The 226,500-nt window shown below is 61.7% G+C and carries 219 protein-coding genes and 3 pseudogenes (2 of these 222 only partly in view); 126 read left to right on the top strand and 96 right to left on the bottom strand.

The annotated features are described in order from the left end of the window. The 3 genes from LPB73_RS20035 to LPB73_RS20025 all read right to left on the bottom strand — a co-directional run. Window positions 1-1,456: the 5' portion of an EAL domain-containing protein gene (locus tag LPB73_RS20035; RefSeq protein WP_231077946.1), read on the bottom strand. The gene continues 20 nt to the left of window position 1, outside the view; 1,456 of the gene's 1,476 nt are visible here — the first part of the coding sequence; it begins with the start codon at window positions 1,454-1,456; the stop codon falls past the left edge of the window. A 152-nt stretch (window positions 1,457-1,608) separates the two neighbouring features. Next, complete coding sequence (locus LPB73_RS20030; RefSeq protein WP_231077945.1) at window positions 1,609-2,736, bottom strand: YihY/virulence factor BrkB family protein; 1,128 nt, start codon at window positions 2,734-2,736, stop codon at window positions 1,609-1,611. Next, on the bottom strand, window positions 2,736-3,329 hold the full coding sequence (locus LPB73_RS20025; protein ID WP_231077944.1) for a phage holin family protein: 594 nt from the start codon (window positions 3,327-3,329) through the stop codon (window positions 2,736-2,738). The genes LPB73_RS20030 and LPB73_RS20025 overlap by 1 nt, the downstream gene beginning before the upstream one ends. 175 nt (window positions 3,330-3,504) lie before the next feature. Here LPB73_RS20025 and hisS point away from each other — a divergent pair, with 175 nt between their 5' ends. Both hisS and LPB73_RS20015 read left to right on the top strand, forming a co-directional pair. Then, window positions 3,505-5,037: a histidine--tRNA ligase gene (gene hisS, locus LPB73_RS20020; protein WP_231081199.1), complete on the top strand. Its 1,533-nt coding sequence runs from the start codon at window positions 3,505-3,507 to the stop codon at window positions 5,035-5,037. Between the two features lie 39 nt (window positions 5,038-5,076). Further along, window positions 5,077-5,280 (top strand): tautomerase family protein, encoded by a 204-nt coding sequence (locus tag LPB73_RS20015; protein WP_068731140.1) that lies wholly within the window; start codon window positions 5,077-5,079, stop codon window positions 5,278-5,280. Window positions 5,281-5,284: 4 nt separating this feature from the next. Here the strand turns inward: LPB73_RS20015 and LPB73_RS20010 are convergent, their stop codons facing one another. The 3 genes from LPB73_RS20010 to LPB73_RS20000 all read right to left on the bottom strand — a co-directional run bounded on the left by LPB73_RS20010 (window position 5,285) and on the right by LPB73_RS20000 (window position 7,079). Next, window positions 5,285-6,076, bottom strand: a complete 792-nt coding sequence (locus tag LPB73_RS20010) for a thioesterase family protein (protein WP_231077943.1) — start codon at window positions 6,074-6,076, stop codon at window positions 5,285-5,287. A 116-nt stretch (window positions 6,077-6,192) separates the two neighbouring features. Continuing rightward, the gene (locus LPB73_RS20005; RefSeq protein WP_231081198.1) at window positions 6,193-6,735 is read right to left on the bottom strand and encodes a DUF3617 domain-containing protein; all 543 of its coding nucleotides are present in this window, start codon (window positions 6,733-6,735) and stop codon (window positions 6,193-6,195) included. 50 nt (window positions 6,736-6,785) lie between these two features. Continuing rightward, on the bottom strand, window positions 6,786-7,079 hold the full coding sequence (locus tag LPB73_RS20000) for a hypothetical protein (RefSeq protein ID WP_068731365.1): 294 nt from the start codon (window positions 7,077-7,079) through the stop codon (window positions 6,786-6,788). Window positions 7,080-7,246: 167 nt separating this feature from the next. On the opposite strand from LPB73_RS20000, the gene LPB73_RS19995 reads away from it, so the two are divergent. From LPB73_RS19995 to LPB73_RS19980, 4 genes are all read left to right on the top strand, one after another. Continuing rightward, window positions 7,247-7,717 carry a hypothetical protein gene (locus tag LPB73_RS19995; protein WP_089261833.1) on the top strand — a complete coding sequence of 157 codons (471 nt, stop codon included), beginning with the start codon at window positions 7,247-7,249 and terminating at the stop codon, window positions 7,715-7,717. 86 nt (window positions 7,718-7,803) lie between these two features. Further along, window positions 7,804-8,490: a ribonuclease T2 family protein gene (locus tag LPB73_RS19990; protein WP_120288589.1), complete on the top strand. Its 687-nt coding sequence runs from the start codon at window positions 7,804-7,806 to the stop codon at window positions 8,488-8,490. A gap of 32 nt (window positions 8,491-8,522) precedes the next feature. Next, window positions 8,523-9,383 carry a 23S rRNA (adenine(2030)-N(6))-methyltransferase RlmJ gene (locus LPB73_RS19985; RefSeq protein ID WP_231077942.1) on the top strand — a complete coding sequence of 287 codons (861 nt, stop codon included), beginning with the start codon at window positions 8,523-8,525 and terminating at the stop codon, window positions 9,381-9,383. A gap of 253 nt (window positions 9,384-9,636) precedes the next feature. After that, window positions 9,637-9,852: a cold-shock protein gene (locus LPB73_RS19980; RefSeq protein WP_068731145.1), complete on the top strand. Its 216-nt coding sequence runs from the start codon at window positions 9,637-9,639 to the stop codon at window positions 9,850-9,852. Window positions 9,853-10,003: 151 nt separating this feature from the next. Here the strand turns inward: LPB73_RS19980 and LPB73_RS19975 are convergent, their stop codons facing one another. Continuing rightward, complete coding sequence (locus LPB73_RS19975) at window positions 10,004-10,624, bottom strand: outer membrane protein (RefSeq protein WP_068731146.1); 621 nt, start codon at window positions 10,622-10,624, stop codon at window positions 10,004-10,006. A 317-nt stretch (window positions 10,625-10,941) separates the two neighbouring features. Between LPB73_RS19975 and uvrC the strand changes: the two genes are divergently transcribed. The 7 genes from uvrC to LPB73_RS19940 all read left to right on the top strand — a co-directional run bounded on the left by uvrC (window position 10,942) and on the right by LPB73_RS19940 (window position 17,809). After that, window positions 10,942-13,035, top strand: coding sequence for an excinuclease ABC subunit UvrC (gene uvrC, locus LPB73_RS19970; RefSeq protein ID WP_231077941.1), 2,094 nt, complete (start codon window positions 10,942-10,944; stop codon window positions 13,033-13,035). Window positions 13,036-13,156: 121 nt separating this feature from the next. Further along, window positions 13,157-13,768 carry a CDP-diacylglycerol--glycerol-3-phosphate 3-phosphatidyltransferase gene (gene pgsA / locus LPB73_RS19965; protein WP_089261825.1) on the top strand — a complete coding sequence of 204 codons (612 nt, stop codon included), beginning with the start codon at window positions 13,157-13,159 and terminating at the stop codon, window positions 13,766-13,768. Then, a complete protein-coding gene (gene moaD, locus LPB73_RS19960; RefSeq protein WP_068731149.1) occupies window positions 13,765-14,016 on the top strand; it encodes a molybdopterin converting factor subunit 1 in 252 nt (83 codons plus the stop codon). Before pgsA ends, moaD begins: the two co-directional genes overlap by 4 nt. Before the next feature lie 25 nt (window positions 14,017-14,041). After that, window positions 14,042-14,524 carry a molybdenum cofactor biosynthesis protein MoaE gene (locus LPB73_RS19955; protein WP_175367611.1) on the top strand — a complete coding sequence of 161 codons (483 nt, stop codon included), beginning with the start codon at window positions 14,042-14,044 and terminating at the stop codon, window positions 14,522-14,524. Next, window positions 14,524-15,561: a 50S ribosomal protein L3 N(5)-glutamine methyltransferase gene (prmB, locus tag LPB73_RS19950; protein ID WP_231077940.1), complete on the top strand. Its 1,038-nt coding sequence runs from the start codon at window positions 14,524-14,526 to the stop codon at window positions 15,559-15,561. The genes LPB73_RS19955 and prmB overlap by 1 nt, the downstream gene beginning before the upstream one ends. A 449-nt stretch (window positions 15,562-16,010) precedes the next feature. Further along, entirely contained in the window at window positions 16,011-16,235 is a 225-nt protein-coding gene (locus LPB73_RS19945; protein WP_184513794.1) for a hypothetical protein, read from the top strand. A gap of 176 nt (window positions 16,236-16,411) precedes the next feature. Beyond that, the gene (locus LPB73_RS19940) at window positions 16,412-17,809 is read left to right on the top strand and encodes an MATE family efflux transporter (RefSeq protein ID WP_231077939.1); all 1,398 of its coding nucleotides are present in this window, start codon (window positions 16,412-16,414) and stop codon (window positions 17,807-17,809) included. 62 nt (window positions 17,810-17,871) lie between these two features. On the opposite strand, the gene LPB73_RS19935 is transcribed toward LPB73_RS19940, so the two are convergent. Then, on the bottom strand, window positions 17,872-18,984 hold the full coding sequence (locus LPB73_RS19935) for a branched-chain amino acid aminotransferase (RefSeq protein WP_120288595.1): 1,113 nt from the start codon (window positions 18,982-18,984) through the stop codon (window positions 17,872-17,874). A 237-nt stretch (window positions 18,985-19,221) separates the two neighbouring features. On the opposite strand from LPB73_RS19935, the gene LPB73_RS19930 reads away from it, so the two are divergent. The 3 genes from LPB73_RS19930 to LPB73_RS19920 are packed head-to-tail and all read left to right on the top strand — an operon-like array spanning window position 19,222 to window position 21,917. After that, a complete protein-coding gene (locus LPB73_RS19930; protein WP_089261815.1) occupies window positions 19,222-19,788 on the top strand; it encodes a MarR family winged helix-turn-helix transcriptional regulator in 567 nt (188 codons plus the stop codon). Further along, entirely contained in the window at window positions 19,785-20,510 is a 726-nt protein-coding gene (locus tag LPB73_RS19925) for a response regulator (RefSeq protein ID WP_231077938.1), read from the top strand. Before LPB73_RS19930 ends, LPB73_RS19925 begins: the two co-directional genes overlap by 4 nt. An 18-nt stretch (window positions 20,511-20,528) precedes the next feature. Further along, window positions 20,529-21,917, top strand: coding sequence for an ATP-binding protein (locus tag LPB73_RS19920; RefSeq protein WP_089261811.1), 1,389 nt, complete (start codon window positions 20,529-20,531; stop codon window positions 21,915-21,917). On the opposite strand, the gene proC is transcribed toward LPB73_RS19920, so the two are convergent. The 3 genes from proC to LPB73_RS19905 form a co-directional block, all read right to left on the bottom strand. Next, window positions 21,918-22,751 carry a pyrroline-5-carboxylate reductase gene (gene proC, locus LPB73_RS19915; RefSeq protein WP_231077937.1) on the bottom strand — a complete coding sequence of 278 codons (834 nt, stop codon included), beginning with the start codon at window positions 22,749-22,751 and terminating at the stop codon, window positions 21,918-21,920. It abuts the gene before it with no gap. Window positions 22,752-22,820: 69 nt separating this feature from the next. Continuing rightward, a complete protein-coding gene (locus LPB73_RS19910; protein WP_231077936.1) occupies window positions 22,821-23,252 on the bottom strand; it encodes a GNAT family N-acetyltransferase in 432 nt (143 codons plus the stop codon). Beyond that, complete coding sequence (locus LPB73_RS19905) at window positions 23,249-23,749, bottom strand: YbjN domain-containing protein (protein WP_231081197.1); 501 nt, start codon at window positions 23,747-23,749, stop codon at window positions 23,249-23,251. The genes LPB73_RS19910 and LPB73_RS19905 overlap by 4 nt, the downstream gene beginning before the upstream one ends. Before the next feature lie 423 nt (window positions 23,750-24,172). Here LPB73_RS19905 and LPB73_RS19900 point away from each other — a divergent pair, with 423 nt between their 5' ends. Further along, on the top strand, window positions 24,173-24,685 hold the full coding sequence (locus tag LPB73_RS19900) for a 6,7-dimethyl-8-ribityllumazine synthase (RefSeq protein ID WP_231077935.1): 513 nt from the start codon (window positions 24,173-24,175) through the stop codon (window positions 24,683-24,685). Window positions 24,686-24,698: 13 nt separating this feature from the next. On the opposite strand, the gene LPB73_RS19895 is transcribed toward LPB73_RS19900, so the two are convergent. The 5 genes from LPB73_RS19895 to lgt all read right to left on the bottom strand — a co-directional run bounded on the left by LPB73_RS19895 (window position 24,699) and on the right by lgt (window position 29,367). Continuing rightward, a complete protein-coding gene (locus tag LPB73_RS19895) occupies window positions 24,699-25,652 on the bottom strand; it encodes a ribose-phosphate pyrophosphokinase (RefSeq protein WP_089263589.1) in 954 nt (317 codons plus the stop codon). Between the two features lie 166 nt (window positions 25,653-25,818). After that, on the bottom strand, window positions 25,819-26,427 hold the full coding sequence (locus LPB73_RS19890; RefSeq protein WP_093759333.1) for a hypothetical protein: 609 nt from the start codon (window positions 26,425-26,427) through the stop codon (window positions 25,819-25,821). A 198-nt stretch (window positions 26,428-26,625) separates the two neighbouring features. Then, window positions 26,626-27,393 (bottom strand): peptidoglycan editing factor PgeF, encoded by a 768-nt coding sequence (gene pgeF / locus LPB73_RS19885; protein WP_175367606.1) that lies wholly within the window; start codon window positions 27,391-27,393, stop codon window positions 26,626-26,628. Continuing rightward, window positions 27,390-28,514 (bottom strand): class I SAM-dependent methyltransferase, encoded by a 1,125-nt coding sequence (locus LPB73_RS19880; RefSeq protein ID WP_231077934.1) that lies wholly within the window; start codon window positions 28,512-28,514, stop codon window positions 27,390-27,392. Before LPB73_RS19880 ends, pgeF begins: the two co-directional genes overlap by 4 nt. 1 nt (window position 28,515) lies before the next feature. Further along, complete coding sequence (gene lgt, locus LPB73_RS19875; RefSeq protein ID WP_231077933.1) at window positions 28,516-29,367, bottom strand: prolipoprotein diacylglyceryl transferase; 852 nt, start codon at window positions 29,365-29,367, stop codon at window positions 28,516-28,518. A 176-nt stretch (window positions 29,368-29,543) separates the two neighbouring features. On the opposite strand from lgt, the gene LPB73_RS19870 reads away from it, so the two are divergent. The 4 genes from LPB73_RS19870 to ychF all read left to right on the top strand — a co-directional run bounded on the left by LPB73_RS19870 (window position 29,544) and on the right by ychF (window position 32,501). Further along, complete coding sequence (locus LPB73_RS19870; RefSeq protein ID WP_175367603.1) at window positions 29,544-29,795, top strand: accessory factor UbiK family protein; 252 nt, start codon at window positions 29,544-29,546, stop codon at window positions 29,793-29,795. Window positions 29,796-30,038: 243 nt separating this feature from the next. Further along, on the top strand, window positions 30,039-30,749 hold the full coding sequence (locus LPB73_RS19865; RefSeq protein WP_068731165.1) for a 50S ribosomal protein L25/general stress protein Ctc: 711 nt from the start codon (window positions 30,039-30,041) through the stop codon (window positions 30,747-30,749). Window positions 30,750-30,770: 21 nt separating this feature from the next. Next, on the top strand, window positions 30,771-31,394 hold the full coding sequence (pth, locus tag LPB73_RS19860) for an aminoacyl-tRNA hydrolase (protein ID WP_120288602.1): 624 nt from the start codon (window positions 30,771-30,773) through the stop codon (window positions 31,392-31,394). 9 nt (window positions 31,395-31,403) lie between these two features. Then, on the top strand, window positions 31,404-32,501 hold the full coding sequence (ychF, locus tag LPB73_RS19855; protein ID WP_231077932.1) for a redox-regulated ATPase YchF: 1,098 nt from the start codon (window positions 31,404-31,406) through the stop codon (window positions 32,499-32,501). A gap of 128 nt (window positions 32,502-32,629) precedes the next feature. Here the strand turns inward: ychF and LPB73_RS19850 are convergent, their stop codons facing one another. Further along, window positions 32,630-32,953 (bottom strand): DUF4282 domain-containing protein, encoded by a 324-nt coding sequence (locus LPB73_RS19850; protein WP_068731168.1) that lies wholly within the window; start codon window positions 32,951-32,953, stop codon window positions 32,630-32,632. A gap of 178 nt (window positions 32,954-33,131) precedes the next feature. Here LPB73_RS19850 and LPB73_RS19845 point away from each other — a divergent pair, with 178 nt between their 5' ends. From LPB73_RS19845 to LPB73_RS19835, 3 genes are all read left to right on the top strand, one after another. Next, window positions 33,132-33,590, top strand: a complete 459-nt coding sequence (locus LPB73_RS19845; protein WP_231077931.1) for a MaoC family dehydratase — start codon at window positions 33,132-33,134, stop codon at window positions 33,588-33,590. A 9-nt stretch (window positions 33,591-33,599) separates the two neighbouring features. Next, window positions 33,600-34,082 (top strand): MaoC family dehydratase, encoded by a 483-nt coding sequence (locus tag LPB73_RS19840; protein WP_231077930.1) that lies wholly within the window; start codon window positions 33,600-33,602, stop codon window positions 34,080-34,082. Window positions 34,083-34,207: 125 nt separating this feature from the next. Further along, on the top strand, window positions 34,208-34,351 hold the full coding sequence (locus LPB73_RS19835; protein ID WP_170849743.1) for a hypothetical protein: 144 nt from the start codon (window positions 34,208-34,210) through the stop codon (window positions 34,349-34,351). Window positions 34,352-34,706: 355 nt separating this feature from the next. Here the strand turns inward: LPB73_RS19835 and LPB73_RS19830 are convergent, their stop codons facing one another. The 4 genes from LPB73_RS19830 to LPB73_RS19815 all read right to left on the bottom strand — a co-directional run bounded on the left by LPB73_RS19830 (window position 34,707) and on the right by LPB73_RS19815 (window position 37,237). After that, a complete protein-coding gene (locus LPB73_RS19830) occupies window positions 34,707-35,147 on the bottom strand; it encodes a hypothetical protein (protein WP_089261783.1) in 441 nt (146 codons plus the stop codon). 171 nt (window positions 35,148-35,318) lie between these two features. After that, window positions 35,319-36,215, bottom strand: a complete 897-nt coding sequence (locus LPB73_RS19825; RefSeq protein ID WP_231077929.1) for a hypothetical protein — start codon at window positions 36,213-36,215, stop codon at window positions 35,319-35,321. A gap of 121 nt (window positions 36,216-36,336) precedes the next feature. Further along, window positions 36,337-36,768, bottom strand: a complete 432-nt coding sequence (locus LPB73_RS19820; protein WP_089261779.1) for a nuclear transport factor 2 family protein — start codon at window positions 36,766-36,768, stop codon at window positions 36,337-36,339. Window positions 36,769-36,961: 193 nt separating this feature from the next. After that, a complete protein-coding gene (locus LPB73_RS19815; RefSeq protein ID WP_231077928.1) occupies window positions 36,962-37,237 on the bottom strand; it encodes a hypothetical protein in 276 nt (91 codons plus the stop codon). A gap of 145 nt (window positions 37,238-37,382) precedes the next feature. Here LPB73_RS19815 and LPB73_RS19810 point away from each other — a divergent pair, with 145 nt between their 5' ends. Together LPB73_RS19810 and LPB73_RS19805 are read left to right on the top strand one after the other, a co-directional pair. Next, window positions 37,383-37,562, top strand: a complete 180-nt coding sequence (locus LPB73_RS19810; protein ID WP_089261775.1) for a hypothetical protein — start codon at window positions 37,383-37,385, stop codon at window positions 37,560-37,562. A 34-nt stretch (window positions 37,563-37,596) separates the two neighbouring features. Beyond that, entirely contained in the window at window positions 37,597-37,914 is a 318-nt protein-coding gene (locus LPB73_RS19805) for a (2Fe-2S) ferredoxin domain-containing protein (RefSeq protein WP_231077927.1), read from the top strand. Window positions 37,915-37,919: 5 nt separating this feature from the next. Here the strand turns inward: LPB73_RS19805 and LPB73_RS19800 are convergent, their stop codons facing one another. Further along, window positions 37,920-39,242, bottom strand: coding sequence for a dicarboxylate/amino acid:cation symporter (locus LPB73_RS19800; protein WP_120288607.1), 1,323 nt, complete (start codon window positions 39,240-39,242; stop codon window positions 37,920-37,922). Window positions 39,243-39,439: 197 nt separating this feature from the next. Between LPB73_RS19800 and LPB73_RS19795 the strand changes: the two genes are divergently transcribed. Continuing rightward, the gene (locus tag LPB73_RS19795; protein ID WP_231077926.1) at window positions 39,440-40,462 is read left to right on the top strand and encodes a S1C family serine protease; all 1,023 of its coding nucleotides are present in this window, start codon (window positions 39,440-39,442) and stop codon (window positions 40,460-40,462) included. Window positions 40,463-40,568: 106 nt separating this feature from the next. Here LPB73_RS19795 and LPB73_RS19790 read toward each other — a convergent pair whose 3' ends face one another. Beyond that, a complete protein-coding gene (locus LPB73_RS19790) occupies window positions 40,569-41,273 on the bottom strand; it encodes a hypothetical protein (RefSeq protein ID WP_175367596.1) in 705 nt (234 codons plus the stop codon). Between the two features lie 212 nt (window positions 41,274-41,485). Between LPB73_RS19790 and LPB73_RS19785 the strand changes: the two genes are divergently transcribed. Further along, window positions 41,486-42,295 (top strand): transporter substrate-binding domain-containing protein, encoded by an 810-nt coding sequence (locus LPB73_RS19785; protein ID WP_231077925.1) that lies wholly within the window; start codon window positions 41,486-41,488, stop codon window positions 42,293-42,295. Between the two features lie 3 nt (window positions 42,296-42,298). Here LPB73_RS19785 and LPB73_RS19780 read toward each other — a convergent pair whose 3' ends face one another. Next, complete coding sequence (locus LPB73_RS19780; protein ID WP_231077924.1) at window positions 42,299-42,526, bottom strand: hypothetical protein; 228 nt, start codon at window positions 42,524-42,526, stop codon at window positions 42,299-42,301. Window positions 42,527-43,187: 661 nt separating this feature from the next. Here LPB73_RS19780 and LPB73_RS19775 point away from each other — a divergent pair. After that, entirely contained in the window at window positions 43,188-43,979 is a 792-nt protein-coding gene (locus LPB73_RS19775; protein ID WP_231077923.1) for a DUF3800 domain-containing protein, read from the top strand. Window positions 43,980-44,076: 97 nt separating this feature from the next. Here the strand turns inward: LPB73_RS19775 and uvrB are convergent, their stop codons facing one another. Continuing rightward, on the bottom strand, window positions 44,077-47,094 hold the full coding sequence (gene uvrB / locus LPB73_RS19770) for an excinuclease ABC subunit UvrB (RefSeq protein ID WP_231077922.1): 3,018 nt from the start codon (window positions 47,092-47,094) through the stop codon (window positions 44,077-44,079). Window positions 47,095-47,134: 40 nt separating this feature from the next. Further along, window positions 47,135-47,524, bottom strand: a complete 390-nt coding sequence (locus LPB73_RS19765; protein ID WP_231077921.1) for an EF-hand domain-containing protein — start codon at window positions 47,522-47,524, stop codon at window positions 47,135-47,137. A gap of 115 nt (window positions 47,525-47,639) precedes the next feature. On the opposite strand from LPB73_RS19765, the gene LPB73_RS19760 reads away from it, so the two are divergent. Further along, entirely contained in the window at window positions 47,640-49,604 is a 1,965-nt protein-coding gene (locus tag LPB73_RS19760; RefSeq protein WP_231081196.1) for an alkyl/aryl-sulfatase, read from the top strand. Window positions 49,605-49,636: 32 nt separating this feature from the next. On the opposite strand, the gene LPB73_RS19755 is transcribed toward LPB73_RS19760, so the two are convergent. Beyond that, entirely contained in the window at window positions 49,637-50,680 is a 1,044-nt protein-coding gene (locus LPB73_RS19755; protein ID WP_231077920.1) for a hypothetical protein, read from the bottom strand. Between the two features lie 121 nt (window positions 50,681-50,801). Here LPB73_RS19755 and LPB73_RS19750 point away from each other — a divergent pair, with 121 nt between their 5' ends. Then, window positions 50,802-51,128 (top strand): hypothetical protein, encoded by a 327-nt coding sequence (locus tag LPB73_RS19750; protein WP_231077919.1) that lies wholly within the window; start codon window positions 50,802-50,804, stop codon window positions 51,126-51,128. Beyond that, window positions 51,089-52,345 carry a hypothetical protein gene (locus LPB73_RS19745; protein WP_231077918.1) on the top strand — a complete coding sequence of 419 codons (1,257 nt, stop codon included), beginning with the start codon at window positions 51,089-51,091 and terminating at the stop codon, window positions 52,343-52,345. Before LPB73_RS19750 ends, LPB73_RS19745 begins: the two co-directional genes overlap by 40 nt. Window positions 52,346-52,402: 57 nt before the next feature. Here the strand turns inward: LPB73_RS19745 and LPB73_RS19740 are convergent, their stop codons facing one another. Continuing rightward, window positions 52,403-53,167, bottom strand: coding sequence for an anti-sigma factor (locus LPB73_RS19740; RefSeq protein WP_231077917.1), 765 nt, complete (start codon window positions 53,165-53,167; stop codon window positions 52,403-52,405). Continuing rightward, window positions 53,164-53,742, bottom strand: a complete 579-nt coding sequence (locus tag LPB73_RS19735) for a sigma-70 family RNA polymerase sigma factor (RefSeq protein ID WP_231077916.1) — start codon at window positions 53,740-53,742, stop codon at window positions 53,164-53,166. The genes LPB73_RS19740 and LPB73_RS19735 overlap by 4 nt, the downstream gene beginning before the upstream one ends. Before the next feature lie 153 nt (window positions 53,743-53,895). Between LPB73_RS19735 and LPB73_RS19730 the strand changes: the two genes are divergently transcribed. The 4 genes and pseudogenes from LPB73_RS19730 to LPB73_RS19715 all read left to right on the top strand — a co-directional run bounded on the left by LPB73_RS19730 (window position 53,896) and on the right by LPB73_RS19715 (window position 57,908). Then, on the top strand, window positions 53,896-54,672 hold the full coding sequence (locus LPB73_RS19730) for a DUF4394 domain-containing protein (protein ID WP_231077915.1): 777 nt from the start codon (window positions 53,896-53,898) through the stop codon (window positions 54,670-54,672). Window positions 54,673-54,865: 193 nt separating this feature from the next. After that, a complete protein-coding gene (locus LPB73_RS19725; RefSeq protein WP_231077914.1) occupies window positions 54,866-55,576 on the top strand; it encodes a glutathione binding-like protein in 711 nt (236 codons plus the stop codon). Window positions 55,577-55,594: 18 nt separating this feature from the next. Beyond that, window positions 55,595-56,264, top strand: a pseudogene (locus LPB73_RS19720) (glutathione S-transferase family protein). A 171-nt stretch (window positions 56,265-56,435) separates the two neighbouring features. Further along, a complete protein-coding gene (locus LPB73_RS19715) occupies window positions 56,436-57,908 on the top strand; it encodes a sensor domain-containing diguanylate cyclase (RefSeq protein ID WP_231077913.1) in 1,473 nt (490 codons plus the stop codon). Between the two features lie 54 nt (window positions 57,909-57,962). On the opposite strand, the gene LPB73_RS19710 is transcribed toward LPB73_RS19715, so the two are convergent. After that, window positions 57,963-58,166: a hypothetical protein gene (locus LPB73_RS19710; RefSeq protein WP_231077912.1), complete on the bottom strand. Its 204-nt coding sequence runs from the start codon at window positions 58,164-58,166 to the stop codon at window positions 57,963-57,965. 122 nt (window positions 58,167-58,288) lie between these two features. Here LPB73_RS19710 and LPB73_RS19705 point away from each other — a divergent pair, with 122 nt between their 5' ends. Both LPB73_RS19705 and LPB73_RS19700 read left to right on the top strand, forming a co-directional pair. Then, entirely contained in the window at window positions 58,289-59,782 is a 1,494-nt protein-coding gene (locus LPB73_RS19705) for a DUF1800 domain-containing protein (protein WP_231077911.1), read from the top strand. Beyond that, window positions 59,779-61,005: a DUF1501 domain-containing protein gene (locus LPB73_RS19700; protein ID WP_231077910.1), complete on the top strand. Its 1,227-nt coding sequence runs from the start codon at window positions 59,779-59,781 to the stop codon at window positions 61,003-61,005. Before LPB73_RS19705 ends, LPB73_RS19700 begins: the two co-directional genes overlap by 4 nt. A 144-nt stretch (window positions 61,006-61,149) precedes the next feature. Here the strand turns inward: LPB73_RS19700 and LPB73_RS19695 are convergent, their stop codons facing one another. The 3 genes from LPB73_RS19695 to LPB73_RS19685 form a co-directional block, all read right to left on the bottom strand. After that, on the bottom strand, window positions 61,150-62,091 hold the full coding sequence (locus tag LPB73_RS19695) for an aldo/keto reductase (protein ID WP_231077909.1): 942 nt from the start codon (window positions 62,089-62,091) through the stop codon (window positions 61,150-61,152). Window positions 62,092-62,187: 96 nt separating this feature from the next. Then, window positions 62,188-63,042, bottom strand: coding sequence for a lysophospholipid acyltransferase family protein (locus LPB73_RS19690; protein WP_231077908.1), 855 nt, complete (start codon window positions 63,040-63,042; stop codon window positions 62,188-62,190). A 223-nt stretch (window positions 63,043-63,265) separates the two neighbouring features. Further along, complete coding sequence (locus tag LPB73_RS19685) at window positions 63,266-63,862, bottom strand: PAS-domain containing protein (RefSeq protein ID WP_089261730.1); 597 nt, start codon at window positions 63,860-63,862, stop codon at window positions 63,266-63,268. Window positions 63,863-64,069: 207 nt separating this feature from the next. On the opposite strand from LPB73_RS19685, the gene LPB73_RS19680 reads away from it, so the two are divergent. Further along, entirely contained in the window at window positions 64,070-64,426 is a 357-nt protein-coding gene (locus LPB73_RS19680; protein WP_068731204.1) for a DMT family protein, read from the top strand. A 10-nt stretch (window positions 64,427-64,436) separates the two neighbouring features. Here LPB73_RS19680 and LPB73_RS19675 read toward each other — a convergent pair whose 3' ends face one another. From LPB73_RS19675 to LPB73_RS19660, 4 genes are all read right to left on the bottom strand, one after another. Continuing rightward, on the bottom strand, window positions 64,437-65,600 hold the full coding sequence (locus LPB73_RS19675) for a PQQ-dependent sugar dehydrogenase (protein WP_231077907.1): 1,164 nt from the start codon (window positions 65,598-65,600) through the stop codon (window positions 64,437-64,439). An 82-nt stretch (window positions 65,601-65,682) separates the two neighbouring features. Further along, entirely contained in the window at window positions 65,683-65,856 is a 174-nt protein-coding gene (locus LPB73_RS19670; RefSeq protein ID WP_231077906.1) for a hypothetical protein, read from the bottom strand. Window positions 65,857-65,996: 140 nt separating this feature from the next. Continuing rightward, window positions 65,997-66,650 (bottom strand): glutathione S-transferase family protein, encoded by a 654-nt coding sequence (locus tag LPB73_RS19665; RefSeq protein ID WP_089261726.1) that lies wholly within the window; start codon window positions 66,648-66,650, stop codon window positions 65,997-65,999. Between the two features lie 181 nt (window positions 66,651-66,831). Beyond that, window positions 66,832-68,058 (bottom strand): glycosyltransferase family 87 protein, encoded by a 1,227-nt coding sequence (locus LPB73_RS19660; protein WP_231077905.1) that lies wholly within the window; start codon window positions 68,056-68,058, stop codon window positions 66,832-66,834. 217 nt (window positions 68,059-68,275) lie between these two features. Between LPB73_RS19660 and LPB73_RS19655 the strand changes: the two genes are divergently transcribed. The 10 genes from LPB73_RS19655 to LPB73_RS19610 all read left to right on the top strand — a co-directional run bounded on the left by LPB73_RS19655 (window position 68,276) and on the right by LPB73_RS19610 (window position 78,216). Further along, window positions 68,276-69,478, top strand: a complete 1,203-nt coding sequence (locus LPB73_RS19655) for a pyridoxal phosphate-dependent aminotransferase (protein WP_068731379.1) — start codon at window positions 68,276-68,278, stop codon at window positions 69,476-69,478. Window positions 69,479-69,597: 119 nt separating this feature from the next. Then, window positions 69,598-70,128 carry a DUF992 domain-containing protein gene (locus tag LPB73_RS19650; protein ID WP_068731210.1) on the top strand — a complete coding sequence of 177 codons (531 nt, stop codon included), beginning with the start codon at window positions 69,598-69,600 and terminating at the stop codon, window positions 70,126-70,128. Window positions 70,129-70,307: 179 nt separating this feature from the next. Continuing rightward, window positions 70,308-70,784, top strand: coding sequence for a DUF992 domain-containing protein (locus LPB73_RS19645; RefSeq protein ID WP_068731211.1), 477 nt, complete (start codon window positions 70,308-70,310; stop codon window positions 70,782-70,784). A gap of 184 nt (window positions 70,785-70,968) precedes the next feature. Then, complete coding sequence (locus LPB73_RS19640) at window positions 70,969-73,032, top strand: elongation factor G (RefSeq protein ID WP_120288628.1); 2,064 nt, start codon at window positions 70,969-70,971, stop codon at window positions 73,030-73,032. A gap of 11 nt (window positions 73,033-73,043) precedes the next feature. Then, on the top strand, window positions 73,044-73,553 hold the full coding sequence (locus LPB73_RS19635; protein WP_231077904.1) for an AAA family ATPase: 510 nt from the start codon (window positions 73,044-73,046) through the stop codon (window positions 73,551-73,553). Window positions 73,554-73,617: 64 nt separating this feature from the next. Then, window positions 73,618-73,905 (top strand): helix-turn-helix domain-containing protein, encoded by a 288-nt coding sequence (locus LPB73_RS19630; protein ID WP_089261718.1) that lies wholly within the window; start codon window positions 73,618-73,620, stop codon window positions 73,903-73,905. A gap of 55 nt (window positions 73,906-73,960) precedes the next feature. Beyond that, complete coding sequence (locus LPB73_RS19625) at window positions 73,961-75,700, top strand: SulP family inorganic anion transporter (protein WP_089261716.1); 1,740 nt, start codon at window positions 73,961-73,963, stop codon at window positions 75,698-75,700. A gap of 145 nt (window positions 75,701-75,845) precedes the next feature. Beyond that, window positions 75,846-76,688 carry a shikimate dehydrogenase gene (locus LPB73_RS19620; protein ID WP_231077903.1) on the top strand — a complete coding sequence of 281 codons (843 nt, stop codon included), beginning with the start codon at window positions 75,846-75,848 and terminating at the stop codon, window positions 76,686-76,688. A 69-nt stretch (window positions 76,689-76,757) separates the two neighbouring features. Beyond that, complete coding sequence (locus tag LPB73_RS19615) at window positions 76,758-77,387, top strand: hypothetical protein (RefSeq protein ID WP_231077902.1); 630 nt, start codon at window positions 76,758-76,760, stop codon at window positions 77,385-77,387. A 25-nt stretch (window positions 77,388-77,412) separates the two neighbouring features. Then, entirely contained in the window at window positions 77,413-78,216 is an 804-nt protein-coding gene (locus LPB73_RS19610) for an alpha/beta hydrolase (protein ID WP_231077901.1), read from the top strand. A gap of 7 nt (window positions 78,217-78,223) precedes the next feature. On the opposite strand, the gene LPB73_RS19605 is transcribed toward LPB73_RS19610, so the two are convergent. Then, complete coding sequence (locus LPB73_RS19605; RefSeq protein WP_184513869.1) at window positions 78,224-79,363, bottom strand: alpha-hydroxy acid oxidase; 1,140 nt, start codon at window positions 79,361-79,363, stop codon at window positions 78,224-78,226. 123 nt (window positions 79,364-79,486) lie between these two features. Between LPB73_RS19605 and LPB73_RS19600 the strand changes: the two genes are divergently transcribed. The 11 genes from LPB73_RS19600 to LPB73_RS19550 all read left to right on the top strand — a co-directional run bounded on the left by LPB73_RS19600 (window position 79,487) and on the right by LPB73_RS19550 (window position 93,705). Next, complete coding sequence (locus LPB73_RS19600; RefSeq protein ID WP_141137017.1) at window positions 79,487-79,684, top strand: hypothetical protein; 198 nt, start codon at window positions 79,487-79,489, stop codon at window positions 79,682-79,684. Window positions 79,685-79,935: 251 nt separating this feature from the next. Then, window positions 79,936-81,282 (top strand): phosphoglucosamine mutase, encoded by a 1,347-nt coding sequence (glmM, locus tag LPB73_RS19595; RefSeq protein ID WP_089261706.1) that lies wholly within the window; start codon window positions 79,936-79,938, stop codon window positions 81,280-81,282. 472 nt (window positions 81,283-81,754) lie between these two features. Then, window positions 81,755-82,624, top strand: coding sequence for an outer membrane protein (locus LPB73_RS19590; RefSeq protein WP_068731233.1), 870 nt, complete (start codon window positions 81,755-81,757; stop codon window positions 82,622-82,624). A gap of 153 nt (window positions 82,625-82,777) precedes the next feature. Continuing rightward, the gene (locus tag LPB73_RS19585; protein WP_184513871.1) at window positions 82,778-83,614 is read left to right on the top strand and encodes an outer membrane protein; all 837 of its coding nucleotides are present in this window, start codon (window positions 82,778-82,780) and stop codon (window positions 83,612-83,614) included. 105 nt (window positions 83,615-83,719) lie between these two features. Beyond that, window positions 83,720-84,301 (top strand): glutathione S-transferase family protein, encoded by a 582-nt coding sequence (locus LPB73_RS19580; protein WP_231077900.1) that lies wholly within the window; start codon window positions 83,720-83,722, stop codon window positions 84,299-84,301. 56 nt (window positions 84,302-84,357) lie between these two features. Then, entirely contained in the window at window positions 84,358-84,762 is a 405-nt protein-coding gene (locus tag LPB73_RS19575; RefSeq protein WP_231081195.1) for a GNAT family N-acetyltransferase, read from the top strand. A gap of 218 nt (window positions 84,763-84,980) precedes the next feature. Continuing rightward, complete coding sequence (locus LPB73_RS19570) at window positions 84,981-86,153, top strand: phosphoserine transaminase (protein WP_089261696.1); 1,173 nt, start codon at window positions 84,981-84,983, stop codon at window positions 86,151-86,153. Between the two features lie 233 nt (window positions 86,154-86,386). Beyond that, window positions 86,387-87,976 carry a phosphoglycerate dehydrogenase gene (serA, locus tag LPB73_RS19565; RefSeq protein ID WP_231077899.1) on the top strand — a complete coding sequence of 530 codons (1,590 nt, stop codon included), beginning with the start codon at window positions 86,387-86,389 and terminating at the stop codon, window positions 87,974-87,976. Between the two features lie 202 nt (window positions 87,977-88,178). Continuing rightward, on the top strand, window positions 88,179-89,858 hold the full coding sequence (locus LPB73_RS19560; protein WP_231077898.1) for a methyl-accepting chemotaxis protein: 1,680 nt from the start codon (window positions 88,179-88,181) through the stop codon (window positions 89,856-89,858). 293 nt (window positions 89,859-90,151) lie between these two features. Next, the gene (locus LPB73_RS19555) at window positions 90,152-91,840 is read left to right on the top strand and encodes a cache domain-containing protein (protein ID WP_231077897.1); all 1,689 of its coding nucleotides are present in this window, start codon (window positions 90,152-90,154) and stop codon (window positions 91,838-91,840) included. A gap of 179 nt (window positions 91,841-92,019) precedes the next feature. Continuing rightward, a complete protein-coding gene (locus tag LPB73_RS19550; protein WP_120288637.1) occupies window positions 92,020-93,705 on the top strand; it encodes a methyl-accepting chemotaxis protein in 1,686 nt (561 codons plus the stop codon). Window positions 93,706-93,820: 115 nt separating this feature from the next. Here LPB73_RS19550 and LPB73_RS19545 read toward each other — a convergent pair whose 3' ends face one another. Together LPB73_RS19545 and LPB73_RS19540 are read right to left on the bottom strand one after the other, a co-directional pair. After that, on the bottom strand, window positions 93,821-95,176 hold the full coding sequence (locus LPB73_RS19545; RefSeq protein WP_093759289.1) for an esterase-like activity of phytase family protein: 1,356 nt from the start codon (window positions 95,174-95,176) through the stop codon (window positions 93,821-93,823). 284 nt (window positions 95,177-95,460) lie between these two features. Continuing rightward, window positions 95,461-96,447, bottom strand: coding sequence for a Bug family tripartite tricarboxylate transporter substrate binding protein (locus LPB73_RS19540; RefSeq protein ID WP_231077896.1), 987 nt, complete (start codon window positions 96,445-96,447; stop codon window positions 95,461-95,463). Between the two features lie 406 nt (window positions 96,448-96,853). On the opposite strand from LPB73_RS19540, the gene mbfA reads away from it, so the two are divergent. Together mbfA and LPB73_RS19530 are read left to right on the top strand one after the other, a co-directional pair. Beyond that, window positions 96,854-97,825 (top strand): iron exporter MbfA, encoded by a 972-nt coding sequence (mbfA, locus tag LPB73_RS19535; protein WP_089261682.1) that lies wholly within the window; start codon window positions 96,854-96,856, stop codon window positions 97,823-97,825. A 153-nt stretch (window positions 97,826-97,978) separates the two neighbouring features. Continuing rightward, window positions 97,979-98,272, top strand: a complete 294-nt coding sequence (locus LPB73_RS19530; RefSeq protein WP_089263582.1) for an antibiotic biosynthesis monooxygenase — start codon at window positions 97,979-97,981, stop codon at window positions 98,270-98,272. A gap of 62 nt (window positions 98,273-98,334) precedes the next feature. On the opposite strand, the gene LPB73_RS19525 is transcribed toward LPB73_RS19530, so the two are convergent. Both LPB73_RS19525 and LPB73_RS19520 read right to left on the bottom strand, forming a co-directional pair. Further along, a complete protein-coding gene (locus LPB73_RS19525; RefSeq protein WP_231077895.1) occupies window positions 98,335-99,138 on the bottom strand; it encodes a sugar phosphate isomerase/epimerase family protein in 804 nt (267 codons plus the stop codon). Between the two features lie 48 nt (window positions 99,139-99,186). Further along, a complete protein-coding gene (locus tag LPB73_RS19520; RefSeq protein WP_231081194.1) occupies window positions 99,187-100,101 on the bottom strand; it encodes a DMT family transporter in 915 nt (304 codons plus the stop codon). A 367-nt stretch (window positions 100,102-100,468) separates the two neighbouring features. Here LPB73_RS19520 and LPB73_RS19515 point away from each other — a divergent pair, with 367 nt between their 5' ends. The 4 genes from LPB73_RS19515 (at window position 100,469) to LPB73_RS19500 (ending at window position 106,193) form a co-directional block, all read left to right on the top strand. Continuing rightward, on the top strand, window positions 100,469-102,178 hold the full coding sequence (locus LPB73_RS19515) for a methyl-accepting chemotaxis protein (protein WP_231077894.1): 1,710 nt from the start codon (window positions 100,469-100,471) through the stop codon (window positions 102,176-102,178). Window positions 102,179-102,452: 274 nt separating this feature from the next. Beyond that, window positions 102,453-104,723 (top strand): TonB-dependent siderophore receptor, encoded by a 2,271-nt coding sequence (locus tag LPB73_RS19510; RefSeq protein ID WP_231077893.1) that lies wholly within the window; start codon window positions 102,453-102,455, stop codon window positions 104,721-104,723. A gap of 133 nt (window positions 104,724-104,856) precedes the next feature. Beyond that, window positions 104,857-106,011 carry a PepSY-associated TM helix domain-containing protein gene (locus LPB73_RS19505; protein WP_349768813.1) on the top strand — a complete coding sequence of 385 codons (1,155 nt, stop codon included), beginning with the start codon at window positions 104,857-104,859 and terminating at the stop codon, window positions 106,009-106,011. Further along, the gene (locus LPB73_RS19500; RefSeq protein ID WP_231077892.1) at window positions 106,008-106,193 is read left to right on the top strand and encodes a hypothetical protein; all 186 of its coding nucleotides are present in this window, start codon (window positions 106,008-106,010) and stop codon (window positions 106,191-106,193) included. Before LPB73_RS19505 ends, LPB73_RS19500 begins: the two co-directional genes overlap by 4 nt. Window positions 106,194-106,298: 105 nt before the next feature. Here LPB73_RS19500 and LPB73_RS19495 read toward each other — a convergent pair whose 3' ends face one another. The 3 genes from LPB73_RS19495 to LPB73_RS19485 form a co-directional block, all read right to left on the bottom strand. Continuing rightward, window positions 106,299-106,601, bottom strand: coding sequence for a DUF3551 domain-containing protein (locus tag LPB73_RS19495; protein WP_231077891.1), 303 nt, complete (start codon window positions 106,599-106,601; stop codon window positions 106,299-106,301). Between the two features lie 118 nt (window positions 106,602-106,719). After that, the gene (gene ybaK, locus LPB73_RS19490) at window positions 106,720-107,193 is read right to left on the bottom strand and encodes a Cys-tRNA(Pro) deacylase (RefSeq protein ID WP_231077890.1); all 474 of its coding nucleotides are present in this window, start codon (window positions 107,191-107,193) and stop codon (window positions 106,720-106,722) included. Between the two features lie 41 nt (window positions 107,194-107,234). Continuing rightward, complete coding sequence (locus LPB73_RS19485; protein WP_231077889.1) at window positions 107,235-107,759, bottom strand: carboxymuconolactone decarboxylase family protein; 525 nt, start codon at window positions 107,757-107,759, stop codon at window positions 107,235-107,237. Between the two features lie 203 nt (window positions 107,760-107,962). Here LPB73_RS19485 and LPB73_RS19480 point away from each other — a divergent pair, with 203 nt between their 5' ends. Together LPB73_RS19480 and LPB73_RS19475 are read left to right on the top strand one after the other, a co-directional pair. After that, complete coding sequence (locus tag LPB73_RS19480; RefSeq protein ID WP_414716809.1) at window positions 107,963-109,084, top strand: HPP family protein; 1,122 nt, start codon at window positions 107,963-107,965, stop codon at window positions 109,082-109,084. A 111-nt stretch (window positions 109,085-109,195) separates the two neighbouring features. After that, window positions 109,196-110,755, top strand: coding sequence for a serine hydrolase domain-containing protein (locus LPB73_RS19475; protein ID WP_231077887.1), 1,560 nt, complete (start codon window positions 109,196-109,198; stop codon window positions 110,753-110,755). A 50-nt stretch (window positions 110,756-110,805) separates the two neighbouring features. On the opposite strand, the gene LPB73_RS19470 is transcribed toward LPB73_RS19475, so the two are convergent. After that, on the bottom strand, window positions 110,806-112,053 hold the full coding sequence (locus LPB73_RS19470; protein WP_231077886.1) for a cupin domain-containing protein: 1,248 nt from the start codon (window positions 112,051-112,053) through the stop codon (window positions 110,806-110,808). A gap of 107 nt (window positions 112,054-112,160) precedes the next feature. Further along, entirely contained in the window at window positions 112,161-112,922 is a 762-nt protein-coding gene (locus LPB73_RS19465) for an alpha/beta fold hydrolase (protein ID WP_414716913.1), read from the bottom strand. 287 nt (window positions 112,923-113,209) lie between these two features. On the opposite strand from LPB73_RS19465, the gene LPB73_RS19460 reads away from it, so the two are divergent. Then, window positions 113,210-114,169 carry a PhzF family phenazine biosynthesis protein gene (locus LPB73_RS19460; protein WP_231077885.1) on the top strand — a complete coding sequence of 320 codons (960 nt, stop codon included), beginning with the start codon at window positions 113,210-113,212 and terminating at the stop codon, window positions 114,167-114,169. A gap of 221 nt (window positions 114,170-114,390) precedes the next feature. Here the strand turns inward: LPB73_RS19460 and LPB73_RS29205 are convergent. After that, window positions 114,391-114,546 (bottom strand): annotated as a pseudogene (locus tag LPB73_RS29205) (class I SAM-dependent methyltransferase); the annotation flags it as partial. A 534-nt stretch (window positions 114,547-115,080) separates the two neighbouring features. On the opposite strand from LPB73_RS29205, the gene LPB73_RS19450 reads away from it, so the two are divergent. Both LPB73_RS19450 and LPB73_RS19445 read left to right on the top strand, forming a co-directional pair. Next, window positions 115,081-115,290, top strand: a complete 210-nt coding sequence (locus LPB73_RS19450) for a cold-shock protein (RefSeq protein WP_068731259.1) — start codon at window positions 115,081-115,083, stop codon at window positions 115,288-115,290. 172 nt (window positions 115,291-115,462) lie between these two features. Beyond that, window positions 115,463-115,654, top strand: a complete 192-nt coding sequence (locus LPB73_RS19445; RefSeq protein ID WP_231077884.1) for a hypothetical protein — start codon at window positions 115,463-115,465, stop codon at window positions 115,652-115,654. Window positions 115,655-115,662: 8 nt separating this feature from the next. Here LPB73_RS19445 and LPB73_RS19440 read toward each other — a convergent pair whose 3' ends face one another. From LPB73_RS19440 to LPB73_RS19425, 4 genes are all read right to left on the bottom strand, one after another. Further along, complete coding sequence (locus LPB73_RS19440; RefSeq protein ID WP_231077883.1) at window positions 115,663-116,055, bottom strand: response regulator; 393 nt, start codon at window positions 116,053-116,055, stop codon at window positions 115,663-115,665. Window positions 116,056-116,066: 11 nt separating this feature from the next. Further along, complete coding sequence (locus tag LPB73_RS19435; RefSeq protein WP_231077882.1) at window positions 116,067-117,419, bottom strand: HWE histidine kinase domain-containing protein; 1,353 nt, start codon at window positions 117,417-117,419, stop codon at window positions 116,067-116,069. 201 nt (window positions 117,420-117,620) lie between these two features. Next, window positions 117,621-119,510: an adenylate/guanylate cyclase domain-containing protein gene (locus tag LPB73_RS19430; RefSeq protein ID WP_349768790.1), complete on the bottom strand. Its 1,890-nt coding sequence runs from the start codon at window positions 119,508-119,510 to the stop codon at window positions 117,621-117,623. 17 nt (window positions 119,511-119,527) lie between these two features. After that, the gene (locus tag LPB73_RS19425) at window positions 119,528-120,049 is read right to left on the bottom strand and encodes a FecR domain-containing protein (RefSeq protein ID WP_231077881.1); all 522 of its coding nucleotides are present in this window, start codon (window positions 120,047-120,049) and stop codon (window positions 119,528-119,530) included. Between the two features lie 473 nt (window positions 120,050-120,522). On the opposite strand from LPB73_RS19425, the gene LPB73_RS19420 reads away from it, so the two are divergent. Both LPB73_RS19420 and LPB73_RS19415 read left to right on the top strand, forming a co-directional pair. Beyond that, entirely contained in the window at window positions 120,523-121,815 is a 1,293-nt protein-coding gene (locus LPB73_RS19420; protein WP_089261652.1) for an adenylosuccinate synthase, read from the top strand. Between the two features lie 53 nt (window positions 121,816-121,868). Beyond that, window positions 121,869-123,488, top strand: a complete 1,620-nt coding sequence (locus LPB73_RS19415) for a hypothetical protein (protein ID WP_231077880.1) — start codon at window positions 121,869-121,871, stop codon at window positions 123,486-123,488. Between the two features lie 282 nt (window positions 123,489-123,770). Here the strand turns inward: LPB73_RS19415 and LPB73_RS19410 are convergent, their stop codons facing one another. Continuing rightward, a complete protein-coding gene (locus LPB73_RS19410) occupies window positions 123,771-125,957 on the bottom strand; it encodes a TonB-dependent siderophore receptor (protein WP_231077879.1) in 2,187 nt (728 codons plus the stop codon). Window positions 125,958-126,280: 323 nt separating this feature from the next. Further along, window positions 126,281-128,143 (bottom strand): tannase/feruloyl esterase family alpha/beta hydrolase, encoded by a 1,863-nt coding sequence (locus tag LPB73_RS19405; protein ID WP_231077878.1) that lies wholly within the window; start codon window positions 128,141-128,143, stop codon window positions 126,281-126,283. Between the two features lie 208 nt (window positions 128,144-128,351). Between LPB73_RS19405 and LPB73_RS19400 the strand changes: the two genes are divergently transcribed. Continuing rightward, entirely contained in the window at window positions 128,352-129,326 is a 975-nt protein-coding gene (locus tag LPB73_RS19400) for a VOC family protein (RefSeq protein WP_231077877.1), read from the top strand. Between the two features lie 44 nt (window positions 129,327-129,370). Here LPB73_RS19400 and LPB73_RS19395 read toward each other — a convergent pair whose 3' ends face one another. The 3 genes from LPB73_RS19395 to LPB73_RS19385 all read right to left on the bottom strand — a co-directional run bounded on the left by LPB73_RS19395 (window position 129,371) and on the right by LPB73_RS19385 (window position 130,726). Then, a complete protein-coding gene (locus LPB73_RS19395; RefSeq protein ID WP_068731284.1) occupies window positions 129,371-129,559 on the bottom strand; it encodes a hypothetical protein in 189 nt (62 codons plus the stop codon). A 122-nt stretch (window positions 129,560-129,681) separates the two neighbouring features. Then, a complete protein-coding gene (locus LPB73_RS19390; RefSeq protein ID WP_068731389.1) occupies window positions 129,682-129,900 on the bottom strand; it encodes a hypothetical protein in 219 nt (72 codons plus the stop codon). 388 nt (window positions 129,901-130,288) lie between these two features. Next, the gene (locus LPB73_RS19385) at window positions 130,289-130,726 is read right to left on the bottom strand and encodes a hypothetical protein (protein ID WP_231077876.1); all 438 of its coding nucleotides are present in this window, start codon (window positions 130,724-130,726) and stop codon (window positions 130,289-130,291) included. A 26-nt stretch (window positions 130,727-130,752) separates the two neighbouring features. On the opposite strand from LPB73_RS19385, the gene LPB73_RS19380 reads away from it, so the two are divergent. Next, the gene (locus LPB73_RS19380; protein WP_231077875.1) at window positions 130,753-131,886 is read left to right on the top strand and encodes a hypothetical protein; all 1,134 of its coding nucleotides are present in this window, start codon (window positions 130,753-130,755) and stop codon (window positions 131,884-131,886) included. A gap of 30 nt (window positions 131,887-131,916) precedes the next feature. Here the strand turns inward: LPB73_RS19380 and LPB73_RS19375 are convergent, their stop codons facing one another. Continuing rightward, window positions 131,917-132,150, bottom strand: a complete 234-nt coding sequence (locus LPB73_RS19375; protein WP_147421611.1) for a hypothetical protein — start codon at window positions 132,148-132,150, stop codon at window positions 131,917-131,919. A gap of 183 nt (window positions 132,151-132,333) precedes the next feature. Between LPB73_RS19375 and LPB73_RS19370 the strand changes: the two genes are divergently transcribed. Then, the gene (locus LPB73_RS19370; protein WP_120288660.1) at window positions 132,334-132,708 is read left to right on the top strand and encodes an Imm63 family immunity protein; all 375 of its coding nucleotides are present in this window, start codon (window positions 132,334-132,336) and stop codon (window positions 132,706-132,708) included. Window positions 132,709-132,824: 116 nt separating this feature from the next. Here LPB73_RS19370 and LPB73_RS19365 read toward each other — a convergent pair whose 3' ends face one another. Further along, window positions 132,825-133,256, bottom strand: coding sequence for a hypothetical protein (locus tag LPB73_RS19365; protein ID WP_120288661.1), 432 nt, complete (start codon window positions 133,254-133,256; stop codon window positions 132,825-132,827). Window positions 133,257-133,341: 85 nt separating this feature from the next. Next, window positions 133,342-134,187 carry a tetratricopeptide repeat protein gene (locus LPB73_RS19360; protein ID WP_231077874.1) on the bottom strand — a complete coding sequence of 282 codons (846 nt, stop codon included), beginning with the start codon at window positions 134,185-134,187 and terminating at the stop codon, window positions 133,342-133,344. Window positions 134,188-134,666: 479 nt separating this feature from the next. On the opposite strand from LPB73_RS19360, the gene LPB73_RS19355 reads away from it, so the two are divergent. The 5 genes from LPB73_RS19355 (at window position 134,667) to LPB73_RS19335 (ending at window position 139,312) form a co-directional block, all read left to right on the top strand. Next, complete coding sequence (locus LPB73_RS19355; RefSeq protein WP_120288663.1) at window positions 134,667-135,611, top strand: helix-turn-helix domain-containing protein; 945 nt, start codon at window positions 134,667-134,669, stop codon at window positions 135,609-135,611. 185 nt (window positions 135,612-135,796) lie between these two features. Then, window positions 135,797-136,042, top strand: coding sequence for a hypothetical protein (locus tag LPB73_RS19350; RefSeq protein ID WP_120288664.1), 246 nt, complete (start codon window positions 135,797-135,799; stop codon window positions 136,040-136,042). A gap of 122 nt (window positions 136,043-136,164) precedes the next feature. Next, on the top strand, window positions 136,165-137,370 hold the full coding sequence (locus LPB73_RS19345; RefSeq protein ID WP_120288665.1) for an NAD(P)/FAD-dependent oxidoreductase: 1,206 nt from the start codon (window positions 136,165-136,167) through the stop codon (window positions 137,368-137,370). Between the two features lie 143 nt (window positions 137,371-137,513). Then, entirely contained in the window at window positions 137,514-138,431 is a 918-nt protein-coding gene (locus LPB73_RS19340; RefSeq protein ID WP_120288666.1) for an MBL fold metallo-hydrolase, read from the top strand. A 134-nt stretch (window positions 138,432-138,565) separates the two neighbouring features. Beyond that, window positions 138,566-139,312, top strand: a complete 747-nt coding sequence (locus LPB73_RS19335; RefSeq protein WP_120288667.1) for an SDR family NAD(P)-dependent oxidoreductase — start codon at window positions 138,566-138,568, stop codon at window positions 139,310-139,312. Between the two features lie 122 nt (window positions 139,313-139,434). On the opposite strand, the gene LPB73_RS19330 is transcribed toward LPB73_RS19335, so the two are convergent. From LPB73_RS19330 to LPB73_RS19295, 8 genes are all read right to left on the bottom strand, one after another. Next, window positions 139,435-140,490, bottom strand: a complete 1,056-nt coding sequence (locus LPB73_RS19330; protein WP_093759258.1) for an ABC transporter substrate-binding protein — start codon at window positions 140,488-140,490, stop codon at window positions 139,435-139,437. Between the two features lie 2 nt (window positions 140,491-140,492). Beyond that, on the bottom strand, window positions 140,493-140,825 hold the full coding sequence (locus LPB73_RS19325; RefSeq protein WP_092138836.1) for a hypothetical protein: 333 nt from the start codon (window positions 140,823-140,825) through the stop codon (window positions 140,493-140,495). After that, window positions 140,822-141,580 carry an ABC transporter ATP-binding protein gene (locus LPB73_RS19320; RefSeq protein WP_120288668.1) on the bottom strand — a complete coding sequence of 253 codons (759 nt, stop codon included), beginning with the start codon at window positions 141,578-141,580 and terminating at the stop codon, window positions 140,822-140,824. Before LPB73_RS19320 ends, LPB73_RS19325 begins: the two co-directional genes overlap by 4 nt. Continuing rightward, a complete protein-coding gene (locus LPB73_RS19315; protein ID WP_120288669.1) occupies window positions 141,577-142,383 on the bottom strand; it encodes an ABC transporter permease in 807 nt (268 codons plus the stop codon). The genes LPB73_RS19320 and LPB73_RS19315 overlap by 4 nt, the downstream gene beginning before the upstream one ends. Beyond that, on the bottom strand, window positions 142,380-143,201 hold the full coding sequence (locus LPB73_RS19310) for an ABC transporter permease (RefSeq protein ID WP_231077873.1): 822 nt from the start codon (window positions 143,199-143,201) through the stop codon (window positions 142,380-142,382). The genes LPB73_RS19315 and LPB73_RS19310 overlap by 4 nt, the downstream gene beginning before the upstream one ends. 116 nt (window positions 143,202-143,317) lie before the next feature. Then, on the bottom strand, window positions 143,318-144,094 hold the full coding sequence (locus tag LPB73_RS19305; protein WP_231077872.1) for an SDR family NAD(P)-dependent oxidoreductase: 777 nt from the start codon (window positions 144,092-144,094) through the stop codon (window positions 143,318-143,320). Next, window positions 144,094-144,591 carry a 2,4'-dihydroxyacetophenone dioxygenase family protein gene (locus LPB73_RS19300; protein ID WP_231077871.1) on the bottom strand — a complete coding sequence of 166 codons (498 nt, stop codon included), beginning with the start codon at window positions 144,589-144,591 and terminating at the stop codon, window positions 144,094-144,096. The genes LPB73_RS19305 and LPB73_RS19300 overlap by 1 nt, the downstream gene beginning before the upstream one ends. Next, window positions 144,581-145,381 (bottom strand): FadR/GntR family transcriptional regulator, encoded by an 801-nt coding sequence (locus LPB73_RS19295; protein WP_231077870.1) that lies wholly within the window; start codon window positions 145,379-145,381, stop codon window positions 144,581-144,583. Before LPB73_RS19295 ends, LPB73_RS19300 begins: the two co-directional genes overlap by 11 nt. A 296-nt stretch (window positions 145,382-145,677) precedes the next feature. Between LPB73_RS19295 and LPB73_RS19290 the strand changes: the two genes are divergently transcribed. Continuing rightward, entirely contained in the window at window positions 145,678-145,863 is a 186-nt protein-coding gene (locus LPB73_RS19290; RefSeq protein ID WP_170849737.1) for a hypothetical protein, read from the top strand. A 119-nt stretch (window positions 145,864-145,982) separates the two neighbouring features. On the opposite strand, the gene LPB73_RS19285 is transcribed toward LPB73_RS19290, so the two are convergent. After that, window positions 145,983-146,900 carry an alpha/beta hydrolase gene (locus LPB73_RS19285; RefSeq protein ID WP_120288670.1) on the bottom strand — a complete coding sequence of 306 codons (918 nt, stop codon included), beginning with the start codon at window positions 146,898-146,900 and terminating at the stop codon, window positions 145,983-145,985. Window positions 146,901-147,113: 213 nt separating this feature from the next. Here LPB73_RS19285 and LPB73_RS19280 point away from each other — a divergent pair, with 213 nt between their 5' ends. The 8 genes from LPB73_RS19280 (at window position 147,114) to LPB73_RS19245 (ending at window position 157,436) form a co-directional block, all read left to right on the top strand. After that, window positions 147,114-148,175 (top strand): class I SAM-dependent methyltransferase, encoded by a 1,062-nt coding sequence (locus LPB73_RS19280; RefSeq protein WP_116663750.1) that lies wholly within the window; start codon window positions 147,114-147,116, stop codon window positions 148,173-148,175. A gap of 921 nt (window positions 148,176-149,096) precedes the next feature. Further along, on the top strand, window positions 149,097-150,506 hold the full coding sequence (locus LPB73_RS19275; protein ID WP_120288671.1) for a calcium-binding protein: 1,410 nt from the start codon (window positions 149,097-149,099) through the stop codon (window positions 150,504-150,506). Window positions 150,507-150,634: 128 nt separating this feature from the next. Further along, window positions 150,635-152,305, top strand: coding sequence for a type I secretion system permease/ATPase (locus tag LPB73_RS19270; RefSeq protein ID WP_231077869.1), 1,671 nt, complete (start codon window positions 150,635-150,637; stop codon window positions 152,303-152,305). A gap of 11 nt (window positions 152,306-152,316) precedes the next feature. Next, window positions 152,317-153,663, top strand: a complete 1,347-nt coding sequence (locus tag LPB73_RS19265) for an HlyD family type I secretion periplasmic adaptor subunit (protein ID WP_231077868.1) — start codon at window positions 152,317-152,319, stop codon at window positions 153,661-153,663. Window positions 153,664-153,708: 45 nt separating this feature from the next. After that, the gene (locus tag LPB73_RS19260) at window positions 153,709-154,854 is read left to right on the top strand and encodes a helix-turn-helix transcriptional regulator (RefSeq protein ID WP_147421612.1); all 1,146 of its coding nucleotides are present in this window, start codon (window positions 153,709-153,711) and stop codon (window positions 154,852-154,854) included. A 37-nt stretch (window positions 154,855-154,891) separates the two neighbouring features. Next, window positions 154,892-155,890 (top strand): M23 family metallopeptidase, encoded by a 999-nt coding sequence (locus tag LPB73_RS19255; protein WP_120288674.1) that lies wholly within the window; start codon window positions 154,892-154,894, stop codon window positions 155,888-155,890. A gap of 619 nt (window positions 155,891-156,509) precedes the next feature. Continuing rightward, window positions 156,510-156,827, top strand: coding sequence for a hypothetical protein (locus LPB73_RS19250; RefSeq protein ID WP_120288675.1), 318 nt, complete (start codon window positions 156,510-156,512; stop codon window positions 156,825-156,827). Window positions 156,828-156,962: 135 nt separating this feature from the next. Then, complete coding sequence (locus LPB73_RS19245) at window positions 156,963-157,436, top strand: hypothetical protein (RefSeq protein WP_184513955.1); 474 nt, start codon at window positions 156,963-156,965, stop codon at window positions 157,434-157,436. A 62-nt stretch (window positions 157,437-157,498) separates the two neighbouring features. On the opposite strand, the gene LPB73_RS19240 is transcribed toward LPB73_RS19245, so the two are convergent. From LPB73_RS19240 to LPB73_RS19210, 7 genes are all read right to left on the bottom strand, one after another. Then, a complete protein-coding gene (locus LPB73_RS19240) occupies window positions 157,499-158,704 on the bottom strand; it encodes an ABC transporter substrate-binding protein (protein WP_231081190.1) in 1,206 nt (401 codons plus the stop codon). A gap of 289 nt (window positions 158,705-158,993) precedes the next feature. Further along, on the bottom strand, window positions 158,994-160,223 hold the full coding sequence (locus LPB73_RS19235) for an ABC transporter substrate-binding protein (RefSeq protein WP_231077867.1): 1,230 nt from the start codon (window positions 160,221-160,223) through the stop codon (window positions 158,994-158,996). A 6-nt stretch (window positions 160,224-160,229) separates the two neighbouring features. Further along, window positions 160,230-161,258, bottom strand: a complete 1,029-nt coding sequence (locus LPB73_RS19230; RefSeq protein ID WP_120288677.1) for a branched-chain amino acid ABC transporter permease — start codon at window positions 161,256-161,258, stop codon at window positions 160,230-160,232. A gap of 2 nt (window positions 161,259-161,260) precedes the next feature. Beyond that, window positions 161,261-162,139 carry a branched-chain amino acid ABC transporter permease gene (locus tag LPB73_RS19225; protein ID WP_089261600.1) on the bottom strand — a complete coding sequence of 293 codons (879 nt, stop codon included), beginning with the start codon at window positions 162,137-162,139 and terminating at the stop codon, window positions 161,261-161,263. 10 nt (window positions 162,140-162,149) lie between these two features. Beyond that, window positions 162,150-162,863, bottom strand: coding sequence for an ABC transporter ATP-binding protein (locus LPB73_RS19220; protein ID WP_089261598.1), 714 nt, complete (start codon window positions 162,861-162,863; stop codon window positions 162,150-162,152). Further along, window positions 162,860-163,672 (bottom strand): ABC transporter ATP-binding protein, encoded by an 813-nt coding sequence (locus tag LPB73_RS19215; RefSeq protein WP_089261596.1) that lies wholly within the window; start codon window positions 163,670-163,672, stop codon window positions 162,860-162,862. Before LPB73_RS19215 ends, LPB73_RS19220 begins: the two co-directional genes overlap by 4 nt. Before the next feature lie 63 nt (window positions 163,673-163,735). Further along, entirely contained in the window at window positions 163,736-164,602 is an 867-nt protein-coding gene (locus LPB73_RS19210; RefSeq protein ID WP_120288678.1) for an IclR family transcriptional regulator, read from the bottom strand. 161 nt (window positions 164,603-164,763) lie between these two features. Between LPB73_RS19210 and LPB73_RS19205 the strand changes: the two genes are divergently transcribed. The 8 genes from LPB73_RS19205 to glpK all read left to right on the top strand — a co-directional run bounded on the left by LPB73_RS19205 (window position 164,764) and on the right by glpK (window position 176,552). Further along, window positions 164,764-166,848, top strand: a complete 2,085-nt coding sequence (locus LPB73_RS19205; RefSeq protein ID WP_120288679.1) for a 3-hydroxyacyl-CoA dehydrogenase NAD-binding domain-containing protein — start codon at window positions 164,764-164,766, stop codon at window positions 166,846-166,848. A 166-nt stretch (window positions 166,849-167,014) separates the two neighbouring features. Continuing rightward, the gene (gene pimA, locus LPB73_RS19200; RefSeq protein WP_120288680.1) at window positions 167,015-168,718 is read left to right on the top strand and encodes a dicarboxylate--CoA ligase PimA; all 1,704 of its coding nucleotides are present in this window, start codon (window positions 167,015-167,017) and stop codon (window positions 168,716-168,718) included. Then, the gene (locus LPB73_RS19195; RefSeq protein ID WP_089261588.1) at window positions 168,715-169,902 is read left to right on the top strand and encodes an acetyl-CoA C-acyltransferase; all 1,188 of its coding nucleotides are present in this window, start codon (window positions 168,715-168,717) and stop codon (window positions 169,900-169,902) included. The genes pimA and LPB73_RS19195 overlap by 4 nt, the downstream gene beginning before the upstream one ends. Window positions 169,903-169,930: 28 nt before the next feature. Then, on the top strand, window positions 169,931-171,118 hold the full coding sequence (pimC, locus tag LPB73_RS19190; protein ID WP_089261586.1) for a pimeloyl-CoA dehydrogenase large subunit: 1,188 nt from the start codon (window positions 169,931-169,933) through the stop codon (window positions 171,116-171,118). Between the two features lie 221 nt (window positions 171,119-171,339). Beyond that, entirely contained in the window at window positions 171,340-172,482 is a 1,143-nt protein-coding gene (gene pimD / locus LPB73_RS19185) for a pimeloyl-CoA dehydrogenase small subunit (protein WP_120288681.1), read from the top strand. A gap of 208 nt (window positions 172,483-172,690) precedes the next feature. Then, the gene (locus tag LPB73_RS19180; protein ID WP_120288682.1) at window positions 172,691-173,461 is read left to right on the top strand and encodes an SDR family NAD(P)-dependent oxidoreductase; all 771 of its coding nucleotides are present in this window, start codon (window positions 172,691-172,693) and stop codon (window positions 173,459-173,461) included. A gap of 297 nt (window positions 173,462-173,758) precedes the next feature. Continuing rightward, a complete protein-coding gene (locus tag LPB73_RS19175; RefSeq protein WP_120288683.1) occupies window positions 173,759-174,961 on the top strand; it encodes an FAD-dependent oxidoreductase in 1,203 nt (400 codons plus the stop codon). Between the two features lie 91 nt (window positions 174,962-175,052). Further along, on the top strand, window positions 175,053-176,552 hold the full coding sequence (gene glpK / locus LPB73_RS19170) for a glycerol kinase GlpK (RefSeq protein WP_120288684.1): 1,500 nt from the start codon (window positions 175,053-175,055) through the stop codon (window positions 176,550-176,552). A gap of 64 nt (window positions 176,553-176,616) precedes the next feature. Here glpK and LPB73_RS19165 read toward each other — a convergent pair whose 3' ends face one another. The 3 genes from LPB73_RS19165 to metF all read right to left on the bottom strand — a co-directional run bounded on the left by LPB73_RS19165 (window position 176,617) and on the right by metF (window position 182,251). After that, a complete protein-coding gene (locus LPB73_RS19165) occupies window positions 176,617-176,865 on the bottom strand; it encodes a hypothetical protein (RefSeq protein ID WP_089261574.1) in 249 nt (82 codons plus the stop codon). Between the two features lie 636 nt (window positions 176,866-177,501). Continuing rightward, window positions 177,502-181,347, bottom strand: coding sequence for a methionine synthase (metH, locus tag LPB73_RS19160; protein WP_120288685.1), 3,846 nt, complete (start codon window positions 181,345-181,347; stop codon window positions 177,502-177,504). A gap of 4 nt (window positions 181,348-181,351) precedes the next feature. After that, the gene (gene metF / locus LPB73_RS19155; RefSeq protein ID WP_120289168.1) at window positions 181,352-182,251 is read right to left on the bottom strand and encodes a methylenetetrahydrofolate reductase [NAD(P)H]; all 900 of its coding nucleotides are present in this window, start codon (window positions 182,249-182,251) and stop codon (window positions 181,352-181,354) included. Between the two features lie 410 nt (window positions 182,252-182,661). Between metF and LPB73_RS19150 the strand changes: the two genes are divergently transcribed. From LPB73_RS19150 to LPB73_RS19140, 3 genes are all read left to right on the top strand, one after another. Then, window positions 182,662-183,678 (top strand): LLM class flavin-dependent oxidoreductase, encoded by a 1,017-nt coding sequence (locus LPB73_RS19150; RefSeq protein ID WP_120288686.1) that lies wholly within the window; start codon window positions 182,662-182,664, stop codon window positions 183,676-183,678. A 42-nt stretch (window positions 183,679-183,720) separates the two neighbouring features. Further along, window positions 183,721-184,164: a VOC family protein gene (locus LPB73_RS19145; RefSeq protein ID WP_231077866.1), complete on the top strand. Its 444-nt coding sequence runs from the start codon at window positions 183,721-183,723 to the stop codon at window positions 184,162-184,164. Between the two features lie 78 nt (window positions 184,165-184,242). Next, window positions 184,243-184,653, top strand: a complete 411-nt coding sequence (locus LPB73_RS19140; RefSeq protein WP_089261564.1) for a YciI family protein — start codon at window positions 184,243-184,245, stop codon at window positions 184,651-184,653. Window positions 184,654-184,662: 9 nt separating this feature from the next. Here LPB73_RS19140 and LPB73_RS19135 read toward each other — a convergent pair whose 3' ends face one another. Together LPB73_RS19135 and LPB73_RS19130 are read right to left on the bottom strand one after the other, a co-directional pair. Further along, window positions 184,663-185,511, bottom strand: a complete 849-nt coding sequence (locus LPB73_RS19135; RefSeq protein ID WP_068736325.1) for a prephenate dehydratase — start codon at window positions 185,509-185,511, stop codon at window positions 184,663-184,665. Window positions 185,512-185,556: 45 nt separating this feature from the next. After that, entirely contained in the window at window positions 185,557-186,297 is a 741-nt protein-coding gene (locus LPB73_RS19130) for a 3-deoxy-manno-octulosonate cytidylyltransferase (protein WP_089261562.1), read from the bottom strand. A gap of 208 nt (window positions 186,298-186,505) precedes the next feature. Between LPB73_RS19130 and LPB73_RS19125 the strand changes: the two genes are divergently transcribed. From LPB73_RS19125 to LPB73_RS19095, 7 genes are all read left to right on the top strand, one after another. Then, on the top strand, window positions 186,506-187,054 hold the full coding sequence (locus tag LPB73_RS19125; RefSeq protein ID WP_068736206.1) for a c-type cytochrome: 549 nt from the start codon (window positions 186,506-186,508) through the stop codon (window positions 187,052-187,054). Between the two features lie 234 nt (window positions 187,055-187,288). After that, window positions 187,289-189,193 carry an extracellular solute-binding protein gene (locus LPB73_RS19120; protein ID WP_120288688.1) on the top strand — a complete coding sequence of 635 codons (1,905 nt, stop codon included), beginning with the start codon at window positions 187,289-187,291 and terminating at the stop codon, window positions 189,191-189,193. A gap of 14 nt (window positions 189,194-189,207) precedes the next feature. Then, window positions 189,208-191,064 (top strand): extracellular solute-binding protein, encoded by a 1,857-nt coding sequence (locus LPB73_RS19115; protein WP_120288689.1) that lies wholly within the window; start codon window positions 189,208-189,210, stop codon window positions 191,062-191,064. 1 nt (window position 191,065) lies between these two features. Next, window positions 191,066-192,172, top strand: coding sequence for a microcin C ABC transporter permease YejB (locus LPB73_RS19110; protein WP_068736211.1), 1,107 nt, complete (start codon window positions 191,066-191,068; stop codon window positions 192,170-192,172). Then, complete coding sequence (locus LPB73_RS19105; RefSeq protein ID WP_089261556.1) at window positions 192,172-193,350, top strand: ABC transporter permease; 1,179 nt, start codon at window positions 192,172-192,174, stop codon at window positions 193,348-193,350. Before LPB73_RS19110 ends, LPB73_RS19105 begins: the two co-directional genes overlap by 1 nt. Before the next feature lie 9 nt (window positions 193,351-193,359). Further along, on the top strand, window positions 193,360-194,997 hold the full coding sequence (locus LPB73_RS19100) for an ABC transporter ATP-binding protein (RefSeq protein WP_120288690.1): 1,638 nt from the start codon (window positions 193,360-193,362) through the stop codon (window positions 194,995-194,997). 6 nt (window positions 194,998-195,003) lie between these two features. Then, complete coding sequence (locus LPB73_RS19095; RefSeq protein WP_120288691.1) at window positions 195,004-195,660, top strand: NUDIX domain-containing protein; 657 nt, start codon at window positions 195,004-195,006, stop codon at window positions 195,658-195,660. Here the strand turns inward: LPB73_RS19095 and LPB73_RS19090 are convergent. Further along, window positions 195,644-196,495, bottom strand: coding sequence for an NlpC/P60 family protein (locus LPB73_RS19090; RefSeq protein WP_120288692.1), 852 nt, complete (start codon window positions 196,493-196,495; stop codon window positions 195,644-195,646). The two genes, LPB73_RS19095 and LPB73_RS19090, sit on opposite strands and share 17 nt — an antisense overlap. Next, the gene (locus LPB73_RS19085) at window positions 196,488-197,876 is read right to left on the bottom strand and encodes a leucyl aminopeptidase family protein (protein ID WP_120288693.1); all 1,389 of its coding nucleotides are present in this window, start codon (window positions 197,874-197,876) and stop codon (window positions 196,488-196,490) included. Before LPB73_RS19085 ends, LPB73_RS19090 begins: the two co-directional genes overlap by 8 nt. Window positions 197,877-198,049: 173 nt before the next feature. On the opposite strand from LPB73_RS19085, the gene LPB73_RS19080 reads away from it, so the two are divergent. Beyond that, window positions 198,050-198,853, top strand: coding sequence for a tetratricopeptide repeat protein (locus LPB73_RS19080; protein WP_120288694.1), 804 nt, complete (start codon window positions 198,050-198,052; stop codon window positions 198,851-198,853). A gap of 54 nt (window positions 198,854-198,907) precedes the next feature. On the opposite strand, the gene LPB73_RS19075 is transcribed toward LPB73_RS19080, so the two are convergent. The 9 genes from LPB73_RS19075 to LPB73_RS19035 form a co-directional block, all read right to left on the bottom strand. Next, window positions 198,908-199,882, bottom strand: coding sequence for a type II secretion system F family protein (locus LPB73_RS19075; protein ID WP_089261544.1), 975 nt, complete (start codon window positions 199,880-199,882; stop codon window positions 198,908-198,910). A gap of 10 nt (window positions 199,883-199,892) precedes the next feature. Then, window positions 199,893-200,867, bottom strand: coding sequence for a type II secretion system F family protein (locus tag LPB73_RS19070; protein ID WP_120288695.1), 975 nt, complete (start codon window positions 200,865-200,867; stop codon window positions 199,893-199,895). 10 nt (window positions 200,868-200,877) lie between these two features. Next, the gene (locus LPB73_RS19065) at window positions 200,878-202,335 is read right to left on the bottom strand and encodes a CpaF family protein (RefSeq protein ID WP_120288696.1); all 1,458 of its coding nucleotides are present in this window, start codon (window positions 202,333-202,335) and stop codon (window positions 200,878-200,880) included. Between the two features lie 21 nt (window positions 202,336-202,356). Further along, complete coding sequence (locus LPB73_RS19060; protein WP_120288697.1) at window positions 202,357-203,625, bottom strand: AAA family ATPase; 1,269 nt, start codon at window positions 203,623-203,625, stop codon at window positions 202,357-202,359. Next, the gene (locus LPB73_RS19055; protein ID WP_120289170.1) at window positions 203,622-204,356 is read right to left on the bottom strand and encodes a CpaD family pilus assembly protein; all 735 of its coding nucleotides are present in this window, start codon (window positions 204,354-204,356) and stop codon (window positions 203,622-203,624) included. The genes LPB73_RS19060 and LPB73_RS19055 overlap by 4 nt, the downstream gene beginning before the upstream one ends. Window positions 204,357-204,379: 23 nt before the next feature. After that, the gene (locus LPB73_RS19050; protein ID WP_199712028.1) at window positions 204,380-205,834 is read right to left on the bottom strand and encodes a type II and III secretion system protein family protein; all 1,455 of its coding nucleotides are present in this window, start codon (window positions 205,832-205,834) and stop codon (window positions 204,380-204,382) included. Window positions 205,835-205,851: 17 nt separating this feature from the next. Continuing rightward, a complete protein-coding gene (gene cpaB / locus LPB73_RS19045; RefSeq protein ID WP_089261538.1) occupies window positions 205,852-206,637 on the bottom strand; it encodes a Flp pilus assembly protein CpaB in 786 nt (261 codons plus the stop codon). Between the two features lie 121 nt (window positions 206,638-206,758). After that, a complete protein-coding gene (locus tag LPB73_RS19040) occupies window positions 206,759-207,283 on the bottom strand; it encodes an A24 family peptidase (protein ID WP_120288698.1) in 525 nt (174 codons plus the stop codon). A gap of 303 nt (window positions 207,284-207,586) precedes the next feature. Beyond that, window positions 207,587-207,751: a Flp family type IVb pilin gene (locus LPB73_RS19035; protein WP_089261533.1), complete on the bottom strand. Its 165-nt coding sequence runs from the start codon at window positions 207,749-207,751 to the stop codon at window positions 207,587-207,589. Window positions 207,752-208,036: 285 nt separating this feature from the next. Here LPB73_RS19035 and LPB73_RS19030 point away from each other — a divergent pair, with 285 nt between their 5' ends. The 4 genes from LPB73_RS19030 (at window position 208,037) to LPB73_RS19015 (ending at window position 211,705) form a co-directional block, all read left to right on the top strand. Further along, window positions 208,037-208,864 (top strand): sterol desaturase family protein, encoded by an 828-nt coding sequence (locus tag LPB73_RS19030; protein WP_089263571.1) that lies wholly within the window; start codon window positions 208,037-208,039, stop codon window positions 208,862-208,864. Between the two features lie 1,005 nt (window positions 208,865-209,869). After that, the gene (locus LPB73_RS19025; RefSeq protein ID WP_120289175.1) at window positions 209,870-210,367 is read left to right on the top strand and encodes a pilus assembly protein N-terminal domain-containing protein; all 498 of its coding nucleotides are present in this window, start codon (window positions 209,870-209,872) and stop codon (window positions 210,365-210,367) included. Window positions 210,368-210,545: 178 nt separating this feature from the next. Then, on the top strand, window positions 210,546-211,094 hold the full coding sequence (locus LPB73_RS19020; RefSeq protein WP_120288699.1) for a TadE/TadG family type IV pilus assembly protein: 549 nt from the start codon (window positions 210,546-210,548) through the stop codon (window positions 211,092-211,094). Window positions 211,095-211,111: 17 nt separating this feature from the next. Continuing rightward, window positions 211,112-211,705 carry a TadE/TadG family type IV pilus assembly protein gene (locus tag LPB73_RS19015; protein ID WP_175366987.1) on the top strand — a complete coding sequence of 198 codons (594 nt, stop codon included), beginning with the start codon at window positions 211,112-211,114 and terminating at the stop codon, window positions 211,703-211,705. Window positions 211,706-211,857: 152 nt separating this feature from the next. Here the strand turns inward: LPB73_RS19015 and LPB73_RS19010 are convergent, their stop codons facing one another. The 3 genes from LPB73_RS19010 to LPB73_RS19000 form a co-directional block, all read right to left on the bottom strand. Next, window positions 211,858-212,070 (bottom strand): cold-shock protein, encoded by a 213-nt coding sequence (locus tag LPB73_RS19010; RefSeq protein ID WP_011474122.1) that lies wholly within the window; start codon window positions 212,068-212,070, stop codon window positions 211,858-211,860. A gap of 307 nt (window positions 212,071-212,377) precedes the next feature. Further along, a complete protein-coding gene (gene infA / locus LPB73_RS19005) occupies window positions 212,378-212,656 on the bottom strand; it encodes a translation initiation factor IF-1 (protein ID WP_068733922.1) in 279 nt (92 codons plus the stop codon). Between the two features lie 24 nt (window positions 212,657-212,680). Further along, window positions 212,681-214,198: a DEAD/DEAH box helicase gene (locus LPB73_RS19000; protein WP_120288701.1), complete on the bottom strand. Its 1,518-nt coding sequence runs from the start codon at window positions 214,196-214,198 to the stop codon at window positions 212,681-212,683. A gap of 490 nt (window positions 214,199-214,688) precedes the next feature. On the opposite strand from LPB73_RS19000, the gene urtA reads away from it, so the two are divergent. From urtA to LPB73_RS18960, 8 genes and pseudogenes are all read left to right on the top strand, one after another. Continuing rightward, window positions 214,689-216,011: an urea ABC transporter substrate-binding protein gene (gene urtA, locus LPB73_RS18995; RefSeq protein ID WP_068733926.1), complete on the top strand. Its 1,323-nt coding sequence runs from the start codon at window positions 214,689-214,691 to the stop codon at window positions 216,009-216,011. A gap of 151 nt (window positions 216,012-216,162) precedes the next feature. Continuing rightward, window positions 216,163-217,773, top strand: a complete 1,611-nt coding sequence (urtB, locus tag LPB73_RS18990) for an urea ABC transporter permease subunit UrtB (protein WP_231077864.1) — start codon at window positions 216,163-216,165, stop codon at window positions 217,771-217,773. 226 nt (window positions 217,774-217,999) lie between these two features. Beyond that, window positions 218,000-219,165: pseudogene (urtC, locus tag LPB73_RS18985) on the top strand (urea ABC transporter permease subunit UrtC). Then, window positions 219,165-220,013 (top strand): urea ABC transporter ATP-binding protein UrtD, encoded by an 849-nt coding sequence (urtD, locus tag LPB73_RS18980; protein ID WP_414716808.1) that lies wholly within the window; start codon window positions 219,165-219,167, stop codon window positions 220,011-220,013. Before urtC ends, urtD begins: the two are co-directional and overlap by 1 nt. A gap of 3 nt (window positions 220,014-220,016) precedes the next feature. Further along, on the top strand, window positions 220,017-220,712 hold the full coding sequence (gene urtE, locus LPB73_RS18975) for an urea ABC transporter ATP-binding subunit UrtE (protein ID WP_068733931.1): 696 nt from the start codon (window positions 220,017-220,019) through the stop codon (window positions 220,710-220,712). Window positions 220,713-220,737: 25 nt separating this feature from the next. After that, window positions 220,738-221,574 carry an urease accessory protein UreD gene (locus LPB73_RS18970; protein ID WP_231077863.1) on the top strand — a complete coding sequence of 279 codons (837 nt, stop codon included), beginning with the start codon at window positions 220,738-220,740 and terminating at the stop codon, window positions 221,572-221,574. An 18-nt stretch (window positions 221,575-221,592) separates the two neighbouring features. After that, window positions 221,593-221,895, top strand: coding sequence for an urease subunit gamma (locus tag LPB73_RS18965; RefSeq protein WP_068733936.1), 303 nt, complete (start codon window positions 221,593-221,595; stop codon window positions 221,893-221,895). A 131-nt stretch (window positions 221,896-222,026) separates the two neighbouring features. Next, entirely contained in the window at window positions 222,027-222,332 is a 306-nt protein-coding gene (locus tag LPB73_RS18960) for an urease subunit beta (RefSeq protein ID WP_231077862.1), read from the top strand. A 4-nt stretch (window positions 222,333-222,336) separates the two neighbouring features. Here the strand turns inward: LPB73_RS18960 and LPB73_RS18955 are convergent, their stop codons facing one another. Next, window positions 222,337-222,666 carry a hypothetical protein gene (locus tag LPB73_RS18955; RefSeq protein WP_231077861.1) on the bottom strand — a complete coding sequence of 110 codons (330 nt, stop codon included), beginning with the start codon at window positions 222,664-222,666 and terminating at the stop codon, window positions 222,337-222,339. 214 nt (window positions 222,667-222,880) lie between these two features. Here LPB73_RS18955 and LPB73_RS18950 point away from each other — a divergent pair, with 214 nt between their 5' ends. From LPB73_RS18950 to LPB73_RS18930, 5 genes are all read left to right on the top strand, one after another. Further along, window positions 222,881-223,336 carry an endonuclease domain-containing protein gene (locus LPB73_RS18950; RefSeq protein ID WP_089263568.1) on the top strand — a complete coding sequence of 152 codons (456 nt, stop codon included), beginning with the start codon at window positions 222,881-222,883 and terminating at the stop codon, window positions 223,334-223,336. Beyond that, the gene (gene ureC, locus LPB73_RS18945; RefSeq protein ID WP_231077860.1) at window positions 223,327-225,039 is read left to right on the top strand and encodes an urease subunit alpha; all 1,713 of its coding nucleotides are present in this window, start codon (window positions 223,327-223,329) and stop codon (window positions 225,037-225,039) included. The genes LPB73_RS18950 and ureC overlap by 10 nt, the downstream gene beginning before the upstream one ends. A 243-nt stretch (window positions 225,040-225,282) precedes the next feature. Next, the gene (locus LPB73_RS18940; protein ID WP_231077859.1) at window positions 225,283-225,582 is read left to right on the top strand and encodes a putative quinol monooxygenase; all 300 of its coding nucleotides are present in this window, start codon (window positions 225,283-225,285) and stop codon (window positions 225,580-225,582) included. 17 nt (window positions 225,583-225,599) lie between these two features. Continuing rightward, window positions 225,600-226,274 carry an urease accessory protein UreE gene (locus LPB73_RS18935; protein ID WP_231077858.1) on the top strand — a complete coding sequence of 225 codons (675 nt, stop codon included), beginning with the start codon at window positions 225,600-225,602 and terminating at the stop codon, window positions 226,272-226,274. Beyond that, window positions 226,255-226,500: the 5' portion of an urease accessory protein UreF gene (locus LPB73_RS18930; RefSeq protein ID WP_231081188.1), read on the top strand. 501 nt of this gene lie beyond the right edge of the window; only the first 246 of its 747 coding nucleotides appear in the window; the start codon lies at window positions 226,255-226,257; its stop codon lies beyond the right edge, outside the window. Before LPB73_RS18935 ends, LPB73_RS18930 begins: the two co-directional genes overlap by 20 nt.

Here is a 226,500-nt window from a genome sequence, read left to right as displayed (position 1 = left end):
GGCGCGCCAGCGCGGCATTGCCGGTGGAGCGCGGCGGCTCAGGCCGCGGAGGCGTGGTTGGGGCGGATCTCACTGGGCCATTGGGGTCCGTAGATGCCCTGGCGGGTTCCTTGATAGCGGGATTTGGCGCACCGCCATTGGCCGGCGTTTCCGGCCTGAGCGGGCGGGGCGCCGCGAACAGGAAGCCTTGCCCGAACCGGACGTCGAAGTCGAGCAGGTCGACCACGGCCCGTTCGCCCTCGATTCGCTCGGCGATCAGATCGATTCCGAACCGGCCGAGCAGATCGGAGAGATCGGCGGGATGAATGTCGGAATTCGACGTCTGCTTGGGGTCGAGCAGGAGTGCTGCCGGTACCTTGATAAAGCGCACGCCGCGATCGGCGAGGTCGCGCGGCTCGATCCGCAAATCCGTGACGTGATCGATGGAGAAGCGGTAGCCGCGCTGGGCGAGGGCGGCGAGATGCTCGCTCTCGATCGGGCCGAGATTGCGGAAAACGTTCTGCTTGAATTCCAGCACGAAGGACGGCGCCAGTGCGCGATTGGCTTCGAGGAAGTCGATGCATTGCGCGAAGGTCTCGGCATTCGACAGGGTCGCGCCAGCCATGTTGCAGAACACGCCGACATCCTTGTTGCGCACCATCAGGCGGCGCAGCACCTGCATGCAGCGCAGCAGCACGATGTGGTCGATCTGGCCCATCAGGCCTGCGGCTTCTGCGGGACCGATGAACTCGTCGGCGGTGATCACCTGATCCTTGTCGTCGCGCAGCCGCGTCATCGCCTCGTAGAAGCGCACCTTGCGCTGCGGCAGCGTGACCATCGGCTGCAGATAGATGTCGATGCGGTTGTCGGCGATGGCATCCTTCACCATGGCGGTGAACTGCGCATTGTCGCGCGCCGGCGTTGCCTCCGGCCTGACGATGATCGCAGGTGCCGTCGGTGTCACGGTGTCTTCGGCGACCTCGACGGCGAGCGGCACATCGGCAGCGGTTACGGGGTTGACCGGTGGCGATGGCGGCGCGATCGCCGCCGAAACAGTCGCCGGCGCAGGCATCGCTGTCAGCATGTCTTCGTGGGTGGCAACCGATGTGGCGAGTTGCTTCACCAGCGCACCCAATTCGCCGATCTCTCCAGCGACGGTCTGGATACGGTCCTGATTGGCTGTGCCGGCGGATGCGATCTTGCTCTCGACCACCGCGAGCCGGCGGCCGAACTCGGCGACCTGCCGGGCAAGGTCGGCGGTGCCACGCGACAGATCGGTGATCTGGCCGGTGGATTCGGTGCGGTCTTTGATGCGCATCGACACGGCGTTGTAGAGGATCATCACGGTCAGCGCTGTCAGTGCGACGATGGCCGATTCGTAGCCGCTGATGCCGGCGATCGCATACAGCACCAGGCCAAGCGAAGCTGAGACCAGCACCATGCAAATGCCGACAAAAATCGTGGAGATGCGGATCATAACGCGCGCAACATCCTCAAATCCAAACTCCTGAACGGCGCGGCGGAGGCACGGCCGCGAGCGCTCCCGCGCTAAGTATCCGGCCAACCTTAGCATTATTGTTGATTCGGAAAGCAGGGCTGGGAGAACTTGCCCACCGGTGCTTTTGCACCTCAGGCGCTGGCGCGGCCGAGCGTATCGGCCATGGCGGCGCCACGTGCGCCCATCGGTCGTCCCGGTCCGACGGTGGTATCCACGGCGGTCTGGTGCTCGATCTCGGAATTCAGTTCGGCCCCGCACAGAACGATGATCGCGGACATCCACATCCACATCATCAGGCCGATGGCGGCGCCGAGCGAGCCGTAAGTGGCGCTGTAATTGCCGAAATTGGACAGGTACCAGGACAGCAGCGCTGAGCCGGCGAGCCAGAGCAAGGCGGCGACGAGGGTGCCGATGCTGAGCCATTCCCAGCGCGCGCCGGGGCGGCTCGGACCAAAGCGGTAGAGAATGCCGAGCGCCAGCACGACCACGAGCAGCAGAAGTGGCCAGCGGGAGAGGCTGATGATCGTCTTGCTGTCGGTGGCGAGACCGATCCGGTCCAGTGTCAGCGGCAGCGCAACGACGGCGCTCACCATGAGAAGGAGCGCGGCAATGGCGCCGGTGGTGAAAGCGAGCGAGAGCATATTGAGCTTGATGAAGCTGCGCTTCTCGCGCTCGCCATAGACGACATTGAGCGCGTCGATCACGGCCTTCACGCCGGCATTGGCGCTCCACAGCGCCAGCATAAGGCCGAACAGGAAGGTGAGGCCGAGTTTGGCCTGCCCGTTGGCGAGCACGCGCGCGATCTGGTCCTGCACGATCTGGAACGAGCCATCCGGCAGCATCAGCGCCAGCGTCTGCAGATTGTCGGAGATCGTCGAGGCATCGGCGAACAGCCCGTAGCAGGAGACCAGCGCGGTGATGGCCGGAAACACGGCGAGCAGGCCGAAGAATACGACGCCGGCCGCAATCGCCAGCAGCCGGTCCTCATTGATCTGCTCATAGGTCCGCCACAGCACGTCCTTCCAGCCGGTCCATGGAATCTGCAGCGGACTGGACGAATGGCGCCCGCGGCCGGACTGGGCGAGTTCGCGGGTGAATGTCTGTGGTGGCGGGACGTCGGTGTCGCCGATCGGTTGCGGCTCATCGACAAAGGACCTCTCTGCGGTGCGCGCCGAGAAAAAGCTCTGCAACGCGAGCACGGCAAAGGTTGTCGCTGCGACAAGCAGCAGACTGTCCGTGTCGGATCGGCGGACGACCATCAGGCGTTCGCTTTGCTCGCGGGTCTGCGGGCAGGGGCTGGCTGCGCAAGGCTGCGGCGCCGGGCGAAAGCCCAGCCGGCAAGCGTCGCGGCCAGAACGAGGCCGGCTTTCACCGGGCCGCTGCTCTGCGGGGGCTGAGCAGGGCGTGTGCTCGGCCTGAATTCATTGGGCGCGGCCGCGCGATGCGGTGCGGCCGATGTGACCTGCTCATGCTTGGCAGGGTTCGCGTTAATCGCGACGCGCAAGCGGCTGCCCAGACCCGGAAACTGTTTCGTGGGGCGCTTCAAGCGACTCGCGGCGAGGACAGCGAAGAGGACAGCGAGCACCAGCAGCAGTGCACCGGTTGCGCCAAATGCCTGAAACAGCCCGTAGCGCAGTTCGACCCAGCGAAACAGCGCGGCGGCGCCGACGAGTAAGGTGGCAATCAGAAAGATGCCTGCGGCAGCATAAAGTCCGGCAGCGACCGCATAGGACACCGCGATGCCCTGGGTCTGCTCACTGCGATCACGGATATAGGACGACGTGGCGCGCTTGACCTGATTGAGCTTGAGCGCGAGCCCTGTTTGCAGCAGGGCGCTTGCGAGCGGTGGCATCGTGAAAGCCTCATTCTGAGTCGGCCAACGTTGTCGGCGTGTCAAATTGAACGAGGAGACAGGGTGATGGTTCCGCGGCGGCGGTAGCCGCGCCGCGGGGCGGCACGCAGGCCAAATACGCATGGCAGCCAGCGCTGCGCTTGCCGGTTCCTGCCTGCGCTGGTACCACGCCGCTATGAGCGAAAAGTCTGAAAAGCCCAAAAAACTCCAGAAACTGCGCGCGCGCCTGCCGCGCGGCCTTGGCGACCGCGGACCGGCCGATATCGCCGCGACCCGGCGCATGACCGACACCATCCGCGAGGTCTATGAGCGCTACGGCTTCGAGCCGGTCGAGACCCCGACCATGGAATTCACCGATGCGCTCGGCAAGTTCCTGCCCGATCAGGACCGGCCCAATGAAGGCGTGTTCTCGTTTCAGGACGATGACGAGCAGTGGATCTCGCTGCGCTACGACCTGACCGCGCCATTGGCGCGCTACGTCGCTGAACATTGGGACGCGCTGCCGAAGCCGTATCGCAGCTACCGTGCAGGTTACGTCTATCGCAACGAGAAGCCGGGTCCGGGCCGCTTCCGCCAGTTCATGCAGTTCGATGCCGACACCGTCGGTTCCGGCTCGCCGGCAGCCGATGCCGAAATGTGCATGATGGCGGCCGATACGATGGAAGCGCTTGGCATTCCGCGCGGCAGCTATGTGGTGCGCGTCAACAATCGCAAGGTGCTCGACGGGGTGATGGAGAGCATCGGTCTCGGCGGCGACGAGAACGTTGGACGTCGCCTCACGGTGCTGCGCGCCATCGACAAGCTAGATAAGTTCGGTACGGATGGAGTCCGATTACTATTGGGAGAGGGGCGCAAAGACGAAAGCGGGGATTTCACTAAGGGGGCAGGTCTTGCTGCGCCCGAAATCGACTTCGTTATTGAAAATCTGCAAGGTGGCGTGGGCTTTGCGATCGAGCTGAAGAGTGGTGGAGTTGAGATTCATCCAAAGTTCGAGCGCCCGATTGATGGTGTGTTTGCTACGGGCTTGAACGAGCTTCATGAAATCGAGAAGCTTTGTCGGTCGGCGGGATATGAATCCGATCGCATCAAGATCGATCCGTCTGTCGTGCGCGGCCTCGAATACTATACCGGCCCCGTCTATGAAGTTGAACTCACGCTTGAAACCAAAGACGAAAAGGGCCGTCCCGTTCGCTTCGGCTCCGTCGGCGGCGGTGGTCGTTACGATGGTCTCGTCTCGCGTTTCCGCGGCGAGCCGGTGCCCGCTACCGGTTTCTCCATCGGCGTCTCGCGTCTGCAGGCGGCGCTGACGCTGCTCGGCAAGATCGACACCACGCCGGATTTCGGCCCGGTCGTCGTCACCGTGTTTGATCGCGACCGTGTCGCCGATTATCAGAAGATGGTTGCGAGCCTGCGCAATGCCGGCATCCGCGCCGAACTCTATCTCGGCAATCCCAAGAACATGGGCAATCAGCTGAAATATGCCGACCGGCGCAATTCACCCTGCGTGATCATTCAAGGCTCCGACGAAAAGGCGACCGGCGAAGTGATGCTGAAGGATCTGATCCTCGGCGCCGGACTGTCGGATCTGGAAGGGGATCGCGACGCCTATCTGCAGAAGCAGGCAGAGGCGCAGACCAAGATTGCGGAAAACGATCTCGTGAGCGCGGTCCGCAAGATTCTCGACAAGCACGGCGTGAAGTGGAATTAATCCACGCGCCAACAATTGGTAGAGCAATGGGAGACATCAATGCCTGAGATCACGATCAACCTGGCGGCAGGCCGCACCGACGAGCAGAAGAAGGGCATGATGCTCGACATCACCCAGGCGCTGGTGAAGAATCTCGGCGTCACCGCCGATGCCGTCGTCATCCAGATCAACGAAGCGCCGCTCAACAACAAGATGAAGGGTGGCCAGACCTTCGTCGAGCGCGCCGCCGCCGCGAAGAAGTAAGCGTCTATCCAAACACTGCGATATTCTGACGGCTGGCCATGATGGGCCGGCCGTTTCGATTCCACAGCGTCATCGCCTGGCTGGAATAACCGCCGGCGATCTGCTCGGCGACATTGCGGATCAGCCACCAGCCGTCATCGGTGGTGATCTCGTCGGTGAGCATGTCGATCGACCAGGTCATCGTGCTGATCGGCGAGGGCGTTGTGGATCGGACGGAAGCTGCCGGCGGCGGCGCGTCGGCCAAGGCCAGCAACGCCACCAGCGATGGCTGGATGCCGGGCTCGCGGTGGCGCAGCCACAGCATCATCTGCGGATCCTCGCTGCCGCTGAACGGCATCGAGCCCCCCATATGCCGGCCTTCGATATGCTCCAGGAAACGCAGCGTCGGCGGCGCACGGTGAAAGAAGTCCGGGCAGTCCTCCGGTGCTTTCAGTTCCGGCGTCCCGGTCTCCACATGGGCAAAAGCCGATTCACGCGCGGCGCCGAAGCAGAACATGGCGCGGGTCGCGAGGCCTGCTTCGCCGACAAGATCGACGCTGGCGAACAGTGTCGATTTGCCCTTGCGCAGAACGCTGGCGCGCAACTGCAATGGACCGGGGGCCGGGCCGACGAAGGCGATCTGCGCCGAGCGAAGCGGCGGCACGGCGCCGAATTCATTGAGCGCAGCCTGCATGCACAGTGCCGCGGCCAGACCGCCATAGACGGTACGGCCCTGTAGCCAATCGTCGCTGACATGGGCGGCCCAGCCGTCGCCGGAGCGCGTCATGGACGACATCAATGCGGTGAATTCGGTCATGGAGCTGCCCTTCGGAGTTTCCTGTCGCTGGCGTTGCGCACGCCATTGGGATGATTACCATCATCTATAGCGGGGAACGCTGCGGCGGGAAACATCCAGTCAGCGGGCGCGCGGCTCTATTGCGGCCGGTGCATGCCCTTCATCTTCTCCATGTCTTTGACATTCATCTTCATGCCGCCGGGCATCATGATGTCACCGGGCTTCTGGTCCGGCTTGCAGGCGCCGAGCCATTTGGCTTCCAGCTGCGTGGTGCTGTCGCCAGTGTTGGCCTTGGCGCCGCCCGAACTCTGCGAGGTGATCTTCATCGTATAGGCAGAGTTGAAATCGCCGGTGATCTCGGCATGCGACGTGCTGGTGGTGCCACCGATATTGCAGACCGAATCCGTGACATAGCCCGTCGCGGTCTTCTTCATCTCGTTCTTCGAACACATGTCCTTCGCCATCGGCGAGAAGGTCGTGTTCATGAACTTGTCGGTGGTCTCGTCGGTGCAGTGCTGCATCGTCATGCCGGGCATCCCGGCGCTGCCCTGCATCTTCATTTCCCAGAGCCCGGCCTTGCGCGCCGGCAACTCGATGGGATCGGCGATGGCGGGTATTGCCCACAACATCGCAGTCGCGCTCAAAACGGAAATATTCAACAGTGAAACACAGCGTCGCATCATGCTTGGTTCTCCCCAAGCCGATGAGACGCTGTGTCGCGTGAAAAGGTTCAGTAGCGAACGCGGAGCGGCCGATCCGAGGCGCCATAGGGCACCCAGCGGCAGGCGAACGAGACGTAGGCGCCATATTCCTGCGGTGCGCTCAGGAATTTCACGACCTTGCCGTAACGCGCGCAATGATCGATCGCCAGGGCGCGAATGTCGGTCTGGCTGATCAGGGATGTGGAGATGATGCCGCCGGTGTCATTGCCCTTGAATGGCGGCACCCAGTCGGCCTTGGCCGCGCTGCTCATGATCGCACCGCTCAGACCTGCAGCCAAAATCGCCAACCGAATCATTCGCATCACCGTCTCCATCGTCGTTACGGGCACCTTAGAGGGCATCGGCGACGCTGAAAAGAACGCCGTCTAGGTTCTGACAGAGTTGTGCGCTGGGTGTGGCCGCGATGCACTTGACCCTGCACGGGCTTCGCGGCACGTTCCGGGAACAATCATCAGACGGCGGATTCCCCATGCGCGACCTCATTTCATCCTGGAAGAAAGCCGTCCTGGCTGCCGTTACCGGCGCCGTTCTCGGGCTTATGACCCTGGCTCCCGGCGCACAGGCTGCGAACCTGCTCGAGCTGAACTTCTGGCTGTCCGGGCCGAACTACGAGGGCCGTCTGGCGGATTGCGAAGCTGGTCTCTCGACGATTTCGTCGCAGTTCCAGGACAAGGAAAGCACCTTCTGGAATTCGGCGCTGCAGATCACCGGCTTCAGCCGCGTCCATGAGACGGCATTCCGCCCCTGGACCTCCGACAACATCCCGCGCCGCTACTGCACCGCCGACGCGATGCTGACCGATGGCAAGACGCGCCAGGTGCATTACTCGATCATCGAGGATGGCGGCTTTGCCGGCTACGGCCAGGGCGTGGAATGGTGCGTCGTCGGTCTTGACCGCGACTGGGCCTATAACCCGCGCTGCCGGGCAGCGAAGCACTAAGCTTCGTTTGCGGATCCAACCCATTTTGTTCTTGAATTGTTCTTGATGCCTGATTAGGTTTGCCCTTCTCAGGGGTGGGGCGCGTCATGTTTCAGGCATTTCGACTTGTCATTTCGCTTGGGTTTCTCGCGCTCGCGGCGCTGAGCGTCGATCCGGCCTCAGCACAGGACCGCCGGCAGAACGCGCCGGGCGAATTCGATTTTTACGTATTGTCGCTGTCGTGGTCGCCGAGTTTCTGCGAGGCGGCCCAGGAGCGCGGTGGCAACAACCGCTCGGCCCAGATGCAATGCGGCGGCCGGCCTTACTCTTTCGTGGTTCATGGCCTGTGGCCGCAATATGACCGCGGCTTCCCGAATTACTGCGAGCGTCCGGCCCCGCGGCTGGCACGCAATATCATGCAGTCGATGCTCGACCTGATGCCGGCGCCCGGCCTGATCTTCAATGAATGGGACAAGCACGGCACCTGCTCCGGCCTCGGCCAGCGCGCCTATTTCGAAGCCATCCGCAAGGCGCGCGCCGGCGTCAAAATTCCCGACGAGTTTCTCGATCTGCAGCAGGCCAAGACAATTGCGCCTGACGCAATCGAGGAAGCCTTCATCAAGGTCAATCCGGGTCTCAGCAATTCGGCCATCGCCGTGACCTGCGATCGAAACCGCCTGACCGAGGTCCGGGTCTGCATGAGCAAGGATCTCCAGTTCCGCGCCTGCGAGGAGATTGACCGCCGCGCCTGCCGCCGCGATCAGGTGGTGATGCCGCCGATGCGAGGCGGCTAGCTCAAACCGCCATCGTAGCGTACTGCTGGCGCATGAATTATCGCCACGCCTTCCACGCCGGCAACTTTGCCGATGTCATCAAGCATATCGTGCTGGTCCGCATCCTGACCCATCTGCAGGAGAAGCCGGCGCCGTTCCGCGTCATCGACAGTCATGCCGGCGCCGGGCTCTATGACCTGACCGGCGATGAAGCCACGCGCTCCGGCGAATGGACCACCGGCATCGCGCGCGCCCTGCAGGCGCGGTTCAGCGAAGCCAGTGTGCCGCTGGTCGCGCCCTATCTCGACATTGTCCGGTCATTCAATGCGCCGCGCGAACTCAAGGCCTATCCCGGCTCGCCGCTGATCGCGCGCGCCTTGATGCGGCCGCAGGACAGCATGGTGTGCTGCGAGGTCGAGCCGCAGGCGCGCAAGAAGCTGATCTCTGCGCTGCGCAGGGACGAGCAGGCGCGCGTGGTCGATATCGATGGCTGGATCGGTCTGCCGGCCTATGTGCCGCCGAAGGAACGACGCGGCGTGGTGCTGATCGATCCGCCCTATGAAGATAAGAACGAATTCGCGCGGATGGCTGCAGTGTTCGAGCAGGTCTATGCCAAATGGGCGACCGGCATTTACATGCTGTGGTATCCCGCCAAGAGCCGCCGCGCCACCGATGAGCTGGCGCAGCACGTCGCCGCGACGGCCGCTGCATCTGCCACACCTGGTAAATGCCTGCGCCTCGAATTCAGCGTTGCACCGCAAACGGCGGATGGTCCGCTGACCTCGACGGGACTTTTGATCGTCAATCCGCCGTGGAAGCTTGCTGCCGAGCTCAAGGAAATCCTGCCGCAGCTCGAGAAGCCGCTTGGCCTTGGCGGCGCTGGACGCTTCCGGCTCGAGACGGCCAAACCCTGACGTCGCACGGTCTGCGCTGAACTACGCAAACTCCAACTATCAAACGGCGCCGCCAAAAACGGTAGTCAATCCCGGCGGAACCGTATTAAGCTGCTGGCATTATGACTGGCTTTACGTTCCGCTTCCGCGAATGGTTGCGGCGGAGTGACGTGGCCCAAATCGATATTGAAACAAGGCCTAGCTTCCGTGGAGTGAATGTCCGGTCGGTCGCAGCGCGAAAGCGCCGCGGCGGAGCATTGCGGGGAGGGACCCGATGGGCATGAGCGGTACGGTCAAGTTTTTCAATGGCGAGCGTGGCTACGGCTTCATCAAGCCGGACGATGGCGGACGGGACGTGTTTGTGCACATTACCGCAGTCGAGCGCGCTGGCCTGAAGGACCTGATCGAAGGACAGCGGATCACCTTCGAGGTCGAGCCCGACAAGAAGGGCAAGGGCCCCAAAGCGGTCAATCTGGTCATCACAGGATAGCGGCGGATCCAGCTTGGGAGTGGGCCATAAAAAAATCCCGGCCGCAGCGCGGCCGGGAGTGGATGGCAATGGTTTCTTGTACTTGGAGTCGACGTATCTGGAGACGAAGTACTTGAGTAGAGGTCCGGACGCGAGGCGTCCGGAGCCGGGCTTAGAAGTGATAGTTCACGCCGATGCGCACAGTGCCGAAGCTGAGCGCGCTGTCGGTGCCGGTGAGCGTGTAGGTGTTCTTGGACAGATCGACATAGAGATATTCGATCTTGGCGGTCCAGTTCTGGTAGATGCCGACTTCGGCGCCGACACCCGCGGTCCAGCCAACCGAAGTTTGCGACTGCTGCAGGCCGTTCAGCTCGGCTTCGAGGCTGCCGAAGGAGAGGCCGGCGGTGCCGTAGAGCAGCACGTTGTTGAAAGCGTAGCCGATGCGGCCGCGCGCGGTGCCGAACCAGGGGTTCGAGAACTTGTAGGTGGCGAAGCGGTCATCTGCGCCAGTGCCCTGCAGATCGCCTTCGAGACCGAACACGATGTTGCCGCTCTGCCAGTTGTAGCCGCCCGTCACGCCGCCGGCGATGCCCGAGGGCTTCGCACCGGTGTTGGAGACGCTGCCCCATTCGTAACCGAGAGTGGCGCCGAGATACGGGCCGGCCCAGCTATAGGCGTTGAGCGGCTGGGCAACGGTATAGGGGGCGCGCGACCGGTAAGGCATGTCCGCCGCATGTGCTGTTGTCGCACCTGCAGCCACGAGGGCGACTGCTGCGAACGCAAACTTACTCATCTCAACTCTCCAAAATACGCGTTACTGCCGGCCCATGGGAGCGCTCGGGATCTGCCGAACGAAGCCTTAGGGTTACGGAATTCCATCTTTTATCGAGACGATTTATCGAGAGTTTTAGATTAAGCGGTCCTTAACGGGCCGCTGCGGCGCCGTATTGGCGTTAAAAGAGTCTTACTTTTGGCAATCCGCGAATTTCCTGGGGCGGGCGGCCAAAATCCTGTGGCCTGCCGCGAGCAGCCGGAAAACCGGCAGTTGCGAGGGCATTTCCGGTCGCACGAATGCTGGCGATGACCCGCTGCAGCGCTTAAATTGACCTCATGATTCAAGACCCCACCGAGCCGCTGCACGAGACATCATCCGAGCCCGCAGCAGAGCCAGGTTCCGACAGCCCTAGTTCCGGGCAGGCCACCCAGGCCACCTTGCAGGCGCCACCCGATCTCGAACCGGAACCCGCGGCCGCCGACGACGAGGAAGACGGCGCGCTCCCGGATACTGGCGATGACGATTCCGGCGACGTGGTCGCCGAGGGCCCGCTGGCGATCGGCCGTGCGGCCATCGAACATGCCGTGCGCCATGCCCCGACCTCGCCGGGCGTCTACCGGATGCTGAATGCGGCCAACGATGTGCTGTATGTCGGCAAGGCCAAGAACGTGAAGAAGCGGTTGTCGTCCTATGCAAGGCCGACCGGGCAGGTGATGCGCATCGCACGCATGATCGCGGCGACCGTGGTGGTGGAAATCATCTCGACCGCGACCGAGACCGAGGCGCTGTTGCTCGAGGCCAATCTCATCAAGCAGCTGCGTCCGCGATTCAACGTGCAGCTCCGCGACGACAAGTCCTTTCCGTATATTCTGATCTCGGGCGATCACTGGGCGCCGCAGATATTGAAGCATCGCGGCGCGCAGTCGCGGCCCGGCCGCTATTTCGGTCCATTCGCGTCGGTGGGCGCGGTCAACCGCACCATCACGGCACTGCAGCGCGCGTTTCTGATGCGGTCGTGCACGGATTCCTTTTTCGAGAGCCGCACGCGCCCGTGTCTGCTGTATCAAATCCGCCGCTGCTCTGGCCCCTGCACCGGCGAGATCGATTTTCCCGGCTATACCGAACTGGTGCGTGAGGCGACGGACTTCCTGTCCGGCCGCAGCCGGGCGGTGAAGCAGCTTTTGGCCGGCGAAATGGAGAAGGCGTCGGAAGAACTCGCCTTCGAGCGCGCCGCGCTGTATCGCGACCGTCTTGCGGCATTGTCGGCGATCCAGTCGCAGCAGGGCATCAATCCGCGCACCGTGGAGGAGGCCGACGTCTTCGCCATCCATCAGGAGGGCGGCTATTCCTGCGTCGAGGTGTTCTTCTTCCGCACCGGCCAGAACTGGGGCAACCGCGCCTATTTCCCCAAGGCCGAAAAATCGTACACGCCGGAGGAAGTGCTCGGCTCGTTTCTGGCGCAGTTCTACGAGGATAAGCCGCCGCCAAAGATGGTGCTGCTGTCGCATGCCATCGAGGAAAGCGAGCTGCTGGCCAGCGCGCTTAGCGTCAAGGCAGGCTTCAAGGTCGAGGTGCTGACACCGCAGCGCGGCGAAAAGAAAGAGCTGGTCGTCCATGCACTGACCAATGCCCGCGAGGCGCTTGGCCGCAAGCTCGCCGACACGGCGACGCAGACGCGTCTGCTGGAAGGCATGTCGAAGATGGCGGGCATGGCCACCGTGCCGAAGCGCATCGAAGTCTATGACAATAGCCATATCCAGGGCACCAATGCGGTCGGTGCCATGATCGTGGCGGGGCCGGATGGCTTCATCAAGAACCAGTACCGCAAGTTCAACATCAAGTCCGAAGGGCTCGCGCCCGGTGACGACTACGGGATGATGAAGGAGGTGCTGCAGCGCCGTTTCAAGCGTCTGCTGGCGCCGCCGGTTGAAGGCGAGGTGGCAAAGCCTAAGGACGATGATGTGCCGCTATGGCCCGATCTCGTCATCATCGACGGCGGCCGCGGCCAGCTCAATGCAGTCAAGGAGATCTTCGACGAGCTGAAGCTGACCGATGTGACCCTGATGGCTGTGGCCAAGGGGCCGGATCGTGACGCCGGCCGCGAGACCATGTTCATTCCTGGCCGCGATGCCATCAAATTGGAGCCCCGGGACCCCGTTCTGTATTTTATCCAGCGGCTGCGCGACGAAGCGCATCGGTTCGTCATTGGATCGCACCGCACACTGCGCAAGAAGGACATCCGCGAGGCCGGATTGCAGGAAATCCCGGGGATCGGCCCAACCCGCAAGCGGGCACTCCTGCACCATTTCGGAACGCTGAAAGAGATCGAGCGGGCCTCCGTAGGCGACCTCGGCAAGGTTCCCGGCATCTCGGCCGAGAGCGCCCGCAAGATTTTCGACTTTTTTCACCCCCAGCCAGTGGCCAGATGACCGCAAAGATGGACGAGACGTAATCTGGCTGTCGCATGCCTTGGGGCAGTTTTGCGGTAAACTAAGCCGCGCCGCTTCGCTGGCGGTTGACCTCTGCGCTCTGGCAGTATTGGTAAGACGGATGACAGTGACCACGAGACGGGCCGCGAATTCCGCGATGTCCCTGCCAAATATCCTGACTATGGCCCGCATTGCCGCCATTCCGGTGGTGGTCGGCTGCATCTATTCGCAGTCGATCATGGATGGCCCGCTATGGCTGCGCTGGGTCGCGCTGGCCGTCTTTATCGGCGCCGCGGTCACGGATTTTCTCGATGGCTATTACGCCCGGATCTGGAATCAGCAGTCGGCCTTTGGCCGGATGCTCGATCCGATCGCCGACAAGTTGCTGGTGGCCTCTTGCCTGCTGATGCTGGCGGCTGATGGCATCATCCATGGCTGGACCCTGTGGGCCGCCATCGTGATCCTGTGCCGCGAAATTCTGGTCTCGGGCCTGCGTGAATATCTCGCCGCACTCCGTGTCAGCGTCCCGGTCTCCAGAGTGGCGAAGTGGAAGACGACGGCCCAGTTGATCGCCATCGGCTTCCTGCTGGCCGGCGAGGCCGGCGATCAGGTGATCCCGATCACCACGCAACTCGGTCTGTTGCTGCTCTGGATTTCCGCGCTCGTCACCATTTATACGGGCTACGACTATTTCAGGGCTGGCATTCACCACCTCATTGCGGAGGATGCATGAAGGTCGTCTACTTCGCCTGGGTGCGCGAGCGCATCGGCAAGGCCGAAGAGACGGTCGAGCCGCCAGCAGCCGTGCGCACCGTCGGCGATCTGATCGGATGGCTGAGCACGCGCGGCGACGAATATGCCTATGCGTTCGAAACGCCGAAAGTGATCCGCGCCGCCATCGACCACACGCATGTGCGGCCCGACACCGTGATTGCTGGCGCCCGCGAGATTGCATTCTTCCCGCCGATGACCGGCGGCTGATTCTAGCAACGACTGCGTTGATCTCATGACCTCCAACGTGACCATCCGCATCCAGGATGCCGATTTCGACGTTTCCAGCGAAATCGCGGCGCTGACGGCAAGCCGTACGGACATCGGCGCGGTCGTTACGTTCAGTGGTATCTGCCGTGGCGGCCAAGAAAACTTAAGTGGCAGTGGCGACGCGACCACGGCGCTGACGCTGGAGCACTATCCGGGCATGGCCGAAGCCGAGATTGCGCGCCACGCCGAGGAAGCGATGACACGCTGGCCGTTGACAGGCGTGACAATCGTTCATCGCGTCGGCCGCATCCTGCCCGGCGAGAATATCATGGTGGTGCTAACCGCGTCGGCACATCGCCAGGCCGCGTTTCAGGCCGCCGAGTTTCTGATGGATTACCTCAAGGCGCATGCTCCGTTCTGGAAGCGCGAGGAAACCGCCGGTGGCAGCAGCTGGATTGCTGCGAAGACCGACGATGACGACGCCGCGGCGCGCTGGGATAAAAACTGATGGCAAAGAAGACTGTGAAGACAACCGCGAAGAAGGTGGTCAGGAAATCCGCGAGCAAGGCTCCTGCAAAGGCAAAGACTTCCGTGAAGAAGATCGCAACGGCGACTCTGCCGAAGGTTGGTGCGGGCGAGCTTGCGACATTGCTCGACTATGTGCGCTACGCCACCAGCCGTTTCATCGAAGCCCGGCTCTCTTTTGCGCACGGCACCACCGATCCCGTGGCCGAAGCCGCCTTCATCGTCTGCGAAGTCCTGCATCTGCATCCCGACCAGTTCGAGAATTTCGCCATGGCGCGGGTAACTGCGGCCGAAGGCAAGCAGATTCTCGACATCATTCATCGCCGCGTGACGACGCGCAAACCGGCGGCCTATCTGCTCAACAAGATCTATATGCGCGGCCTGCCGTTCTATGTGGACGAGCGCACTATCGTGCCGCGGTCTTTCATCGGCGAATTGCTGGATTCTCATTTCAGCGGCGATGACGGTGAAGGCGGCTCGCTGATCGACGATCCCATGGACGTTGAAAGCGTGCTGGACCTCTGCACCGGCTCCGGCTGCATCGCGATCCTGGCCAGCCAGTCATTCCCCAATGCGCAGGTCGATGCCGTCGATCTGTCGCCCGCAGCGCTCGCCGTCGCCATGCGCAACGTCATCGATTACGGGCTCGATGAGCGGCTGACGCTCTACAAGGGGGATCTGTTCGAACCGCTCGGCGATACCCGCTACGATCTCATCATCACCAATCCGCCTTATGTCGATGCGCAGGGCATGGCGGATTTGCCGGATGAATGCCTGGCCGAACCGGCTATGGCTTTCGATGGCGGCGATGATGGGCTCGACATCGTCAGGAAGATCATTGAACAGGCTGGCGATCATCTGAATCCACATGGCGGTTTGTTGTGTGAAATCGGTCGCGGCCGCGCCAATGTCGATGAAGCCTTTCCCGATCTGCCGTTGATCTGGCTGGACACCGAAGACTCCGAAGGCGAGGTGTTCTGGGTGTCCGCTGCTGCGCTGCAAGGTCGCGGCGCCGGCTAGTTGAGCCGCAGCAAGCAGGGCAGCCTCAAAATTCTTGTTTTCAATCTATAGTTGTGCAATCCTTCAGCCATTGATTTTAGGCAGAAGGATTTGCAGATGCGCGTATTCTGGATTTTTCTTTTTGGTCTCACCGTCGCGGCTTCAGCTACCGACTCTGCGCGGGCACAAGCATCGATTTGTACGACCGATGTCATACCAGTTTGTGCTGTGAAGAAGGACGGATCACGGCAGACCTATTCGAACGCTTGCTGGGCGAAGCTCGACCATGCCCGCGTTCTGCATCCAGGCATGTGCCTTGGACCCATATGTATTTTCAACTTGAATCCCGTCTGTGCAATCGATCCCGTCAAAGGCTATCCGCGCACCTATCCATCCTTGTGCGCCGCCGAGACTGCGAATGCACGATGGGTGCGTGATGGCACGTGCCGATAGGTAAGACGGAGACGACGATGTCGAACGCCAAGCCACGACCCACGGAAGTCATCTTCGAAGGCCTCGGTACGACGCTCGACGAGGCATTGTCTGCGGCCCACGATCAAATTCCGGGAAGGACGGGATTTGATTTTGCGATATCCAAGGTCGTCGAATGGGGAATGCAAAGGGGCGGCATTACCGGCCAGCGATTGATTTGGGTGAAGGTGGTCCAAGACAAGTCCGCAGGATTCAAGACATGAGCGAGGCGCAGCAGGCTGCGCTGAGATCGCAGTGCAGTCTGCCGAGCCTTGCTCTGATGGCGCTACGATGCTGAATGATGCATGCTTTGCGAAGATATGGATGGATTCAGCTGTGTTACGCGCATTTTGACGTTTGACGGGTTTCACAGCCGTTCATCCCGTCTTACAAGCTCGTAATGTCCGCAAATGAATCACGTCGCAGTCTCACGCGCAACCAATGGCTCACCGAGTTGCGAGCGACGCTGGCGCTCGGCTGGCCGCTGATCCTGACCAATCTGGCACAGATCGCACTGACGACGACCGACGTAATCATTCTCGGCCGCGTGAGCGCGGAGGCTTTGGCTGCGTCGGCGCTCGGCGTGAATCTCTATTTCGCGTTTCTGATTTTCGCCATCGGTCTCGTTACTGCGACATCGCCGATGATGGCGGAGGCGATAGGTCGCAAGTTGCATGCGGTGCGCGATGTCAGGCGGACGTTTCGGCAGGGTTTGTGGACGGCGCTCATCGTCTCGGTGCCGGCATGGATCGTCCTCTGGCATACAGAAGCGATCCTGTTGCTGTTCGGTCAGGAGGCACAGGCGGCGGCCGACGCCCAGAGCTTCGTGCATATGCTGCAATGGGGCTTCCTGCCCGCGCTAGGCTTCATCGTGCTGCGCTCATTCGTTGCCGCCGTGCAACGCCCACTCTGGGCACTGCTGGTGACGGGCGTCACCGTTCTGTTCAATGCTGCTGCCAACTGGGTTCTGGTGTTCGGCCATCTCGGATTCCCGGAGATGGGTCTGCGCGGTTCCGGCCTTGCGACCACGCTGTCGAACATCTTTCTGTTCGCTGTCTTTGCGCTCGTCGTCGGATGGCATCCGAAGTTCCGGCGTTATCATTTGTTCGGCAACTGGTGGCGCGCCGATTGGCCACGTCTCGCAAAGCTATGGCGCATCGGTCTGCCGATCGGCGCAACGCTTGCATTCGAAATTACCGTCTTCAATGCGGCGGTGTTCCTGATGGGGCAGTTTGGAACGGCCGCCATCGCGGCGCATGCGATTGCGATCCAGATCGCATCGATCTCGTTCATGGTGCCAATGGGACTAAGCCAGGCGGCAACTGTCCGCGTTGGATTGGCCAAAGGCGCCGTGGATCGCGATGGCATCACGCGAGCAGGATGGACTGCATTTGGCCTTGCGGTGGCATTCATGGCGTCGATGAGCATGTTGTTGCTGGCTGCGCCGCGTCTCCTGATTGGCGCCTTCATCGATCTGAGCAATCCCGCCAATGCGGTCGTCATCGATACGGCAATGTCGTTTCTGTTTTGCGCGGCGGTGTTTCAGATTGCGGACGGCGCGCAGTCGGTAGCTGCAGGGATGCTGCGCGGATTGCAGGATACGCGCGTGCCGATGATCTTTGCCGCATTCGGCTATTGGGGCTTCGGCCTAGGTCTCAGCCTGCTGTTCGCATTCAAGCTCGGATTCGGCGGCGTCGGCATCTGGATCGGGCTGGCAGCGGGTCTCGCGGTCGTTGCACCGGTCATGCTCTGGCGTTGGACCCGGCGCGAGCAACTCGGGCTCGTGCCGGCGACTTGAGCCAAATAAAAATGCCGCAGCCTCGAAAGGCCGCGGCATTTGTTGTCTTCAGAAGCGTAGGCTTACAGGACCTTGCGAATCCAGTTATGCGGGTCGGGTGCGCGACCGTACTGAATGTCGACCAGCTGTTTGCGCAGCCCCATCGTGACCGGACCAGCCGCGCCGCCATTGATGGTAAAATCACCGCTCGCAGAGCGAACCTGGCCGATCGGCGAGATGACCGCCGCAGTGCCGCAGGCAAAGGCCTCTTTCAGCTTGCCGCTGGCAGCGTCGGCGCGCCACTGGTCGAGCGTATAGGCCTCTTCGCGCACCTGCGTGCCCTTATCCTTCGCCAATGCGATAATCGAATCGCGGGTGATGCCTGGCAGGATCGTGCCGAGCGGCGGTGTCAGCAGCGAGCCGTCCTCGAACACAAAGAAGATGTTCATGCCGCCGAGTTCTTCAATGTAGCGGCGCTCGACCGCATCAAGGAACACGACCTGATCGCAGCCGTGATCGCTGGCTTCCGCCTGCGCGCGCAGGCTCGCGGCGTAGTTGCCACCGCATTTGACGGCGCCGGTGCCGCCGATTGAAGCGCGTGTGTAGTTCTCCGACACCCAGATCGACACCGGGGCGGGTCCGCCCTTGAAATAGGAGCCGACCGGCGAGGCGATGACGGCAAAGATGTATTCCGCGGACGGCTTCACGCCGAGGAAAATCTCGCTCGCGACCATGAAGGGGCGCAGGTAGAGGCTGCCTTCACCTGATGGAATCCAGGCGCGGTCGATGCGCACGAGTTGCTCGATCGCTTCGATAAACACGGGCTCGGGCAGGGGGGCCATGGCCATGCGATCGGCCGAATTCCGGAAACGCTTGGCATTGGCATCGGGGCGGAACAGATTCACGCCGCCGTCTTCACGGACATAGGCCTTGAGCCCTTCGAAAATCTCCTGCGCGTAATGCAGGACGGCCGCTGCGGGATCGAGCGGGAAATTCGCGCGGGATTCGATGCGCGCGCCATGCCAGCCGTCCTTCTGGTTGTAGCGGACCAGAGCCATGTGGTCGGTGAAAACCCGGCCGAAGCCCGGATCCTTGAGTTTTGCTGCGCGGTCCCCCTCGGACACCGCGTTCGCCGCGGGCTGAATTTCGAATTTCAGCAAAGCTGCGCCATCGATTTTATCAAACGAAACTCCCATGGACCTCACTCCTGCTTACGGCGCAGCTCCTGGGGGCGGCAGCGTCGATGTTGTTCTACGTCAAGCGGACCCACGGCAAAAGCGTTTCCGGCCCCAGTGGATGACCCAGGACAGGCTTTAGCGCCATGCCGAAGTCCGGTATGGTTCTCAGATCGGCCCTATTGGACCATGCGGCGAGAGTTCTAATGTTTCGTCGCGATGGTCAGTTTTGTAAGATTGAACCCAAGATATGTCAATATGGTTGACGTAAATTCCAAGGACGCGGCGTCACGATCGCTTGAGACGATCCAGCGGCAATCCAGCGGCGATCCTGCGAAACCGCCCCGCTGGGACATCATCGAGCTGTTGTTCTTTGCCTATCGCGACTTTGTGGGCGATCCCGACGATGTGCTCGATCAGTTCGGTTTCGGGCGCGCCCATCACCGGGTCGTACACTTTGTGCATCGCTATCCCGGCCTGAAGGTTGCCGATCTGCTCGATGTCTTGCGTATTACGAAGCAGTCGCTGGGCCGTGTCCTCAAGCAATTGCTCGATGAAGGGTATATCGTTCAGAAATCCGGCGAGGCCGATCGGCGGCAACGGCTTCTTTTCGCCACGGCCAAGGGTGAAGCTCTCGTTGCGCAGCTCGCGGGTTTGCAGACCGATCGCATCAACCGCGCGCTCAAGGATTTTACGCCGGTCGAAATTGAAGCGATCGGCAGGTTTCTCTCGGCGATGATCGACCGCAATGATCCCGACAAGGTGCTGCAGGTCATCTTGGGCCAGGCATCCGCCAAAACTGACGGCAGGACAAACAAGACATGATGTTAGCTCAGGCCGCCAAACGTATGCCGGCGCCATTGGCCGACGATGCGCCGCATCTGTTGCTGGTCGATGACGACCGCCGTATCCGCGATCTCCTCTCGCGCTTTCTCTCGGGCGAGGGCTACCGCGTCACCACGGCGCCGAGCGCCAAAGAAGCGCGCGCCAAGCTGCTCGGTCTGCATTTCGATCTCCTGATCCTCGATGTGATGATGCCAGGCGAGACCGGCTTTGAGCTCGCGCGTTTCATTCGGACGTCCTCGGCCGTGCCGATCATCATGCTGACGGCGCGGCACGAGGCGGAAAGCCGGATCGAGGGATTGCAGATCGGCGCCGACGACTATGTTGCCAAGCCGTTCGAGCCGCGCGAACTGGTGCTGCGCATCGCGAATATTCTAAAGCGCAGTGCGCCGGTCCCGGTCGAGCGCGCGGAGTCGCTGCAGTTCGGGCCTTATGTGTATCACCTCGCGCGCGGCGAACTACGCCAAGGCGATGAGATCATCCATCTCACTGACCGCGAGCGTGACATGCTGCGCGTGCTGGCTGCGGCGCCCGGCGAGACCGTGCCGCGCGGTGAACTCACCGGCGGCGGTGGCACCGTGAACGAGCGTGCGGTGGACGTGCAGATCAATCGCCTGCGTCGCAAGATCGAGACCGATCCGGCCAATCCGTTGTTTCTGCAGGCCGTGCGTGGCATCGGCTATCGTCTCGTCGCGTCGCCATAGTTCGATGAAGTTTGCACGATGACCACACTCGACACCGGCATCACCATCCTCCGCTCTGCGGCGGGCCGAGTCTCTGCGGCGCACAGTCTGATGGGCCGGCGCTTCAAGAGCGTGATGCCCACGGGGCTCTATGCCCGCACGCTGCTGATCATGATCGTGCCGATGGTGCTGCTGCAGTCGGTGGTCGCTTTCGTGTTCATGGAGCGGCACTGGAACACGGTGACGCGCCGCCTGTCGCAGGCCGTGGTGCAGGACATCGCAACGCTGATCGACGTCTACAAGGTTTATCCGCAGGATAAGGACCGCACGCAGATCAAAGCCATTGCGCAGCAGCGGCTTGGCCTTGTCGTCGACTTCCTGCCGCTCGGCGACATGCCGCCGCCCGGTCCGAAGCCGTTCTTCTCACTGCTTGATCAGGCGCTGTCCGTCCAGATCGGTCGGCAGATCACGCGGCCGTTCTGGATCGATACGGTCGGTCGCTCCAATCTCGTGGAAATCCGCATCCAGCTTGATGATGCCGTGATGCGCATCTTCGCCCAGCGCAGTGCGGCCTACGCATCGAATTCGGAAATCTTCCTGTTCTGGATGGTGGGGACGTCCTCGATCCTGCTGATCGTCGCGATCCTGTTCCTGCGTAACCAGATCCGCCCAATCCTCAAACTCGCTGACGCCGCCGAAAGTTTCGGCAAGGGCCGCGAAGCGCCGAATTTCCGGCCGCGCGGCGCACGCGAGGTCCGTCGTGCGGCCAATGCCTTCATCGAGATGAAGGCGCGTATCGAACGCGCGATGGAGCAGCGCACGGCCATGCTCGCCGGCGTCTCGCATGATCTACGCACCATCCTGACGCGCTTCAAGCTCGAACTGGCGCTGATCGAGGACGGTCCCGAAGTCGATGGCATGCGCAAGGATATCGACGAGATGTCGGGCATGCTCGAGGCCTATCTCGCCTTTGCGCGCGGCGACAGCGGCGAGCAGGCGCAGCCGACGGACATGGCTGCGGCGCTGGAAGAATTGCGCAGCGATGCCGAGCGCAACGGACACAAGGCGACGGTCACGTTCCACGGCCTGCCGATCGTCACGGTGAAGCCAGCCGCGTTCAAGCGTTGCCTCGGCAATCTCGTCTCGAATGCCGCGCGCCATGCCAACGACATCGCCATCACCGGCCATCGCGATCATCGCTATCTGACGGTGACTGTGGATGATGACGGCCCTGGCATCCCCGCCGACATGCGCGAGGAAGTGTTTAAACCGTTCCTGCGGCTCGACGACGCCCGCAATCAGGACGAAGGCGGCACGGGTCTTGGCCTCGCCATCGCCCGCGATATCGCGCGCTCCCATGGCGGAGATATCACGCTGGCCGAGAGTCCGATGGGCGGATTGAGGGCGGTGGTGCGGGTGCCCGTCTAGTTACTTCGCCAGTTCCTTCGACCGCGCGGTTGCCGCAGCAATTGCGCGAGTCAGTAACGGCTCGAAGCCGTCATCGGCCATCAACACGGCGAGCGCCGCTGCAGTGGTCCCGCCGGGCGAGGTGACGTTCTTTCGCAGCGTCGCCGCGTCGAGATCGGACTGGCGGAGGAGCTCGCCCGAACCGGACACTGTCTCGCGAGCAAGCTTCATCGCGAGTTCGGGCGGCAAGCCCGCAGCAATGCCGGCGCGGGCCATTTCTTCCGCCAACAGAAACACATAAGCAGGCCCTGAGCCGGAGACGGCCGTCACAGCATCGATCAGGCTCTCGTCCTCGACCCATTCCACCGATCCGGTGGCCCGCAAGAGCGCGTCGGTCAGGCCGCGTTGCTCCGGCGATACGTCGCTCGCGGCAACCGCCACGGTGATACCGCGGCCGATGGCGGCCGGCGTATTCGGCATCGCGCGTACCACCTTGCCGCCGCAGGCCTTGGCGATGCCGGCGATGGTTGTGCCCGCCATGATCGAGACCACGAGGGACGATCCGGCAATCGCGCGCAGGGTCGGGCCGACCTCCGAGAACATCTGCGGCTTCACGGCAAGAACCAGCGCGGCGACAGCGCCGATGTCCTTCACATCCGGATTGAGGCGGACGCCCTTCGCCCCGAGCGCGTTGATCTCGTCGGAAATATACGGGTCGATCACAACGGCGCGTTTGGGGTCGAGGCCGCCGGCGATCCAGCCCGTCAGCATCGCGCCGCCCATCTTGCCGGCGCCGGCCAGCACGATGTGGCCGTCGATGGTGTTGAGCGCGCGTGAGGTCGTGGTGGAGGTCATCGCAAATCCCAGCTGTCAGAACGGCCGGGACCATAACATTGCGGGGCAGGCTGCACAGCCTGAACCCGTCTAGATGAGATTCTTTTTCAGGAAGTAGCGCGGGCCGCCGCGCGGATAGTCCGGGATTTCGCCGAACACCTCATAGCCCTGCTTCTCGTAGAAGCTGCGGGCCTGAAACCAGTAGGTATCGAGCCACAGACCGATGCAGCCGCGTTCCCGCGCGATCTCTTCGGCCTTGGCGAGAACTTTCGAGCCGATGTCCTGGCCGCGAAATTGTTCGGGTACGACGAACAGCTCGACGAAACACCAGTTGAACGCGGTCTTGCCCCAGATGCCGCCGATCGGCTCGCCGGTCGCGGGATCGTGGATCAAGATCGAGAGCGGCTGGTGATTGTTGGGGCCGACGGTCTTGGTATTGTAGGCCAGCAACGCATTTGCGACCACCAGCCGTTCGGCTTCGCCGGGCGCATCCGGCACGCTGATGACCGGCGCGTCGGTCATGCTTCGCCGGCAGTGTCGAACATCGCAGCAGACATTGCTTCGGCTGCGGTCTTGCCGGCCCACACCACGAACTGCAACGCCGGATAGTAGCGCTCGCAGGAATGAATTGCCGAGACCAGCATGGCTTCGCACTGCGCGGTCGTTGCGGTGAGGCCATCGGGCAGCACCAGTGCCTGCCGGTACATCACCATGCCTGAGTGAGTCCAGATATCGAAATGACCGACCCACATCTGTTCGTTGATCATGGCGATCAGGCGCTGCACTTCGGCGCGGCGTGCGGGTGGAATCTTCATGTCGAAGGCGCACGCGAGATGCAGCGCCTCGATCTCGTTCATCCAGGTGAAGGAGAGCTGGTAATCGATCCAGTCACCTTTGGAAACAATTGTGACTTCGTCTTCGCCGGAGCGCTCGAACGCCCAGTTATGATCGGCGGCAATATCCTCGACAACGGCGAGCGGGTTGAGCCGTGAATCGATAGTACCTTCGAGAAGTGACATGCCGTCGCGACCTTGCTCTTGAAATGTGATGATGCAAACAGCTGGCCGGTACGCGAAAATGTCGGAGCGTCGCTGCAGGCTGCAAGTTCTATTCGTCCAGACCTTGCGAGTTTGAAGTGATGTGATTTGCTGAATCTGCGCAACGGCACCACGAATCCATCCACAGACAAACCGGCCCTCATCCACAGGTCATCTCGCCGCAATGAGAACAAACCGGAATCGGATTCCCGGATTGCGAGTCTGTGCGGTGCGCCCTCGCGCGCCGCGAGTCCGGTTGGGGTGGTAACTATTGATTCCGCCGCGGGGCCCGAAGGCTTTCCCGGCCTCGCAGGAGTCCTGTTGGGCCCCCGATACAGCCTGTGGACGGCCTTGCTGGGCTGGTTCGGTTTCGGCATAGTTTGGCCGTAACGAAAGTATCAGGCCATGAACGACACCACCTCCGAGTCATCCGCAGTCCAGCATCCGCGCTTCGCCAAGCCGCAGCGCGTCGCCTTCGTGCAGTCATCCTGGCATCGCGACATTGTTGCGCCCTGTTGGGAGTCGTTTCTCAGTGAGATCGAGGTGCGCCATATCAGCTCGTCGCAGGTCGATCTGTTTGAAGTGCCCGGCTCGTTCGAGATCCCCCTGCATGTGCAGGTTCTTGCCAAGACGCGGCGTTACACGGCCATCGTCGCGGCCGGCCTCGTGGTCGACAGCGGCACCCGCGGCTTCGTGGCGGACACGGTCATCCGTGCGCTGATGGATGTGCAGCTACGTACCGAGATCCCCGTATTCTCGGCCGTGACGGCGCCGGAGGATTTCCACGAGACCGAAGAGCGCACGGCATTCTTCCGCAAGCACTTTGCGGAGAGCGGCCTCAAGGTTGCCGCCGCCTGCGCCGAGACACTGCTCAGTCTGGAACGTCTGCGCGGTCAGGTCGCGGCTGGGATAGTGTAGAGGCGCGAGAGCCTTAGTCGAACAGGCTCGATACCGACTCTTCCGATGCGGTGCGGCCGATCGCTTCGGCGATCAGCGAGGCAACCGAGAGCACGCGGATGTTCGGTGACTTGCTCACGGCTTCCGTGGGCTGGATCGAGTCCGTGATCACCAATTCCTTGAGCTTGGAATTGGCGATGCGCGCGGCGGCGCCGCCGCTCAAGACGCCATGGGTGAGATAGGCGGAGACGTCCTTGGCACCGTATTTGAGTAGCGCATCGGCGGCGTTCACCAGCGTGCCGCCGGAGTCGACGATGTCGTCGATCAGGATGCAGGTGTAGCCGGCGACGTCGCCGATCACGTTCATCACTTCGGATTCACCGGGGCGTTCGCGGCGCTTGTCGACGATGGCGAGCGGCGCGTTGATGCGTTTGGCAAGGCCGCGGGCACGGGCGACGCCGCCGACGTCGGGCGAAACCACCATCACATTGGCGAGATCGAACTTCTCCTTGATGTCGCGCACCATCAGCGGCGCGGCATAGAGGTTGTCGGTCGGGATATCGAAGAAGCCCTGGATCTGGCCGGCATGCAGGTCGAGCGTCATGACGCGGTCGGCGCCGGCATGGGTGATCATGTTGGCGACCAGCTTGGCCGAGATCGGGGTGCGGCCACCGGCCTTGCGGTCCTGGCGAGCGTAGCCGAAATAGGGGATCACCGCGGTGATGCGGCGCGCGGAAGCGCGGCGCAGCGCATCGGTGATGATCAGCAGTTCCATCAGATGGTCGTTGGTCGGGAACGACGTGGATTGAAGAATGAAGACGTCGGAGCCGCGGACGTTTTCCTGGATCTCGACGAAGATTTCCATGTCGGCGAAGCGCCGGACGCTGGCCTTGGTCAGCGGGATATTCAGCGAGGTCGCAATTTCCTGCGCGAGGACAGGATTGGAATTACCGGCGACCAGTTTGATCGAACCGTTCTTGGCCGACATCGACGCGTCTCCCCGCGGCTTGGTGGATACAACGTTCAGCATATCGGATTACCCACAAGAACTCGTCTAGCTGAGCGAGGTGATATCAAGGACGGCCGTCCGCTGGCAACCCGTGGGCCGCTGTTTTCCTGCGTAAAAACGGGCCTCTGCTTAACGTGAACTGAAGTCAGCGCGTCTCGGCAAATGCGGTGGCCTGCACGGGCAATTCATCGGTACTGGCGATGGCAGGTCCGTTGCCACTTGGCGCAGGCGGCTGCTCGCCGGGCGTGGTGCCGTTGATCATGCCATTGAGGCCGGTGAGCCCCGCTTGCGCGATCCGCCGCAAGACAAGGTCGTCGGCAGTAGCCCAGGCGTCGCGGCCGCCTTTGCCGGCCTGTTCCTCGCCGCTCAGGCGCAGAGCACGGTTCTGGTCGCGGTCATAGACATCCCACACCCAGGCGATCGAGGTCTGGCCGCCGCGAACCTGGGCCGAGAGGTAGCTGCGGACCCGAAAAGCCGCGCTGTCCTTGCGCGATACAACCGCGAGGTTGCGCAGGCGCGCTTCACTATCCAGAAGGTTGACCATGCGGTCGAAGACCTGCGGCGGCGGCCCGTCGATGGATTCGAACGCGATCGTCGGGCCGGAGGCGGTGGAAAGGCTGGCCTGCGCGTTCATGGCGCCGCCCGAATTGGGGACATTGGCGCAGCCGGCAAGCCCAAACGCTACGGTCAGCGACAGCGCGGCCTGGATTAGCCGCGGTCTGGCTCGATCGGTCGTAAGGGCAGAAAATCGCATAGGGCGTCCCGACTTCCGTCCGTTTGCCGCAAGCGGCGCCGGACAGGTCGAGCGATATCGTTAAAATGCGTTAAGGTCTAGGGCAGCGCGGCCACAGGTCTTTCCAGGGTGACCGAAACGGTCACCGCTCTCCGACAATTCGCGTTCAGTTTGAGGCAGTTCGGCCGCGTTAAGGATAACGGCGCGTCAACGCGCGAGTTACCGCTCAAGCACGATGGCGTGGATCTGGCGTCCGTAATCTGGCTCTTTCCGATGCACCGACCGGCGATAGCTGAACAGGTTGTTGTCGGGATAGGTGTCGATACCGGTGTCATCGATAATGGCAATGCCGGCGCGCTCCAGCCGCATCCGGATGAAGCCGCCGAGATCGAACATGGCATGACCGGCGCGGGTCGAGGGAATGAAAAACCGGGCGAAGCCAGCATCGGCCTGCGTGAAACGCTCGACGAATTCGGCCCCGACCTCATAGCTTGGCTGGCGGATCAGCGGACCAATCGCGACCACGATGTCGGAGCGGTCGGCGCCGAGTTTTTCCATCTCTGCGATTGTGGCCTCGAGCACGCCGGTGAAGGCGCCCTTCCAGCCGGCATGGGCGGCACCGATGACGCGGGCCTTGGGATCGGCAAACAGCACCGGTCCGCAATCGGCCGTCGTGACGCCGAGCGCCAGGCCCTCGACCTTCGTCACCATTGCATCGACGCGTGGGCGCGATGTGCCGTCCCACGGCTCGGTGGCGACGGCGACGTCAGGCGAATGGACCTGATAGGCGGTGAGGAAGTGCAGGGGGGCAACGCCCATCTCCGCCGCCATGCGCCGACGGTTCTCCGCGACATGCGCGGCGTCGTCATTCGATCCGAGCCCGCCATTGAGGCCGGCATAGATGCCTTCGGAGACGCCGCCGTCGCGCGTGAAGAACGCGTGGCGCAAGCCGGGAATGGCTGACAGCAAAGGCGATGTGAAAGTCATGATGTCGGGGCCTCGATGCCGGTGTCGTCGCTCAGCGCCACCAGCGTGTCGATATTGGGATCGGAGATGCCGACCACCTTGAACATCGAGCCCATGCCGCCGCGGCCGCTGTCGATCAAGCGTTTCAGTGCGCCGGAGACCGTTTCCGATACTTCCGGCGTGGCCTTGGCCATCAAGGTCAGCGCGCGTGTCTCGATGCCGAGGCGCTTGAGGAATTCGCCCTGCGTCACCGGCCCGTGCACGCGTGCGCCGACATCCTCCGCCGCGCGGCCGAGCGCCTGGAAATCCACATGCGCGGTGATATCGGCCATGCCGGGATTCTTCAGCGGATCGGCATAGCTATGCTGTGCGATAGCCTGCAGGGTGTCGCCGGCATCGCTGCGGACATGGCCGTAATCGATGATCAGAGCCGCGCCGCCTTCGTCGCGCACACGGCTGGCAATCTTCATCATTTCGGTATCGGGGCGCCATTCGAACACCGCGCCGACAGGGGCTGCGCGCACCAGCGGCGGCAGTAGCACGTCGAAACGCGGCAGCGGATCAGTTGACGCGCTGAACATCAGCTGGCCGTTGCTGTCGATATCCACCATGCGCTCGTGCCAGCCGCCTTCGCGCTTCACGGCCTGATGGATAGGCAACACGTCGAAATATTCATTGGCGAGGATGATCGATGGGCCCGCGGGGACGGTTTCGATACTGTCATGCCAGGTGATGTTGCGGGTGCCGGATAACGTCGCCTTCTGCTTCTCGCGCAGCACCGGATTGATTTCGACGAGATGCACGTTGAGCGCCTGATACAGCGGCGGCAGCACGCGTAGGGCGCGGAGCGCGTCGGCCATCATGGTGCCGCGGCCGGGGCCCAGTTCGATCAGGTGCACGAAGGGCGGCGCGCCGATCGCGCGCCAGACCGAGGCCGACCAAAGGCCAAGCAGCTCGCCGAACATCTGGCTGACTTCCGGCGACGTGGTGAAGTCGCCCTCGCGACCGAGCGGATCGCGCGAAATGTAGTAGCCGTGTTGCGGATGGGTCAGGCACAGCTGCATATATCGCCACACCGGCATCGGTCCGGTGGACTTGATCAGGCGCTTGATTTCATCCTGCAGCGGCGATTGGTCGGTCACATCAGGCCTTCTTGCCCGGACTCAATTCGAGCGATGCCTGCGGCTTGCGCCAGGCGCGCACCATCAAAACGAGTCCCACAAATATCATTGGCACGGAGAGCAGCATGCCCATGGTGAGCCCACCCCACAGAAATCCGAGTTGTGGGTCCGGCTCGCGGAAGAATTCTCCTGTAATACGCGCCAGCGCATAAAAAAAGATGAAGGCGCCGAGGATCAGTCCGGGGCGCTTCAGCGCGCCAGCCCGGATCATCAGGGCCAGAGTCAGAAACAGTACGATGCCTTCGAGGCCAGCTTCATAGAGCTGGCTGGGATGGCGCGGCAGCGGCCCGCCATTGGGGAACACCATCGCCCAAGGCACGCTGGCGTCGGCGTGGCGGCCCCATAATTCGCTGTTGATGAAATTGGCGAGGCGTCCAAGCAGCAGGCCGATCGGGCCGACCGCGCAGGTGATATCGCCGAGCGACAGCACCGACAGTCCGCGCTTCCAGCAGAACAGAAACACGGCAAAGACGCAGCCCATGAAGCCGCCGTGGAACGACATGCCACCCTTCCATAGCTCGAAGATCTCGGCGGGATGGGCGATGAAAAAATCCAGATTGTAGAACAGCACATAGCCGGTGCGGCCGCCGACAATGATGCCGATCGTCACCCAAAGGATGAAGTCGTCGAAATCCAGCAGGGAGATCGGTGAGGGGCCGCCCCATAGCTTCGTGCTCTTGATCAGCGCGCGGGCATAGATCCAGCCGAGCACGATGCCGCCGATATAGGCCAGTGCGTACCAGCGAATGACGATGGGGCCGAGCGCGATGGCGACCGGATCGAAAACGGGGAAGGCGATGGTCAGGAATGGCATGTGGTGGGCTTACGGCTCCCGATGGCGCCAGTAAAGCATTGGCATGTGACGAATTAAGGGACTTCTGCAGTTGTGAACGCCAAAAGCAGGCGATACTTGAACTGCGCGGCCGGGATCGCCATTGTCGATCTACAACTTAATCCCGCGTGTTTGTTCATCCGACCGGAGTTCTTGCCATGACCCAGACCAACAATCGGTTCTTCGACGAGATCGGCCGCCTGATGAATGATGCCGCCGGCGCGGCTCAGGGCGTCAAGCGCGAGGTCGATACGGTTGTGCGCAACCAGGCTGAGAAGATCCTGCGCGACCTCGATATCGTGAAGCGTGAGGAGTTCGAGGCGGTCAAGGATATGGCCCGGCTCGCCCGCGAGGAGAACGAGGCGCTGAAGGCTCGGATCGCAGCGCTGGAAGCCAAGCTCGGCAGCTGAGTGGAAGCCCTGTCGGTGGCCTGCACGGCGCGCCGGACATCGGCTGTCTGCCCACAAATGGCTAAAATAAGCCCCTGGAAGGGCCCCGCAGACGAAGAAAAAGCCTGTCATTTCCTTGTCTTTTTGGCGTTTCGGCGGTAGAAGCCGCCCACGTCCGCAGCCCCCGCACCCCTGGAGGCTTGCTGCAGCGTGAAAACGGGCCGCATTGCGGCCTTTAACTTTTAGAAAACAAGGACTTAAACGATGGCGACCGTCAAGGAATTGAAGGCGACCTCACGTCCGGTCGGCGGCAAGGGGGCCGCACGGGCAGAGCGTCGCGCCGGCCGAGTGCCCGGAGTGATCTATGGTGACAACAAGCCCCCGGTGGCGATTTCGGTGAATGATGCCGAACTGCGTCAGCGCATTCTGGCAGGCCGGTTCCTCACCACGATTTACGACATCGAGCTCGAGGGCAAGAAGCACCGCGTGATTCCGCGCGACTTCCACCTCGACCCGGTCAAGGACTTCCCGCTCCACGTCGACTTCCTCCGCCTCGGCGAAGGCGCGACCATCCGCGTCAGCGTTCCGCTGCACATAAAGGGCGCTGAAGGCGCTCCGGGCGTGAAGCGTGGCGGCACCATCAACATCGTGACCCACACGATCGAACTGGAAGCCGAAGCCGAGAGCATTCCGCAGTTCCTCGAAGTTGATGTCGGCCAGCTCGATATCGGCACGTCGCTGCACATCACCGACGTTGTTCTGCCGAAGGGCGTGAAGACGCTGGCTCGCGATGCCGACCTGACGCTGGTCACCATCGTGCCGCCGTCGGGCTACGGTGAAGAAGCTGCGACCCCTGCGGCTGCTGCTGCGGCTCCTGCGGCTGCTGGTGCCAAGGCTCCGGCTGCCGGCGCCAAGGCCCCCGCCGCTGGTGCAAAGGCTCCGGCCGCTGCCGCCGCTCCGGCGAAGAAGAAGTAATCCGGCGCGGAGCTCCGCGTCATGCTTCTCTTTGTTGGACTCGGAAACCCTGGTGCCAAATACCAGGGCAACCGGCACAATATCGGGTTCATGGTTCTCGATGATATCGCGCGGCGTCACGGTTTTGGACCGTGGCGCCGTCGCTTTCAGGGCGAGACCTCGGAAGGCACGCTGTCTGGTGAGCGCGTCATCCTGCTGAAGCCCATGACCTTCATGAACGAGTCCGGCCGCTCGGTGCAGGAAGCGTCCGCCTATTTGAAGATTTCACTCGGCGACATCGCCGCGTTTCACGACGAGCTCGAACTGCCATTCGCGAAAGTGCGCGTGAAGATCGGCGGCGGCATTGCCGGACATAACGGTTTGCGCTCGATCTCCGCGCATGTCGGCAACGACTATCGGCGCATTCGCCTCGGCATCGGACATCCCGGTGCCAAGGAGCTGGTCCATAATCACGTGCTGAGCGATTTCGCCAAGGCCGAACGGCCTCAGCTCGAAGCGTTCAACGATGCGGTGTCGGACCATGTCGGCCTGCTGGTCGGTGGTCAGGACTCGTCGTTTCAGAACAAGGTGCATCTGACGATGCAGGCCAAGGGTTTCACGTCGAAGGACGACAACGGCTCCGCTGAGAAGCCGTCGAAGAATTAGGACAGGGTCATGGGATTCAAATGCGGGATCGTCGGACTGCCGAATGTCGGCAAATCGACGCTGTTCAATGCGCTCACCGAAACTGCCGCGGCGCAGGCTGCGAACTATCCGTTCTGCACCATCGAGCCGAATGTCGGTGAAGTCGCGGTGCCGGACAAGCGGCTCGACAAATTGTCCGAGATCGGCAAGTCGCAGCAGATCATCCCGACGCGCCTGACCTTCGTGGACATTGCGGGCCTGGTGAAAGGCGCGTCGAAGGGCGAAGGCCTTGGCAACCAGTTCCTCGCCACGATCCGCGAAGTCGATGCCGTCGCGCATGTGGTGCGTTGCTTCATCGATGACGACATCACCCATGTCGAAGGCAAGATCGATCCGCTCGCCGACATCGAGATCATCGAGACCGAGCTGATGCTCGCGGATCTGGATTCCTGCGAGAAGCGCATCGATAACCTGACCAAGAAGGCCAAGGGCAACGACAAGGACGCCAAGGAACAGCTCGATCTGGTCCAGCGCGCTTTGGTGTTGCTGCGCGACGGCAAGCCGACGCGTTTTCTCGAGCGCAAGCCCGAGGAAGAGCGCGCTTTCGGAATGCTCGGCCTGCTGACCTCCAAGCCTGTTCTCTATGTCTGCAACGTCGAAGAAGGCGCGGCGGGCGAAGGCAACGAATACTCGAAGCGGGTTGCAGAACATGCTGAGAAGGAGGGCGCTGTTGCGGTCGCCATCTCGGCCAAGATCGAATCCGAAATCGCGACGCTGTCACGTGCCGAACGTGCGGAATTCCTCGATACGCTCGGGCTTGAAGAAGCGGGCCTCGATCGCCTGATCCGTGCAGGCTATTCGCTGCTGCACCTCATCACCTACTTCACCGTCGGCCCCAAGGAAGCTCGTGCCTGGACCATCACCCAGGGCACCAAGGCACCGCAAGCTGCAGCCGTGATCCACACGGATTTCGAGAAGGGCTTCATCCGCGCGGAAACCATCGGCTATGAAGACTATGTCAGGCTCGGCGGCGAAGCCGGCGCGCGCGATGGCGGCAAGCTGCGGCTGGAAGGCAAGGAATATGTCGTCGCTGACGGCGACGTGCTGCATTTCCGGTTCAACACGTAAGATATTCTCAATCCTCTCCCCGTCATTGCGAGGAGCGAAGCGACGCGGCAATCCAGGAGCCACAAGCGAAGACTGGATTGCTTCGTCGCAAGGGCTCCTCGCAATGACGGTTGAGAGCGCGGTAGTTCTCAGTACTGCTGGCCGTGGCCGTGATCCTGCCCGAGGTTTTGCCCCTGATCCCGTAGCGCGCCGAGGTGTTCGTTGATGCGGAACACGATCAGAACGAACTCAGCCGCAATGCGCGCGAAGATGATGCCGACGATCACGCTGGCGAGGCTCGACATCACGAGGACGAAACCGCCGAACGGGCTGATGGCCATTGCGGCGAGACCCGAAAAGATCCCGGAAATGCCGAACAGAATGATCAGTGCGATCACCAGCCAGTAGAACGTCTTGATGATTGTGGGTGTGATGAAACGGTCCCACTGAAACAGATCGCGAAATTCGAACATCGGTGAAATCCCCCGCCGTGTAGATGAGTGACAAATTCAATTGCATTGAGAAACGGCTTCAAATATCCCGGCCCGACCACATTGACGGGCAGGATCGCGGGAAAGCCATGCAAGCGACCGGGTTGAGATTGCTGCAAATAACGGCCACAATCAGGCTTCCTCGACGGCATTCCCCATTATGACCCTGACATTTGAAGATTTTAAGCCCGGCCACTTCGGGACCTTCGGGCCGCGCCATATTACGCGCGACGAGATTATCGCCTATGCGAAAGAATACGATCCGCAGCCGATGCATCTCGATGAAGTTGCCGCAAGCGCATCGATGCTCAAAGGACTTTCCGGCTCCGGCTGGCACATGTGCTCGCTGATGATGCGGATGATCTATGACGGATTTCTGCACAAGACCGCATCGATGGGCTCGCCGGGCGTGGATCAGATGCGATGGCTCGCGCCGTTTCGCCCCGGCGACGATCTGACGCTGGATGTCGAAGTGGTCGAGGCGCGCGCATCGCAAAGCCGGCCGACCTTGGGCATCGTCAAATTCAAGTTCAGCACACGCAATGCCAAGGGGCAGACGATTTCCGAGATGATCACCCCGATCATGATCGGGGTGCGTGAACCCGCCTCCGGGAACTAGGGTCGCAGCATGCGCTATCTGGAAGACATCCAAATCGGTATGCGCCGCGAGCTCGGCTCGTTCACGTTCACGGCGGAGTCGATCAAGGCGTTTGCCAGGCAATTCGATCCGCAACCGTTCCATCTCGATGAAGAGGCCGGCCGCAAATCGCTATTCGGTGGTCTCGCTGCGTCGGGCTGGCACGTGGCGTCGGTGTGCATGAAGTTGCTGGTCGCCGATGGCCAGCGCGCAAAGGCGGAGGCAGAGGCGCGTGGCGAAGAGCCTCCAGTCGGCGGCCCATCTCCCGGTTTTCGTGATTTGCGTTGGACCCGGCCTGTTCTCGCCGGTGATACCCTGACCTATCGCAGCGAGGTCGTGTCCGTGCGCGCGACCGCGACGCGTCCGGGTTGGGGGATCTTGCAGTCGAGGAACGTTGCCGTTAATCAGCGCGGCGAGGAGGTCTACAGCTTCCTTGGTTCGGTCTTCCTGCCGCAACGGGGCGACGCGGCTTAACCATTTCAAACTTTATCGATGGAACCCTAGCTCTGTTAAGGGGTTCTGAACCTTGTGAGCGTGATCTGCGACTCACGGGTATGACGACCGAGACGACACTTCGCAGGACGATTTTGGGGACGACAATGGCTGACCGCACCGGATTGAAATTTGTGGGCTTCATCTTTGCGAGCGTGACGCTTGCGGTGATGCTGGCCACTTGCATGGTGGTCAAGGGTTATGCCGATGGCGCCTATACGCTCGAGAGCAGCGCGGTCGTTAGCGAGTAATTTTTACGAGTTGCTAACCAGACCCGCGCCGAACTGCGCGGGTTTTTTCGTGAGTGGGGTCGATGATGGCGACCTCAGCGACTCCAGGCCCAGGCGAGCAATGCCACGGCCACCAACAGCAATCCGACAAAACGCAAGATAATGGTCCCCATCCTGGGCGCGTTGCTGCGCGCCGGAATGGGATCGGTGTTGTTCGGCCGAATGGTCTCCACGGATCGATTCCCCCAAAAGCAGTTCGCAGGTGCTGCGTAACCGTTGGTCGGGAACAAAACGAATAAAGTTCAATTGAACGGGCTCATGAAAAAGCCGCCGCCCTTTCGGGCAGCGGCTTTTGATTCGGGTGGTCTAGTGCCGATCAGTCGTGACGCAGGCCGTCAGCGGTGCGCTTCCACTGCGCGACGTTGTCGGCGATCAGGCGGGTCGACTTCATCGCGGCCTGGCTGAGCTGGGCATAGCCGGAGATCTCGCGCTGAACGCGCTGGCCTTCGGCGTGGAGCAGGTCGCGCAGGCTCTCGAGTTCGGAAACCAGCTTCTCGATCTCACCCAGCGAGGTGCCGGCAACGCGCTGGATCAGCGAATTGACGCTGTTCACGGTCGCTTCGGTCGTCGCTTCCAGCGGCGCTTCGGTGCCGGTGGTGGTTTCACTGCTGTTGTTCACCATGCCAGGCACCGGACGACGGAGGTAAGCGATATCGTTGCGCACGAAGTCGCGGATACCCGCTTCGACTTCAGACACAGCGGCGAGGTTGCTGTCGTCATCTTTGGCTTCTGTCTGTTCTGAACGAATGGCACTCATCAGCTCTTCCTTGTTTGTGTGAAGCGGACTTCACAATGAGCGAGCGCGGTCCCCCGCATGACAAATTTACGTGTACATCTGCGCAGTGGATTTTGACGAGATAGCGGCGAATATGCGGCAGGGCGCCGATCTTTGCCGGCAATCGTCTGGCAAAGTGTATTAAAACTTAATTCACCAACTATGCTTGAAGCCGGCCGAGAACGTCTTGTTGGTCACGCCCTGGACAGTCTCGCTGATCGATCCGGAGACGTTGACGCCGCCAAACAGCTTCTGCTCCGCGCCGAACTTGCGCAGCCATTTGTCATCGGTGGTGGCGAGCGATTGTCCGGCGATGAAGCTGGTGCCGGTATCAGTGATGTTGAAACGCGCGAGCTGGTCGGTCTCATAGCTGCGCGTCGGGCGACCGTTGTAGCCAATGGCTGGAATGCTGCCTTGCTGGATCACGTTGTAGCCGCTCTGCAGCGTCAGCGAATACTGATCGCCGGCAATGGGTACCGACTTGCTGAGCGAAGTGCCGAGTTTGGTTTGATCCGCGCCCGGATCGACGCGCGCTTCGATCGCCGTCTTGTCCCAGATTGAGCCCACGCCGGGAGCGGTCGCGGCCGCCCAAGCTGCGCCGCCCGATTGGGCCTGCGCCGTGCCGTCGCCGAATTGGTTGCGGTAGGCATCGGCTGCGCTGCGCGGCGCGTTTTGCCGCGCGACATTGATGTCGGCGCCGACGCGGGTATCCCAGAACGGCGTAACCGACTGCTTGACCGAGAGTGCGGACGCGCCGTTGCTGTCGTTGGAAGTCCAGCTGGACGACGGGCTGCCGACGATTAGCGACGAGCGCTTCTCGCGGAGCGATGCCTTCGCCGTCGGCGAATCGTCGGTGTTCAAGAGGCTCCAGTCGGGTTCCGGGGTGTCAGCAGGAGGAGTGGCTGCCGTGTCGACCTGCTCTATTTCGCCGGGAGGCGGCGCAACGTCGACGAGGCCGCTCCACGGATTCTGCGCGTGAGCCGGAAAGGCAAACGCCGTTCCGCCGAGTGCTGCGATGAGCGCCCAATATGTCGGTTTGATTGAAGCCATCGTGCCACTGCCCAGCAAGATCGCGGATCGATTGGCACATAATACCATCAGGCTCGGCGGAATTGTGGCGTCGCAACATTTCGCTGGGGATGAACTTGGCGATTGGCAATCGCCGTGCTGCTCAGGCGATCTTCGGCAGATGGATAGGTCGGCCCAATGCCTGTTCGACCAGGTCGAATGTATCGACGACCACGCGCATGCTGGTCAGACGCCCGGCCTTGAACTGCGCGAATTGCGCCAGCCGCAGGCTGATAGGGCGGTTCGAATCCAGTGCGGTCAGCGAGAAGCGCATCATTGCGGAGCCAGATTCATCACCAAGGATCATCGACTCACGCTCGAAGCGATGCACCCGCACATTGTCGGCGATCTGCTTGCAGACATCGAGCACGGCAGCTTTGCCGTGGCGTGCGCCGAGAAACGGAAACATGTCGATCGGGCCGTAGACCGCCCATTCGATATTGTCGTCGATGATGTCAGCGAGTTGGTCGAGCTGGCGTTCGTTGATGGCGCGATGCAACGCGCGCGAGAAACGCCAGAGGCTGTGCTCTGTCATTGGGATAGTCCTGAAAATGGTTGAAACACTTGCGCGCCGGGGCAACGTTGCCCGGGCGGTCTGCACAAATTGCTTGATAGCTGAAGTAATATAATTTCGCTAAAATTCAACGGTTTATTTTGCAATGCACAAATGTTCGTGGTGAGGAGCTGCTCACCAAAACGTTAAGCTGCATTGCGGCGTCGGCATAACCTTACCGGTATGTCTGCTCGTGGTCCTGCACGGGGAGCGGTTCCATGGCGACATCGCCATTGCGGGCAGCAATGACGCCGAACAGGAGTGCCCCGCCGACGGCGCCGAGGAGTGCGCCAATGGGCATGAAGGTGAAAAACACCAGCATGGCGCTGTAGCCCTCGAAATTGCTGGTCTTGAACAATTCGACCCAGGCAACGCCGGCGCCGATCCCCACGGCCGCTCCACCGAGCAACCCCAGAACCAGACCCAGCAAGATCAGCAACGCGATTTTCATGCAGCGCCCCCACTCAATGTTTTATGCGTCAAACAACGGCGCCAGAAGGTTCAACGGCGGGGCGGCGATTTCATGTGCCGGAGCCCGGGTAAGGAACGCAGTTTGAGCGGCTGCGTTTTCTCCCGACCTGCAAGGGAGATTCCCGATGACCAAGCACATCCAGCCCGTTCCCGAGGATAACTGTAGCGACAAGGGACCTGGCAGCGCGCCGAAGGTCACGCTCGATAACACCAAGGGTCATCGCGACGACGAGAAGCACAATATTCGCGAGCAGGCGGCGCACGGCAATCTCACGCAGAACACCAGCAACCGCCGGTCGGGGTGATCGCAATGCAGCGGGCGGTGTCTATATAAAAGGAATGGCCAGTAAACCTGTCGTCACCGCGCGCTTGCGCCGCGCGTCCCCCGTTCTTGTCTGCAAGAAATGCCTTGGTCGCATTGATGACGGCAAGGCACTGCGCAAATCGCTCAAGTCGGACTTGAAACGCCGCAGCGCGAAGCAGGACGTGAAAGGTCCACGCGTGGTGCTGACGAGTTGCCTTGGCATTTGCCCAAAGCGCGCCGTCGTCGTGGCGAGCGCCGCGACGCTGCAGAACGGGCAGTATCTGTTGCTGTCAGGTGCGGACGCCAGCGCCGAGGCGGCGGAGACGCTGATGCCGGATCGCGTGCCTAAATAGAACGATCAGGCGGCCGATTTCTCCGGCAGTTCTCCTCCCAGCGGCCGGCGTTCCATCTCTTCGCCGAAATCGATCGGATGCAGCAGCGCCTCGTGGAGCTGATGGCGATCGAGTTCGCCTTCCCAGCGGCTGATGACGATGGTGGCGACGCCGTTGCCGATCAGATTGGTGAGCGCCCGGCATTCGCTCATGAACTTGTCGATGCCGACGATAATGGCCAGTGCGGTGATCGGAATATCGGGGATGATCGACAGCGTCGCGGCCAGCGTCACGAAGCCCGCGCCGGTGACGCCCGATGCGCCCTTCGATGTCAGCATCGCCACACCCAGCACCGCGGCCATCTGGCCGAAGGTGAGATGCGTGTTGGTGGCCTGCGCCAGAAACAGCGTGGCCAGCGTCATGTAGATATTGGTGCCGTCGAGATTGAAGCTGTAGCCGGTCGGAATGACGAGGCCGACCACCGGCTTCGATGCGCCCAGCGCTTCCATCTTGGTGATCATGCGCGGCAGCACGGTCTCGGACGACGAGGTGCCGAGCACGATCAGCAGCTCGTCCTTGATATAGCCGATGAAGCGCAGGATCGAGAAGCCGAAGGCACGCGCGATGCCGCCGAGCACCAGCAGCACGAACAGCAGCGACGCCAGATAGAAGGTGAAGATCAGATAGCCGAGATTGACGAGGGCGCCGAGGCCGAACGAGCCGATGGTGAAAGCCATCGCGCCAAAGGCGCCGATGGGCGCGAGCTGCACGATCATGCCGATGATGCGGAAGAACATCTTGCCGGCGAGATCAACGCCTTCGGCAATCTTTTCGCCGGGTTTCCCCATATGCGAGATCGCGAAGCCGGACAGGATCGCCACCAGCAGCACCTGCAGCAGATCGCCTTTGGCCAGCGAGTCGAAATAGGACGTCGGAATGATTCCCATCAGATGGGTGACGAAGCTTTCCTCCTTGGCGCGGCTGACATAGCTGGCGACGGATTTTGCGTCCAATGTGGAGGGATCGATATTGAAGCCGGCGCCGGGCTGCAGGAAGTGGCCGACCAGAAGGCCGATCAGCAGCGCAAGGGTGGAGACCGTCTCGAAATACAGCAGCGTCTTGCCGCCGATGCGGCCGACCTTGCTCATGTCGCCGATCGAGGCGATGCCGTGCACCACGGTGCAGAAGATCGCCGGTGCGATCATCATCTTGATCAGGGCAATGAAGCCGTCGCCGAGCGGCTTCAGCGCCTTGCCGGCATCCGGATAGAAGTAGCCGACGGTGACGCCGATCGCGATCGCGATCAGCACCTGGATATAGAGGATGCGATACCAGGGTTGCTTGGCCATCGTGGTTTCGTCCCTTGAAAGCGCTCATCACCATCGACAGCCGCGCGCAAAACATAGGTGCGCTGAGCTGCGGCGTAAAGTCACGCTTTGAACAGACCTGAGGTTAAAGCGCGGCGCAGCCCGGCCATGTCTCCCGCGCATGCTGCACTTGCAGTGGTGCGCGCCGGGGCCATTTAAATCTCAAAGGAAGCATCGCCATGCTTGATATCACCGCACATCCCTTAGATGACGATTCCGCGACACCCGCCGTTGCCGCAGTGCCGAACGATGCTGCGCTGCTCGATGCCTATTCGAACGCTGTCATCGATGTCACCGAACGCGTCGGCCCCGCGGTCGTGCGGGTCGAGACCGGAGCCAAGACGCCGAATGCCCGCGAACGCGGCGGGCTCGGCTCTGGCATCGTCATCTCGCCCGACGGCCTTGTCCTGACCAACAGCCATGTCGTCGGCAATTCGAAGCATATACGCCTGCGCGACACCGAAGGCGTCGTCACCGATGCCCGCGTGCTCGGCGCCGATCCCGATACCGATCTTGCTTTGCTGCGGGCCGATGGCGCGCGCGAGTTGCGTTATGCGGGTCTCGGCAATTCCAAGAACCTGAAGCGCGGCCAGCTCGTGGTCGCCATCGGCAATCCGCTCGGCTTCGAATCCACGGTCACGGCCGGTGTCGTCTCGGCACTCGGCCGCTCGATCCGCTCGGTGAGCGGGCGCAACATCGAGGACGTGATCCAGACCGACGCCGCGCTCAATCCCGGCAATTCCGGCGGCGCCCTGGTGTCGTCGCGCGGCGAGGTGATCGGCATCAACACCGCCATCATCCAGGGCGCGCAGGGCATCTGCTTTGCGGTCGCCAGCAACACCGCGCAATTCGTGCTGTCGGAGATCATTCGTCACGGCTATGTCCGCCGCGCCTTCATCGGCGTGTCCGGCCAGACCGCGCCGATCCCGCGCCGCCATGCGGTGCTTGCCGGCATCGAGAACACCATGGGCGCGCTACTCGACCAGATCGATCCCGACGGTCCGGCGTTCAAGGCTGGTCTGTTGCCTGGCGATGTCGTGATCAGTCTCGATCACGTGCCGGTGAATGGCGTCGATGATCTGATCCGTATTCTTGATCGGGACCGTATCGATCGGACGATCGAGATCGACGTGCTGCGGATGGGCCGCTTGCGTGCCATCGACATTCATCCCGTCGAACGCAAGGTGCTGGCGCGCGCGTAACAAAAGCGTTTTCGAGCGAAGTGGTCACCGGTTCGCGTTAAGAAAACGCGTAAAACAAGAAGCAGGAGCCCCGTTCCGATTCAATCGGAACGGAAAAGGCTCCGCGTCAGGCCTTGTGCAGCAGCGATAGCTCGGCTTTGAGGCGCAGGCTGCGCTTGCCGGCGAGGGCGGTGGCTTCGAAGGCCGCGCAGCCGTCGCTGCAGCTGCCGGAAAAGCCGATGCCCACTTCATAGCCGGCGAACAGCGAACTCCCGCCGGCTGCGGGCGTGTGTTCCTGATTGACGATCTCGCCCTTCCAGCGGCCGCCGGCCGAACCATAGGCGCCGAGATAATAGAAGCGGGCGTCGCCGCCGAGAATGCGGCCGTCGAACAGCAGCATCACGCCGGTCAGCCCGTCCTCGACGCCGTCGAGGGTTTTCATGTGCAGCGAATACAGTCCGTTGGCGATGCCGCCATCGCCCACGGTGCCGGTGTCCGGGAAGTCCTCTTCGTCGAGCCGCGTCATCACGGATTCGAAGGCCGGTCCCTTGCCCTGCGCGTCGCCGCCCGTGAACCTGTAGTTCTTGCCGTCATGGATGCCACGGACGCGGATCGAGCCGTCGTCGTCGCCATAGAGCGTGCGAAACTGCGAGCCGACATGATGGCGCTGGCCGTGGATCACCGCATGGATGCCGTCGTCGGCTTCCTCATAGGTGCCGATATGGGCGAAGGCGGTGTTGCCGCCCAGCATGCGGCCGTCCTTGCAATACATGACGCTGCGGCCGACCACGTCGCCCGCCCGGTAGTCGCATTTGTAGAAACCGTCGAACACCTAAAGCCACCCACTGCGCCAACGGGCACCAGTGTAGACGCTCGCGCAGTGCGATAACAGGCATTCCCGGCCGGGCATATCAGCCATCCCGTCCGCGTGACGAACGGAGGTTGGTCGCGCCGGGCTGATCACGCTGTTATTGGGGGCCCGGTCGCCGATTGTCGCGCGGCGGGTTTGCGGGCATGGTCGCGCCGAAATCGGGGAGGCCTATGATGCGTATTTTACGATGGATGGTGCTGTTCATGACTGCTGCATTCCCGGCTTTCGCCCAGCCGGCGCCGTCGCCCGAGGTGCTGCGCGATCTCGCTCCCACAGGCAAACTCCGCGCCGCGATCAATTACGGCAATAGCGTCCTCGCCCAGAAGGGCCCCGACGGCGCGCCGCGCGGCGTCTCGGCGGATCTTGCCGCTGAACTCGCCAAGCGCCTCGGCGTGGCCGTGGACTATGTGCCCTATGAGGCGGCAGGCAAGGTGTTCGAGGGCGCCAAGGCCGGCGCCTGGGATGTCGGCTTCATCGCCATCGAGCCGGTGCGCGCGCAGGAGATCATCTTCACCGCGCCCTATGTAATCATCGAGGGCACCTACATGGTCCCCGTGAATTCGCCGCTGAAGACCGTCGATGACGTCGACAAAGACGGCGTCCGGATGTCGGTCGGCCTCGGCTCGGCCTACGACCTCTATCTCACCCGCACCATCAAACATGCCACCGTGCTGCGCGCCGATGCCGGCGGCGGCAGCGCGATGATCCGCAAGTTTCTCGACGAGAAGCTCGATGCCGCCGCCGGCGTGCGCCAGCAGCTCGATGCCTATGCCAAGGACCATCCGGAGATGCGCGTGATGTCCGGCCATTTTCAGGAGATCCAGCAGGCAATGGCCATGCCGCGCATTGCCGACACGCCGCGCACGGCTGGCGTCGCCTATCTTGCCGCCTTCGTCGAGGAGATGAAGGCGTCGGGCTTCGTCGCCGACGCGTTGAAGCGCAGCGGCCAGGTCGCCGACGTCGCGCCGCCGGCGGGGAAGTGAGCGTCAGCCTTTCAGCGTCCAGAGCATGACGCGGCGGACGAGGACAAAACCGATCACGAAGACGATGATCTGGGTATAGATGTTGCTGGCCGTCCTGCCGTATTGCTCGAACAGCGCGGCGGCCAGCGCAGCCACCATGCCCGATGCCAGCCCGACCAGATAGGTGCGGGTTCTGCCGTGGTCGCGCGTGACGTCGTCGAGCCGCTTCTTGAGGGCACTGATCTCGGTCATCGCCAACTGCCACTCGGTCATTGCCACTTGCCGCCGTGATGCGGCGTGATGGCCGCGCATCATGATTGGTTGGCGGGACGCCGAAACGGTTCAACAGGCCCGCGCATGCACCGTCGCATTTGTCTCTCCGATTCGAATGTCAAACAGCCATGTGACATCGTTCTCGCGGGTGAAAGCCCCGAGGTGAGCTGTCGTTCTCCCCTCGAAAACTGAGGGGAATGGAGCGCCGCAAGGCGCACCTTGGATATAATCGCCACATCCGGCTTGGCTGCGACGCCTCGCCTTCTGCAGCGCAACGCCTTGCGGCGCTCCATCACGGCGATTTCTGTTCCAGGGACCGTGCTTCCGGGTACTGGGCAGGGCTAATGAAAGCCCTCCGTTCCGGACAGGCTTTCGCCTGCCTTCACCCGCACCCGTCCAGCCGTTTCCGGCGCAGCCCCGTAGTGGGCCAGGACGGTGACCCCGGACCTCCCGAGTCCGTGCTTGCGAGGCACGTCCGCAGGCGCCGTATCCTGCTCCACTCCGAAAGCGCCCTCGAGAAGCGCCCCTCATGAACAGGACGGGAAGGGGTATATAGTCTTATAGGAATAATGTCAAATATATTTACTCCTGCACGCTTGTTTTCGTTGCGAGTGCACGGCGGCTTGGAGATATTGCCATTATGATTAGAGCTTACATAGATGACAGCGGGCTTGGGCAGCATCCGATCTATGTGCTCGGTGGCTGGTTTGCTCCGGTGGAAGTTTGGTCAGAGTTCTCAACTGCCTGGCGAGTAGCGCTTCGTAAAGAGCCACAAATTTCATATTTCAAGTTTAGCGAGGCATTGAGTCTTAAAGGCCAATTTCTCGGTTGGTCCGCGGAGCAGCGCAACGCCAAGGTACTTGCGCTAGTAAATCTATTCGAACAATTTCCTGTCGTTGGCATCAGTGCATCGGCACCACACGCAGTCTTTCAAAGGATCTTTGGAAATGCCAAGGGAGCAGCTGGCAATCCTTATGCGATGTTGTTCTACGGAATAATACACAGGCTTGTCAGCTCATGCATCGCAAATGGTATCTCTGATCAGGTCGAGTACGTTTTCGACATTCAGCCCGGGCAGACAAAGAAAGTCCTCAGAGCTTGGGATGATTTTTCGACGCTGTTTCCAAAAGAGTATGGGAATTATTTTGGCGAGGCGCGGCCGACTTTTGCTGATGACAAAAGCACGCCTGCCTTACAGGCCGCCGATCTGCATGCGGGCTGGCGCAGGCAACTGAATAGCGCCATGCTGCTGAAGAAGCCGATTCCTGAACCTATATGGGGAAATGTGGCGGCCAATATTCGCAATGAGTTCTGGTTCATGTGGTCCGACGTGGCGCAGGATTTATATTACGCCATCTTTCGTATTCGTCCGCTGACGTATTCCTTTGAGTATGGATACCCGCCAAGCTGGGCCTATGACGGGCGGCAATAGAGAGGCTGCAATACTGGCTATGCGTTCCTTCGCGGGGATGACGTGCGGAGACATGGGAGCGACCACACAATCTGCGCACGCCGCTAGCAAGCTATCCTCACCTCTTCTTCCACCCGCCCCGATGCCCCGGCGCGCCGCCGGTTGATCTTGGCGCGGGGCCAAACTCCGGCCCGGACTCGCGGCTGTTCTTCGGCTGGAAGATCTTGCTCTCGGTGCCCGGTCCCATCTCGTCCAGCGTCGGCTTGCGCGGGCGCTGAACTTCCTTGCCGCGAGCGGGCTTCACTTCATGCCAGTTCGCGATGCCCATCTCGTCGAGCCCCGGCTTGTGCACTTTCGACGACGCACCGCCCGCTGATGAACTCTTGCCGTATTTGCCACGCGCCTTGCCTTGTGCGGCCTTGTCGAGACGCGCCGGAAGATTGGCGGCGTCGCCGTATTTCTTCTCGCCTTTGTAACCGCCGCCGCGCGCGGCGACGCCGCGCTGCTTGACGGTGGGGTCGTCGACCACGGCGAGTTCGGTGGCGCGCAGGCGCTTGACCTCGTCGCGCAGGCGGGCGGCTTCCTCGAAGTTCAGATCGGCGGCCGCCTCGCGCATCCGCACTTCCAGATCGGCCAGCACGGCTTCGAAATTGTGCCCGATGGTGATGGCATCTTCGGCCATGCCGCCGCCGATATCCACCAGCACGCGGTCGCCTTCATAGACCGAGTTCATGATGTCGCCGATTGACTTCTTCACGCTTTCCGGCGTGATGCCGTGCAACGTGTTGTATTCGACCTGCTTCTCGCGGCGACGATCGGTCTCGGCGATGGCGCGCGTCATCGAGCCGGTCATCTGGTCGGCATAGAGAATGACGCGGCCGTCGACATTGCGCGCGGCACGGCCGATGGTCTGGATCAGCGAGGTCTCCGAGCGCAGGAAGCCTTCCTTGTCGGCGTCGAGCACGGCGACCAGCGCGCATTCGGGAATGTCGAGACCTTCGCGGAGGAGATTGATGCCGACCAGCGCGTCGAAGGCGCCGAGGCGGAGATCCCGGATGATCTCGATACGCTCGATGGTGTCGATATCGCTGTGCATATAGCGCACGCGGATGCCCTGCTCATGCAGGAACTCGGTGAGGTCTTCCGCCATGCGCTTGGTCAGCACGGTGATCAGCGAACGATAGCCCTGCGCCGCGGTGGCGCGGACTTCGCCGAGCAGATCGTCGACCTGGGTGCGGGCCGGGCGGATATTGATCGGCGGATCGATCAGGCCGGTGGGGCGAATGACCTGCTCGACGAATACGCCGCCGGATTCCTGCAGCTCCCAGCCGGACGGCGTGGCGGACACCGCGATCGATTGCGGGCGCATCATGTCCCATTCCTCGAAGCGCAGCGGCCGGTTGTCCATGCAGGAGGGCAGGCGGAAGCCGTATTCTGCCAGCGTCGCCTTGCGGCGGAAGTCGCCTTTGAACATGGCGCCGATCTGCGGCACCGAGACATGGCTTTCGTCGGCAAACACCAGCGCATTGTCCGGCACATATTCGAACAAAGTCGGCGGCGGCTCGCCGGGGCGGCGGCCAGTGAGATAGCGCGAATAGTTCTCGATGCCGGCGCAGGAGCCGGTGGCTTCCATCATTTCCAGATCGAAGGTGGTGCGCTGCTCCAGCCGCTGCGCTTCGAGCAGGCGGCCCTGATTGTGCAACTGGTCGAGCCGCCACTTCAGCTCTTCCTTGATCGACTTCATGGCCTGGATCAGCGTCGGCCGCGGCGTCACGTAATGCGAATTGGCGTAGATCTTGATGAATTCGAGCTCGTCCTGCTTGTGGCCGGTGAGCGGATCGAACTCCTCGATGCTCTCGACGGTGTCGCCGAACAGGTTCACGCGCCAGGCGCGGTCTTCATAGTGGGCCGGGAAGATGTCGATGACGTCGCCGCGCACGCGGAATGTGCCGCGGGTGAAATCGTGCTGGGTGCGCTTGTATTGCAGGGCGACGAGGTCGGCGATCAGCTGGCGCTGGTCGATGCGCTCGTCCTTCTTCAGCGCGAAGGTCATCGCGGTATAGGTTTCCACCGAGCCGATACCGTAGATGCACGATACCGAGGCCACGATGATGACGTCGTCGCGTTCCAAGAGCGCACGCGTCGCCGAGTGGCGCATGCGGTCGATCTGCTCGTTGATGGACGAGTCTTTCTCGATATAGGTGTCGGTGCGCGGGACGTAGGCTTCCGGCTGGTAGTAGTCGTAATAGCTGACGAAATATTCGACGGCGTTGTCGGGGAAGAAGTTCTTGAACTCGCCATAGAGCTGCGCGGCCAGCGTCTTGTTCGGCGCGAGGATGATCGCCGGGCGCTGCGTGGCCTCGATCACCTTGGCCATGGTGTAGGTCTTGCCGGAGCCGGTGACGCCGAGCAGAACCTGGGTGCGGTCGTTGCGGTCGATGCCTTCGACCAGTTCCTTGATCGCGGTAGGCTGGTCGCCCTTCGGCTCGTATTCGGACTTCAGCTCGAAGCGCACGCCGCCTTCGGATTTCTCCGGGCGCGGCGGACGGTGCGGCGTCCACACCTTCTGGTCCTTGAACTCCGGACGGCCATCGCGCACCAGCGCTTCCAGCGCATCGGCTGTGGCCTGCACGCCCAGTGCTTCCATCTTGTTGCGCGGCGGGCGCGCCGTCAGCGCCTCGGCGTCTTCTTCCTCGGTGGTGAAGCCGAGCTGCTTGGCCAGTTCCGGATCCAGCGTCGGGATCGAGGCCGAGGTGTTGTAATTGGCCTGCGGCGCTTCCTCGAGACCCTTCTGCTCGCTCAGCCGCGGCGCATAAGGCGCCACCACCGGCTGCGGAAACGGCTGCAATGGCGTCGGCCGCATGCCTTCGTCGCCCTCGAACTTCTTCGGCGTCGATTTGCGCGCGCGATGCACCGCGGCCTCGCCGCCGGAACGACGCTCGAAGGAATTACTCGGTGGCGGCTGCAACCCGGTGCCCGAGCCCATGCCGGCATCGCCGCGATTGATCGCCGGATTCAGCAGTTCCGCCAGGGCAGGCCCGATCGGCTTGACGTCGGGACGGCCGGCGCCAGGCTTGGCGGCGGGTGTCTTGATTGATTTTGTGGGCTTTTTCGGAGAGTCGGGTTTCTTCGCCATGGGCGGAATATGGGGCGAGTCCGGTGGCGATAAAAGGGCCCTATTTCAGCAGCTTCAACAGCTTCTTGCCGGCCGGCGTGGCGAATTCCCTGGCATCGATGGTGCCGTCATTATCGGGATTTGCCGCGCGGAACCGGGTTTCCACCACGGCGAGATATTCCGCTCTGTCGAGCGTGCCGTCATTGTCCGGATTGGCGGCCGCGAATTCGCCCTTGCTCAGCCGTTCACGCAGCTCCCGGGCGTCCAGCGTGCCGTCCTTGTCGCGGTCGAGCTTGTCGAACAGTTTGCCGGCGGCCGCCTTGGCCTCGGCGAGGTCGACGGTGCCATCCTTGTCGGGATCGAGCTGCGCGAGGAAGGAGGCGGCCTGCGCCGGCACCAGCGCGGCAAGAGGTATCGCGAGAGATAGCAGAACCGTGCGGCGTGTGGTCATGATCATCTCCCTTGGCGTACTCTATATTTCAATCAGGATGCGTCATTCGGATTCCGGGTTCAACACTCAAATCCGGCGATGCGGCCTTGGTCTGCGAGGGATTGCCATGCGTGTGATGCCGACAATATTGCTGTGCACTGCAATAGGATTTGCAACAGCGCCGTGCCTCGCCCAGTCCAGGGACGCCGAGCCGGCCACGAAGGGGCTGAACGAATCGGTGCTGAAGACGCTGCCGTTTTCCGACCGCGCCGATTTCGATGATGCCAAACGCGGCTTCATCGCCACGCTGCCGGATGGCGTGATCGCAGGTCCGGACGGTAGGCCGGCATGGGACACCAAGCCCTATGCGTTCCTGCAAAACGACGCTGTGCCGGCGACCGTCAATCCCAGCCTGTGGCGACAGGCGCAGCTCAACGCGATCAACGGCCTCTTCAAGGTCACCGAGCGCGTTTATCAAGTGCGCGGGCTCGATATTTCCAACATGACCATCATCGAGGGCGACAGCGGCCTGATCCTGATCGATCCGCTGCTGTCGAACGAGACCGCAAAAGCCGCGCTCGAACTTTATCTGAAGAACCGGCCTGCGAAGCCCGTTACCGCCGTGATCTACACCCACAGCCATGCCGATCACTTCGGCGGCGCCCAGGGCGTCATCAGCGAGAACGACGCCAGGCAGGGCAAGGTCAAGGTGATTGCGCCCGACGGCTTCATGGAGCATGCGGTGGCGGAGAACATCATTGCCGGCAATGCGATGTCGCGCCGCGCGCAATACCAGTTCGGCAGCGCGCTGCCAGTCGGCGAGCGCGCCCAGGTCGATACGGGGTTGGGCAAGGCATTAGCGAGGGGGACGATCTCGCTGACCCCCCCAAACGACCTCATCAAGCAGTCCTACGAGACGCGCATCGTCGATGGCGTCGAGATCGAATTTCATCTGGTGCCGGGCTCGGAAGCCCCAAGCGAGATGATCTTGTATTTTCCGCAGTTCAAATTGCTGAACATGGCGGAAGATGCCACCCACAACATGCACAATCTCTACACCATCCGCGGCGCGGAAATTCGCGACGGCCGGTTGTGGTCGCGCTACCTCGGCGAGGCGATCGCGCGCTACGGCGACAGGACGGATATCGTGATCGCACAGCATCACTGGCCGATGTGGGGCAACGAGCGCATCGTCAATTTTCTCAAGAAACAGCGCGATCTCTACAAATTCATCCACGACCAGGCCGTGCGGTTGCTCAACCACGGCCTCACATCAACCGAGATCGCGGAGCAATTGAAGCTTCCGCCGTCGCTGGCGAACGATTGGGCGTCGCGCGGCTATTACGGCACCCTGAGCCACAATGCCAAGGCGGTCTATCAATTCTATCTTGGCTGGTATGACGCCAATCCCGCGGACCTCAATCCGTTGCCGCGCGCAGAGGAGGCGAAGAAGCAGATCGAATACATGGGCGGTGCGGACGCCACGATCAAACGCGCGCGCGAGGATTTCAAAGCAGGGCAATATCGCTGGGTCGCCAGCGTGATGAGTCGGGTCGTGTTCGCCGATCCGTCGAACAAGGAGGCGCGCGATCTCGGTGCCGATGCGCTCGAACAGTTGGGCTATCAGAGCGAGGCGGCGACGTGGCGGAATGCTTATCTGCTCGGTGCACTGGAACTGCGCAGCGGCGTCGGGCCGCAGAGATCGTCGCTGGCGAACGCCGAGCTGCTCAAGGGCGTATCCATCGATCTGGCCTTCGATTTTCTCGGGGTGCGGCTCAACGCGACGAAGGCAGAAGGCAAGAAGATCGTCATCAACTGGACTTTCACCGATCTCAATGAAACCTACGTGATGAACCTGGAGAATTCAGCACTGACGCATATGTCGGGCAAACTTTCGGACAACGCCGACGCCAGCGTGACGCTGACCCGCGCAGCGCTCGACGCTATCACGCTGAAGCAGCGCACCTTTGCGGACAGTGTGGCCGCCGGGGAGACATCGCTCAGCGGCAATCCGCTCAAGCTGCGCGAATTGTTCGGTCTGCTGGACGAATTCTCACCGGGATTCGAGATCGTGGAACCGAAGAAAGTGCGCGCGGAATAGGTCCGGCTATATCGCGCCTGTCCGGCGACCGGTTACGCTCGCAGGCGCTTGAGCGATTCGGGCAGGCGCGCATCGACCCAGGCGCCGATGTCGCGCTGGTGGCGATGGACATACAGCCCCAGCGCAATGATGCCGATGCCGATCAGCGACAGCGCGAACGGGAACAGCATCGAATCCTTAAAAATCTTCTCGGCGAGGTCGCCGAGATAGATCGCAATGCCGATGGTGCCGAACACCGCAAAGACTCGTCGCGACAAACCGACCGAGATCAACAGGAAGCCGACGTTCAGCAGGCAGTATAGCGCCTTGTCGAGATTGGTGCCGTTCGATGTGGCGGTGATGCCGCCCCAGAATGTCAGCACGCCGAACAGATAAAGCCAGAATGCGAAATCGCCGCTGCGCTGGCGCAGGTTGACGATCACCGCAGCAACCAGAATGCCAAGGCCGAACCAGATGGACACCTTGCGCGATAGTTCCCAGTCGCCGTAGCTCGCGCCCGCGATCCAGGGCACGACATCCATCGACAGAAACCATAGCGCGACCGCCATGATGAAGACGATGAAGGGAAAGCGATAGAATTGCAGTGCCACGATCGCCGCGGCGATGGTCGCAAGCTCCATGAAGACGAAGCTGCCCTTGATCCAGACATAGAAATCGCGCATCGCCGCCGGCCGACCGAAATCGGTCCAGGCACCATAGGCGTCCTGTATGCCGAACACGGCGAGCGGCGTCATCGCCACGGCGACCGCGATCAGCAGACCACCCGGTGTGCGCAGCTTCTTGACCGTCCAGAGATAGTGACCGGCGGCGGTGAACAGGCCGGCATAGACAAGGGCAGTGGCGGTTAGCGCCGGCCCGCCCATTTGCGAAAACGCCAGCGTCGAGAACAGCCCCATGGCTGATATCACCACCAGCGCGCCTGCGTACCAGAGCAAATGCACGACGTCGAATTTGGGCCCGGCAGCCGGCTGCTCCGGCACACGCGCCGTGAGGAAAGCCAGCAGGGCGTCGAGCTGCGTGGAAGGAAGCACGCCGGCTGTGACAGCCGCGCGCAGATCATCGGTCGAATATCGCATGCACTCTCTCCGCAATGCGCCATTCGACGCCGAACACTGCCCTTTGTCGCTTACACAGGCCGAAGCGTTCAAGGGCCAAAACCGGTCGCCGTGAGACTACAACGCCCGCGCGGCATTGCCCTTGAACGATACAGGCCCGGTCGGATGGCAGGCCGGCGAGCCGTCTTCGTGCTCCCGGGTGATCTCGAACGGCTGGTCGGCGACGATTTCCGGCGACAGTCGGGACCACGACGAAGCGACGGGCGCCGCCGTGCTGCGCCAGCTGCGCGAATGGACACTCAACCCGAAAGCGATTGATGTGGATAAATCAATCAAAGGAAATGCCCTGATAAATATCAACTACGGGATGTGCCGCGAATCTGGCGAGCTTCACCCCATTACAAATCAAAGATTTGCTTGGGGGCGATCATGTTTTCAGGATTCGCGACGCGCTTTACTGCGCGAATGACGGCGCTTGTTCTGGTGGCGTCGATGCTGACGGGGTGTGCGGAGATCGATCGTCGGGGTGGCGTAGTGGCAGAGGTCGAAGACTACGTCCTGTTTACGGCGCACACCAAGAGTCACCGGTTGTTTCGATCTTACATGCTGATTGGCGTCTTGATGGCAGCAGCGCGGCAGGGCGGGCACAATCAAGCAGACCGAGCCGCGATCGAAGGAAGTTTGAAGGAGACCCTGAGTGTTGCCTTCGAGGCCTATGCCTGCCTCTACCAAAATCGTGGAGATGCACGTGAGGATCGACAAAATCGGACACTAACGGAATGGATGGCGCAGGTCGCGAGCGATGCGCCAGCGAGTGCCACTTTCAAAACTATCGCCTTTGCGGAGCCAGCCAATTGTCAATTTTTCGATGAGAAGATGGCACGGCTTGACTATGCGCTTTACCGGTTAGCTCTGAGTGCGCTGTTCAACGAGAAGACGAACGCAAAACTTGCCACGATCCGCGATAAGCTTGTGGGTGAAATCCCGGTTCTGTCTGCATCGGCCAAAGCTGCTATCTTCACTGTCAAGGCTGCGAATGAAGCGACAAATATCGTGGATGATCTGCTCAATCTGAGCTTCTCCAGCCTCGGACCGACGCTCATCTTGCTGCCACTGTACAGGGATGCGCTTGAGCTGAACATGTGGGTCATCCTGGATTCGCTCAACAAGGCCTGCAACCTCAATATCAGCACTGATGCCGCTCGTCTTTTCAACGCGGATGGTACGCCTGCGCTCACAAACATGGAGCCTTGCGACAAACGCGACTATGTTTACTACATTTTAAGTCGAGGTGGCGGCAGTCTTTCGCTTTGGCGCAATTTCGTTCGTAACATGAACTATACAAACCCCTATGTTGAAGCGTACGCGCCACACTTTATGCTCGTTAGCCGTTTTATCTGGCGGTCCTGCACGAACTATCTTACGGAGACGGAATGCGGTGCGCTGATGACCAAAGCTTCTGTCTATGCGACGAAGCAGTCGATTCAGATCAATCTCAGTCATCCGAATGAACGCTTTGATCGCATCGATAGTGCCGCTGCACCGAGAGCCACAAGAGTTGCGCAGCCCCCGTCAAAGCCCTCAGCAAGTCCACCGCAATCGTCTTCTAGTCCAGCCGCCCGGGACCCTGATCCAACCGGCTCCATTGCGAAGCCGGACAAGCCTACGCAACCGACAACTCAGTGATGGCGTTCAGAATCTTTATTTCGCGGGGCGTGACTTCGGCACGAGCGATGAGAAGGCTTAAAGCGCCTTTGCCGCATTCCCCTTGAACAAAATCGGCCCGGTCGGACGACCGATCGGCGAGCCGCCTTCGGGCTCCAGCGTGATCTCGAACAACTGATCTGCCACAGTATCCGGCAATGCTTCCAGATCGAGCTGCAATGTCCGCGACTGTCCGGTGAGGCCGATGGACTTCGGGCCGATGTCGCGGTCCCACAGGGTCCAGACCTGCAGCGTGCGGCCGGCGGGCACGTCGATCGGGCGCAGCGGGATCAGTTCGACGCGGCCGTCGGAGAAGGTGTTGACGATGGCGCCGGTTTCCCTGGTGGCGTCGTTGACCAGCACGGCGACATAGATCGGCTTGCGCTGCGCCAGCGCGATCAGTTCGCGGCGGAGCTGGCGCGAGGTCGCGAGCGCGCCGATCAGGATCACCACCAGCATCAAGGCCGCGAACACGCCGCCGATCCCGGTGCCGCGCCAGAAGCCGATATTGTCCCACAGCGTTGCGCCGCGCAGCGCGGCGCGGGCGCCAGGCAGCGGGATCGCCGGTTTCACCTTGGTGGAGTCGGCGATGCGGTCCCATAGTGCGGCACTGGGGGCGAGCGCTTCGGCTGTGGCGTCAAGATCGGCCAATCGCTCCCGCCAGGTGCTGACGGCTCTGGCAAAATCGGCATCGTCGGTCATGCGCGCTTCGGCAGCGGCAAGCTCCGCGCCTTCGAGCAGGCCCATCACATAGTCGGCGGCGAGATCGTCGGTGGGATGCGTATTGTCGTCGTGCATGCTCATCCCATGCACTCCTGCAGTGCGAACAGACTGCGGCGGACCCAGCTCTTTACGGTGCCCAAGGGCACCTTCAGCCGTCCGGCCAGTTCGCCATGGCTCATGCCATGGACATAGGCCAGCACCACGACATCGCGGCGTGGCCGGTCGATGCGCTCCAGGCATTTGCGCAGCGCGGATGTCTCGGGCATCCGCGTCACGGTCGCCTCGCAGTCGATATCGAGCGCGCTGTCGTCGGACGCGTCATAGCGATGCTCGTTGCGGTGAATGCTGAGCGCGCGGTTGCGCACGACAGCATAGAGCCAGCCGCGGGCGCTGCCGCGATGCGGATCGAACGAGGCGGCCGCGCCCCAGATTCGCACGAAGGCATCGTGCACGGCTTCCTCCGCCAGATCCTGCCGGAACAGGATGCGGCGGGCGACGCCGATCATCTTCGGGGCTTCGCTGTTGTAGATCATCTGCAGAGCCGCCCGGTCGCCGGCGGCGCATCGCGCCAGCGCTGCCGACAGCTGCGCCTCGCGCGCGTGGTCGAGGCCCGCCTCGTCGCGCCGGGTCTCGGTGATGGTGCCATTCCCAGTCATGTCCATGCCCTTGCATGGTCAGTCTACCTTTGCCGCGCGCAATTGGATGCACCCAAATGAATTTATTTTCAGGGGCGTGCATCCAGTCGGCAGGGCCCGCCGGTAGTCCCTGTGTCGGTCCCGAGGGGACCGCGGAAACACAGGGAGCCACTTATGTCATTTCGTTCGCTTTTCGCCGCCTCCGCAGCATTGCTGCTGATCCCCGCGGCCGCCGCCAATGCCGCCCAGGTCGCAGCCCTGGTCGGTGGCGACACCATCGCCACGGTCGATACTGCGCAGAAGAAGGCGACCGGCTCGGTCAAGGTCACTGGTATTTCCGGCGCGCTGGTCGGCATCGATGTCCGCCCGGCCGACGGCATGCTCTACGGTCTGGTCGATGACGGCACCGTGGTTACCATTGCCGCCGACGGCAAGGCGACGGTGAAGTCGAAGCTCGACACCATGCTGGCCAAGGGCGTCACCGCCACCGTCGACTTCAACCCCGTGGCCGACCGTCTGCGCGTGATGGGCTCGGACGGCATGAGCCTGCGCGCCAATGTCGACGACGGCAAGGTGACGAAGGACGGCGATCACAAATATGCCGAGACCGACATGCACAAGGGCGAGAAGCCGAATGTCATTGCCGGCGCCTACACCAATTCGGTGAAGGGCACCAAGGAGACCGCGCTGTTCAACATCGACGGCACCATCGGTGCGCTGGTCAAGCAGGCGCCGCCGAATGACGGCATCCTCGGCGCCGTCGGCAAGCTCGGCATCAAGCCGGCGAGCGTCGCCTTCGACATCTGGTCGGACGGCAGCAAGAACGAAGCCTGGCTGATGGCCGATGGCACGCTCTATTCGGTCGATCTCGCCACTGGCAACGCGACCGAAGCCGCCAAGATCTCCGGCGTCACCGGCAAGGTGACGGATATCGCGATCATGGGCATGTAAGTCGCACGCTGCGATTTCACGCAACATCGCCAATGGAATGCCGCCCTCCATGGGAGCGCGGCATTCGTCTTTCGCAGGACGGATCTGCATTCCGGTGCTGCGCCGGCATTGACTTCACTTGGTCGTTCTGGCGAACTCGATGCAACCGCATTCAGTTCGGATGCATGCCATCCAACGCGCGCAGGAACACCTGATGATCGATCTCTATTACTGGAGCACGCCGAACGGCCACAAGATCACGATCTTTCTTGAGGAGACGGGGCTCCCCTACAAGATCATTCCGGTGAATATCAGCAAGGGTGACCAGTTCAGGGACGAGTTTTTGGCCATCGCGCCGAACAATCGCATTCCGGCGCTGCTCGATCATGCGCCCAAGAGCGGCTCGAAACCGATCTCGGTGTTCGAGTCCGGCGCGATGCTGCTGTATCTCGCCGAGAAGACCGGGAAGTTCCTGTCCGATGATCTCGCTGTGCGCTATGATGCGATCCAGTGGGTGTTCTGGCAGATGGGCGGCCTCGGCCCGATGGCCGGACAGAACCATCACTTCCGCAACTACGCGCAGGAAAAGATCACTTACGCCATCGATCGCTATGTGAACGAGACCAACCGGCTCTATGGCGTGCTCAACAAGCGCCTCGCGGATCGCAAATTCATCGCCGGCGACTATTCGATTGCCGATATGGCGAGCTATCCCTGGATCGTGCCCTACAAGAACCAGGGCCAGGACATCAACGACTTCCCGCATCTCAAGCGCTGGCTCGAAACCATCGCCGAGCGGCCGGCGGTCAAGCGCGCTTACGAGATCGCCAAAGAGGTCAATCCGAATTTCGGCCAGCCGCCGATCCGCACCGAGGAAGAGCGCAAGCTGCTGTTCGGCCAGACCTCGGCTGTGGTGAAGAACTGACGCGAGGTCGCCACGGCGCTGGAGCTGTTCGAACTGGGCGGCACCAAGGAGGATCGTCCCTTCAGCCCGTATTGCTGGCGCGTCCGGATGGCGCTGGCACATAAGGGTGGCGCGCTTCACCGAGAAGGACGCGATCAACAAGCACAAATCCGACAAGGTGCCAGTGCTGCTCGATGGGGAGCGCGCGGTCAACGACTCCTGGGCGATCGCCAATTATCTCGAAGACACCTATCCGGATCGTCCGTCACTGTTCGGCGGCGAGGGCGGCCGCGCCATGGGGCGTATGCTGAACTGGTGGGGCGACATGGTCGTTGTCGCCGGCATGTTTCCGTTCATCGTTGCGGATATTCATGGTCATCTGCGTCCGGTCGACCAAGCCTATTTCCGCGAGAGCCGCGAAGCGCGGTTCAAGAAGTCGCTGGAAGAGGTCGCATCCAATCGCGACACGGGCGTAGATGCCTTCCGCAAGTCGCTTGATCCGATGCGCCTCACCCTGAAGACGCAGCCGTTCCTTGGTGGTGCCGCGCCGAACTATGCCGACTACATCGTGTTCGGCCCGTTCCAGTGGGCGCGCGCGATCTCGCCGTTCAAGCTGCTGGCGGAAGACGACGCGATCTATGCATGGCGCGAAAGAATGCTTGATGCTTTTAACGGCATGGCGCGGAACTCGGCGGGCTATCCGGTCTGAGTTCCACTCTCTACGGGCGATGAATTGAGCAACGCTGGTATTCATGTCCGCATACCAGCGTTGTTCTCGATGGTGCTTGGTGCCTTCGTGAAAATCCGAGGATATTCCCTGTAACTCTCGCTATAAGGGAATACCTCAACGATTCACGCTGTCTCACGCGCCAAGGTCTCTATGTCCGTTCCGCCTACCAATCTCGCCGACGATGCGGTGATGTTCGATCTTGCCCCGGTCTCGCTCTGGATCGAGGACTACAGCGATGTGAAGGGGCTGTTCGAACAGTGGCAGGCGCAGGGCGTCGACGACATCGAGACATTCCTGCTCGCCAATCCCGAACGGGTCCGTGAGTGCTCGCAGCACATCCGCATTCTCAAGGTCAATCGCAAGACGCTGTCACTGTTCGGCGCGCGCGACCTGTCTCACCTGACGCTCAGTCTCGGCCTGGTGATGCGCGACGATACGTTCAAGAGTCATGTGTCGGAACTGGCCCAGCTCTGGAGCGGCCGGAATCATTTTTCCAGCCATACGGTCAACTACACGCTGAAGGGTGAGCGCCTCGACATCCAGCTGCACGGCATTGTTCTGCCCGGGCATGAAGAGCGTTGGGATCGCGTGATGATCGCCATCGAGGATGTGACCGAACGTGAAGGCGCGCGTCGTCGCCTCGCGGAGAGCGAGAATTATGCGTTCGGCCTGTTCGCGCATTCGCCGGTGTCGCTGTGGGTCGAGGATTTCAGCGGCGTCAAGCGCTTGGTGGACGACGTTCGCGCGCGCGGCATCGAGGATTTTCGCGTGTTCACGGATGTGCACGAGGAATTCGTTTTGCGCTGCATGAGCGAGATCCGCGTGCTCGATGTCAACAGCCGTACGCTGGAACTGTTCGGCGCGCCCGACAAGGACACGTTGCTCCGTCAGTTGTCGGATGTGTTTCGCGACGAGATGGAGCCGCATTTCCGCGAACAGTTGATCGACCTCTGGGAGGGCAAACTGTTCCAGCAGCGTGAGGTCGTCAACTACGCACTCGACGGCACCAAGCTGCATCTGCTGCTGCAGTTCTCGGTGTTGCCGGGGCATGAGCGCGACTGGTCACAGGTGCAGGTCGCGCTGACCGACATCACCGCGCGCAAGAAGGCGGAAGCCTATCTGGAATATCTCGGCACCCACGACGTATTGACGCGCACCACGAACCGCTCGTTCTTCGTGGACGAACTCAACCGGCTCGAACGCAAGGGATCGCAACCGGTCACCGTGATCGTTGCCGATCTCAATGCGCTGAAGACTGCCAATGACGAGCTTGGCCATGCCGCCGGCGACGGGTTGCTGCGCCGGGCCGGTGAAGTGTTCGGCGAACTGGTCGAAAAGCCGGCGACGGTGTCGCGCATCGGCGGCGACGAATTCGCCATCTTGCTGCCCGGAGTCGATGCTGCCGGCGGCGAAGCTGTGCTTGCCTCGCTGGCGCGACTGATCGAGGTCAACAACCAGTACTATCCTGATCTGACGCTGAGCCTCTCCACCGGGATTGCCACCAGCCGGACCGGCGAGCGGCTCGAAGCCGTGGTCAAGCGCGCCGATATGGAAATGCTGCAGGCCAAACGCAGCTACTATGCGCAACCCGATCGTGACCGGCGCAGCGCGGGCATGGTGTAGGCAAGCTGCTCGAGCCGGCGCGCAATCGTGCGCGACGTGGATCAGGCACGTCCGTCAAGTCGTGGCGTGCGCCGCCGCTGCCCTGGCGCGCAGGCAGTCGTGGCACAGGCAATCGCCGCCTGTGGTCGGCATCGGCAGTTTTGCGGTCTCTTCGGCGCACCAGCAATTGCCCGACAGGTCGCAGCCGAATTCAGTCCCGCAGTCCGAACAGGTGAGGCGGCGGCTGAGCGGCTGTGTAGTTTCTGTCCGATAATTCATGAAAGCAGCCCAAATTTCAGCGCGATTTTCATGCCGGGTTCATCTGTTCCACCCGTATATCGGGTGTGGCGCCTGTGACGGCCAGATGCATCATAGGACGAAGGCAGAGTGAGGGAAACCCGATGGCCCGCGACCCGCAAGGTGCGCTGATCGCGCTGAATCGCTTCGGCTTTGGCGCGCGGGGCGGTGCCTCCGGTGATATCGTCAATGCGGCCTCCGATCCTCGCGGCTTCGTGAAGGCCGAGCTGGCGCGCCCCAATGCGGCGCTGCTGGAATTGCCGGGTCTGCAATCGACGACCGAGCTGGGGCAGGCGATGTTCGCCTATCAGCTCGAGGTGAAGACCGCGCGCGAGGCAGCGTTGAAGACCCCAGGGCTGGTCCCGGTCGAAGCGCCGCCGGCTGCGATGGACAGGAAGCCGGAAGCTCCCGCGATGACTGGCAATACCACCATGACAGTGCAGCCTGATGCGGCGAAGCCGCCGCCGGCCGTCGCGCTGCCGCCCAATGTGGTGCAGAAGACCTATCGTGCAGAAGCGCTGGCGCGGATCCAGCGCGCGACCATTACCGAGGGTGGCTTTGTCGAACGCCTCGTCGTGTTCTGGTCGAACCATTTCTGCATCTCGGCCAGCAAGGGCGACCCGGCGCGGATGTGGGCTGGCTCTTTCGAACGCGAGGCGATCCGCCCCTATGTGCTGGGCAAATTTGCCGACATGCTGAAAGCCGTCGAACAGCATCCGGCGATGCTGTTCTTTCTCGACAACCAGCAATCGATCGGCCCGAATTCGAAAGCCGGTGAGAGGGGCAAGCGCGGCCTCAATGAAAATCTCGCACGCGAGATCATGGAGCTGCATACGCTCGGCGTCGGCGGTGGTTACACGCAGCAGGACGTGACGTCGCTGGCGCGCATCATCACCGGCTGGACCTTTGCCGGACGCGAAGGAAAGATCGGCACGCCCGGCAGTTTTGCCTTCAACGCCAATGCGCATGAACCGGGGCCGCAGCAATTGCTGGGCAAGACCTATGACGACAACGGTGCGGCGCAAGGCGAAACAGCGCTCGCCGATCTTGCGCGGCAGCCATCGACGGCGACATTCATCGCCAGGAAATTCGCGCAACATTTCGTGGCCGATGCGCCGCCGCCGGCACTGCTGGCTCGGCTGGAAGGCGTGTTCAGAAAGACCGACGGCGATCTGAAGGCGCTGGCGCTGGCGCTGCTCGATTCCAATGAAGCTTGGCAGATGCCGATGGCCAAGCTGCGCACGCCCTATGAATATCTGATCTCCACCGGCCGCCTGCTGGCGCGCATCCCCGAAGATCCCGGCCGTTACTTTGCGGGACTGCAGACGCTTGGCCAGCCGCTCTGGACACCGCCGGGGCCGAACGGCTTTCCGGACGGCAATGCCGCCTGGGCGGTGCCCGAAGGCATGAAGCTGCGGCTCGATCTCGCCGCACAGGTTTCGTCGCGCATTCCCGACAGTATCGATCCGCGCGAGATGCTCGACGTGGTCGCCGGCGAGGCGGCCTCATCCGAAACACGACAGACGATCGCGCGCGCGGAGACGCGGCAGCAGGCACTGACGCTGCTGCTGATGTCGCCGGAATTTCAGAGGAGATGACGATGGACTGCTGTGAAAGCCGCATGCTCGGCCCCACACGCCGCTCGCTTCTGTTATCAGGCGCGGCCTTTGCCGCCTGGGCCTATCTGCCGAAATTCGCTAGGGCCGCCGACGCGCGCGATCCGCGCCTGATCGTGGTGATCCTGCGCGGCGCGCTCGATGGTCTGGCCACCGTCGCGCCGCTCGGCGACCTCGATTATGCCGGTCTGCACGGCTCGATCGCGCTGGCGAAGGATGGCCCGAACGCAGCCATCGCGCTGGACTCGTTCTTCGGCATGCATCCAGCGATGCCGGAATTTGCGCGGATGTATGGCGACAAGAAAGCTGCCGTGGTCCATGCGGTGGCGACGTCCTATCGCGAACGTTCGCATTTCGACGGCCAGGACGTACTGGAGAGCGGCTATGCCGGCCCCGGCCGCGTGCAGTCGGGCTGGCTCAATCGCGCCATCGAAGCGCTACCGCGTGGCGAACGCGTCTCGTCCGGTCTTGCGATCGGACCGACCACGCCGCTGGTGCTGCGCGGCGCCGCGCCAACGGTTGGCTGGGCGCCGGTCAATCTGCCCAATGCGGCCGATGATACGGCGATGCGGCTGATGCAACTCTATCAGGACCGCGATCCCGCTTTGGCGACGGCCCTGTCGCAGGGCCTGAAGCTCGACAAGATTGCCGTTGGCGACGAGATGAAACCGAAGGGCGGCGGCAATGCCGTAGCGGCGATGCGCCAGGTCGCACGCGGCGCAGCGAAGCTGATGGCTGCCGATGACGGACCGCGCATCGCGGCGCTGGCCTTCGATGGATGGGACACCCATGCACAGGAGGGCGGCCCGGTCGGGCGCCTCGCGCAATTGCTCGGCGGTCTGGATGGTGCACTGGCGGAATTCGAGAGCGGGCTTGGGCCACATTGGCGCGACACGGTGGTGGTCGTGGCCACGGAGTTCGGTCGCACCGCCAAGATCAACGGCACGGCCGGCACCGATCACGGCACCGGCACGATTGCGCTGCTTGCGGGTGGTGCGGTCAAAGGCGGCCGGGTGATTGCGGACTGGCCCGGCCTTGCGAATGGCAAGCTCTATGAAGCCCGCGATCTCGCGCCAACCACGGATCTGCGCGCGATCTTCAAGGGCGTGCTGCACGATCATCTCGGCATCAGCGAGCGTGCACTGGCCGAGCAGGTGTTTCCTGACAGTGCGCTGGTGAAGCCGGCGAAGGGATTGGTGGGGTAGCTTTCTTGCTTCCCCTCTCCCCCAGCGGAGCGAAGCTCCGCGCAGCGGGAGAGGGTGCCTGAGCGAAGCGAAGGCGGGAGAGGGTCTAGCCGCAAGCACGATAGAGCCCTCGCGCTGGGGGAGAGGGGAAGAATCTGCGCGCAACTACCCCAGCGTAATCCCGTCGATCTCCGTCATCTCCTCCGCCGTCAGCTTCCACTGCGCCGCCTTCACATTTTGCTCGATCTGCTCGGGCGATGATGCGCCGGCGATGACGCTGGAGACTTGCGGGCGGGCGGCGAGCCACGAGAAGGCGAGCTCAAGCATCGAATGACCGCGCGCGCCGACGAAGGCCTGCAGTTGATCGACCAAGGCGATGTTGCGCGGGTTCAGATAGCGCTCTTGCATATAGGGGGTCTTGCCGAAGCGCGTATCGGCGGGGACGTTCTTCAGGCCGGCATATTTACCGGTCAGCATGCCGCCGGCGAGCGGGAAGAACGGCAGCAGGCCGAGATTGAAATGCTGCGCGGCCGGCAGCAGATCCTTCTCGATGTCGCGGACGACGAGACTGTATTCGTCCTGGCACGACACGAAGGGCGCGACGCCCATCTGGCGCGCGGCCATCTCGGCTTCGGCGATGCGCCAAGCCGGGAAGTTGGAATTGCCGATATAGCGCACCTTGCCCTGACGCACGAGGTCGTCGAGCGTGCGCAGCGTCTCTTCGATGGGCGTCAGCGCATCGTAATCGTGCTGCTGATACAGATCGATATAGTCGGTCTTCAACCGCTTCAGGCTGGCTTCGACGGCGCTCATGATGTAGCGGCGCGAGGCGCCCTGCTTGCTGCCGTCATTGCTCATTGGCTTGCCGTATTTCGTCGCCAGCACGATGTCCTTGCGGCGATCGCCCAGCACTTCGCCCAGCACCGTCTCGGAGCCACCCATGCCGGCATAGATGTCGGCGGTGTCGAACAGCGTGATGCCGAGATCGATCGCCTTGTGGATGACCTTGCGCGCGGTCTCCAGATCGGTGCGTTGGCCGAAATTGTTGCAGCCGAGACCGACGGCGGAGACGCGAAGGCCGGAGCGGCCGAGATTGCGGGTTTCCATGATGAATGTGCCTTGTGAGGGAAGCGCGGACCAAGGTTATGGCGCGCGCCTCATCGCGCAGCAAGACGCTCTGCATCATGGCAGTCGCGCGGGCGCTCAGGCGATGGCGGAAGCGGACTCGGGCGTTTGAACTTCGGGCGCGGGCAGGGCGGTCGGGGTCTTCCGCGGCGGCCCGGCGCGCAAGGCTGTGGACGTCATGCGCCGCACAGCGTTTTCCGCGTTACGCGTGATCGTCTTGCGATCAGCGGACATGTCATAGGCGACGGCTTCGCCCCAGCTTACGACGACGTCGATGGCGCCCGACGACAGGATGCCTATGAAATGCGGGATCAGATCGATGTCGCCATACCACGCCACGTTTTCGCGAAAGGCGCGGCCGACCGGCAATCCACCGAAGCCGACATAGGCGATCGACATCGGCTGCACCGTGATCTCTTTGTGATGCGTGGAATCGCCGAGCGCGTGATGCACCGAGCCGACCAGTGCCGAGCGAAACGGCAGCACGCGCATGCCGTCGCTGGAGGTGCCCTCCGCGAACAGGACCACCGCGTCGCCGGACAGCATGCGGTCGCCGATTTCCTGCGCCGTCGCGCCGGTTTTCTGCCGGCGTTCGCGCTCGACAAAAATCGTGCGCTGCAATTTGGCAAGCCAGCCAAACACCGGCCATTTGGCAACTTCGCTCTTGGCAACGAACACCACCGGCGCCCTGGCGCCGATGATGATGATGTCGAGCCATGAGACGTGATTGGAGAGGATCAGGACTGGCGTGTCCGTCGTCCGCTTGCCGACTTCGTGAATGCGCACGCCGATCAGCGCGCAAAGGATGCGATGAAACAGATGCGGAATACTCTGCTGCCAGCGCAGGCCGAAGGCCAGTGCGATCAGCTGAAACGGCGCCAGCAGCAGCGTCAGCATGGTCAAGGAGATCAGGACGGCGGCGAAACGGATCATGGGTTTATTATACCGGGGCCGACTTCCGCAGGCAAAGTCAGTTGCATGAATTAGGAGAAACCACGGCAAAAAGAAGCGGTCCCGGTCAGCGCGGCAACTGACGGAGACCGCTGGGGAAGCACCCGATTGGCGACGGGGGGAAGCAACCGGCTGCATGAGGAGCCTAGCCGGGGCGAGTGACATCGCCATGACAACCCGGGATATCCACAGGTGGCATTGCGCCCTATTCGGCCGCGTCCAGCCGGTGGGAGCTGAACACGTCGCCTTCGCGGAGCGCCAGATAATAGTCGCGCTCGGAGAGCTCGTCGGTGTGACGAATGAGGTCGGTCACCGGAGTGTAGCTCAGCATCCGCCCGCCATCGGGCAGCACGGCGCAACTCATCCGCAGCACCCGGCCATTGGCGAGGCGCAACGTCGTCGGCGTGGAAGTGCCGGCGCGGATCATCTCGACGCGCCTGGCGATGAAGCTGTCGACCTCGTCGTCGGGGAGGGCGTAAGCGTGGATATCGCGCGCGTGATACATCAGCGCGATCAGCGGCGGCTTGCTGTCAGCCTTCTCGTCGGGGAGCGTGAAGTAGTCGCGGAAGGCGCGGTTGATGAATTCGGCGCGGGTGTCGGCATTGAGAAGCACGACACCGATATCGATCTGGTCAAGTGCAGCCGAAAGGCGCTGGGCAGTGGCGTGCTGCTCGTTCTCGCGGGCCCGTGCCGCGCGTCGCAGCCGGAAGAGGCGGATTGCCAAAGTAATCCCGACGGCTGCGATCACAATGATCGCCGTTTCAATTCCCGGATCGAGAATCAGTCGCCAATCGTACTGCATCGGCTGTACCTGTGTCCGTACAAAGGTAAGAAACGCAGGTTGGCCTCTGGTTGCAAAAAGGCCCACAATTTCCCGGCGGTATAGCTAACGGCGCGTGAAGAGCCCGGCATCATTTTCCCCTTGTTCGCTTCAAATGCTATCGATGCCACCGGAACCGGCGCCGGCCCTTGAATGTTAGCGCCGGGATTTAAAAAGGACCCCGATCGAATGCCCTTCACCATTCCGCCGCTGCTGCTGCCGATTTTGATGCTGCTGGCCTCGAATATCTTCATGACCTTCGCTTGGTATGGCCATCTCAAGTTCAAGGATCACTCGTTGCCCCTCGTCATCATGGTGAGCTGGGGCATTGCCTTCTTCGAATATTGGCTGGCGGTGCCCGCCAACCGCTGGGGCAGCGAAGTCTACAATGCCGCCCAGCTCAAGACGATGCAGGAAGTCATCACGCTGGTCGTGTTTGCTGCATTTTCGGTGCTGTATCTGAAGGAGCCGCTCGGCTGGAATCACGCGCTGGGCTTTGCCTTCATCGCGCTCGGGGCGTTCTTCATTTTCCACAAGTGGTCGTAGCAGCGACCGCTTACTTCCCGGCTGGCGTAATCCGCAAGATTCGTCCTGCCGAACTATCCGTCAGCAGCCAGAGCGCGCCGTCCGGTCCTTGCCGGACGTCGCGGATGCGTTCGTTGAGATTTTGCAGGACGCGCTCTTCGGACGTGACCGTGTTTCCGTTGAGCTGTAGCCGCACCAGCATCTGGCCTGCCAGCGCGCCGGTGAACAGGCTGCCCCGCCAGCGCGGGAAGAGATCGCCGGTATAGAACGTCATGCCGGACGGGGCGATCGACGGCACCCAGTATTTCACCGGTTGCTCCATGCCCGCCTTCGACGTGGTTTCGTGGATTTTCGCGCCGGAATAGTCGATGCCGTAGCCGATCACAGGCCAGCCGTAATTCTTGCCCTTGCCGATGATGTTCACTTCATCGCCGCCGCGCGGCCCGTGCTCGGTCTCCCACAAGTCGCCGGTCGCCGGATTGATGGCGAGGCCTTGCTGGTTGCGATGACCGTAGCTCCAGATCTCCGGCCTGGCGCCGTCGCGGCCGACAAATGGATTGTCTTTCGGCACAGATCCATCCGGCGCGATGCGGATCAGCTTGCCGAGATGATTATCGAGACTCTGTGCCTGATCGCGGCCGCTATAGTGTTCGCCGAGCGTGACAAACAGGTTGCTGTCAGGCGCCTGAACAATACGGCAGCCGTGGTGATTGCCCGACGACAGCGGGCCGTCCTGGCGAAAGATCACCTTCATGTCGTCGAGACGCGGCGCAGTGCCGTCGATGAGCTTACCGCGTGCGACGGCGGTGCGACCGCCGCTGCCCGAACGTTCCGAGTAGCAGAAGTAGATCGTGGTGTTCTGCGCGTAGTTCTTGTCGGTGATGACGTCGAGCAAACCGCCCTGGCCGACGGCCATCACCTCGGGCACGCCTTTGACCGCAGGCGACAACTGTCCCTGCGGCGAGACGATACGGATGCGACCGGGCCGTTCTGTAACGAGCATGCGGCCCTCGGGGAGAAACGCCAGTGCCCATGGATAAGCGAGACCGGAGGCGACGGTCTGTACTTCGAGCCTGCCGGCCGACGAGCCGAACGAGGTGTTTTCGCCGCGGGTGGTCGTGGCGATCAGAAGGGTCGCGGTCACGACGATAGCCGCCGTCAACGTGACAGTGACCCAGATCACGGGCCTTTTCATCGAAATGGCTCCATCACGGAGTCGCAGGTTGCATAAGCGATGCGCGGCATCGCGGCTGAGTGTTTATGAGTTGTGGGGACCGTCAGAGCGGCATCGCACTCGCCACCGGGATCGACATCACGGTGCGGGCGAGGATGACGCAAAGCGACAGACAGCCAACCGCGAGCGACGCCGCGACGGCGTGGGTCAACCGGGTGGATGCGATGGACGTGGGGCGTGCCTGAAATCCTGCACCCACGCGAAGCGACCGTATCATGGCCGTAAATCCTTCAAATCGCGGGCGAATCACCCGCGTGCTACAAATTCGCAGCTGCGGCAGGCGAGATTTGGGCGGGAATTGCCCAAACTATGGCGGGAAAATGGCATTCACAGCGGTTATGCCCGCTATTTCAGGACTTAAGCGTCGGCGACTACGTCCAAGGTATCGTATTCCGACGACGTCGGGTGCCAGTCCATGGAGATAAAACCCGGCTGGGTTTCCACCAGACGCAGCCAGCGGCGGATCGACGGAAAGCTGGAGAGGTCGAAATCGCACTTCTCGGCGACGTGGGTGTAACCGTATAGCGCGATGTCGGCGATTGTCAGCTGGCCCGCGGCGAAGAAGTCATGGATCTTGAGGTGATTCTCCATCACCTGCAGCGCGGCATAGCCACGCTCCATCCAGTCTTCCAGCGCGTGGGTCTGCAGGTCGCGGCCACCGCGCACCAAGCATAGCCAGAAATAGGCGGCACCGAGATTCGGCTCAAGGGCGTGCTGCTCGAAGAACATCCACTGCATGGCTTCGGCACGGTCCATCCGCGATTCCGGCGCCAGAGATGTACCGATGGCGACATACCAGAGGATGGCGTTGGATTCGGCGAGATAGCGGCCTTCGGCGATCTCGAGCAGCGGCACCTGACCGCTGGGGTTCTTGGCCAGAAATTCCGGGGTACGGCTCTCGCCGCGCAGAATGTCCACTTCGATGGCGCGATAAGGCGCGTCCAGGAACGCCAGCGCAAGGCGAACCTTGTAGCTATTGCCAGAGCGCTGCATCGAATAGAGTTTGTACATTCGCAGATGTTCAATTCATTTCAGGTCAAGGCAACCGCGCGATTGGCCAGCGCAGATCGCGGTTAGACAATGATGCTGATGCGAGCCTGTCGCAAGGCCCACGGAATGGAAAAAGTCGAAAACGGCTGCGGCAGTCTGGATTGAGAAAAATGTATGTCAGGCAGCATTCGGCAATGGAAGATCACGCTGCCGCGATCTGTGTGTGAAGGTGCCGCGATGTGCTGTTATCAGCGAGTGCGCGCTGCAGCACGATGATATAAAAAGCGATCATCACCAGAAAGCCGAGCGGCAATTCGATGGCGCCAGCGATGCTGCGCGTCAGCAGCGGCATGATCCAGGTCAATGCGAGCAGGCTGATCTCGCCCGCGTGAAAGCCATGATCGAGTCCATGCCGCGCGAAGAAGGCGATGGCGATGGCGAGCACCATGAGATCGTAGTCGAGCACATAGGGCGTCGCCAGCAGGCTGCCGATCGCGAGTGCTGCTGCCTTGAGTTCGAACGCTGCATGGCTGCGCCATAGCCACATCAAACTGATGGCAATGCCGGCTGCGAGACCGAACTGCGCGGCATAAGCGACAGGAAGACCGGCGCCCCACATCCGTGTCGCGGCGAAGATCGACTGGATTTTCTGCCACCCGGTGCCGCCTTGTTCGAGTACGACATCGCGAGTGAAAGCAGTGGAGTCGGCAAAGGCCTGCCAGATGCCGGCGCCGAATAACCCCGTGCTCAATACGATGAGGACAGCGACGGTGAGTGCGGCCGATACCATCGTGATCCAGCGTCTATCGGCGAGCAGGGCGAGAGGAATCAGCACACCGAATTGCGGCTTGTAGGCCAATAGCCCGATCAACACGCCGGCCAGCCACGGCCGGCGATGGAGCAGAAGCAATGCGCCGCCCAGCAGTGCGGTGGTTAGAAATCCGTTATGGCCGTGACCGACATTGATGAAGACGGCAGGAAAGGCGGCGGCCACCAGCAGCGTTTCCCGGCGGGGCAGGATCGTGCGGATCGCGGCGAGGTAGGCGGCGAAGCTGGCGACGAGCCACAGACCGAGCCCCCATCCATAGGGCACCGTGGCCACCAGCGCGGCAATTCCGAGAAAGAACGGCGGATAGTGCCAGCCGTAGAACGGCACGTCGCGGCCAAACACCCGCTGTTCCGCGGCGTGTTGCAGGGCGGGATCATACGCGTCGGCGGGTTTGCCTTCGAGGGTGAGCCGGCCCGCCGCATAGATGTTGGAAAAGTCGGTCCCGATCGGCTTGCCATTGCGGTCGATCACGCCGTCCGAGACCGCAATCCAGCCGGCGAAGGCCAATGTGCCCAAAGCGAGCACGATCAGGCTGTAAGCCCGCACGCGTTCGAGGGGCAGCCATGCGCCGCTTTCAATATGCTGCCAGATCCAGATCATTTTAAGGGTGCATTTTGGCCCAAATCGTCGATTGCGACGTGCGGTTGACGCTACCGTCCCCCGTTTAACGCTTGCTGAATTGCATCACTTCCAGATGTGTTTTTGCCCAAGCTTCTTGCGATGCAACGTCGCACGCACTAGGGTGCGCCGATCCCAGCAGGATCAGCCATTTTGACGTCGCCGACCGCGGGTCCGCGACCTTTCTCAGGAGAAGATGATGTCGTTTTTGTCCGCTGCGCTCGACCGTGTGAAGCCGTCCGCGACGATCGCGGTGACGGATAAAGCACGCGCGCTGAAAGCAGCCGGCCGCAACGTCATCGGTCTTGGTTCGGGCGAGCCCGATTTCGACACCCCGGCGAACATCAAGCTGGCAGCGATTCACGCCATCGAGGCCGGTAAGACCAAGTACACCGCCGTGGACGGTATTCCCGAACTGAAGGAAGCCATTATCGGCAAGTTTCAGCGCGAGAATGGCCTGACCTACAAACCGAACCAGATCATCGTCGGCACCGGCGGCAAGCAGGTGCTCTACAACGCGCTGATGGCGACGCTGAACCCGGGTGACGAAGTCATCATCCCGGCGCCGTATTGGGTGAGCTATCCGGAAATGGTGGCGCTGGCCGGCGGCACGCCCGTGTCCGTGGTCTGCACCGCAGAATTCGGCTTCAAGCTGCAGGCTTCCGCGCTGGAAGCAGCGATCACGCCGAAGACCAAGTGGATCATCCTGTGCTCGCCGTCGAACCCGACAGGCGCCGCCTACAAGAAGTCGGAGCTCAAGGCGCTCACCGATGTCCTCGTGAAGCATCCTCACGTTTGGGTGATGACCGACGATATGTATGAGCACCTCGTCTATGACGACTTCGAGTTCACCACGCCGGCACAGATCGAACCGTCTTTGTTCAATCGCACGCTGACCGTGAACGGCGTCTCCAAGGCTTACTGCATGACCGGCTGGCGCATCGGTTACGCCGGTGGTCCCGCCGAGCTCATCAAGGCAATGGCGACGATCCAGTCGCAGTCGACCTCGAACCCGTCGTCGATCGCGCAGTGGGCGGCGGTGGAAGCCTTGAACGGTCCGCAGGATTTCATCCCGAAGAACAATGCCGTGTTCAAGGAGCGCCGCGATCTCGTGGTGGCAATGCTGAATCAGGCCTCGGGCATCAACTGCCCGCGTCCGGAAGGCGCGTTCTACGTCTATCCGTCCTGCGCCGGCACCATCGGCAAGACTGCGCCTTCGGGCAAGGTTATTGCCAATGACGAAGACTTCGTCACAGAACTGTTGGAAACCGAAGGCGTGGCGGTGGTGCAGGGTTCGGCCTTCGGCCTTGGCCCGGCATTCCGCATCTCCTACGCGACGAAAACATCCGATCTCGAAGATGCCTGCAAGCGCATCCAGCGCTTCTGCGGAAATCTTCGGTAACAAAACCCGCTCCGAAACTTTTGACGGTTTCGGGGCTTATTTCGGGAAGCGCCTTGTTTTCGACACGGCGCTTCCTTCTTGTCCCCTCGCTATCAAAATCCCCAAGGTGGAGTATCACTATGCGACTTTCCAAGATGTTCGGCCTGACGGCCGTGGCCTTTGCGGCGTCGGTTGCGACCGCAAATGCACAGCAGCCTGGCAGCGTTCAGGTTGGCGTGCTGGAGTGCCGTGGCGGCCAGAACGTCGGCTACGTGGTCGGTTCGAATGCGCACCTCAACTGCGTCTTCCAGAGCGCCGGTGGCCGCGCCGAAGGTTACGTCGCCAACATCCGCCGTTTCGGCCTTGATCTCGGCTTCACCGAAAACACCACGGTGCAGTGGGCTGCATTCGCTCCGACCACCCGCGTGCCGCGCGGCGCGCTGGCCGGCAGCTACGGCGGCGTCGGTACCAACGCATCGGTTGGCCTCGGTTTCGGCGGCAACTTCCTCGTTGGCGGTCCGGGCAACACCTATTCGCTGCAGCCGATCTCGGTGCAGGGCCAGACCGGTCTGAACGTCGCCAGCGGCATCGTTCAGCTCGAACTGGAAGCGACCGGTCCGGTCAGCGGTCATCGCTACAACAAGAAGCGCCGTCATCGCAGCCATCGCTAAGCGATCGCCAGCGATCGCTGTGATCGCGTAAGCGATCCGGCAAGGTTAACGAAAAGGCCCGCGCGAGCGGGCCTTTTTTGTTGCGTGCGCTGCGCGTGCGCCGCTGTCATTGGGCGGTATCATTAGCTATGGATAGTCGATCCACATCCTTACTTCCGTTCATCACCCGGAGATTCCTGATGGTCCGCCTCTCATCGCTCGTTCTCGGTATCGCTGCCGCCGCCTTTTTCACTGCATCGCAAGCGCAGTCGCAGCAAGGCGTGCAGGTCGGTGTCTTGAATTGCCGGGGCGGAGCCAGCGTCGGATTCGTCGTGGGCTCGGTGACCAATCTCGGCTGCGTGCTCACCGGTACCGGTCGTCCGGATCAGCCTTATGTCGCCACGATCCGCAAAGTGGGCATCGATCTCGGTATTACCGAACAGACCGCGCTATCCTGGGCCGTGTTCGTGCCGGTGAACTATAGCGGTCCCGGCGATCTGTCCGGCAACTATGCGGGCGCGCAGGGCAGCGCGTCGGTTGGTGTCGGCGTCGGCGCGAATGTCCTGGTTGGCGGTTCGCAAAACGCCTTCTCCCTGCAGCCGCTCAGTCTGCAGGGGTCGGTGGGACTGAATGTCGCCGCCGGTCTGCAGAGCCTGGAGTTGCGCCCCGGTCGCTGATCCCGCGGCGATCGCTCGCACAAATTCATCCGGCTTCGCCCATGGCGGAGCCGGATTTTTTATGGCGCAATCCGATCACGTTCATCGCAGCGCAGCAACTTTTCCATCTTGCCAAATATCCGGACCGGGCGGAGCATTGACCGCCGACCCAATCATGGGCCGAGCTCCACATGAGGAGGCGGCAATGGGACAAGACCTGAGAAGTCCCCGCGGTCCACAAGGCAATGCCGCAAAGTGCATTGCGCTGGTGGGCCCTTTCCAGAGCGGAAAAACCACACTGCTTGAAGCGATCATGGCCCGCACCGGGGCGATCCCGCGGGCCGGCAGCGTCGACAATGGGACAAGCATCGGCGATGCCAATGCGGAAGCCAGAGCCCACAAGATGGGCGTCGGCCTGACGGCTGCGACCACCACCTTCATGGGCGACAGCTACACATTCATCGACTGTCCGGGCTCGGTGGAATTCGCACATGACATGCGCGCGGCATTACCCGCCGTCGATGCAGCCATCGTGGTTTGCGAGGCGGATGCGCGAAAATTGCCGCAGCTGCAATTGATCCTGCGCGAACTCGAAGACCTCGGCATTCCCAGATTTCTGTTTCTCAACAAGATCGACCGCGCCCACAAGCGCGTGCGCGAGACGCTGGCGACATTGCAGCCGGCCTCGCGCGTGCCGCTGGTGCTGCGGCAGATCCCGATCTGGAACGGCGACCTGGTCGCCGGTTTCGTCGATCTCGCGCTGGAGCGCGCTTTCGTCTATCGCGAGCACAAGGCGTCCGAAGTCATCAAGCTCGAAGGCGGCGATCTCGACCGCGAGAAGGAAGCGCGTTTCTCCATGCTGGAGAAGCTTGCGGATCATGACGACGCGCTGATGGAGCAGTTGCTTGACGACATCGCGCCGCCGGCCGACGCCGTGTTCGACGATCTCGCGCGCGAATTGCGCGAAGGTCTGATCTGTCCGGTGCTGCTGGGCTCGGCGATGCGCGAGAATGGCGTGCTGCGGCTGATGAAGGCGCTACGCCACGAGGCACCCGGCGTGGCCGAGACGGCTAAGCGCCTCGGCGTGCCCGACAGCAAGGATGCGATCGGTTACGTGTTCAAGAGCAGCCATCTACAGCACGGCGGCAAGCTGTCTTACGCGCGCGTGCTGAGTGGTCATCTCGATGATGGCGCAACATTGCTGTCCTCGTCGGGCGAAAGCGGGCGTGTCTCCGGCATTCTTGCGGCGAGCGGAGGACATGACAGCAAGCGCGCATCGGCCGAAGCGGGCGAGACCGTCGCGCTCGGCAAGCTCGATCATGTCAGGACCGGCGACACGATCTCGACCGGCAAGATCGTGCCGGCGTCTCTGGTGAATGTCGTGGCCGCGTCGCCCGTGCTGGCCATGGCGCTTGCGTCCGCCGATCGGAAGGACGACGTCAAGCTCGGCCAGGCGCTGTTGCGACTGACCGAGGAGGATCCGTCGCTTGCGGTGGTCAATAACGCGCAGACCCATGACGTGGTGTTGTGGGGGCAGGGCGAGATGCATCTGCGCGTGGCGATGGAGCGCCTGCACGAACGCTTCGGCATCAACGTCAAATCGCATGCACCGGTGATCGGCTATCAGGAGACCATCCGTAAACCGATCACCCAGCGCGGCCGGCACAAGAAACAGTCCGGCGGTCACGGCCAGTTTGGCGACGTTGTGCTGGAGATAGGCCCGCTGCCGCGCGGCGAAGGCTTTGCATTCCAGGAAAAGGTGGTCGGCGGCGCGGTGCCGCGCAACTACATTCCCGCGGTGCAGGAGGGCGTCGTCGACGGGTTGCAGCGTGGTCCGCTCGGTTTTCCTGTCATCGACGTGCAGGTGACGCTCACCGACGGGTCTTATCACAGCGTGGATTCTTCCGATCAGGCGTTCCGGACGGCTGCCCGGATCGGTTTCACCGAGGCGCTGCCGCAATGCCAGCCGGTGCTGCTGGAGCCGATCCATACGGTGGAGATCGTCTGTCCCACCGAGGCCACGGCCAAGGTCAACGCCATCCTGTCAGGACGGCGCGGCCAGATTCTCGGCTTCGATACCCGCGACAACTGGCCGGGCTGGGACACGGTGCGCGCGATGTTGCCGGAAGCGGAGATCGGCGACCTGATCGTCGAACTCCGCTCGGCCACCGCTGGCGCCGGCAGCTTCACCCGCAGCTTCGACCATATGGCCGAAGTCTCGGGCCGCGCCGCTGACCAGATCGTTGCGGCGCATCGGGTGGCGGCTTAGTACAGTGGCCCATGACGCTTGGACCGCGGGTTGTAGTCATTGGCAATAGCGGCTCGGGCAAGAGCACGCTGGCGCGGCAGCTTGAAAGCCGCGTCGGCGGCGAACGCGCAGATCTCGATCATATCCATTGGCTGGACAGGGGCGGTGTGAAGCGCGACGAGGGGCAGGCCAAAGAACTGGTGGCCGCCCTTGCCGTGAAGTCGAACTGGATCATCGAAGGCGTTTACGGCTGGCTGGTCGAAGCGGCATTGCCGCGCGCTACAGCATTGATCTGGCTCGACATGAGCCCGGAGGTTTGTCGTGATAGCCTCGCTCTCCGGGGCCCTTGGTGTGGCGCGACGGCCGAGGAACATGCAGATTTTCTGGCTTGGGCCGAGGCCTACTGGCAGCGCAAAACGTCGAGTTCGTTCGCTGGCCACCTGGCGCTGTTCGACGACTTCGGCGGCGTCAAACGACGCCTGACATCGCGCGCCGCTGTCGCCCAGTTCGTGGCGACCATGGCGGCTTCGCCGATCGAGTGATGTTTTATACATCATTGAAGATATCTCACATATGATATAAGACTCGTGAAACTGGAAACCGCCCTTGATTACATCGTTTCAGATGCGGGCCGCCCGTGCGCTGCTGGGTATCGATCAAAAGCGGCTGGCCGAAATGGCCGGCGTGTCGCTACCGACCATCCAGCGCATGGAAGCGAGCGAAGGCAATGTCAGGGGCGTGGTGGATTCGCTGATCAAGGTTGTCGATGCCCTCGATCGCTCAGGCGTCGATTTGATCGGCGAGAACGTCCGCAGCGATTCCGGCGGACGAGGGGTGAGGCTGAAACAGCCCGGTCCACCACCGAAACTTGAAGAGCCAAAGCTGACGGATTGAGAACGGGCCGCGGCCTCGATCGAGATCCGCGGCAGGTGACAGGGGCGAGTCGGGAATGGACATGTCCAGAAATCGCGCGTGGGGGCCGCATCAGCCGACCTTCGCCGAACTGTTCACGCCGAAATTGATCACGGTGTTGCGCGAAGGCTACGGCATCGCCGATCTGCGCGCCGACATCTTGTCCGGCTTGACGGTGGCAATCGTCGCGCTTCCGTTGTCCATGGCGATTGCCATAGCCTCGGGGACGTCGCCGGATCGTGGCCTCATCACCGCTGTGATCGGCGGCTTCCTCGTGTCTGCGCTGGGTGGAAGCCGCTTTCAGATCGGCGGTCCAGCCGGCGCCTTCATCGTGCTGGTGGCTGCCACCGTGAGCCGCCATGGCATCGACGGACTGATCCTCGCGACCATGCTCTCTGGCGTGTTCCTGATGGTGGCGGGCTATTTGAAGCTCGGCACTTACATCAAGTTCATTCCCTATCCGGTCACGGTGGGATTTACCGCCGGTATTGCCGTCATTATTTTCGCCAGCCAGATCAGGGATCTCCTTGGGCTCACACTCACCGGCAAGGAGCCTGGCGAACTGATCCCGAAGCTGCAGGTGCTCGGAAGTGCGATCCACACCGTCAACCTGTCGGCCGCCGCGATCACCATCGCGACCATTGCGATCATCCTTCTGCTCAAGAAGCTGCGGCCTTCCTGGCCGGGCATTCTGATCGCGGTTGCCGCAAGCGCGGTCGCGGCATGGTTCTTTGCGCTGCCGGTTGAAACCATCGGCACCAAGTTCGGCGGCATTCCGCAATCCTTTCCGCTGCCGTCGCTTCCCGCGATTTCCCTGGCAAAGCTGCAGGCCATTCTGCCGGACGCCATCTCCTTTGCGCTGCTGGGCGCGATTGAATCTTTGCTCTCAGCTGTCGTCGCTGACGGCATGACCGGCCGGCGGCATCGCTCCAATTGCGAACTGGTGGCGCAGGGCATCGCCAATATCGGCTCGGCGCTGTTCGGTGGAATCTGCGTGACCGGCACCATCGCGCGAACCGCCACCAATGTCCGCGCCGGCGCGCACGGCCCGATCTCGGGCATGCTGCATGCGGTATTCCTGCTGGTATTCATTCTCGTCGCGGCGCCATTGGCAAGTTACATTCCGCTGGCGGCGCTCGCCGCGGTGCTTGCCGTGGTCGCCTGGAACATGGCGGAGAAGCATGAATTCGCGACGTTACTGCGGTCATCATGGGGCGATGCTGCCGTGCTGTCGGCGACTTTCCTACTAACGATCTTCCGCGATCTTACCGAGGGCATTGTGGTCGGCTTCGCGCTTGGCGCGATTCTGTTCATCAACCGCATGGCGCAAACAACCGGCATTGAGGCGGATAAGCCGCTGGTCGTGGCCGACAAGGCCGACGACGCCAATGGCGACCGAAAACCCTATGATCCCGGTCTCGCTGCCGATCCCGACGTCGTTGTCTATCGCATCACCGGCGCATTTTTCTTCGGCGCGGCCTCCACCATCGGATCTGTGCTCGAGGGCTTCTCGGATCGCCACAAGGCTTTCGTGATCGATTTTGCCGCGGTCCCCTTCCTGGATTCGACTGCCGCGAATGCGATCAAGGGCATTGCCGAGAAGGCAAAGCGACAGGGCGTCCGCGTGATTCTCACCGGCACCTCGCAGGGCGTGCGCCGGGCGCTGCTGACCCACGGCGCGCGACCGCCACTGGTCAAATACCGTGCTGATGTTGCAGTGGCCGTCAGCGAGATCAAGATCCGACGCGCTGCAGCGATCCAGGAGACGTCGAGCTGATGGCATCGGCAATTGCTCGCAGCTGCAGTATTGATCGTCTGCATGGTTGTCGGACTTGCTGTGCGCCGCAAAACTGTCTGATGATTAAGAGCCCCTGCATGATTTTTATGCTACGCACGCTTCCGCCTGAAGCGAAGGATGAACGATGCCGAACGAGACCACGCCCCGCGCCGCCTGTTTGATCGGCTGGCCTGCCGCGCATTCGCGCTCGCCGCTGATCCACCATCACTGGCTGCGCAGCATGGATATTCCGGGCGGTTACAGCATCGAGTCGATTCCACCGGAAGGCGTGGCCGAATTCGTGATGAACCTCTCCAAGCACGGTTACATCGGCGCCAATGTCACGATCCCGCACAAGGAGCGTGTGCTGAAGCTGACCTCACCGGATCGCCGCGCGCGGGCGGTCGGGGCTGCCAACACGCTATGGTACGACCACGGCACGCTGCGCGCGACCAATACGGATATCGAAGGCTTCATCGACAATCTCGATCACGCGGCTCACGATTGGGACCACACCGACGACGCGCTGGTGCTCGGCGCGGGCGGTTCGTCGCGTGCAGTGGTGTTCGGATTGCTCGAACGCGGAATCAAACATGTCTATGTCGCCAATCGCAGTCTCGATCGCGCCGAGGCGATGGCCGCGCAATTCGGCTCGCAGGTGGTGCCGCTGGCGTGGGAGAATGTCGCCAGCATGTTGCCGCGCGCATCCTTGCTGGTGAACACCACGTCGCTCGGCATGAGCGGCCAGCCGCCACTGACCATCGATCTCGATCAGCTGCCTGACCAGGCGGTCGTCGCCGATCTCGTTTACGTGCCGCTCGATACGCCGCTGCTCGCCGGCGCCCGCACGAGGGGCCTCCGCACCGCTGATGGTCTCGGCATGCTGTTGTATCAGGCCGTGCGTGGCTTCGAGCTGTGGTTCGGGCAGCGCCCCGATGTGACGCCGGAACTGCGTCGCCTCGTCGAGGCCGACCTCACAGTGGCGTGAGCGGGGAATAGCTATTTGGCCTTGGGGTTTCCATCTGCAGCGGTGGGCGCCTTCAAAGGAAATTCCCCTATGGTTCAGATCGTATCGACTTCGGCTCGCTTGTTCGCGGGCTCACTTCTTGCTGGTTCATTGCTGATTTCCGCCGCATCGGCGCAGCAGCCGCAACCCCTGCGCATCCGTGGTGCCATCGAAGCCGTCGATGGCGCGGTGCTGACGATCAAGACGCGCGAAGGCGATGAGCGCAAAGTGAAGATGACGGACAATGTCACCGTGACCGGCATTGCCAGAACGACAATGGCCGAGGTGAAGCCCGGCTCCTATATCGGCGTGACCGGCATGCCGCAGGCCGATGGCACGCAGAAGGCCATCGCGATCCATATCTTTCCAGAAGCGATGCGCGGCACCGGCGAAGGCTCGCGCCCCTGGGATCTGCGCCCCAACAGCAGCATGACCAATGCCACCGTCGATCAGAAGGTCCAGGCCTCCGATGGCCAGACGGTGACGGTGAAGTACAAGGACGGGGAAAAGAAAGTGACCGTGACGCCTGACACGCCGATCGTGACATTCGTGCCGGGCAATAAGGATGAACTCAAGCCTGGTGCCAAGATCATCATCATGGGCGCTACCAAGAGGGATGACGGCACTTTCGAGACGGCGCGGGTTAATGTCGGGCTGGATGGGCTGACGCCGCCGATGTGAGAAATTCGAAACTGCGGAGAAGCTCTTGCGCAGGCCATTGCTCGCACCGTGCCTCATCCTCGCATCTCTGTTGTTGTCTGCGCCGCACTTCGCTGCTGCGCAGACATCGCCCTCCACGACGGAGCGGGTGCTGAACCTGCCTGTTCATGGCGGCGATCAGCAGCGCGCGCTCTACGTCAGTCCATCGCATCCACGCGCAACCATCGTGATGCTGCCCGGCGGAACAGGCGATGTAGGCATCGCCCGGGATGGCGAAATAGCGCACGGTAACAACTTCGTCGTCCGTTCGCGCGTGCTCTGGAATGCTGCGGGTTTCGCGGTGCTGATCCCCGACGCCGTCGATAGTCAGAACTTGCGCGGGCTGCGCAGCTCGCCGCAATATGCAGCACTTGTGGGCGATCTCGTCGCTGCGGCTCACGCGCAGGCGCCGGGACCGGTCTTCCTGCTCGGGACCAGCCAAGGCTCGATTGCGGCGATGAACGGCGCAGCGAATCTGCGTGACGGTCAGATCGCAGGTATCGTGCTCACTGAGTCGGTGTCGCGCCTTGGTGGTAGCCACGAGACGGTGTTCGACGCGCATCCTGAACGAGTCAATGTGCCCGCACTCGTCGTTGCCAATTCAGACGATCGCTGCAATGTCGCACCGCCGGAAGACGCCGACAAGATCGCAGCAGCGATGAGTGGCGCGCCGCGCGCCAAGGTCCTCAGGGTCAGAGGCGGAGATCAGCGCTCGTCCACGGATTGCGGATCGCTGTCTCCGCACGGCTATTACGGCATCGAGCAAAAAGTCGTCGATACGATCGCCGCGTGGATCGACGCGGCGATCTGACGAGTCCTCACTGCACCAGCACGTGCCTGTCGATCTCGGCGATCGAATTCACGCCGCACAGGCCCATGGTCACGCTGAGTTCGTTGCGCAGGATGTCCAGCGCCTTGGTCACGCCGGGGCCGCCATAGGCGCCGAGACCGTAGATATAGGCGCGGCCGATCATGCAGGACTTGGCGCCGAGGGCGAGCGCACGCATCACGTCCTGCCCCGAGCGGATGCCGCTGTCGAACATCACTTCGATCTCCGAGCCGACGGCATCGGCGATCCCCGGTAATACCGAGATCGACGACGGCGCGCCGTCGAGCTGACGTCCGCCGTGGTTGGACACGACCATCGCCTGCGCGCCGACCTTTACGGCTTCGCGGGCATCCTCGATATCGTGAATGCCCTTGATCACGATCTTGCCGGGCCAGATGCTGCGGATCCAGTCGAGATCCTTCCAGTTCAACGACGCATCGAATTGCGATGCTGTCCACTGCGCGACGGAGCCGAGATCGTCGGTGTTCTTCACGAAGCCGGCGATGTTGCCGAAGTTGCGCCGTTTGGCTTTCAGCGTGCGCACCAGCCAGCCGGGCTTGCTCATGAAATCGATCAGGTTCTTCACATTCAAGATCTGAGGCGGCACCGACAGGCCATTCTTGATGTCGGCATGACGCTGGCCGATCACCTGCAGATCGACGGTCAGCACCAGCGCGCTACACTTCGCCTTGATGGCGCGCTCGATCAATTCCTTGATGAAGCCTCGATCCTTCATGACATAGAGCTGAAACCAGAACGGTTTTTCGACATTCTCGGCGACGTCTTCGATGGAATTGATCGACATCGTCGAGAGCGTATAGGGAATGCCCGCCGCCTGCGCCGCCCGGCAGGCGTGAATTTCGCCGTCGCCATATTGCAAGCCGGTTGAGCCGACCGGCGCGCAGATCAGCGGCATGGTGGCCTTCTCACCGAGGATGGTCGTCGAGGTGTCGCGATTGGCGATGTCGACCAGAATACGCTGGCGGAACTTCAGCTTCTGCAGATCCTCGCAATTCGCACGGAACGTGTCTTCGCTATAGGAGCCATGGTCGACATAATCGAAGAACGCCTTCGGCACGTTGCGCTTGTGCTCGAGGCGAAGATCTTCGATGCAGGTGATATGCTTCATGAGATGTCCCAGCCGTTCTTGTCTTTGCTTGTATTTGCTTGTTTCGGTGTCATCTAGCATGGTTAGGCGGTCCGCCATATCATCCTTGTCATTGGAATGTCGTCGAAATTGAAGGAGGCCAGAATGTCCGGCTCCAAGACAAATCCAGCAGGCCACGGGGCCGGCAAGGCTCCCGGCAAGGCAGCCGAGGACGAAGAAAAGCGACAGCTGGAAGTTGCACTGGACGAAGGACTGGAGGAGACTTTTCCGGGCTCCGATCCGGTCAGTGTGACCCAGCCTGCCCATTCAAAGGCGGACGCGCATATCAAGCGAAAGGGCTGAGCGGGCCGGGTTCCGGTCAGCTGATGCTCCATCGAAGGCATTACATGAAAGGTTAAGGTATATAAGTAATATCAATGGCTTGTCGTTAATTACGTATTCCGGGCCTTGGTAATGATTCATCATATTTTTTGAAGCGATTTTAGGGGCCCGAGCCTTATAAGTCCGTCACATATATGGCGCTGCCAATGGGTCAGTCGCCTGAGACAGGGTTTTGAGCCCTCGCGCGAAGCGCGAGGGCATTGGGGGTTACCATGAGCCGTAAATATTTCGGGACAGACGGCATTCGCGGCCGCGCCAATGGTCTGATCACGCCGGAACTGGCACTGAAGGTTGGGCAGGCCGCAGGTCTTGTGTTTCAGCGCGGCGAACATCGTCATCGTGTCGTGATCGGCAAGGACACCCGGTTGTCCGGCTACATGATCGAAAATGCGATGGTGGCAGGCTTCACGTCGGTCGGCATGGATGTGCTGCTGGTCGGGCCGATGCCGACGCCAGCCGTGGCGATGCTGACCAAGTCGATGCGCGCCGATCTCGGCGTGATGATTTCCGCATCGCACAATCTGTTCGAGGACAACGGCATCAAGCTGTTCGGACCGCTCGGCTACAAGCTGTCGGACGATGTCGAGAAGCAGATCGAGGAATTGCTCGACGAGAATCTCGACAAGAGACTGTCGCAGAGCGCCAGCCTCGGTCGGGCGCGCCGCATCGACGGGGTGCATGATCGTTACATCGAATTCGCCAAACGCACGCTGCCACGAAATCTCAGCCTTGATGGTTTGCGCGTCGTCATCGATTGCGCCCATGGCGCCGCCTACAAGGTGGCGCCGGAGGCGCTCTGGGAACTCGGCGCGGACGTCATCTCCATCGGCGTCGAGCCCGACGGTTTCAACATCAACAAGGAATGCGGATCGACCGCACCGGAAGCGCTGAGCCGCAAGGTGCGCGAGATGCGCGCCGATATCGGCATTGCGCTGGATGGCGACGCCGATCGGCTGATCATGGTCGACGAGCGTGGCCATCTGGTCGATGGCGATCAGTTGCTCGCCGTTATCGCGCAGAGCTGGAAGGAAGACGGGCGGCTTGCCAAGCCGGGTATCGTCTCCACCGTGATGTCAAATCTCGGTCTGGAGCGCTTCCTGAAGGGGCAGGGCATCGACCTCATCCGCACCGCGGTGGGTGATCGCTATGTGCTCGAACAGATGCTGCAGCACGGCTACAATGTCGGCGGCGAACCCTCCGGCCATATCATCATGTCGGACCATGCGACGACAGGCGACGGTTTCGTAGCCGCGCTGCAGGTGCTGGCCGTGGTGACCAAACTCGGTCGGCCGGTATCGGAAGTCTGCCACCTGTTCGATCCGTTGCCGCAGATTCTGAAGAATGTGCGTTATCGCAGCGGCAAGCCGCTCGATGATGCGGAAGTGAAATCCACCATCGCTGCCGGTGAACAGCGCCTCAACGGCCATGGTCGTCTCCTGATCCGCCCGTCGGGCACGGAGCCAGTCATCCGCGTGATGGGAGAGGGCGATGACCGCGTGATGGTCGAGGAAGTGGTGGATTCCATCGTTGACGCGCTGGGCCACGCAGCCGCGGCGTAAGCTTCCTGTTCATTCGCTCTGACCGAGGCGCCAGCGCGCGATCACTGCCGAACTGACATGAAGAGCTGTCTTGTCCGAATATTTGCCGGGCGAGGCGGCTCTTCCGCGTTTTGATAGTTCGCGTTGGAGCGCTTTCGCGCGAAGTGGGCACCGGTTCGCATCAAGGAAACGCGTCAACAAAAAGCTGGAGCCTGGTTTTGATCCGGTCAGAGCCGAAGGCTCCGGGCAGGTAAGTCCTCGTTAACACCTGGCGATGCCGCGGCGCATTGCAGCGCGTTTTGATAGCAAGACATTGTTAGTAACTGTGGCGACGCAGTGGCGTGATGGAATTTGCGTGCATTTTCGTCACCAAATATCAACCTTAAAAGTTAGGGTTAAGCGCCGCTTAAGGAGTTGGTGTCATCGTCCGTTTGTGAGTTTCCGAGTGTGAGGCCTCCATTAGTTGCCTCTTTGGCCCAAAAGGACGAAGCCAATGCGTAGCGTTAAATTCATTCTGGCCGCGGGCGCGGCTTCCCTGATGTCGACCGCCGTTCTCGCTGCCGACATGCCCATTGCTCCACCGCCTCAGATGTATGCGCCGCCGCCGGTCGAAGACTTCGGCGGTTGGTACCTGCGCGGCGATATCGGTTTCAGCAACCAGCGCGTCAAGAACATCGAGATGGGTGACGGTCGCAACGCCAATCTCCTCTCGCTTCAGCAGACCACTGCCTTCGATACGGCTGGCATCTTCCAGCTCGGCGTCGGTTATCAGTTCAACAACTGGTTCCGCGGTGACATCACCGGCCAGTATCGCGGCAATTCGAATTTCAAGGGCACCGATCACGTAACGTTCCCGTCGAGCGGCCTCGTTGGTACCGGCGTGAACAACTATAACGCCACCAAGTCCGAATGGGTGGTGATGGCCAATGGTTACGTCGATCTCGGTACCTGGTGGTGCGTGACCCCGTTCGTCGGCGCCGGCGTCGGCATGGCTCGCGTCAATATCGGGAACTACACGGATAACGGTGCGATCAATGTCGGCTCCGCCGGCGGCGTGCCCTTCATCGGCGGCCCGTTCCCGAGCTACGCAAGTGCACCGGCTGCATCGAAGTGGAACTTCGCATGGGCCCTGCACACGGGCCTGGCTTACAAGGTCAATCCGGCAATGACCGTCGAACTTGGCTACAGCTACATGAATCTCGGCGATGGCCAGACCGGGCCGGTCTCGACCTATGACGGCTTCACCCGCGGCGTGGCGATGCAGTTCAAGGACATCACCTCGCATGACCTGAAGCTCGGCGTGCGCTGGAACCTCGACAGCCCGCCGGCCTATGCGCCGCCGCCGTTGATCCGCAAGGGCTAAAGCTAAGCGGATTGCCTCAACTATCTTAAGAGACCTTAACGGCGCGGGAGCTTCCCGCGCCGTTTTGTTTTGCACGGGTAGTATCATCGCAACCAATGATTAAGGTTAACAGCGGATGATCGGGACAGTTCGGTGAGTTGAGGAATTGTCGTGATGCGTAGACTTCTGATCGCTGCAGCGCTGCTGGGCGCAGTGCAAACCGCTCAAGCCGCCGACATGCCGGAGTTCCCGGCGCTGCGCGGTTCGTTCCCTGAGGGACTGAGCCGCGACCGTCCGACATGGGAAGGCTTCTATGTCGGCGGACAGGCCGGATACGGCACTTCCGACGAGAAGTTCACGGGCTCGAATTCAGCAATGACTGCAGGCCTGCTCTCCAACACATTGATCGAGAGCGAGATGGGCGTGTCGAGTTGGCCGCTCAGCTTTACGAAGCAGTCCGCTCACGGTCACGGCTATGGCGCCTTTGCCGGTTACAATTCCCAGTGGGACGACGTCGTGATCGGCCTTGAAATGAGCTACTTGCACGGCAAGTTCGGTGGCGCCTCGTCAGGCAGCATGAGCCGCTACATGCTGTTGTCGGACGGGGACTATCATGCCGTCACGTCATCGGCATCAAGCTCCATCGCCATCAGTGACATCGGAACCTTCCGGGCACGCGCCGGCTACGTCTGGGGCGGCTTCATGCCCTATATGTTTGGCGGTCTCGCGCTCGGCCAGGCCGATACTGTGAGAACAGTATCGATTCGCGAAACGGAAATTGCGGGCCCCACATCGACGACACCAGCGAGCCTTCTGGGCCCGAAGACGCCGCTCACGCAAGTGAATGGGCAATATAGCCGCCTGATCTATGGATACACTGCAGGCCTCGGCGTTGACGTCAATCTCGTCGGCGGTCTGTTCCTGCGCGGTGAGTGGGAATACATCCGCTTCACATCCGCGGTTGATACCACCATCAACACCGTACGCGCCGGTGTAGGCTATCGGTTCTGATCTGACACGTCGCGGCGCGGCCTCCTCGTTACGGGACGTCTCGCTGTTGACATGTCTCGATGCAGGTGATGCTTTTACCCCGTCCATCGCGGCGGGGCAGTCATCATGAAAATCTACGGCGATCTGAATTCCGGCAATTGCCTGAAGGTGAAGTGGGTGAGCGATCACCTCAAACTTCCCTATACGTGGATTGATATCGACACGAGCAAGGGCGAGAGCCGGACGCCGGAGTTTCTGGCGCTTAACGGCGCCGGCCAGGTGCCGACCGTCGTGCTCGATGACGGTCGCCCGCTCGCGCAGTCCAATGCCATCATCCGCTATCTCGCGCGTGGCAGCGATCTGATTCCGACCGATGCCTATGACGCCGCCAAGATGGATGAATGGCTGTTCTGGGAACAATACAGCCACGAGCCCTATATCGCGGTGTGCCGCTATCAGATCGTCTATCTCGGCAAGGCGATTTCGGATCTCGATCCCGAAAAGCTGAAGCGCGGCTATTTCGCGCTGGTGCGCATGGAGCATCACCTGACGACATCGCGTTTCCTTGTAGGAGATCGCGTCTCGCTGGCCGACGCGTCGTTGCTGGCCTATACGCGCGTCGCCCATGAGGGGGGCTTCCATCTCGACGGTTACGCGTCGATCAGGCGCTGGATCGCCGACAGCGAGAAGGCATTGGGTATTTCGTGAATACGCAGATCAAGCTACGGCCTGCGCGCCGCGAGGACGTCGTCGCGATCGTGGTAATGCTGGCCGATGATGCGCTCGGCCGTGGCCGCGAGCGTATCGAGGACCCACTGCCGCAATCTTATTACGAGGCCTTCGATAAACTCGCGCATGACCCAAATATCCGATTGATGGTTGCAGAAGGCGGCGACGGCAGCGTGGTCGGATGCCTGCAGCTCTGCATCTTGCCGGGCTTGAGCTCGCAGGGCGCTTCGCGTGCACTCATCGAGGATGTTCGTGTGTCGACGACGCTCCGCAGCCAGGGCATCGGCGAACAACTGGTGCGATGGGCCATTGGCGAGGCACGGGCGAGGGGATGCAAGCTCGTCGAGCTGTTGACGCACCAGACCCGGGTCGATGCCCAGCGATTCTACAAGCGACTCGGTTTCGCTGACAGTCATGTGGGCATGACGTTGCGGTTCTAGAACGCGTCATCATCATGTCGTCCGGCGGACGCCGCGCGGCGCCGTTCGTTGCAAGGCATCAGCAAAACCGGTGATGGTACGCCGGGACGGGCGATGTCACCCAAGATCAATGACGCGTGATAGCCCGGAAGTCGCTTGACGCTCCGGGTCGGTTCCCATATCCACGCCAGCGGGACACCTCCCCCCAACGGGAGGCTAGCTATCTGGAAGGATAGAATATGACTGCAGCGAAGCCCGCTTCGCGGCCTAACGTGCCGCATTTCTCCTCCGGCCCCTGCGCCAAGCGCCCCGGCTGGACCCCCGAAAAACTCACCGACGCAGCCCTTGGCCGTTCGCACCGTGCGAAGATCGGCAAGAACAAGCTCAAACTCGCGATCGATCTGACGCGTGAAGTGCTTGAAGTGCCCGCCGATTACCGCATCGGTATCGTGCCGGCATCGGATACGGGCGCTGTCGAGATGGCGCTGTGGTCGCTGCTCGGGCCGCGTCCCGTCACCACCATCGCCTGGGAATCCTTCGGCGAGGGCTGGGTCTCCGACATCGTCAAGGAGCTGAAGCTCAAGGACGTCACCAAGCTGCATGCCGGCTATGGCGAACTCCCCGACCTGTCGAAGGCCGATCCGAACTCGGACATCGTCTTCACCTGGAACGGCACGACCTCCGGCGTGCGCGTGCCGAATGCCGACTGGATCAAGGCTGACCGCGAAGGCCTGACCATTTGCGACGCGACCTCGGCCGCTTTCGCGCAGCCGCTCGACTGGGCGAAGCTCGATGTCGTCACCTTCTCCTGGCAGAAGGCGCTCGGCGGCGAAGCCGCACATGGCATGCTCGTGCTGTCGCCGCGCGCCGTGGCGCGTCTGGAGAGCTACACGCCGCCATGGCCGCTGCCGAAGATCTTCCGCATGACCAAGGGCGGCAAGCTCAACGAAGGCATCTTCGTCGGCGAGACCATCAACACGCCGTCGATGCTGTGCGTCGAGGATTATCTCGATGCGCTCGGCTGGGCCAAGTCGGTTGGCGGTCTCAAGGCGCTGATCGCGCGTGCCGATGCCAACACCAAGGCGCTCGCCGACTGGAAAGCGAAGACACCGTGGATCGACTTCCTCGCAGCCGATCCCGCGATCCGCTCCAACACGTCGGTGTGCATGAAGGTGATCGATCCCGCGATCACCGCGCTCTCGCCGGACGCGCAGGCTGACTTCGCCAAGAAGCTGGTCGCAGCCGTCGAGAAGGAAAATGCCGGTTTCGACTTCGCGCATTATCGCGATGCGCCGGCCGGTCTGCGCATCTGGTGCGGTGCCACGGTCGAAGCCAAGGACGTCGAAATCCTCACGCAGTGGATCGACTGGGCCTTTGCCGAAACCAAGGCCTCACTCGCCAAGGCGGCTTAGTTGCTCTTAACCTCTCCCCGCCTAGCACAGCTTCGCTGTGCGCGGGCGGGGAGAGGTCGGACATCGCGCGAGCGCGATGTCCGGGTGAGGGGCATGGCACTCAACTCTCCTCACTCCTGCATTCTCGGGTCGAAAGCGGCCCCTCATCCCGACCTTCTCCCCGTAAGAACGGGGAGAAGGAGCCTGCTGCGTTTGTCGCGCCTACACCGGCTCCCATTTCGAGGATCACATCCATGACCGCCCCCAAAGTTCTCATTTCCGACGCTCTCTCTCCCGCCGCCGTGCAGATCTTTCGGGATCGCGGCATCGACGTCGACTTCCAGCCGAACCTCGGCAAGGACAAGGACAAGCTCGCCGAGATCATCGGCAACTATGACGGCCTCGCCATCCGCTCGGCCACCAAGGCCACTGCAAAGATCCTCGAAAAGGCGACGCGCCTGAAGGTGATCGGCCGCGCCGGCATCGGCGTCGACAATGTCGAAATTCCCGCGGCGACCGCCAAGGGCATCATCGTGATGAACACGCCGTTCGGCAATTCGATCACGACAGCCGAACATGCGATCACACTGATGCTCTCGCTCGCCCGCGAGATCCCGCAGGCCGATGCGTCGACGCAGGCCGGCAAGTGGGAGAAGAACCGCTTCATGGGCGTCGAGATCACCGGCAAGACGCTGGGCGTGATCGGCTGCGGCAATATCGGCGCCATTGCCGCCGACCGCGCGCTCGGCCTGCGCATGAAGGTCATTGCCTTCGATCCGTTCCTGTCGCCGGAGCGTGCCAAGGACATCGGCGTCGAGAAGGTCGAGCTCGACGACCTCCTCAAGCGCGCCGACTTCATCACGCTGCACACGCCGCTCACCGAGAAGACAAGGAACATCATCGATGCCGCTGCCATCGCCAAGATGAAGCCCGGCGTGCGCATCATCAACTGCGCCCGCGGCGGTCTGGTCGATGAGCAAGCGCTGGTCGATGCGCTGAATAGCAAGCATGTCGCCGGCGCTGCCTTCGACGTGTTCGTCGAGGAGCCGGCCACTAAGAACGTGCTGTTCGGCCATCCCAATGTGATCTGCACGCCGCATTTGGGCGCATCGACCACCGAAGCGCAGGAGAATGTCGCGCTGCAGGTCGCCGAGCAGATGTCGGATTATCTGTTGTCGGGCGCGATCTCCAACGCGGTCAACTTCCCGTCGATCACCGCGGAAGAAGCACCGAAGCTGAAGCCGTTCATCGAACTCGCCGAGAAGCTTGGCTCGTTCGCGGGCCAGCTCACCGAGACCGGCATTGCCAAGGTGCAGATCACCTATGAAGGCGCGGTGGCCGAAATGAAGATCAAGGCCCTGACGTCTGCTGCATTGAGCGGGTTGCTGCGGCCGATGCTCGGCGACGTCAACGTCGTCTCCGCGCCCGCCGTTGCCAAGGAGCGCGGCATGGTGGTCGATGAAGTGGTACGCGCGGCGCAAAGCGATTACGAAAGCCTGATCACCGTTACGGTTATCACCGAACGGCAGGAACGCTCGGTGTCCGGCACTGTCTATCATGACGGCAAGCCGCGGCTGGTTGATATCAAGGGTATCCGCGTCGATGCCGAATTCGGGAAGTCGATGATCTATGTCACCAACGAGGACAAGCCGGGCTTCATCGGAAAGTTCGCCTCGCTGCTCGGCGATGCCAAGGTCAACATCGCAACCTTCCATCTCGGCCGCAACGAGCAGGGCGGTGACGCCATTGCGCTGGTGGAGATCGACGGCGTTGTGCCGGCCGATGTGCTGAGCAAGGTGCAGGCGCTGCCGCAGGTGAAACAGGCCAAGGCGCTGACATTCTGAGTGTCTCTTACTCGAACTGACATTGCCGAAATCCCCGTCCGAAAGGCGGGGATTTTTTCGTTTTGCGGAAAATGTTCACATTCAGGTCGGCGCGGCAGGTTTGCCCCCGCCCCGCACGTGTAAGGATTTGGGAACACTACCCCGATACATTTTACTCCGAGGAATCAGCGATCGAAAATCGCACGCCCGGGGGAATACAGCCGTGAAGCTCGCCAATATCCGTATTACGTACAAGCTCGTCGTTCTGGTGGCCGTGACCATGATTGGCCTCTGCGCCGCGGGCATTCTGGCCGCCTATATGGTCAAGAGCGAGATGCTCTCCGCGCGAACCGAGCAGCTGAAGTCGATCGTCGAAATCGGGACCAACGTAGCGGCCAGCATCCAGAAGGATGTCGCAGCAGGCAAGCTCACCAAGGAAGCCGCGACCGCCGAGCTGGTACGCCGCATCGAGCCGATGACCTATGACAACGGCAACTATCTGTTCATCTACACGATGGACGGTGAGGTGGTTCATCTGCCGGGCTTCAAGCCGGGATCCAACCGGCTGGACGTCAAGGTCAGTGGCGTTGCCATTACGCGTGAATTCCGCGACGGCGTCGCAGCCAACGGCACGAAGATTCTGACCTACGAATTCCAGAAGCCCAATGAGCAGGTCCCGTCGCGCAAGATGGGTTATGCCGCGGCGCTTCCCGGCTGGAACATGTTCATTGCCACCGGCGCCTATCTCGATGACCTCGACGCTCATCTGAAACCGATCATCTGGGCGCTCGGCCTGGCCATGCTGGCCATTGCCGCAGTGGCGGGTGCGATTGCGTGGCTGATCGGCCGTAGTATCACCAAGCCGCTCGGCATGCTGGGATCGCGCATGGAGTCGCTCGCCAATGGTGCGCTGGATGAGGAAATTCCCGGCGTTGGCCGTAGCGATGAAGTCGGTGCGATGGCCAAGACGGTTCAGGTGTTCAAGGACAATGCGCTGCGTATCCGCTCGCTGGAACAGGTCGAGGCGGATGCGCAGGGCCGTATCGCCGCGGAGCGCCGCGCCGCCATGGAGGCGATGGCCACGGATTTCGAGCGCAGCGTGACGGGTATCGTCCGCTCGGTCTCGACCGCCGCGGTCGGAATGCAGAGCACCGCGCAGTCGATGACGGCGACGGCAAGCGACGCAAGCTCGCGCGCCGCGACGGTCAGCGCAGCTTCGACGCGCTCGTCCGATAATGTCAGCACGGTTGCGGCGGCTGCGGAGGAATTGTCGGCGTCAGTCAGTGAAGTGCTGCGTCAGGTATCGGCCTCCAGCGAGATCGCCAGCAAGGCGGTGGGCGATGCCGAGCGCACCAATGCGACTGTTCAGATCCTGTCGAGCGGCGCTGAGAAGATCGGCGAAGTCGTGCAGCTGATCCACAGCATTGCCTCCCAGACCAATCTGCTGGCGCTGAACGCGACCATCGAAGCCGCACGTGCCGGCGAGTCCGGCCGCGGTTTTGCGGTGGTGGCATCGGAAGTGAAGGCGCTGGCCAGTCAGACCGCCAAGGCCACCGAGGAAATCTCGGCGCAGGTTGCCGCCATGCAGGCATCGACCAGCGAGGCCGTTGCATCGATCGGCGCCATCACCGGGACCATCGCCCAGATGAGCCAGATCACCAACACGATCTCTGTGGCGGTGGAGCAGCAGGGCACGGCGACGCAGGAAATCGCGCGCAACATTCAGTCGGTGTCGGCCGGCGCGAATGAGATCAGCAATCATATCGGCGGCGTCAGCAGCGCAGCCGAGGCCACCGGCTCGGCGGCGTCACAGGTGCTGTCGAATGCAAAGGAGCTGGAGAGCCAGTCCGGCATGCTGCGCACCGCCGTGGATGAATTCCTCGCCAAGGTGAGAGCAGCCTGAGTCAAATCCTTCCCCGAGCGCGGCTTAGCTTGCGCTCGGGGAGCTACCGGGCTGGGACTTGCCTGAACTATTGAGCTTCGGCCGCTGCGTCGTATCGCTGCACCACCAAATTTAAATCTGCACAATGATAGTTCATAGTGGTGCGCAGCTACCTGTAGTGCGACTTTTGGTGCATTCGAGGTAACCTATAACCGCGGTTGCAAAAACGGAACTACACACCACTTCACGAACTCGAAACTACACCCTGCGATGGTGACTCGCTTATTTCAGCGCGCCTTACAGGGATACTTCCCATGAATCGTTTGAAAATTTCGATCGGCCTTCGCCTCTACAGCATCATTGGCTTGAGCTTTCTTGGCCTTGCCGGGCTGGCCTGGATGCAGCTGAACACCCTCGGCGACTCCCTCAAGCAGCAGCGCCAGAGCGAATTGACCCATCTCACGGAGCTGGCACTCGGCATCGCGCAGGAAGAATACGCGACGGTCCAGCGTAGCGGCGTGTCGGACGAGGCCGCGCGCAAGACCGCTGCGGCGCGTATCGGCAAACTGCGCTACGGCAATGGCGATTACTTCTGGATCAACGACCTGCAGCCGCGCATGGTGATGCATCCGATCAAGCCCGAGATGAACGGCAGCGATCTCTCCGGCAACAAGGACCCGAACGGCAAGCGGCTGTTTGTCGAATTCGCCGATGTCGTGAAGAAGCAGAAGGCCGGCTTCGTCGATTATCTTTGGCCGAAACCTGGCAAGGACGCACCGCAGCCGAAACTCTCTTATGTCGTCGGTTTCGAGCCCTGGGGCTGGGTCATCGGCACCGGCGTCTATATCGACGATCTGCAGGCGCAACTTTGGGAGAGCGCGCGCACCGTGATGATCGCGGCGCTTTCCGTCATCCTCATTCTCGGCGCGCTTGCCTGGATGATTGGTCGCAGCATCACCATCCCGCTTCGCCGGCTCGGCGCGCGCATGCGCGGTCTCGCCGATGGCGCGCTGGATGAAGCGATCCCCGACGTCGACCGCGGCGACGAGATCGGCGCCATGGCCGCAACGGTTCAGGTGTTCAAGGACAATGCGGTACGCATTCGCGGGCTCGACAAGATCGAGGTGGAATCGCAGGCCCGCGCTGCTGCCGAACGCCGTGCGGCTATGGAGAGCCTCGCCGATGATTTCGAGCGCAGTGTCAACGGCATCGTGCGTTCCGTCTCCACCGCTGCGGCCGGTATGCAGAGCACTGCGCAGTCGATGACGGCGACGGCCAGCGACGCGAGTTCGCGCGCATCGACGGTCGGTGCGGCATCGGCGCGCTCATCTGACAATGTCAGCACGGTTGCCGCCGCGGCTGAAGAACTATCGGCATCGGTCAGCGAAGTGCTGCGTCAGGTCGCAGCCTCGAGCGATATCGCCAGCAAGGCCGTGGGCGATGCGGAGCGCACCAATGCGACGGTGCAGCAGCTCTCCAGCGGCGCCGAGAAGATTGGCGAGGTCGTGCAGCTGATCCACAACATCGCATCGCAGACCAATCTGCTTGCGCTGAACGCAACCATCGAAGCGGCACGCGCCGGTGAATCCGGCCGTGGCTTCGCGGTCGTCGCGTCGGAGGTGAAGGCGCTGGCGAGCCAGACGGCGAAGGCGACCGAGGAAATCTCCGCGCAGGTTGCGGCGATGCAGGCGTCGACGCAGGAGGCTGTCAACTCGATCAACGCCATCACCGGCACGATCGCGCAGATGAGCCAGATCACCACGACGATCTCGTCGGCAGTGGAAGAGCAGGGCTCGGCCACGCAGGAGATCGCGCGCAACATCCAGTCGGTTGCCGCTGGCTCGAGCGAGGTCAGCGCTCATATCGGCGGCGTCAGCGCAGCGGCGGAGGCAACGGGGCAGGCGGCAGGCATGGTGCTGTCGAATGCGAAAGAGCTGGACGGCCAGTCGAGCATCCTGCGCAAGGCGGTGGATGAATTCCTCGCGAAGGTTCGCGCAGCGTAGAGCCTTTCCTCTTCTCTCGCGGAGAGCGAGCTCTTGTAGCGCTGCAATCGTTGCTCATCATCAAGTATCACAGGCTCGATGATTTGCGGGTTTGGTTTGTAAAGAACAAAAAAAGGTCTGTTCGGTATTCTTCTCCTCAATTGGTATTTGCACCCGCGACCTTTTTTGGAGAACTCATTGTGAAGATAAGTAATCTGACGATCACGCCCAAGCTAGGTATTCTGGTGGGTGTCATGTTGCTTGGTCTGTGCGCGTCTGGCGTTCTCGCGGGATATTTCGTTCAGCGCGAGATGATGACCTCAAGGATCGAGGAGCTGCGCCACTTCGTCGATGCCGCGCGCAGCGTGGCAATCGGATTGCAAAAACAAGTCGACGCCGGCCAGCTCACCAAGGAAGCCGCGATGGCTGAATTCGGTCGTCGTGCAAATACGATGACCTACGACAACGGCGCGGGCTACCTGTTTGGCTCCATGATGGACGGCGTGACGGTGTTGTCGCCGGACGCAAAGCAGATCGGTCAGAACCGCCTCGATGTGGTGACCAATGGCAAGGCGATCGGTCGCGAGTGGCGCGACAGTGTTGCTGCCAAGGGCGAGCACACGATGTTCTATGACTACGTCAAACCCGGCCAGACGGCGCCGCTGCGCAAGGTTGCTTATGCCGCCGCGATCCCCGGATGGAACATGTATGTGGGCGCCGGAGCCTATCTGGAAGACCTCGACGCCAGGTTGAAGCCGATCGTCTGGGCGCTCGGTTTGGCGATCCTTGCTATTGGTACGGTCGCGGGCGGCATCGCCTGGATGATCGGCCGCAGCATCAGCCGCCCGCTCGGTCAGCTCGGTGCGCGGATGCGCACGCTGGCCGATGGCGCGCTTGAGGACGACATTCCCGGGACCGGGCGCGGCGATGAGATCGGTGCGATGGCATCGACCGTTCAGGTCTTCAAGGACAATGCGGTCCGGATTCGCGGGCTCGACAAGATCGAAGCTGAGACGCAGGCGCGCGCGTCGGCCGAGCGTCGTTCGGCCATGGAGAGCATCGCCGATGATTTCGAACGCAGCGTCAACGGTATTGTCCGCTCGGTATCGACGGCAGCAGCAGGGATGCAGACTACCGCGCAATCCATGACGGCGACCGCCAGCGATGCCAGTTCGCGTGCATCGACGGTCGGCGCCGCGTCGGAGCGGTCGTCGGACAATGTCAGCACGGTTGCAGCCGCCGCCGAGGAATTGTCGGCTTCGGTCAGCGAAGTCTTGCGGCAGGTCTCGCAGTCGAGCCAAATTGCCAGCAAGGCAGTCGGCGATGCGGAACGCACCAATGCGACCGTTCAGCTGCTGTCCAGCGGCGCGGAGAAGATCGGCGAAGTGGTTCAGTTGATCCACAGCATCGCCTCCCAGACCAATCTGCTCGCGCTGAATGCGACCATCGAAGCGGCGCGCGCCGGCGAGTCCGGCCGCGGCTTTGCGGTCGTCGCCTCGGAAGTGAAGGCGCTGGCAAGCCAGACCGCCAAGGCCACCGAAGAGATCTCCGCCCAGGTCGCAGCTATGCAGGCATCGACCAGCGAAGCCGTACTCTCGATCAGCGCCATTACGGGGACCATCGCGCAGATGAGCGAGATCACCACTAGCATCTCCACGGCCGTCCAGGAGCAGGGCGAGGCCACGCGGGAAATCGCGCGCAACATTCAGTCGGTCGCGGCAGGCTCCAGTGAGATCAGCGAACATATCGGGGGCGTCAGCAGCGCAGCGGAAGCGACCGGGACGGCGGCCTCGCAGGTGTTGTCGAATGCCAGGGAGCTCGACACTCAGTCCGGCATGTTGCGAACGGCGGTGGACGAGTTCCTGACCAAGGTGCGTGCGGCGTAGAGGCTCTTCTTCCCCTCTCCCCTTGTGGGAGAGGAAAGTAGATCACGCTCGAACGTAAAAAGCCCTCCCTTGCGGGAGGGCTTTCGTCGTTCAGGCTGATGCCTGCTCGCGTTGATTACTTCGCCTTCAGGAAGTCGGCGACTTCGAGCAGCACGAACTCGTTGTCGTCGGCCTTGTTCGGCTCGCGGCTCGACGAGAACGGCAGGTTGTTGTCGTTGCCGACGATGATGTGGGTGGCATCAACCTGGTCGACGTTCTCGATGGTGAAGAACGGGAAGGTCAGCACGCCGTCATTCAGCGGCTTGCGGGCCAGCTTGTTCGGGTCCTGGATCTTCATCAGGTCGATGAAACCAATCTTGCGAACGGGCTTGCCGACATTGGCGTCGTTCAGTTCGATCTTGTAGACCTTCTTGAACTTGGCGAGATCCGGGAAGCAGTCTTCACCGCGCTTGCCGTCGGCGCAGGCCTTGTCCTTGGTGCCTTCGCCATTGTCACGCTCGATGATCAGGCCGTTGTCGGCGGTGATCATGTTGAAGTCGCCGATGGCATTGCCGTTCTGTTCGAACACGTACTGCCAGTAGCGACCGGTGAACTTCTCGTTGGCGACGTCGAATTCCAGGATGCGCGAAGCTTCCTTGCCGTCGACCTTTTCCCAGTCCTTCTTCTCGGCATCCCAGATCGGGCCTTCGAGCAGGCCGTATAGGAACTTGCCATCCTTGGAGGAGGCGAAGCCTTCATAGCCCTTGGAGCGGCGCAGGTTGACGGTGGTGTAGGTGGCGCCCGGTGCGCCCGGCGACTGCACCGACCAATGGTCGGGCGAACGCACCGGCTTGCCGTCGGCGACGGTGTCGAACACAGCCAGAACCTTGCCGGTCTTGTCGGCCTTGATGATGTAGGGGCCGAATTCCTCGCCGATCCAGAAATTGTCGCCGACGATCTGGAAGCCTTCGGTGTCGACATCGGCGCCGGTCAGGTAGCGCTTGGCGGTGTCTTCATGAACGATGCGGAACGGCACCTTCTTGTCGGGATCGTGCAGGAACACGGTGGCCTGACGCTCGACCTTGCCGTTTTTCCAGTCGATCTTGTGATGATTGAGATAGATCATGTAGTCGGCCGAATTGTAGCGCGAGCCGGCGCCGTTGTCGGTCAGCACCCAGAACGAACCGTCGGGCATCACCTTGATGCCGGAATGGCCCTGCAGCGGCTGGCCCTTCATCGGCAGCGAGATGCCGGTGGCGCGCTCATAGGACTTGCCCATCACGGTGCCGAGCGCGTCGACGCGCTTGCCGGTGGTGTATTTGCCCGAGGTCTTCAGGTCGTTCGGCGCATCCGCAGGCGCATCGATGGTCGACGTCGCCGGCAGCACGGCATGGCCGGCGAGCTTGGCGGGGAATTCACCTTCGGTCTGGGCGAAAGCGGCGGATGTGAGCATGACGAGGGAAGCGACGGAGCAGAGGAATGTGCTGCGCATGGTGTGTCTCCTTGTGGTGACCATGCGGCGTGTTCTGAGGCGCGGGCGTTACGCTGCGCTGACAGTTCCGTGACAAGAAAATGACGAGAGGGGAAAACCCTGCGACATGCAGTCGCCGAGTCTGCGGGTTAGGCGCGGTTCCTCTTCGTTCAACCCACGCAAAACCATCGTCATGGCCGGGCTCGTCCCGGCCATCCACGTCTTCTTTGTGGCCGAGACGTAGATACCCGGCATTCGCCGGGCATGACGAACATACCTGCCGTGCGGTTCTATCTGAAATGCGCCTACTGCTTCTCGATCCCCGCATCCGTGATCAGCTTCTCCCACACCTTGAGCTGATCCTTCAGGAAGGCGTCGAACTCTTCCGGCGTACCGGAGAAGGCTTCCATGCCGCGGTTGGCGAGGTCTTTCTGGATCTCGGGGCGTTCGACGATCTTGCGGATTTCGGCGTTGAGCTTGACGACGATGTCCTTCGGCATGTTGGCCGGGCCGAGATAGCCCTGCCACGAGGTGATGTCGAAGCCCTTCACGCCGGCCTCGTCCATGGTCGGAAGGTCGGGCAGAAGCTTGGAGCGATACTTGGTGGTCACCGCAAGCGACTTCAACGCCTTGGCGTTGACATGCGGCAGGCCGGTCGGAACGTCGACGAACATCATGCTGACACGGCCGGCGATGACATCGGTGAGCGCCGGTGGTGAGCTCTTGTAAGGCACGTGCAGGAGATCGAGCTTGGCGAGGCGGGCAAAGGTCGCGCCCGAGACGATCGCCGACGAACTGCCCGATGCGTAGGAGTACTTGCCCGGCTCTTTCTTGGCGAGCGCGATCAGCTCTTCCACGGAGTTGGCGGGAATCTCGGGATTGATCACCAGCATGAAGGGCAGGTCGCCGGTGCGCGCGATCGGCGTGAAATCCTTGATCGGATCATAGCTCATGGTCTTGAGCAGAAAAGGATTGGCCGAATGCGTCGTGTTGGTCGTGACGAACAGCGTGTAACCGTCGGCGGGGGCGCGAGCGACGAAACTGGCGGCGATCGAGCCATTGGCGCCGGCCTTGTTGTCGATCACGGTGTTGGCGTTCAGTGCGGTGCCGAGTTCCTTGGCGATCAGGCGCGTCGTGGTGTCGGTGCCGCTGCCTGCGGCGAAAGGGAGCACCAGCGTGATCGCCCGGTTTGGATAATTCGCGGTTTGTGCGATGGCATCCGGGGTCGCCAACAGTAGCGCTCCGATAAACCATGCGCTCGCCACACCGCGAAGAACTGAAAGTCCGTGCATTCCGCTTTTCTCCCTGAATCGGCTTTGGTAGCCCACATTTGTTGCGGGCAAACTAGCGGAGGTCGGTGACGCACGGAAGCGGAAAGGTATGCAGTTCAGGTGAGCGCGCTGTCGATGGTGTAGGCCATGCAGCGACTTCTGCTGCACCGGGTCGACCTTATCGCGTTCGTGAGCGACGGCACCTGCAGACGGCCGCTGATCCGCAGCATCTCCGCGTCGAGGTCGGTGCGAATGCCGGTGCAAGCTCCGGAGCAAGCACGATCGTTTCGCCGCGGTCCTTCTCGTCCCCGCTATTGCTTCCCGACCAGCGGACAGGTTCAGCGCCGCGCAGGCGCGAAGCTCTTTGACAAATGCAAAGCAGCTCCTATATAAATTAGAATAATTCTAAATTAAGTAAGGCTTTGATATGAAGGCGTTTTCGGAGCTCACCGAACGCGAGGTGCTGGCGGTTGCGATCTCCAGCGAGGAAGAGGACAGCCGGATCTATCTCAGCTTCGCCGAGGATCTGGCAGAGCGCTATCCCGATTCCGCGAAAGTCTTCAGCGAGATGGCCGAAGAAGAAAAGGGCCATCGACATCTGCTGTTGCAGATGTATGAGAAGCGCTTCGGACCGAACCTTCCGCCGATCCGGCGCGAAGACGTCAAGGGCTTCATCCGCCGCCGACCAATCTGGCTCACGCGTAACCTGTCGCTCGACACTATCCGCAAGGAAGCCGAGAGGATGGAGTTTGAGGCCGAGCGTTTTTACGCCAGGGCTGCCGAGCAGGCGACGGATGTCGGCGTTCGCAAGTTGCTGGGCGATCTGGCCGAGCTGGAAAAAGGACACGAGCATCTCGCGGCCAAATTATCGGATGCCATCCTGACGTCCGACGTTCGTACGATGGAGGACAACACCCGCCACCGGATGTTCGTCCTGCAGTATGTTCAGCCTGGTCTTGCGGGCTTGATGGACGGCTCCGTATCCACGCTGGCGCCGCTGTTTGCGGCCGCGTTTGCAACACATCACAACTGGCAGACATTCCTTGTTGGCCTCGCCGCGTCGATCGGCGCCGGCATCAGCATGGGTTTCGCCGAAGCGCTGTCGGACGATGGCTCTATGACCGGACGCGGCTCGCCGTGGTTGCGTGGCGGCATCTGCGGGCTGATGACGACGCTGGGCGGTCTCGGCCATACTCTGCCTTATCTCGTGCCGGACAGCTGGCCGAATGCATTCTGGATCGCGACGGCCATCGCGGGTGTCGTCGTTTTTTTCGAACTCTGGGCCATCGCCTATATCAGGGCGCGCTATATGGATACGCCGTTCCTGCAGGCCGTCTTTCAGGTGGTGCTTGGCGGCGTCATCGTTCTGGCGGTGGGAATATTGATCGGAGGCGCGTAGTGGGTGGGGAGGCGTCAGATGGCGTCGTTGCGCGGGATGGCGTAGGTTCTACGCGCGGGAAACCCTGCTGCTCGTCCCGCCGATGATGAGTGTGTGCGATGCATGATCGCGGCAGGTGCGATCGCGGGCAGCTTACGGGTGAAGGAGCGTCCCATGTATGCTGCCATTCGTCAGAGCAAGGCAAAGACCGGCATGGCTGAGGAACTGACGCGCAGGATCAAGGAAGGTGCCATTCCGATCATCAGTGATGTCGAAGGTTTCATGGCCTATTATGTGGTCTATGCGTCCGACGATACGGTGACGGCGATCAGCATCTTCAACAATTTCGCGGGCGCCGAGGAGTCGAACCGACGCGGGCTCGCGTGGAGCGAACAGAATCTGGCGCCCTTGCTGATTGGACCAGCCACAGCGATAGCCGGGCCGGTTATCGTTCATACGTTGGCATAACGCGCGCGGGACAGGCGCTATGCCGGGCGGTGGCATGTGCGCGTAGATTACTCGCTAGATTCTCAATCTCCCAGCAGGCGCTTCGCGCCGGCGATTGCGCGGCGCGCGACTTCTTCGGGGCCGCGCTCCCGGGTCAGCGCATCCATCGGCACTTCGAGCGCGACCGGAATATGCTTCGGCAGGTGCGCGGCGATGGCGCAGAGATCGATGCCGCCGTCGCCGGGTGGCAGCCGTTCAGAGCGCGCGGTGTGCAGCAGTCCTTCCACCGTGCCAGGCTTCTCCGCCGGAGCATCGCAAAAATGGAAAAACGGCAGCAAGCGCGATGGCATGTCGTCGAGTTCGGCGAGGCTGCTGTCGGAGCGGTCGAAATGCAGCGTATCGACAAGGATACCCGCATTGGCGCGGCCTGCGGTCTCGACGATGGCGCGCGCCTTGCGCAGGTTCGACACATTGGTCCAGGGAAAGAACTCCATCACCGGCATGATGCCATATCGCGCCGTAAGATCGGCGATGGCCGCCAGTCGGTCGGCGAGGCGGGACAAGTCGGGATCATAGGGCGCGACGATGACATGGCGGGCTCCGAGCTCCGCGCCGGCGGTGAGTATCGGCTCAAGCGCCGCGACGTCGATCCCGGGCGTGATCTTGACGAGTTCAATATCGAGCACGTGCAGTCCGGTATCGGCGAGACGCGCCTTGGTTTGCCGCATCATCGCCTTGTCGTTCATCAGCGGGTAGCCAGGGCTTTCCGCGGTCACGGCGATCAGTCTCAGTCCGACACTCCGGTAGCCGCAGCGCGCGGCAACATCGATCATCTCTGGCGGCGCCAGCGATAGCACGGTGAGGTGGGCGAGCGAGAAAACGGTCATGTGATGTTTCTACTCCCGATGTCAGGCTGGCCGGAGCGGATGTTCGGTCTATCGCCGTGATGCGATAAACACGCCTGACAGCACCAGCACGTAGCCGATAAGGTGAAACAGTTGCGGCTGCTCGCCGAGAAACGCGATGGCCAATACCGATCCGAACACCGGCATGAGATGCAGAAATGGTGCCGCCCGATTCGGGCCGATCAGCGCGATGCCGCGATTGAAAAACAGATAGGCCAGCGCTGATGGAAAGATCATAGCATAGGCGAGCGTCAGCAGCGTCACGGTGTCGAAGATCAGCGGCGAACCCGAATTGAGTTCCCAGATGCTGACCGGCAGGGTCAGGATCGCGCCGCCGGCGGTGGTGAAGGCGATCAGCGACATCGGGTGAGTCACCGGTCGCCGCAGCATCAGCGCCGAATAGATGCCGAACACCAGGAGCGCTGCGAACAGCATCGCATCGCCCTTGTTGATCTGGATACTGGCCAGTGCGGTGAGATCGCCGCGCAGGATGATGATCAGCACGCCGGCCATGGAGACCACAATGCCGAGCAGTTGCGCCACCGTCAGCCGCACGCCGAACAGGATCAGCGTCCACAGCGCGACGCAGAGCGGGCCCGACGACTGGATCAGCAGCGCGTTCAGGGCCTGCGTGTATTGCAGGCCCCAATAGGCCAGCACCGTATTGGCGGCGAAGCCGGTCAGCGCCAGCATCGTCATGAGAGAAAGTTGGGCGCGGAGAACCGGCCAGTCCGTGCGCAGATGCGTCCAGGCGAAGGGCAGCAACAGGAAAAAGGCTCCGATCCAGCGCACGCAGGCCAGTGTCACCGGCGGGACGTGGCCGGCGACATAGCGGCCGAGCACGATATTCCCGGCCCAGAACAGCGAGGTGAGGCTGAGCAGGAGATAAGGCTGGTTGGCGAACCAGCCGACGATCGTTTGTCGCGGCGGAGCGGAAGGGGTCATCGGCTCGATGGTCAATGCAGCTTTCCATAGGCGGCAGTTCGCCGGGTGGCACAAGTCACGCTGGCGCGCGGGCACCATGCGCGGCAACGGAGCGCGCATCGGTAGATGCGTCGAATGGACGCCGAGAATGAGCTTCGATTCAGGTATTCCGATGCCGAAAATCACGCAAAATCAGACGATTATACCTTTTCCGCCAGGCGAACATTAACCGCTTTCGAACGGCTAGCCGATAGAACTGAATCATAATGATGGAACTTGTTTCTTGAATTGCGGGTCCGGATACCTCCTCGACGTTGTGCAGTGAGTGTGTCTGGAGCCGTTCGGCTTTGAGCGCACGACCGAGGGGTCGGCGCGACAGGAGATCGCAATGCCGTTGTCCGCCTCCCAACCCAAACCCGGCCGTCGTCGGGGTCTCGGTCTTGGCCCGCGCATCATGTTGATGACGGTCTCCGGCATTCTCATCCTCGGCATCTGCATCACGTTGGTCGCCAAATATGTGCTCGAACAGGGCGCCGCCAAATCCGCGACGGAGCGGGTCGAGACCAACATGCGTGTCGCCTGGAACGTGCTGCGTGAGAGCGGCGACAAGTACAGTATCGCGGATGGCAAGCTGCTGGCGGACGGCAAGCCGCTGAACGGCAATTTCGCAGCGGTCGACAAGATCAAGACGCTGGTCGGCGGCACCGCAACGATCTTCATGAATGATACCCGCATCTCCACCAACGTGATGAAGCCGGATGGTACGCGTGCCATCGGCACGCAGCTGGCGAAAGGACCCGCCTATGACGCGGTCTTCAATGGCAAGACCGCGTTCCGCGGTGAAGTGGCCATCCTCGGCGAGCCGTATATGACCGTCTATGATCCGATCTTCGACGCCAGCCGCAACGTGATCGGCATTCTCTATGTGGGCATCAAGAAGGTCGAGTTTCTCGAAACCGCCAACGACACGCTCTGGACCATTATCTATGCGACGCTCGGCGTGATGCTGCTCGCCATCATTGTCAGCTATGTTGTGGCGCGCAGCAGCGTGGTGCGTCCGTTGAAGGCAAGCATCGCCACGATGAACAAGCTCGCCAAAGGAGACCTCACCGTCGACGTTCCGGCAAGCAAGCGCGCCGACGAGATCGGGGAGATCATGACGGCGCTGAGTGTATTCAAGGAGAACGGCCTCGAAGTCGAGCGCATGAAGGTCGCGCAGATCGCTACGGAAAGCCGCACTGCCGAACAGCGCAAGGCGGATATGATGAAGCTCGCCGCCGATTTCGAAGGCGCCGTCGGGCAGATCGTCGAGACCGTATCGGCTGCCTCGAAGGAACTGGAAGGTTCGGCCACCACATTGACGGCAACGTCGGATCGCTCGCAGGCTTTGGCGATCGCGGTGTCGGCGGCATCGGAAGAAGCTGCCACCAATGTGCAGTCGGTCGCATCCGCCACCGAGGAAATGTCGTCGTCGGTGCACGAGATCAGCCGCCAGGTGCAGGGCGCCGCGCGCATCGCCAGCGAGGCTGTTGCGCAGGCTGACAATACCAACAACCGCGTCAGCGAACTGGCGACGGCCGCGGCACGCATCGGCGATGTCGTCGAGCTGATCAACAATATCGCGGGCCAGACCAATCTGCTGGCGCTCAACGCGACCATCGAGGCCGCGCGCGCCGGCGAAGCCGGTCGCGGCTTTGCGGTGGTTGCCGCCGAAGTGAAAGCGCTGGCCGAGCAGACCGCGAAGGCGACTGGCGAGATCAGCCAGCAGGTCAGCGGCATCCAGAAGGCGACCGAGGATTCGGTGTCGGCTATCAAGGAGATCTCCATGACTATCGGTCAGATGTCGGAGATTGCGTCCGCCATCGCATCGGCCGTTGAAGAGCAGGGCGCCACCACGCAGGAGATTTCGCGCAACGTGCAGCAGGCCGCAGCAGGCACGATGCAGGTGAGTTCGAACATCACCGACGTGCAGCGCGGCGTCGAAGAAGCAGGCTCGGCGTCATCGCAGGTTCTGTCCGCGGCACAGTCGCTGTCCAGCGAAAGCACGCGACTGAAGCAGGAGGTCGGCAACTTCCTGCGCTCGGTGCGCGCCGCGTAACTATCCACCGGGAAAGACAAGAATCGCGCGCGACGGCGCCACAACTATTTGCGGGCAGACATAACCGTCGCGCCTGGACTGCATCTTGCTGAGAAAAATACCCGCTGAATTTAGAACCATTAAAATCTGCGGCAGTGATGTCACACTGCCGCAGAATGCTTGTTATTTGGAACGCTTCTATTGGCGGTGACGCGGCCGTCCCTCTAACCCCGATCCATCATATGAGGGCATCCATCATCGAATATGTCGATGCGGATGAGATTTGGGGATCGCCTTGAACAACACCATTCGTCTGTCGCGTCTCGCGCTTCTGTCGTCGGTCTGCGCGCTCAGCGTCGTCACGCTCGATACGTCGCTGGCGCAGTCCAGTTCCACGCAGACCGGTGCGCAGCCTTTGCCGCCCGTGGTCGTCAACCAGCCGCAGCAGCGTCGCCGCGCGGCCGCCGCGCCGAGCCGCACGCCGCGCGCCCGCACCGCCGTCGCCCCGCGTCCGGTGGCGCAGCCCCCGCGCAGCAACGTGTTCGTGGAAAGCCCGCGCGGTCCGATCCAGGGCTATGTCGCCAATCGCAGCTCGACCGGCACGAAGACCAACACGCCGATCAACGAGACGCCACAGGCGATCTCGGTGGTCGGCGCCGAGCAGATCCGCGATCAGAGGCCTCGCAGCTTCGACGACGTCCTGCGCTATGTGCCGGGTGTTGCAGCCGGCACCTTCGGCTCCGACTTCCGCAACGACTGGTTCCTCATCCGCGGTTTCAAGTCGGACGACAACAGCGTGTTCCTCGACGGTCTCCAGCTGTTCTACACCTCTTATGCAAGCTGGAAGCTGCAGCCGTTCAACATGGAGCGCGTCGAAATCCTGCGCGGTCCGTCGGCGATCCTCTATGGCGGCTCGAGCCCCAGCGGTCTCGTCAACGTCGTCAGCAAGATGCCGCAGGCACAGCCGATCCGTTATATCGAAACCGGCGTCGATAACTTCGGCAATGCCTATTTCGGCTTCGACATCAATACGCCGATCAAGCTGGCTCCAGGCAATGGCGAGCTCTACACCCGCATCGTTGGCCAGGTGCAGAACGGCGGCACGCAGACAGACTTTACGCCGAACAACAACTACTTCATCGCGCCGTCGCTGACCTGGAAGCCGAATGTCGATACCACGCTGACCATTCTGGGTTCGGCCTCCTACAACGAGACCCGCCCGGCTAACTTCCTGCCTTATGTGGGCACGGTGACCAATGGTCCGTTCGGGCGGATTCCGACCAGCTTCTATTCGGGTGAGCCGAGCTTCGATCATTTCAAACGCGAGCAGGAAATGCTCGGCTATCAGTTCGAGCACCATCTGTCCGACAACGTCACCTTTCGGCAGAATGCGCGCTTCGCCCATGTCGACGTGAACTACGCAGGTGTCACCGGCGGTGGTCTTGCAAACGCAACGACCGGAGATTTGTCGCGCTTCTCGTTCGCCACGCGGGGCATTGCCGATCAGGCCAACATGGATAGCCAGGTCGAATATCGTTTCACCACAGGCATCCTCAGCCATACCGCGCTGTTCGGCCTCGATCTGAAATACTATTCCATCAGCGACGTGCAGGCTTCTGGTTCTGCTGGCAACTTGAACGTGATCAATCCCGTCTATAGCGGCGCGCCGCCGATCACGTCGACGCCGTTTCGCAACTCGAACCTGACGCAGCAGCAGCTTGGCGTCTATCTGCAGGATCAAATCAAGCTCGACCGCTTCACGCTGGTGCTGAGCGGCCGCAATGACTGGGTCGACGTCAACGATGTCGGTCGCAATCCGAACGCTGCCGTATTGGGGCGTGACGACAGCAAGTTCAGTGGCCGAGCCGGTCTGATCTACAACTTCGACAACGGTTTGGCGCCCTATGTGTCGTATGCCACCAGCTACAATCCGGTGATCGGGCTTAATTTCTCCACCAACACGCTGTTGTTGCCGGAAACTGGCCGGCAGGCCGAGGTCGGCGTCAAGTATCAGCCGGTCGGCTTCGATGGTCACTTCAGTTTTGCCTATTTCGACCTCAAGCGTCAAAACGTGCTGACCGCCGACCCGCTTAATCCGCTGCAGTCGATCCAGAATGGCGAGCAGACGTCGCGTGGTCTCGAACTGGAAGCCGTCGCTAATCTCGCGCCGGGGCTCAAGGTTGTTGGCTCGTTCACGACCTACAATCTCTTCGTGAGCAAGGACGGCGATGGGACGATCGTCGGCAAGGTGCCGACCAACACGCCGCGCCAGCTTGCGTCGGGTTGGGCCGACTACACCTTCCAGGACGGCATCCTGCGTGGCTTCGGCTTCGGCGGCGGCGTGCGCTACGTCGGCTCGTCCTTCGCCGATCAGGCCAATACACTCTCGGTTCCGTCGCGCGTACTCGGCGATCTCGCCGTTCACTACGACTGGCAGAATTGGCGCTTTGCCGTCAACGCCAACAACGTCACCGACGAGATCTATGTCGCCAACTGCTCGACCGCGAATGCCTGCTTCTATGGCGATCGACGCCGGGTGACCGGCAGCATCGGCTACAAGTGGTAACGGTACGGGCGAGCGAGCCGGCACGACAATAGGTCGCCATACGTCAAGCTCGCCGCACGGTCGCCACGTCAAAATGATCTGCTCATGTCGTCTCCGGCTTGCCGGGGACGACATTTTCAATAGCTGAAGAAGGATCGATCCCCTGAAAGCGCGTACGGCCCGCATCTGGTCGCTGATCCACAAATGGACCAGCCTTGTCTCAACCGTCTTTCTGCTGCTGCTGTGCCTCACGGGCCTGCCGTTGATCTTTCATCATGACATCGACGAGGCGCTTGGCTATGCGCCGAAGATGGATGTGCATGTACCGGGCGCGGCGAAGCTCAGCCTGGATGCCATCGGCCGCGCGGCGATCGCAGATCATCCCGGCAGTGTGTTGCTCTATATGGCCTGGGATAAGGACGAGCCCGGCATGGTCTCGACCTTCACCAACACGTCGGTGACCTCCGATCCGCAGACCACGGTGGTGAAGGCATTCGATGCCTATACGGCGAAACCGGTGGGTCTGCTCGGCACCGGCCCGATGCTGGTGATGTTGCGGCTACACACCGACATGTATCTCGGTCTCCCCGGCAAGTGGTTCATGGGCGTTATGGGTTTCCTCTTCATGATCGCCATCATCTCCGGCGTGGTGCTGTATTGGCCGTTCACGCGCCGGCTGAATTTCGCGGCGATCCGCAAACAAAAATCGCGCCGGGTGTTGTGGCTCGACTGGCACAATCTGCTCGGCGTGGTGACCATCGTGTGGGCGCTGGTGGTCGGCGGCACCGGTGTCATCAATGCCTATGCCGAGGTCATGCTCGGTATCTGGCAGCGTAACGAATTGGCTGCCATGGCTGCGCCCTATGCCGGCAAGCCGACACCGGCGCAGCTCGCGTCGCTGGACAAGGTCCTTGGCAATGCCATGAAGGTCGCGCCGGGCATGGACCCAGCCTTCGTCGCATTCCCCGGCACGCCGTTCACATCGACGCATCACTTCGCGGTCTTCTTGCGCGGCGATACCCCGCTGACCTCACGGCTGGTGAAACCCGTGCTGCTCGATGGGGAGACCGGTGAGGTCTCCGATACCAGCGAGCTACCGACCTATCTGAAAGCCGTGCTCGTCTCGCAGCCGCTGCATTTCGGCGACTATGGCGGCATGCCGCTGAAGATCATCTGGGCGCTGCTCACGGTCTTCACCATCATCGTGCTTGGCAGCGGGCTGTATCTGTGGGCGGTCAAGCGCAGCAAGGTCAGGCGCGGGGCGCGGCTGTCTGCCGGCGCGACGGCAGCACTTGGACGATCGTCATGAGCGAGGTGCAGGAGCGCAGGGCGAGCTGGTGGCGCGTGTTCGGCGCGCCGATCGTTGTCGGCGTCTTATCGCTGGCAGGCTTGCTGTCGGCGCTGCTCGCCGGCGATCCCGGCCGCTATTTTGCGTGGTTCGGCGTCGGGCTGCCGATCGCGATCGTGGTGTGGGCGTATTGCCGGAAGTGACTGAGAAAGCAGGGTGGACCAGCGAAGCGTAATCCGCCGCTTCTCCGGCATCGTAATGCCAACGGCAGATTATGCCTTCAGCTAATCCGCCGCTGGCCTATGAGGTTACCAGCGCCGATCCCAGTTATTGTTCCAGCCGTTATTCCATCCATTGTCCCAACCGTCCTGCTGACCGCGTATCGCGCGGCTCTGGCCGCGGCGCTGGTCGCCGTACGCCAGCATCGGGTTCTGCATGCAGTCGCCGCGCTGGCCGCTCACGGTGGCCATGCACTGGTTATAGGAGGTGAACGTACAGCTCGGATTGAAGCCGGTGGCCGAGGTGCGCGAGCACCATGGATATTCGCGGGCCATGGAGGGCGTGGCGCCCATCACGACCAGAAGTGCAGCTGCTGCCAGGATTGAGCGCATGTCGATTCTCCCTTGAGGTCTGAAATCGATAATGCGCAGCCTACATTGCTGTTCCCGCCTGCGACAGTGGATCGTGATCACACCGGCATACCCGAGCTTCAAACAGCGGTGATGCGCATCAGTCCGTCAGTGTGGCCGCCATCGCATCCAGTGCTGCCCGTGCGGCCTCCGGCGCAATCTCGATCTGCAGCCCGCGCTGGCCGCCATTGAGATAGACCGTATTTTCCGACAATGCCGCCTGCTCTATGGCGACCGGCACGCGCTTCTTTTGTCCGAACGGGCTGATACCGCCGACGTGATAGCCGGTCATCCGTTCGGCGTCGGCCGGGCGCATCATCTTCGCGCTCTTGCCGTGAAACGCTCCGGCGAGCTTCTTCATGCTGACCTCCTTGTCGGAGGGCACGACGACGCAGACCGGCTTGCCATCCACCTCGGCCATCAGCGTCTTCAACATGCGTTGCGGCGCAATGCCAAGCGCTTCCGCTGCCTGCAGGCCGATGCTCTCGGCGTCGGGGTCGTAATCGTAGGTATGCAGGGTGAACGCGGCGCCGAGCTTGCTCAGCGTCTGCGTGGCACGGGTGGTTTTGGACATGTCAGACTCAAGGGAATTGGGACGCTCAAGCAGTGGTGAATTCAGACGACCTCGGACACGGGCTGCATGTCGATAGCAAAACTTTCGAGGAATTTCGAGGTCATGATGTAGAAGCCGACCGCGAGCTGCAATTCCACCAGCGCGCCCGGCGTCAGCCTGGCTGCGATCGCCTTGAAGGTCGCGTCGGTGGGGCGATGCAGTTTGACGATCTCATCGGTGAACGCCAGCGCCGCGCGCTGCGTGTCATCGAAACATGTCGCCGCCTGCCAGTCGTCCAACGCGGCGTTCTGTTCGTTTGACACGCCCACATAGCCGCCGATGCGCTTGTGTGCGGCGACTTCATACGGCGCCTCGCAAAGAATGCCGGTGCGGGTGATCGCCAGTTCGCGGATGACGGGATCGAGCTCGCCCTTGTTGCGGATGGCGCCGCCGAGCCGGCAATATTGTTCGAGGTAACTGGGCGAATGCGCCATCATGCGGAAGATGTTGGCATTGCGGTTCTTGCCGAGGATCTCGCGGGTGCGTTCGCTGGCTGTGGCGGGGTCGCTGTAGTCGATGCGGGCCATGGGTCCTCCCTTGAGATCGCCGTCGCGCCCTCCTGATGGGGCGCGTTCGGGCGAATGGCCGTGCCGTTGTAGCCGAGCAGGGATAGCTCTGCCAGATCGCGATCGTCAGGCCTGCGTGTCGTATTCAACATTGCAGGCGCTTGCGCATAGTGGTCAAAGGGGGGCCCGTCATTCTGGCGGGGCCATGCGCCGGTCTCGATTCAATGACAAAAAGAGAAGACCCAAGGAACGTTTCGAGCGACGTTGCACCTCGCAAGACAGGTATTCGACTGTTCGTCCCCATCCTGGCGGGGGCACGGCTTGGCGAGCGTATGATTGCTTGCCTGGGTGCACTGCTGGGCATCGTGCTCACGGGATTGATCTGCCGATCTGTGCTGGGCGACAGCTCCAGCCTGCCGCTGATCGTGGCGCCGCTGGGCGCTTCCGCTGTGCTCCTCTTTGCAGTCCCGACCAGTCCGCTGGCCCAGCCTTGGGCGATCATTGGCGGTAACACCATCTCGGCTTTGATCGGTGTCGCTGTCGCGCATCTGGTGCCCGATCAGATCTTGGCGATCGGCTTCGGCGTATCACTCGCCATCGCCGCGATGTCCTTTGCGCGCTGCCTGCATCCGCCCGGCGGCGCCACGGCGCTGACGGCCATCATCGGCGGGCCCATCGTGACCGCATCGGGATATCTGTTTCCATTCGTGCCCGTTGGCCTGAACTCGGTGCTTCTGGTCGGGCTGGGCTATCTGTTCCACAAGATCTCGCGGCGGACCTATCCGCACAGGGCGCCGGTGCCATCAGCAAATCCGCATCAGACATCGGACATCAGCCCGGAGCTCCGGGTTGGCTTTCGCGCCGAGGATATCGACAAGGCGCTGGAAGCGCTCAGCGAGACCTTCGATATCAGCCCCGATGATCTCGAAACATTGCTGCGGCAGGTCGAACTGCAAGCCATGCTGCGTTCGCACGGCACGATCCTGTGCGGAGACATCATGTCGCGCGATGTCGTCACGGTCGGATTGCGGGATAGTGCCGAGCTGGCCCGCTCGCGGCTGCTCCTGCACAATGTCCGCACGCTCCCCGTTCTGGGCAAGCAGGGACAGCTCGTCGGAACGGTCGGCCTCCGCGAGCTGATGAAAGAATCGGGCGATGTCGGAAAATCCATGTCGCCCGCAGCGACGGCGACGATGCAGACGCCCGCGGTGACCTTGCTGCCGACGCTGACCGATGGACGAACGCACGCCGTCATCATCGTCGATCAGGACCGCATAATTCAGGGGCTGATCACCCAGACCGATTTGCTCAGCGCCGTCGCGAAGCTTGTTCCTGTTGCCGTGTAGGCGATCGCGCACCTGCAAGTCCGTGGACGGAATGAAGCTGCAATTCGGTTGAACAATCTGTAGCTGGAGATATGGTTCTCGCGCAGCGTTAAAACTCACAGCGAGGCCGTCATGCGATCTTCACGAATTTCCGTTCTGAAGCTTGTGCTCGGCCTGAGCATGTTCGCCGCCGCGTTTTGTAGTGAGGGCGTCATCGCAGAGGAGGGACGGACCGTCGTGTGGCCGACCCAGGGCTGGCAGACATCGACGCCGGAAGAGCAGGGCGTCGATTCGGCAGCGCTCGCCAGGCTGGTTGAGTCCGGTGCTCGTCAAAGCATGGACAGCATTCTGATCGTGCGCCACGGCCAGATCGTACTGGATGCCTATTACGCACCGTACAGCGCGGACATGCCTCACGTGGTCAACTCCGTCACCAAGGCCGTGATCGGCACGCTGACGTCATTCGCCTTGAAGGATGGTCTGCTGACGGGCATCGATCAGCCAGTGCTGCCATTCTTTGGCGAGCGCAGCATCCTCAACCTCGATGACAGAAAGAAAGCCATCACGCTTCAAGGTCTGCTGGACATGACCTCCGGACTGACGTGGGAAGAAGGGCTCGGCGAAGGACCACCGCTATCGGTGATCGACATGGAGCGAAGCCGGAACTGGATCGAGTTCATCCTCAATCGACAGATGGCCGCCACGCCCGGAGACGGCTTCAATTACAATAGCGGCAATCCGCATCTGCTGTCCGCGATCCTCACCAAGGTAACGGGGATGAGCGCGGAGGATTACGCCAAGGCGCGGCTGTTCGGCCCGCTGGGTATCACGGCATGGAAATGGCGTCGCGATCCGCAGGGCATCTCGACCGGCGGATACGGTCTGGCGCTGCACCCACGCGATATGGCGAAGTTCGGCTATCTCTACCTGCGCAATGGCGAGTGGGAGGGTAAACCGCTGGTGCCGCGGGACTGGATCGACAAGGTGAACCACGCCACGGTGGGCATGCACCTCTCATTTGCTCCGGCATGGCGTTATTCGAATTTCTTCTGGGCTCTTCCCGACAGCAACGTCTATTGGGCGAGTGGCTATCATTGTCAGTTGATCGTGGTCTATCCAGCGCTGGATCTCGTGGCGGTGACCACAGGCAGAAACGGCTGCGCCGTGACGAATCTCCTGCCGTCCATCGCGGCATCTATCAAATCCGAGACTGCAATACAGCCGGACACGGCCGGCACAGAATTACTGGCGAGCGCCCTCCGCGCCATATCGACAGAGAAGCCGTCAGAGGTCGGACCGACGTCGGAGATCGCATCGACGATCTCTGGCAAGACCTATGCGTTCGCCCGCAATCCGCTGGGCGTGAAATCGCTGACGCTGACACTGGTCGGCTCGAACCCGCATTATGATTTCGAACTCTACAGCCGCAATTCGGCACGGCCGCCCGAGATGATCAGCGGCCCCATCGGGCTCGACGGGCTGTATCGCAAGGGAAAGGACACGCCCTATGGGCCGCTTGCGGTGAAGGGACGGTGGCTGGATGATCGCGCGTTCGAAGTCGAACGCATCAACATCGGCGCGAGCGAACTGTCGCGGACATGGACGCTGTCATTCGATGGCGACAAGGTCAGTCTTCGCGGCAAGAACTATGAAGGTGTCGATGTCGCAATCGACGGACAGTCGGGCGGGTGATCGCCGAAAGGCACGGGAAGTCCCGAGACCTCCCATGCGGTCTTGCAGCGTCAGGCTGGCATGATGCCTGGCGCCCGGCGTGGCCATTTGGCGATAACTTCGGGTGCCACCTTGAGGTGTTGCGCGACGAGAGCCGGTGGCGTGTGCGTTAGCCAGTCGGACAGCGACACTTCCTCGTAATGCGCCGTGCGGAACACCTCGATGAATTGCAGATCCGTGTCGCCGGTGTTCTCGATATAGTGGCCGAAGTTGCGTTTGACGTAGCCGACATCGCCCGCTGTGAAGTCGATGGTGGTGGCGTTCGGGCCGGAATTGAACAGGGTCATCCGCGCGCGGCCCGCGAGATAGTACTGCCACTCGTCGGCATTCGGGTGCCAGTGCATCTCGCGCATGCCGCCGGGCTTCACCGTCACCAGCGCCACCGCGATCGTCGCCGAAGCGGTGAAGTTGCTGGTGTCGGCAATCCGGATCTCGCCGTTGCGTGTCGATTTGACCGGCTTGGACGATCCCAGCGAATAGGTGAAGGGATAGAGCGCGACATCCGCATCGCGATAGGACGAGGCCTGATCGGCCGCGAGCGAACCGGGAACCGTGCCCTGGAAGATCCAGAGATTTTGCAACGGGATTTTCGCGAAGCTTTCGACCGGCACGCCGAAATTCTTGGCCAGGATTTCCGGCGGTGTGTGCGCGATCCAGTCCGACAGCAGCAGCGTATTGAACTCGTTGGCCTGACCGTCATCGAAGCAGATCACGAATTCGCAGCCATCGGGGCCGAGGCCCTGCAGCGAATGCGGCGCGCCGGAGGGGAAGTACCAGAGGTCCCCCGCGTTGACATCAGCCACATAAGGCCGACCCTGATTGTCGAGCACGGTCACCCGGCACGAGCCGTAAGTCATGATCGCCCATTCGCCGGCCTGGTGCCAATGCATCTCGCGGATGCCACCGGCGGTAAGCCGCATATTGACGCCGGAGATCGTGGTTGAGATCGCAAAGTCTGCTTGCGTCACCTGCCGTGCCCAGCCGCCGTTCTGGATGCGCCGCGGTGCATTGTTGAACGTGGCCCAGGGCAGTGCCATGCCCCCGATATCGGTCGCCGGTGGCAATTGCGAGGATGGGAACTGGCCGGCGATGATGGGATTTTGCGGGCCGGGATCACTCAGATTGTTCGGCCCCTTGGCATTGATCGCGCCCTGCGGCGGCAGATCCGGATTGCCGAATGTCGCGGCCTGTGCCGATGCTGCGGCGGTCATCACGATGCCTGATGCTGTTGCTGCCATGAGATCTCTCCGTGAGAACATGGGACGTCCTCCTGTTGCGACGCAGATCTGCGTCATGATTGTCGGATCGATGAAAGCGTTGCGCGCCGGGTACGCCCGACGCGCGCCGTTAGGGGAAAGAAACAGCTCTACTTCTTGACGCCTGCGGCTGCGAGGATCAGGTCGGCGACTTGCTTCGGGTGCGACACCAGCGAGAGATGGCCGGCATTGAGTTCGATCGTCGTCGCATTCATGCGCTTGGCGAGGAAACGCTCGAGATCTGGATTGATCGTCTTGTCCTCTTTCGACACCGCATAGAATGATGGCTTGTCATGCCACGCGGCTGCTGTGGTGCGGCCTGCGAAGATCGATGCGGCGGTCGAGCCCTGCACGGCATAGAGCACTTCGGCCTGCTTGCGCGGAACGCCATTGGCGAAATATTTCAGGAACGAGTCTTCGGAGAGCTGGGTGTAGCCATCATGGGTCTGGATGCCGGCACGCACTTCACCCGTCGGAAACTTTCCGGACAGCGCCACGAAGTCCTCATTGGCGTCCGGCGCGCGGGCTGCGACATAAACCAGCGCCGAGACCTTCGGGTCGGTGCCGACGTCGCTGATCACCGTGCCGCCCCAGGAATGCGCGACCAGCACGGTCGGGCCGTCCTGCAGCGCCAATGCGCGGCGCGTCGCGGCATTGGAGTCGTCCAGCGAGCTCAGCGGGTTTTGCACAGCCGTCACATGCAGTCCTGCCTTCTGCAGCAGCGGAATGACCTCGGCCCAACTCGATCCGTCGGCCCAGGCGCCGTGCACCAGAACCACGTTCTTTGCCTTTACGGGCGCTGCGGTTGCAGCCTGCGCCATCGGCGCCGTCAGCAGGCACATGGTCGCCATCAGCATCGCACGCAGCGTCATCTTGGAGAGGGAGTTCATCAGCATGGTATCACCATTCGGTTGCCGGCGATTGTCCTCGCCGGAGGGATGAAGGAAGCATGGATGTTGCACTTGACGGGCTCGCGCCGGTCAGCTCGAACGGGAGCGGATCGGCATGACATTATCGGGTTTACGGGATGGCAAGGCCGCGGTGAATCGGACGGTGGTGTGCAGCCGGCATACCTAGGTTTATGGCTACGAATACGCAGGGCCGGCGCCGACTGTTACGTCGGCGAACCCAGCGGTAACGGAATGGTGAGGGCTACAGCATGATCGACTATGTCACCGTGGATGTGTTCACGGACCAGCGTTTCGGCGGCAACCCGCTGGCGGTCGTTCCGGATGCGCGTGGCATCGACGATACGCTGCTGCAGAAGATCGCCACCGAGTTCAACTATTCAGAAACGACCTTCGTGTTTCCCCCGGATGATCCCGCGCATACCGCACGCGTTCGCATCTTCACGCCGACCAATGAGATTCCGTTCGCCGGTCATCCCAATGTCGGCACCGCCTTCGTGCTTGGCCGCCAGGGCACGGCCTTCGGCAGGCCTGTCGGCGATCGCATGGTGTTCGAAGAGAAGGCGGGCCTCGTCCATCTCGATCTCTTGCGCGATGGCGGTGCGATTGTCGGCACCGGCTTCGTCGCGCCGCAGCCACTCACGATGCTGGGTGAGATTGACCGTGACATAATGGCCGCCTGCGTATCACTCGCGCCCGATGCCATCGTCACGTCAACACACGGGCCGCGCATGGTGTCTGTCGGTCTGCCTTTCGCGGTGGCCGAACTGAGCAGTCTCGATGCGCTGGCGTCCGCGCGGCCAAACACAACGGCCTTCGAGCAGGCCGAACAGAAACACCGGCATCGCGACGATCGTTTCTCGGCCTTCGTCTATGTCCGTACCGGCGATGGTATCGATCACCTGCGCGCGCGGATGTTCGCGCCGCTCGACAATGTCCCCGAAGATCCGGCCACCGGGAGCGCCTCTGCGGCGCTCGCGGCCTATCTGGTGAGTCTGGATCCGCGTCGCGACGCCGTCTGTGCCATCACCATCGAGCAGGGCGTTGAGATGGGGCGCCGCAGCCTCATTGAGGTCGAGGTGCGGAAGCGTGATGGACATGTGGAGAGCGTTCGTATTTCCGGCCGTTGCGTGCCGGTGATGCAGGGCCGTATCGACGCATCGCCCGGCAGATCTCTCACGCGCCACAGGGCCAGCGACTTGTCGGCATAGTCGCCGGCAGCTTCCGTACAGCCTTCGTTGATCACGGCTAGGGGAGCAGGAAACAGGAACGGTGCGTGCTGCAGATTGAGCACGCGCCAGTCACCGTCCTCGATATCGCGATTGGCTGATGCGTCGGGAAATGTCGTGGTCAGCAGCCAGTGGGTGCCGGAGCGTTTCAGATTGGCGATGGCGCGGTGGATGTTGGCGAACGACAGATGCACAAGGCAGTCGCGGCACAACACCAGATCGGCAGCGGGCAGGGGATCGCTGACGAGATCGAGTCGGGCAAAATCGATATGGCCTGCATTGCCATAGTGCGCGGCATTGGCTGCCACCATATCCGGAACGATATCGGCGCCGAGATAGCGGATACCACCGAGGTCCATCTGCGCCATCCAGGTGAAATCGCCGCAGGGCAAATCGAGAATGGATTGCACCCGCAATCGCCGCAGCAATTGCGTGAGGTCGCGGCGGAGTGACGTTGTTGCGTCGAGTTCGGAGCCGAGGCCGGATTGCGATTTTTCAGCGCCCCACAGATTGGTGCGATAGATCAGCTCGAAACGCGTGGTAAGATCGAGCCCGTCGAATTCGCAGCGTCGCTCGGCGAAGCGAAGTTCGGCCAGAACCGGTGTGCGTCGCCTCGATCTGTCCATTCGGTGCCCGCTGCAGCAACGGTAAATCAGAGTTCCACAGCCAGCTTCGATCTGAAGTTCGCCGTTGTAAACACTCGCTAAACACGCTCTGGAATCATTGTTCTTGTAATTCGGCTGAAATCATCTATATTGCAGTTATTCGAATATATGCTCTGGCTTGTTGACCGCGCCGTAATCGGCTCCATTCCCCAAGACATCGTTGAAATCGGATCGGGCTCACGCGATGTCGCGTAGGGCTCGCGCATTCGCACATCTTGGAGAATAGTTATGGCAGTCGGTACAGTTAAGTGGTTCAACGCGACCAAGGGTTTCGGTTTCATTCAGCCTGATGACGGCGGCCAGGATGTGTTCGTTCACATCAGTGCAGTCGAGCGCGCTGGATTGGGTTCGCTCAATGAAGGCCAGAAGGTTTCTTTCGAAGCCAAGGCTGACAAGATGCGCGGCAAGACCAGCGCGGAAGATCTCCGCGCGATCTGAGCTTGAAGGTCCTGAAATTTCCACGGATGTACTGGGATTTCTCGACCAACAAGTTTTGTCGCCTCATAGATTTTGAATGACTGAAGCCCGTCGGTGATCATCACCGGCGGGCTTCATGCTATACGCATGATCATACGCCCGATTTCAGCGTCCCATATGAGGATCGATCAAGATGATTGAACGTCTGGATACGCTCAAGGCGGCGCGTATGCGCATGATCGAGGAACGTGATGCGCACGCAAAAGTGCTGGCGGCGCCCTTCAATCGCGACAATGCGGAACGGGCTCGCATGAAGTTTGTCGAGATTCAGAACGTGGTCGACGCCATCGATCGCGCCATCGTCGGTGAGCAACTCGTCCAGTAGCGCCGGCTCTAGCCGATCAGCGCGCGTAGTTCCGCGATCATCTTCGTCGTCTCGAACGGCTTGCCGAAGAAGCGGCTGTCGTCGGGCAGATCGTTCTTGGCGACCTGCAAATGGCCGGAAACGATCACGATCTTGATCGGTGGCCAGCGGTTGCGTACCGCGTGGGCCAGTTTCAACCCGTCCATGCTTCCAGGCATCTGTACGTCGGTGAACAGCAGAACGATGTCGTCGCGCGTTTCCAGAATTCGCACGGCCTCGTCGGCATTGTTGGCCTCGATGGCGAAGAACCCGGCTTCCTCGACGATGTCGGCCGCGTGAATACGGAGCAGAGGCTCGTCCTCGACGATGAGGACGGCGGGCCGCTGCATGTCACGTGCATTGAGTTCTTGGAGTGATGCCATAAAAATTGGTGTCACCTTTCGTCGGGCACCGAAGCCAGATCGCTCAATCTGGTTTCGAACCGACATGTGAGCCCTTCGGGCAAGAATTCGATTTTGACGGAACTGCCGAAGTCGGCAGACAGCGTACCTTCGATCAGTCGTGAGCCAAATCCACGTCGCGTCGGCGGCGCCACGACGGGGCCGCCGGATTCGCGCCACGCGAAACCTAACGCCGGCCCGTCGCTGCCGATGTGACAAGCCCAGTCGATATCTATCGTTCCGTCCGGAACGGATAATGCACCATACTTTGTGGCGTTGGTTGCGAGTTCATGCAGCGCGAGCGCCAGCGACAGCGCCTGCTTGGCCGTCAGTTCCACCTCGGGGCCCGAGACGCGAATGCGCTTTTCGCCCGTTCGATGCGGCGCGAGCGCGCCAGCGATCACCGTGGGCATCGACGCGCTGGTCCAGCTCGATTGCGTGAGGATGTCATGCGCCTGGTTGAGCGCGGCCAGACGCGCATCGAAGATTGTGCGCGCATCTTCCTTGGTCGCGGCAGTCCGGAACGTCTGACTGGCGATGGCGCCGACCATCGCCATGGTGTTCTTCATGCGGTGCTCGAGTTCGCGCGTCAACATTTGCTGTTGCGCTTCGGCGCGCTTCAGCTTGCCGATATCGCGAATGGTTCCAATGAAGCGACTGACTTCGCCGTTTTCGAATTCCGCACGGCCCTTGGCCGAGCACCAGCGCTCGATGCCGTCATCGAGGCCGATAGTGCGGTATTCGATGTCATAGGCCTGCGGCCCGTCCAGCTTCATGGCGTTCACGCACGCCTTTTCAGTGACGTCGCGATCGTCGGGATGAAGCCCTTGCAGGAAGACGTCGAACGAGATCGGCTTGCCGAAGGTGAGGCCGAACAATTCGTAGCAGCGCCGGTCCCATTGCAGCACGCCGGTACGCGGGTCGAGATCCCAGGTTCCAGTGTCGGCGGCGTCGAGTGCAAGTCGTAGCTGGCTTTCGCTTGCCTGCAGCGCCACATCCACGGCACGCGATGCAGTGATATCGCGCGACACCGAAAGCAGCTGATGCGGTTTTCCATCGGGGCCGGGAATGGCGGTGACGGTGACATCCCACCATTTCGGCGTGCCGGCCATCGTGGTGGCGAAACCCTGGAAGTGTCCGGTACGCCCAAGCTGAGCGGCTCTTACAGCTGCCTTGGCGTCGATATTGCCCTGATCCTGCCAGAAGTCCGGCCATGGGCAGCCCTTGATCGCATCGAAATCCGTGACCTCCATGATGCGCTGGCCGCCGTCGGTCATGAAGATGAGGTTGCCGTCGAAATCGAGAACCTTGATGCAGTCGCCCGATGCTTCGAGCAAACTTCGCAAGAATGAATTGGCGTCCTGAATAGGCCCTAACGATTGATCCACGAATACCCCGGGAGCTGCGGCTCCGATCACAAAAATACGCTGCAATGAAATACGGCCGCAAACAGATACGGTTGCGGATGTACGCTAACAGGTCTTCGAGCAAACGTGCCAGACCAGACCGGGTTCCGGCTCAATCGCGGCGATGCCGCGTGCGTTGATTTACGCGGAGGTCGACACCTCCTGCGCGGCACTTCCGTCGCACCACAGCCAGGCGCTGACCGCGCCGCTGCGGCCGCGGATCTGGACTTCGGTCGGGCCGCTCAGCGCCCCCGTTGCGCGCACCGCACAATCAGCCCCCGCTGCGCGCAGCAGGTCGTCGCTCAGGGCGACCTTGGCGCCGTGGCTCGCGGCGACCTCCATGAGCCGGCTGGCGACATTGACGGTATCGCCGGTCGCGGTGATGTGCTGGTAGCTGGCGCCGCCGAGACGCGATGCGACGATATCGCCGAAATGTGCGCCGATCTTGAATCCGATCTGGCTGGCGATCTCAGGCGGAAGACCGGCGATCCATGTGCCGGTGCGCGTCGTCAGTTCGATACAGCAGCGCACGGCACGGGCGGCATCGTCATCGGCGACCACAGGCAATCCGAACAGGATCATCGCGCCGTCGCCCATGAAGGTTGTCACCACACCGCCATGGGCGAGGGTCACCTGATCGATCATGGCGTGGAAGGACTTCAGCAATTCGCGCACCGCATCTGCGTCGCGTGTCTCACTGAGTGCGGTGAAGCGCGAGATATCGATGAAGATGACGGCGGCATGCTGATGCACCGGCTGCAACAGATAGTCCGGATCCTTGATCAGCCATTCGCGCAGGCCCGGCGCCTGGAACTGGCGCAGCAGATCGCTGCGGGCGGCGAAATGCTGCACGCTGCGCCGGCTGCTCCAGATCTGCAGCGCGCCGAACGCCATGGCCGGCGGCACAGCCGCGGCCAGCGGCAATGCAGCGCTCATCCAGATGCCATGGGCATAGGCGACGGTGTTGATCACGGCCCACAATGCGACGACGGCGACAATCGCAATGAGGCCGATGGCATTGCGCCGCCAGGCGAGTAGGGCGATGCACAGCATCGCCAGGACGATCGCAAAGCCGGCATCGAACAGCCGTATGGAGGTGTTGCGTAGCAAGGTGTCCTTGGCGAGCAGATGCGTGATTGCGGTGGACACGACCTCGACGCCGGGCATCACCGGATCGAACGGCGTCGAGAAGAAATCGCCGCCGCCGCTGACGGTGACGCCGATGGCGACGACGCGATCCTCGACATCGGCGCGGCGGAGTTTGCCCGCCAGAACCTCCGATGCGCTGATCGTCCTGATCGTGCCGCGCGGCCCATAGAAAGACATCGGCAACAAATGGCCGACATCGGTCGGAATGTGGTTGCCGGCGAGGGAGAAATTATACTCGCCAATCTGGGCATCGTCGCGCGAGGCGGCGGATGCGACGCGCAGCGGCATCGACACCATCACGCGGTCGGCCGAGCGCATCAGCATCGGCATCGAGCGCGGTACGCCGCTGCTGTCGGTATTGAGATTGACCACGCCGACCGTGGCCTGATCGGCGAAGACTTTCAGCGGCAGCAGAAATCCCGACGCCACCGGCAGATCCGCAAGCGGCCCGGACTCCTTGGTGGCCACGGTCTGTTTGGACTCGCTGAACAGCGCCGCCGCGGCAATGACGGTGTTGGTTTTGCCGAGTGCCTGTGCCAGTGCGGCATCGCTTTCCGCAGCGCCGGCATCGACCAGCAGCAGATCGAGAGCGAGCACTTTCGGTTTGTAGCGTGCGATCTCCTCGATGATTGTCGTCAGCGTGGCGCGGGGCAGCGGATAGCTGCCTTGTTCGCGTGCGACCCGATCGTCGATGGCGATGATGGTGACGAGATCGGGCGGTTTCTTCACGCCGCGGATCTGGATGCGCAGGTCGGTCAGCGTCGCCTCTAACCGGTCGAGAAAGCCGACATCGCCGCGGTTATGTCCAAAGGCCAGCGCCGCCGCCCACACGCCCGCAAGGACCATGGCGAGCGGTGTCCGCAATCTGCTGGCCTTCATCATCGTTTGTATCCGGGCCGCTAACGTCCAATCCTTGCCATCAGCGCGGTGACGCGCGGCGCCGGCCAACGCTTGATGTCGAGTGGCGTCGCCGAGGTATCGACATCGACGCCTTCACCGGGGCCGAGGCTCACGCTGCCGGGGCCGGTCACACGCCTGACGCCGACACGACCGGTCTCGACGAAGACGGAGGTCTTGCTGCCCTCGGCGTCCACCGCCCATTTGGTGCCACGCACGGCGGCGATTGCTTGCGGTGTCATCACCTCGAAGGTTTTGCCGGCCTTCTGTTTGGGGGCCTCGATGAAAATGGCCTTGCTTTGCAGGTCGACGCCGTCGACACGGCCGTTGCGGTCGCGGTCGAGCAGCGTGAAACGCGCGCCGTTTTCAGCAATGATCGTCACGCCGCCGCAGTGCAGGGTTTGTGGGCCGCCGACCGGTTGGCTCGATGTGCAGCCCGGGCCGGCCTGCTGCGCCGATGCAGCACTGCCATACAGGCACGCCGCAGCGACAGTGGCCGCCGCCAGCCTGATTGAATGGGTCATGTTGGTTACTCCTGAACGCCACATCGGTAAGGCGGGCGGCGGGGGATTCCGTTCAACGTCAGCGGGCGAGCGGCGTGATTAACGCTCGGAGGTACCCATATAGGGCGACGCCGCGGCACAACGAGGGCAGATCCAACCGGTACGGCCGATCTCACGACCATGTGAGATTGAGAGGCATTCTCAGTAATCGGGCCGCGAGCGCTGCCGCAATCTCGCCACATCGCCCCGGATTTTCAGGGGATATCAAAGGTTTGCATGAGGCCAACGAGGCCATTTTCGGGGCGTTCGTGCTTGTTTTCCCCCCGCGCTTCCTTTATTCCCGTTTTGCATCGCAGACAGCGTCCTGGAAGACTTGGGTAACCAAGATCATTGGCCGCGTTTAGGCGGATGCCTGGGCGTGATCCGGCAAACGGCAGACCGTTTTCCGCGCTGATCACGCTTCGACGCGTGTATTTTCAGAGGACTAGCGCCAAATGGCCAATGTTGTCGTCGTCGGCGCCCAGTGGGGCGACGAGGGTAAGGGCAAGATCGTTGACTGGTTGTCGGATCAGGCTGATGTCGTCGCCCGCTATCAGGGCGGCCACAATGCCGGTCATACGCTGGTCATCAACGGTCAGACCTACAAGCTGGCGCTGCTGCCGTCGGGCGTTGTGCGCCAGTCCAAGCTCTCGGTGATCGGCAATGGCGTGGTGTTCGACCCGCAGGCCTTCGTCGATGAAGTCGCCAAGCTCCGCGGCCAGGGCGTCGATGTTGGCCCGCACAATCTGCGCGTTGCCGAAAACGTCACGCTGATCCTGCCGCTGCACCGCGAGCTCGATGCGCTGCGCGAGAATGCCAACAAGGCCACCGCCATTGGCACCACCCAGCGCGGCATCGGCCCGGCCTATGAAGACAAGGTCGGCCGCCGTGCCATCCGTCTGATGGATCTCGCCGATCTCGCCACGCTGCCACACAAGGTCGATCGCCTGCTGACGCATCACAATGCGCTGCGCCGCGGTCTCGGCCTCGCAGAATTCAACACGGCCGACATTGTGAAGGAGCTCTCCGCATTCGCGCCGGTGCTGCTGCCCTACGCTGAGGCCGTCTGGCGGCTGCTGGACAGCAAGCGCCGCGAAGGCAAGCGCATCCTGTTCGAGGGCGCGCAGGGCGCGCTGCTCGATGTCGATCACGGCACCTATCCCTATGTCACCTCGTCCAACACGGTTGCTGCGCAGGCGGCGACGGGCACCGGCATGGGCCCGGGCGCGGTCGGCTATGTGCTCGGCATCTGCAAGGCCTACACCACGCGCGTCGGCCAGGGTCCGTTCCCGACCGAACTGCTCAACGAGATCGGCGAAGAGATCGGCCGTCGCGGCAAGGAATTCGGCGTCAATACCGGGCGCAAGCGTCGCTGCGGCTGGTTCGATGCCGTGCTGGTGCGACAGACTGTCCGCACCTGCGGCATCAATGGCCTGGCGCTGACCAAGCTCGACATCCTCGACGGCTTCGACACCATCGAGGTTTGCGTCGGCTACAAGCTCGACGGCAAGGAAATCGACTATCTGCCGGCCGGTGAAGGCGCCCAGGCCAGGATTGAGCCGATCTACGAGACCATCGAAGGCTGGAAAGAGCCGACCGCGAACGCCCGTTCATGGGCCGACCTGCCGGCGCAGGCGATTAAATACGTGCGCCGGATCGAGGAACTGGTGGGCTGTCCGATTGCTTTGCTTTCCACGAGCCCGGAACGCGAAGATACTATTCTGGTGCAAAACCCGTTCGAGGCTTAACGGACTGTTACCGGATAGCCTCCAAATTGATGCACCCGCAACATTGAGTCGAGATGGCTGATTACTACCCGTTGATCGCCCGTGCCATCGCCGGACTGGACCCCAGTGCTCCCGGCGAGCAGCGGCGCGCGCTCTATGAGCGCGCCCGCACGGCTCTGATTGCCCAGTTGCGCAGTGTCGAGCCGCCCCTCAGCGAGTCAGAGATCACTAGGGAGCGGCTGTCGCTCGAAGAGGCCGTCCGCAAGGTCGAATCCGAAGCGGCCCAGCGCGCCCGCGATGCGTCGCGGCCTGCGGCGGCTGGAACGACGGGCGACGGCAAGCCGCGCGCCGGCGATGCTTTCCGCAATGCCGGGCCGCGTGCCGGTGCCACGCCGGCCGAGCCGTCGCCGCGCGGCCGCCAGCCGATTACGCCGACGCCGGCGTCTCCCCGCGGGCCGGAAGAGCCGCGCCCGCCGCGCACCTTGCGCGTCGATCCGCCACCGATTCCGAAGCAGCAGTCGCCCAATGCCGGCGCGCAGGATCCGAACGGTCCACCAACCCGCGAACGATCAGGCACGCCGCGCCGCTTCGAAAACAATCCGGCAGCACCCCCGCCCGCCCGTAACGATCGCGGCGACCAGGGCGATGCCGCCATGCGCGGCTTCCGCGACGTCACCGCCGATGTCGACGATCTCGGCCGCGCTGCCGCCCAGGCCAACCGCGCGGCGCGCAAGACTTACGCCAACGTGCCGTCTCCGACGCCGGAATTCGATCGTCTCGAACCCAGCATGGAAGCGCGTAGCGAAGCTTTCGGCTACGACGAGACGGCTTACGACGACCAGGACGGCGACGAGTCGCAGGTGCCACCGTCGCGCATCAAGGATTCCAAGGGCAAGAAGGCGAAGCCGCCCAAGCCTCCGAAGCCGAAGCGCGTCAGCGGCGGTTTCCCGTTCAAGACTGCGCTTCTCATCGGCATCGTGATGATCCTGATCGGCGCCGTGATTCTGGGATGGCCGACGATCAACAAAATGGTGCGCGGTTTCGCTGGCGGTTCGGCGCCCGTCGTCACCGACAACAAGGATGCGCCGCTGGCGCCGCGGCCGAAAATCGCCGATCGCGTCGGTCAGCCGTCGTCGTCGGATCAGATCGCGCCGGTCGCGCAGCGCGTCGTTCTGTATGACGAGGATCCGGCTGAGCCGAAGGGCCGGCAATATGTCGGCACGGTGGTCTGGCGCACCGAGCAGATCAAGGGCACCGGCGGCAAGCCTGGTGACATCGCCGTGCGCGCGGACATCGAGATTCCGGAACGCAAGTTCAAGATGACCATGTCGTTCCGCCGTAACACCGACACGTCGCTGCCTGCCAGCCACACGGCCGAACTCACTTTCGTGCTGCCGCCCGATTTCGCCGGCGGCGGCATCGCCAATGTTCCGGGCGTGCTGATGAAGTCGAACGAGCAGGCACGGGGCACGCCGCTGGCCGGCCTCGCGGTCAAGGTCACCGACGGCTTCTTCCTGGTCGGTCTCAGCAATGTCGAAAGCGATCGCGCGCGCAACCTGCAGCTCCTGAAGGAGCGGTCATGGTTCGATATCCCGCTGGTCTATGCCAACCAGCGCCGCGCCATCATCGCCATCGAGAAGGGCTCGCCCGGCGAGCGTGCCTTCAACGACGCCTTCGCGGCCTGGGGCGAGTAACAGATCAAGCGCGCTGGTCAGCCGCTCGTGATCTGCACCGATCTCTCCACGTCATGCCCGGCCTTGAGCCGGGCATCCACGTCTTGAGCCGTGCCAAAGGAAGGCGTGGATGGCCGGGACAAGCCCGGCCATGACGAATGAGAGTGCATTGCCTGGACCAACAAATCGATGTTGAGGCTACGGTTACTTGCCCTCAAAGCTACCCGCCTGCGCCACCGCGCCGTCGTTTCAGGTCATTCCTGCAGCCAGAACTGCTTCACCAGAGGTTTCGCAGGCGCGCGCTCACCATCGCGCTGTCACGCTGCCGAGAACGGTGCGCCCCTGCGTGAAGGTGCAGGTCCCGCCGTTGCAGATCGGAACACGCTCGTCCGATAGATTGCGCGCATTCACGGCCAGGCGCATGCCGCGATAATCGTAATGCACACCCGCATCGAACGCTGTGATCGCAGGGTTTCTGATCGTATTGATGTCGTCAGCCCAGGTCTGGCCGATCCAGCGTGCGCCGGCGCCGACACCGAAGCCCGCGATCGGACCGGTCTGCCAGGTGTAGTCGAGGAAAATCGCCGCCTGCTGGGTGGGCACGCCGATCGGCACCTTGCCGAGATCGGCCCCGTTGCTGCGAGTCACAGTGGCGTCAGTATAGCTATAGGACGCGACACCCTTGAGTCCCTCTGCCAGAGACAGCACCGCCTCCAGTTCGGTTCCGCGTGAGCGGATCTGGCCGGTCTGCACCGAGTACGGCGAACCGAAGACCGGATCGGTTGTCAGGACGTTGTCCTTGGTCAAGTTGAACCAGGTCGCCGTGAAGTAGCTGTTCCAGCCAAGCGGCTGATACTTGATACCGGCCTCAAAGGATTCGCCTGTGGTCGGCGCAAACGGCGTGCCGCCGCGCGTCGTGCCGGTCTGCGGCAGGAACGATGTCGCGTAGTTGACGTAAGGCGCGAGCCCGTTGTCGAACAGATACAGCAATCCTGCGCGGCCTGTGAACTTGCTTGGGTCGCTCGTGGTGGTCACGCCTGACAGGTCGTTATGGTCCGAGAGCTCGGCAAAGTCCTGCCGGCCGCCGATGGTCAGCCGCCAGCCGCCCAGTGCCATCTGGTCCTGCGCGTAAAGTCCGAGCTGACCGAGAGTCTGGCTGTTGGCGCCCAGAAGCGATAAGGGCAATGTCGGCGTCGAAGTGCTATAAACAGGATTTGTCAGGTCGAGCGACGGACCGACGCCCGCATAGGAGCCAAAGGTCGTTCCCTGCCGGAAGTAATCGACTCCGGCCAGGACCGTATGCTTGATCGGGCCGGTCGCCAACCTGGCTTGGACCTGATTGTCGATATTGAAGGTGTTCAGGCTTTCCTTGAAGGTTGCCGCGTAGCGGTTCAACGTGCGGCCGTCGGGCGCGAGACTGAGCGCATCGACCATGTTGCCTTCGAACGACACGTGCCCGAGCCGGACGTTCTGCCGGAACGTCACAGCCTCATTGAAGCGATGTTCGAGCCTGTAGCCGACCGAGGCCTGCGACTGCGTGAGCGCATCGAATGACGGATCGCCGAGACGAATATTGGTCACCACGCCCGTCGCCGGGTTGCGCAAATAATACGGCCACATCGACGTCTTGCTGCGCTCGTATTCGGCCAGCACCGTGAGCGTCGTGTCTTCGCCCAGCTTTGCGGTGAAGCTCGGCGCCAGAAACACGCGATCGTCCCAGGTGCCGGGAATCTGCGTGCCGCTGTCACGCACCAGGCCGGTGAAGCGATAGAGCAGCTTGTCGTTGTCGAGCGTCGGCCCGCTGAAATCGAAACGGCCCTGATAGCGATTGAAATTGCCGATATCGAGCCCGGCTTCGTTGAGCCGCTTCTCAAGCGGCATCTTGCTGACATAGTTCACCATGCCGCCGGCTTCGTTGGCGCCGTATAGCACCGAGGACGGACCGCGCATCACTTCGAGACGCTCGGCACCGTAGGGTTCGTTGCGGAAATAGGCGAAGGAGCCGTTACCCTGCCGCAGGCCGTCGCGGTAGTTGCCGTATTGGTTAGCTGCAAATCCGCGGATCAGGAACTGGTCGTAGCGGGCATCGTAGCCATAGGGCTGGGTTTGCACGCCCGCCGTATAGGCCAGCGCCTCACCGACGGTTCGCGCGCCCTGGTCGCGCATCTGCTCCGGCGTCACCACCGAAATCGACTGCGGCGTCTCGATCAGAGGCGTATCTGTTTTGGTGCCCGTGGCACTTCGCGTGGCCACATAGCCTTGAACGGGGCCCCATGCGGATTCCGTTGCGCGGGCGCCTGGCACATTGCTCGGAGTGACTATTCCCTGACGCGTGGCTGTGCGCGCCGCCCGTGCGGCGGTGCGCGACGCGCTGCTGCGCGCAGTGTTCTTGGGTTTGGCGCGCCGATCTGCGCTGCCTTGAACGATGACGGGATCCAGCTGCGTGGCGCGCGCTGAAGGCGTCTCCGTGCCGGTGGCTTGCGCCAGCATTTGTGCGCTTGCCTGCGCTGACAGGCCCATCAACAAGACAATAGAACTCGCTGCACCAAGACACATTGCCTTGGTGACTTTTCTTTCGACGATCCCCACCGATAACGCCCCGCATGTCGTTCGGACTGACCGAGCCCGATTCCTGCGTGGTCTCTAGGACATCAAATCGCGCATGGCATTACCTGCCAAGTTAGAACCTCTACACACTAGAACCGTTAAAATCGCAGGAGTGTGCCGAGCGGCAATTTGCGGATGGCCGGATCAAGTCCGGCCATGACGAACGAGAGGCGAGAGCTTTCGCTCTCGCGCCGCCGGAATGACAACTACTTGCAGCCGAAACTCCCCGCCTGCGTCACTGCTCCACCATTCCACACTGTCCGCAGCGGATAGACGCAAGCCGGATAGCTCAGCCTGCTGTCGCGCGACGTCAGTGCGATCTCGCCGGGAGCCACACCTTTCTCGACCCAGTCCGTCAGCGCGGTGAAGAACTGATCCTGCTCGCGCGTCGGCGTCTGGTTGGCATTCCCCGGCAGTTTCGGTAGCGGCACGGAATCGTTCTGTCCGCTGACCGTATAGGCGCGGCCCTGCGAGCTGTGGGCCGAGCCGGGCAGCAGATACATCCGCATGAACTTCTGCACCTCCGCGTGGCCGCCCATCTGCGCCGCGACGCGCTCGTGATAGTTGACATTGCCGGCGGGCGGGATCGCGTCATCGACGAGGCCGCTATAGACGATGATCTTGCGGCCGAGATCGCGCAACTTGCCGAGATCCGCTTTGTCTGTGCCGAGATTGCTGAACAGGGTGGGCTGCAAGGCAAGGTTCTTGTTCACCGTATCGGCCAGATCGGCATAGCTGAGCTCCTGCCACTTGTTGCGTTCGGTGGTCGAGCCGTTGTTGAACGGAATGTCCGACGGGTTGGTGGCGCTGGCATCGGCGGCGTAGCGGACGTCCTGCAGGGCCAGGGCCACGCTGCCGGCGGCTGTACCGGTGATCTGGCTGCCGATCGCCGTGGTCCTGGTGAAGGCCCACCACACCTGTTTCGTGCCGAGCACCTTGCCGCTGCGGCTGTCGGAGCTTTGCGCGGCGTCGTAGCTGCCATCGGGCGTTGCGCCGAACCAGATCCTGTCGAGCGCCATCGCTTCCTTCAGGCTCATACAGGTTGCCGGATCGGCATTGCTGCCGGTGACGCCCTGGCCAGCCTCGCCGCTGCAGAGGGTCGCGGCATCGCGTGCGGGATCATAATCGCAGGCGAACGGATCGAGCAGGAAACCGATCCCGGCTTTGTCGCAGGCGGCGAGGGCGCGCTTGTTCGCTGCCTCGATCTTGGCGGCGAAGGCGGTGGCTTTCGGCTTGTCGAGTGCGGTGAAGCCGAGCTCGGTCTTCATCACGATCTGCGGATATAGCGCAGTCGTGCCGAATTGCGGGATGTTGAGCGCCGGCTGCGCGATCATGTAGCCGTCATAGAGCTCGGGATAGTCCTGGGCGATCTTCATGCCCTGCCGGCCGCCCTGCGAGTGGCCATCGTAGTAAGTGTAAGCCGGCGCCTTGCCGTAATACAGCGTGGTGAGCGCCCTGGTCTTGACGGCCTGCTCCACCATGGCGCGGACCGAGAAGTCGCGAAATCCTTCGGCATTGACCTTGCCGTCGGAGAGAAAGGTGAAGGAGCCGTCCTGATACCAGGGTTGTCCTGCATCGGTGGTGCCCGAGGCATAACCCATATTGGCGTTGACGAGGGCGGGCACCTTGCTGCCGATCTTGTCGGCGATGCGATGGCCACCGCCGACCCAGCCGCCGCCGCCGTAGTTCCGGATGCGGGTATTCCAGTTCGCCGGTGTCGGCAGCCAGACCTCGATGCCGATGCCCTCGGACCAGGAGCGTGCAGTCTTGTCCTTTTCCGCCGTGAAGCCTGGCCCCACCAGAAGCTTCACAAGGCACATGTCCGCCGCCATGGTGATCGGGCGGGGCGAATCCTGTGCGACCAGTTCCTCGCCCTTTTTGATCGCCCGCACGGCCACCACGGTGGTGGCCTCATCGGGATGAAATGCGGCCTTGATACCGTCGTCGCAGGCGAGCTGCTGTGCGGAAGCGGGGGCGGTGGTGCCGCATAGCGCGGCAAACAAGGCTATCGCCGTCACGATGGCACGCGCGCGGTTGTCATCACGGATGATGTGGGGGGCTGTCGACATGGCGTTTCCCGTCTGTTTTATTTTTGAGTTGGGGTGAGTTCTCCTCACTTCGCCTCTGCGATCAACTACCAAAACGATGTCGGAACGTAACATTATGTTAAAAAGGCCCCGTGGATTGGGCCTACAGCGATGTGATTTGACCCCGTGCGGTCGCCTGCTATCCACAATGATCCGCTCTTGAACCCCTTCTGCCGCCATGGACCCCCGCATGACCACGCGTCGACAGGTGATGAAGCTCGCCGCCTTTGCTGCCAGCCAGACCGCGCTGATGGGCGCGGTGCGTGCCGAGGGTGGAGTCGATCTCGGCGCGGCCGCATCGTCACAGCTCCCCTTCGCGCAGCAGACGCCGATGCGTATCGGCGCCGCGGCGCTACGCGTCCGCGACCTCGGCAAGATGCGGACCTATTACACAGACCTGCTGAAGCTCGACACCATCCGCGCGGACAAAACCGAAGTCGTGCTCGGCGTCGATGGCGTGGCGCTGCTGCATCTGATCCATCGGCCCGATGCACCGCTGGAGGCGCAGACCACCGCCGGGCTGTTTCACACCGCGTTCCTGATGCCGAGCCGCGCCGATTTCGCGCGTTGGCTGGTCCATGCCGCGCTGGCGCGCACACCGTTCGATGGCTTTGCCGATCATCACGTCAGCGAAGCCTCCTATCTCACCGATCCCGAGGGCAACGGCATCGAGGTCTATTCGGACCGGTCGCCATCGGCGTGGAAATGGACCGGCGACATGGTCACTATGGGAACCGACCAGCTCGACATCGACAACATCGTGGCGCAGACGGATACAACCCGCGATCAGTATCACACCGCGCCGAAGGCGCTGCGTATCGGCCACATGCATCTACGCGTCGGCGATGTCGCGCGCGGGCGCAATTTTTATGAGGGGCTGATCGGGATGGAGCCGACGCGGCTCGGGCGGCCGGGTGTCGCCTTTCTGTCGTCAGGTCGCTATCACCATCACATCGGCATCAACACATGGCAGAGCGCCGGCAGCGGTCCGCGCAATGCGCAGGAGACCGGGCTGGCCTGGTTCTCGCTCCGTATTGCCGATGATGCCGTGATGGCAGACCGCAAGCGCCGCCTCACGGCAGCGGGCCTGTCAGGCGAGTCGATCGCAGATGGCATTGCGATCGCCGATCCATGGGGCACTCAGGTGAGGCTCGTGAAAACGTAAGGTCGAGAAAGATTTCGGCCGGTCTGCTGTCGCGCGCGACAGGCCTACGCCTCAGCCAATTCGAAATATCGCGGCGCGTCGCGCCAGCCATGGGCTGCAGCATGGAGCGCCTTGGCGCGATAATCCAGTTCGAGATCGCAGAGCATGCCGCGCATTTCCAGATCGCTCTCCTCGCGGGCGAGGCGGTTGCAATCGTCCGCGCGGTCTCTGAAATAATTTTCTGACATAATCATCGGTATCTTTTTCCATCGGCTTCGATGGAACTTCGCCGTCCGGTTTGGCGAAGACGTGGCGGCATGCCATCAAATACATGGCAGTTCCCGCTTTTCGCGTTGCGAAAGATTGCGCAGCAATGTTACGGCGCGCCGTTGGCGCCTGCGGTCACGGCATGCGACACGAGCGCATGGGCATCGGTGATGCCGCCGGCCGCATGGCGCACGATGGTCTCCGCCATCATCGCCTTCGTCGCCGGTGTACGATGCTGCACGGCGATCTGCTGCACAGCGATATCCAGCACCTGGCGCAGCGTGGCCACATAGTTTGCGTCGAACTTCGGTGTCGGGTCGGTTGTCATGATACACTCCGTCGTCTCGAGCTGCGCGGACCATGCTGGCGCATTGGGGCGTATCTTGGCCCGTGCGATGAAACGTGGATGACGGCTGGTGACATTGTTTTGAAGTGCGGGCGTGAACCTTCACGCGGTGTTGCGCAACATAGCGGCGCGCGCATTGCGCTGCACACCAGAGCGCAAAAAGGGATCGATAAAATCTTTAGCAAGTGTGAAGCCACGATGACGTCGCGTGCACATTCGCGCAATCGATGACCCCTGCCATTTTGTTGAATGGGGCTTGATCAAGCGCCATTCCCGAATGCGGCCTATCGCGCGTCGAGGCGTCGGTTCGCGGATGTTTGCACGGGCGCCTTGCGGCAAGGCGTCCGTGCTCCGCTTATGGGCGCGCCGCTTACCTCAGCGAGATGGCGAGGCCCGAGAGATCGGCATTGACCATCAATCCGGTCTGGCGGCCGCTGAGTTCCAGCAGCGCGCCTTTCTCGTTGGTGAGCACGATGGCGCTGACGCCGCGGCCGACGGCAGCCCCCGCGCCGCCTGCGCCATAGACGCCGGCCACATCGCCCGGGCTGTTGATGCGGCTGACGCGGCCGGACAGATAGGTCTGCGACGCGCCGAACACGAGGCCCGCGCTCAAGCCGCCGATCGACAGCGGATAGGTCCGCCCGCGAAAGGTCAGCGTGCCCGAACCGCCTGACGCGCCGATGAACCAGCCGCCCTTCAGCACATTGATGCGGATCGTGCCGCTATCGGCGAAAGCTGCGGAGGACAGGCTTGCGCCGATCAAGGCGAGGGCGACGACGAGGGTGGTGCGGAAAAGCGAGCGCGACATGGGGGTGTCCTCCGAGGGATGATTCGTTGGCGCAAGGCGAGGCCGGCACAATCCAGCAAAATGGTTGCGGGGTCCATGGGCTCGCGAGCGGCGAGGGCGGTGCAATTGACAAATGCGGGCCCGACCAAACACACTCGGCCATGGCCAGGACCGTCCTCTTCCTCTGCACCGGCAACTACTATCGCAGCCGCTATGCGGAAGAACTCTTCAATTACCTGGCGCTCCGCGCCGGTCTGGACTGGGAGGCGACGTCCCACGCCCTGGCCATCGAGCGGGGCAAGGACAATGTCGGCCCGATGGCGGGGCAGACCATCGACGCACTGACTGTCGATGACATCTCGCCCCTCGGCGTATCGCGAATGCCGGCGGTCTGTACGCATGATGCGCTTGTAGCGTCCGATATGGTCGTGGCCGTGAAGGAGGCCGAGCACCGCACCTTGCTGGCGGAGCGCTTTCCGGGCTGGGAAGATCGCGTGACCTATTGGCACGTCCATGACATCGACGTGGCGCCTCCCGACGTCGCGCTGGGCGAGCTGAAAGCGCATGTCGCGCGTCTGGTGCGTGAGCTGGCTGAACCTCCCCATACGAGTCTGATCGCTCCCGCCATGTGGCAACTCGTCGAGCGCCATGTGGGGCACGTCGGCTATAAAGGCGGCGTCAAGTCCGAAGGACTTGCGTGGGATCCGCCGGTCATCGATTGCTCTGGCTGGGCTGCGTTGCTGCTGTCCAGCGCGATGCAGGCGATGAATGGTGCATCCAGAAGCGGCGTCTTCAGCGCCAGTGAGATTGCCGGGATTTCGACCTGGTCGGATCGCATGATCGAGGTCATCGAGGCCCGCACTGGGTTTATTCTCGAAGGCGATCGGATCGATCTCGACAGCCTGCCGCGCTTTGCAACGATCGGCTTGCGACAGGGTGGTGGAGCATGGGCCGCGAACCATCCGCGTCCACGCGGGATCACGCATGTTGTTCAGATCGTGCGCCGCCCTCATGACGATGCGCCGTTCGTGACGGAGTCGCAGGGCTGGGCAACGCCCTCTGGTCTCCGGTTGCTGCCGCTGGCGGATTGGCTTGATATCAGCCGAGCGTGGCTCAAATCCGGCGAGGCGTGGGCGGTCGATCCGTTTGCGCCGAGCCTGCGTCGCGCAGGCGTGGCGTGACGCCAACGCCTGCGAAATGCGAAGACCGCATTAATTGATACTGTGAAAGAACCACTTCACCAGTAACACGCCGCTGCCGACCGCCACAACCACGATCCCGTAGCCGGTCAAGACGTCGGCCTGCGTGCCGCCAAATGGCCACAACTCGGCAACGCAGAGGCCGATGGCGAATGTCAGCACGGAGTAGAATAGACAGCCGCGCTCTTCCGGCTTTGACGCCAGCGCCTGCATGATGAATTCCAGAGGGGGGCTTGGCTCGGACATCGACTAACTCCTTTCGATCAGTCGGCGAGCGCGACGATCGGGTTCAGCCGTATTGCGGCCGCTTGGCGCCTTGTTGCGTGAACCTGGTGCGCAGTTATCCCGACTTATCGCCACCGTCCCACGGCCGCATTGGCCAACCACGAGGCCGCTGCCTTGACACCCCTTGAGCAAGTCGATCACCGCATGCGCGTGCTTGCCGCACGCATCCATGCGCCCGAGGAGCTGCTGCCGGGGTATCGGCATGTCGATTCCGGCCGTGCGCTGATCGAGCATGACGGGCACTTCCACTACATGTTCGTCGAACGCGGCGAGCGATACGACATGCGGACCACCGACGATCTAGATGAGCTGATGTACTGGACTTTCGAGACCATCACCTCGGCGATGGCCGGAACCTATGAACTCATGCACCGCAATTCCAACACCGGCGATATCAGGCGTCTGCGTTTTGCGCATCAGCTCGCATTGCTGGGCCGGCTTGATCCTGCATGGGCGGATCGCTGCCGCGCCAGACTCGATGATATCCTCTCGCGTCATCCTTATGTCGACGGGCGTTGATCGGCATGCATCGCTCGGAAGCAGATGTGATGTGAGCAATAGGCGGCACGACAGGCTTCGCTATGTCGGTCGATCCCAAAACAGGCCAATTGTTCTCATTGGCGGTGTCGCGACGGTCACCGGATGTGACGCTCCGCGAGCCACCAGTAAGCGAGCGCCGCAACGCTTCCGCCGCAGGCCGCTGCGCCGATCAGCCCCCATTCGGTCGGCAGTGAGGAGCCAACGGAGGCGCTGATGCCGAAGAAGCCGCCACCGGTGATGGCACCGCCGATCATGCACATCGCGGGCGACATGATCCCGACCCATCGCGCAAAGAGGATTCCGGGCAGGGCGATGAAAACGGTGGCCTTGAACGAACCCGCCACGCCGAAAACGAGAGTCAGCAAAGCCGTCGTGACGACCGCGCCGAGATGCGCGGCGAGTCCACCGGTGGGCCGAAGGCTGAGCTGCAGCAGAATTCCCATGGCCAAAGGCGCGATGACAATCGCCGCGATCAGGCCGACGATCATGCGCCCGATGTCGATCAGGCATCGCGAGACGCGGGACATCGGTGGTGCGGGAATGGGAGATGTCGGAGGCATGACGCTTGGAATGTGCCGCTTCCAGACATCAAGCCATGTCAGCGCCGCCCCGTCATATTGCGCTCAATTCTTTCGATACGCGCTTCAGAGCCTTCTGGCCGTCCGGATCGGACGGAGCGAGTTGAGCGTGCATCTTGAAGTCAGCCAATGCCTCTCGCAGACTGCGTTTCATCTCCCGCGCCATGCCGCGGTTGTAATAGGCTTTGGTATCTTTCGGATCGAGCTGGATCGCCTCGTTGAAGTCCGCGATGGCCCGGTCTAAATCGCCTTTGGCGCCCCAGGCGTTGCCGCGGTTGACGTAGGCAGCCCCATGTTTCGGATCGAGCTGGATCGCCTGATCGTAGTCCGCGATGGCCCGATCGAGGTCACCCCTGCCCCTCCAGGCGCTGCCGCGGTTGTAGTAGGCTTCAGCATCTTTCGGATCGAGTTGGATCGCCTGGTCGAAGTCCACGATGGCCCGGTCGAAGTCGCCCTTGGCGCCCCAGGCGCTGCCGCGGTTGGCGTAGGCGTAGCCATATTTCGGATCGAGCCGGATCGCCTGGTTATAGTCTGCGATGGCCCGATCGAATTTTCCGCTGTGGTACCAAGCGTTGCCGCGACTGTTGTAGGCAGACGGATAGGTCGGATCGATCCGCATCGACTCGTTGTAATCCGCCATGGCGCGGGTGAGGTCGCCCTGTGCCCGGTACGCCCCGCCGCGACGCGCATAGACCCGCGCGAGGCTTCGACCCGTGTATTGGCGCGAGTCGATGGTGCGCGTGCACCCTGCGACCGCGAGGTCATCCGACAGCTTTATGCAGGAATCCGACTCGTCTGCGGCGGCCACTCCCGGCAACCCGGCGAGAAGCACCACGCCCATGCATGCGAACAACCGGTATGTTGAGAAGCGCATCTGCATCGCATGTGGTCTCCGCACGTTGTCCGGAGCAGCCGGGATACCCGACCGCCATTCCCCGGACGCTCATTTGTCCCTTGGTCGGGGTCGCAGATCAAATAGTTCATCGGCGATCATTGGATCCCCGGTTTCCGCTTCGGGTCATTGTTCGGGACCGGAAAGAGCAGCAGATCGAACGGGTTCGGTCCAGCAGCGACGAGTTCGGGCGCCTCGCTTGAGCTCGCGCTGATCGGCGTCCAGGCAATCATTTTTGAATGAAAACTGCACGTCCGCGCGTCGATTGCACAAGAAGCCAAGGAAAACTCAACGGCAATTCAAGGTGCCTACAAGGCTTTCCGGCCCGTCCGCGCGCATTCTGGCAGTGCTTTCAGGAGCAAGGCCACGGATGGCCCGAACAATCGGAGGAAAGTCATGAGGATTATCGTCATGGGCGGTACGGGTCTCATCGGACACACACGAACCCTTGCTGCGGGTGCACGTCCATGACCAAGCCTCACGATCGTCCGAATGACCCGGCAGCCGCATCTGAGGCGCCCCAGGAAACTCCGTCCCATGCCGAGCGGCCTTCTGCCGGTGCGGAGATGTCCCGCGTGCTCGGGACCACACCATTTCATATGGCTTTGGATTCCTCCGGTGCCGGAATCACCCACTGGAAACATGAGCCATTGCACGACGTCGTCGAGCCGATGACCCATCACGTCATCATGGCTTACAACGGTTCGATGCAGCGCATGGAGCGGCGGTCAGGAAGATCGGTTGCCATTGGAACGTTTCGTCCCGGGGTTGTGATCATCATTCCAGAAGGATCAAGCTCCCGATGGGATATTCCGAAACCTGTCGATGTCGTTCAGCTCTATCTTCCGCACAGAATACTCGAGCGCGTTGCCCACGAAGCCGACATCGCCGCTCCTGGCGACCTTCTGGAGCGAACGGCGCATCCCGATCCCATCACATCGCGGTTGCTTATAAGTGCGGCGGACGTCCTGGAGGGCAATGCGGCCCTGGATGCCCTGTTCAGGCAGCAAGTGACGGATCTACTGGCCACGCGCCTGCTGGCTGCGCACACCGGCGCGCCAACCACGTTCCAGCAGACCATGGGCGGGCTGGCGCCGAAGACGCTGCTACGTGCCATCGAACGTTTGCGCTCGGACAGCGATACGGACGTCTCTCTTTCCGCCCTGGCCTCGGATGCCGGCCTGTCGCGCTTTCACTTCTGCCGCGCCTTCAAGGAAAGCACCGGGCTTTCGCCACACGCCTGGTTGCGCCAACACCGGCTCGAGCAGGCCATGAACATGCTGCGCGACACCGACGCATCGGTCGTGTCGGTGGCAGCGGCGCTTGGCTATGCCTCGCAGACAGCCTTCGCAGCGGCGTTCAGGAAGCTGACCGGCGAAAGTCCAAGCGATTGGCGCCGACGGACGCGTTAGCCGCAATCTCTCGACAGGTACGTCAATCGCTCTGGGGCAGTTGCAGATCCGATCAGCTAGATCATCACCGTGCCCACGCCAATAACGGACGGAGACAGACAATGGCCTGGAAGACCTTCGTCGACCCACTTGCAATGATACCGCGACGGAGAGTCGTCACGAGCTCTCTGATATATGGACTTTCATTGACCATTCGACTGACGACATCGACGGGCGAAGAGGCCGAGAAGCCAGCGCAGCCCGCGCAAGACAGCACCCCTTCGTTGTCCATCATCGTGAGCGATGACATCCAGGCTTTGAACGACCGGCCGCTGACGTTCGCACAGCCGATCATCTTTCACCGTGACCGGCCGCTGGTTCCGCGAATCTGCCGCGCCGAATGTGAACGTCCCATGCAACTGGCGTCGATGCTGGACTGTACCCCTCCATAGGGGCTCTCCTCGTCGTTTCCCGTCTTCGCGTCATCGTTGATCGCAACAAATTTGCCGCAGGTGAGAAGCGGCGGCGGTGACGCGCGTACTGCCGAGCAACTTAAACCCAAGGAGAACATCACATGCGAATAGTCATCATAGGCGCCGGCTTCGCCGGCATGTACGCCGCATTGTCCGCAGCCCGCCTGCGCGACATCAAGGGCGTTTCGCCCGAAGAGCTCGAGATCGCGCTGGTCGCACCCGAGCCGACACTGGTCATTCGCCCGCGGCTCTATGAGCCGAAGCCTGAAACCTTGACGGCGCCTTTGCTGGATGTCCTCAAGGCCGTCGACGTCGTCTATATCAAAGGCAGCGCCGAGACGATCGACACCGCATCCCGCATCGTGCAGGTCGCGACCGCCAACAATAAGCGACAGTCGCTCTCCTACGATCGGCTGGTCGTGGCGACCGGAAGCCGGTTGTTCCGTCCGAATATTCCCGGCCTCGCGGAACATGGTTTCAGCGTCGACAATCTCGACGATGCGATCGCGCTCGACAAGCATCTGCATGGCCTGGCCGATCGGCCGGCATCGAATGGACGCGACACCATCGTCGTAGCCGGCGGCGGCTTCACAGGAATTGAAGCAGCGACCGAAATCCCGGCGCGGCTTCGCACGATCCTCGGCAAGGATGCCAAGCCGCGCGTCATCATTGTCGAACGAAACAGTGCGATCGCCCCCGACATGGGCGAGGGTCCGCGTCCCATCATCGAGGAGGCGCTGCGCAAGCTCGGTGTGGAGACCCGGCTCGGTGCCGGCGTTGCCTCGCTGGATGCATCCGGGATCACACTGTCCGACGGCGAACGTATCGAAACCGAGACCGTGATCTGGGCGGCAGGCATTCGCGCCGCGCCGCTGACCACGCAGATCCCAGCCGAGCGCGACAATTTCGGCCGGCTGCTGGTCGACCGCGATTTGCGCGTACCCTCGGTACCTGGCGTCTTTGCCACGGGCGATGCCGCCAGAGCGGCCAGCGACGATGTCGGCAATTACGCGCTGATGTCGTGCCAGCATGCGACGCGGATGGGCGCCTTTGCCGGCAACAATGCCGCCGCCGAATTATTGCGCATGGCGACCAGGCCATATCACCAGAAGGGCTACGTCACCTGTCTCGACCTCGGCGAAGCCGGCGCACTGTTCACGCGCGGCTGGGATCGCAAGGTCGAGATGGTTGGCGACGTTGCCAAGAAGACCAAGCAGGAAATCAACACCGTCTGGATTTATCCGCCGAAGCCCGAGCGTGCTGCCGCTCTCGCCTCGGCCGATCCGGAGCATGTGACCGAAGTCTAGCCACCCCACACAAGAAAGGACCGCGCTCCATGCAGGAGCGCGGCCAGCTCTCACCATCGATCAACCAGGAGGACTCACAGATGACACAGACGATTCAAAAAACTCAGCAAAATACCCAGCAAAATACCCAGAAGGAGAAACACATGAACCTTGATACGACATCAGCCCCCGTCAAGTCGGGGCGTAACGAACTGGTCCCCTCGCGCTATGCAGTGAAGATTGGCGACATCGACGTGCTGGTGGTCAGCGATGGCGTGTTGCCACTCCCAACCTCCATGTTGGGACATAACGCAGACCCCGCCGTCCGGGCCGCCTGGATGCGCGACATGTTCCTGCCGCCGGACGCTTTCGACTGGCCGCTGAACGTGGTCGTCGTGCAGAGTGGCGAGCAGACCATTCTTGTCGACGCCGGGCTGGGATTGGACCCGGACCTGCATTTGCCGCGCGCCGGACAACTGATCCAGCGATTGGCAGCTGCCGAGATCGATCTCGCATGCGTCACCGATATCGTGCTGACGCACTTGCATATGGACCATATCGGCGGACTTCTCGTCGAAGGGGTGAAGGATCAATTGCGTTCGGATCTGCGGATTCACGTGGCTGCCGCCGAGGTCGAATTCTGGAAAGCGCCCGATTTCTCTCACACCCAAATGCCGCCGGGATTCCCGGACGCGCTGCGGGCAACCGCCAAGCGGTTCATGGCCGAATATGGAAAGCATTTTCGGACATTCACGGACGAGCACGAACTGGCGCCGGGAGTCATCGTGCGTCGGACCGGCGGCCACACGCCCGGACACAGTGTCGTCCGCCTGGCATCCGGCGGCGACGCGCTGACCTTCGCCGGCGACGCCGTGTTCACGGTCGGGTTTGACCAACCCGATTGGCACAACGGTTTCGAGCACGACCCCGAAGAAGCAGCGCGCGTTCGGACCCGTCTGTTGCGGGAGCTGGCGGCAACAGGCGAATTGTTGGTCGCGACCCATCTGCCATTCCCGTCCGCCGGCCACGTGGCGATCGATGGCGACGCGTTTCGCTGGGTTCCGATCTCCTGGGACTACTGATCGTTTGCCGGGTTAGGACCGGGGCGCGCCCTCTTCGCTAGTGAGAGCGCGCCCTGGTTTTAGCAGCGCCGATTCAGATGGACTGCAGAGTCGTGGGGCCAAGCCGCGTCATCTTGGCAAGAAGGAGATTGAAAATGCAGAGTGAAAAGGTCGTGATCGTGACGGGCGGCAGCTCCGGCATAGGGAAGGCGGCGGCGCTGCGCTTCGCCAGGGAAGGCAACAAGGTGTTCGTGACCGGCCGCCGTTCCGGCCCAATTGAAGAAACGATTGCCGAGCATGCGAACATAGCCGGCATGGTGGCGGATGCAGCCTCCGCCGAAGATGCCAAGCGCACAATCGCCAAGACGATCGATCTTTGGGGCAGGGTTGATGCCCTGGTCAACAACGCGGGCGCAGGTGCAATCCTTCCGCTGGCAGACGCGACAGCCGATCGGATCATGGATATTTTCTCCGTCAATGTGCTCGGCCCAAGTCTCCTCGCCTCTGCTGCTCTTCCTCACCTAAAGGCAACACGGGGCACGATCGTTAATGTCTCGAGCACTTTCGGTCACAAGCCGGTGGCTGGACTGTCTCATTACGCCGCCAGCAAGGCGGCTTTGGAGCATTTGACCCGCTGCTGGGCGCTGGAGCTTGCACCACTCGGCATACGCGTGAACGCCGTGGCGGCAGGACCTACGGAATCGGGCGCGCTGACGGGCATGATGGGGCTCTCCCTGGAACAGGCTGCGGCAATCAAGGAACAGGAGCGGGCGCGCATACCGCTCGGGCGGCGCGGCGTTCCTGACGACCTAGCGGAATGGATCGTGAGGCTTTCGAGTGCCGCTTCGGAATGGATGACAGGCCAGGTTGTTGCTGTTGATGGCGGCCTGGGACTGGCTTAGTTGCAGTTGGCGTTGCGGGTAAACGTGAGCCAGTCGCAAAGCACGTCGCTGCTAGCTAGTGTTTTCGAATGATACATCGATCAAAAAAGGCGGTCCGCAATTGGGCAGACCGCCTCCTTTATTCAGGGCTTGAACGTGAAGTCCGGTCCGAGCGCGACGTCCGCCGGAATGGGTGGCAGATCGGCGAATAGTTCGGGATGCTTCTTCATGACGTTCAGCATCGGCTTGGCGTCGATGTTCTTGTTGACGTCGAATGTCGCCTTCAGCACGCCCAGCCGCTGCAGCCGATCCTGCGCGCTCCAGAGTGCCTTGTAGCTGTTGGCCGAAAGACGTCGATCAAGCTGCTGGACATTGAATTCCATTGCGGCCTCGGCGATCTCCGGCTTCAGGCCCGGAATCCAGCGGGTGCCGATCTGGGCGGCGGCCTTGGGATTTTTGCGCATCCACTGGTCGGCCTGTGAGGTCGCGGCCAGGAATTTCTCCGTCGATTCCGGATTTTTCTCGACCCAGGACCGAAGCGAGACGACATAGCCGAGATAGGCGATGACATCGCCGCCGCGGATCACTTCGAAGGCGCCGGGGACGTCCTTCTGCGCGATGATCGGCCACGGATCCCATCCGGAAAACGCATCGATGCCCTTGGCGAGCAGCGCGACGGTCATATCCGGCGGCGGCGTGTTGACCAGCTGGACGTCGTCGGGCTTGAGCCCGGCCTTCTCCAGCAGTGCCAGGATATAGAGATGGTTGATGGTGCCGAAGGAGGTCGCAATCTTCTTGCCCTTGAGGCTCTTGAGGTCACCCTTGACGATGCCCGATCCCTCACGGGCAATGATCGCCATTGTCGCATCCGAACCGGACTTGGTGGCGCTGCCGCTGTAATTGCCGAGCGCTACGAGATCCATGCCGCGCAACACGGCGCCGATCATCGGAACGCCGACCTGCAGGATCTCGGTCTCGCCAGCCTGCAGCGCGTTCAGCGCATCAACGCCGGTCGCGTAGGGGCGCGCAATGGTGACATCGAGACCCTGCTTCTCGAAGTAACCGCGCTCCAGCGCCACCGGGATCGCCAGCATGTCGATGGCGCTGACCATGCCGACATTCAGTTTCGTCAATGTCTGCGATTGTGCGGGCACGCAAGCCAGCATCACGGCAGTTAAGGCCCATAATATGCGTTTCAAAATCAGTCCTCCTCCTTGATTGGCCCCACGCTCGTGACCCAGTAAGGCCGGGCAACCGCGTTGAGGTCCGTTCGTTTCACACCCCTTAGTCCGATGGAATGATCGTCGGCTCCGGCGATCCGCCCATACTTCTGAAACGCCAGAACGTGAAAACGCTCCGGCGTAAACGGCATATCGATCTGGATATTGACCTTGTCGGACGCGCCGGCGAGCTCCTTGGAAATCTTGCCCGGCGCCTCGATGCTCAGCCAGCCCTGAAACGCGGCCCACACGGCGATGACAGCGAGCACCACACGCCCGCGGGTCGAACGAATGACATCTCGCGCAATACTCATGCGGCCCGCACCATTTGCAGCACCTGCGCCGATAGACGCTTGAACGTTTCATCTTCGATCAGTTGATCCCAGACGCGCGGACGCGGAAGATCGACCTTGATCTGATCGAGCACACGGCCCTTGGACAGCACGACAACGCGGTTCGCAAGAAACACGGCCTCGGCCACATCGTGTGTGATGAAAATGACGGTCGGCTTGCGCTCCTGCCAGATCCGCGTCAGCTCCTCCTGCAGTGTCATGCGGGTCTGCGCATCGACGCTGGCGAACGGCTCGTCCATTAGCAGCACGGCCGGATTGTTGGCCAGCGCGCGGACGACGCCGACGCGCTGCTGCATGCCGCCGGACAATTCGTTCGGGTAGCGATCCGCGGCATGCAAGAGACCGGCGAGCGCGAGATATTCCCGAGCAGTGCGGTCGCGCTCGTCCTTTGGTACGCCCCGCATCTTCGGGCCGAAGCCGACATTCTCCAGCACCGTCTTCCACGGGAAGAGGGCGAACGACTGGAAAACAACGCCGCGATCCGGACCCGGTCCCTTGACGAGATTACCGTCAATCAGGATTTCACCGCCCGTATAGGGGATGAAGCCCGCGATCATGTTCAGGATCGTCGTTTTGCCGCAGCCGGAGGGACCGACGACGGAGACGAATTCGCCCTGCTCGACGTCGAGCGAGACGTCCTGGACGGCGGTGACCTGCGATCCCGCATAGGGATCGAAATAGGTCTTGCGAAGATTTTTGAGCGACAGCGTTTTCATGACGTAACCAATCCCCACCGCTGGCCCGTTGCGCGCTCGATCGGCGCAAGGATCCAGGCATCGACGATGTACCAAAGAGTGCCGAGAACGATCATGCCGAGCAGGATCTCGACCGTTGAGCCGGCACGACGTGCATCGAACATCATGAATCCGATGCCGCTGGTGCCGACGATGATCTCCACCGCGATCAGCGCGCGCCAGCCATAGCCGAGGCCGTTGCGCAGGCCGGTAATGATATTCGGCAACGCACCGGGCAGCGTCACTTCCCACAACACCCGCATCGGCGACGCGCCGAGGCTCTGCGCCGCACGGGCGAGATCGCGGTGCACCGACTGCACGCCGAGCACGGTGCTCAGCACGATCGGGAACAGCACGGTGTAAACGATGACAAAGGTCATGGTGGTGAGGCCGAAGCCGAACCAGATCAGCAGGATCGGCAGCCACGCAATGTCGCCGATGGCCTGAAAGAACAGCAGCACTGGCCAGCAGATGCGATGCGCGAGGCGGCTGGAGCCGATCAGGATGCCGAGCGGAATGCCCAGCGCGACGCCGATGGATGCACCGAACAGCAGCCGGATCAGACTGTCCTGCAGATAGTCCGGCAGAATTCCCTTGTAGGTGAGGGAGATGAACGACCGCATCACATCCACCGGCGCCGGGAAAAAGGCGCGCGGAAACATGCCTGAATTGGCGACAATGCTCCAGATCGCCACCACGGGAATAAATGGCACGATGGTCGCGATAATTGGCCACCGATGCGTCGCGCGCACGTAACCGCTCCAGAATTTCAGTGCAATGTTCATGTGCGCCTCACCAGTCCCCATCGCTCGATCGTCGCGCGTTCCAGCGGAACGAGCAGCAACCGGTCGATGAATAGCCACAACACGCCGATGACGATCATGCCGAGCACGATCACTTCGGTGCGATAGAAGTCACGGGCGACGAACAGCATGTAGCCAAGCCCGACATTGGTCGCGATCATCTCCGCCGCGATCAGGCCGCGCCACGCGAAGCCGAGCCCGGTGCGCACGCCTGTCACGATATTGGGGAGCGCACCCGGCAGCAGCACTTCGGTGAGCAAGGCCCATCGTCCGGCACCGAGCGAGGCGGCGGCATTGCGGATCGTCATCGGAATGGTGGAGACACCGAGCAGCGTGTTGTAGGCGACCACAAAGAAGACCGCGTTGAAGATCACGAAGATGATGGCGCCGAAGCCGTAGCCGAACCACAACGTTGCGATCGGTATCCAGGCGATGCCGGCAAGCACCGAGAAGAAGCGAAACAGCGGCGTCAGGAACGCCGAGACCGCAGGGCTCACGCCCATGGCGACGCCGAGCGGAACAGCGACGAGTACGCCGAGAAACGTGCCCAGTCCGACACGCAGCATGCTCGCGCCGATATGGCGGATGAGCGAGCCATCGCCGATCGCGGCAACCGCTGCTTCGGCCACCGAGCCGACCGAGGGAAAAATCCGCGGATTGACATTGAACAGCGGGACCACGATCGCCCAGATGACGACAAGCACCAGCAGGGGCGCCACGAACAAGGCTGCGCCCACCAGCGAGTTCATGCCGCGCCAGGCGACGCGTGACCGCACTTTTTGACCGGGCGCAACGAGCACGCGACCTCCCTTTGACCAGCGTTCTGGCCGCTTTGTTTTTATCTGCGAGGCTCTCGGCTACGCAGTTTAGTACTCAAATCTCGTCTGCGAACGGCGGCACTTCGCCGCCGTCCTGGTCACGTCACGGCATATCCGCCGTCGATGACGAGGATCGTCCCCGTCACAAAAGATGCAGTCGGCGAACACAGATAGAGCACGCCACCCAAGAGGTCTGATGGTTTGCCCCAACGGCCCAAGGGCGTGCGCCCCAGAATGACCTGGCTACGTTCCGGGCTGGCCTGCAGATCGGTCGTCAACGGCGTCGCGATCCAGCCTGGCGCGATCGCGTTGACGCGAATGCCGTCATTCGCATAGGCGATCGCCAGCGATTTCGTCAGTTGTGCAATACCGCCCTTGCTGGCGGCATAACCGGGAACGAGACCGCCGCCGAAGAATGACAGCATGGATGCCAGATTGACGATCGCGCCCTTGGAGCGCGCCAGCATTGGCCGCGCGGCGGCGCACATCCGCATGGTGCCGTTGAGATTGATATCGACCACCGACTGGAAAACCGCGGGGTCGAGTTCTTCGCTGCGACGAATGACGCCGGCGCAATTGACGATCACGTCGAGTTCGCCGAGCGAGCCGACAAGGGACTTGATCGCGCTGTCGTCGCGAACGTCGAGCTGATACGCCCGAGCCTCGCGCAACACCGAATCCGAACGTGCCCGCTCGATCTCCGCAGCATTCACGCCAGTCGCGATGACCTCCGCGCCGGCCTCAACGAAGCCGCGCGCGAGGCCCGCGCCGATCCCTGACGTTCCGCCCGTCACCAGCACGCGTTTTCCCGCATACCAGATCGACGCCCATGCGGCCGACGGAATCTCCTCGATCATGTTGGCACGGTCTGCCATCAGCGCACGAACTGGTCGACGTAGTCACGGCCAAGGCCGACGGACTCGTAGTGGGCGCGGCACATATCGATCTTGGTGAAGACGTCCTCATAACCGACGTGCTTGTTGTTCTCATCGAGATACAGCATCGATCCCTGGATGTTGAAGAAGGTGATCATCTCGGAAACGTCCTCTGGGACGACCAGCGTGTGGATCTCACCCGGAGGCTCGAACACGTAGGAACCCTCCGTCGCCACCCACTGGTGTTCGCGGTAGAACCATTTGCCGCGCAACACGAAGCCATGCACCGGATTGGGATGCAGATGCCGCGATAATACGCCGGCGCGTCGCACGCGCAGCAGATTGCACCACTGCCCCTGTCGTGTGTTCAGCATCAGCGGACGAAACCAGACATCCGGCGCCTGCGGCACCCAGACGCGCTCATCCTCGGGAATGGCGACGACGGCGATTTCCGGCGATGCAAGAACGTGCGTCGATCCGATCATGTCACGATACATGGGGCTTCCTCTTTGTTTTTTTCGTCGCCGCGGTTGAGACCCGCGTTATGCCTTCAGGCGTCGCAGTCGCGCGACGCTTCGAGAGTTTGAATTGCGTGTAGCCGAGCACCTGCTCCATGGCGGTCTTGGCCTTCTTTGCATCGCCCGCGGAAATCGCGCGCGCCGCGGCCGCGTGGTTTGGCAGATTGTCTTCGAACCAGCCGGGGCTGCCGACCGCGACAAGAAACACCGCGCTCAGAATGGTATCGATGGCGCCGCGAAAACCCTGCAACACGGGGTTATGCGTCGCATCGAGAATGGCGAGGTGGAATGCCTTGTCCGCCTTGATGGCGCTTTCCTGATCGTGCGAGGTTTCCATGCCGACCAGTGCGGCCTCGATGCGCAACCTGTCCTGCTTGGTGCTTCGCGTTGCGGCGAGGGCGGCTGCTGCCGGCTCGATGATCAGGCGGACTTCCTGAATGGCCATCAGAAGATCGCGGTCCGGTTCGCCGCCGCCGACCAGCCATCCCAGCACATCGCGATCGAGCAGACTCCAGTCGCGGCGCGGCAAGACGTGCGTACCGTAGCGCGGACGCACGCTGACCATTCCTTTCGCAGCAAGGGTCTTGATCGCTTCCCGGATGACGCCGCGCCCGACACCGAAGCGCGCCTCCAATTCCGGCTCCGGGGGGAGGGTCGCGCCAATCGGGATAATGTCCTGCGCGATTTCGCAGCCGAGCGTGGTCAAGACCGAATTGATGCGGCCTGGCTTGCTTCCCCGCTCCAGCGATTTTGTAGGACTTCGTGCCACGAGTGTTCTTTCCCCGCTTGTTTGCTCAGTGGCCTATCTCACGTTTTCAGAGCGAATGCAATCATCCGATGTTTAACATCGGATGATTGATTTGCGGTGCACAATGCTTTGCCCGATCGCAATTCGAGTTTGAAATTCATGGCAAAGCGGTCGCGATAGATGGCCGGCCGCCGGCGCGCGGCCGGTTGTTTTTTCCGGGAACGAGTTTGGCTGTTCCACCGTTTTCAGAGACACCGGGCCGGTTCGGTTACAGCAGGACCGGTTCTCCTTGGCTCGTGAAAATCAGGAGAAAGCAAATGATGTCCGAAACTCAAGTCCACACCATCGCCCGGCAGATGCTTGATCGGCACGGCGCCGTGGCCATCGCTCATGCCGCTCAGAATGCACTGACATGCGAACAAAAAGGTCAGGTGGAAGAAGCAAACGAGTGGCGCCACGTGAAGGATGCCATGAAAATCATGCAAGGCCCGCATCAGAGCTGAGGTTGCGATGCCGCCTTGCGAATGCGCGCAGTGCCGTCCGTAGTGTCGTGGCGGCAATGGCGCCTTGATGTCCTGCGATGCGGCGAACTCCCTCCGATGTCAGAGTGAAGAATCATGAATCACGAAGACTTGGAACTGATTTGAACTAGATCAGACAATTGATGCTTGATGAATTGTCCAGCTGACCTGAGCGCCAACCTTGCGTCTGTAAGACCGCCATTCCACAGAGGCCATGCATGGATCATGTCGGGCCATACCTCCAACGTCGTCGCGACGTTGGCTATTGCGGCAGCCTCCGCGAAACGCGTCGAGTCTGCGAGCAAAGTTTCGGCTGACCCGACCTGAATGAGTGTTGGTGGAAATCCGATGAGGTTCGAGAATAGCGGAGACAGAAACGGGCTCCTGCGGTCGAGCGATGCCGGAGCAAAGGCGTCAGCCAGTTCCTCGAGGTAGCCACGGTGGATGATCGGATCGATCTGATCCTTGCTTTGTAGCGTCGTCCCGGACATCGAAAGATCGGTCCAGGGCGAAATAAGCCAAGCGCATGCCGGCGGCTCTTCATTGGCTCCGCGCAAGGCGTTGATGAGGGTAATTGTGAGATTGCCGCCAGCGCTGTCACCGCCAACTACGATATTGCTGGCGTCTATGCCCTGCTGGCGCAGATATCGCCAAGCGCTCATCGCGTCGTCGTGAGCGGCAGGAAACGGATTTTCCGGCGCGAGCCGATAGTCAATCGCCAGGGTGCTTATGCCAGCAGCCCGCCCCGCTTCTGTCACCAGGCGTCGATGACTGAGGATTGATCCTGAACAAAAACCGCCCCCATGAAAATACAGAAGCACGCGCGTCGTATCTGCCCCCGGTGAGAAGGACCATTCCCCCGCGACATTTCCGCAATCGACAGTCCGCAACGCGACATCGTCGGCCACCGGCCAGATCGACCCGACTTCATCAAGTCGCTGCCGGCGCTGATCCCACCCGACCGGGCGGGGCTTTGACAACAGTACTGCGCGAATATTCGCAATCCCACTTTCGGCCAAAGGATAATTTCCCCCGAAAACTCGTGAAAATCGAGCGGCAATTTCAAAACTTCGCAGAAGCAAGTCTAGAGGGAACGCGGGGATTGCGCCAGCAGCGGACAATTCCGCATAATCCTGAATCTGACGTCGCGTGGCGCTCGGCGCCTACTTGTAATTCGTCAGTCGTGCTTAACTAGAACGAGGGCTGTTCTTCACAAAGTGGAGGATGCTGCAATGCGTGAACCAAATCCTGAAAAGCTGAACGCACTCGTAGGAAAGCTGGTCAACGACCTCGGCATTTCACTCGGCGGTGCCAGTATACTGCTCGGCGATCGCCTCGGCCTCTACAAGGCAATGGCGGATGGAGATATCTTTACACCTTCGGAGCTTGCCAAGAAGACCGGCCTGCATGAGCGTTATGTCCGCGAGTGGCTCTCCGGCCAAGCCGCCTCTGGTTACATCGATTATCACCCTGAAAAGAACGCGTTCTCGCTCTCGGCCGAACAAGCGATGGCATTCGCCGAGGAAGGGTCGCCAGCTTTCTTCGCCGGTGCATTCGATGTCGTGCAGTCCACCTATCTCGACGAACCCAAGGTCGCCGAAGCATTTCGAACAGGGAAGGGCGTCGGCTGGCATGAGCATTCGAAGTGCCTTTTCTCGGGCACCGAACGGTTCTTCAGGCCTGGCTATAACGCCAATCTGGTTTCGAACTGGATTCCGACGCTCGAAGGCGTCGAAGCCAAACTGAAAGCTGGCGCCAAGGTGGCCGATGTCGGATGCGGCCACGGCGCCTCTACCATCGTGATGGCGCAGGCGTACCCCAAATCCAGGTTCTTCGGGTTTGATTACCACAAACCTTCGATCGATCGCGCGAAGGTCCTGGCGCAGGAAGCTGGGGTCGGAGACCGAATTGAATTCGCGCAGGCCAGTGCCAAGGATTTTCCGGCAAAAGACTACGATCTCGTCGCTTTCTTCGATTGCCTGCATGACATGGGCGACCCCGTTGGTGCGGGCAAGCATGTCAAGGAAACACTGGCCAAAGACGGGTCGTGGATGATCGTCGAGCCATTTGCTCATGACAATCTCAAGGATAATCTCAACCCGATCGGGTCCATTTTCTATCACGCCTCGACATTCATTTGTACACCTGCGTCGCTCTCTCAGGAGGTGGGCTTGGGGCTCGGTGCCCAGGCAGGGGAAAGCAAATTGCGTCAGGTCGCGACTGAGGCAGGCTTCAAGCGCTTCCGCCGCGCGACTGAGACGCCTTTCAACATGATCTTCGAGGTACGCGCTTGATCTCTCGGATCAACGGTGCGGAGCGACCCGGATGCCGCGGGAAATGCGGCTTCTAGGGGCTGCGTCGCTCTGGATTGATGTCGCCTGTCGACAGGAGCGCTGCAGATTCGAAAAGGAGCCGCTGCAAAAATCTCTCGAAAGTGTAGTTCAGAGTAAGTTGACCGCCACAAAGGTCTTGTCTCGCTCATGGCAAGCGGCCGACATCGTCCGTTACCGATTGTCGGTTTGGCACCAGAAGCGGACGTGAGCTATCTTAATGTCGCAAGGGATTGCCGCATGCGTGAGCGGCTTCAAATCGACCAATTGGATACCCGGCACCGATGTTGCGGTCGAGCAGCTCGTCGATGTGCGACACGATGCCGATTACATGTGACACTCGTAGGATAGATCGATTCCAGGATAATATACTTGGGACGGGCGTTGCACATTGTTGGCGTTAAGCCAGTTTCACGCACATGAGCTTCGCGTCATTCTTCCTTTCTGCAAGACCTATTGAGACGATTAACGAGATTATGGCTGAAGTAGACGAAGGCACTCGGCTAGATGGAGCAGTCGTCACGAGCCACGCGCGAGAGCACTCTGTAATCCGTAAGAATACCGGATAGTTAGAGTTTTGCTCTGCCCTTCATCTTCAGATTGCACGCTCGACGCGCTTAATCATGGCCTCAGAGCATTATTGTCGAACTTGAGTTACGGCAGCAGGGCTGTCCTTCAGATGAATCCTGAGCGAACATTTACGCAATAGCTTTCCCTATCACGCGCTGCATTTTGTCCCCACATGGGGATTGCGCAAAATTCGCTCGATCGACACGCTCGGTGTCAGCGATCTCGGTTGTCGAGGGGATAGCTAGGATCATGCATCTATGTTCAGCGCGAAGCGTAGTCGCGTTAGAAGCGCGACATCATCATGGAGTGGCAATCATGGCACTGATCAATGGTACACCAGGTGACGACATTCTGGACGGAACCCCAGTTGCGGATACGATCAATGGGCTCCCGGGTAATGACACTCTCTCAGGCCTCGGCGGTGATGACACGATCAACGGTGGAGCCGGTAACGACTCGATCGATGGTGGCGTCGACAACGACACCTTGAACGGCAACGCGGGAGACGACTCCATTCTCGGAGGAGACGGAAACGACCAGATCAGTGGCGGCGCTGGCATTGATACGATCGACGGTGGCGCTGGAGATGATACGGCTAGCGGCGACGCGGGGGACGATACGATCAATGGCGGCTCAGGGAATGATGATCTCTCCGGCAACGCCGGGGCGGATACGATCGATGGCGGCGACGGAAATGACAACGTCGACGGCGGTGCTGGAAATGACGTTCTCTCGGGGGGCGCAGGCGATGATACACTCGCAGGCGCTGCTGGCGATGACACATTGAATGGTGGTGATGGTGCTGACGTCCTGTCTGGCGGGGTGGGTGATGATACCATCAATGGTGATGCCGGCGACGATACCCTGACCGGCGGGCTCGGCAATGACACGCTGGAAGGCGGCGACGGCAATGATACCGCCAGTGGCGGCCTGGGTGATGATACGGTGAATGGCGGTCTCGGTGATGACACGCTGAATGGCGGTGCCGGTAACGACACCATGAACGGAGGCGATGGTATCGACACCCTCAATGGCGATGACGGGAACGATATCATGAACGGCGACGCCGGAAACGACACACTTAATGGTGGAGCGGGCGACGACGTCATGGATGGCGGTGCGGGTAACGACCTGCTGGCAGGTGACGCCGGTGACGACACAATCGAAGGCGGCGCTGGCGATGACGTCGCTAATGGTGGCGACGGGGCAGACGAACTGTCCGGTGGCACCGGCGTCGATACGTTAAACGGCGATGCAGGCGACGATACGCTTGCCGGCGGCAATGGAGCGGATGCGCTTGAAGGCGGCGACGGTGACGATACGCTGGCCGGCGGTGCAGGAAATGACACGCTCAACGGCGCAGCGGGCGACGATGAGCTGAGCGGCGGTAACGGCGCTGACGCGATGAACGGCGGTATCGGTGATGACGTGCTTACAGGAGGCGCCGGAACCGACGCGATCAACGCTGGCGATGGTACGGGCGCGGACTTCGGTGATGACGAAGTTACCGATCTTAGTTTCGCTGACGGTGACACCATCAGCATCGATGCGGCGCCTGGCTATGACCCGACAACGGTGGTCGTCGACGACGATGGTACCAATACCACGCTGGATTTCGGCTTCGGAACCATCACCCTCGATGGCATTACGGGCGGAGGAACCCCCTATGCCTCGATCGAGGACATAAATAACGCAGCGGGTTACACCGCTATCGAAGTTGTCTGATTATTGACGACGTAGGGCGGCACGTTGCCGCCCTACGCATTTTGCGCAATTAGGCAGTCACTATGCGTCTGGCTCACTCGGCCCGAGCAGAATCTGTTGTCAGCGCCGTTCCAGGGCGAACCACGCTCGTGTGGGTCGTCGTCTTCAGCGTGTCGGCCAACATCCTTCTGCTTGTGTTACCCTTCTACTCGATCGAGGTCTTCGACCGGGTGATCAGCAGCGGAAGCATCGAGACTCTCATCGGCCTGACCTCCCTCGGAATTGCGGCGTTGATCTTCAGCGCCTCCTTCGACGTCATTCGATTTCGATTGCTCAGCCGGTTCGCCGTCACCTTCGAACAGCGCATCGCACCGCTAATCCTGGAGGCAACCATTGCCGATCCGGCGCGACGCCGCGAAGGCTCGACGCATGATCTGGTGAAAGTTCGGGAGCTACGGAACTTCTTTTCAGGCGGCGCTGTCATTACGTTGGTCGATGCCCCGTTTCTTCCCGTCTTCATACTTATCCTCTTTCTCATCCATCCCTACTACGGTGCTATTGCGCTGACTGGCGCGGTCGTTCTGTCGATCATGGGATATGTGAGTAGCTGTATTGCCCGGGCGGAGGTCAATGAAGCGAGCGGTGCAGCCGCACGTTGTCAGATGCTAATGGATGGCATCGTACGACACGGCAACTTCATCAGGGCCATGGGCTGGACTGGAGGCGCCATCCGCGCCTTCATGCGCGCCAATGATGAGGCGTTATCTCCTGTCGTTCGCGCCAGTGAACGGGTCGCCGCGATCGCATCGGCGGCACGCATGGTGAGGTCTACCCTGCAAGTACTATCTATCGGATGTGGTGCCTGGCTTGTACTGCAAAACGAGGTACTCGCCGGCAGCCTGATCGCGAGCTCGATCATGGTCAGCCGAACCCTGCAACCGATGGAGAGCCTTATCTCTGCCTGGCGCGGGGTGACCGCGGCGCAGGAGGCATGGAAACGCGTCAGCGCCGCGGCGACATGGGTGTTGAAGCAACCTCATCGGACCCGCCTCACTGCCCCAAATGGCTTACTGGAACTCAATGGTGTCGGCTTCACCATTCCGCAGGCGAGACGTTCGATCCTGAGAGGTATTGCCTTCCGATGCAGGCCCAGCGAGATCGTCGTGGTCGTTGGTCCGACCGGCGCGGGCAAGTCCACTCTCTTGCGGATGGCGGCCGCCTTGGAGAAGCCCAGCGTCGGTGAAATCCGGCTCGACAACGCGTTGCTGGAGAGCTGGCACCCCGATCAGCTCGGAAGCTACATCGGCTATCTTCCTCAGGATGTCGAATTGCTCGCCGGTACCGTTGCTGAAGCGATCTCGGGATTTGAGGAGAGTCCGCGCGACGAAGATATCGTCATGGCGGCAACTCTGGCTGGCGCGCATCAGATGATTCTGGCACTGCCGGCCGGGTATCAAACGCAGATCGGTCGCGACGGTCATCGCCTCTCTGGTGGCCAGCGACAGCGCATCGGCTTGGCACGAGCCTTCTTCGGCAACCGTAAACTGATACTGCTCGACGAGCCCAACGCAAATCTCGATCCGGATGGGGAGGCAGCGCTGTGCACTGCGATATTGAGCGCACGATCGCAGGGCGCAACCTTCCTGATCGTGACCCACCGGCCACGCCTCCTGACGATTGCGGATCACGTATTGCTGCTCCGCGACGGCACGCAGGTCGCCTTCGGTCCCGTTTCGGAAGTTCTACCCAGCAACACAGCGGGGCTCCCTTTACGCCGGGGTCCGCGTCAGCCCGACCGCCCGCAACTGCTATCTGGCTAGGAGCAGGAATTGTGACAACTCACGTCCACGAACTTTTACTCGGTGCAACGAGCAGCCACGAAATCCTGGAGAAACCCAGGTCCGATGCCCGACGACTCATAAAATGGGGAGCCTTCCTTTTAGCGATTCAATTCGGCGGATTCGGCCTTTGGGCTACATTCGTCCCGCTGCGCAGCGCCGTCATCGCTCCCGGTATCATAAAGGTCCAATCCAAGCGGAAGGCGGTGCAACATTTCGACGGTGGGATATTGAAGACCATTTATGTCCGCGAGAACGAGCAAGTCGAGGCCGGTCAGATCGTTGCAAAACTCGATACGACCCAGGTTGAGGGAAGCCTTGGCGTATTAGAGACAAAATTGTTTGCTGATCTCTCGCTGGATGCACGGTTACTCGCTGAACAAATGCAGTCCACCGCTATTTCATTTCCTGACGAATTACGGAATTCTCCTCGCCCCGAAGCAAAGACGGCAATTCAGACCCAGGAGACGGAGTTCGCGACGCGATCAAGTGCATTGACCGGCGAGCGGAAATTGATCGATCAGCAGACCCGACAACTCATGGAAACGGCCCATGGCCTCGAAAACAGCAGGACAAGCCTGCAAGAGCAACTTCAGTTTCTTCAGGAAGAAATACGAGATACAGCATCGCTATTGGAAAAAGGGCTCGCACGAAAGCCACGCGTACTTGCGTTGAAGAGGGCGGAAGCGGACATGCAGGCCCAACTCACGCGCAATCTGACCCAGCAAGCAGAAACACGCGGGAAAATCGCAGAACTCGTCGATCGTGGAAAACAGCTGGGTCTCAACCAAAGTCAGGATATCGCAAAACAGAGTCACGCAACGCGAGAATCGATCGGCGATCTCAGACATCGGATTGGCGCATTGCGTGAACAACTGGCGCGGACTGATTTACGCGCACCGGAGTCGGGACGGGTTGTTCGCCTCAACAGCAGGGAATTGAACACTGTGTTAGCGCCTCGAGAGACACTCATGGAGATCGTGCCCATCGAGGATCGCCTCGTCATCGAGGCATCGCTGCGGCCGCAGGATCGCGAGGAAGTCATGGCGGGGCAGAACGCTCGTATCCGCATCATTGCCCTCAACATTCGCCGCCGACCCATGCTGGAAGGCCAGGTGACTGCTGTCGCGGCGGATGCGTTCACTGACACGAAGAGCGGCGTCACATCCTACATGGCAGAAATTGATTTGCAGCGATCACCGGAGGTCGAACCTCATCTCACGACTTTGAAGCCCGGCCTTCCGGTCGAAGTCTTTGTTGAAACAGGCATAAGAACATTTGCGGAGTACTTAATTCAGCCGCTGCGCCTACGCGTCCACCGTGCCTTCCGGGAGAGTTGACGCCTTGGCGGAATATTGAACACACAAATTCTTTGGGAGGCATTTATGCAGCAAGGATACCAACAGGAAAACGACCGCTCTGACACCATCGGCTCACTGGCCTTCAGACTTCGAGCTACTCCGGCGAATCCATTGCCCCGCCCCAGCCGCAATTCCAGTGCGCCACAAAACCTGTGGTTTGCGCGATCCTTAGCCCGACTGCTCGAATGCAAACGCTGCTACGCTGCGTTCTTGTCTCCAGAAGGAGATCTACTCGATCAGACTTCAGTTGGATTACCCGCGCCCAGTCCCGCATCGGATGCGTTGGCGAGATCCATCTCGGAGACTTTCAACGGAGACGGCAATTTCATATATCAGTCGTCTACGTCGCCAAACGGGTTTGCACGCCGGCTGATCGGAACGCGCCCGGTCTACGGGCACCACTCGGTCATTGGACGTGTATGTACGGTCTCTGGGGATACTGCCATCTTTATTGCGGGATGGTGGCAGGTGCAGATTCCTGATGCAGAATTCGCTACCGCTAGGCGCGCGATCGAGCTCCTATGGGATGCGGTCGCTGATCTGACAAAGACCACACTGCAGTCTCATCAAATGTGGCTGGATGACATTGAGTCACCCGCCCTGACCATTGACGAAAATCTGATCGTTCGGAGCATGAACAGCGGGTTTCGGCGACTTGTCGGCGAAGGTGTCATCACTCTCGACGGTGGTACGCTCTCGGGATCGACCCCCCTCATCACCACCCAGCTCAGGGACGCTGTTCGAGCCGCTATCATTTCGGATCCAAACCAAAAGAACGTCGGATCGACCGTGCTCATCTCGCAAGAGGAGCAGCGATTTTTGTTTGCTGTGATCGGTTCAATCCCTGGAAATACCGATCCCAATCTTGCTCTCATCTACGTTCCTCAATTCAATGAGGAGGCCGGTGCCCAGCGCATTGCTCTCGCGTTTGGCTTGAGTTGGGTGGAGGCGCGGATTGTTCGCTGTATTCTCCGCGGGCGCTGTCCACGCGCCATCGGATTGGAACTTGGTTTCACGGAAGAAACCGTACGGACTTACATCAAACGCGTCATGCTGAAAGTTGGAATCAATCGCCAATCGGAATTTTTCGTTCTGCATAGTCGAACATTCTCACCGTTCAAGTTGCGACAGCCCGGGGCACCCTACATCACCACATCTTCATCCATGTAAAATCGTGGAGTTCCCGCGGGCATCCAGACGTGATCAGATGGCGCATCGGCAACAGATTGGGATATTGTTAGCGCTGCCCCTCGTTATAGGAATATCGCACGCGGCGACTGCTGGAGATTTGATCATACCGTTATCGTGCGACATTGGTCGCACGTGTTTCATCCAGAATTACGTAGACATCGACGATAGTCCCTCGGCCAAGGACTACATGTGCGGGACATTGACCTATGACGGCCATAACGGCGTCGATTTTCGATTAACGTCACATGGCGGACAGCAGAAGCCGGTTCACGTCGTCGTAGCCGCCGAGGGCACGGTGCTGCGAACTCGCGATGGCCTTGCGGACAGCCCTGTGAAAGGCGACAGGCGCGATGCAGCCAAAGGAAATGAATGCGGCAATGGCGTTGTTGTCAGACATTCCGGAGATCGCGAAACCCAGTACTGCCATATGGCCAAAGACAGCATCTTGGTAAGAGCTGGAGATACAGTCCGCGCCGGCCAAGTTCTCGGTGCCGTCGGCATGTCGGGGCTAACTGAGTATCCGCATCTACACTTTATTGTGCGGCGAGAAGGGAAGGTCATCGATCCCTTTGGAGCAGGCTTGATGCCTGGCGCTTGCGGCAGTCATACTGAAAGTGAATGGACGGACGATGCTCGGGTTCGTCTGGCCTATTCACCGCGCGCAGTCTTGAACTTCGGATTCGCTACCGAAGCAGTCACGAACGATATGATCGAGGTTGACGCTGTCTCTCAGCGCAAGCCAACTACGAAATCTGAAGCCCTTGTCGTTTATGTTCGGACAATTGGCTTGAAGACGGGCGACGAACAGTCACTGACGCTGCGCGATCCCGACGGCAGGATCATCGCCGAGAAGGGTCCAGTTGCAGTTGCGCAAAATCAGGCCCAGACGCTTCTCTTCATCGGAAAAAAGCGGTCCACCGAACCTTGGCCAGGCGGAGTATATTCCGCGACATATATCGTCGGGCGTAACGGCGCCCCGATGTTGAACCAGGTATTTCGTCATGATCTGCGTTAGCGGGTCCATTTTCTATCACGCCTCGACATTCATCTGTACACCTGCGTCGCTCTCTCAGGAGGTGGGCTCTCTGGCGGGTGCCTCCGAAGAATTCTGAAAATAATCCTTGACGTTGTTTTCGAAGAGATTATATTCCATTGCATCCCGTCCCACTTTGAGGGGCGTTGCCAGGGACGCTTGTTAGCGCGGGGCGGGATGTGGCGCCTGCGGGCGGGAGGGAGACGTTCCCTCACGCACTCGGGAGGCCTTGGGTCACCGTCCGGCCCCACTACGGGGGTCTGCCACTCATGCTGGCTGGACGTGGCATTGGTGAACGGCGGGAAACCGTCGGGATCAGCGGACTGCGGAGCTCTGCGCCTTTGCCCGGAAGAACGGTCCCGGGGACAGAAATCGCCACGATGGAGCGTCGAAAGGCGTTTCCGCGGCCTCTGTGGTCCGGCGATCCGGACACTACGCTGCGGCACTGTACCCAAGTCGCGCCTTTCGGCGCTTCATCTCCCTCATTTTCGAGGGAGACCACCGGGACCGCCACGCACGCGCACAGGCGCGGGCAAGGACGGCGCGTGACCGTCACCCAAGTCACTCATATCCAGTCATCATCGTCACAACGGGAGTTCACATGATCATCTCGCAACACGACGCCTGGCATCTCGCGCAGCGCGCCAGGGACAAGAGCGACCTGGCGGCCAAGAGGCTGTCGGACATGATCGTCGCCGTCTGCATCGAGGAGATCGAGCGCGGTAATGCGAACATCCTGCGCACCCATCGCACTTGCGTCATCAAGGCCTGTCGTCGTGCACACCATTGCACAGGCAGCCGGCCGATCTGTCTTCTGTTTCAACGACGGCGCGTTCTGAATGCAGAGCAGCAGCAAGCGATACTGGACGAAATGTATTGGCGCGTCCTGGAGGCGCTCGTCGCCAGCGAGGCGGCGTGATGGATTTGTTAACCGGCATCGCGCGCTGCGGCAGCGCTACCGTGACACCGCCTGCGGGGTCCGTTAGTGTCGCGCGCAATAGTGCGCGCCGATGCGCGCTCATAGCCGGGGTTTCGCGACATGCGCGCAGTGACGATGACGACGTTTTCCGCTTGGCGCCCGCGCGGCATCGCACTCGCTGTCATCGCGGTGCTGGCGCTGCTCGATGTCACGCTGCTGGTGGCGCGCGAATTGCCGAGCGTGCCGGTGCTGCAGAAGGTCGGATTCGACATGGAGTCCGCAGGCTTCAAGGCGCGCTTCGCCAACGATGCGGCAGGCAAACTGGCTTTGAGCAAATTGCCGGCCTATCGCTTCGTCGTGCACACCACGCCGAACGGCCCGCGCTATCTCTATGCCGACCCCGCCAAATGCATGTGCACCTTCGTGGGAAATCGCGACAATTATCTGAACTATCAGGATATCGTGCGCCGTGGTCTGCCGCAGGCGGATTACGTGGCGCCGGACTACAAGACGCAGGCGAGTGCGTTGCTCTCGGACGATCCGATCGCGTCGGACCAGATCGACTGGCAGCCCGACAGTCTCGCGGATGCGTTCCGGGATTATTACTGATCTCGATCTCTCCCCGCCTGGTGAAGCTTCGCTTCAACCTGGGGCGGGGAGAGATCAGAAACTCAGCCGTCGATCTTGCCCGCGATGATCGGGCCGAACAGCTCCCACTTCTCGCCCTTGAAGCGCTGCATCTGCAGTTGCTCGATCGGGTAGAAGTCGGTCGCCGAGGTCGAGATGGTCACGCCGGGCAGCAATGTGTCGGGCGCGAATTCCTTGAGGTTGGCTGCTTCCTTCATGATGTTCGCGCGGGTCAGGTTGTCACCGGCCTGCTTGAGCACCTGAACGATGGTCTGCGCCTGGCCATAGCCATAGACGACCGAGCCGTCGCTCCTGTCCATGGTGGGGGCATATTTGGCGAGGAAGGCGTAGAATTTCTTCATGCCCTCGTCATTGTCCCAGCTGGAATCGGCGCCGTCCTTGGCGTAGTTCGCCGACAGGATGCCCTGGGCGATCTCGTAACCCGCCGGCTTCATCACGCCGCCGACCGAAGAGCCGACATTGCTCTGGATGAAGGTCGGTTTCCAGCTGAGCTCCGCCACTTTCTTGATCGCCTGCGCAGCGAATTTCGGCGTGGTGAAGCTGACAAAGGTGTCGGCATTGGTCGACTTCAGCTTGACGATGTGGGACTCGATGGTCGGCTCCGACACTTCATAGCTTTCCTCGGCGACAATCATCGATGCCGCCTTGGCGCCGAGACCATCCTTCAGACCCTTCAGCATGTCTTTGCCGAAATCGTCGTTCTGATACATGACCGCGATCTTGGCGTCGGGCTTTTCCCTCAGCAGATAGGCCGCATAGATCCTGGATTCGCTCTGATAGGCAGGCTGCCAGCCCATGGTCCAGGGGAAGTCCTTGTAGTCGCCGAACTTGGTCGCGCCGGTGGCCACGAACAGCTGCGGGACTTTCTTGGCATTCATGTATTTCTGAATCGCGGAATTCGACGGGGTGCCGAGCGAGCTGGCGATGAACAGCACTTCGTCGGATTCGACGAGCTTGCGGGCCTGCTCAACGGCCTTCGGCGGCGAGTAGCCGTCGTCATAGGTGATGTAATTGATCTTGCGGCCGTTGATGCCGCCCTGATCGTTGATCATCTTGAAATAGGCTTCTTCCATCTTGCCGATCACGCCATAGGCGGAGGCGGGCCCGCTATAGGGCATGATGTTGCCGATCTTGATCTCGGTATCGCTGGCGCCGGTGTCGTATTTTTTCTGGGCGAAGGCAGTACCGCCAAGGGCCGCACTGAGGGCTGCGGCAACCGTGAACGTCATTGCACGCGAGCTGAATGAAGGCATTTCTGATCTCCCTGATCTCTAGATAAAACCGCGCATATTCTTGTTTTTTGTTGAATGCTGCGGCGCGTCGGATTGAATACTTTTCCGCTGCAACTAGCAAGAAAAAGCCCCTCACGACTTTCGTCGTAAGGGGCTGTTTTATTAAGCAGTTTTAATGTTCCAGCGCGAGTTGTTGCAACGCGCTTTGTCGCTGTCTTCCCAGTCGTCATGGCCGGGACAAGCCCGGCCATGACGGAGCGTAAGACGGTCGCATTTTTGTGAACGATTAACCGCCGAGCTTGCTGTCGATCGGCGGGCCGAACACGTCCCACTTCTCGCCGGTGAAGCGCATCATGCGCAGCTGCTCGATCGGATAGAAATCGGTCGCCGAAGTGTTGATCTTGACGCCCGGCAGCAACGTGTCGGGTGCGAAGTCCTTCAGGCTGGCGGCCTGCTTCATGATGTTCGCACGCGTCAGGTCGTCGCCGGCCTGCTTCAGCACCTGAACCACGGTCTGCGCCTGGCCGTAGCCATAGGCAGCCGAGCTTTCAGCCGGATTGGCGAAGGGGGCGTATTTGGCGAGGAAGTCGAGATACTTCTTCATGCCCTCATCGTCCTTCCACTGCGGGTCGATGGCGTCCTTGGCATAGGCCAGCGACAGCACGCCCTGCGCGTTGTCGATACCCGCCGGACGCATCACTGCGCCGACCGAGGAGCCGACATTGCTCTGGAAGAACATCGGCTTCCAGCCGATCTCGGCCACCTTCTTGATCGCCTGCGCCGCGAATTTCGGCGTCGAGATCGAGACGAAGATGTCGGCGCCCGATGCCTTCATCTTGACGATGTGCGAGTCGATGGTCGGCTCGGACACTTCATAGCTGTCTTCAGCCACGATCATCGAAGTCTTCTCGCCGAGGCCGTCCTTGAGGCCCTTCAGCATGTCCTTGCCGAGGTCGTCGTTCTGGTAGAACACGGCGATCTTGCCGTTCGGCTTCTCGGTTATCGCGTATTGCGCGAAGATGCGGCCTTCGCTCTGATAGGCTGGCTGCCAGCCCATCGTCCATGGCGCGGTCTTGTACTCGCCGAACTTGGTCGCGCCGGTGGCGACGAACAGCTGCGGGATCTTCTTGGCGTTCAGGTACTTCATGATAGCGGTGTTCGACGGCGTGCCGAGCGGACCGAACACGAACAGAACTTCGTCGGATTCGACCAGCTTGCGGGTCTGTTCCACAGCCTTGGCCGGGCTGTAGGCATCGTCATAGCTGACGAAGGTGATCTTGCGGCCGTTGATACCGCCCTGATCGTTGATCATCTTGAAGTAGGCTTCTTCCATCTTCCCGATGATGCCGTAGGCCGAAGCCGGGCCGCTATAGGGAATGATGTTGCCGATCTTGATCTCGGTATCGCTCGCCCCGGTATCGTATTTCTTCTGGGCATTCGCGGAAGTTGAGAAGGCGAGAAACGCAAACGCCGCGCTCGAGAGCGCGGCGGTGCGCAGAAAGTTTCTGCAGTTCATAGGTCCTCAGTGTTTACGTAGTTTGCCTATCAAGCCCTGTGCCAAATAGGCGAGTTGCCTGGCCCCGTTCGGGAGCAGGAAGATGATGATGATCAGGATGACGCCGAACACGGCGCCAGACAGACCCTTCGAGACGTGTTCCGCGATATTCGGAACGAAGACGATGAAAGCCGCGCCGGCCAGCGAGCCCGGCAGCCAGCCGACGCCGCCGACCACCATGCCCAGGAACAGCGCAATAGCGAGCTGGATGGTGTAGCCATCCGGCGCGACGAACTGCACGGCGATGGCACCGAGACCGCCAGCAACGCCGGTGATGCCGGCGCTGACGCCGAAGGCCAGCGTCTTGTAGAGCGAGACGTCCACACCCATCGCCGAGGCGGCGATTTCGTTGTCGCGGATCGCCATCATGGCCCGGCCCGACCGCGACTTCAGCAGGTTGACCGAGAGGATGTAGATCAGGATCGTGACCGCGAGGGTGAAGAAGTACAGCCACATGTCCTGCGACACTTTCAGACCCAGCGAGGCCAGGATTTCCGGTGCATCAGGCTTGGTGACGACAAGGCCCTGCACGCCGCCGGTCCAGTGTTCGAACACGCCAAGCTTCAGGAGCTGTGGCATCGCCACCGCGAGGGCGAAGGTCGCCAGCGCGAGGTAGATGCCGGAGAGCCGAAGCGCCGGCAGGCCGAACAGGAAGCCGGCGATGAAGCAGACCAGACCAGCCACAGGAAGCGTCAGTGCGTAGTTGACGCCGACATGTTCCATGAGGATTGCCGACGTATAGGCGCCGAGGGCGTAGAACGCGCTCTGGCCGAGCGAGAACTGGCCGCTGGCGCCGGTCAGGATGTTCAGTGCGAGAACCGCGATGGCGTAGATCAGCCACATGGTCATCTGGAAGATGATGAAGTTCTTCACGAACAGTGGTGTGACGATGAGCAGCGCCAGGATGATCAGCGATGCCAGCGGGCCGAGCGCCATTGCCTTTTTGGGAACGGCAGCGACCACGGGAGCGGCGGAGACGTCTTGAACGGTGCTCATGATCAAACTCGCTTCACGATGGCACGGCCGAACAGGCCATTGGGTTTGACGACCAGCACGGTGATGATCAGCGCCAGGGCGATGGGCAGTTTCAGCTCATTGCCGACACCCGGGATATAGGTGCCGACGAGGTTCTCGAAGACGCCGACAAGGAACCCGCCAATGACAGCACCCAGTGGGCTCGTGAGCCCGCCGACGACGGCCGCGGCAAATCCGTAGATCAGCACGCCGCCCATCATGTTGGGCTCGAGGAACACGACGGGGGCGATCAGCATGCCGGCGATCGAACCGATCGCGGCCGCCATGCCCCAGCCGAGTGCAATCATCCATGACGTGTTGATGCCGACCAGCCGCGCCGATTCAGGCATCGACGCCGCTGCCCGCATCGCAAGGCCCACGCGGGTGTAGCGGAAGAAGATGAACAGCAGGACGAGCAGGATGATCGTCACGCCGATCATGCCGGCCTGATGCGTCGAGATCAGCTGGCTGCCCAGGAAGGGCGACGAGCCGAACGGCGAGGGAAACTGCTTGATGGTGAAGTCCCAGGTCAGGCCTGCGACGCTGTTGATGATGGCAAACAGCGCGATGAAGCCGGCCACGTGGGTCAGCACCGGCGCCTTGGCGAGCGGCTTGAACAAAGCCCGCTCGATGACGATGCCGCCGACAAAGGAGAAAATCAGCGTGAGCGCGAATGCGCCCCAATAGGGTATGCCCCACTGCATCATCTGCCAGGCGACGAAGGTCGAGAACATCGCCATTTCGCCCTGGGCGAAGTTCAGGTGGTCGATCGCCTGGTAGATCATGACCACGGCGAGCGCCATACAGGCGTAGATCGCGCCGGTGGCGATGCCAGCCAGGACTTGGTTGGTAAAGAGTTCCATGGCCGCCCCCTCAATATCCCAGATACGATTTACGGACGTCTTCGTTGTTCGCGATCTCGTCGGCAGTGCCGGACATCACGATGCGTCCTGTTTCGATGACATAGGCCTTGTCGGCGAGTTCGAGCGCGAGCTGCGCGTTCTGTTCGACCACAAGAATGCTGACCTTGTCCTCGCGGTTGATCTTGCCGAGGATCTTGAACAGATCCCGCACGATCAGGGGCGCAAGGCCGAAGGACGGCTCGTCCAGCAGCATCAGGCGGGGACGCAGCATCAGCGCGCGGGCGACCGCGAGCATCTGCTGTTCACCGCCGGACAGCGTGCCGGCCTGCTGGGTATGGCGCTGCTTGAGCACCGGGAAGTGGGCATACATTCGCTCGATGTCGTCACTGATCGCCTTGGTATCCTTGCGACTGATCGCGCCGAGCTGCAGGTTCTCTTCCACTGTCATGGTGGTGAAGGTGCCGCGGCCCTGCGGCACATGGGCGATGCCCAGCCGCACGATGCTTTCGGTCGACTTGTTGTCGAGCTTCTTGCCCTCGAACTCGATCGAGCCCGTGGAGCGGATCATGTTGCAGATCGAGCGCAGCGTGGTGGTCTTGCCGGCACCATTGGCGCCGAGCAGGGTGGTGAGGCTGCCTTCCTGCAGTTCGAATTCGAGGCCGTGCAGTGCCTGGACCTGGCCGTAATACGCACGCAGGTCTTTTACGTGAAGCATCGCGGTCATGAGTCTTTGTCTCCCAGATAGGCCTTGATCACAGCAGGGTCTTTCTGGACGGCAGCAGGTGTGCCTTCAGCGAGCTTCTTGCCGAAATTCAATGCGACGACATGGTCGGCGATCGACATCACGAGACCCATGTGATGCTCGACCAGGAGCACCGTCACGCCGCGATCGTCGCGGATGCGGCGGATCAGGTCGCCAAGGATGTAGACTTCCTCATGGTTGAGACCGCCTGCGGGCTCGTCGAGCAGCAGGATCTTCGGTTCGGCGGCGAGCGCACGCGCGAGTTCGACGCGCTTCTGCGTGCCGAAGGGAAGACCGCTGACGATCGTATCGGCAACGCTGTGCAGATCGAGATAATCAAGGATGTCGTTGACGTCCTTGTTGATCGCAGCTTCGCCTGATCGCACCCATGGCAGCTTCAGCGAGTCGCTGATGATGTCGCTGTTGGTGCGCGCATGTTTGCCGACGCGGACATTGTCACGCACGGTCAGGTTCGGAAACAGCGCAACATTCTGGAAGGTGCGGCCGATGCCGATCTCGGAAATCTTGTGCGCCGGACGATTCAGGATCGTCTGACCGTCCATCAGGATATCGCCCTTGCTCGGCTGGTAGAGCCGGCTGAGACAATTGAACAGCGTGGTCTTGCCGGCGCCGTTCGGTCCGATGAGGCCAAGGATGTGGCCCTGTTGCATGTCGAACGAGACGCCGTTCAACGCGATGATGCCACCGAACACAACGCTGACGTCGCGAACCGAAAGCAGCGGCGCCGTCGATGCGACGGGCGCGCGCTCTGCGAGTTGTGCCTGCGTCATGTGCGGCGCCCCTCGATCGTCGGCTGCGGCGAAGTCTTGCGCAGGTCACGACGATGAAGGCTGTCAGAGCCCTTCAACAATGCGTGCAACTTTCCCTCCTGATTTGATTTTTTTGCTGTCGAGTTTTTTGGATTGTGGTGCAGCTGTTCCCCCGAGCGCCGCTTCGATGTTTCTTACCATCGCCAATAGCCGAGGTCCAATATCGTTGAGCAAGCGCTCTTCCGTGAAACGGAACGCGGGCGCGCCGCAATTAAAGGCATAAGGACCGGTGCCGTCATTCAATGTCATTGCAACACCGGCAGCGTGCACATCGTCCTGCCACTCGCCAGCCGAGATGACGAAGCCGTGGCGCGCGACCATTTCGCCTGCGCGCTCAAGCCCGTCGCGCATCTTCGACCAGCGATGTCCGTAGTGCTCGCGAAATTCGCGCAATAATTGGGCACGTTCTTCCGGTGGCAATGCCCAGAAATAGGCGCGGCCCATCGCCGTGGTTGCAATGGGAATGCGCGAGCCGACGTCGAGTTGAACGCCGACAGTGAGACTGGAACGGCTCTGCCCAAAATAGATCATGCTCAATCGATCGCGCGCGCCGACTGCGCAGGCGCCGCCGGTCTGCCGCATCAATTCGTCGCGAAATGATTCCGAGAGATGCTTAACGCCCAAGTTCGCAAGTGCAGCATACCCTAGGGCCATAGCTGCTGGCGCGAGCTGATACTTCTCGAAGCGTGGCACAGGTGTAAGGTAGCCCAATTTCGTGAGTGTGTAAGTCAATCGCGAGATGGTTGGCTTCGGCAATTTGGTGCGGGCGGCAATCTCCTGATTGCCGAGAAGTCCGTCATTGGGGCGAAATGCACGCAAGACATCCAGGCCGCGAGCCAATGCGACGACGAAATTGCGATCTGTCGCCACATTCTTCGCTGGACGTTTCATGCTTCCCAAAATTTGGTTTTGTCAGTTTCATACGATTGCACCACGGCCCTCGTTGACAAGGGACGCTCTTCAAAATAACCCTCCGTGTCAAGATGTGGAATTAAATTTCGCAGTGCGAAACTAAGAAAATCAGACCGGTAAACGTAGCCAAGGAGAATGCCGTGAGCGATGTCGTAAAGCTTGAACGTCATGATGAAGTCGCCATCGTCACGATCAACTCTCCCCCTGTAAATGCGCTGAGTGCGGCGGTTCGCCGCGGCATTTTTGAGAACGTCAAAACGGCCGCTGCCGATCCTGCCGTGAAGGCGATCGTCATCGCATGCGCAGGCCGTACCTTCGTTGCCGGCGCTGACATCACCGAATTCGGCAAGCCGCCGCAGTCGCCCGGATTGAGCGAAGTCATCTCGGAAATCGAGAATTGTTCCAAACCGGTGATCGCCGCGATCCATGGCACCGCGCTCGGCGGCGGCCTCGAGCTCACACTCGGCTGTCATTTCCGCGTGGCGACAAAAGAAGCCAAGCTCGGTCTGCCCGAAGTGAAGCTCGGCCTCCTGCCGGGTGCCGGCGGAACGCAGCGCCTGCCGCGCGCAGTCGGTCCTGAACTCGGCGTCAAGATGGTCGTCACCGGCGATCCGATCAGCGCTGCTGAAGCCTTGAAGAACGGTCTGATCGAAGAGATCGTCGAAGGTCCGGCCTCGGGCGCAGAAGCCTTCGCGCGCAAGGTGATCGCCGAAAAGCGTCCGCTGCGCCTGCTGCGTAACGACGATTCCAAGCTCGCCGCCGCTCGCGCCGATCGCACCATCTTCACCAACGCCGCCGCAGCCGCCAACAAGAAGAACCGCGGCATGAATGCGCCGCTGGCCTGCGCCGAAGCCGTCAGCTGGACGCTCGATGTGCCGTTCGACGAGGCGCTCAAGAAGGAGCGCGAGATGTTCCTCAAGCTGGTCGCCGACGACCAGTCCAAGGCACAGCGTTACGCGTTCTTCTCAGAACGAGAAGCTGCCAAGGTCCAGAACGTGCCGGAAGGCGTCAAGCCGCGTCCGGTCGAGCGCGTCGCCATCATCGGCGCCGGCACCATGGGCGGCGGTATTGCGATGTCCTTCGCCAATGCCGGTATTCCCGTCACGCTGATCGAGACCGGCGAGGAGCAGCTCAAGCGTGGTCTCGGTATCATGCAGAAGAATTACGAGGCGACTGCAGCGCGCGGCGGCATTCCTGCCGATGCGCCGGCCAAGCGCATGGCGCTGATCAACGGCGTCGTTGGCCTTGAGAACGTCAAGGATGTCGATCTGGTGATCGAGGCCGTGTTCGAAACCATGGCGATCAAGAAGGAAGTGTTCACCGCGCTGGATGCCTATGCCAAGCCGGGCGCCATCCTCGCCAGTAACACCTCGTATCTGAACATCGACGAGATCGCAGCTGTCACCAAGCGTCCGCAGGACGTGCTCGGCATGCACTTCTTCTCGCCAGCCAATGTCATGAAGCTGTGCGAAATCGTCCGCGCCGACAAGACCGCGCCGGATGCGCTCGTCACCGCTGTCGCTGTCGCCCGCAAGATCGCCAAGGTGCCGGCCGTGGTCGGCGTCTCCGACGGCTTCGTCGGCAACCGCATGCTAGCGGCCCGCTCCAAGCAGTCCGAGAAGTTGCTGTTCGAAGGCGCGCTGCCGCAGCAGGTCGATGCCGTCGTCACCAAGTTCGGCATGCCGATGGGTCCGTTCGCCATGGGCGATCTCGCTGGCCTCGATATCGGCTGGCGCTCGCGCAAGGATCGCGGCATCACCTCGCCAATCGCCGACGCGCTCTGCGAAGCCGGCCGCTTCGGTCAGAAGACCGGCAAGGGCTATTACAAGTATGAAGCCGGCTCCCGCGCGCCGGTGCCGGATCCGGAAGTCGAGAAGCTCATCGACGATACCTGCCGGAGCCTGGGCCTGACCCGTCGCGCCGTCAGCGACCAGGAAATTCTGGAACGCATGATGTATCCGATGATCAACGAGGGTGCCCGCATCCTCGAAGAGAAGGTCGCCTCGCGCCCGAGCGATATCGACGTGATCTGGCTCTATGGCTATGGCTGGCCGATCTATCGCGGCGGCCCGATGTTCTATGCCGATCAGGTCGGTCTCAAGCAGATCGTCGAGCGCCTGCAGTTCTATGCCAAGCAGACCAACGATCCGTCGCTGGAGCCGGCTGCGCTGCTGAAGAAGCTGGCGGATGAAGGCAAGACGTTTGCGTCACTGGCGAAGGGCTAGTTGTGGTGACGCGAGCACGATGTGCTCTCCTCCCCCTTGCGGGGAGGGGCCGGGGGCGGGGGTCCCCGGGCGACGTCACTTGTGGCTTACCCCCCTCCCTGACCCTCCCCCGCAAGGGGGGAGGGAATATTGGCGCCGTGCGCTCCTTATGTAAGCAGGCCACGCCATGACCCATCCGGGCGAACAGCACTACCCACCGGGCGTTACCTGGGACGCGCCGATTGCGCGTGGGTCGCTGCCGGGTCTGCTTGCCGACTCCGTTGCAAAACATGGCGACCGCACCGCCATCGAATTTCGGGATCAGCCGATCTCGTTCAATGATCTGCAGGCGCGCGTCGATATCGTCGCTGCCGCGCTGATGCGCGCCGGCTATGGCAAGGGCTCCTCCATCGGCATCTTCCTCGGCAATACGCCGGATCATCCGGTGCATTTCTTCGGCGGTCTCAAGGCCGGCGCGCGGCTCGTGCATCTGTCGCCGCTCGATGGCGAGATCGCGCTGTCGCACAAGCTCAAGGATTCCGGCGCACGCGTGCTGGTGACGAGCAACCTCGCGGCGTTGCTGCCGATGGCACTGAAGTTTCTCGACAAAGGCCTGCTCGATCGCCTGATCGTCTGCGAGGATGACGACTGGGGCCCCGTCAACAATCCGCAGCTGCCGCTGCCGGAAAATCCCGCCATCGTCACTTTCCGCAATTTTACCGCAGGCGCCACGCCGCCGACGCAGTGGCCCGAGATTTCAGCGGATGATGTGGCGCTGCTGCAATATACCGGCGGCACCACCGGCCTGCCCAAGGGCGCGATGCTCAGCCACGGCAATCTGACCTCGGCGGTCTCGATCTATAATCTATGGGGCGCGCCGGCACGCGCCGGGCGCAATCGGATCGAGCGCGTCATCTGTGTTTTGCCGTTGTTTCACATCTATGCACTGACCGTGATCCTGCTGAGCCGCATCAGCCTCGGCGACACCATTTCGCTGCATCAGCGTTTCGATGTTAGCCGCGTGCTCGACGATATCGAGAAAAAGAAAGCCACCGTATTTCCCGGCGTGCCCACTATGTGGATCGCCATCGCGGCCGATCCGTCGCTTGAGACGCGCGATCTGTCGTCGTTGGTGTCGGCGGCCTCCGGCGGTGCGCCGCTGCCCGATGAAGTGGCGCGTCTGTTCGAACGTAAAACGGGCCTGTCGCTGAAGAGCGGCTGGGGCATGACCGAAACCTGCTCGCCCGGCACCAGCCATCCGCCCGGCGGTCTCGACAAGCCGGGCTCGATCGGCCTGATGCTGCCGGGGATCGAGATTGACGTGGTGTCACTCGATGACCCGACCAGGGTGCTCGGTGTCAACGAGACCGGCGAAATTCGCATCAAGGGGCCGAACGTCACCAAAGGCTACTGGAACCGCGCGCAGGAGAGTGCCGAGTCATTCGTCGGCGATCGCTTCCTCACCGGCGATATCGGCTACATGGATGAAGACGGATTCTTCTATCTGGTCGATCGCAAGAAGGACATGATCATCTCCGGCGGTTTCAACGTCTATCCGCAGATGATCGAGCAGGCGATTTACGAACATCCCTCCGTACAGGAAGTGATCGTGATCGGTGTCACCGATCAGTATCGCGGCGAGGCGGCCAAGGCCTTTATCAGGCTGCGCAATGGCGCAGCGCCGTTCACCATCGACGAGCTGCGCGCGTTTCTCACCGGCAAGCTCGGCAAGCATGAACTGCCGGCAGCTTTGGACTTCGTCGACGACTTGCCGCGCACCGCGGTCGGAAAACTCTCGCGCCACGCCTTGCGCGGGTTGCAACCCACGCCCATCATGAACCAAGAAACAACCTCGCAACAACAAACCGCCTCTGGAGGACCCCGCCCATGACCGAAGCCGTTATCGTTTCCACCGCCCGTACGCCGATCGGCAAGGCCTTTCGCGGCGCCCTCAATGCCACCGAAGGCGCGACGCTGCTCGGCCATGCGATCGAGCATGCCGTCAAGCGCGCCGGCATCGATCCCAAGGAAGTTGAGGACGTCGTGATGGGCGCAGCCCTGCAGCAGGGCGCGACCGGCGGCAACATCGCACGCAAGGCGCTGCTCCGCGCCGGTCTGCCGGTCACGGTTGGCGGCACCACCATCGATCGTCAGTGCGCTTCGGGCCTGCAGGCGATTGCACTGGCTGCGCGTTCGGTGATCTTCGACGGCGTCGAGATCGCGGTCGGCGGCGGCGGCGAGTCGATCTCGCTGGTGCAGAACGAGCACGCCAACAAGTTCCACACCGTCGATCCCGAACTGATGAAGATCAAGGGCGACGTCTATATGCCGATGCTTGACACCGCCGAGACGGTGGCCAAGCGCTACAACATCTCGCGCGAACGCCAGGACGAATATTCGCTGGAGAGCCAGCGCCGCACCGCGGCCGCGCAGCAGGGCGGCAAGTTCAACGACGAACTGGCGCCAATCGCGACCAGGATGGGCGTCGTCGACAAGGCGACCGGCGAAGTCTCGTTCAAGGATATCACGCTGTCCAAGGATGAAGGTCCGCGTCCGGAAACCACTGCCGAAGGCCTCGCCGGCCTGAAGGCTGTGCGCGGCGACGGTTTCACCATCACTGCCGGCAATGCCTCGCAGCTCTCGGACGGCGCCAGCGCCACCGTGATCATGAGCGACAAGCTCGCCGCACAGAAGGGCCTCAAGCCGCTTGGCATTTTCCGCGGCTTCGTCTCTGCCGGCTGCGAGCCGGACGAGATGGGCATCGGTCCGGTGTTCGCCGTGCCGCGCCTTCTGAAGCGCCATGGTCTCAAGATCGAGGACATCGATCTCTGGGAGCTCAATGAAGCCTTCGCCGTGCAGGTTCTGTACTGCCGCGACAAGCTCGGCATCGATCCGGAAAAGCTCAACGTCAATGGCGGCGCGATCTCGGTCGGCCATCCCTATGGCATGTCGGGCGCACGTCTCGCCGGTCACGCACTGATCGAAGGCCGTCGCCGCAAGGCGAAGTATGCCGTTGTCACCATGTGCGTCGGCGGCGGCATGGGCTCCGCCGGCCTGCTCGAAATCGTTCAGTAATTACACATCTGCTCACAAGGAGGATCCGATGGATCTGAGCTTCAGCAAAGAAGAAACAGCATTCCGCGACGAGGTGCGCACCTTTTTCCGCGAAAGCCTCGACCCGGCGGTGCGCAAGAAACTGCAGGAAGGTCACCACACCAGCAAAGACGACCTGGTGAACTGGCAGCGCACGCTCAACAAGAAGGGCTGGGCCGTCCCGCATTGGCCGCAGGAATATGGCGGCACCGGCTGGAGTGCCGCGAAGCAGTACATCTTCCTGGAAGAGCTGCAGAAGACCCCCGCGCCGCCGCCGCTGCCGTTCGGCGTCAACATGGTTGGCCCGGTGATCTACACTTTCGGCAATGAGCAGCAGAAGAAGCACTTCCTGCCGCGCATTGCGAATATGGACGACTGGTGGTGCCAGGGCTTCTCGGAGCCGGGCTCGGGTTCGGACCTTGCCTCGCTGAAGACCACGGCGAAGAAGAAGGGCGATACCTATATCGTCAACGGCCAGAAAACCTGGACCACGCTGGCGCAGCATGCCGACTGGATCTTCTGCCTTTGTCGCACCGACCCCGATGCGAAGAAGCAGTCGGGCATCTCCTTCATCCTCATCGACATGAAGTCGAAGGGCATCACCGTCCGCCCGATCCAGACCATCGATGGCGGCGTCGAAGTCAACGAAGTGTTCTTCGATGAGGTCGTGGTGCCGGCCGAGAATCTGGTTGGTGAAGAGAACAAGGGCTGGGATTACGCCAAATTCCTGCTTGGCAACGAGCGCGTCAACATTGCGCGCGTCGGCATGTCTAAGGAGCGCATCCGCCGCATCAAGGAGCTGGCGTCCAGCGTCATGTCCGGTGACAAGCCGCTGATCGAGGATCCGCAGTTCCGCCAGAAGCTCGCGGCTACCGAGATCGAGCTCAAGGCGCTCGAACTGACGCAGATGCGCGTCGTCGCCGCCGAAGGCAAGCACGGCAAGGGTAAGCCGGATCCGGCCTCGTCGATCCTCAAGATCAAGGGTTCGGAAATCCAGCAGACGCTCACCGAGCTGCTGCTCGAAGTCACCGGCCCGTTCGCACTGCCGTTCATGCCGGAAGGCGAGGGGCAGAACGAAGAGGGCGACTGGGCCTCGCCGATCGCGCCGACCTATTTCAACTACCGCAAGGTGTCGATCTATGGCGGCTCCAACGAGATCCAGCGCAACATCATCGCGAAAGCGGTGCTGGGGCTTTGATGTCTTCCTTCTCCCCGCTTGCGGGGAGAAGGTGGTCCGATTGCGCGTAGCGCATTCGGACCGGATGAGGGGGAGCCTCCGCCGGCTCGGTGCCCGCGGATAGTCCCCCTCACCCGAAGGCTCCGCTTCGCTCGCCCTAACCTCTCCCCGCAAGCAGGGAGAGGTTAGGGAGCTTAAACACATTCACACGCGCGTTACGCGCGATCCGAGAGAGAAAGACCATGGATTTTGATTTGTCGGAGGAGCAACGCCTCCTCAAGGACAGCGTCGACGGCCTGCTGAAATCGTCCTACGAATTCGAGGCTCGCAAGAAGTATCGCGCCGAGAAGGGCGGCTGGAGCCGCGACGTCTGGGGCAAGTTTGCCGAACAGGGCCTGCTCGGTCTGCCGTTCTCGGAAGATGACGGCGGCTTCGGCGCCGGCCCGATCGAGACCATGATCGTGATGGAAGCACTGGGCCGTAATCTCGTGGTCGAGCCCTATCTTGATACAGTCGTGCTCGGCGGCGGTTTCCTGCGCCGCGCCTCTGCGGAGCAGCGTGCTGCGCATCTGCCCGGGATCATCGACGGCTCCAAGACCATGGCTTTCGCACAGGTCGAGCGTGACTCACGCTATGACCTCGGGGACATCAAGACGTCGGCCAAGAAGAGCGGTTCGGGCTACATGTTGTCCGGCGAGAAGTTTGTGGTCGGTCACGGCGACACCGCCGATACGCTGATCGTCACCGCGCGCACCGCGGGTGGCCAGCGCGATGCCAAGGGCGTTGGCGTGTTCCTGGTGCCGGCCAGTGCCAAGGGCGTCGACATCAAGGGTTATGAGACGCAGGACGGCAGCCGCGCCGCCGATATCAAGCTGAACAATGTCGAGGTCGGCGCAGATGCTGCGATCGGCAATGCCGAGGATGGCTTGTCGATCGTCAATCAGGTCGTCGATGACGCCCGCATCGCACTGTGTGCCGAAGCGGTCGGTGCGATGGAAGAGGCACTGAAGATCTCCGTCGAATACATCAAGGAGCGAAAGCAGTTCGGCGTCGCCATCGGCTCGTTCCAGGCGCTGCAGCACCGTGCGGCCGACATGTTCACCGCGCTGGAGACCGCGCGCAGCATGTCGTACCTCGCCTCGATGGCCTCGAGCTTCACCGATCTCGACGAACGCACCAAGACGGTCGCCGCTGCCAAGGTGCAGATCGGCCGTTCCGCGCGCTTCGTCGGCCAGGGTGGCGTGCAGCTGCATGGCGGCGTCGGCGTGACCATGGAGTACAAGATCGGCCACTACTTCAAGCGGCTGACCATGATCGAGCAGCAGTTCGGCGACGCCGATTATCACCTGCGCCGCGTCGCGCAGGCGGGCGGGATCACGGAGTAACTCTGCTCTTAACCTCTCCCCGCTTGCGGGGAGAGGTCGGATTGCGAAGCAATCCGGGTGAGGGGGACTCTCCACGCGCTCATGAACTCGTGGAGAGTCCCCCTCATCCGACTCGAACGCGCTACGCGCATTCGAGCCATCTTCTCCCCGCATGCGGGGAGAAGGAATGCGCCGTCGCTAAAATCAATCAACAACAAGGAGACCGCCCGTGAAAAATCCATTCGATCTCACCGGCAAGGTCGCGGTCATCACCGGTTCCAGCCGCGGCATCGGCAAGGCCTCCGCGGAATTGCTCGCCAGCCTCGGTGCCAAGGTTGTCGTCTCCAGCCGCAAGGCCGATGCCTGTCAGGCTGTGGTCGACGGCATCAAGGCCAATGGCGGCAATGCCCATGTCATTCCCTGCAACATCTCGCGCCGCGATGAAGTCGAAGCTTTGATCGACGGCACCGTGAAACACTACGGCCCGATCGATATTCTGGTCTGCAATGCCGCGGTGAATCCCTATTACGGCCCGCTGCTCGATATCGCAGACGAAGCCTTCGACAAGATCATGGGCTCCAACGTCAAGAGCAACATCTGGCTTTGCGCCAAGGCGATCCCGGCCATGGCCGAGCGCGGCAAGGGCTCGGTGGTCATTATCTCTTCCATCGGCGGCTTGCGCGGCTCCACGGTGATTGGCGCCTACGGCATCTCCAAGGCTGCCGACTTCTCCCTGTGTCGCAGTCTCGCCGGCGAATGGGGGCCCAAGGGCGTGCGCGTCAATTGCATCGCGCCGGGTCTGGTGAAGACCGACTTCGCGAAAGCGCTGTGGGAAGACGAGGCCAATCTCAAGCGCCGCACCGCGACCACGCCGCTGCGCCGGATCGGTGAGCCCCACGAGATCGCCGGCGCCGTCGCCTATCTCGGCTCGGATTCCTCCACCTTCATGACCGGCCAGACCATCGTCATCGACGGCGGCGTGACGACCGCATCGGTGTAAGTATCGCCCGACCCACGCTCGTCATTCCGGGGCGCGAGCGCCGTTAGGCGATCGCGAACCCGGAATCTCGACATCGGAGTCTCCGTCGGGCCAAGCCACTCAGGGATTCCGGGGTCGCGTCCGGCTCGCGCCGGCCGCGCCCCGGAATGACGGACGTGAATGCTGCGCTCCGTCCGGACTACGGCACGTGAAGTCGCTCGAAACAATTCTCCCGCGGTAACTCCCCACCGCCTGCCTCAATCCTTTCCCGTTTTTTAACATTTCGGGCGCACGGATAGCCGCAGCTGGAGAGTTCCCGTGCGGCAGACGGATATCGCGATCATTGGTGGCGGCCTCGCCGGGTCGACGGCTGCGGCGATGCTCGGTCGCGCCGGTGTGTCTGCGATTCTGATCGAGCCGCATCAGGTCCATCCGCCCGAACTCCGCTGCGAGAAGATCAGCGGCGGCGTCCAGCTCGAGCGGCTGCGCAAGACGGGTCTCGTCGATGCGGTGCTCGGTGCCGCCACCCATGACGACGAGATCTGGATCGCGCGTTTCGGCCGCGTGATCGACAAGCGCCCCAGCCAGCAGCACGGCTTTCTCTACGACACGCTGGTCAATACCGTGCGTGGCCAGATCCCGTCCACCATCGAGACCATTCACGCCAAGGCGACGTCGATCGCCACATCGGATGACCGTCAGACCATCGGCCTGTCCAATGGCGAGGAGATTTCCGCGCGTCTCGTTGTCCTCGCCAATGGCGCCAGTGTCAGCCTGCGCAATCAACTCAATATCGGCCGCCCGGTCATCTCGGCCAATCATTCGATCTCGGTCGGCTTCGATATCGCGCCCGTCGGCCGGGACCGCTTTGCATTCCCCGCGCTGACCTACTTTGCCGAAACGACGGTTCATCGCACCGCCTATGTCACGCTGTTTCCCATTGGCAAGGCCATGCGCGGCAACCTGTTCGTCTATCGCGAGACCGACGATCCCTGGATTCGCCAGATGCGGCGCACGCCGGAAGCAGCATTGGATGCTTGCCTGCCGAAGCTGCGTGCACTGATTGGCGACTACAAGATATCCGGCGATATCAAGATCCGCCCCATCGATCTCTACGAGAGCGACAACGTGGTCCAGTCCGGTGTCGTGCTGGTGGGCGATGCCTTTGCCTCGCCGTGCCCGGGCAGCGGCACCGGCACCGACAAGGTGTTCACCGATGTTGCACAGCTCTGCAGCGTGCACATCCCGAACTGGCTGGCCACACCCGGCATGGATGCGGCCAAGATCGCGCACTACTACGCCGATCCGTTGAAGCTGGAATGCGACGCCTGGGCCACCGGCAAGGCGTTCAAGTTGCGCTCAGTCACTGTCGAGAATTCGCTGTATTGGCGCGCACAGCGCTGGGCACGTTTCTTCGGCCGGCTGGGCGAGGGCATGGTGCGGCGGGCCCGCGAGACGCTGCCGCGCGAACTGGCGATGGTCGCGTCCGCTCTGGTCATGATGATCGACTCGGCGACCTGACCGCCGGCGCTGCCGCTTGACGCGCCCGCGCTAATCCGGTTGCCTGCGCCTCCCAACACAACGCGACCACAATCTTTCGGGAAGAAACGTCATGTCTTTCGTGATGGCCATCGATCAGGGCACCACATCCTCGCGCGCGATGATCTTTCGCGCCGACATCTCGATCGCGGCCTCCGCGCAGCAGGAATTCCCGCAGCATTTCCCGGCCTCCGGCTGGGTCGAGCATGAGCCCGAGGATATCTGGACCTCGACGCTGGCCGTTTGCCACGAAGCCATGACGAAGGCGGGCGTTACCGCGAAGGATATTGCCGCCATCGGCATCACCAATCAGCGCGAGACGGTGGTGGTGTGGGATCGCGTCACCGGCCAGGCTGTGCACCGTGCCATCGTCTGGCAGGACCGCCGCACCGCGGAGATCTGCGCGCAGATGAAAGCCGACGGCCATGAGCCGTTGATTACGCAAAAGACCGGCCTGATCATCGATCCGTATTTCTCCGGAACGAAAGTGGCGTGGATTCTCGATCATGTCCCCGGCGCGCGCGACCGCGCCGAGCGCGGCGAATTGCTGTTCGGCACCGTCGATTGCTATCTGCTGTGGCGGCTCACGGCGGGGAAGGTGCATGCCACCGACGCCACCAATGCCTCGCGCACGCAGCTCTTCAACATCCACACCGGTGAATGGGACGATGAGCTGCTGAAGCTGCTGCGCGTGCCCAAGGCTATGCTGCCCAGGGTGCAGGATTCATCGTCCGATTTCGGCAGCACCGATCTGTTTGGTGGCACGATCATGATCGGCGGTATTGCCGGCGATCAGCAGGCTGCAACCATCGGGCAGGCCTGTTTCGCGCCCGGCATGATCAAGTCCACTTACGGCACCGGCTGCTTTGCCCTGCTCAACACTGGTACGACGCCGGTGCAATCGAAGAACAAGCTGCTCACCACGGTTGCCTATCAGCTCAACGGCGTGCGGACCTATGCGTTGGAAGGTTCGATTTTCGTTGCCGGATCCGCGGTGCAGTGGCTGCGCGATGGTCTGGGGATCATCAAGAGCGCTGCTGAAAGCGGGCCGCTCGCGGATCAGAACGATTCTTCGCAATCGGTCTATCTGGTCCCGGCCTTTGTCGGGCTCGGTGCGCCTTACTGGAATCCCGATGTGCGCGGAGCGCTGTTCGGACTGACGCGCAACACCGGCCCGGCCGAACTCGCCCATGCCGCACTGGAAAGCGTCTGCTACCAGACGCGCGATCTCTACGCGGCGATGCGCGCCGACTGGCCGGATGTCTCCGCCGCCACCGTGGTGCTGCGCGTCGATGGCGGCATGACCGCGTCGGACTGGACCATGCAGCGTCTCGCGGATCTGCTGAATGCCCCTGTCGATCGCCCGATGATCCAGGAAACCACCGCGCTGGGAGCTGCCTATCTCGCCGGTCTCACGGCCGGCGTATTTCCGGAGCCTGCCAAATTCGCCGACAACTGGCGGCTCGAACACCGCTTCAAGCCGGCCATGAGCGAAGCCACACGGACACGAAAACTGAAGGGCTGGGCGCAGGCAGTGAAGGGGGTATTGGCGAGCGATCCGGGGAAAGATTGAAAGCTTGCTCACCAAACAGAAAGAGCCGCCTGTGCGGCGGCTCCTATGATGGTCATGTCAGATTCTAGCGCCAGCCGCGATGCCGTCCGCGCGACCAACCATAATGATGGCCGCGTCCGCGGCCCCAGCCGTAATGATGTCCACGCCCGCCGCGGTGCATGCCGTGATGTCCGCCGCCATGGCCACGAATCTGGATGATGTCGCTGGCGGTGCTCGCAGGTGCAAGCCCACCGACCGGCATGGCGTTCGCTGGAAGCATCAGGCCCAGACCCAGGAGTGCCGCGGCTGCCGTCGCGATCATGGTACGTTTCATTTCAACCCTCCAAACGCAAATATTGCGCATACGACAAGCTGCGGCCTTCCTGATCGTTCCGTCGCCACGGGATTGAAACGATAACTTTGCCGGGACCGGAATTCGTCGCGGCGGTGGGAGGGAGGGAGAAAATAATCCATCGCGCTCTATTGACTAAAATCCGATATAGGTCTATATGCCTTTTATCCCGTTCGCGAGGGGCGCTTCTAGAGGCGTCTTGAGGTGGGACTGGGATGCGGCGCCTGCGGGTGTGGGGTGACGTACCCCGCGCACTCGGGAGGCCCTGGGTCACCGTCCGGCCCCACTACGGGGGTCTGCCACTCATGCTGGCTGGACGTGGCATTGGTGAACGGCGGGAAACCGTCGGGATCAGCGGAGTGCGGAGCTCTGCGCCTTTGCCCGGAAGAACGGTCCCGGGGACAGAAATCGCCGCGGTGGCGCGCCGTGAGGCGTTGCGCGGTTGCAGCTTGCCGGCGTTCCGGTGGAGCGGATCGCGATAAAACCACCCTTTGCGCCTCACGGCGCGCCGCCACCCCTCATGTTTCGAGGGGCACTGCTCACACCTCGGACGCGCAAGCGCCGCGAGACTGCGAGAGCGTGGCTGTTTGACAAGCACATCCTGCGACTTGCAAAGCGCTACTTCACGCCGACCTTCTTGCCGCGATACATCAAATGCACCGCGCAGTTACATCCCGGCGGATGGGTCGCGAGTTCGTCATTGGCAGGCGCGGGTACGGCGACCGGTGCAGGCTCGGCACCGGCACCCGGAATGTAGTTCAGCACAGGCGCCAGCCAACGTTCCACCTCGGCCACGCTCATGTTCTTGCGCGCGGCATATTCCTCGACCTGATCGCGCTCGATCTTGCCGACGCCGAAATAATAGCTCTCGGGATGGCTGAAATAGAGCCCGGACACCGATGAGCCCGGCCACATGGCGTAGCTTTCGGTGAGTGTTACGCCCGCAGTGTTCTCCGCATCGAGCAATTTGAAGATCGTCGCCTTCTCGGTGTGATCGGGCTGTGCGGGATAGCCGGGAGCAGGGCGGATGCCCTGATACTTCTCCAGGATCAGGTCATCGGTCGAGATATTCTCGTCCGGCGCATAGGCCCAGAACTCCTTGCGCACGCGCTCATGCATGCGCTCGGCGAAGGCTTCGGCGAGACGGTCGGCCAGCGCCTTGCACAGGATCGACGAATAGTCGTCATTGGCGTTCTTGAAGCGATCGGCGATGATGTCCTCGCCGATGCCCGCTGTGACGACGAAGCCGCCAATATAATCCGGCACATTCGAGGTCTTCGGCGCGATGAAGTCGGAGAGCGCGGCGTTGAAGCGACCCTCGCGCTTTTCGAGCTGCTGGCGCAACGTGTAGAGCGTCGCGATCTCAGTTGTGCGTGTGTCATCGGCATAGAGGCGGATGTCGTCGCCCACGGCGTTGGCCGGCCAGAAGCCGATGGTTGCCTTCGCCGTGAACCACTTCTCCTCGACGATCTGCTTGAGCATCTTCTGCGCATCGGCATAGAGCGACGTCGCGACTTCGCCGACCACGCTGTCGGTGAGGATGCCGGGGAAACGGCCGGACAGTTCCCAAGTCTGGAAGAACGGCGTCCAGTCGATATAGGCAGCAAGCTCTTCGAGCGAATAATCGCTGAAAGTCCGGATGCCCAGGAAGGTCGGCTTGCGCACCGTCTTGCTGAAGTCCGCGACATGCGCATTGGCGCGCGCGGCGATGAGCGAGAGGCGCTTCTTGTCCTGCTGAGCGCGGAAATGTGCCGCAGAGATCTTCGCGTAATCGGCGCGCACTTCGGCCGCATAGGCGACGCTCTTCTCCGGCGACAGAAGTGACGAGGCGACGCCGACGGCGCGGCTGGCATCGTTGACATGCACCACCGCGCCCGCGCGGTAATTCGGATCGATCTTTACCGCGGTATGCACGCGGCTGGTCGTCGCGCCGCCGATCAGCAGTGGCATCTTCAGACCCTGCCGTTCCATCTCGCCGGCCAGGAACGTCATCTCGTCCAATGACGGCGTGATCAGGCCGGACAGGCCGATGATGTCGGCGCCTTCGGCCTTGGCGGTGTCGATGATCTTCGAGGCCGGCACCATGACGCCGAGATCGATGACCTCGAAATTGTTACACTGGAGCACGATGCCGACGATGTTCTTGCCGATGTCGTGGACGTCGCCCTTCACGGTCGCGAGCACGATCTTGCCGGCATTCTTGCGGCCATCGCCGGTGATCCCCGCGGCGAGATTGTCGGCCTTCTCCTGCTCCATAAAGGGCATCAGGTAAGCCACCGCTTGCTTCATCACGCGGGCCGACTTCACCACCTGCGGCAGGAACATCTTTCCGTCGCCGAACAGATCGCCGACGATGTTCATGCCGGCCATCAGCGGGCCCTCGATGACATGCAGCGGGCGCGCCACGGTCAGGCGTGCGGCTTCGGTGTCCTCGTCGATATATTGGGTGATGCCGTGCACCAGCGCGTGGCTCAGCCGTTTCTCCACCGGCCATTCGCGCCAGGTGAGATCCTGTTCCTTGGCCTGCTTGGTCTGGCCGCGGAATTTCTCGGCGAGTTCGAGCAGCCGTTCGGAGGCGCCGGGATCGCGGTTGAGGATGACGTCCTCGCAGACCTGGCGCAGTTCGGGATCGATGTCGTCATAGACGATCATCTGGCCGGCATTGACGATGCCCATATCCATGCCCGCCTTGATGGCGTGATACAGGAACACCGAATGCATCGCCTCGCGTACCGGCTCGTTGCCGCGGAACGAGAAGGAGAGGTTGGAGACGCCGCCGGAGATATGGGCATGCGGCAGGTTCTGCCGGATCCAGCGCGTAGCCTCGATGAAGTCGACGCCGTAATTGTTGTGCTCTTCGAGGCCGGTCGCGATGGCGAAAATGTTCGGATCGAAAATGATGTCTTCCGGCGGGAAGTTCAGCTCACCTACCAGAATGTCGTAAGCGCGCTTGCAGATCTCGGTCTTGCGCGCGAACGTATCGGCCTGGCCGACCTCGTCGAACGCCATCACGACCACAGCGGCGCCATGGCGCTGCGCGATCTTGGCTTCAACGATGAATTTCTCCACGCCTTCCTTCATCGAGATCGAATTGACGATCGGCTTGCCCTGAACGCATTTCAGGCCGGCTTCGATGACGTTGAATTTCGACGAGTCGACCATCACCGGGACGCGGGCGATATCCGGCTCGGAGGCGACGAGATGGAGGAACTCGACCATCGCCGCCTCGGAATCCAGCAGGCCTTCGTCCATATTGACGTCGATGACCTGTGCGCCGTTCTCGACCTGGTCGCGCGCCACCTGCAGCGCGGCGGTGTAGTCGCCGGCGGTGATCAGCTTGCGGAATTTAGCCGAGCCGGTGACGTTGGTGCGCTCGCCGACATTCACGAAGGGAATCGCCGAGGTCAGTTCGAACGGCTCCAGACCTGACAGGCGCAGGAGCGGTGCGATCTCCGGCACAACGCGCGGCTTGTGCGGCGCGACGGCCTTGGCGATGGCCGCGATATGATCCGGCGTGGTGCCGCAGCACCCGCCGACCACATTGACGAGGCCGCTGGCAGCGAACTCGCCGATCAGCCCCGCCATGAATTCCGGGCTCTCGTCATACTGGCCGAATTCGTTGGGCAGGCCGGCATTCGGATAGGCGCAGACGAGGGTATCGGCGACGCGGCCGATATCGGCGATATGCGCGCGCAGGTCTTCGGCGCCGAGCGCGCAGTTGAAGCCGATGGTCGCGGGCCTGGCGTGCTTCACCGAATTCCAGAACGCTTCGGGCATCTGGCCGGACAGTAGGCGTCCGGACTTGTCGGTGATGGTTCCGGAGATCATCACGGGCACGTCGATGCCGCGCGCCTCGCAGATTTCGGCAATGGCATAGAGCGCCGCCTTGGCGTTCAGCGTGTCGAAGATGGTTTCGACCAGCAGGAGGTCGGCGCCGCCGTCAAGCAAACCGTTGATCTGCTCGCTATAGGCGATGCGCAGATCGTCGAAGGTCACCGCGCGGTAGCCGGGATTGGCGACATCCGGTGAGATCGAGGCGGTGCGGTTGGTCGGGCCGATGGCGCCGGCGACGAAGCGCGGCTTGCCGTCCTCGGCAGCGACGGCGATCGCGGCGTTCTTGGCGAGACGCGCGCCTTCGCGGCTCATTTCATAGGCGATGTCCTGCAGGTCGTAATCGGCCTGCGCGATCGAGGTCGAGGAGAAGGTGTTGGTGGCGACGATGTCGGCACCGGCGCGCAGATATTGCGCGTGGATGTCCTCGATGGCGTCGGCCTGCGTCAGGATCAACAGGTCGTTGTTGCCGCGGAGGTCGCGGTGGAAATTCTTGTAGCGCTCACCGCGGAATGCGGCCTCGTCAAATTGCAGACCCTGGATCATGGTGCCCATGGCACCGTCGAGCACGAGAATGCGCTCGGCAGCGGCGGCAAGCAGTTCGGTACGCTTCGGCGAAACGGGTACGGACATGAGATCAGGCAGCTTTCTGCGCGCCGTTCGGCCGGAAGCCCAACAGGTGACTAATGGCGAAAACGAGATCGGCGCGGTTCATCGTGTAGAAATGGAAGTCACTGACGCCCTGCTTGGCGAGCTTCTGCACCTGGCCGGCGGCCACGGTGGTGGCTACCAGTTTGCGTGTCTCGGCATCGTTATCGAGGCCGTCGAACTTGGCGGCGAGCCAGGATGGGACCGTGGTGCCAGCACGGGTGACGAAAGCTCTCGCCTGCTTGAAATTATGCATCGGCATGATGCCGGGCAGCACCGGGATATCGATGCCGCGGGCGCGGACCTTGTCGAGGTAGCGGAAATACAGGTCGTTATCGAAGAACACCTGGGTGATGGCGCGGGTCGCGCCGGCATCGACTTTGGCCTTCAGCGTATCGATGTCAGCATCGAAGTCGGCGCTCTCGGGATGCTTCTCCGGATAGGCGGAGACGGTGACGTCGATATCGGGATAGCGGTTGCGGATGCTGGCGACCAGATCGGCGGAGGTCTTGTAACCGTCGGGGTGCGGTATATATTCCGTGCCGATGCCTGTGGTCGGATCGCCGCGCAGGGCCACGATGTGGCGAACGCCGGCCTCATGATAGCGGGTCACGACATCGTCGATTTCGCTTTTCGGCGCGCCGACGCAGGTCAGATGCGCCGCCGGGGTGAGGGCGGTCTCCTTGAGCAGACGGACGATGGTGGCGTGGGTGCGCTCGCGCGTCGACCCACCGGCGCCATAGGTCACCGACACGAATGACGGGTTCAGCGGCGCCAGGCGCTCAATGGTGTCCCACAGGGTGCGGTCCATCTCCTCGGTCTTCGGCGGGAAGAACTCGAAGGAGATATTGGGAAGCTTGGTGGGGGTGGCCGGGTTGATCTCGGTCATCGCGTCGAACTCCACCGCATGAAGCGGTACCGGTTGTCTCTGGCGCCAAGCCCGGGGGACTTTGGCTGCACTGCACAAAGATAGGCTATGGTCGGTGACTGAAATAGCCCATCTGGAGCGGTTTTAGGGTGGGAATTGGCCCAACTAAGGGCAGATATCTCGCGTAATTTCCCTCGTTGGAATATAAGTGGGCAGCGCAGGTTTCCCGCAAAACTACCAGAATATGGCTTTAAATAGCCAATCGAGCCACCTCGATCTATGAAGGTGTAAGTGGGCAGATGTCGTGTAGTTATTCTTATATCAGAATTCGTCCCACGAGAGGCGGCACTTGCTGCCGTCGGCGTTTGGGGGAGGCGTTGGTGGCCCAAAACGCTCTTTGCCCTCTCCAGCGCAGGCACTAGCTTGGCGCCATGATCCCATTGTCCATTCTCGACCTCTCGGTCGTCACGTCAGGCACGCCGCCCGCGGGCGCGCTCCGCAACAGCATAGATCTGGCCAAACATGCCGATCGCCTCGGCTATGTCCGCTACTGGCTGGCCGAGCACCACAATTTGGCATCGGTCGCGAGTCCGGCGCCGGAGATCATGATCGGGCAGATCGCGGCGGTAACGCAGCATATCCGGGTCGGCTCCGGCGGCGTGATGTTGCCGAACCATGCGCCGCTGATGGTGGCCGAGCGCTTCAAGATGCTGGAGGCGCTGTTTCCCGGCCGGATCGATCTCGGCCTTGGCCGTGCGCCGGGCACTGATGGCGCAACAGCCTATGCGTTGCGCAACCGTCTTGCCGGCCGCGAGGGCGATGATTTCCTTGAGCGACTGAGCGAACTGGTACTGTGGGAGACGCGGCAATTCCCGGAAGGTCATCCCTATAACAACGTTGTGGCGATGCCGAATGACGTGCCACTGCCGCCGCTCTGGCTGCTCGGGTCCAGCGACTACAGTTCGGATCTCGCTGCGCAGGTCGGCATGGGCTTCGCTTTCGCCCACCATTTTGCATCCCACGACGCCGCCGACGCGATGGTGCATTACCGCGCGCGCTTCAAGTCCTCCAACTGGCGGCAGGCACCGCATGCGATTCTCGCTGTCGCAGTGATTTGCGCGGAGACGGATGCCGAGGCCGAGCGGCTGGCCTCGTCGGCCGACCTCAATCGCCTCCGCCGCGACCGCGGCGAATACGCGCCGCTGCCGAGCGTCGAAGAGGCGCTGGCCTATCCCTATAGCGACAGCGAAAAGATGAAGATCGCGCGCAATCGTTCACGGCTGTTCGTCGGCAGTCCGTCGACAGTCTTGGAAAAGCTGCAGCCGCTCATCAGCGAATGCCAGGCCGATGAGTTGATGGTCATCACCGCGATGTATGATCATGAGGCGCGGAAGCGGTCCTATGATCTGCTGGCGGATGTATTTCAATTGCAGAGAGCAGCAGCTTAGGCGCAGCGAGCTTAGCGAGCGCCGCGACAATGGGAGGGGATGATGGCACCTCTGGTAACACCGCGTGGCCTTGGCGAAGTTGTTCTGCGTGTCAGCGATATGCCGCGCGCGGTCAGTTTCTATCGAGATGTCCTTGGCCTCAGTGTGCTGCGCGCCTTCGACGATCGGATCGTGTTTCTCAAGGTGGAGGATGGCTTTGAAGGCCATCACCGTATTATCGGCCTTTTCAGGGCCGATCAGCCGTCCAATCGTGACGGCACGAAATGGTCCGCTCCCGATTTGCGGGCACCCACTCTGCATCACCTTGCGCTGGAGATTGCGTTATCGGACTATCAGCCTGCTCTCGATGCCCTGACGAAAGCGGGTTTCAAGCCGAACACCTACGAACACCGATGGATCGGCTGGCGCTCCATTTACGTCACCGATCCGGACGGCAATATCGTAGAGTTGGTTGCGGTGGATGCGTCAATTTGCGAGGCGTCGTAAAGTTTCGAAAGGCAATGTCGGGATCGGGACTACCGAAACGTCCTTGGATCGGCGCCGTCACCACACGAGGTAAAACCTATGCTCTATGCAATCCTGGCCTATCACGTCGAAGACGTCGTCGTGTCCTGGACGGCCGACGAAGACACCGCCGTGATGGCCAATCTTCATGAGCTTCACGAGAAGCTGACGGCCGACGGCCGGATGGGGCCGGCTGCGCGTCTCGGAGGTACCAAGGGTGCATTCACCTTGCGCGGACCCGGCGCTGGCGTGATCATCGACGGTCCTTTTGCCGAGACCAAGGAGCAGTTGCTCGGCTTCTATGTCGTCGATTGTGCGACCCGTGAGGACGCCGTCGCGACCGCGCGCGATCTGCGCCGCGTCAATCCGACTGCGGTCTATGAAATCCGTCCGGTTCAGCTATTTCTGCCCGGATCGCCCATGGCGGCGACGCATGCGCTGACCGATCACGTCCGGCCGGCGTCGTCCTGAACTTGCCGGTTACGAGGTCGGTTCGCCGAAGGTCGCGCGGAAAGGATGCGCCGGATAGACGCCGACGATCCTGAATTCGCGTGAGAAGAACTTCAGCTCTTCGAGTGCGAAAGCGAGGTTGCGGTCATCCGGATGACCGTCGACATCGGCGTAGAACTGCGTGGCGAAGAATTCGCCGTCGACCATGTAGCTTTCCAGCTTGGTCATGTTGACGCCGTTGGTGGCGAAGCCGCCGAGTGCCTTGTAGAGCGCCGCAGGAAGGTTGCGGACGCGGAAAACAAAACTGGTGACCAGCGGTTCGGAGCCCTGCGGCGCCCATTTGGCGTCTTTGGAAAGGATGACGAAACGCGTGGTGTTGTGATCCTCGTCCTCGACGTCCTCGGCGAGAATTTCGAGTCCGTAGATATCGGCAGCGAGGCGGGAGGCCAGCGACGCGCAGCTCTTGTCGCCGCGTTCGGCAATCGCGCGGGCCGAGCCGGCGGTATCGGCGGCGACGATGGCCTTGATCCCCAGCTTGCGGATGATGCGGCGGCACTGGCCGAGCGCGTGGACGTGGCTTTCCACCGTCTTGATGTCGGTGAGCTTCGCGCCGGGCAGCGCCATCATCTGGTGGTGGATGGGCAGAAACCACTCGCCGACGATATGCAGGCCCGACTGCGGCAGCAGATGATGGATGTCGGCGACGCGGCCGGCAATCGAGTTCTCGATCGGGATCATGCCGAGATCGGCCTCGCCCGAGGTGATCGCGGCCAGCGCATCCTCGAAGGTGGCGCAGGGCAGGGGCTCGGCATTCGGAAACGCCTCGACGATGGCGATATGGGAATTGGCGCCGGGCTCGCCCTGGAATGCGATCTTCATGATCTGATTTTTGGGAATGGTCATGGCGGGCCTTGTATCAGTCACTCAGGTTTTTGCCAGTAGCCGGCGGGCGGTTTCGAGATCCGCGGGCGTATCGACGCCGAGCGGGACGCTATCGACGATGGCGGCGTCGATCCGCATGCCGGCTTCCAGTGCGCGGAGCTGTTCGAGCTTTTCGCGCAGCTCCAGCGTCGACGGCGCGAGTTTGACGAAGCCTTCGAGCGCGGCGCGCCGATAGGCATAAAGCCCGATGTGATGGTAGCGGGGCCCGTCGCCATAGGGTGCCGTGGCGCGGGTGAAATACAGCGCACGCAGCCGGTCGGGCCCGGCTGGCGAGCCGATCAGCTTCACCACGCTCGGATTGGTATGTTCGTCATCCTTGTGGATCTCGGTCGCCAGGGTCGCGATGTCGACCGCGGGGTCGTCGAGCAGGCGGACCGCGGCGCTAATGTCGCCCGGCGGAATAGTGGGCAGGTCGCCCTGGACGTTGACGATGGTCTGGACGTGTCCGGCCGGGTCCAGTTTGCACAGGGCCTCAAATATCCGGTCGGACCCCGACGGATGGTCCGGGGAGGTCATGACCGCCTCGAAACCGTGGGCTTTAACGGCGTCCGCGATGTCGGCCGTATCGGTGGCGATGGCGACACGGCCCAGACCGGCCTCTTTGGCGCGTCGCGCCACATGCACGATCATCGGCAGCCCGCCAATATCGAGCAGCGGCTTGCCGGGCAGGCGGGTGGCCGCCATCCGGGCGGGAATGAGCACCAGGGTGCGTGTGTCTGTCATGTCAAAATCGGCTTGGATTCCAGTGATCTTCCCCCCGAAAAGTATGATGCACATCAAAGGGCGCGGCGTTTATACGGGTTGCCAGAGGATGGGCAAACCGTTATCTCAAAACGGCAGGCCTGAGGGCCGCAGGAACGTGATTCCTGAGTGTGTCGAGGCCGTTGGAGCGGCCTTCCAATGACCTAAAACGGCGTGGGGCTTTTCGACTATGGACTCCTTCGAACTCAACAAGATTATGGGCGCCATTCTCGGCACCTGCCTGGTTCTGATGGTGACGAATTTCACCGCACAGGCCGTGTTTTCACCGAAGCATATGGAAAAGCCCGGCTTTGATATCGCCGTGAAGGAAGAGGCCGCCGGCGGTGCCAAGGCCGCTGCCGCGCCGTCCGAACCGATCGAGAAGCTGCTGCAGACGGCTTCGGTCGAGAAGGGCTCAACCGCAGCCAAGAAGTGCGCCGCCTGCCATACATTCGAAAAGGGCGGTCCGAACCGCGTTGGCCCGAACCTGTTCGGCGTCGTCAATGAGAAGGTGGGCGAAGGCAAGGCCGGGTTCAACTTCTCGGCGGGCATGAAGGCCAAGGGCGGCACCTGGACCTTCGAGGAGCTGAACAAGTTCATCGCCAATCCGAAGGGCACCGTACCGGGCACGGCCATGGGCTTCGCCGGCATTCAAAAGGATAGCGAGCGCGCCGACGTGATCGCCTATCTCGCAACTCTCGCCGATAAGCCGGTGCCGCTGCCCACTGCAGCGAAATGAGGACGGTGTCGTAACGCTGTTCCTTGGTAATTTATCATCGATTAAACGGCCAGGCTCAGCCTGGCCGTTTTCGTATCTGCATTACCAAAGCTTAAGCGGGACGTTTGGCCGCAACGCGTTAGGATGCAACCAGCGTGACGGGTGGTATCCTGCGGAAAAGCCGGCATAATCGGTCGAACCCTCGCCTTATATGACCGTTCTAATAGACTGCTTCGGTTCACAGGATTCAATACATTGACGATTTCCCGACGCCGCCTTCTCCAGACCAGCGCCTTCGCCGCACTTGCCCCTGTCATCGGTGGTGCCGGCAGCCTCTCCGTCATCGATGCAGCAAGTGCCCAGTCTGCGGCAAATGGTGCAGAATGGCGCCACGCGCTGTCCCTGTTCGGGGAGATCAAGTATCCTGCGGAGTTCAAGCGCTTCGACTACGTCAATCCGGAAGCTCCCAAGGGCGGCACCGTCCGCCAGATCGCCATCGGCACCTTCGATAATTTCAACATCGCGGTGGCCGGCGTAAAGGGCAACATCGCGGGTGCTGTCGGGCTGATTTACGAGTCCCTCACGACAGGATCGCTGGATGAGGTCTCAACTGAATATGGCCTGCTCGCGGAAGCCGTCAGCCATCCCGAGGATTACTCCTGGGTGTCCTACCGCCTGCGTGCGAATGCCAGGTGGCATGATGGCAAGCCGGTGACTCCGGAGGATGTGATCTTCTCGCTGGAGTCTTTCAAGAAATATCATCCGCAATATTCCGCCTACTATCGCCATGTGGTGAAGGCCGAGAAGGTCGGCGAGCGCGAGATCAAGTTCACCTTCGATGCGCCCGGCAACCGCGAATTGCCGCAGATCGTCGGCCAGCTCACCGTGCTGCCCAAGCACTGGTGGGAGGGCAGCAACGCCTCTGGCGCCAAGCGCGACATCGGCAATACCACGCTGGAGGTGCCGCTCGGCAGCGCGGCCTACCGGATCAAGGAATTCGTGCCGGGCCGTTCGATCGTCTATGAACGTGTCAAGGACTACTGGGCCCGCGACCTGAACGTCAATGTCGGGCGCAACAACTTTGATGAGCTGCGCTACGAATATTTCCGCGACTCGACCGTAGCGATCGAAGCTTTCAAGGGCGACCAGGTTGACTGGCGCACCGAGAACAGCGCCAAGGAATGGGCGACCGCCTATAACTTCCCCGCGGTCATCGAGAAGCGCGTGTTGCTCGAGGAGTTCGACAGCCGCTCGTCCGGCGTCATGCAGGGCTTCACGATGAATCTGCGCCGCGACAAGTTCAAGGATCCGCGCGTCCGCCGCGCGCTGAACTACGCGTTCGATTTCGAGGAGATGAACAAGCAGATCTTCTTCGGCCAGTACTTCCGCATCTCCAGCTATTTCTATGGCACCGAGCTCGCGTCGTCCGGTCTGCCGGAAGGCAAGGAGCTGGAGATTCTCGAGACCGTACACGCCGAGGTTCCGCCGGAAGTCTTCACCAAGCCTTACACCAATCCCGTCGGCGGCAATGCCGATGCCGTGCGCGAAAATCTGCGCGAGGCGCTCAAGCTGCTGAAGGAAGCAGGCTACGAGGTGCGCGAGCGCAAGCTGGTCAATGCCAAGACCGGCGCGCCGTTCGAGGTGGAACTGCTCAGCGAGAGCCCCGCCTTCGAACGTGTCATGCTGTTCTACAAGCCCTCGCTGGAACGGCTCGGCATCAGCGTTTCGGTACGCACCATCGATCCTACGCAATACGAAAACCGCTTGCGCACCTGGGATTTCGACGTGCTGGCAGTGGCCTCGTGGCCGGAATCGCTGTCCCCCGGCAACGAGCAACGCGACTTCTGGGGGTCGCAGGCCGCCGACCTGGCGGGCTCGCGCAACATTGCCGGAATCAAGAACCCGGCGATCGACAAGCTAATCGACCGCGTCATCTACACCAAGGACCGTGCAGACCTCGTCGCCGCCACCAAGGCGCTCGATCGCGTGCTGCTGTGGAACCACTACGTCGTGCCGCAGTGGAGCTACCCGAAGGTCCGCACCGCGCGCTGGGATCGCTTCGGTCGTCCGCCTGAGCCACCGAAATACGGGCAGTCGGGTTTCCCCGCCATCTGGTGGTACGACGCCGACAAGGCCGCCAAGATAGGCAAGCGCTCTTGAGGAGCACATCGCGCATGGCGCAGCTCAATCGTCGGCACGTGCTGGGTCTCGGGATCGGCGCTATCGCGGCGTCACGCTTCAGCCCCGCTTTGGCGCAAGCGCCGAGCGAAGCCCACGGTATCTCCGCCTTCGGCGATCTGAAATATTCGGCCGACTTTCCGAATTTCGACTACGTCAACGTCAAGGCGCCGAAGGGCGGCGCCTTCTCGACGGTGCCGTCGAGCCGTGCATTCAACCAGTCGTTCCAGACCTTCAATTCGCTGAACGCCTATGTTCTGAAGGGCGACGGCGCGCAGGGCATGGGCATGACCTTCGCCCCGCTGATGGTGCGCGCGGGCGACGAGCCAGACGCGATGTACGGGCTGGTCGCGAAGTCCGTGCAGATCTCTGCCGATGGTCTGACTTATCGTTTTACGCTGAGGCCGGAAGCTCGCTTCCACGACGGCAGCAAACTCACTGCACGCGATGCGGCATTCTCATTGACGGCCCTCAAGACCAAGGGCCATCCCATCATCACGCAGCAGATGCGTGACATGGTGAAGGCCGAGGCTGTCGATGACGTGACGCTGGTGGTGACCTTCGCCGAGAAACGCGGCCGCGACGTGCCGTTGTTCGTTGCAGGCATGCCGATTTTCTCGCAGGCCTATTACGATAAGCGCGCATTCGATGAGACGTCGCTGGAGACGCCGCTCGGTAGCGGTCCCTACAAGGTCGCGCGCTTCGAGGTCGGGCGTTACATCGAATTCGACCGCGTGAAGGACTGGTGGGCCGCAGACCTTCCGGTCAACCGGGGCAGCTACAATTTCGATACGGTGCGGTTCGATTTCTATCGCGACCGCGACGTGGCTTTCGAGGGCTTCACCGGTCGCAATTATCTGTATCGCGAGGAGTTCACCTCGCGCATCTGGAATACACGCTACGATTTTCCGGCGGTGAAGGATGGCCGGGTCAAGCAGGAGATGCTGCCCGACGATACGCCGTCCGGCGCGCAGGGCTGGTTCCTCAACACACGCCGCGCCAAGTTCAAGGATCCGCGCGTGCGCGAGGCGCTCGGCAATGCATTCGATTTCGAATGGACCAACAAGACCATCATGTATGGCGCCTATGTGCGCACGGTGTCGCCGTTCCAGAACTCTGACCTGATGGCGACTGGTGCGCCGTCGCCGGAAGAGCTCGCATTGCTGGAGCCGTTCCGGGACAAGGTGTCGAGCGAAGTGTTCGGTGATCCCTATGTGCCGCCAACTTCCGATGGTTCGGGCCAGGATCGTGCGCTGCTGCGCAAGGCCATCCAGCTCCTGAACGACGCAGGTTGCGCAATGAAGGACGGCAAGCGCATGACGGCGCAGGGCGAGCCGTTCAAGATCGAGTTTCTGCTTGATGAGCCTGCTTTCCAGGCGCATCACATGCCCTATATCAAAAATCTCGGCACGCTGGGCATCGAGGCCAGTGTGCGTCTTGTCGATCCCGTGCAATTCCGTGCACGCCGCGACGATTTCGACTTCGATGCTGCCATTGAGCGTTTCAGCTTTTCCACCATTCCCGGTGATTCCCTGCGTTCATTCTTCTCGATGCAATCGGCAGCGACCAAGGGCTCGAACAATCTCGCCGGCATTTCCGATCCTGTGGTCGATGCCCTGATGAACGAAGTCATCGCCGCCGATACGCGCCCCAAGCTGGTTTTCGCGGCGCGAGCGCTGGATCGTGTCATCCGCGCCGGCCGCTACTGGGTGCCGCAATGGTACTCCGCCTCGCATCGCGTGGCCTATTGGGATGTGTTCGGCCATCCCGCCAATCTGCCGAAATATATCGGCGTCGGTGCCCCCGATCTGTGGTGGGCGTCCGCAAAACCTTCAAATGGGCAGGCCAAATAGCATGGGCGCATATATCGCACGGCGCGTGCTGCTGATGTTTCCCACGCTGTTGGGCATCCTGTTCGTCTCCTTTGTGGTGGTGCAATTTGCGCCCGGAGGTCCTGTCGAGCGCGTGATCGCACAGCTCAGCGGTGCCGATACCGGCGCGTCGCGCGTCTCCGGCTCGTCCGGCGGCGACTTCGGTAACCGTGCGCAGCCGGGCGCCGCAGGCGATGCGGTGAACTCGAAATATCGCGGCGCGCAGGGGCTCGATCCGGACTTCGTCAAGAGCCTGGAAAAGCAGTTCGGCTTCGACAAGCCGGCGCCGGAACGTTTCGCGCTGATGCTGTGGAACTTCGCCCGCTTCGATTTCGGCAAGAGTTACTTCCGTGACACGACAGTGCTGCAGCTGATCAAGGAGAAGCTGCCGGTCTCGATGTCGCTCGGCATCTGGATGATGCTGATCACCTACCTGATCTCGATCCCGCTTGGCATTCGCAAGGCAGTGCAGGACGGCTCGCGCTTCGACACCTGGACCTCGGCCGTCATCATTGTCGGTTTCGCCATCCCCGGCTTCCTGTTCGCGATCCTGCTGATCATCCTGTTTTCCGGCGGATCGTTCTGGAGCATCTTCCCGCTACGCGGCCTGACGTCGGACGGCTGGAGCCAGTTCCCGTGGTACTGGAAGATCATTGACTACTTCTGGCACATGACGCTGCCGCTGATCTCGATGGTGCTCGGTGCCTTCGCCACCATGACGCTGCTGACCAAGAACTCGTTCCTCGACGAGATCCGCAAGCAATATGTGATGACGGCGCGCGCCAAAGGCTGCAACGAGCGGCAGGTGCTCTACAATCACATCTTCCGTAACGCGATGCTGATCGTCATCGCAGGATTCCCGGGTGCGTTCATTCACGCTTTCTTCTCGGGTTCGCTGCTGATCGAGACGATCTTCTCGCTTGATGGCCTCGGCCTGCTCGGCTTCGAGAGCGTGCTCAACCGCGATTATCCCGTGGTGTTCGGCACGCTGTTCATCTTCTCGCTGGTTGGTCTCGTCGTGAATCTCTTGTCCGATCTGGCCTATATGTGGATCGATCCGCGGATCGACTTTGAGGCGCGAGAAGTCTGATGACGATCACAGCGCCCGTGCCCGTCGAAACCACCACGCTGTCGCCGCTTGGCGAAGCAGTGCCGCCGTCGCGTCACCCGCTCGGCATTTCGCCGCTCAACCAGCGTCGCTGGCAGAACTTCAAGTCCAATCGCCGTGGCTACTGGTCGTTCTGGATCTTCTTGTTCCTGTTCTTCATCTCGCTGTTTGCCGAGGTGATCGCCAATGACCGGCCGTTCTTCATCAAGTTCGACGGCAAGATGTATTTCCCAGCTTTCGTCACTTATTCGGAGACGACCTTCGGCGGTGATTTCGAGACGGCTGCGGACTATCGCGATCCGTTCCTGCAGAAGCTGATCGCCGAGAAGAACGGCACCATTCTCTGGCCGCTGATCCGCTATTCCTACGACACGCACAATCTCGATCTGCCGACGCCGGCACCGTCGAAACCGACATGGATGCTCACCGAGGAGCAGTGCAAGCCGGTGGTCGAAAAGAAGGGCCTCAAGAGCTGCCGCGATCTCGAATATAACTGGCTCGGCACCGACGATCAGGGCCGCGATGTCGTGGCGCGGCTGATCTACGGCTTCCGCATCTCGGTGCTATTCGGCCTCGCGCTCACCATCGTTTCGTCAATCATCGGCATCGCCGCAGGCGGTGTGCAGGGTTATTTCGGCGGCTGGGTCGATTTGGCGTTCCAGCGTTTCATCGAAATCTGGAGTGCGATCCCGTCGCTCTATCTGCTGCTGATCCTGTCCTCGGTGCTGGTGCCGGGCTTCTTTGTGCTGCTCGGCATTCTGCTGCTGTTCTCATGGGTATCGCTCGTAGGTCTCGTGCGCGCGGAATTCCTGCGCGGCCGCAACTTCGAATACATCATGGCGGCGCGGGCGCTTGGCGTGTCCAACGCCAAGATCATGATCCGGCATCTGCTGCCGAACGCGATGGTCGCGACGATGACTTTCCTGCCGTTTATCGTCTCGTCCTCCGTGATGACGCTGACTGCGCTGGATTTCCTCGGCTTCGGCCTGCCGCCGGGCTCGCCGTCGCTCGGCGAGCTGCTGTCGCAGGGCAAGGCCAATGTGCAGGCGCCCTGGCTCGGTTTCACCGGTTTCTTTGCGGTGGCGATCATGCTGTCGCTGTTGATCTTCATCGGCGAGGGTGTGCGCGATGCCTTCGATCCGCGCAAGACGTTCAGGTAGGGCCGTAGCATGGATGCCATCAACCAGCCGCTGCTCGATGTGCGCGATCTCTCGGTCGCGTTCCACCATGGCGGCAATACATCGGTCGCGGTCGACAGGGTGTCGTTCGAGATCAAGCGGGGCGAGTGCGTTGCGCTTGTGGGCGAGTCCGGCTCGGGCAAATCCGTCAGCGCCATGTCGATCCTGCGACTGTTGCCCTATCCGACGGCATCACATCCGTCCGGCCATATCCGCTTCAAGGGCCATGAGCTCCTGAGCATGTCAGAGCGCGAGATCCGCGGCATCCGGGGCAACGATATCTCGATCATCTTCCAGGAGCCCATGACCTCGCTGAACCCGCTGCACACCATCGGTGCGCAGATCGGCGAGATACTGCAACTCCATAACGGCATTCGCGGCAGCAAGGCGCGAGAACGAACGCTGGAATTGCTGACGCAAGTCGGCATTCCCGATCCGGAAACGCGTCTCGCCAGCTATCCGCATCAGCTGTCTGGCGGTCAGCGCCAGCGCGTCATGATCGCGATGGCGCTCGCCAATGAACCTGATCTCCTGATCGCCGATGAGCCGACCACCGCGCTGGACGTCACGGTGCAGGCGCAGATTCTCGCATTGCTGGCTGACATTCGTCAGCGGCTCGGCATGAGTCTCCTCTTCATCACCCACGATCTCGGCATCGTCCGCCGTATCGCCGATACGGTGTGCGTGATGAATAACGGCAAGATCGTCGAGCAGGGGCCGGTGGAGCAGGTGTTCACGGCGCCGCAGCATCCCTATACGCGCGATCTGCTCGCGGCTGAGCCGAAGCCGGATCCGGCACCGCCACGGCCCGAAGCGCCGGTGGTGATGTCCACGGACGATCTCAAGGTCTGGTTTCCGATTAAGCGGGGATTGCTGCGCAAGACGGTTGGCCACGTAAAGGCCGTGGACGGTGTCAGCCTGAAAGTGCGGCAGGGCGAAACGCTGGGGGTGGTCGGCGAGTCCGGCTCGGGCAAGACGACTTTGGGGCTCGCGTTGCTGCGGCTGATCTCCTCACAGGGACCGATCGTGTTCCTCAGCAAGGACATTCAGGGCCTGCAGTTCAAGGACATGCGGCCGATCCGACGCGATATGCAGATCGTGTTTCAGGATCCGTTCGGCGCGCTGTCGCCGCGTATGTCAGTCGGCGATATCGTCGCCGAGGGGCTCAGCGTGCATCAGCCTTCTCTTTCGCCGGAGGATCGTGAGACGCGCGTCGTCAAGGCACTGCAGGATGTCGGCCTCGATCCCAAGACCCGGTTCCGCTATCCGCATGAGTTCTCCGGTGGCCAGCGCCAGCGCATCAGCATCGCGCGCGCTGCCGTGCTGGAGCCGAGTTTCGTCGTGCTGGACGAGCCGACCAGCGCGCTCGACATGCTGTTCCAGGCACAGATGGTGGACCTCCTGCGCGAGCTGCAACGCAAGCGCGATCTCACTTATATGTTCATCTCGCATGACCTGCGCGTGGTCGCGTCATTGGCCAGCCATCTCATCGTGATGCGCCATGGCAAGGTGGTCGAAGAGGGCCCGGCTGCGGATCTGTTCAAGAATCCGAAGAGCGATTATACCCGCGCGCTGTTTGCCGCAGCGTTCAGGATCGAAACGGCACCGGGCGGGGATGCTGCGCAGTAGGACACGATGACGAAAGACAACGATCACCGTCCCACCATTACGGACCGTGCTGCCGATGTCGCTGTCTCGGCTCCGACGGTGGTCGGACGCGGCTTCATGACCTACGAGCGCTACGACATCGCGATCATTCGCGCGGACGATGAGACGTTGCGGCAGCAGCGCGACGTGCTGCGTGCGAGCAAGGTGGCAGCAGTAATTCCCATCGATCTGGAGCGCGGCAAGATCGTACTGATCCACCAGTTCCGTTTGCCGGCGCATCTGGCCACGGGGCGTGGCGAGATGGTCGAGATCGTCGCCGGGCGGATCGATGGCGATGAAACGCCGCTCGCCGCCGCTGCGCGAGAATGCGCGGAAGAGATCGGCGTAACGCCGCAGCGTTTGTTTGAACTCTATAGCGTGCTGCCGACGCCAGGCTGCACCGACGAATATATCACGTTCTTTCTCGGCTTCGTCGACAGCAGCAAGGTGCCTGTTCGGGGCGGCCTCGTCGGAGAGACGGAGGATACCCGGCCTTTCGTGGTCCCCATCGACGAGGCGATCGCGGCGCTGGATAGCGGCGCAGTTTACAACGGCTTGATGGTCAGCGCCCTGCAATGGCTGGCGCTGCATCGGGGACGGTTGCAGAACTATTACGAGCGCGCGATGCCTAGCCCAGTCGTCTGATGCTGGTCACGTCGCTGCCGGCCGCCCTGATCCGCGCAATGGCGCCTTTCGTGTCCTCGATGGCCGTTGCCATGTGATGCGCATTGGCATGCACGATCGTGTCGGCATCGCGGGCAATGGCGACGTGGCCCTTCCAGAAAATCAGATCGCCGCGCTTCAGATGCTGCATCTCGGCGTCTGACAAGGCGCGGCCGAGGCCGCTCTCCTGCATGTCGCTGTCGCGGGGGCATCCGGTTCCCGCGGCGGTCAGTGCGATTTGCACCAGCCCGGAGCAATCGATACCGAGGCTGCTCTTGCCGCCCCAGAGATAGGGCGTGCCGACGAAGCGCTCGGCGACCGCAACGAAATCGGTCTCGAACGCACCGATATCCGCGACATGCCGCCTCGGTACGCAATGTCCGGCATTCGTCATCGCAAACGCATCGGTCATCTTGATGATGGCCAGGCGCGCGCCGAGCGGCAGCGTATCTGTCGGCGGCAGCTTGATGGAGGGCCCAGGGAAAAGGAACGTCCGGAGCGCGGTCACTTTGTGTGTTGGCGTCGGCCCGGGTGGATAGAGTGCGAGATCCGAAAGCCAGCCGACATAGCCGTCGCCATTGAGTTGGCCCCAGGCCCAGCCTTCGTCGTTGCGATCGTAGATGGTGAAGCGCTCGCCCTTCAAGGCCTGCGTATTCATTTCTGCGCCGGAGAATGGTTGGAGCCGCATGGAGGCGACGCCATCGGCAACCTCGAACTCTTCGCCGTCGACGAAACGTGCGGCCTCGACCTGACCTTCAAGATATCGCGCGGCCACGTCAGGTCGCGCAGGCGTAAGCCGGGGATCTCGTTTATCCATAGCGCTGACTCAATAGCTGATAGATTGCACGTGCAGCCTGGCATTCGCCACCTTCGGGGCGAGCTGGCTTCGCCGATGGCGTCCAGCCATAGATATCAACATGCAGCCAGCTCTTCGCAGCTTCGACGAAACGCTGCAGAAACAGCGCGCAGGTGATCGAGCCGGCAAAACCGCCGGATGGTGCGTTGTTGATATTGGCGACCTTGGAGTCGAGCCAGGCATCGTAGGGCGCCCAGAGCGGCAGTCGCCAGAGCGGATCGTTCTGCTCCTTCGCACAGCGCGCAACGTCGAGCGCCAGCGTTTCGTCATTGGTGTAGTAGGGCGGCAAATCTGGACCAAGCGCTACGCGTGCAGCGCCGGTCAGTGTGCCCAGATCGACCAGCAGGTCCGGCTTCTCCTCATCGGCATAGGCCAGCGCATCGGCCAGCACCAGGCGACCTTCGGCGTCTGTGTTTCCGATTTCGACCGTCGGACCCTTGCGCGATTTGAAAATATCGAGCGGACGAAAAGCATTGCCGGCCACGGCGTTCTCGACAGCAGGGATCAGCACGCGCAACCGCACTTTCAGCTTGGCGTCCATTACCATCAGCGCCAGCGCCAGGACATTGGCGGCGCCGCCCATATCCTTCTTCATGATCAGCATGCCGCTCGATGGCTTGAGATCGAGGCCGCCCGTGTCGAAGCAAACGCCTTTGCCGACCAGCGTCACCTTCGGATGCGACGGATCACCCCAGGAGAAATCGATCAGCCGCGGCGCGCGCGTCGAGGCCATGCCCACGGCGTGGATCAACGGAAAATTCTGTTGCACGAGGTCGTCGCCGATGATGCAGTTGAAGTCTGCACCAAAACGCGCTGCGAGATCCCTGGCGGCCGCGGCGAGTTCTTCCGGTCCCATATCGTTCGACGGCGTATTGATGAGATCGCGCGCTAGTGCTGCGGCCTCAGCCATGCGGCTGATATCGGCGATATCGACGCCATCCGGCGGCACCAGCTTCACCTTGGGCTCATCATTCTTGCGATAGCGGCGGAAACGATAGCTGCCGAGGGCGAAAGCGAGCACGGCGAGGCGGGTGTCGTGGGGTGCGTTGGCGAAACGGTAGGTGCCCGGTGGCAGCAGGCCGGGCAATTGCCCCGGGCGGAACAGGTCACGGAAGATCGCGCCGTCGTCTTCCAGCCCGAAGATGACCTGGGCGATTGCGCCGTCTTCCGTCGGCAACGCCAGCCAGGCGCCGGGCTTCGCCGTAAAACCGTTGGCCGCGGCGAAAGCTTTCGCGGGCGCGGGGAGCGCCGCACTGATCTCTGGCCAGGTTGTCTTGGTCGCGAAGGTGATCGGAATGGTGGATGCGGCGGCAGCGGCAGCGGTCTCGAAGGCGGAATGCATATGCAGAATCTCGCGAAAGGGAGCGGCAATGACACCTGAAGCGCAAAGGGCGTCAAGCGACGGTATGGGAGGATATGGCGTGGCCAGCGCCAATTAACCAGCCATTAGGGTTAACACTCTATTGCTGAAGTCCTCCGGCCCGCCCGTTCGCTCCATTGTTGAGTCAACCTGTCATGCGTCAGCCCCCTTGTCTTGCCCGGCTTTTGACGACCGCGGCGGTGACCGCGATCCTGGCCGCAGGCCTTGCCGGCTGCAAGACGGCGGGCATGTCCGATATCACCGGTTCCCTTGGCGCTCGGGCGGAAGCACCAAGCGATACCGATCCCGCGCGTGCTGCCGAAGTCTATGGCGAACGCTATCGCGCCAATCCCAAGGATGCTGACGCTGCCCTGCGTTACGGCCAGGCGCTCCGGGCCAACGGCCAGCGGGCCCAGGCCGTTTCGGTGTTCGAACAGGCGACGCTGACGAATCCCGGCAACAGGCCGCTGCTGGCAGGCTACGGCCGCGCGCTGGCCGACGCCGGCAGCTTCCAGCGCGCCTTCGATGTGCTGACCACCGCACATAGCCCAGCCAATCCGGATTGGCGTATCCTGTCGGCACAGGGCGCCGTCCTTGACCAGATGGGGAGGCATGACGAAGCCCGCCGTTACTACGACAGCGCGCTGAAGATCAGGCCGGAGGAGTCGTCCGTGCTCTCCAATCTCGGTCTGTCCTACATGCTCTCGAAGGATCTGCCGCAGGCCGAGGCGACGCTGCGCCGCGCGCAGGGCCGCGGCAATGTCGATCCGCGCGTTCGCCAGAATCTCGGTCTCGTGGTTGGCCTGCAGGGCCGGTTCGGTGAAGCGGAATCTATCGTGAGGGCTGACCTGCCCCCAGACGAAGCAGCGGCGAATGTCGCCTATCTCAAGCAGATGCTGAGCAGTAAAGGTCAGCCCCGCCTGGGCGCCCGGGACGACGACGCGCCGCGTCGGTCGTAATTTCTCGCAGGTCAAATTTCGCAATGACGTTGAGCAAGGCCAAGCTCACCGGCCTCACTGCATCGCTGCGACCTTGATGCCCGTTGGGCCGAGAATGACGACGAACAGAACCGGCAGGAAGAACAGGATCATCGGCACCGTCAGCTTCGGCGGCAGCGCGGCGGCCTTCTTCTCGGCTTCGTTCATGCGCATGTCGCGGTTTTCCTGCGCCATCACGCGAAGGCTCTGACCGAGCGGAGTGCCGTAGCGTTCCGACTGCATTAGTGCCAGACAGACTGATTTGACGCCCTCCAATCCGGTACGCTTTGCGAGGTTCTCATATGCAACCTTGCGATCCTGCAGATAGGACAGTTCGGCCGTGGTCAGTGTGAATTCCTCGGCCAGCGCCACCGACTGCGTTCCGATCTCGATGGACACGCGGCGAAACGCGACTTCGATGGACATGCCGGATTCGATACAGATCAGCAGCAGATCGAGAGCGTCCGGAAATGCGCGGCGGATCGAAAGCTGGCGTTTGGTGATTGCATTCTTGAGAAAGATCATCGGCGCCTGCAGGCCAAGATAGGCGGCACCGAGGCACATGCCGATCTTGATGGGCATCGACTGTTCCATGCGCGAGATGACGAACACATAGAGGATCGCGAAGACGAGGAACACGATCGGCGTGACGGCGCGGAAGAACAGGAAGGTGATATAAGGCGCTTGGCCGCGATAGCCGGCCATGACCAGCTTGTCGAGTGCGGCTTCCTGCGCCAGCCATTTGCTGAGGTTGAAGTCGGTCACAACCTTGGAGACGAGTTGCTTCGGCGTCTGGCGCAGCGACACTCTCTCGCCTTTGGCCATGCGGTCCCGCTCGCGCTGCCGCAGCCGCTCCCGCTCGCTGGCGACCGCTTTCATCCGCTTGGCGAGACCGTCGCCGGCGAACAACGGCGTAAGCAGGCTGTAGGCTGTTGCTGCAACCGCGATCGCGGCAAGCAGCATCGTCATGAAACGGATGTCGTGAAGCTTTGCTATCAGGAGATCGAGCATGCCAGCACCATCAGAAGTCGAAGTTGATCATGCGCTTCATGACGTAGATGCCGCAGGACATCCAGACCACGCAGGCCGCCAGCATCAGGCGGCCTGTCGGATGGGTCCACAGCAGCGAAATATATTCAGGCGTGCTGAGATAGACGAGCAACATCACGATCGGCGGCAGCGAGCCGATGATGCCGGCGGACGCCTTGGCTTCCATCGACATGGCCTGGATTTTCTCGGCCATCTTCTTGCGGTCGCGCAGCACCTTGGAGAGATTGCCAAGAGCTTCCGAGAGGTTGCCACCCGACTTCTGCTGAATCGCGATGACGATGCCGAAGAAGTTGGCCTCCGGAAGCGGCATGCGCTCATAGAGCCGCGCACAAGCCTCGCCGAGCGGCATACCGATCGTCTGAGTTTCGATGATGGCAAGAAATTCGCTGCGTAGGGGTTCCGACGCGTCGGCGGCGACAACCTTGATCGAGTCGAATAGCGGCAGACCGGCCTTGATACCGCGAACGATGACGTCGACGGCATCTGGAAGCGCTTTGAGGAAGGCCGCCTCGCGCCGCTTCTTGAGAAAGCTGAGGATCCAGCGCGGCAGGCCGAAGCCGGCGGCGAATCCGAGACCGGCGGCCGCGAGCAGACCGCCGCCAAACATCATGGTCATTAGGAAGCTTCCGCCTCCCAGAATGCCGGAGATCACCATGAATTTCTGGTCGCTCCAGTCGAGGCCGGCCTGCGCGATCCGGATTCCGAGCGGGATCTTCTTTTCCTTCTGGAGACGTGCTTCGACTTCCTTGAGAGATCCTTCGACCTGCTCGCGCCGGGACCGCTGGTTTCTGTCGACCTGGCGCGCCACGGGCTCCGTCCGCGCGACCGATGCACGGCGGGTTTCGGCCTTCTTCTCGCCGGACAACAGCGGATAGAGAAAAACCCAGGCCAGACCGCCGACAGCGATGCTGGCCATGAATGCCAATGCGAGCGCCTGCATGTTCATCATTCGCTCCTCAGTTCGGCGCTATGACTTCGGCAGCGTCGAGCGCCGCCGCGAGCCGCTTCTCCTCGCCGTAATAGCGGGCACGATCCCAGAACCGCGGGCGGCCAATGCCGGTCGAGCGGTGTCGTCCGATGATGTTGCCGTTGGCGTCTTCACCGACCATGTCGTAGACGAACAGGTCCTGCGTAATGATGGTGTCGCCTTCCATGCCCATCACCTCGGTGATGTGCGTGATGCGGCGCGAGCCGTCGCGCAGACGGGCGGCCTGTACGATGACGTCGATCGACGCGCAGATCATTTCGCGAATGGTGCGCGAGGGCAGCGAGAAGCCACCCATGGTGATCATGGATTCGCAGCGCGACAGCGCTTCACGCGGATTGTTGGCGTGGAGGGTGCCCATCGAGCCGTCATGGCCGGTATTCATCGCCTGCAACAGGTCGAATGCCTCGGGTCCGCGGACTTCGCCGACGATGATCCGCTCCGGACGCATACGCAGACAGTTACGCACCAGTTCGCGCATCGTGACCTGGCCTTCGCCCTCGATGTTCGGCGGCCTGGTTTCGAGCCGCACCACGTGGGGCTGCTGCAGCTGAAGTTCAGCGGCGTCTTCGCAGGTGATGATGCGCTCGTCGTCGTCGATATAGTTGGTGAGGCAATTCAGCAGCGTGGTCTTGCCCGAACCGGTACCGCCGGAGATCAGCACGTTGGCGCGGCAGCGGCCGATGATCTGAAGGATCTGGGCGCCGTCCGGCGAGATCGCGCCGAATTTGACCAGCTGCTCGAGCGTCAGCTTGTCCTTCTTGAATTTACGAATCGTCAGCGCGGGGCCATCGATGGCCAGCGGTGGCACGATGGCGTTGACGCGCGAACCGTCGGCAAGACGAGCGTCGCAGATCGGTGAGGATTCGTCGACGCGGCGGCCGACCTGGCTGACGATGCGCTGGCAGATATTCAACAGCTGCTGATTGTCGCGGAAACGGATGCCGGTCTTCTGGATCTTGCCGGCGACTTCGATGAACACCGTGCCGGCGCCATTGACCATGATGTCGGCGATGTCGTCCCGCGCCAGAAGCGGCTCGAGCGGCCCGTAACCGAGCACGTCGTTGCAGATGTCGTCGAGCAGTTCTTCCTGCTCGGCAATGGACATCACGATGTTCTTGATCGCGATGATCTCGTTGACGATGTCGCGGATTTCCTCGCGCGCGGATTCTCCGTCGAGCTTGGCGAGCTGCGCGAGATCGATCGCCTCGATCAGGGCGCCGAAAATCGTGGCTTTGACCTGATAGTAATTTTCGGAGCGACGCTCTGCGATGACGGGGGCCGCTGGTGCAGCACGCGCGGGTGACAGCGGCGGCGATGACACAGCCGGTGGCGCAGACGCAGCCATCGCGCCGGGAGAGGGCTCCGGCGCGCTGGCGGGCTTGACGGCCCGGACATCGGTATCTGTTCCGCTACGCTTACCAAACACGACAACACTCCATGCGGCGGATTATTTCGACCGCAACTTCTCCAGGAACGGACCCAGGAAGGATCCTCGTGGCTTCTTGGCCTCGCCGCGGCCCGTCAGCCGCTGCGCAATTTGCAGAAAGAGTTCGGTGGTGCGATGGCTGGCCGCAATCTCGGCAATCATCTGACCATTATTGGCGGCCGAGCCGAACATCTGTGGATCGAACGGGATCGTGACGATCGGCGGTGTCTCGATGGCCTTGGCGAATTCGCTGGCGCTGATTTCGGGCCGCTTTGGAACGCCGACCTGATTAAGGCAGTACAGCGGTGCGCGATCATTGGGGCGCGAGGCCTTGATCAGATCGTACATGTTCTTGGTATTGCGCAGGTTGGCGAGATCCGGTGCTGCAACGATCAGGATGTCGTCCGCGCCGATCAGGGCCCGCTTGGTCCAGCCCGACCATTGATGCGGCACGTCGAGCACGATGCAGGGCATTGTCGACCGCAGCGTGTCAAAGATCGAGTCGAAGGCCTCGGCGCCAAAATCATAGACGCGGTCCAGCGTGGCGGGGGCAGCCAGCAGGCTGAGATGGTCGGTGCACTTCGACAGCAGACGGTCGATGAAGGCGGTGTCGACACGATCCGGCGAAAACACTGCGTCGGCGATGCCTTGCGGCGGGTCCTGGTTGTAGTCCAGCCCGGCGGTTCCAAAGGCAAGATCGAGGTCGGCGACAACGGAGTCCAGCGCCAGATCGCGCGCGATCGCCCAAGCGACGTTGTGAGCGATGGTGGACGCGCCGACGCCGCCCTTGGCGCCGACTACGGCAATGATGCGGCCGACCGCCTTGGCTTCGGGCGCCGAGAACAATCCGCAGATCGAACGAACGACGTCGATCGTCGCAACAGGCGCGATCACGTAGTCGCTGACGCCGCGACGAACGAGCTCGCGGTAGAGCGTGACATCGTTGACCTTGCCGATCACCACGACGCGGGTACCGGAATCGCAAACAGTCGCCAGTTGATCAAGGCCAGCGAGAATGTCGCCGCGCGGTTCGGTCTCGAGAACGATGACGTTAGGCGTCGGTGCCGACCGATAGGCCTCGATGGCCGCAGGCATGCCGCCCATCTGGATCTTGATGTGAGCCTTGCCCAGGCGCCTGTCCTCGGCGGCGGCCTGCACAGCGGCAGCGGTTTCCACTGTCTCGCAGAACGCCTGCACCGACACCCGCGGTGCCGGCGCAATATGCTCCTCTGCCGCGGGTGTTGCGGCGGAGGGCTGCTCGTCTGCGGTTTTCTGCGCGTAGCTAATCATTGGCCCACATTGCTGATTCTGGTCTTGTCTTCGGGATAGGTCGTCGCGGTGCTCTCACCCTTGCGATACTTGTCCAGCACGACGGTACGTCGGCCGGCATAGACAGGGGTTTCGGCGCGCGGCTGAACCAGATCCGAAGGATTGGCGACCATGGCGGCGAGATTGCGTTGCTGCGCACAGCCGAGATTGTAGTACGGCTTGTTCGCGAGATAGCCCTTGTTCTTGATCGACGACGCAAGGTCGTCGGGCCAGGTGCCGCACGGACCGGCCGAAGCCGCGATCAGCGGGTAGCTGACGCGGATGGTTGGCAACATACGCGGATCGCTCGGCTGATAGCTGCGCATCAGGACGCCGTTCTGCGGCACGCCGATCGCCATCAGAAGTGAATGAACCTCACGATAAGACTCTTTGGCGGCGCGTGCATTCGGTGTATTGACCGGCACCTCCGCAGTGATGACGCCGGTGCCTTCGCGCAACCAGTCCTGACCGAGCGATACGACATCCGCGCGCTGTGTGGCCGACAGGCCGCCGCGCTGGCTGCCGACGAAGACCTCGGTGGTCTTGGCCCGTTCTTCGACAACGATGGGATGCCGCAGCCGGTAATCGTCCGGTATGCTCGACGTGGTGTCCTGCGCAACGGTCTTGCAGCCGCCGAGCGCAAGCGCCAGGACCAGCAGCGCGCCAGTGGCATTCCGTGTGCGCGAAGAGTGTATCGCTGTGTGATTGATCATGGTCATCGGATACTTGCCCCGTCTCAATCCGTGATGAAGCCGAAAACGCCGCGATAGCTGCGCGTCGGTTGGGTCGGCTCGGTGCGGTGCGGTGCGCCATAGATGCGGTTGACGTTGCCGAGCAGATCGGCCTGCGGATCGGATGCATCCACGAAGCCGTCGTCCGGACGCGAGAGATCCTTCTGCGCGACGGCGCGGACCACATAGGGCGTGACCAGGACCATCAGCTCGGTGTTGTTGTTGACGTAATCCCGGCTGCGGAACAGCGTGCCCAGCACAGGCAATTGCGACATGCCCGGCAGGCCGCTGATGGCCGCTTTGGTCTGCTGCTTGATAAGGCCGGCCATCACCATCGAACCGCCGGACGGAATCTCGAGCGTGGTGTCCGCACGGTTGACCTTGATCGCCGGGATCGACGTTCCGCTGATCGTGACGGAATTTTCCTGCGACAGCTCGGAGACTTCGGTGCCGACACGCAGGCTGATACGACCTTCGCTCAGAACCACCGGCGTAAAGCCCAGCGAAATACCGAATTTCTTGAAGGTAATCTGCGTCGTACAGATCCGCGTCGTGGGATCGCAGGTATTACCGCCGGGGACCGGGAATTCACCACCCGCAAGGAAATTGGCGGTCTCGCCGGAGATCGCGGTCAGCGTGGGCTCGGCAAGCGTCCGGATGACGCCGGCGTTTTCCATCGCCTTCAGCGTTGCCGTGACGGATGGCGTCGATCCGAAGGATGCCTTGAGGGCATTATCGGAGACCAGGCTGCCGCCGCGCGCCGTGAACGGGTTGCTATTGTTGAAGTTGACGACGGACGTGCCGTAGCTCATCGACGCCGACAGATCGACGCCGAGCTGCTTGACAATGTTGCGCTGGACTTCCGCAACGGTGACCTTGAGCATGACCTGATCACGCCCGCGCACCGAGATGCTGTTCACGACCTTGTCCATGCCGCCGACGAGGCGCGCCGCGAGGTCCGCGGCCTGCTGCGCTTCGACCTGACTCGATGCCGTACCCGACAGCATCACGCCATCGCCGAGACCTTCGATGCGAATATCCGTATTGGGCATGGTCTGCTTGAGCGCGGCCCGAATACCATTCAGGTCGCGCGTGACGGCGATATCATAGGCGGCGATCTGCTGGCCGTTGACGTCGAAGAATACGATGTTGGTCTGGCCTACGGTCGCACCGATGATGTAGGCGCGCTGCGCCGAACGCACGACGGCGTTGGCGATCTTGGGATCGGCGACCAGCACATCCTTGATGTCGCGCGGCAGGTCGATAACGATCGACTTGCCGATGCCGAGCGGCAGGAATTTTGCGTTCAAGGCGCCGGCGCTGCCGGCTTGCATGGACGCGGAGTCGGCCGCGAAAACGGGCGTCAATACGGGATTGATCGTGAGCGCCGTGATGGTGGTGAGCGACAGCGCGCGGGCTGCAAGAGCCCGCATCGATCCGCCTGTTGTGATGCGCTTCATCGCCTGCGTCCTTTTGATCACTTCGTCATGGTCGCGGTCGACGGGATGCCGTAACGCACGATGCTAATACTGTCGCGCTTGCCGCCATTGGGATCTTCGACCGGCGCAGGCGCGTTAGCGTCGACCAGGGCCCGCAACGCCAGTGAGATCGTGCCGCTCTGCCGCGCGCGGGCGAGCAACTCGGCCTGTTCGGGCTTCAATTCGAGCGTTGCGGTCTTGCCGACGACTGAGTTCTGACCGTCCTTTTCCTTGGGCGCCTGATCGATGGCGAGAATGCGGATATTGTTCAGGATGATCTCGGAGTTGATGACCTCAATGCCGCTGCGATCCGTACCGCGTTCGCGCTTCGACAGGATCACGTCGACGCGGTCGTTTGGCAGGATGAAGCCGCCGGCGCCGGTTTCCGGCGAAATTTCGGTGGAGACGGCGCGCATGCCGGTCGGCAGAACCGCGGCCATGAAGCCAGCGCCATTGGCGCGCACCAGTTTCGGTTCACGTATCGGTTCGCCGGCAATGAAGGCCGAACGCGCGATGGAGCCGGCGATTTGCGTCGCTGCGTCCGGGCGGCTGTTACGGCTGATGACATTGGTGCTCGCCGCTGATGCGGGCCAGGACTGCCACTGGACATCATCGGGACCGAGCGCCTGACCGAGCGCGATATCGGCCTTGGCAACGAGAACGTCAGTTGTCGGGGCTTCGGCGACCTGAGGGGGCGGCGGTGCGTCCGATGTGCTCGCAAGATATAGCGCCACACTGCCAGCGCCGAGTGCAATGGCGAGGACCACAATGCGTGCGGTATTCATACGCTTCAACTTTCCACATTACGCCGCGACGCTGCCGCCGCTGTAACGGGAGTTGACCAGTTATTCGTCAAAGCATGGTTAATGAGCGGTATCTAAATCGCGTTAATAGAAAGTTCCGATCTTAGTGAAGAGCGAGACGCGCCAGGTCGATCGTCTTCACCCATCCGGTGTCGGGGTAAATGAGCAGTGCGCCGAGGGCGAGGGCAATACCGTAAGGGATGCCGGTTTCCTTGTGATGCAGACGCATCAGCCAGGGCTGGCCGCCGAGCGCATAGGGCAGCGGCCACTGCCGGAACTGGAGCAGCAGCAATGTGAGCGCGCCGCCGAACAGCGAGGCATAAACGAGGTAGTTCAGGAGATGGTCGAAGCCGAACCACAATCCCGCGGCTGCGGCGAGCTTGGCATCGCCGCCACCGATCCAGCCGAACGCGAAACAGGCGAAAGCGACCACCAGCACGGTCGCCCCCGCGCCGAGATGCGACAGCGCATCGTGAAGACCCATCCCGCCGAAGATCGCCAGTACAGCGAAGCCCGCCACCAGCAGCAGCGAGATGCGGTTCGAAATGGTCATCGTGAAAAGGTCGCTGATCGCCGCATAGGCCATCAGGCCCGGGAACAGCAGGAGGCGCGTCAAATCGAGGATCATGGCTTCAAGGGCCCGTTACGGCGACGACGGAAAACCTAGCCAGCAGAAATGAACAATCGGACAACAAGAAAGAATTTACCAAACGCTGGCGATCCGAATCGCGACGGCGACCAGCGCGAGAATCAATGCGGCGCAGACCAGGCCGGCGGGGTCGCGGAGCGAGATCTGAAGTCCCTGCAGGACGGAGCGGGGAATGTCGGGGTGTCTCATACGCATTACACTTTTGACGACGACGGCTCAGCAGCATCCCGAAACAAAAAAGGCTCCGGACACCGGAGCCTTTGATGCACTCGTAACAGTCGCTTACTTGAGCGAGCCGTTGATCGAGGTGAACTTGCCGTTCAGGTTCGAGCCGAGGCCGTTAACGACCGCGATGATGGCCAGCGAGATGCCGGCAGCAATCAGGCCGTATTCGATAGCGGTGGCGCCGGACTCATCCTTCATGAAACGCGAAACGAGGTTCTTCATAATACAAAACTCCATATGTGCACGTGGCTGTCGATCGTGATGCCTGGTCTCCCCGGCGTTCTCAGCACCGTGACCATGAGGGAACACTAGGAGTGGGGAATTGCAGTGCGGTTAATTCGATTGATGAAAGTCGGTCGCATTTGTCTCTTCTTTTGCACGGTAAATACCTACTTAAAGCGATTTTAGAATGACTTGGGTGTGATGACACCAGGCGTGTCCTTTTCGCTTCATCGCTCCTTAAGCATACCGCGGTAACTCTTGGCCTCCGGAGCCTACGAGGTCGCGATGACTATACTCCCCATGGAAGTCCTGAACATGTTCGGCGAGACCATCATGAAGGTGGTGCCGATCACGCTGGTTGTTGCGGTGGTCTTTACGGTGCTGACGCATTTCTGGGCCTGCAATCCCGGCAAGCACTGGTGGCGCAAGACGGAGATCGTGACCGACGTGGTCTACTGGTTCTTCGTGCCGCTGATCACCCGCGTCGTGCGGATCGGACTCCTCGTGGTCGGCGCTGCCGTCGTCTTCAATATTCACGATGCCGATGAACTGATTGCCTTCTACGACAACGGCCACGGGCCGCTGGCGCAGATGCCGCTCTGGGTACAGGGGATCTTCTTTCTCGTGGTGTCCGACTTCATGCTCTACTGGCTGCACCGGATGTATCACGGCGGCGGCTTCTGGAAGTACCACGCCATCCATCATTCGTCGGAAGAGATCGACTGGATCTCCGCTGCACGGTTTCATCCGGTCAACCTGTTTCTCGGCACCGTCGCGGTCGACGTGTTGCTATTGATGGCCGGTATCTCGCCGAACATCATGCTGTGGGTCGGACCGTTCACGACCTTCCACTCGGCTTTCGTGCACGCCAATCTGAACTGGACCCTCGGGCCGTTTAAATATGTGCTGGCGACGCCGGTGTTCCACCGCTGGCACCACACGTCGCTGGAGCGCGGCGGCAACACCAATTTCGCAGGCACGTTTCCGATCTGGGACATCATGTTCGGGACCTTCCGCATGCCGAAGGGTGAACTGCCGGATAATTACGGTGTCGACGGCGAGCCTTTGCCGACCGAATTCACCGGGCAACTGGCCTATCCGTTCAAGCAGTAGCACGCTCTTCCTGCTCCTCCCCCAAGCGGCGTAGCCGCGCTGAGGGAGGGATTCGTCTGGCGCCTACGCGCCATCGCAGATTCAACTGTCAAACAGCCACTGCTCTGAAGACATGCGTCATCGCCCTCATTATTTGCGGCGCGGGGGCGCCGTCGTCTCTTGCATTCCCTGCCCCTGTGAGAGGGCGTGCGGAACGCCGGGTGCCCGTTGCACCCTTGGGCCTGATGCGATGCGGTCTTCCGCAGGGTTAGAGTGCATCAGGACTTTCGGAGGCGCCGAGCGATTGCCCAGCGTTCCGCCTGCGGTGTTTTTTCGGTTGCTTGCACTTTGCCTCAGCGAACGATCCGATCACCGAATTAAAGTCCCAAGGCGATGGGAAGGGAGCCTCAAGCGAGTAAGCCGAACGCGTTTTGATTTGGTCGTCCGTCACACTGTCCAGGGCTCTTTCCATCCCAAGGCCAGCCGTCTCCTTGCCAGTGGCAGTGCTGGCGCAGATCCGTCCTGCCCGAAGACAGACGTCACCCGTGAACCGCGTGACGCCGCATCTCCGGCGTCCACCGCATCCCACCCCGCGAACGTGACGATCGCGATCGCCCCTCTCGGTGGGGCAGGACAATGGGGAATATAAACCTGACGGAGATGGTGTCAACGGGAGATAGGAAAAAATGTTTGGGCGCTGTCTTGCCGCCCCACACTGTCATTCCGGGGCGTGCGCGCATCTTTACGTGCGCGAACCCGGAATCCCGATCTGTTTTGCGCTGAACATGTCGAGATTCCCCGCCGCTCCAGGTGGAGTGGTTGAGGTTCTCACTGCAGTGGCCTCGCCGCCTTCGAGTGCCCCGGAATGCCAGTCAATCCAGGCTTCCTAAGCCGGGACAGCGTCCATCATGCACCCTGCCAGCGCCGTTTCCAGTTCCTTCATCAATTAACGGCACATTTGCCATGTCGGGCGCCGGCACCGCTGCGTATCTGCTTTTGTCGGCTTGTATCGTCCCGGAGTACAGGATGTCGTTTCAGTCGAAGCGCGCGCGGATGCGCGCGGTGTTTGTGGCCCGTGCTCTGGCGGCAGGGACCATGCTGTTGCCGGTGGGCGGTTTTGCGGCTCCTGCGAATGATCTGATCGCAGTCAGCGTCGATCAGGCCAGGCTCGTCAAATTTCCCGAGAAGATCGCGACCATCGTGGTCGGCAACCCCTTGATCGCCGATGTGACGCTGCAGGCCGGCGGCATGGTTGTCATCACCGGCAAGAGCTATGGCGCCACCAATGTGATTGCCATTGATCGCCAGGGCTCCGTGCTGATGGACCGCGTTATTCAGGTGGAAGGGCCGACCGACAAGGTCGTGACGGTCTATCGCGGTATGAGCCGGGAGACATATAGCTGCGCGGCGAATTGCGAGCGGCGTTTGACGCTGGGTGACGGGGAAACCTTCTTCAAGTCGACGATGGATCAGGCCGGCGCCATCGGCAGTCAGGCCGCGACGATAGGGGCGAGGAGCAACTAAGCCACCACTTTTCGTCGGTCAGACCAATCCCGCCGGACACCATCGCAAGCGTCCTGCCACATGGTTAATGGCGGGTTAACGCAGCGAGCCATCTTGTCTCGATCCGGCGAAACACTTCAACAATCTGTTTCCGATACATCTTGGCGGTAGTTATTTCCTATCACCGAGGCACTTGCAGATGCTGCTACCGCTGATTTCGATGGCGACGCTCGCCGGGCGCCTGCGCCGCTTCGGCCATAACAGCAGCGGCTCGGCCGCGGTCGAATTCGCGATGATCGCGCCGATCTTCTTCGCGCTGATTTTTGCCATCATGGAAACCGGCATGGTGTTTCTGGCGGGGCAGGTCCTTGAAACCGGCGTCCAGGATGCCGCGCGGTCGGTCTATACGTGTTCCGCTGCAGCTACAGCCGTCGATTTCAAGACGTCGATCTGCGCGCGCGCATCGACACTGATGGATTGCACCAAGATCGACATCGATGTGCGCTCGTACGATCCCGGCACAGCGATCACGATTTCGGATCCGATCGACGCCAGCGGCAACTATGTGTCGACGAATCTTGTCTACCAGCCGCCGGCCTGTCCGACCAGCAAGACGGTGGTCGTGCGCGGCTTCTATCAGTGGCCGCTTTATGTGACTGGCCTCGGCTACAACATCGCCAATATCAGTCGTGGAACGACGAGCAGCAAGCGCCTGCTGGCCGCGACAGCGGCGACCGGGCCGCAGTGATGGCAGGGATCGGGACAATGCACGTGCGGATGGCAGCACTGGCAGCCTGGCGACGGGCCTTGCTGTTGCGAGACGATACGAGAGGCGTATCCGCGGTCGAGTTCGCGATGATCATGCCGCTGATGTTCCTGATGTTCTTCGGCATGTTGGATGTTTCCAACGGTTTTGCCGTCGATCGCAAGGTCAGTCAGATCTCACAGGGGATGGCCGACCTGGCGTCACGCTACACGACGCTGGCGGAAACCGATGTCTCGAACTTCTTCATCATCGCCGATGCGATGCTGACACCTTATGACAAGACGCAGCTCAAGGCGACCATCAGCCAAGTCTATATCGATCCATCGAGCAAGACCGCCAAAGTTGTGTGGAGTCGCGGCGACCAAAAGAAGGACGTGGGCACGGTCGTATCGGTTCCCACCAATCTAATCGTCAAGGACGCCAACGGAAACTATGTGGCAAACCAGTATCTGATCCTTGGCGAGGCTAACTATACCTACGTGCCGACAATCGGCTGGGTCGTGCCGAAGGGCGGGCTCACGCTGTCCGATGCGATGTACACGCGGCCGCGGCAAACGTCCTGCGTCGTGATGGTGACGAGCTGCACGCCGTAACTTGCGATCATGCGCTGCGTATTTGTAGTTGCAGCGAACGATCGTCGGTCCACTTTCTCGGATCATGCTTCAGCAAAAAGGCCGCGCTCAAGGGCGCGGCCTTTTCGTATTCAGTCGATCAATTCACAAGCATCAAGCTTGCGAATGATCGTTTAGCCTGCGGCGCGGAGATTGTCGGCCGACGACTTGCCGGAACGACGGTCAGCAACGATTTCGTAGCTGATCTTCTGGCCTTCACGCAGGGTGCCGAGACCGGCACGCTCAACGGCGCTGATGTGAACGAACACGTCGTTGCCACCATCGTCCGGCTGAATGAAGCCGAAGCCCTTGGTCGCGTTAAACCACTTCACTGTTCCCATGCTCATGGGGGTAGTCCCTTCTCAAAGATATAGTGTAGCCCACGCAACAGATGTGGGCTGGTGACATCGAATTTTTGGAAGGGTCGTCAGTCTAGACCGGCTGCACCGGGGGATAGATAATGTCGTCCGGCCGAAAATCGATTAACTCATATTAGGGGAAGCGCCCCCTCAAAACAATCCTGACGCGCACGATTTTTTGATTGCGCACGAACGGTCAGGAACGCTTACCCATCCGCGGGATCGCGAGTGATCCGATGCGCGGATGGGTTGTCGTTGCGATTTAAACTGTCGACAGTTTAAACGCGGGATGCGCTTAGCGGCGACGGAACTGACCGCGCGGCGGTGCGCCACGCGGAGGACCGCCGGGACGCTCGTCCTTGTGGCGGAAAATCAGACGACCCTTTTCGAGATCGTAGGGCGACATCTCGATGGTCACGCGGTCGCCGGCCAGCGTCTTGATGCGGTTCTTCTTCATCTTGCCGGCGGTGTAGGCGACGATTTCGTGTCCTGCATCCAATTGCACGCGATAGCGTGCATCGGGGAGGATTTCGGTCACCAGTCCTTCGAACTGGATCAGCTCTTCTTTGGCCATTGTTAGCTCCAGATCGATCGGCTGTTAGCGTGGCCGCTGGGTGCGGTTCGGGGTTGTATTCGGTCGGCTTTCGCGGTGCAGGAAGGCAACGCCCTGCATCCCTTCTTTAGTCGCAGTTCCAGCCTGGTTGGCCGGACGTGAGATCGGCTCATGCCGTGCATTCTCGTGTCTCGCATTCTCGTTCCGACCATGATCGCGGTTCGGTTGCGATGCGCCCCCGTTGCCGCCATGCGGACGACGACGATTGCGCGCGTTCTTGCCGGGCGCTCCGTCATTGCTGCGTGGTGCGTGCGGGGCGGAGCGACCGTTGCGCTGACCGCCACGGTTCTGGGAAGGCGACGGCCCCACGTCGTTGCGGCCTGGGGTGCGGCGGTCTTCCTTCGGAAGCGAAATGCGGATCAGCTTTTCAATATCGCGCAGATACGCCATTTCCTCGCCCGCGCAAAGCGAGATTGCGATGCCTTCGCGTCCGGCACGGGCCGTGCGGCCGATTCGGTGGACATAGGTTTCCGGGATATTCGGCAGGTCGAAGTTCACCACATGGGTGATGCCGTCGACGTCGATGCCGCGGGCGGCGATGTCGGTGGCCACCAGGGTGCGGATTTCGCCGGTGCGGAACTGGGCCAGCGTGCGCTCGCGGTGGTTCTGCGACTTGTTGCCGTGGATCGCGGCGGCGGCGATGCCGGCGCGCTCGAGCCCCTTCACGACCTTGTCGGCGCCGTGCTTGGTGCGGGTGAACACAAGGGCGCGGTCAACCGTCTCGGTCTTGAGGATCTGGGCGAGGATCGTCGGCTTGGCGGAGTGATCGACCAGCATGATCCGCTGGCTGATGCGCTCCACGGTGGAGGCGACTGGGGTCACCGCAACGCGGGCCGGATCCTTGAGCATTGCCTCGGCAAGATCGGCGATGTCCTTCGGCATGGTGGCCGAGAAGAACAACGTCTGGCGCTTGACCGGGAGCTTGGCGACGACTTTGCGGATGTCGTTGATGAAGCCCATGTCGAGCATGCGGTCGGCTTCGTCGAGCACCAGGAACTCAACCATGTTGAGCTTGAGGCCGTTGCTCTGCACGAGGTCGAGCAGGCGGCCCGGGGTGGCGACGAGGACGTCGACGCCCTGCATCAGCGAACGGACCTGACGGCCCATCGGCACGCCGCCAATGGCCAGCGCCGATGCGAGGTGCATATGGCGCCCATAGGCGTTGAACGAGTCGAGGATCTGGCCGGAGAGTTCGCGGGTCGGGCTCAGCACCAGCACGCGGCAGGTCTTGGGCTGCGGCTTGATGCGGTTCTCGAGCAGGCGGTGAAGGATGGGAAGCGCGAAGGAAGCGGTCTTGCCGGTGCCGGTCTGGGCGATACCGATCACATCCTTGCCGGTGATGGCAATCGGGATGGTCTGGGCCTGGATCGGGGTCGGGGTGGTGTAGTTTTCTTCTTTAAGCGCACGGGTGATGGGATCGGCGAGGCCGAATTCCTGAAAGGTGGTCAAAAGATTAATCTTTCCAAAGTGAAAGCAGGCGCCCGGCCATGATTCAAAGACCATGGGGCCAGGGAGCGCGCGAGTGTGTCTGGGACACCCGCGTGTTTGGGGCGTCAGTTCTGGTTAGCTGAAGGGGCAAGCCAGAAACCGTCGAACTGCCCTGAGGAGATCAGAGTAAAGACGGGATCAGAACACGCGGCTCGCAAGGACCTGATGATTCTCTAGGTCGTTCGATTGATATGGAACAGCAAGGCGGCGGATTCAAGGTCAATCGGTGCGAGGGTTAAAACCAGCGACAAAATACCGCTGCATGAAATTTAGACATGAGGCAATTTTTGGCGATTATTTAAGCTGTTTGCCGTGTGCATGATCAATTTTTCTGCACAATAAATAAACAAGAAAACCTCGGCGCTTTCCGAAAATCGGAAACATGCGAGTAATCCCAATCACTTAACGTGTGTTCGAGGGCTGGCACACTTCTTGCGATCTCCTTAACGCGCCGGCCGTGGGGCCGTTCCGCATTGATTTCGTCTGCGTCAGGGAGAGACCGCACATGATTACCAATTTGACTCACGCAATAGCCAAGCCGATCTCGCGTCGCAGCCTGATGGCCGCGGCAACGGGTCTGGCTCTGGGCCTGTCGGCATTTTCGCCGGCCAAAGCCGCAGACGACACCATCAAGGTCGGCGTTCTGCACTCGCTGTCGGGCACCATGGCGATTTCCGAGACCACGCTGAAGGACACCGTGCTGTTCATGATCGATCAGCAGAACAAGAAGGGCGGCGTGAACGGCAAGAAGCTCGAAGCCGTGGTGGTCGATCCGGCATCGAACTGGCCGCTGTTCGCCGAAAAGGCGCGCGAGCTGATCACCAAGGACAAGGTTGCCGTCGTGTTCGGCTGCTGGACCTCGGTGTCGCGCAAGTCGGTTCTCCCGGTGTTCAAGGAACTGAACAACATCCTGTTCTATCCCGTGCAGTACGAGGGCGAAGAGTCCGAGCGTAACGTGTTCTACACGGGTGCTGCTCCGAACCAGCAGGCGATCCCGGCTGTCGACTACCTGATGAAGGACGAGAAGGTGAAGCGCTGGGTGCTGGCCGGCACCGACTACGTCTATCCGCGTACCACGAACAAGATTCTCGAAGCCTACTTGAAGTCGAAAGGCGTCAAGCAGGAAGACATCATGATCAACTACACGCCGTTTGGTCATAGTGACTGGCAGACGATCGTGGCCGACATCAAGAAGTTCGGCTCGGCCGGCAAGAAGACCGCCGTGGTCTCGACCATCAACGGCGATGCCAACGTTCCGTTCTACAAGGAACTCGGCAACCAGGGCATCAAGGCGACCGACATTCCGGTGGTTGCGTTCTCGGTGGGTGAAGAAGAACTCGCCGGCATCGACACCAAGCCGCTGCTCGGCCATCTCGCGGCCTGGAACTACTTCCAGTCGATCAAGAATCCTGAGAACGAGAAGTTCATCAAGGAATGGCAGGCCTTCACCAAGAATCCGAAGCGCGTGACCAACGACCCGATGGAAGCCACCGTGATCGGCTTCAACATGTGGGTGAAGGCGGTCGAGAAGGCCAAGTCGATCGAAGCCGACAAGGTCATCGACGCACTGCCCGGCATCGAAGCCAAGAACCTGACCGGCGGTACCTCGAAGATGCTGCCGAACCACCACATCACCAAGCCGGTGTTCATTGGCGAGATCAAGGCCAATGGCCAGTTCGACGTGGTCTGGAAGACCCCGGCGCTGGTGGCTGGCGATGCATGGTCGAAGGAGCTCGACGGCTCCAAGGACCTGATTGGCGACTGGGTCGGCAAGAAGTGCGGCAACTTCAACACCAAGACCAACAAGTGCGGCGGTCAGGGTTCCTGATCTCGCTCTGAGGTTCTGTGTTCTCCATCATTGCGGGCATTTTCCGCCCGCAATGATGATCCTCCCGAGACTCTTCTGACACGAGACTCCCAAAACTGGAGAAGGCGGTGAATCCGTCGCCTTCTCTTTTTTCTTCGGCCGGGGTTTTCCAGTGACTGATCTCCTTTATCGTTTCCGCGCGATCGCCGTTGCATTTCTGCTGATAGGCGCGACCGCTATTCCGGCCTTTGCGGGTCCTTTCGAGGATGCCGTCGCCAAATTCGCCAATGACGATTTCTCCGATAGCGACGAGGCCGTGGGCATCATCGCCACCTCGGGCCATCCGCAGGCTTTCGCTGTGATCACCGCGCTGCAGGAAGGCCGGCTCTCCGCCGATCCCGACAGCAAGAAGGTTTATCTCACCGGCACCGACGGCAAGGTGACTGACGCTGCCACCGGCGAGGCCGTCACTGAGGTGCCAGCCAGTGCCGCCGCGGTGCGCCTCAACAATCGTCTGCGCCGCAATATCGAATCCGCGCTTGGCGGCCTCACGCTGATGTCGCCGGATCCCGCCAAACGCATTGCGTCGGCGCAATCGGTGTTCAAGAGCCACGAAACCGCGATGCTGCCGGTGATCGAGACCGCGCTGGAAAAGGAAGCCAACAAATCCGCCAAGCAGGCCTTCACCGAGGCCCGCGCTGCGATCCTGCTCTACAAGGAAGACGCGACCGAGGCCGAGAAGATCGAATCCATTGCGATCATCAAGGGGCGCGGCGATCAGGACGCGCTGGCGCTGCTCACCAGCCTGCCGGCCGATCAGACCGTCGGCGTCGCGCGCAGCGCGGCCAGCGCCGTCACGGCGATCAACAGCCGGCAGACGCTGTGGTCGATCGGCCAGAACGCCTGGTACGGGCTGTCGCTCGGCTCGGTTCTCTTGCTCGCCGCCATCGGCCTCGCCATCACCTTCGGCGTGATGGGCGTCATCAACATGGCGCATGGCGAGATGGTGATGATCGGCGCCTATGTCACCTTCGTGGTGCAGGACGTGATCCGCACCAGCTATCCCGGCCTGTTCGACTACTCGCTGCTGATGGCGGTGCCGCTGGCCTTCATCGTCGCTGGTCTCCTCGGCATCGTGATCGAGCGTACCATCATCCGCTTCCTCTATGGCCGTCCGCTGGAAACGCTGCTGGCGACCTGGGGCCTGTCGCTGGTGCTGCAGCAGGCGGTGCGCACCATGTTCGGCCCGACCAATCGCGAGGTCGGCAATCCCTCCTGGATGTCCGGTGCATTCGAGCTGGGTCAGCTCACGATCACATACAACCGGCTCTGGATCCTGTGCTTCACGCTCGCTGTGTTCGCGATCCTGCTGGCGATGTTGCGCTACACCAGCATCGGACTCGAGATGCGCGCCGTCACCCAGAATCGCCGCATGGCCGCGTCCATGGGCATCGCCACCTCGCGCGTGGATGCGCTGACCTTCGGTCTCGGCTCCGGCATTGCGGGCATTGCCGGGGTGGCGCTGTCGCAGATCGACAACGTCTCGCCCAATCTCGGCCAGAGCTACATTATCGACAGTTTCATGGTCGTGGTGTTCGGCGGCGTCGGCAATCTGTGGGGCACGCTGGTCGGTGCGTTCTCGCTCGGCATCGCCAACAAGTTCCTGGAGCCGGTCGCAGGCGCCGTGCTTGGCAAGATCGCCATCCTGGTGCTGATCATCCTGTTCATCCAGAAACGGCCGCGCGGCCTGTTCGCGCTCAAGGGCAGGGCGATCGAAGCATGAGGATGGCAACTACATTTCGCTTCGACGCGCTATCGTTCTGCTCCCTCCCCCCCGTGCGAAGCGAAGCTTCGCTAGGCGGGGGAGGGTCAGGGAGGGGGGTAACCCCAGGCTCCGGCGCTTGCGGCTACCCCCCTCCCGGCGCTAACGCGCCACCCTCCCCCGCAAGGGGGGAGGGGACCATTGGCGCCGGTGCTAGCTACAATCGGGCATACTGCGGAGCCACCTCATGACCCCGCATTTCCTCACCCGAACGCTGGACCGCAGCGCGACGATCTTCCTGCTGATCGTCGCCGCTGTCGGCATCCTCATTCCGCTGTCGAACCTGCTGCTGCCGGCGGATTCGCCGCTGCAGGTGCCGACATATCTGATGGCGCTGTTCGGCAAATATGTCTGCTACGCCATTCTCGCACTCTCCATCGATCTGATCTGGGGCTATTGCGGCATTCTCTCGCTCGGCCATGGCGCGTTCTTCGCGCTGGGCGGCTACGCCATGGGCATGTATCTGATGCGCCAGATCGGCTCGCGCGGCGTCTATGGCAATCCGCTGCTGCCGGACTTCATGGTGTTCCTGAATTACAAGGCGCTGCCATGGTACTGGTATGGCTTCGACATGTTCTGGTTCGCCGCGGCGATGGTGCTGATCGCGCCGGGCATCCTGGCTTTCGTGTTCGGCTGGCTCACCTTCCGCTCGCGCGTGTCTGGCGTGTATCTGTCGATCATCACGCAGGCCATGACCTATGCGCTGCTGCTGGCGTTCTTCCGCAACGATTTCGGCTTCGGCGGCAATAACGGCCTGACCGATTTCAAGGACATCCTCGGATTCAACGTGCAGGCCGACGGCACGCGTGCGGCGCTGTTCGCGCTGAGCTGTCTGGCGCTGATCATAGGCTTCCTCGTCTGCCGTGCCATCGTGACCTCGAAGCTCGGCAAGGTGCTGATCGCCATACGCGACGCGGAATCCCGCACGAGATTCTTGGGCTATCGCGTCGAATCCTACAAGCTGTTCGTGTTCACGCTGTCGGCCTGCATGGCCGGCGTTGCGGGTGCGCTCTATGTGCCGCAGGTGGGTATCATCAATCCCGGTGAATTCGCCCCGGCCAACTCCATCGAGGCCGTCATCTGGGTCGCGGTCGGCGGTCGTGGCACGCTAGTCGGTGCGGCGCTCGGCGCGGTCGTGGTCAACTACGCCAAGACGGTTCGGGCGCCCTTGCTCCCTACTGGTTGTTCATGCTCGGTGCGCTGTTCATTCTCGTGACGCTGTTGCTGCCCAAGGGCATAATCGGCACCTTCAATGCATGGTCGGAAAGTCGCAAAGCCAACAATAGCGCGAATGCCGATAGCGCCGCAGCGGAAGATGGCGTCACCAAACCTCATCTGGCGGAGAAGGCGTGATGACTATGATCGAAACGCCAGCCCCGGCAACGCCGGTGTCTCACGCGCCCGCTATCATTGATCCAGTGGTCGCAGCACGCGAAGCGGAAGCCCGGCAGAAGCGCATCACCTCCGCACAGCTCTATCTCGACGGCGTCCATGTCTCGTTCGATGGCTTCCATGCCATCAACAACCTGTCGATGGTGCTCGCTCCCGGCGAGATGCGCGCCATCATCGGCCCTAACGGCGCCGGCAAGACCACGATGATGGACATCATCACCGGCAAGACCAAACCGGACGAGGGCGACGTCTATTTCGACGGCATTCACGACCTGACGCTGCTGGACGAGACCAAGATCGCCGAGCTCGGCATCGGCCGCAAATTCCAGAAGCCGACAGTGTTCGAGAGCCAGACGATCTATGACAATCTGCTGCTGGCGCTGAATGTCGATCACTCCGTGCGCGGCACGCTGTTCTGGCGGAGCAATCGTGCCGAAGCCGAGAGCATCGACAAGGTGCTTGAGACCATTCGCCTCACGGACTCGCGCGATCGGCTCGCCGGCAATCTCTCGCATGGCCAGAAGCAGTGGCTCGAAATTGGCATGCTGCTGGCGCAGGACCCGAAGCTGCTGCTGGTGGACGAGCCGGTGGCCGGCATGACCGATGTGGAAACGCACCAGACCGCCGAATTGCTGAAAGCGATCAACCGCGACAACAAGACCGTCATGGTGGTCGAGCACGACATGACCTTCGTGCGCGAGCTCGGCGTCAAGGTGACCTGTCTGCACGAAGGCACCGTGCTGGCCGAAGGCACCATCGATCAGGTGTCGACCAACGACCGCGTGGTCGAAGTGTATTTGGGGCGCTGAGATATGCTGAAGGTCGATAACATCAGTCTGTATTACGGTGCCGCTCAGGCGCTGCGTGGTGTCACGGTGTCGGCTGAACCTGGTAAGGTGACCTGCGTGCTTGGCCGCAACGGCGTTGGCAAGACCTCGCTGCTGCGCGCCATGGTCGGCCAGCAGGCGATCTCGTCGGGCTCGATTACCTTCGACGGTCAGGATATCTCGACGCTGAAGCCGTTCGAGCGGGCGCGGCGCGGCATTTCTTTCGTACCGCAGGGCCGCGAGATCTTTCCGCTGCTCACGGTGGAGGAAAACCTCAAGACCGGTTACGCGCCCCTGAAGCGCGCCGACCGCAACATTCCCGACGACGTGTTCTCGCTCTTCCCGGTGCTGAATTCGATGCTCGGCCGCCGCGGCGGCGATCTCTCAGGCGGCCAGCAGCAGCAGCTCGCCATCGGCCGTGCGCTGGTGATGCGGCCGAAGCTCCTGCTGCTGGATGAGCCGACCGAAGGCATCCAGCCCTCGATCATCAAGGATATCGGCCGCGCGATTTCCTATCTGCGCTCGCTCGGCAATATCGCCATCGTCCTCGTGGAGCAGTATCTCGACTTTGCCTGCGAACTCGGCGACAACTTCGCCGTGATGGATCGCGGCGCGGTGAAATACACCTGCGACCGCAGCACGCTTGATCCCGCCGAGATCAGCCGCCAGATGGCGCTGTAGGGCCGGGTTCAAAGCCGGGGAGCGCATGCAGGCTGACAAGACGATGCTGTCGCCATCGGCGATCTTCGCCGCTAATCGTGCCCGCGGCGCGGTGGCGTTCGACGTGCATCTGGTGGAGGGCAAGACCCGCCGCCGCCAGTTGCATGAATCCGGCTCGCTGCGCGTGCGCTTCCCGTCTCCCGAAGATCACGGCCTGTCTGCGATGTTCGTCAACACCGCCGGCGGCGCGGCAGGCGGCGACCGTTTCGATATCGATATTGCGGCCGGCGAGGGCACCAGCCTGACAGTGACCACCGCCGCCGCCGAGAAGGTCTATCGCTCCCATGGCCCCGCCGCCGAAATCAACATCGCGCTAAAGGCCGAGGCCGGCGCGCATCTGTCCTGGCTGCCGCAGGAAACCATCCTGTTCGATCAGGCCCGCACCATCAGGCGCATCGATATCGATCTGGCCGATCGCGCGACGCTTTTGCTTTGCGAGATCGTCGTGTTCGGTCGTGCGGCCATGGGCGAGGTGATGCAGACGGGGTCTTTCGTCGACCGCTGGCGCCTGCGTCGCGGCGGCAGGCTGGTGTTCGCGGAAAACGTGCGGCTGGATGGCGATATCGCCGCGAAACTGGCCAGACCGGCCATCGGCAATGGCGCGGTGGCCATCGGCACGGCGCTGATCGTGCCCGGCGACGAGGCACTCATCGAGCGGCTACGCGAAGTCACGGATGGCTTTGGCAGCGAAGTCGGTATCTCCTGCTGGAACGGCTTTGCAATGGCCCGCTTCTGTGCACAAGATGCGGCCAAGCTGCGCGCCGACATGATGGCGGTGCTTGGACGATCAGGCGCGATGCTGCCGCGCATGTGGCTCAACTAAACCTATCAGAGTGTTCGCATGAATCTCTCCCCCCGCGAAAAAGACAAGCTCCTGATCTCGATGGCCGCCATCGTGGCGCGACGCCGGTTGGAGCGCGGCGTCAAGCTCAACCATCCCGAGGCCATCGCCATCATCTCCGATTTCATCGTCGAGGGCGCGCGCGACGGCCGCACCGTTGCCGAGCTGATGAAATCCGGCGCCGAGGTCATCACCCGCGCGCAATGCATGGACGGCATCGCCGAGATGATCCACGACATTCAGGTGGAAGCGACATTCCCCGACGGGACGAAGCTCGTCACGGTGCACGAACCGATCCGCTAGTTCAAACTCCGTCATGCCCGGGCAGCGCGAAGCGAGCTTCGCTAGGTGACCCGGGCATCCATTTTCAGCGCTCTAAGGCGTGGATGGCCAAGTCAAGCCCGGCCATGACACCGAGAAAATCGAGAGGTCACATGATCCCCGGCGAACTCTTCATCCAGGACGGCGAGATCGAACTCAATGCCGGGCGCAAGACCGTCACGCTGACTGTGGCGAATTCCGGCGACCGGCCGATCCAGGTCGGCTCGCACTATCATTTCTTCGAGACCAATCCCGCGCTGAAATTCGACCGCAAGAAGGCCCGCGGCATGCGTCTCGACATCGCCGCCGGCACTGCGGTGCGTTTCGAACCCGGCCAGAGCCGCGACGTGCAACTGGTCGAACTCGCTGGCAAGCGCACGGTTTACGGCTTCCGCGGCGATGTGATGGGGAAGCTCTGAGCGCCTAGCCGCCGGCGCTGTCCATCATGAACGAGCGGAAATATCGATCGATGGTCAGCGATATCAGGACGACCGATACGAACAGAAGACAGCTGTACAATGACCAACGTCCGACATCGTCACGGAACGATCGGATGCCGAGGATCACGAACCAGATGCCCAGAGCGATGCTGAACCAGTTGAACCAGGTGACGAGGATCGCTTCAGCAGCGTCCAGTTCGGCAATGAAGCCATCCGGAAATCCGAGCCACATGACGCGGGTCAGGTATAGCCAGAACGTCAGCGCGAACAGCAGGCATGCCGCAGCAAATGGATAGACGTTCTTCCATCTCACGATATCGGTCTCCGTCTCAGATCCCGACGCCGCGCGCCTTGCTGGGGTGCGCGAAGCTATGGAAGTCGCGGGCCACGCCGTCAATGAACGAAGGCGCAGGCAAGCGTACCGTCTATGGATTCCGCAGCGACGTAATGGTGAAGTTGTGATTGTTGGGAATGTGACGGCCGTAGTGCTCCCTCCCCCCTTGCGGGGGAGGGGCGGGGAGGGGGGTATGCCACACAACGAGGTCGGCGAGTTTCAGCGCGGTCGCGCCAAGGAACTGCGGCGCGTAATGACTCGCGCCGAGACCTTGCTGTGGCGACAGCTAAAGGCACATCGTCTGGCAAATTTGGGTTTTCGTCGACAAGCCCCGATGGGTGTTTACATTGCTGATTTCGTTTCCCATGCGAGCAAGCTCATTGTCGAAGTCGATGGTGAAAGCCATGATTTTGTAGAGCGCATCGCGCATGACGCGCGCCGCGACGCTTGGTTTGCCGCGCGTGGCTATCGCGTCCTTCGTTTCAGCAATGACGATGTCATGAAGAATCTCGAAGGTGTTGTCCTCGCGATCGGCGAGGCCGCGACCTGTGGCACACCCCCCTCCCTGACCCTCCCCCGCCCAGCGAAGCTTCGCTTCGCGCGGGGGGGAGGGAATACTCCGGCCAATGGAGCGAAAACATGCCCGTGAAAATCAAACGCTCCGTCTATGCCGACATGTTCGGCCCGACCACCGGCGATCGCGTACGGCTCGCCGACACCGATCTGATCATCGAGGTGGAGAAGGACTTCACCATCTATGGCGAGGAAGTGAAGTTCGGCGGCGGCAAGGTGATCCGCGACGGCATGGGGCAGTCGCAGGCGACACGCGCGCAGGGCGCCGTCGATACCGTCATTACCAACGTGATGATCGTCGATCACTGGGGCATCGTGAAGGCCGACGTGGCGCTCAAGGGCGGCATGGTTCACGCCATCGGCAAGGCCGGCAATCCCGATATCCAGCCGGGCGTCACCATCAATGTCGGTCCAGGCACCGATGTGATCGCGGGGGAGGGCAAGATCCTTACTGCCGGCGGCTTCGACAGCCATATCCATTTCATCTGCCCGCAGCAGATCGAACACGCGCTGATGTCCGGCGTGACCTCGATGCTTGGCGGCGGCACCGGTCCGTCGCACGGCACGTTCGCGACGACCTGCACGCCGGGCCCGTGGCACATCGCGCGGATGATCCAGTCCTTCGATGCCTTTCCGGTCAATCTCGGCATTTCCGGCAAGGGCAATGCTTCGAAGCCGGCGGCGCTGGTGGAGATGGTCAAGGCCGGCGCCTGTGCGCTGAAGCTGCACGAGGACTGGGGCACCACGCCCGCCGCGATCGACAACTGCCTCAGCGTCGCCGACGACTATGACGTGCAGGTGATGCTGCATTCCGACACGCTGAACGAATCTGGTTTCGTCGAGGATACCATCAAGGCCTTCAAGGGCCGCACCATCCACGCCTTCCACACCGAAGGTGCCGGTGGCGGTCACGCACCTGATATCATCAAGGTCGCGGGCCTCAGGAACGTGCTCCCGTCATCGACCAATCCGACACGGCCGTTTACCCGCAACACCATCGATGAGCATCTGGACATGCTGATGGTGTGCCACCATCTCGATCCGTCGATTGCGGAAGATCTGGCCTTTGCCGAAAGCCGCATCCGCAAGGAGACGATCGCCGCCGAAGACATCCTGCACGATCTCGGCGCGCTCTCGATGATGTCGTCGGACAGTCAGGCCATGGGCCGGCTCGGCGAAGTGATCATCCGGACGTGGCAGACCGCCGACAAGATGAAGAAGCAGCGCGGCTCGCTGAAGGAAGACAAGGGCAACAACGACAATTTCCGCGTCAAGCGTTACATCGCGAAATACACGATCAACCCCGCCATCGCCCATGGTGTCTCGAAGCTGATCGGCTCGGTGGAGAAGGGCAAGATGGCGGATCTGGTGCTGTGGTCGCCGGCGTTCTTCGGCGTCAAGCCGGATCTCGTCATCAAGGGCGGCTCGATCGTCGCGGCGCCGATGGGCGATCCCAACGCGTCCATTCCCACACCGCAGCCGGTGCACTACCAGCCGATGTTCGGCGCCTTCGGCCGCGCGCTGACGCAGTCGTCGGTGGTGTTCACATCGGGTGCGGCGGTGGCCGGCGGTCTAGCCAAGAAGCTCGGCATTCAGAAGTCGCTCTATGCGGTGGAAAATGTCCGCGACGGCATCTCGAAGAAGAGCATGATCCACAACGGCGCGACGCCGAAGATCGAGGTGGATTCCGAGACCTATGAGGTGAGGGCGGATGGCGAGCTTTTGACCTGCGAGCCGGCGGAATTGCTGCCGATGGCGCAGAGGTACTTTATGTATTGAGGTGAGCTCGACGGTTGCGGTCTCCCTCCCTCCCTCCTGCGCAGCGGGTCGGCCGATAGGCCGGGGTGGGGTGTCTCCGCACGCTCAGGAGTTTGCGGCACCCCCACCCGACCGCGCTACGCGCGGCCACCCTCCCCGCAAGGGGGGGAGGGATAAGAAAGCGCCCCCTTCCTCCCCCTCGCATTCCCTCCTAATGTCCGTCCCGGCATTCTTAGCCACAACAGCAAACCGGGAGGACTCCCCTTGATCTACGTCGTTGCCACTTTGTCCGTGAAACCCGAAGCCCGCGCCGAACTGATCGAAGCTGCCAAGGCTTGTATCACCGAGACCCGCAAGGAAGCGGGCAATATCGCCTATGATCTGCACGAGAGTGTCACTGATCCGACCCGCATGGTGTTCGTCGAGCAGTGGGAGAATGCCGAGGCACTGGTGCCGCACCGGACGCAGGAACATATGAAGACTTTCGGCCGCGTCGCGGTGAAATGCTTCAGCGCGCCTCCGAAGATCGAAATCATCACCCCGGCTGACGTCGTGGTGCGTTAAACCAAACGAGAGATTCCATGATCCGCGCGACTGAGGTCAAAGGCCAATACAACTGGAAAGAGGCGGCGGTAGACACCGTCGTTCTCGACTTCGACGATCGTCATCGTCGCCGCATGGCGATGACGGGGACGCGCGGACTGGAATTCCTGCTCGATCTCGAAAACGCCGTCGCCCTGCGGGGCGGCGACGCTTTGGTGCTGGAAGACGGCCGCCTGATCGAGGTGGTCGCAGCGCCGGAGCCACTGATCGAGATCCGTGGTACCGATCCCGGCCATCTGGTGCGGCTCGCATGGCATCTCGGCAATCGCCATCTGCCGACGCAGATCATGGCCAAGGGCCTGCGCATCCGCAGCGATCATGTCATCGAGGAGATGGTGAAGGGTCTTGGCGCCAAGGTCATCGAGATCGAAGCACCGTTCGATCCCGAAGGCGGCGCCTATGCCGCTGCGCATGAGCCGGCAGGTCATGGACATCATGATCATGCTCATCACGATCATGGACACAGTCACGACGATCATGGGCACGACCACCATGGCCACAGGCATGACGCGCACGGTCATGCCGGTCATGGCCATGACCAGCATGTCCATGACGAGCATTGCGGTCACGATCACGACCATCACGATCATCATCATGATCACGACAGCAAGCACGACCACCATCGTCACTCCCATGCTCATGACCACAAATAGACCGGCGGACAATAGTTCGCTGAGCGACTCTCCCGCCTTGTCTGCCGACGAAGGCGCTGCGCTGTACCGGCTGATGACCTGGCTGTCGCCGGCTTTTCCTGTCGGCGCGTTTTCCTATTCCAGCGGTATCGAATGGGCGGTGGAAGCAGGCGACATCACCGATGCTGCCAGCCTGCAGGACTGGTTGTCGGCGATGCTGTCCGATGGCGCAGCGTTTTGCGATGGC

It is taken from the genome of Tardiphaga sp. 37S4, from assembly GCF_021044645.1.
Classification (GTDB): domain Bacteria; phylum Pseudomonadota; class Alphaproteobacteria; order Rhizobiales; family Xanthobacteraceae; genus Tardiphaga; species Tardiphaga robiniae.
The sequence above is the reverse complement of the archived record's forward strand: the minus strand, read 5'-3'. Positions and strand labels throughout refer to the sequence as shown.

Bases quoted from the DNA above. Each gene is read 5' to 3' on its own strand.
- LPB73_RS19000 (WP_120288701.1), bottom strand. From the start codon at position 214,198: ATGGTCTTTGAATCATGGCCGGGCGCCTGCTTTCACTTTGGAAAGATT.
- LPB73_RS19725 (WP_231077914.1), top strand. From the start codon at position 54,866: ATGATCGATCTCTATTACTGGAGCACGCCGAACGGCCACAAGATCACG.
- pth (WP_120288602.1), top strand. From the start codon at position 30,771: ATGCTTCTCTTTGTTGGACTCGGAAACCCTGGTGCCAAATACCAGGGC.
- LPB73_RS19245 (WP_184513955.1), top strand. From the start codon at position 156,963: ATGACGACGTTTTCCGCTTGGCGCCCGCGCGGCATCGCACTCGCTGTC.
- LPB73_RS19985 (WP_231077942.1), top strand. From the start codon at position 8,523: ATGAATTATCGCCACGCCTTCCACGCCGGCAACTTTGCCGATGTCATC.
- LPB73_RS19695 (WP_231077909.1), bottom strand. From the start codon at position 62,091: ATGGAAACCCGCAATCTCGGCCGCTCCGGCCTTCGCGTCTCCGCCGTC.
- LPB73_RS19645 (WP_068731211.1), top strand. From the start codon at position 70,308: ATGGTCCGCCTCTCATCGCTCGTTCTCGGTATCGCTGCCGCCGCCTTT.
- LPB73_RS19150 (WP_120288686.1), top strand. From the start codon at position 182,662: ATGATCCCATTGTCCATTCTCGACCTCTCGGTCGTCACGTCAGGCACG.
- LPB73_RS19925 (WP_231077938.1), top strand. From the start codon at position 19,785: ATGATGTTAGCTCAGGCCGCCAAACGTATGCCGGCGCCATTGGCCGAC.
- LPB73_RS19495 (WP_231077891.1), bottom strand. From the start codon at position 106,601: ATGCGCTCAATCCTGGCAGCAGCTGCACTTCTGGTCGTGATGGGCGCC.
- LPB73_RS19125 (WP_068736206.1), top strand. From the start codon at position 186,506: ATGGACTCCTTCGAACTCAACAAGATTATGGGCGCCATTCTCGGCACC.
- LPB73_RS19635 (WP_231077904.1), top strand. From the start codon at position 73,044: ATGACGCTTGGACCGCGGGTTGTAGTCATTGGCAATAGCGGCTCGGGC.
- LPB73_RS19030 (WP_089263571.1), top strand. From the start codon at position 208,037: ATGACTATACTCCCCATGGAAGTCCTGAACATGTTCGGCGAGACCATC.
- LPB73_RS19290 (WP_170849737.1), top strand. From the start codon at position 145,678: ATGATGTCCGAAACTCAAGTCCACACCATCGCCCGGCAGATGCTTGAT.
- LPB73_RS18950 (WP_089263568.1), top strand. From the start codon at position 222,881: ATGCCACACAACGAGGTCGGCGAGTTTCAGCGCGGTCGCGCCAAGGAA.
- LPB73_RS20000 (WP_068731365.1), bottom strand. From the start codon at position 7,079: ATGCGAATGATTCGGTTGGCGATTTTGGCTGCAGGTCTGAGCGGTGCG.
- LPB73_RS19325 (WP_092138836.1), bottom strand. From the start codon at position 140,825: ATGAGTATTGCGCGAGATGTCATTCGTTCGACCCGCGGGCGTGTGGTG.
- LPB73_RS19835 (WP_170849743.1), top strand. From the start codon at position 34,208: ATGGCTGACCGCACCGGATTGAAATTTGTGGGCTTCATCTTTGCGAGC.
- LPB73_RS19900 (WP_231077935.1), top strand. From the start codon at position 24,173: ATGAACGACACCACCTCCGAGTCATCCGCAGTCCAGCATCCGCGCTTC.
- LPB73_RS19945 (WP_184513794.1), top strand. From the start codon at position 16,011: ATGTCGAACGCCAAGCCACGACCCACGGAAGTCATCTTCGAAGGCCTC.
- LPB73_RS19660 (WP_231077905.1), bottom strand. From the start codon at position 68,058: ATGATCTGGATCTGGCAGCATATTGAAAGCGGCGCATGGCTGCCCCTC.
- LPB73_RS19620 (WP_231077903.1), top strand. From the start codon at position 75,846: ATGCCGAACGAGACCACGCCCCGCGCCGCCTGTTTGATCGGCTGGCCT.
- LPB73_RS19320 (WP_120288668.1), bottom strand. From the start codon at position 141,580: ATGAAAACGCTGTCGCTCAAAAATCTTCGCAAGACCTATTTCGATCCC.
- LPB73_RS19615 (WP_231077902.1), top strand. From the start codon at position 76,758: ATGGTTCAGATCGTATCGACTTCGGCTCGCTTGTTCGCGGGCTCACTT.
- LPB73_RS19570 (WP_089261696.1), top strand. From the start codon at position 84,981: ATGACTGCAGCGAAGCCCGCTTCGCGGCCTAACGTGCCGCATTTCTCC.
- LPB73_RS19765 (WP_231077921.1), bottom strand. From the start codon at position 47,524: ATGACCACACGCCGCACGGTTCTGCTATCTCTCGCGATACCTCTTGCC.
- LPB73_RS19800 (WP_120288607.1), bottom strand. From the start codon at position 39,242: ATGGCCAAGCAACCCTGGTATCGCATCCTCTATATCCAGGTGCTGATC.
- LPB73_RS19590 (WP_068731233.1), top strand. From the start codon at position 81,755: ATGCGTAGCGTTAAATTCATTCTGGCCGCGGGCGCGGCTTCCCTGATG.
- LPB73_RS19355 (WP_120288663.1), top strand. From the start codon at position 134,667: ATGACCAAGCCTCACGATCGTCCGAATGACCCGGCAGCCGCATCTGAG.
- LPB73_RS19555 (WP_231077897.1), top strand. From the start codon at position 90,152: ATGAATCGTTTGAAAATTTCGATCGGCCTTCGCCTCTACAGCATCATT.
- LPB73_RS19930 (WP_089261815.1), top strand. From the start codon at position 19,222: ATGGTTGACGTAAATTCCAAGGACGCGGCGTCACGATCGCTTGAGACG.
- LPB73_RS19580 (WP_231077900.1), top strand. From the start codon at position 83,720: ATGAAAATCTACGGCGATCTGAATTCCGGCAATTGCCTGAAGGTGAAG.
- LPB73_RS19865 (WP_068731165.1), top strand. From the start codon at position 30,039: ATGGCGACCGTCAAGGAATTGAAGGCGACCTCACGTCCGGTCGGCGGC.
- LPB73_RS19090 (WP_120288692.1), bottom strand. From the start codon at position 196,495: ATGGATAAACGAGATCCCCGGCTTACGCCTGCGCGACCTGACGTGGCC.
- LPB73_RS19460 (WP_231077885.1), top strand. From the start codon at position 113,210: ATGATCGACTATGTCACCGTGGATGTGTTCACGGACCAGCGTTTCGGC.
- LPB73_RS19100 (WP_120288690.1), top strand. From the start codon at position 193,360: ATGGATGCCATCAACCAGCCGCTGCTCGATGTGCGCGATCTCTCGGTC.
- LPB73_RS19195 (WP_089261588.1), top strand. From the start codon at position 168,715: ATGACCGAAGCCGTTATCGTTTCCACCGCCCGTACGCCGATCGGCAAG.
- LPB73_RS19700 (WP_231077910.1), top strand. From the start codon at position 59,779: ATGACGATGGACTGCTGTGAAAGCCGCATGCTCGGCCCCACACGCCGC.
- LPB73_RS19955 (WP_175367611.1), top strand. From the start codon at position 14,042: ATGACCTCCAACGTGACCATCCGCATCCAGGATGCCGATTTCGACGTT.
- LPB73_RS19315 (WP_120288669.1), bottom strand. From the start codon at position 142,383: ATGAACATTGCACTGAAATTCTGGAGCGGTTACGTGCGCGCGACGCAT.
- LPB73_RS19035 (WP_089261533.1), bottom strand. From the start codon at position 207,751: ATGAAGAACCTCGTTTCGCGTTTCATGAAGGATGAGTCCGGCGCCACC.
- LPB73_RS19625 (WP_089261716.1), top strand. From the start codon at position 73,961: ATGGACATGTCCAGAAATCGCGCGTGGGGGCCGCATCAGCCGACCTTC.
- metH (WP_120288685.1), bottom strand. From the start codon at position 181,347: ATGTCCGTACCCGTTTCGCCGAAGCGTACCGAACTGCTTGCCGCCGCT.
- LPB73_RS19715 (WP_231077913.1), top strand. From the start codon at position 56,436: ATGTCCGTTCCGCCTACCAATCTCGCCGACGATGCGGTGATGTTCGAT.
- uvrB (WP_231077922.1), bottom strand. From the start codon at position 47,094: ATGGCGAAGAAACCCGACTCTCCGAAAAAGCCCACAAAATCAATCAAG.
- LPB73_RS19135 (WP_068736325.1), bottom strand. From the start codon at position 185,511: ATGAAGATCGCATTCCAGGGCGAGCCCGGCGCCAATTCCCATATCGCC.
- cpaB (WP_089261538.1), bottom strand. From the start codon at position 206,637: ATGAATACCGCACGCATTGTGGTCCTCGCCATTGCACTCGGCGCTGGC.
- LPB73_RS19805 (WP_231077927.1), top strand. From the start codon at position 37,597: ATGGCCAGTAAACCTGTCGTCACCGCGCGCTTGCGCCGCGCGTCCCCC.
- LPB73_RS18970 (WP_231077863.1), top strand. From the start codon at position 220,738: ATGCAGGCTGACAAGACGATGCTGTCGCCATCGGCGATCTTCGCCGCT.
- urtD (WP_414716808.1), top strand. From the start codon at position 219,165: ATGACTATGATCGAAACGCCAGCCCCGGCAACGCCGGTGTCTCACGCG.
- LPB73_RS19975 (WP_068731146.1), bottom strand. From the start codon at position 10,624: ATGAGTAAGTTTGCGTTCGCAGCAGTCGCCCTCGTGGCTGCAGGTGCG.
- LPB73_RS20025 (WP_231077944.1), bottom strand. From the start codon at position 3,329: ATGCCACCGCTCGCAAGCGCCCTGCTGCAAACAGGGCTCGCGCTCAAG.
- LPB73_RS19080 (WP_120288694.1), top strand. From the start codon at position 198,050: ATGCGTCAGCCCCCTTGTCTTGCCCGGCTTTTGACGACCGCGGCGGTG.
- mbfA (WP_089261682.1), top strand. From the start codon at position 96,854: ATGAAGGCGTTTTCGGAGCTCACCGAACGCGAGGTGCTGGCGGTTGCG.
- pimD (WP_120288681.1), top strand. From the start codon at position 171,340: ATGGATTTTGATTTGTCGGAGGAGCAACGCCTCCTCAAGGACAGCGTC.
- LPB73_RS19405 (WP_231077878.1), bottom strand. From the start codon at position 128,143: ATGTCGACAGCCCCCCACATCATCCGTGATGACAACCGCGCGCGTGCC.
- LPB73_RS19360 (WP_231077874.1), bottom strand. From the start codon at position 134,187: ATGCAGATGCGCTTCTCAACATACCGGTTGTTCGCATGCATGGGCGTG.
- LPB73_RS19140 (WP_089261564.1), top strand. From the start codon at position 184,243: ATGCTCTATGCAATCCTGGCCTATCACGTCGAAGACGTCGTCGTGTCC.
- LPB73_RS19485 (WP_231077889.1), bottom strand. From the start codon at position 107,759: ATGGCCCGCATCGACTACAGCGACCCCGCCACAGCCAGCGAACGCACC.
- LPB73_RS19825 (WP_231077929.1), bottom strand. From the start codon at position 36,215: ATGGCTTCAATCAAACCGACATATTGGGCGCTCATCGCAGCACTCGGC.
- LPB73_RS19655 (WP_068731379.1), top strand. From the start codon at position 68,276: ATGTCGTTTTTGTCCGCTGCGCTCGACCGTGTGAAGCCGTCCGCGACG.
- LPB73_RS19230 (WP_120288677.1), bottom strand. From the start codon at position 161,258: ATGAGCACCGTTCAAGACGTCTCCGCCGCTCCCGTGGTCGCTGCCGTT.
- LPB73_RS19500 (WP_231077892.1), top strand. From the start codon at position 106,008: ATGAGCGAGGTGCAGGAGCGCAGGGCGAGCTGGTGGCGCGTGTTCGGC.
- LPB73_RS19440 (WP_231077883.1), bottom strand. From the start codon at position 116,055: ATGGCATCACTCCAAGAACTCAATGCACGTGACATGCAGCGGCCCGCC.
- LPB73_RS19415 (WP_231077880.1), top strand. From the start codon at position 121,869: ATGGCTGATTACTACCCGTTGATCGCCCGTGCCATCGCCGGACTGGAC.
- LPB73_RS19575 (WP_231081195.1), top strand. From the start codon at position 84,358: ATGCTGGCCGATGATGCGCTCGGCCGTGGCCGCGAGCGTATCGAGGAC.
- LPB73_RS19390 (WP_068731389.1), bottom strand. From the start codon at position 129,900: ATGACAACCGACCCGACACCGAAGTTCGACGCAAACTATGTGGCCACG.
- LPB73_RS19115 (WP_120288689.1), top strand. From the start codon at position 189,208: ATGGCGCAGCTCAATCGTCGGCACGTGCTGGGTCTCGGGATCGGCGCT.
- LPB73_RS19040 (WP_120288698.1), bottom strand. From the start codon at position 207,283: ATGATCCTCGATTTGACGCGCCTCCTGCTGTTCCCGGGCCTGATGGCC.
- LPB73_RS19840 (WP_231077930.1), top strand. From the start codon at position 33,600: ATGCGCTATCTGGAAGACATCCAAATCGGTATGCGCCGCGAGCTCGGC.
- LPB73_RS19280 (WP_116663750.1), top strand. From the start codon at position 147,114: ATGCGTGAACCAAATCCTGAAAAGCTGAACGCACTCGTAGGAAAGCTG.
- LPB73_RS19400 (WP_231077877.1), top strand. From the start codon at position 128,352: ATGACCACGCGTCGACAGGTGATGAAGCTCGCCGCCTTTGCTGCCAGC.
- LPB73_RS19795 (WP_231077926.1), top strand. From the start codon at position 39,440: ATGCTTGATATCACCGCACATCCCTTAGATGACGATTCCGCGACACCC.
- LPB73_RS19345 (WP_120288665.1), top strand. From the start codon at position 136,165: ATGCGAATAGTCATCATAGGCGCCGGCTTCGCCGGCATGTACGCCGCA.
- moaD (WP_068731149.1), top strand. From the start codon at position 13,765: ATGAAGGTCGTCTACTTCGCCTGGGTGCGCGAGCGCATCGGCAAGGCC.
- LPB73_RS19395 (WP_068731284.1), bottom strand. From the start codon at position 129,559: ATGATTATGTCAGAAAATTATTTCAGAGACCGCGCGGACGATTGCAAC.
- LPB73_RS19095 (WP_120288691.1), top strand. From the start codon at position 195,004: ATGACGAAAGACAACGATCACCGTCCCACCATTACGGACCGTGCTGCC.
- LPB73_RS19810 (WP_089261775.1), top strand. From the start codon at position 37,383: ATGACCAAGCACATCCAGCCCGTTCCCGAGGATAACTGTAGCGACAAG.
- LPB73_RS19520 (WP_231081194.1), bottom strand. From the start codon at position 100,101: ATGACCCCTTCCGCTCCGCCGCGACAAACGATCGTCGGCTGGTTCGCC.
- LPB73_RS19445 (WP_231077884.1), top strand. From the start codon at position 115,463: ATGATTGAACGTCTGGATACGCTCAAGGCGGCGCGTATGCGCATGATC.
- LPB73_RS19375 (WP_147421611.1), bottom strand. From the start codon at position 132,150: ATGTCCGAGCCAAGCCCCCCTCTGGAATTCATCATGCAGGCGCTGGCG.
- LPB73_RS19785 (WP_231077925.1), top strand. From the start codon at position 41,486: ATGCGTATTTTACGATGGATGGTGCTGTTCATGACTGCTGCATTCCCG.
- LPB73_RS20010 (WP_231077943.1), bottom strand. From the start codon at position 6,076: ATGACCGAATTCACCGCATTGATGTCGTCCATGACGCGCTCCGGCGAC.
- LPB73_RS19530 (WP_089263582.1), top strand. From the start codon at position 97,979: ATGTATGCTGCCATTCGTCAGAGCAAGGCAAAGACCGGCATGGCTGAG.
- LPB73_RS19410 (WP_231077879.1), bottom strand. From the start codon at position 125,957: ATGCTGGCGCAAGCCACCGGCACGGAGACGCCTTCAGCGCGCGCCACG.
- LPB73_RS19820 (WP_089261779.1), bottom strand. From the start codon at position 36,768: ATGACAGAGCACAGCCTCTGGCGTTTCTCGCGCGCGTTGCATCGCGCC.
- LPB73_RS19545 (WP_093759289.1), bottom strand. From the start codon at position 95,176: ATGCGCAGCACATTCCTCTGCTCCGTCGCTTCCCTCGTCATGCTCACA.
- LPB73_RS19300 (WP_231077871.1), bottom strand. From the start codon at position 144,591: ATGTATCGTGACATGATCGGATCGACGCACGTTCTTGCATCGCCGGAA.
- LPB73_RS19210 (WP_120288678.1), bottom strand. From the start codon at position 164,602: ATGAAACGTCCAGCGAAGAATGTGGCGACAGATCGCAATTTCGTCGTC.
- LPB73_RS19690 (WP_231077908.1), bottom strand. From the start codon at position 63,042: ATGATCCGTTTCGCCGCCGTCCTGATCTCCTTGACCATGCTGACGCTG.
- LPB73_RS19815 (WP_231077928.1), bottom strand. From the start codon at position 37,237: ATGAAAATCGCGTTGCTGATCTTGCTGGGTCTGGTTCTGGGGTTGCTC.
- LPB73_RS19165 (WP_089261574.1), bottom strand. From the start codon at position 176,865: ATGAAACGTACCATGATCGCGACGGCAGCCGCGGCACTCCTGGGTCTG.
- LPB73_RS19640 (WP_120288628.1), top strand. From the start codon at position 70,969: ATGGGACAAGACCTGAGAAGTCCCCGCGGTCCACAAGGCAATGCCGCA.
- prmB (WP_231077940.1), top strand. From the start codon at position 14,524: ATGGCAAAGAAGACTGTGAAGACAACCGCGAAGAAGGTGGTCAGGAAA.
- LPB73_RS19430 (WP_349768790.1), bottom strand. From the start codon at position 119,510: ATGATGAAGGCCAGCAGATTGCGGACACCGCTCGCCATGGTCCTTGCG.
- LPB73_RS19025 (WP_120289175.1), top strand. From the start codon at position 209,870: ATGTCGTTTCAGTCGAAGCGCGCGCGGATGCGCGCGGTGTTTGTGGCC.
- LPB73_RS19470 (WP_231077886.1), bottom strand. From the start codon at position 112,053: ATGTTCTCACGGAGAGATCTCATGGCAGCAACAGCATCAGGCATCGTG.
- LPB73_RS19385 (WP_231077876.1), bottom strand. From the start codon at position 130,726: ATGTCGCGCTCGCTTTTCCGCACCACCCTCGTCGTCGCCCTCGCCTTG.
- urtA (WP_068733926.1), top strand. From the start codon at position 214,689: ATGATTACCAATTTGACTCACGCAATAGCCAAGCCGATCTCGCGTCGC.
- LPB73_RS19235 (WP_231077867.1), bottom strand. From the start codon at position 160,223: ATGAACTGCAGAAACTTTCTGCGCACCGCCGCGCTCTCGAGCGCGGCG.
- LPB73_RS19755 (WP_231077920.1), bottom strand. From the start codon at position 50,680: ATGCGATATTCGACCGATGATCTGCGCGCGGCTGTCACAGCCGGCGTG.
- LPB73_RS19340 (WP_120288666.1), top strand. From the start codon at position 137,514: ATGAACCTTGATACGACATCAGCCCCCGTCAAGTCGGGGCGTAACGAA.
- glpK (WP_120288684.1), top strand. From the start codon at position 175,053: ATGTCTTTCGTGATGGCCATCGATCAGGGCACCACATCCTCGCGCGCG.
- LPB73_RS19055 (WP_120289170.1), bottom strand. From the start codon at position 204,356: ATGATCAATCACACAGCGATACACTCTTCGCGCACACGGAATGCCACT.
- lgt (WP_231077933.1), bottom strand. From the start codon at position 29,367: ATGCCATTCCTGACCATCGCCTTCCCCGTTTTCGATCCGGTCGCCATC.
- ureC (WP_231077860.1), top strand. From the start codon at position 223,327: ATGCCCGTGAAAATCAAACGCTCCGTCTATGCCGACATGTTCGGCCCG.
- LPB73_RS19450 (WP_068731259.1), top strand. From the start codon at position 115,081: ATGGCAGTCGGTACAGTTAAGTGGTTCAACGCGACCAAGGGTTTCGGT.
- LPB73_RS20030 (WP_231077945.1), bottom strand. From the start codon at position 2,736: ATGGTCGTCCGCCGATCCGACACGGACAGTCTGCTGCTTGTCGCAGCG.
- LPB73_RS19935 (WP_120288595.1), bottom strand. From the start codon at position 18,984: ATGGGAGTTTCGTTTGATAAAATCGATGGCGCAGCTTTGCTGAAATTC.
- LPB73_RS18965 (WP_068733936.1), top strand. From the start codon at position 221,593: ATGAATCTCTCCCCCCGCGAAAAAGACAAGCTCCTGATCTCGATGGCC.
- LPB73_RS19070 (WP_120288695.1), bottom strand. From the start codon at position 200,867: ATGAACATGCAGGCGCTCGCATTGGCATTCATGGCCAGCATCGCTGTC.
- LPB73_RS18935 (WP_231077858.1), top strand. From the start codon at position 225,600: ATGATCCGCGCGACTGAGGTCAAAGGCCAATACAACTGGAAAGAGGCG.
- LPB73_RS19475 (WP_231077887.1), top strand. From the start codon at position 109,196: ATGCGATCTTCACGAATTTCCGTTCTGAAGCTTGTGCTCGGCCTGAGC.
- LPB73_RS20005 (WP_231081198.1), bottom strand. From the start codon at position 6,735: ATGCGACGCTGTGTTTCACTGTTGAATATTTCCGTTTTGAGCGCGACT.
- LPB73_RS19735 (WP_231077916.1), bottom strand. From the start codon at position 53,742: ATGACTGGGAATGGCACCATCACCGAGACCCGGCGCGACGAGGCGGGC.
- LPB73_RS19995 (WP_089261833.1), top strand. From the start codon at position 7,247: ATGCGCGACCTCATTTCATCCTGGAAGAAAGCCGTCCTGGCTGCCGTT.
- LPB73_RS19905 (WP_231081197.1), bottom strand. From the start codon at position 23,749: ATGTCACTTCTCGAAGGTACTATCGATTCACGGCTCAACCCGCTCGCC.
- ychF (WP_231077932.1), top strand. From the start codon at position 31,404: ATGGGATTCAAATGCGGGATCGTCGGACTGCCGAATGTCGGCAAATCG.
- LPB73_RS19010 (WP_011474122.1), bottom strand. From the start codon at position 212,070: ATGAGCATGGGAACAGTGAAGTGGTTTAACGCGACCAAGGGCTTCGGC.
- pimC (WP_089261586.1), top strand. From the start codon at position 169,931: ATGGATCTGAGCTTCAGCAAAGAAGAAACAGCATTCCGCGACGAGGTG.
- LPB73_RS19425 (WP_231077881.1), bottom strand. From the start codon at position 120,049: ATGACCCATTCAATCAGGCTGGCGGCGGCCACTGTCGCTGCGGCGTGC.
- urtE (WP_068733931.1), top strand. From the start codon at position 220,017: ATGCTGAAGGTCGATAACATCAGTCTGTATTACGGTGCCGCTCAGGCG.
- LPB73_RS19335 (WP_120288667.1), top strand. From the start codon at position 138,566: ATGCAGAGTGAAAAGGTCGTGATCGTGACGGGCGGCAGCTCCGGCATA.
- LPB73_RS19650 (WP_068731210.1), top strand. From the start codon at position 69,598: ATGCGACTTTCCAAGATGTTCGGCCTGACGGCCGTGGCCTTTGCGGCG.
- LPB73_RS19305 (WP_231077872.1), bottom strand. From the start codon at position 144,094: ATGGCAGACCGTGCCAACATGATCGAGGAGATTCCGTCGGCCGCATGG.
- LPB73_RS19685 (WP_089261730.1), bottom strand. From the start codon at position 63,862: ATGCAGTACGATTGGCGACTGATTCTCGATCCGGGAATTGAAACGGCG.
- LPB73_RS19710 (WP_231077912.1), bottom strand. From the start codon at position 58,166: ATGAATTATCGGACAGAAACTACACAGCCGCTCAGCCGCCGCCTCACC.
- LPB73_RS19830 (WP_089261783.1), bottom strand. From the start codon at position 35,147: ATGAGTGCCATTCGTTCAGAACAGACAGAAGCCAAAGATGACGACAGC.
- pimA (WP_120288680.1), top strand. From the start codon at position 167,015: ATGACCCATCCGGGCGAACAGCACTACCCACCGGGCGTTACCTGGGAC.
- LPB73_RS19980 (WP_068731145.1), top strand. From the start codon at position 9,637: ATGGGCATGAGCGGTACGGTCAAGTTTTTCAATGGCGAGCGTGGCTAC.
- LPB73_RS19850 (WP_068731168.1), bottom strand. From the start codon at position 32,953: ATGTTCGAATTTCGCGATCTGTTTCAGTGGGACCGTTTCATCACACCC.
- LPB73_RS19420 (WP_089261652.1), top strand. From the start codon at position 120,523: ATGGCCAATGTTGTCGTCGTCGGCGCCCAGTGGGGCGACGAGGGTAAG.
- LPB73_RS19910 (WP_231077936.1), bottom strand. From the start codon at position 23,252: ATGACCGACGCGCCGGTCATCAGCGTGCCGGATGCGCCCGGCGAAGCC.
- LPB73_RS19730 (WP_231077915.1), top strand. From the start codon at position 53,896: ATGTCATTTCGTTCGCTTTTCGCCGCCTCCGCAGCATTGCTGCTGATC.
- LPB73_RS19680 (WP_068731204.1), top strand. From the start codon at position 64,070: ATGCCCTTCACCATTCCGCCGCTGCTGCTGCCGATTTTGATGCTGCTG.
- LPB73_RS19015 (WP_175366987.1), top strand. From the start codon at position 211,112: ATGCACGTGCGGATGGCAGCACTGGCAGCCTGGCGACGGGCCTTGCTG.
- LPB73_RS19665 (WP_089261726.1), bottom strand. From the start codon at position 66,650: ATGTACAAACTCTATTCGATGCAGCGCTCTGGCAATAGCTACAAGGTT.
- LPB73_RS19060 (WP_120288697.1), bottom strand. From the start codon at position 203,625: ATGATTAGCTACGCGCAGAAAACCGCAGACGAGCAGCCCTCCGCCGCA.
- LPB73_RS19215 (WP_089261596.1), bottom strand. From the start codon at position 163,672: ATGACGCAGGCACAACTCGCAGAGCGCGCGCCCGTCGCATCGACGGCG.
- serA (WP_231077899.1), top strand. From the start codon at position 86,387: ATGACCGCCCCCAAAGTTCTCATTTCCGACGCTCTCTCTCCCGCCGCC.
- LPB73_RS19145 (WP_231077866.1), top strand. From the start codon at position 183,721: ATGGCACCTCTGGTAACACCGCGTGGCCTTGGCGAAGTTGTTCTGCGT.
- LPB73_RS19050 (WP_199712028.1), bottom strand. From the start codon at position 205,834: ATGAAGCGCATCACAACAGGCGGATCGATGCGGGCTCTTGCAGCCCGC.
- LPB73_RS19920 (WP_089261811.1), top strand. From the start codon at position 20,529: ATGACCACACTCGACACCGGCATCACCATCCTCCGCTCTGCGGCGGGC.
- LPB73_RS19845 (WP_231077931.1), top strand. From the start codon at position 33,132: ATGACCCTGACATTTGAAGATTTTAAGCCCGGCCACTTCGGGACCTTC.
- LPB73_RS19020 (WP_120288699.1), top strand. From the start codon at position 210,546: ATGCTGCTACCGCTGATTTCGATGGCGACGCTCGCCGGGCGCCTGCGC.
- uvrC (WP_231077941.1), top strand. From the start codon at position 10,942: ATGATTCAAGACCCCACCGAGCCGCTGCACGAGACATCATCCGAGCCC.
- LPB73_RS19130 (WP_089261562.1), bottom strand. From the start codon at position 186,297: ATGACAGACACACGCACCCTGGTGCTCATTCCCGCCCGGATGGCGGCC.
- LPB73_RS19480 (WP_414716809.1), top strand. From the start codon at position 107,963: ATGACAAAAAGAGAAGACCCAAGGAACGTTTCGAGCGACGTTGCACCT.
- LPB73_RS19600 (WP_141137017.1), top strand. From the start codon at position 79,487: ATGTCCGGCTCCAAGACAAATCCAGCAGGCCACGGGGCCGGCAAGGCT.
- LPB73_RS19220 (WP_089261598.1), bottom strand. From the start codon at position 162,863: ATGACCGCGATGCTTCACGTAAAAGACCTGCGTGCGTATTACGGCCAG.
- LPB73_RS19365 (WP_120288661.1), bottom strand. From the start codon at position 133,256: ATGTCCCGCGTCTCGCGATGCCTGATCGACATCGGGCGCATGATCGTC.
- glmM (WP_089261706.1), top strand. From the start codon at position 79,936: ATGAGCCGTAAATATTTCGGGACAGACGGCATTCGCGGCCGCGCCAAT.
- proC (WP_231077937.1), bottom strand. From the start codon at position 22,751: ATGACCTCCACCACGACCTCACGCGCGCTCAACACCATCGACGGCCAC.
- LPB73_RS19515 (WP_231077894.1), top strand. From the start codon at position 100,469: ATGCCGTTGTCCGCCTCCCAACCCAAACCCGGCCGTCGTCGGGGTCTC.
- LPB73_RS19760 (WP_231081196.1), top strand. From the start codon at position 47,640: ATGCCGACAATATTGCTGTGCACTGCAATAGGATTTGCAACAGCGCCG.
- LPB73_RS19465 (WP_414716913.1), bottom strand. From the start codon at position 112,922: ATGACGCTGCGTGCGATGCTGATGGCGACCATGTGCCTGCTGACGGCG.
- LPB73_RS19670 (WP_231077906.1), bottom strand. From the start codon at position 65,856: ATGATACGGTCGCTTCGCGTGGGTGCAGGATTTCAGGCACGCCCCACG.
- LPB73_RS19675 (WP_231077907.1), bottom strand. From the start codon at position 65,600: ATGAAAAGGCCCGTGATCTGGGTCACTGTCACGTTGACGGCGGCTATC.
- LPB73_RS19780 (WP_231077924.1), bottom strand. From the start codon at position 42,526: ATGACCGAGATCAGTGCCCTCAAGAAGCGGCTCGACGACGTCACGCGC.
- LPB73_RS19775 (WP_231077923.1), top strand. From the start codon at position 43,188: ATGATTAGAGCTTACATAGATGACAGCGGGCTTGGGCAGCATCCGATC.
- LPB73_RS19110 (WP_068736211.1), top strand. From the start codon at position 191,066: ATGGGCGCATATATCGCACGGCGCGTGCTGCTGATGTTTCCCACGCTG.
- LPB73_RS19740 (WP_231077917.1), bottom strand. From the start codon at position 53,167: ATGAGCATGCACGACGACAATACGCATCCCACCGACGATCTCGCCGCC.
- LPB73_RS19870 (WP_175367603.1), top strand. From the start codon at position 29,544: ATGACCCAGACCAACAATCGGTTCTTCGACGAGATCGGCCGCCTGATG.
- LPB73_RS19895 (WP_089263589.1), bottom strand. From the start codon at position 25,652: ATGTCGGCCAAGAACGGTTCGATCAAACTGGTCGCCGGTAATTCCAAT.
- LPB73_RS19940 (WP_231077939.1), top strand. From the start codon at position 16,412: ATGTCCGCAAATGAATCACGTCGCAGTCTCACGCGCAACCAATGGCTC.
- LPB73_RS19370 (WP_120288660.1), top strand. From the start codon at position 132,334: ATGCGCGTGCTTGCCGCACGCATCCATGCGCCCGAGGAGCTGCTGCCG.
- LPB73_RS19585 (WP_184513871.1), top strand. From the start codon at position 82,778: ATGCGTAGACTTCTGATCGCTGCAGCGCTGCTGGGCGCAGTGCAAACC.
- pgeF (WP_175367606.1), bottom strand. From the start codon at position 27,393: ATGACTTTCACATCGCCTTTGCTGTCAGCCATTCCCGGCTTGCGCCAC.
- infA (WP_068733922.1), bottom strand. From the start codon at position 212,656: ATGGCCAAAGAAGAGCTGATCCAGTTCGAAGGACTGGTGACCGAAATC.
- LPB73_RS19255 (WP_120288674.1), top strand. From the start codon at position 154,892: ATGGCGCATCGGCAACAGATTGGGATATTGTTAGCGCTGCCCCTCGTT.
- LPB73_RS19225 (WP_089261600.1), bottom strand. From the start codon at position 162,139: ATGGAACTCTTTACCAACCAAGTCCTGGCTGGCATCGCCACCGGCGCG.
- LPB73_RS20015 (WP_068731140.1), top strand. From the start codon at position 5,077: ATGCCTGAGATCACGATCAACCTGGCGGCAGGCCGCACCGACGAGCAG.
- metF (WP_120289168.1), bottom strand. From the start codon at position 182,251: ATGACCGAGATCAACCCGGCCACCCCCACCAAGCTTCCCAATATCTCC.
- LPB73_RS19275 (WP_120288671.1), top strand. From the start codon at position 149,097: ATGGCACTGATCAATGGTACACCAGGTGACGACATTCTGGACGGAACC.
- LPB73_RS19085 (WP_120288693.1), bottom strand. From the start codon at position 197,876: ATGCATTCCGCCTTCGAGACCGCTGCCGCTGCCGCCGCATCCACCATT.
- hisS (WP_231081199.1), top strand. From the start codon at position 3,505: ATGAGCGAAAAGTCTGAAAAGCCCAAAAAACTCCAGAAACTGCGCGCG.
- LPB73_RS19525 (WP_231077895.1), bottom strand. From the start codon at position 99,138: ATGACCGTTTTCTCGCTCGCCCACCTCACCGTGCTATCGCTGGCGCCG.
- LPB73_RS19990 (WP_120288589.1), top strand. From the start codon at position 7,804: ATGTTTCAGGCATTTCGACTTGTCATTTCGCTTGGGTTTCTCGCGCTC.
- LPB73_RS19540 (WP_231077896.1), bottom strand. From the start codon at position 96,447: ATGCACGGACTTTCAGTTCTTCGCGGTGTGGCGAGCGCATGGTTTATC.
- LPB73_RS19105 (WP_089261556.1), top strand. From the start codon at position 192,172: ATGACGATCACAGCGCCCGTGCCCGTCGAAACCACCACGCTGTCGCCG.
- LPB73_RS19260 (WP_147421612.1), top strand. From the start codon at position 153,709: ATGCAGCAAGGATACCAACAGGAAAACGACCGCTCTGACACCATCGGC.
- LPB73_RS19890 (WP_093759333.1), bottom strand. From the start codon at position 26,427: ATGCGATTTTCTGCCCTTACGACCGATCGAGCCAGACCGCGGCTAATC.
- LPB73_RS19250 (WP_120288675.1), top strand. From the start codon at position 156,510: ATGATCATCTCGCAACACGACGCCTGGCATCTCGCGCAGCGCGCCAGG.
- LPB73_RS19240 (WP_231081190.1), bottom strand. From the start codon at position 158,704: ATGACGTTCACGGTTGCCGCAGCCCTCAGTGCGGCCCTTGGCGGTACT.
- LPB73_RS19745 (WP_231077918.1), top strand. From the start codon at position 51,089: ATGTTTTCAGGATTCGCGACGCGCTTTACTGCGCGAATGACGGCGCTT.
- LPB73_RS19075 (WP_089261544.1), bottom strand. From the start codon at position 199,882: ATGCTCGATCTCCTGATAGCAAAGCTTCACGACATCCGTTTCATGACG.
- LPB73_RS19705 (WP_231077911.1), top strand. From the start codon at position 58,289: ATGGCCCGCGACCCGCAAGGTGCGCTGATCGCGCTGAATCGCTTCGGC.
- pgsA (WP_089261825.1), top strand. From the start codon at position 13,157: ATGACAGTGACCACGAGACGGGCCGCGAATTCCGCGATGTCCCTGCCA.
- ybaK (WP_231077890.1), bottom strand. From the start codon at position 107,193: ATGTCCAAAACCACCCGTGCCACGCAGACGCTGAGCAAGCTCGGCGCC.
- LPB73_RS19605 (WP_184513869.1), bottom strand. From the start codon at position 79,363: ATGAAGCATATCACCTGCATCGAAGATCTTCGCCTCGAGCACAAGCGC.
- LPB73_RS18960 (WP_231077862.1), top strand. From the start codon at position 222,027: ATGATCCCCGGCGAACTCTTCATCCAGGACGGCGAGATCGAACTCAAT.